This window comes from Curtobacterium oceanosedimentum (genome assembly GCF_040545555.1).
Classification (GTDB): Bacteria; Actinomycetota; Actinomycetes; order Actinomycetales; family Microbacteriaceae; genus Curtobacterium.
In genome coordinates, this window is record NZ_JBEPMD010000004.1 from 56352 (window position 1) to 286282 (window position 229931).

At 72.2% G+C, this 229931-nt stretch carries 210 protein-coding genes, 3 tRNA genes, 1 other RNA gene and 1 riboswitch (2 of these 215 cut by a window edge); of the genes, 149 read left to right on the forward strand and 65 right to left on the reverse strand.

The window, feature by feature from the left end; genetic code table 11:
• The 3 genes from ABIC52_RS05440 to ABIC52_RS05450 form a co-directional block, all read right to left on the reverse strand.
• Window positions 1-1050: the 5' portion of an ROK family transcriptional regulator gene (locus tag ABIC52_RS05440; protein ID WP_209676731.1), read on the reverse strand. It extends 123 nt beyond the left edge of the window; the window shows 1050 of its 1173 coding nt (coding positions 1-1050); the start codon lies at window positions 1048-1050; the stop codon falls past the left edge of the window.
• 128 nt (window positions 1051-1178) lie between these two features.
• The gene (locus ABIC52_RS05445) at window positions 1179-2207 is read right to left on the reverse strand and encodes an NADPH:quinone reductase (RefSeq protein ID WP_209676733.1); all 1029 of its coding nucleotides are present in this window, start codon (window positions 2205-2207) and stop codon (window positions 1179-1181) included.
• 138 nt (window positions 2208-2345) lie between these two features.
• A complete protein-coding gene (locus ABIC52_RS05450; protein ID WP_354026822.1) occupies window positions 2346-2708 on the reverse strand; it encodes a winged helix-turn-helix transcriptional regulator in 363 nt (120 codons plus the stop codon).
• Window positions 2709-2797: 89 nt separating this feature from the next.
• Here ABIC52_RS05450 and ABIC52_RS05455 point away from each other — a divergent pair, with 89 nt between their 5' ends.
• Window positions 2798-3451: an NAD(P)-dependent oxidoreductase gene (locus ABIC52_RS05455; RefSeq protein ID WP_209676737.1), complete on the forward strand. Its 654-nt coding sequence runs from the start codon at window positions 2798-2800 to the stop codon at window positions 3449-3451.
• 391 nt (window positions 3452-3842) lie between these two features.
• On the opposite strand, the gene ABIC52_RS05460 is transcribed toward ABIC52_RS05455, so the two are convergent.
• Window positions 3843-5165, reverse strand: coding sequence for an MFS transporter (locus ABIC52_RS05460; protein WP_354026823.1), 1323 nt, complete (start codon window positions 5163-5165; stop codon window positions 3843-3845).
• Between the two features lie 162 nt (window positions 5166-5327).
• Between ABIC52_RS05460 and ABIC52_RS05465 the strand changes: the two genes are divergently transcribed.
• A complete protein-coding gene (locus tag ABIC52_RS05465) occupies window positions 5328-6185 on the forward strand; it encodes a LysR substrate-binding domain-containing protein (RefSeq protein WP_126892535.1) in 858 nt (285 codons plus the stop codon).
• A 3-nt stretch (window positions 6186-6188) separates the two neighbouring features.
• Here ABIC52_RS05465 and ABIC52_RS05470 read toward each other — a convergent pair whose 3' ends face one another.
• Complete coding sequence (locus ABIC52_RS05470; protein ID WP_354026824.1) at window positions 6189-7304, reverse strand: hypothetical protein; 1116 nt, start codon at window positions 7302-7304, stop codon at window positions 6189-6191.
• Window positions 7305-7658: 354 nt separating this feature from the next.
• Entirely contained in the window at window positions 7659-8306 is a 648-nt protein-coding gene (locus ABIC52_RS05475; RefSeq protein ID WP_126892537.1) for an NADPH-dependent F420 reductase, read from the reverse strand.
• Window positions 8307-8393: 87 nt separating this feature from the next.
• On the opposite strand from ABIC52_RS05475, the gene ABIC52_RS05480 reads away from it, so the two are divergent.
• The 4 genes from ABIC52_RS05480 (at window position 8394) to ABIC52_RS05495 (ending at window position 10338) form a co-directional block, all read left to right on the forward strand.
• Window positions 8394-8690: a GNAT family N-acetyltransferase gene (locus ABIC52_RS05480; RefSeq protein WP_126892538.1), complete on the forward strand. Its 297-nt coding sequence runs from the start codon at window positions 8394-8396 to the stop codon at window positions 8688-8690.
• A 56-nt stretch (window positions 8691-8746) separates the two neighbouring features.
• Window positions 8747-9208: a VOC family protein gene (locus tag ABIC52_RS05485; RefSeq protein ID WP_209676749.1), complete on the forward strand. Its 462-nt coding sequence runs from the start codon at window positions 8747-8749 to the stop codon at window positions 9206-9208.
• An 87-nt stretch (window positions 9209-9295) separates the two neighbouring features.
• Complete coding sequence (locus tag ABIC52_RS05490; protein ID WP_209676750.1) at window positions 9296-9832, forward strand: MarR family winged helix-turn-helix transcriptional regulator; 537 nt, start codon at window positions 9296-9298, stop codon at window positions 9830-9832.
• Entirely contained in the window at window positions 9829-10338 is a 510-nt protein-coding gene (locus tag ABIC52_RS05495) for a metallophosphoesterase family protein (RefSeq protein ID WP_209676751.1), read from the forward strand. Before ABIC52_RS05490 ends, ABIC52_RS05495 begins: the two co-directional genes overlap by 4 nt.
• A 91-nt stretch (window positions 10339-10429) precedes the next feature.
• Here ABIC52_RS05495 and thiD read toward each other — a convergent pair whose 3' ends face one another.
• The 3 genes from thiD to thiM all read right to left on the reverse strand — a co-directional run bounded on the left by thiD (window position 10430) and on the right by thiM (window position 13523).
• Window positions 10430-11953 carry a bifunctional hydroxymethylpyrimidine kinase/phosphomethylpyrimidine kinase gene (gene thiD, locus ABIC52_RS05500; protein WP_354026825.1) on the reverse strand — a complete coding sequence of 508 codons (1524 nt, stop codon included), beginning with the start codon at window positions 11951-11953 and terminating at the stop codon, window positions 10430-10432.
• Complete coding sequence (thiE, locus tag ABIC52_RS05505) at window positions 11950-12618, reverse strand: thiamine phosphate synthase (protein ID WP_354026826.1); 669 nt, start codon at window positions 12616-12618, stop codon at window positions 11950-11952. The genes thiD and thiE overlap by 4 nt, the downstream gene beginning before the upstream one ends.
• On the reverse strand, window positions 12615-13523 hold the full coding sequence (thiM, locus tag ABIC52_RS05510) for a hydroxyethylthiazole kinase (RefSeq protein WP_354026827.1): 909 nt from the start codon (window positions 13521-13523) through the stop codon (window positions 12615-12617). The genes thiE and thiM overlap by 4 nt, the downstream gene beginning before the upstream one ends.
• A riboswitch (TPP riboswitch) is annotated at window positions 13512-13607 on the reverse strand. It overlaps the preceding gene by 12 nt.
• Window positions 13608-13675: 68 nt before the next feature.
• Between thiM and ABIC52_RS05515 the strand changes: the two genes are divergently transcribed.
• On the forward strand, window positions 13676-14620 hold the full coding sequence (locus ABIC52_RS05515; RefSeq protein WP_354026828.1) for an NUDIX domain-containing protein: 945 nt from the start codon (window positions 13676-13678) through the stop codon (window positions 14618-14620).
• A 72-nt stretch (window positions 14621-14692) separates the two neighbouring features.
• Here the strand turns inward: ABIC52_RS05515 and ABIC52_RS05520 are convergent, their stop codons facing one another.
• Window positions 14693-15946 carry an MFS transporter gene (locus ABIC52_RS05520; RefSeq protein WP_209676758.1) on the reverse strand — a complete coding sequence of 418 codons (1254 nt, stop codon included), beginning with the start codon at window positions 15944-15946 and terminating at the stop codon, window positions 14693-14695.
• A complete protein-coding gene (locus ABIC52_RS05525) occupies window positions 15943-16584 on the reverse strand; it encodes a GntR family transcriptional regulator (RefSeq protein WP_202976526.1) in 642 nt (213 codons plus the stop codon). Before ABIC52_RS05525 ends, ABIC52_RS05520 begins: the two co-directional genes overlap by 4 nt.
• A 150-nt stretch (window positions 16585-16734) precedes the next feature.
• Here ABIC52_RS05525 and ABIC52_RS05530 point away from each other — a divergent pair, with 150 nt between their 5' ends.
• The 3 genes from ABIC52_RS05530 (at window position 16735) to ABIC52_RS05540 (ending at window position 19208) form a co-directional block, all read left to right on the forward strand.
• Window positions 16735-17487 (forward strand): phosphotransferase, encoded by a 753-nt coding sequence (locus tag ABIC52_RS05530; RefSeq protein WP_126890738.1) that lies wholly within the window; start codon window positions 16735-16737, stop codon window positions 17485-17487.
• A 420-nt stretch (window positions 17488-17907) separates the two neighbouring features.
• A complete protein-coding gene (locus ABIC52_RS05535) occupies window positions 17908-18843 on the forward strand; it encodes a J domain-containing protein (protein ID WP_126890737.1) in 936 nt (311 codons plus the stop codon).
• Window positions 18843-19208 carry a hypothetical protein gene (locus ABIC52_RS05540; protein ID WP_194074860.1) on the forward strand — a complete coding sequence of 122 codons (366 nt, stop codon included), beginning with the start codon at window positions 18843-18845 and terminating at the stop codon, window positions 19206-19208. The genes ABIC52_RS05535 and ABIC52_RS05540 overlap by 1 nt, the downstream gene beginning before the upstream one ends.
• On the opposite strand, the gene ABIC52_RS05545 is transcribed toward ABIC52_RS05540, so the two are convergent.
• Window positions 19202-19564 (reverse strand): RNA-binding S4 domain-containing protein, encoded by a 363-nt coding sequence (locus tag ABIC52_RS05545; protein ID WP_354026829.1) that lies wholly within the window; start codon window positions 19562-19564, stop codon window positions 19202-19204. The two genes, ABIC52_RS05540 and ABIC52_RS05545, sit on opposite strands and share 7 nt — an antisense overlap.
• A 50-nt stretch (window positions 19565-19614) precedes the next feature.
• Here ABIC52_RS05545 and ABIC52_RS05550 point away from each other — a divergent pair, with 50 nt between their 5' ends.
• Together ABIC52_RS05550 and ABIC52_RS05555 are read left to right on the forward strand one after the other, a co-directional pair.
• The gene (locus ABIC52_RS05550) at window positions 19615-19950 is read left to right on the forward strand and encodes a hypothetical protein (protein WP_238638090.1); all 336 of its coding nucleotides are present in this window, start codon (window positions 19615-19617) and stop codon (window positions 19948-19950) included.
• A 120-nt stretch (window positions 19951-20070) separates the two neighbouring features.
• A complete protein-coding gene (locus ABIC52_RS05555; RefSeq protein WP_354026830.1) occupies window positions 20071-21228 on the forward strand; it encodes a hypothetical protein in 1158 nt (385 codons plus the stop codon).
• Between the two features lie 37 nt (window positions 21229-21265).
• Here the strand turns inward: ABIC52_RS05555 and ABIC52_RS05560 are convergent, their stop codons facing one another.
• The gene (locus ABIC52_RS05560; RefSeq protein WP_354026831.1) at window positions 21266-22759 is read right to left on the reverse strand and encodes a S1C family serine protease; all 1494 of its coding nucleotides are present in this window, start codon (window positions 22757-22759) and stop codon (window positions 21266-21268) included.
• Window positions 22760-22947: 188 nt separating this feature from the next.
• On the opposite strand from ABIC52_RS05560, the gene ABIC52_RS05565 reads away from it, so the two are divergent.
• The 7 genes from ABIC52_RS05565 to ABIC52_RS05595 all read left to right on the forward strand — a co-directional run bounded on the left by ABIC52_RS05565 (window position 22948) and on the right by ABIC52_RS05595 (window position 31649).
• Window positions 22948-24000, forward strand: a complete 1053-nt coding sequence (locus ABIC52_RS05565; protein ID WP_126890733.1) for a FecCD family ABC transporter permease — start codon at window positions 22948-22950, stop codon at window positions 23998-24000.
• On the forward strand, window positions 23997-24977 hold the full coding sequence (locus tag ABIC52_RS05570) for a FecCD family ABC transporter permease (protein ID WP_209676767.1): 981 nt from the start codon (window positions 23997-23999) through the stop codon (window positions 24975-24977). The genes ABIC52_RS05565 and ABIC52_RS05570 overlap by 4 nt, the downstream gene beginning before the upstream one ends.
• A 511-nt stretch (window positions 24978-25488) precedes the next feature.
• Window positions 25489-27915 (forward strand): glycosyltransferase family 2 protein, encoded by a 2427-nt coding sequence (locus ABIC52_RS05575; RefSeq protein ID WP_354026832.1) that lies wholly within the window; start codon window positions 25489-25491, stop codon window positions 27913-27915.
• On the forward strand, window positions 27915-29513 hold the full coding sequence (locus ABIC52_RS05580; RefSeq protein WP_354026833.1) for a chitinase: 1599 nt from the start codon (window positions 27915-27917) through the stop codon (window positions 29511-29513). The genes ABIC52_RS05575 and ABIC52_RS05580 overlap by 1 nt, the downstream gene beginning before the upstream one ends.
• Before the next feature lie 192 nt (window positions 29514-29705).
• Entirely contained in the window at window positions 29706-30185 is a 480-nt protein-coding gene (locus ABIC52_RS05585; RefSeq protein WP_126890729.1) for an FHA domain-containing protein, read from the forward strand.
• Window positions 30185-30889 carry a transcriptional regulator FtsR gene (gene ftsR, locus ABIC52_RS05590; RefSeq protein WP_209824803.1) on the forward strand — a complete coding sequence of 235 codons (705 nt, stop codon included), beginning with the start codon at window positions 30185-30187 and terminating at the stop codon, window positions 30887-30889. The genes ABIC52_RS05585 and ftsR overlap by 1 nt, the downstream gene beginning before the upstream one ends.
• 199 nt (window positions 30890-31088) lie before the next feature.
• Window positions 31089-31649 (forward strand): MerR family transcriptional regulator, encoded by a 561-nt coding sequence (locus tag ABIC52_RS05595; protein ID WP_258375423.1) that lies wholly within the window; start codon window positions 31089-31091, stop codon window positions 31647-31649.
• Between the two features lie 697 nt (window positions 31650-32346).
• Here the strand turns inward: ABIC52_RS05595 and ABIC52_RS05600 are convergent.
• Window positions 32347-33159: a ParA family protein gene (locus tag ABIC52_RS05600; RefSeq protein ID WP_058729211.1), complete on the reverse strand. Its 813-nt coding sequence runs from the start codon at window positions 33157-33159 to the stop codon at window positions 32347-32349.
• Between the two features lie 60 nt (window positions 33160-33219).
• Here ABIC52_RS05600 and ABIC52_RS05605 point away from each other — a divergent pair, with 60 nt between their 5' ends.
• The 3 genes from ABIC52_RS05605 (at window position 33220) to ABIC52_RS05615 (ending at window position 37430) form a co-directional block, all read left to right on the forward strand.
• Window positions 33220-36630 carry a pyruvate carboxylase gene (locus ABIC52_RS05605; protein WP_354026834.1) on the forward strand — a complete coding sequence of 1137 codons (3411 nt, stop codon included), beginning with the start codon at window positions 33220-33222 and terminating at the stop codon, window positions 36628-36630.
• Between the two features lies 1 nt (window position 36631).
• Window positions 36632-37135 (forward strand): peptide deformylase, encoded by a 504-nt coding sequence (locus ABIC52_RS05610; protein WP_354026835.1) that lies wholly within the window; start codon window positions 36632-36634, stop codon window positions 37133-37135.
• Window positions 37136-37301: 166 nt separating this feature from the next.
• The gene (locus ABIC52_RS05615; RefSeq protein ID WP_274542763.1) at window positions 37302-37430 is read left to right on the forward strand and encodes a hypothetical protein; all 129 of its coding nucleotides are present in this window, start codon (window positions 37302-37304) and stop codon (window positions 37428-37430) included.
• Between the two features lie 110 nt (window positions 37431-37540).
• On the opposite strand, the gene ABIC52_RS05620 is transcribed toward ABIC52_RS05615, so the two are convergent.
• Window positions 37541-39388 (reverse strand): AMP-dependent synthetase/ligase, encoded by a 1848-nt coding sequence (locus ABIC52_RS05620; RefSeq protein ID WP_238638089.1) that lies wholly within the window; start codon window positions 39386-39388, stop codon window positions 37541-37543.
• 211 nt (window positions 39389-39599) lie between these two features.
• On the opposite strand from ABIC52_RS05620, the gene ABIC52_RS05625 reads away from it, so the two are divergent.
• The 3 genes from ABIC52_RS05625 (at window position 39600) to ABIC52_RS05635 (ending at window position 42847) form a co-directional block, all read left to right on the forward strand.
• The gene (locus tag ABIC52_RS05625) at window positions 39600-40553 is read left to right on the forward strand and encodes an ROK family glucokinase (protein ID WP_058729214.1); all 954 of its coding nucleotides are present in this window, start codon (window positions 39600-39602) and stop codon (window positions 40551-40553) included.
• Window positions 40554-40594: 41 nt separating this feature from the next.
• Entirely contained in the window at window positions 40595-41317 is a 723-nt protein-coding gene (locus ABIC52_RS05630) for a lysophospholipid acyltransferase family protein (protein ID WP_126890724.1), read from the forward strand.
• 186 nt (window positions 41318-41503) lie between these two features.
• Complete coding sequence (locus ABIC52_RS05635) at window positions 41504-42847, forward strand: class II 3-deoxy-7-phosphoheptulonate synthase (protein ID WP_126890741.1); 1344 nt, start codon at window positions 41504-41506, stop codon at window positions 42845-42847.
• Between the two features lie 203 nt (window positions 42848-43050).
• Here ABIC52_RS05635 and pknB read toward each other — a convergent pair whose 3' ends face one another.
• Both pknB and ABIC52_RS05645 read right to left on the reverse strand, forming a co-directional pair.
• The gene (pknB, locus tag ABIC52_RS05640) at window positions 43051-45090 is read right to left on the reverse strand and encodes a Stk1 family PASTA domain-containing Ser/Thr kinase (RefSeq protein ID WP_354026836.1); all 2040 of its coding nucleotides are present in this window, start codon (window positions 45088-45090) and stop codon (window positions 43051-43053) included.
• Window positions 45091-45199: 109 nt separating this feature from the next.
• Window positions 45200-46495 carry a LysM peptidoglycan-binding domain-containing protein gene (locus ABIC52_RS05645; protein ID WP_238638088.1) on the reverse strand — a complete coding sequence of 432 codons (1296 nt, stop codon included), beginning with the start codon at window positions 46493-46495 and terminating at the stop codon, window positions 45200-45202.
• A gap of 172 nt (window positions 46496-46667) precedes the next feature.
• Here ABIC52_RS05645 and ABIC52_RS05650 point away from each other — a divergent pair, with 172 nt between their 5' ends.
• Window positions 46668-47024: an Rv2175c family DNA-binding protein gene (locus ABIC52_RS05650; RefSeq protein ID WP_354026837.1), complete on the forward strand. Its 357-nt coding sequence runs from the start codon at window positions 46668-46670 to the stop codon at window positions 47022-47024.
• A 117-nt stretch (window positions 47025-47141) separates the two neighbouring features.
• Here the strand turns inward: ABIC52_RS05650 and ABIC52_RS05655 are convergent, their stop codons facing one another.
• Window positions 47142-48260, reverse strand: a complete 1119-nt coding sequence (locus ABIC52_RS05655) for a polyprenyl synthetase family protein (RefSeq protein WP_435526067.1) — start codon at window positions 48258-48260, stop codon at window positions 47142-47144.
• Between the two features lie 126 nt (window positions 48261-48386).
• On the opposite strand from ABIC52_RS05655, the gene ABIC52_RS05660 reads away from it, so the two are divergent.
• From ABIC52_RS05660 to ABIC52_RS05780, 25 genes are all read left to right on the forward strand, one after another.
• Window positions 48387-48788 (forward strand): SCO2097 family morphological protein, encoded by a 402-nt coding sequence (locus ABIC52_RS05660; protein ID WP_209824789.1) that lies wholly within the window; start codon window positions 48387-48389, stop codon window positions 48786-48788.
• Window positions 48789-49658: 870 nt separating this feature from the next.
• A complete protein-coding gene (gene mraZ, locus ABIC52_RS05665) occupies window positions 49659-50090 on the forward strand; it encodes a division/cell wall cluster transcriptional repressor MraZ (protein WP_058729729.1) in 432 nt (143 codons plus the stop codon).
• 107 nt (window positions 50091-50197) lie between these two features.
• On the forward strand, window positions 50198-51154 hold the full coding sequence (gene rsmH / locus ABIC52_RS05670) for a 16S rRNA (cytosine(1402)-N(4))-methyltransferase RsmH (RefSeq protein WP_354026839.1): 957 nt from the start codon (window positions 50198-50200) through the stop codon (window positions 51152-51154).
• Between the two features lies 1 nt (window position 51155).
• The gene (gene ftsL, locus ABIC52_RS05675; protein ID WP_354026840.1) at window positions 51156-51902 is read left to right on the forward strand and encodes a cell division protein FtsL; all 747 of its coding nucleotides are present in this window, start codon (window positions 51156-51158) and stop codon (window positions 51900-51902) included.
• Window positions 51903-51951: 49 nt separating this feature from the next.
• Window positions 51952-53721, forward strand: a complete 1770-nt coding sequence (locus ABIC52_RS05680; protein WP_354026841.1) for a peptidoglycan D,D-transpeptidase FtsI family protein — start codon at window positions 51952-51954, stop codon at window positions 53719-53721.
• Window positions 53722-53735: 14 nt separating this feature from the next.
• Window positions 53736-55361: a Mur ligase family protein gene (locus ABIC52_RS05685; RefSeq protein ID WP_126890715.1), complete on the forward strand. Its 1626-nt coding sequence runs from the start codon at window positions 53736-53738 to the stop codon at window positions 55359-55361.
• The gene (locus ABIC52_RS05690; RefSeq protein ID WP_354026842.1) at window positions 55358-56854 is read left to right on the forward strand and encodes a UDP-N-acetylmuramoyl-tripeptide--D-alanyl-D-alanine ligase; all 1497 of its coding nucleotides are present in this window, start codon (window positions 55358-55360) and stop codon (window positions 56852-56854) included. Before ABIC52_RS05685 ends, ABIC52_RS05690 begins: the two co-directional genes overlap by 4 nt.
• The gene (mraY, locus tag ABIC52_RS05695; RefSeq protein ID WP_354026843.1) at window positions 56851-57954 is read left to right on the forward strand and encodes a phospho-N-acetylmuramoyl-pentapeptide-transferase; all 1104 of its coding nucleotides are present in this window, start codon (window positions 56851-56853) and stop codon (window positions 57952-57954) included. The genes ABIC52_RS05690 and mraY overlap by 4 nt, the downstream gene beginning before the upstream one ends.
• Window positions 57944-59473, forward strand: a complete 1530-nt coding sequence (murD, locus tag ABIC52_RS05700; protein WP_209824779.1) for a UDP-N-acetylmuramoyl-L-alanine--D-glutamate ligase — start codon at window positions 57944-57946, stop codon at window positions 59471-59473. The genes mraY and murD overlap by 11 nt, the downstream gene beginning before the upstream one ends.
• Window positions 59474-59558: 85 nt before the next feature.
• Window positions 59559-60731, forward strand: coding sequence for a putative lipid II flippase FtsW (gene ftsW / locus ABIC52_RS05705; RefSeq protein ID WP_354026844.1), 1173 nt, complete (start codon window positions 59559-59561; stop codon window positions 60729-60731).
• On the forward strand, window positions 60728-61924 hold the full coding sequence (locus ABIC52_RS05710; RefSeq protein ID WP_209676783.1) for a UDP-N-acetylglucosamine--N-acetylmuramyl-(pentapeptide) pyrophosphoryl-undecaprenol N-acetylglucosamine transferase: 1197 nt from the start codon (window positions 60728-60730) through the stop codon (window positions 61922-61924). The genes ftsW and ABIC52_RS05710 overlap by 4 nt, the downstream gene beginning before the upstream one ends.
• On the forward strand, window positions 61921-63348 hold the full coding sequence (gene murC, locus ABIC52_RS05715) for a UDP-N-acetylmuramate--L-alanine ligase (protein ID WP_354026845.1): 1428 nt from the start codon (window positions 61921-61923) through the stop codon (window positions 63346-63348). Before ABIC52_RS05710 ends, murC begins: the two co-directional genes overlap by 4 nt.
• A 203-nt stretch (window positions 63349-63551) precedes the next feature.
• Window positions 63552-64661: a cell division protein FtsQ/DivIB gene (locus ABIC52_RS05720; RefSeq protein WP_354026846.1), complete on the forward strand. Its 1110-nt coding sequence runs from the start codon at window positions 63552-63554 to the stop codon at window positions 64659-64661.
• 191 nt (window positions 64662-64852) lie between these two features.
• Window positions 64853-66016 (forward strand): cell division protein FtsZ, encoded by a 1164-nt coding sequence (gene ftsZ, locus ABIC52_RS05725; RefSeq protein WP_126891186.1) that lies wholly within the window; start codon window positions 64853-64855, stop codon window positions 66014-66016.
• Window positions 66017-66024: 8 nt separating this feature from the next.
• Window positions 66025-66744 (forward strand): YggS family pyridoxal phosphate-dependent enzyme, encoded by a 720-nt coding sequence (locus ABIC52_RS05730; protein ID WP_354026847.1) that lies wholly within the window; start codon window positions 66025-66027, stop codon window positions 66742-66744.
• A 42-nt stretch (window positions 66745-66786) separates the two neighbouring features.
• Entirely contained in the window at window positions 66787-67371 is a 585-nt protein-coding gene (locus ABIC52_RS05735) for a cell division protein SepF (protein ID WP_250367429.1), read from the forward strand.
• A 73-nt stretch (window positions 67372-67444) separates the two neighbouring features.
• Window positions 67445-67741: a YggT family protein gene (locus ABIC52_RS05740; protein WP_354026848.1), complete on the forward strand. Its 297-nt coding sequence runs from the start codon at window positions 67445-67447 to the stop codon at window positions 67739-67741.
• A 185-nt stretch (window positions 67742-67926) separates the two neighbouring features.
• Entirely contained in the window at window positions 67927-68622 is a 696-nt protein-coding gene (locus ABIC52_RS05745; RefSeq protein ID WP_209676791.1) for a DivIVA domain-containing protein, read from the forward strand.
• 2 nt (window positions 68623-68624) lie between these two features.
• Entirely contained in the window at window positions 68625-69347 is a 723-nt protein-coding gene (lspA, locus tag ABIC52_RS05750; protein WP_354026849.1) for a signal peptidase II, read from the forward strand.
• On the forward strand, window positions 69344-70273 hold the full coding sequence (locus ABIC52_RS05755) for an RluA family pseudouridine synthase (protein WP_354026850.1): 930 nt from the start codon (window positions 69344-69346) through the stop codon (window positions 70271-70273). Before lspA ends, ABIC52_RS05755 begins: the two co-directional genes overlap by 4 nt.
• A gap of 490 nt (window positions 70274-70763) precedes the next feature.
• Window positions 70764-74246, forward strand: a complete 3483-nt coding sequence (gene dnaE, locus ABIC52_RS05760; protein WP_435526069.1) for a DNA polymerase III subunit alpha — start codon at window positions 70764-70766, stop codon at window positions 74244-74246.
• Between the two features lie 9 nt (window positions 74247-74255).
• Window positions 74256-75080, forward strand: coding sequence for a hypothetical protein (locus tag ABIC52_RS05765; RefSeq protein ID WP_126891192.1), 825 nt, complete (start codon window positions 74256-74258; stop codon window positions 75078-75080).
• Window positions 75080-76390, forward strand: coding sequence for a histidinol dehydrogenase (gene hisD / locus ABIC52_RS05770; RefSeq protein ID WP_354026852.1), 1311 nt, complete (start codon window positions 75080-75082; stop codon window positions 76388-76390). The genes ABIC52_RS05765 and hisD overlap by 1 nt, the downstream gene beginning before the upstream one ends.
• Window positions 76391-76525: 135 nt before the next feature.
• A complete protein-coding gene (nrdR, locus tag ABIC52_RS05775) occupies window positions 76526-77020 on the forward strand; it encodes a transcriptional regulator NrdR (protein ID WP_126891194.1) in 495 nt (164 codons plus the stop codon).
• Window positions 77017-78093, forward strand: a complete 1077-nt coding sequence (locus ABIC52_RS05780; protein WP_126891195.1) for a quinone-dependent dihydroorotate dehydrogenase — start codon at window positions 77017-77019, stop codon at window positions 78091-78093. The genes nrdR and ABIC52_RS05780 overlap by 4 nt, the downstream gene beginning before the upstream one ends.
• A gap of 505 nt (window positions 78094-78598) precedes the next feature.
• Here ABIC52_RS05780 and ABIC52_RS05785 read toward each other — a convergent pair.
• The gene (locus ABIC52_RS05785) at window positions 78599-79174 is read right to left on the reverse strand and encodes a DUF3043 domain-containing protein (protein ID WP_126891196.1); all 576 of its coding nucleotides are present in this window, start codon (window positions 79172-79174) and stop codon (window positions 78599-78601) included.
• A gap of 51 nt (window positions 79175-79225) precedes the next feature.
• Here ABIC52_RS05785 and ABIC52_RS05790 point away from each other — a divergent pair, with 51 nt between their 5' ends.
• From ABIC52_RS05790 to ABIC52_RS05815, 6 genes are all read left to right on the forward strand, one after another.
• Window positions 79226-80671, forward strand: a complete 1446-nt coding sequence (locus tag ABIC52_RS05790) for a dipeptidase (RefSeq protein WP_354026853.1) — start codon at window positions 79226-79228, stop codon at window positions 80669-80671.
• A 184-nt stretch (window positions 80672-80855) separates the two neighbouring features.
• Window positions 80856-81230 (forward strand): HesB/IscA family protein, encoded by a 375-nt coding sequence (locus ABIC52_RS05795; RefSeq protein WP_058729751.1) that lies wholly within the window; start codon window positions 80856-80858, stop codon window positions 81228-81230.
• A gap of 303 nt (window positions 81231-81533) precedes the next feature.
• A complete protein-coding gene (gene ctaC, locus ABIC52_RS05800) occupies window positions 81534-82436 on the forward strand; it encodes an aa3-type cytochrome oxidase subunit II (protein WP_126891198.1) in 903 nt (300 codons plus the stop codon).
• A gap of 11 nt (window positions 82437-82447) precedes the next feature.
• Window positions 82448-84184: an aa3-type cytochrome oxidase subunit I gene (gene ctaD / locus ABIC52_RS05805; RefSeq protein ID WP_066653797.1), complete on the forward strand. Its 1737-nt coding sequence runs from the start codon at window positions 82448-82450 to the stop codon at window positions 84182-84184.
• 4 nt (window positions 84185-84188) lie between these two features.
• A complete protein-coding gene (locus ABIC52_RS05810) occupies window positions 84189-84605 on the forward strand; it encodes a cytochrome c oxidase subunit 4 (RefSeq protein WP_126891199.1) in 417 nt (138 codons plus the stop codon).
• 187 nt (window positions 84606-84792) lie between these two features.
• Window positions 84793-86166: a glucose-6-phosphate dehydrogenase gene (locus tag ABIC52_RS05815; protein WP_126891200.1), complete on the forward strand. Its 1374-nt coding sequence runs from the start codon at window positions 84793-84795 to the stop codon at window positions 86164-86166.
• 278 nt (window positions 86167-86444) lie between these two features.
• On the opposite strand, the gene ABIC52_RS05820 is transcribed toward ABIC52_RS05815, so the two are convergent.
• Both ABIC52_RS05820 and ABIC52_RS05825 read right to left on the reverse strand, forming a co-directional pair.
• The gene (locus tag ABIC52_RS05820; RefSeq protein ID WP_354026854.1) at window positions 86445-88331 is read right to left on the reverse strand and encodes a glycoside hydrolase family 15 protein; all 1887 of its coding nucleotides are present in this window, start codon (window positions 88329-88331) and stop codon (window positions 86445-86447) included.
• An 88-nt stretch (window positions 88332-88419) separates the two neighbouring features.
• Window positions 88420-89484 carry an App1 family protein phosphatidate phosphatase gene (locus ABIC52_RS05825; protein WP_126891202.1) on the reverse strand — a complete coding sequence of 355 codons (1065 nt, stop codon included), beginning with the start codon at window positions 89482-89484 and terminating at the stop codon, window positions 88420-88422.
• A gap of 152 nt (window positions 89485-89636) precedes the next feature.
• Between ABIC52_RS05825 and ABIC52_RS05830 the strand changes: the two genes are divergently transcribed.
• The 13 genes from ABIC52_RS05830 to holA all read left to right on the forward strand — a co-directional run bounded on the left by ABIC52_RS05830 (window position 89637) and on the right by holA (window position 106865).
• Window positions 89637-90284 (forward strand): TetR/AcrR family transcriptional regulator, encoded by a 648-nt coding sequence (locus ABIC52_RS05830; protein WP_126891203.1) that lies wholly within the window; start codon window positions 89637-89639, stop codon window positions 90282-90284.
• Window positions 90285-90474: 190 nt separating this feature from the next.
• Window positions 90475-91389, forward strand: a complete 915-nt coding sequence (locus ABIC52_RS05835) for an ABC transporter ATP-binding protein (protein ID WP_126891204.1) — start codon at window positions 90475-90477, stop codon at window positions 91387-91389.
• Window positions 91386-92102, forward strand: coding sequence for an ABC transporter permease (locus tag ABIC52_RS05840; RefSeq protein WP_126891205.1), 717 nt, complete (start codon window positions 91386-91388; stop codon window positions 92100-92102). The genes ABIC52_RS05835 and ABIC52_RS05840 overlap by 4 nt, the downstream gene beginning before the upstream one ends.
• The gene (locus ABIC52_RS05845) at window positions 92099-92827 is read left to right on the forward strand and encodes an ABC transporter permease (RefSeq protein ID WP_126891206.1); all 729 of its coding nucleotides are present in this window, start codon (window positions 92099-92101) and stop codon (window positions 92825-92827) included. The genes ABIC52_RS05840 and ABIC52_RS05845 overlap by 4 nt, the downstream gene beginning before the upstream one ends.
• On the forward strand, window positions 92824-93744 hold the full coding sequence (locus tag ABIC52_RS05850; protein ID WP_209676816.1) for an ABC transporter substrate-binding protein: 921 nt from the start codon (window positions 92824-92826) through the stop codon (window positions 93742-93744). Before ABIC52_RS05845 ends, ABIC52_RS05850 begins: the two co-directional genes overlap by 4 nt.
• Before the next feature lie 287 nt (window positions 93745-94031).
• Window positions 94032-95444, forward strand: coding sequence for a cytochrome ubiquinol oxidase subunit I (locus ABIC52_RS05855; RefSeq protein ID WP_354026855.1), 1413 nt, complete (start codon window positions 94032-94034; stop codon window positions 95442-95444).
• Window position 95445: 1 nt separating this feature from the next.
• Window positions 95446-96450 (forward strand): cytochrome d ubiquinol oxidase subunit II, encoded by a 1005-nt coding sequence (gene cydB / locus ABIC52_RS05860; protein WP_354026856.1) that lies wholly within the window; start codon window positions 95446-95448, stop codon window positions 96448-96450.
• Between the two features lie 10 nt (window positions 96451-96460).
• Window positions 96461-98137: a thiol reductant ABC exporter subunit CydD gene (gene cydD / locus ABIC52_RS05865; RefSeq protein WP_354026857.1), complete on the forward strand. Its 1677-nt coding sequence runs from the start codon at window positions 96461-96463 to the stop codon at window positions 98135-98137.
• Window positions 98134-99843: a thiol reductant ABC exporter subunit CydC gene (gene cydC, locus ABIC52_RS05870; RefSeq protein WP_209824746.1), complete on the forward strand. Its 1710-nt coding sequence runs from the start codon at window positions 98134-98136 to the stop codon at window positions 99841-99843. The genes cydD and cydC overlap by 4 nt, the downstream gene beginning before the upstream one ends.
• 69 nt (window positions 99844-99912) lie before the next feature.
• The gene (leuS, locus tag ABIC52_RS05875) at window positions 99913-102486 is read left to right on the forward strand and encodes a leucine--tRNA ligase (RefSeq protein ID WP_354026858.1); all 2574 of its coding nucleotides are present in this window, start codon (window positions 99913-99915) and stop codon (window positions 102484-102486) included.
• Between the two features lie 94 nt (window positions 102487-102580).
• Window positions 102581-103375, forward strand: coding sequence for a ComEA family DNA-binding protein (locus tag ABIC52_RS05880; protein ID WP_354026859.1), 795 nt, complete (start codon window positions 102581-102583; stop codon window positions 103373-103375).
• 3 nt (window positions 103376-103378) lie between these two features.
• Window positions 103379-105982, forward strand: a complete 2604-nt coding sequence (locus ABIC52_RS05885; protein ID WP_354026860.1) for a ComEC/Rec2 family competence protein — start codon at window positions 103379-103381, stop codon at window positions 105980-105982.
• Window positions 105891-106865, forward strand: a complete 975-nt coding sequence (holA, locus tag ABIC52_RS05890) for a DNA polymerase III subunit delta (RefSeq protein ID WP_238638249.1) — start codon at window positions 105891-105893, stop codon at window positions 106863-106865. The genes ABIC52_RS05885 and holA overlap by 92 nt, the downstream gene beginning before the upstream one ends.
• Window positions 106866-107233: 368 nt before the next feature.
• On the opposite strand, the gene rpsT is transcribed toward holA, so the two are convergent.
• Complete coding sequence (rpsT, locus tag ABIC52_RS05895; RefSeq protein WP_066653830.1) at window positions 107234-107494, reverse strand: 30S ribosomal protein S20; 261 nt, start codon at window positions 107492-107494, stop codon at window positions 107234-107236.
• A gap of 233 nt (window positions 107495-107727) precedes the next feature.
• Between rpsT and ABIC52_RS05900 the strand changes: the two genes are divergently transcribed.
• The 3 genes from ABIC52_RS05900 (at window position 107728) to ABIC52_RS05910 (ending at window position 111656) form a co-directional block, all read left to right on the forward strand.
• Entirely contained in the window at window positions 107728-108894 is a 1167-nt protein-coding gene (locus ABIC52_RS05900; protein WP_354026861.1) for a pyridoxal phosphate-dependent aminotransferase, read from the forward strand.
• 157 nt (window positions 108895-109051) lie between these two features.
• On the forward strand, window positions 109052-110899 hold the full coding sequence (gene lepA / locus ABIC52_RS05905; protein WP_126891628.1) for a translation elongation factor 4: 1848 nt from the start codon (window positions 109052-109054) through the stop codon (window positions 110897-110899).
• Window positions 110900-111008: 109 nt separating this feature from the next.
• Window positions 111009-111656 (forward strand): DUF1990 domain-containing protein, encoded by a 648-nt coding sequence (locus tag ABIC52_RS05910; protein ID WP_126891627.1) that lies wholly within the window; start codon window positions 111009-111011, stop codon window positions 111654-111656.
• A 12-nt stretch (window positions 111657-111668) separates the two neighbouring features.
• Here the strand turns inward: ABIC52_RS05910 and ABIC52_RS05915 are convergent, their stop codons facing one another.
• Complete coding sequence (locus ABIC52_RS05915) at window positions 111669-112361, reverse strand: HAD family hydrolase (RefSeq protein ID WP_161972636.1); 693 nt, start codon at window positions 112359-112361, stop codon at window positions 111669-111671.
• A gap of 28 nt (window positions 112362-112389) precedes the next feature.
• Between ABIC52_RS05915 and hemW the strand changes: the two genes are divergently transcribed.
• The gene (gene hemW, locus ABIC52_RS05920; RefSeq protein WP_209824736.1) at window positions 112390-113625 is read left to right on the forward strand and encodes a radical SAM family heme chaperone HemW; all 1236 of its coding nucleotides are present in this window, start codon (window positions 112390-112392) and stop codon (window positions 113623-113625) included.
• A gap of 20 nt (window positions 113626-113645) precedes the next feature.
• Here hemW and ABIC52_RS05925 read toward each other — a convergent pair whose 3' ends face one another.
• Window positions 113646-114089, reverse strand: coding sequence for a DUF4870 domain-containing protein (locus ABIC52_RS05925; RefSeq protein WP_238638173.1), 444 nt, complete (start codon window positions 114087-114089; stop codon window positions 113646-113648).
• A 108-nt stretch (window positions 114090-114197) separates the two neighbouring features.
• On the opposite strand from ABIC52_RS05925, the gene hrcA reads away from it, so the two are divergent.
• The 15 genes from hrcA to ABIC52_RS06000 all read left to right on the forward strand — a co-directional run bounded on the left by hrcA (window position 114198) and on the right by ABIC52_RS06000 (window position 129742).
• Window positions 114198-115220 carry a heat-inducible transcriptional repressor HrcA gene (hrcA, locus tag ABIC52_RS05930; protein ID WP_209676828.1) on the forward strand — a complete coding sequence of 341 codons (1023 nt, stop codon included), beginning with the start codon at window positions 114198-114200 and terminating at the stop codon, window positions 115218-115220.
• A gap of 111 nt (window positions 115221-115331) precedes the next feature.
• A complete protein-coding gene (dnaJ, locus tag ABIC52_RS05935) occupies window positions 115332-116444 on the forward strand; it encodes a molecular chaperone DnaJ (protein WP_354026862.1) in 1113 nt (370 codons plus the stop codon).
• Window positions 116444-117265, forward strand: a complete 822-nt coding sequence (locus ABIC52_RS05940; RefSeq protein ID WP_354026863.1) for an RsmE family RNA methyltransferase — start codon at window positions 116444-116446, stop codon at window positions 117263-117265. Before dnaJ ends, ABIC52_RS05940 begins: the two co-directional genes overlap by 1 nt.
• 32 nt (window positions 117266-117297) lie before the next feature.
• The gene (locus tag ABIC52_RS05945) at window positions 117298-117654 is read left to right on the forward strand and encodes a histidine triad nucleotide-binding protein (protein WP_126891621.1); all 357 of its coding nucleotides are present in this window, start codon (window positions 117298-117300) and stop codon (window positions 117652-117654) included.
• Window positions 117655-117763: 109 nt separating this feature from the next.
• A complete protein-coding gene (locus ABIC52_RS05950; protein ID WP_354026906.1) occupies window positions 117764-118825 on the forward strand; it encodes a PhoH family protein in 1062 nt (353 codons plus the stop codon).
• Window positions 118822-119283 carry an rRNA maturation RNase YbeY gene (gene ybeY / locus ABIC52_RS05955; protein WP_126891619.1) on the forward strand — a complete coding sequence of 154 codons (462 nt, stop codon included), beginning with the start codon at window positions 118822-118824 and terminating at the stop codon, window positions 119281-119283. Before ABIC52_RS05950 ends, ybeY begins: the two co-directional genes overlap by 4 nt.
• Before the next feature lie 4 nt (window positions 119284-119287).
• Window positions 119288-120610, forward strand: a complete 1323-nt coding sequence (locus ABIC52_RS05960; RefSeq protein WP_126891618.1) for a hemolysin family protein — start codon at window positions 119288-119290, stop codon at window positions 120608-120610.
• Window positions 120607-121569: a GTPase Era gene (gene era / locus ABIC52_RS05965; RefSeq protein ID WP_209824732.1), complete on the forward strand. Its 963-nt coding sequence runs from the start codon at window positions 120607-120609 to the stop codon at window positions 121567-121569. The genes ABIC52_RS05960 and era overlap by 4 nt, the downstream gene beginning before the upstream one ends.
• 56 nt (window positions 121570-121625) lie before the next feature.
• Window positions 121626-122864: a sensor histidine kinase gene (locus ABIC52_RS05970; RefSeq protein WP_250367404.1), complete on the forward strand. Its 1239-nt coding sequence runs from the start codon at window positions 121626-121628 to the stop codon at window positions 122862-122864.
• Window positions 122861-123550, forward strand: a complete 690-nt coding sequence (locus ABIC52_RS05975) for a response regulator transcription factor (protein ID WP_126891616.1) — start codon at window positions 122861-122863, stop codon at window positions 123548-123550. Before ABIC52_RS05970 ends, ABIC52_RS05975 begins: the two co-directional genes overlap by 4 nt.
• Before the next feature lie 132 nt (window positions 123551-123682).
• Complete coding sequence (locus ABIC52_RS05980; RefSeq protein ID WP_354026864.1) at window positions 123683-124435, forward strand: ABC transporter ATP-binding protein; 753 nt, start codon at window positions 123683-123685, stop codon at window positions 124433-124435.
• The gene (locus ABIC52_RS05985) at window positions 124432-125832 is read left to right on the forward strand and encodes an ABC transporter permease (protein ID WP_250367402.1); all 1401 of its coding nucleotides are present in this window, start codon (window positions 124432-124434) and stop codon (window positions 125830-125832) included. The genes ABIC52_RS05980 and ABIC52_RS05985 overlap by 4 nt, the downstream gene beginning before the upstream one ends.
• Before the next feature lie 197 nt (window positions 125833-126029).
• Window positions 126030-127799, forward strand: coding sequence for a 2-isopropylmalate synthase (leuA, locus tag ABIC52_RS05990; RefSeq protein ID WP_126891614.1), 1770 nt, complete (start codon window positions 126030-126032; stop codon window positions 127797-127799).
• A 306-nt stretch (window positions 127800-128105) separates the two neighbouring features.
• Window positions 128106-128939 (forward strand): DNA repair protein RecO, encoded by an 834-nt coding sequence (gene recO, locus ABIC52_RS05995; RefSeq protein ID WP_126891613.1) that lies wholly within the window; start codon window positions 128106-128108, stop codon window positions 128937-128939.
• A complete protein-coding gene (locus tag ABIC52_RS06000) occupies window positions 128936-129742 on the forward strand; it encodes an isoprenyl transferase (protein WP_126891612.1) in 807 nt (268 codons plus the stop codon). The genes recO and ABIC52_RS06000 overlap by 4 nt, the downstream gene beginning before the upstream one ends.
• Before the next feature lie 51 nt (window positions 129743-129793).
• Here the strand turns inward: ABIC52_RS06000 and ABIC52_RS06005 are convergent, their stop codons facing one another.
• Window positions 129794-130705 carry a LysR family transcriptional regulator gene (locus tag ABIC52_RS06005; protein ID WP_209676847.1) on the reverse strand — a complete coding sequence of 304 codons (912 nt, stop codon included), beginning with the start codon at window positions 130703-130705 and terminating at the stop codon, window positions 129794-129796.
• A gap of 70 nt (window positions 130706-130775) precedes the next feature.
• Between ABIC52_RS06005 and ABIC52_RS06010 the strand changes: the two genes are divergently transcribed.
• The 4 genes from ABIC52_RS06010 to ABIC52_RS06025 all read left to right on the forward strand — a co-directional run bounded on the left by ABIC52_RS06010 (window position 130776) and on the right by ABIC52_RS06025 (window position 134371).
• Complete coding sequence (locus tag ABIC52_RS06010) at window positions 130776-131825, forward strand: aminotransferase class V-fold PLP-dependent enzyme (RefSeq protein WP_209676849.1); 1050 nt, start codon at window positions 130776-130778, stop codon at window positions 131823-131825.
• 112 nt (window positions 131826-131937) lie between these two features.
• Window positions 131938-133323 carry a glycine--tRNA ligase gene (locus tag ABIC52_RS06015; RefSeq protein ID WP_250367626.1) on the forward strand — a complete coding sequence of 462 codons (1386 nt, stop codon included), beginning with the start codon at window positions 131938-131940 and terminating at the stop codon, window positions 133321-133323.
• A 146-nt stretch (window positions 133324-133469) separates the two neighbouring features.
• The gene (locus tag ABIC52_RS06020) at window positions 133470-134204 is read left to right on the forward strand and encodes a DsbA family oxidoreductase (protein WP_354026865.1); all 735 of its coding nucleotides are present in this window, start codon (window positions 133470-133472) and stop codon (window positions 134202-134204) included.
• Window positions 134201-134371, forward strand: coding sequence for a hypothetical protein (locus ABIC52_RS06025; RefSeq protein WP_153257436.1), 171 nt, complete (start codon window positions 134201-134203; stop codon window positions 134369-134371). The genes ABIC52_RS06020 and ABIC52_RS06025 overlap by 4 nt, the downstream gene beginning before the upstream one ends.
• A gap of 7 nt (window positions 134372-134378) precedes the next feature.
• Here the strand turns inward: ABIC52_RS06025 and ABIC52_RS06030 are convergent, their stop codons facing one another.
• Window positions 134379-134861: an aminoacyl-tRNA deacylase gene (locus ABIC52_RS06030; protein WP_209676855.1), complete on the reverse strand. Its 483-nt coding sequence runs from the start codon at window positions 134859-134861 to the stop codon at window positions 134379-134381.
• 48 nt (window positions 134862-134909) lie between these two features.
• Here ABIC52_RS06030 and dusB point away from each other — a divergent pair, with 48 nt between their 5' ends.
• The 11 genes from dusB to ABIC52_RS06085 all read left to right on the forward strand — a co-directional run bounded on the left by dusB (window position 134910) and on the right by ABIC52_RS06085 (window position 148590).
• A complete protein-coding gene (dusB, locus tag ABIC52_RS06035) occupies window positions 134910-136082 on the forward strand; it encodes a tRNA dihydrouridine synthase DusB (protein ID WP_126891461.1) in 1173 nt (390 codons plus the stop codon).
• Window positions 136079-137368: a deoxyguanosinetriphosphate triphosphohydrolase gene (locus ABIC52_RS06040; RefSeq protein WP_209676857.1), complete on the forward strand. Its 1290-nt coding sequence runs from the start codon at window positions 136079-136081 to the stop codon at window positions 137366-137368. Before dusB ends, ABIC52_RS06040 begins: the two co-directional genes overlap by 4 nt.
• A gap of 165 nt (window positions 137369-137533) precedes the next feature.
• Window positions 137534-139459 (forward strand): DNA primase, encoded by a 1926-nt coding sequence (dnaG, locus tag ABIC52_RS06045; protein WP_209676859.1) that lies wholly within the window; start codon window positions 137534-137536, stop codon window positions 139457-139459.
• Window positions 139460-140129: 670 nt separating this feature from the next.
• Window positions 140130-141746 (forward strand): ABC transporter substrate-binding protein, encoded by a 1617-nt coding sequence (locus tag ABIC52_RS06050; RefSeq protein ID WP_354026866.1) that lies wholly within the window; start codon window positions 140130-140132, stop codon window positions 141744-141746.
• Window positions 141747-141830: 84 nt separating this feature from the next.
• Window positions 141831-142937 carry an ABC transporter permease gene (locus tag ABIC52_RS06055; protein WP_209676864.1) on the forward strand — a complete coding sequence of 369 codons (1107 nt, stop codon included), beginning with the start codon at window positions 141831-141833 and terminating at the stop codon, window positions 142935-142937.
• Between the two features lie 2 nt (window positions 142938-142939).
• Window positions 142940-143935: an ABC transporter permease gene (locus ABIC52_RS06060; protein WP_126891456.1), complete on the forward strand. Its 996-nt coding sequence runs from the start codon at window positions 142940-142942 to the stop codon at window positions 143933-143935.
• Window positions 143932-145617 carry an ABC transporter ATP-binding protein gene (locus tag ABIC52_RS06065; RefSeq protein WP_126891455.1) on the forward strand — a complete coding sequence of 562 codons (1686 nt, stop codon included), beginning with the start codon at window positions 143932-143934 and terminating at the stop codon, window positions 145615-145617. The genes ABIC52_RS06060 and ABIC52_RS06065 overlap by 4 nt, the downstream gene beginning before the upstream one ends.
• A gap of 142 nt (window positions 145618-145759) precedes the next feature.
• Window positions 145760-146692, forward strand: a complete 933-nt coding sequence (locus ABIC52_RS06070; RefSeq protein ID WP_126891454.1) for an ATP-binding cassette domain-containing protein — start codon at window positions 145760-145762, stop codon at window positions 146690-146692.
• Window positions 146689-147711 carry a D-isomer specific 2-hydroxyacid dehydrogenase family protein gene (locus ABIC52_RS06075; protein WP_126891453.1) on the forward strand — a complete coding sequence of 341 codons (1023 nt, stop codon included), beginning with the start codon at window positions 146689-146691 and terminating at the stop codon, window positions 147709-147711. The genes ABIC52_RS06070 and ABIC52_RS06075 overlap by 4 nt, the downstream gene beginning before the upstream one ends.
• A 139-nt stretch (window positions 147712-147850) precedes the next feature.
• Window positions 147851-147923, forward strand: a tRNA-Asn gene (locus ABIC52_RS06080).
• A 136-nt stretch (window positions 147924-148059) separates the two neighbouring features.
• Window positions 148060-148590 (forward strand): hypothetical protein, encoded by a 531-nt coding sequence (locus ABIC52_RS06085; protein ID WP_126891452.1) that lies wholly within the window; start codon window positions 148060-148062, stop codon window positions 148588-148590.
• 74 nt (window positions 148591-148664) lie between these two features.
• Here the strand turns inward: ABIC52_RS06085 and def are convergent, their stop codons facing one another.
• Window positions 148665-149240, reverse strand: a complete 576-nt coding sequence (gene def, locus ABIC52_RS06090) for a peptide deformylase (protein WP_354026867.1) — start codon at window positions 149238-149240, stop codon at window positions 148665-148667.
• 39 nt (window positions 149241-149279) lie between these two features.
• On the opposite strand from def, the gene ABIC52_RS06095 reads away from it, so the two are divergent.
• The 6 genes from ABIC52_RS06095 to ABIC52_RS06120 all read left to right on the forward strand — a co-directional run bounded on the left by ABIC52_RS06095 (window position 149280) and on the right by ABIC52_RS06120 (window position 154337).
• Window positions 149280-150191: a DMT family transporter gene (locus ABIC52_RS06095; protein WP_174234721.1), complete on the forward strand. Its 912-nt coding sequence runs from the start codon at window positions 149280-149282 to the stop codon at window positions 150189-150191.
• 217 nt (window positions 150192-150408) lie between these two features.
• Window positions 150409-151620, forward strand: a complete 1212-nt coding sequence (locus tag ABIC52_RS06100) for a glycosyltransferase (RefSeq protein WP_354026868.1) — start codon at window positions 150409-150411, stop codon at window positions 151618-151620.
• 13 nt (window positions 151621-151633) lie between these two features.
• A tRNA-Ile gene (locus tag ABIC52_RS06105) sits at window positions 151634-151710 on the forward strand.
• Between the two features lie 22 nt (window positions 151711-151732).
• A complete protein-coding gene (locus ABIC52_RS06110) occupies window positions 151733-152860 on the forward strand; it encodes an AI-2E family transporter (protein WP_342342914.1) in 1128 nt (375 codons plus the stop codon).
• Window positions 152857-153675, forward strand: coding sequence for a DUF1684 domain-containing protein (locus ABIC52_RS06115; RefSeq protein ID WP_354026869.1), 819 nt, complete (start codon window positions 152857-152859; stop codon window positions 153673-153675). Before ABIC52_RS06110 ends, ABIC52_RS06115 begins: the two co-directional genes overlap by 4 nt.
• Before the next feature lie 161 nt (window positions 153676-153836).
• Window positions 153837-154337 (forward strand): DUF3145 domain-containing protein, encoded by a 501-nt coding sequence (locus ABIC52_RS06120; RefSeq protein ID WP_435526068.1) that lies wholly within the window; start codon window positions 153837-153839, stop codon window positions 154335-154337.
• A 467-nt stretch (window positions 154338-154804) separates the two neighbouring features.
• Here ABIC52_RS06120 and ABIC52_RS06125 read toward each other — a convergent pair whose 3' ends face one another.
• The 6 genes from ABIC52_RS06125 to aceE all read right to left on the reverse strand — a co-directional run bounded on the left by ABIC52_RS06125 (window position 154805) and on the right by aceE (window position 162596).
• A complete protein-coding gene (locus ABIC52_RS06125) occupies window positions 154805-156049 on the reverse strand; it encodes a beta-ketoacyl-[acyl-carrier-protein] synthase family protein (protein WP_126891448.1) in 1245 nt (414 codons plus the stop codon).
• A gap of 89 nt (window positions 156050-156138) precedes the next feature.
• Window positions 156139-156387: an acyl carrier protein gene (locus ABIC52_RS06130; protein ID WP_058729431.1), complete on the reverse strand. Its 249-nt coding sequence runs from the start codon at window positions 156385-156387 to the stop codon at window positions 156139-156141.
• Between the two features lie 92 nt (window positions 156388-156479).
• On the reverse strand, window positions 156480-157535 hold the full coding sequence (locus tag ABIC52_RS06135) for a beta-ketoacyl-ACP synthase III (RefSeq protein WP_174234720.1): 1056 nt from the start codon (window positions 157533-157535) through the stop codon (window positions 156480-156482).
• Entirely contained in the window at window positions 157532-158485 is a 954-nt protein-coding gene (locus ABIC52_RS06140; RefSeq protein ID WP_209676874.1) for an ACP S-malonyltransferase, read from the reverse strand. Before ABIC52_RS06140 ends, ABIC52_RS06135 begins: the two co-directional genes overlap by 4 nt.
• Before the next feature lie 129 nt (window positions 158486-158614).
• Entirely contained in the window at window positions 158615-159844 is a 1230-nt protein-coding gene (locus tag ABIC52_RS06145) for a PucR family transcriptional regulator (RefSeq protein ID WP_126891708.1), read from the reverse strand.
• 7 nt (window positions 159845-159851) lie between these two features.
• The gene (aceE, locus tag ABIC52_RS06150; protein ID WP_126891709.1) at window positions 159852-162596 is read right to left on the reverse strand and encodes a pyruvate dehydrogenase (acetyl-transferring), homodimeric type; all 2745 of its coding nucleotides are present in this window, start codon (window positions 162594-162596) and stop codon (window positions 159852-159854) included.
• Window positions 162597-162838: 242 nt separating this feature from the next.
• Here aceE and ABIC52_RS06155 point away from each other — a divergent pair, with 242 nt between their 5' ends.
• Both ABIC52_RS06155 and ABIC52_RS06160 read left to right on the forward strand, forming a co-directional pair.
• Window positions 162839-163327, forward strand: coding sequence for a peroxiredoxin (locus ABIC52_RS06155; protein WP_126891710.1), 489 nt, complete (start codon window positions 162839-162841; stop codon window positions 163325-163327).
• A gap of 32 nt (window positions 163328-163359) precedes the next feature.
• A complete protein-coding gene (locus ABIC52_RS06160; RefSeq protein WP_354026870.1) occupies window positions 163360-164232 on the forward strand; it encodes an alpha/beta fold hydrolase in 873 nt (290 codons plus the stop codon).
• A 57-nt stretch (window positions 164233-164289) separates the two neighbouring features.
• Here ABIC52_RS06160 and ABIC52_RS06165 read toward each other — a convergent pair whose 3' ends face one another.
• The 3 genes from ABIC52_RS06165 to ABIC52_RS06175 all read right to left on the reverse strand — a co-directional run bounded on the left by ABIC52_RS06165 (window position 164290) and on the right by ABIC52_RS06175 (window position 166521).
• Window positions 164290-164907, reverse strand: a complete 618-nt coding sequence (locus ABIC52_RS06165; protein WP_354026871.1) for a hypothetical protein — start codon at window positions 164905-164907, stop codon at window positions 164290-164292.
• Window positions 164904-165899: an aldo/keto reductase gene (locus ABIC52_RS06170; RefSeq protein ID WP_209676880.1), complete on the reverse strand. Its 996-nt coding sequence runs from the start codon at window positions 165897-165899 to the stop codon at window positions 164904-164906. The genes ABIC52_RS06165 and ABIC52_RS06170 overlap by 4 nt, the downstream gene beginning before the upstream one ends.
• 64 nt (window positions 165900-165963) lie before the next feature.
• Window positions 165964-166521, reverse strand: a complete 558-nt coding sequence (locus ABIC52_RS06175) for a hypothetical protein (RefSeq protein WP_354026872.1) — start codon at window positions 166519-166521, stop codon at window positions 165964-165966.
• Window positions 166522-166595: 74 nt separating this feature from the next.
• Here ABIC52_RS06175 and ABIC52_RS06180 point away from each other — a divergent pair, with 74 nt between their 5' ends.
• Window positions 166596-168350, forward strand: a complete 1755-nt coding sequence (locus ABIC52_RS06180) for an AMP-binding protein (RefSeq protein WP_354026908.1) — start codon at window positions 166596-166598, stop codon at window positions 168348-168350.
• Here ABIC52_RS06180 and ABIC52_RS06185 read toward each other — a convergent pair.
• From ABIC52_RS06185 to ABIC52_RS06195, 3 genes are all read right to left on the reverse strand, one after another.
• Window positions 168323-168493, reverse strand: coding sequence for a hypothetical protein (locus ABIC52_RS06185; RefSeq protein WP_153257440.1), 171 nt, complete (start codon window positions 168491-168493; stop codon window positions 168323-168325). The genes ABIC52_RS06180 and ABIC52_RS06185 overlap by 28 nt on opposite strands.
• On the reverse strand, window positions 168490-168633 hold the full coding sequence (locus ABIC52_RS06190) for a hypothetical protein (RefSeq protein ID WP_209676884.1): 144 nt from the start codon (window positions 168631-168633) through the stop codon (window positions 168490-168492). Before ABIC52_RS06190 ends, ABIC52_RS06185 begins: the two co-directional genes overlap by 4 nt.
• A gap of 79 nt (window positions 168634-168712) precedes the next feature.
• Complete coding sequence (locus tag ABIC52_RS06195) at window positions 168713-169276, reverse strand: MarR family winged helix-turn-helix transcriptional regulator (RefSeq protein ID WP_354026873.1); 564 nt, start codon at window positions 169274-169276, stop codon at window positions 168713-168715.
• A gap of 561 nt (window positions 169277-169837) precedes the next feature.
• On the opposite strand from ABIC52_RS06195, the gene ABIC52_RS06200 reads away from it, so the two are divergent.
• Together ABIC52_RS06200 and ABIC52_RS06205 are read left to right on the forward strand one after the other, a co-directional pair.
• Window positions 169838-171376: a long-chain-fatty-acid--CoA ligase gene (locus ABIC52_RS06200; protein ID WP_354026909.1), complete on the forward strand. Its 1539-nt coding sequence runs from the start codon at window positions 169838-169840 to the stop codon at window positions 171374-171376.
• 61 nt (window positions 171377-171437) lie between these two features.
• Window positions 171438-171510, forward strand: a tRNA-Val gene (locus ABIC52_RS06205).
• A 9-nt stretch (window positions 171511-171519) separates the two neighbouring features.
• On the opposite strand, the gene ABIC52_RS06210 is transcribed toward ABIC52_RS06205, so the two are convergent.
• The 6 genes from ABIC52_RS06210 to ABIC52_RS06235 all read right to left on the reverse strand — a co-directional run bounded on the left by ABIC52_RS06210 (window position 171520) and on the right by ABIC52_RS06235 (window position 175511).
• Complete coding sequence (locus ABIC52_RS06210; protein WP_354026910.1) at window positions 171520-172383, reverse strand: AraC family transcriptional regulator; 864 nt, start codon at window positions 172381-172383, stop codon at window positions 171520-171522.
• Window positions 172384-172540: 157 nt separating this feature from the next.
• Window positions 172541-173146, reverse strand: a complete 606-nt coding sequence (locus ABIC52_RS06215; protein ID WP_354026874.1) for an HD domain-containing protein — start codon at window positions 173144-173146, stop codon at window positions 172541-172543.
• A gap of 129 nt (window positions 173147-173275) precedes the next feature.
• Window positions 173276-173794 (reverse strand): hypothetical protein, encoded by a 519-nt coding sequence (locus ABIC52_RS06220; protein WP_126891719.1) that lies wholly within the window; start codon window positions 173792-173794, stop codon window positions 173276-173278.
• Window positions 173795-173880: 86 nt separating this feature from the next.
• Window positions 173881-174291: a hypothetical protein gene (locus tag ABIC52_RS06225; RefSeq protein ID WP_126891720.1), complete on the reverse strand. Its 411-nt coding sequence runs from the start codon at window positions 174289-174291 to the stop codon at window positions 173881-173883.
• 87 nt (window positions 174292-174378) lie between these two features.
• On the reverse strand, window positions 174379-174957 hold the full coding sequence (locus ABIC52_RS06230) for an Asp23/Gls24 family envelope stress response protein (protein ID WP_126891721.1): 579 nt from the start codon (window positions 174955-174957) through the stop codon (window positions 174379-174381).
• Window positions 174954-175511 (reverse strand): RNA polymerase sigma factor, encoded by a 558-nt coding sequence (locus tag ABIC52_RS06235; RefSeq protein ID WP_354026875.1) that lies wholly within the window; start codon window positions 175509-175511, stop codon window positions 174954-174956. Before ABIC52_RS06235 ends, ABIC52_RS06230 begins: the two co-directional genes overlap by 4 nt.
• Before the next feature lie 264 nt (window positions 175512-175775).
• Between ABIC52_RS06235 and ABIC52_RS06240 the strand changes: the two genes are divergently transcribed.
• Window positions 175776-175904 carry a hypothetical protein gene (locus ABIC52_RS06240; protein ID WP_274542772.1) on the forward strand — a complete coding sequence of 43 codons (129 nt, stop codon included), beginning with the start codon at window positions 175776-175778 and terminating at the stop codon, window positions 175902-175904.
• 19 nt (window positions 175905-175923) lie between these two features.
• Here the strand turns inward: ABIC52_RS06240 and ABIC52_RS06245 are convergent, their stop codons facing one another.
• Complete coding sequence (locus ABIC52_RS06245; RefSeq protein ID WP_153257442.1) at window positions 175924-176079, reverse strand: hypothetical protein; 156 nt, start codon at window positions 176077-176079, stop codon at window positions 175924-175926.
• A 249-nt stretch (window positions 176080-176328) separates the two neighbouring features.
• Here ABIC52_RS06245 and ABIC52_RS06250 point away from each other — a divergent pair, with 249 nt between their 5' ends.
• On the forward strand, window positions 176329-176745 hold the full coding sequence (locus ABIC52_RS06250; protein WP_209676899.1) for a VOC family protein: 417 nt from the start codon (window positions 176329-176331) through the stop codon (window positions 176743-176745).
• Between the two features lie 48 nt (window positions 176746-176793).
• Here the strand turns inward: ABIC52_RS06250 and ABIC52_RS06255 are convergent, their stop codons facing one another.
• The 4 genes from ABIC52_RS06255 to ABIC52_RS06270 form a co-directional block, all read right to left on the reverse strand.
• Window positions 176794-177711, reverse strand: a complete 918-nt coding sequence (locus ABIC52_RS06255; RefSeq protein WP_354026876.1) for a methyltransferase family protein — start codon at window positions 177709-177711, stop codon at window positions 176794-176796.
• Between the two features lie 352 nt (window positions 177712-178063).
• Window positions 178064-178204, reverse strand: coding sequence for a hypothetical protein (locus tag ABIC52_RS06260; protein ID WP_153257447.1), 141 nt, complete (start codon window positions 178202-178204; stop codon window positions 178064-178066).
• Window positions 178205-178311: 107 nt separating this feature from the next.
• Complete coding sequence (locus ABIC52_RS06265) at window positions 178312-179286, reverse strand: SDR family oxidoreductase (RefSeq protein WP_354026877.1); 975 nt, start codon at window positions 179284-179286, stop codon at window positions 178312-178314.
• Window positions 179283-180506, reverse strand: a complete 1224-nt coding sequence (locus ABIC52_RS06270; protein WP_354026878.1) for a zinc-dependent alcohol dehydrogenase — start codon at window positions 180504-180506, stop codon at window positions 179283-179285. Before ABIC52_RS06270 ends, ABIC52_RS06265 begins: the two co-directional genes overlap by 4 nt.
• A 149-nt stretch (window positions 180507-180655) precedes the next feature.
• On the opposite strand from ABIC52_RS06270, the gene ABIC52_RS06275 reads away from it, so the two are divergent.
• Together ABIC52_RS06275 and ABIC52_RS06280 are read left to right on the forward strand one after the other, a co-directional pair.
• A complete protein-coding gene (locus ABIC52_RS06275; RefSeq protein WP_354026879.1) occupies window positions 180656-180997 on the forward strand; it encodes a DUF3140 domain-containing protein in 342 nt (113 codons plus the stop codon).
• 46 nt (window positions 180998-181043) lie between these two features.
• Window positions 181044-181253: a hypothetical protein gene (locus ABIC52_RS06280; protein WP_354026880.1), complete on the forward strand. Its 210-nt coding sequence runs from the start codon at window positions 181044-181046 to the stop codon at window positions 181251-181253.
• Between the two features lie 55 nt (window positions 181254-181308).
• Here the strand turns inward: ABIC52_RS06280 and ABIC52_RS06285 are convergent, their stop codons facing one another.
• From ABIC52_RS06285 to ABIC52_RS06300, 4 genes are all read right to left on the reverse strand, one after another.
• Window positions 181309-182184 carry a glycoside hydrolase family 16 protein gene (locus ABIC52_RS06285; RefSeq protein ID WP_354026881.1) on the reverse strand — a complete coding sequence of 292 codons (876 nt, stop codon included), beginning with the start codon at window positions 182182-182184 and terminating at the stop codon, window positions 181309-181311.
• Between the two features lie 109 nt (window positions 182185-182293).
• On the reverse strand, window positions 182294-183604 hold the full coding sequence (locus ABIC52_RS06290; protein WP_354026882.1) for a PP2C family protein-serine/threonine phosphatase: 1311 nt from the start codon (window positions 183602-183604) through the stop codon (window positions 182294-182296).
• 90 nt (window positions 183605-183694) lie between these two features.
• Window positions 183695-183958, reverse strand: a complete 264-nt coding sequence (locus tag ABIC52_RS06295) for a hypothetical protein (RefSeq protein WP_209825193.1) — start codon at window positions 183956-183958, stop codon at window positions 183695-183697.
• Between the two features lie 78 nt (window positions 183959-184036).
• On the reverse strand, window positions 184037-184657 hold the full coding sequence (locus tag ABIC52_RS06300; RefSeq protein ID WP_354026883.1) for a TetR/AcrR family transcriptional regulator: 621 nt from the start codon (window positions 184655-184657) through the stop codon (window positions 184037-184039).
• 67 nt (window positions 184658-184724) lie between these two features.
• On the opposite strand from ABIC52_RS06300, the gene ABIC52_RS06305 reads away from it, so the two are divergent.
• The 5 genes from ABIC52_RS06305 (at window position 184725) to ABIC52_RS06325 (ending at window position 189932) form a co-directional block, all read left to right on the forward strand.
• Window positions 184725-185252: a hypothetical protein gene (locus ABIC52_RS06305; RefSeq protein WP_126892258.1), complete on the forward strand. Its 528-nt coding sequence runs from the start codon at window positions 184725-184727 to the stop codon at window positions 185250-185252.
• A 53-nt stretch (window positions 185253-185305) separates the two neighbouring features.
• A complete protein-coding gene (locus ABIC52_RS06310; RefSeq protein ID WP_354026884.1) occupies window positions 185306-186268 on the forward strand; it encodes an SDR family NAD(P)-dependent oxidoreductase in 963 nt (320 codons plus the stop codon).
• An 88-nt stretch (window positions 186269-186356) separates the two neighbouring features.
• Window positions 186357-187841, forward strand: a complete 1485-nt coding sequence (locus tag ABIC52_RS06315; RefSeq protein WP_354026885.1) for a reverse transcriptase family protein — start codon at window positions 186357-186359, stop codon at window positions 187839-187841.
• A gap of 68 nt (window positions 187842-187909) precedes the next feature.
• Window positions 187910-188878 (forward strand): helix-turn-helix transcriptional regulator, encoded by a 969-nt coding sequence (locus tag ABIC52_RS06320; RefSeq protein ID WP_354026886.1) that lies wholly within the window; start codon window positions 187910-187912, stop codon window positions 188876-188878.
• Between the two features lie 34 nt (window positions 188879-188912).
• Entirely contained in the window at window positions 188913-189932 is a 1020-nt protein-coding gene (locus ABIC52_RS06325) for a putative endonuclease domain-containing protein (RefSeq protein WP_354026887.1), read from the forward strand.
• Here ABIC52_RS06325 and ABIC52_RS06330 read toward each other — a convergent pair.
• Window positions 189920-190888 carry a helix-turn-helix transcriptional regulator gene (locus tag ABIC52_RS06330; RefSeq protein WP_126892513.1) on the reverse strand — a complete coding sequence of 323 codons (969 nt, stop codon included), beginning with the start codon at window positions 190886-190888 and terminating at the stop codon, window positions 189920-189922. The genes ABIC52_RS06325 and ABIC52_RS06330 overlap by 13 nt on opposite strands.
• A 240-nt stretch (window positions 190889-191128) precedes the next feature.
• Between ABIC52_RS06330 and ABIC52_RS06335 the strand changes: the two genes are divergently transcribed.
• From ABIC52_RS06335 to ABIC52_RS06355, 5 genes are all read left to right on the forward strand, one after another.
• Window positions 191129-191353 (forward strand): hypothetical protein, encoded by a 225-nt coding sequence (locus ABIC52_RS06335; RefSeq protein ID WP_126892512.1) that lies wholly within the window; start codon window positions 191129-191131, stop codon window positions 191351-191353.
• Entirely contained in the window at window positions 191350-191553 is a 204-nt protein-coding gene (locus tag ABIC52_RS06340; protein WP_126892511.1) for a hypothetical protein, read from the forward strand. Before ABIC52_RS06335 ends, ABIC52_RS06340 begins: the two co-directional genes overlap by 4 nt.
• Window positions 191554-191581: 28 nt before the next feature.
• Window positions 191582-192178: a TetR/AcrR family transcriptional regulator gene (locus ABIC52_RS06345; protein WP_354026888.1), complete on the forward strand. Its 597-nt coding sequence runs from the start codon at window positions 191582-191584 to the stop codon at window positions 192176-192178.
• Between the two features lie 73 nt (window positions 192179-192251).
• Window positions 192252-193589 (forward strand): alpha/beta fold hydrolase, encoded by a 1338-nt coding sequence (locus ABIC52_RS06350; protein ID WP_354026889.1) that lies wholly within the window; start codon window positions 192252-192254, stop codon window positions 193587-193589.
• Window positions 193586-195175 carry a GMC family oxidoreductase gene (locus ABIC52_RS06355; protein WP_126892508.1) on the forward strand — a complete coding sequence of 530 codons (1590 nt, stop codon included), beginning with the start codon at window positions 193586-193588 and terminating at the stop codon, window positions 195173-195175. The genes ABIC52_RS06350 and ABIC52_RS06355 overlap by 4 nt, the downstream gene beginning before the upstream one ends.
• A gap of 29 nt (window positions 195176-195204) precedes the next feature.
• Here ABIC52_RS06355 and ABIC52_RS06360 read toward each other — a convergent pair whose 3' ends face one another.
• Window positions 195205-195786 carry a GIY-YIG nuclease family protein gene (locus ABIC52_RS06360; protein WP_354026890.1) on the reverse strand — a complete coding sequence of 194 codons (582 nt, stop codon included), beginning with the start codon at window positions 195784-195786 and terminating at the stop codon, window positions 195205-195207.
• Window positions 195787-195885: 99 nt separating this feature from the next.
• Window positions 195886-196725, reverse strand: a complete 840-nt coding sequence (locus ABIC52_RS06365) for a siderophore-interacting protein (protein WP_354026891.1) — start codon at window positions 196723-196725, stop codon at window positions 195886-195888.
• A gap of 57 nt (window positions 196726-196782) precedes the next feature.
• Here ABIC52_RS06365 and ABIC52_RS06370 point away from each other — a divergent pair, with 57 nt between their 5' ends.
• The 10 genes from ABIC52_RS06370 (at window position 196783) to ABIC52_RS06415 (ending at window position 207045) form a co-directional block, all read left to right on the forward strand.
• A complete protein-coding gene (locus ABIC52_RS06370; RefSeq protein ID WP_126892429.1) occupies window positions 196783-197460 on the forward strand; it encodes a biliverdin-producing heme oxygenase in 678 nt (225 codons plus the stop codon).
• Window positions 197461-197588: 128 nt separating this feature from the next.
• Window positions 197589-200240, forward strand: coding sequence for a phosphoenolpyruvate carboxylase (locus ABIC52_RS06375; protein WP_126892430.1), 2652 nt, complete (start codon window positions 197589-197591; stop codon window positions 200238-200240).
• A gap of 110 nt (window positions 200241-200350) precedes the next feature.
• Window positions 200351-201568: a multidrug effflux MFS transporter gene (locus tag ABIC52_RS06380; protein ID WP_354026892.1), complete on the forward strand. Its 1218-nt coding sequence runs from the start codon at window positions 200351-200353 to the stop codon at window positions 201566-201568.
• A gap of 57 nt (window positions 201569-201625) precedes the next feature.
• The gene (locus ABIC52_RS06385; protein ID WP_126892432.1) at window positions 201626-201964 is read left to right on the forward strand and encodes an STAS domain-containing protein; all 339 of its coding nucleotides are present in this window, start codon (window positions 201626-201628) and stop codon (window positions 201962-201964) included.
• Window positions 201961-202374 (forward strand): ATP-binding protein, encoded by a 414-nt coding sequence (locus ABIC52_RS06390; RefSeq protein ID WP_250367572.1) that lies wholly within the window; start codon window positions 201961-201963, stop codon window positions 202372-202374. Before ABIC52_RS06385 ends, ABIC52_RS06390 begins: the two co-directional genes overlap by 4 nt.
• A gap of 124 nt (window positions 202375-202498) precedes the next feature.
• Window positions 202499-203464: a helix-turn-helix transcriptional regulator gene (locus ABIC52_RS06395; RefSeq protein WP_354026893.1), complete on the forward strand. Its 966-nt coding sequence runs from the start codon at window positions 202499-202501 to the stop codon at window positions 203462-203464.
• Between the two features lie 38 nt (window positions 203465-203502).
• The gene (locus tag ABIC52_RS06400) at window positions 203503-204087 is read left to right on the forward strand and encodes an RBBP9/YdeN family alpha/beta hydrolase (protein ID WP_354026894.1); all 585 of its coding nucleotides are present in this window, start codon (window positions 203503-203505) and stop codon (window positions 204085-204087) included.
• A gap of 106 nt (window positions 204088-204193) precedes the next feature.
• The gene (locus tag ABIC52_RS06405) at window positions 204194-205324 is read left to right on the forward strand and encodes a hypothetical protein (RefSeq protein ID WP_354026895.1); all 1131 of its coding nucleotides are present in this window, start codon (window positions 204194-204196) and stop codon (window positions 205322-205324) included.
• A gap of 57 nt (window positions 205325-205381) precedes the next feature.
• A complete protein-coding gene (locus tag ABIC52_RS06410) occupies window positions 205382-206314 on the forward strand; it encodes a Nif3-like dinuclear metal center hexameric protein (protein ID WP_354026896.1) in 933 nt (310 codons plus the stop codon).
• Entirely contained in the window at window positions 206311-207045 is a 735-nt protein-coding gene (locus tag ABIC52_RS06415) for a zinc ribbon domain-containing protein (protein WP_126892658.1), read from the forward strand. Before ABIC52_RS06410 ends, ABIC52_RS06415 begins: the two co-directional genes overlap by 4 nt.
• Window positions 207046-207141: 96 nt before the next feature.
• On the opposite strand, the gene rnpB is transcribed toward ABIC52_RS06415, so the two are convergent.
• From rnpB to map, 3 genes are all read right to left on the reverse strand, one after another.
• Window positions 207142-207496, reverse strand: an RNA gene (gene rnpB, locus ABIC52_RS06420) — RNase P RNA component class A.
• Window positions 207497-207687: 191 nt separating this feature from the next.
• Complete coding sequence (ppgK, locus tag ABIC52_RS06425) at window positions 207688-208437, reverse strand: polyphosphate--glucose phosphotransferase (protein ID WP_058729958.1); 750 nt, start codon at window positions 208435-208437, stop codon at window positions 207688-207690.
• A 28-nt stretch (window positions 208438-208465) separates the two neighbouring features.
• Window positions 208466-209329, reverse strand: coding sequence for a type I methionyl aminopeptidase (gene map, locus ABIC52_RS06430; RefSeq protein WP_126892659.1), 864 nt, complete (start codon window positions 209327-209329; stop codon window positions 208466-208468).
• A 478-nt stretch (window positions 209330-209807) separates the two neighbouring features.
• Between map and ABIC52_RS06435 the strand changes: the two genes are divergently transcribed.
• The 6 genes from ABIC52_RS06435 (at window position 209808) to ABIC52_RS06460 (ending at window position 219445) form a co-directional block, all read left to right on the forward strand.
• Entirely contained in the window at window positions 209808-209987 is a 180-nt protein-coding gene (locus ABIC52_RS06435) for an SPOR domain-containing protein (RefSeq protein ID WP_058729959.1), read from the forward strand.
• Window positions 209988-210023: 36 nt separating this feature from the next.
• Entirely contained in the window at window positions 210024-211361 is a 1338-nt protein-coding gene (glnA, locus tag ABIC52_RS06440) for a type I glutamate--ammonia ligase (RefSeq protein ID WP_126892084.1), read from the forward strand.
• A 21-nt stretch (window positions 211362-211382) separates the two neighbouring features.
• Entirely contained in the window at window positions 211383-214355 is a 2973-nt protein-coding gene (locus ABIC52_RS06445; protein ID WP_126892083.1) for a bifunctional [glutamine synthetase] adenylyltransferase/[glutamine synthetase]-adenylyl-L-tyrosine phosphorylase, read from the forward strand.
• 503 nt (window positions 214356-214858) lie between these two features.
• Window positions 214859-216484: a glycosyltransferase family 2 protein gene (locus ABIC52_RS06450; protein WP_354026897.1), complete on the forward strand. Its 1626-nt coding sequence runs from the start codon at window positions 214859-214861 to the stop codon at window positions 216482-216484.
• Entirely contained in the window at window positions 216477-218024 is a 1548-nt protein-coding gene (locus ABIC52_RS06455; protein ID WP_354026898.1) for a glycoside hydrolase family 26 protein, read from the forward strand. The genes ABIC52_RS06450 and ABIC52_RS06455 overlap by 8 nt, the downstream gene beginning before the upstream one ends.
• Window positions 218021-219445, forward strand: a complete 1425-nt coding sequence (locus tag ABIC52_RS06460; RefSeq protein WP_354026899.1) for a UDP-glucose dehydrogenase family protein — start codon at window positions 218021-218023, stop codon at window positions 219443-219445. The genes ABIC52_RS06455 and ABIC52_RS06460 overlap by 4 nt, the downstream gene beginning before the upstream one ends.
• Window positions 219446-219885: 440 nt before the next feature.
• Here the strand turns inward: ABIC52_RS06460 and glnA (ABIC52_RS06465) are convergent, their stop codons facing one another.
• On the reverse strand, window positions 219886-221310 hold the full coding sequence (glnA, locus tag ABIC52_RS06465; RefSeq protein ID WP_092387442.1) for a type I glutamate--ammonia ligase: 1425 nt from the start codon (window positions 221308-221310) through the stop codon (window positions 219886-219888).
• A 141-nt stretch (window positions 221311-221451) separates the two neighbouring features.
• Between glnA (ABIC52_RS06465) and ABIC52_RS06470 the strand changes: the two genes are divergently transcribed.
• On the forward strand, window positions 221452-221922 hold the full coding sequence (locus ABIC52_RS06470) for an RDD family protein (protein ID WP_354026900.1): 471 nt from the start codon (window positions 221452-221454) through the stop codon (window positions 221920-221922).
• Between the two features lie 226 nt (window positions 221923-222148).
• Here ABIC52_RS06470 and ABIC52_RS06475 read toward each other — a convergent pair whose 3' ends face one another.
• Window positions 222149-222862 (reverse strand): DUF4191 family protein, encoded by a 714-nt coding sequence (locus ABIC52_RS06475; RefSeq protein WP_058728606.1) that lies wholly within the window; start codon window positions 222860-222862, stop codon window positions 222149-222151.
• A gap of 127 nt (window positions 222863-222989) precedes the next feature.
• Between ABIC52_RS06475 and ABIC52_RS06480 the strand changes: the two genes are divergently transcribed.
• On the forward strand, window positions 222990-223877 hold the full coding sequence (locus ABIC52_RS06480; protein ID WP_354026901.1) for a hypothetical protein: 888 nt from the start codon (window positions 222990-222992) through the stop codon (window positions 223875-223877).
• 108 nt (window positions 223878-223985) lie between these two features.
• Here the strand turns inward: ABIC52_RS06480 and sucB are convergent, their stop codons facing one another.
• The 3 genes from sucB to ABIC52_RS06495 all read right to left on the reverse strand — a co-directional run bounded on the left by sucB (window position 223986) and on the right by ABIC52_RS06495 (window position 228564).
• Window positions 223986-225482, reverse strand: coding sequence for a 2-oxoglutarate dehydrogenase, E2 component, dihydrolipoamide succinyltransferase (sucB, locus tag ABIC52_RS06485; RefSeq protein ID WP_354026902.1), 1497 nt, complete (start codon window positions 225480-225482; stop codon window positions 223986-223988).
• Window positions 225483-225555: 73 nt separating this feature from the next.
• Window positions 225556-226929, reverse strand: coding sequence for a dihydrolipoyl dehydrogenase (lpdA, locus tag ABIC52_RS06490; RefSeq protein WP_126890782.1), 1374 nt, complete (start codon window positions 226927-226929; stop codon window positions 225556-225558).
• A gap of 153 nt (window positions 226930-227082) precedes the next feature.
• On the reverse strand, window positions 227083-228564 hold the full coding sequence (locus ABIC52_RS06495) for a leucyl aminopeptidase (protein ID WP_354026903.1): 1482 nt from the start codon (window positions 228562-228564) through the stop codon (window positions 227083-227085).
• Between the two features lie 76 nt (window positions 228565-228640).
• Between ABIC52_RS06495 and ABIC52_RS06500 the strand changes: the two genes are divergently transcribed.
• Complete coding sequence (locus ABIC52_RS06500; RefSeq protein ID WP_126890568.1) at window positions 228641-229573, forward strand: proteasome assembly chaperone family protein; 933 nt, start codon at window positions 228641-228643, stop codon at window positions 229571-229573.
• Window positions 229574-229724: 151 nt separating this feature from the next.
• Window positions 229725-229931, forward strand: the 5' end (the start) of a protein-coding gene (locus ABIC52_RS06505; protein WP_126890569.1) for an MFS transporter. 1119 nt of this gene lie beyond the right edge of the window; 207 of the gene's 1326 nt are visible here — the first part of the coding sequence; it begins with the start codon at window positions 229725-229727; the stop codon falls past the right edge of the window.

A 229931-nucleotide genomic window follows, 5' to 3' on the forward strand; every position in this document is an offset into this window, starting at 1 on the left:
CGACTCCAGGGCGTGCCGCATCGGCCCGAGCAGCAGCTCGCCGGCGCGGGCGAACTCCCCGGTGACGACGACGCGCTCCGGGTCGAGCAGGTTGCACAGCCCGACCGCCGCGGTGCCGATCGTCCGTCCGGCGTCCGCGATCGCCCGGATGCAGGTGTCGTCACCCGCCATCGCGCGCAGGACGAGGTCCGCGAGCTTCAGGGTGCCGACCTCGTCGCGGATGCCCGCCAGGACCGCGGGGGCGCCCGCGACCGCCTCGAGGCAGCCGCGGTTCCCGCACCGGCACACGGGGCCGTGCGGCACGACGGGCGTGTGTCCGAACTCGCCCGCGACGCCGTGGTGTCCGCGGAAGAGTCGCCCGTCGAGCAGCAGTCCGGCCCCGATGCCGTTCCCGACGTCGAGCGTCACGACGGTGCTGCGCCCGCGAGCGGCTCCGCTGCGGTGCTCGGCGAGGGCTGCCAGGTTCGCCGAGTTGTCGACCTGCACGGGCTTGTCCAGTCGCCGCGCGAGCGACGCCCCGAGCGGCACGCCGTCCCACCCGCGCAGGATCCCTCCCCGTGCGGTCATTCCGGTCCGGCGGTCGATCGGCGCGGCGACGGCGAGTCCGACCGCGAGCACCTCGTCCATCGACGACTCGATCGACTCCACCATGTCCATGACGAGGAGCGCGGTCTTGTCGAGCTCCGCGTCCGCTCGGTGGTCGCGGGCGAGGGGCATGTGCCGCTCGGCCAGCACCGTCGCGTTGAGGTCGGACAGGGCGACCCGGAGGTGCCGCGGCGACACGTGCACGCCGGCGACCAGGCCGAGGCCGTGCGGGAGCGTCACCCGGAGGGCCCGACGCCCGCTCGACGTGCTCGGGGTGGCGTGCAGGGCCCCGGTGGCGACGAGCTCCTTGACGATGTTCGAGACCGTCGCGGGCGACAGGCCGGTCACCCCGGCCAGCTCGACCTGGGTCAGGCCGCCGTGGCGCTTCACCGCAGCGATGACCCGGCCCCGGTTGGCTTCACGCAGTGAAGTCTGGTTCCCGGGACTGCGGCGTTGCTCTGACACGGGGACAGCGTAACGGGCTCGATGGACGCGACCTGGCGGGTACCCGCACCGAGAGGGACGGGAGGCGCGTGGCGATCCCGCCACGCGCCTCCCGTTCGTCAGTGGTCAGCGAAGACCGCGCGACGGTCCTACTCGGACGCGACGTCGATCAGGACCTTGCCGACCGCGTCGCCCTCGACGGCGTCGTGCGCAGCCGCGGTGTCCTCGAGCGCGAAGCGCGTGAGGGGGAGGCCCGCGTCCTCGCCGACGGGCAGGACCTCGTCGCGCAGTGCGGCGGTGACGTCCTCGGCGGCAGCGGTGAGCGCCCGGTCGCCGATCGTGTAGAGCAGCAGGAACTGGTACCGGGCGTTCACCGACATGTTCGGGCGGATCGGCAGCGTCGCCTCGTCGCCGCCGTTGTTCGCGTAGATCGACACGACGCCGTGGTTCGCCAGGACGTCGGCGACGAGCTGCGCGTTCTGCGGGATCGAGACCTCGACGACGATGTCCAGGCCGTCCGGGGCGATCTCGCGGATGCGCGTGGCGGCGTCCTCGTCGCGGTAGTTCACGGTGTGGTGGGCGCCGGCGGCGGTCGCCAGGGCGGCCTTCTCGTCGGAGCTGATCGTGCTGATGACGGTCGCGCCGGCCCAGCGGGCGAGCTGGATCGCCGCGTGGCCGACGGCCCCGGCGCCGCCGGCGACCAGGACGGTGCGGCCCTCGAGGGCACCGGGCGCGAGTCGCGACGGGCCGTCCTCGTGCGTGGTGAGCGCGCGGTGTGCGGTCATCGCGGGGACGCCGAGCGAGGCGCCGACGTCGAGGCTCGTGCCCTCCGGCAGTGCGACGGCGCGCGCTGCCGGGACGACCGTGTACTCCTGCGCGGTGCCGGTGGGACGGCTGGCGGCGGCCATGTACAGCCACACGCGGTCGCCCTCGTGCAGGGTGTCGACGCCCTCGCCGACGGCGTCGACCACGCCGGCGCCGTCCTGGTTCGGGGTGATCTCGGGGAAGGGGAGGCCGTCGCCGTAGGTGCCGCCGGCGCGGGCCTTCCAGTCGGTGGGGTTCACGCCGGAGACGACGACGCGGACGCGGACCTCGCCGGGGCCGGGCTGCGGGACCTCCCGCTCGACCAGGTCGAGGACGCTGCTGTCACCGGGCTTCGTGTAGACGATCGATCGCATGTGTCCAGGCAACCACCGTGGGTCCCCGGGTCTTCCTGGCGACGGTCAGCGGCGGCCGGTCGCGCGTGTCCGGGGCGCTCGGCCGGCGGCTGCGTGCGTCACCGGGACTGCAAGTGCCGCGGCGCCGCCGCGCCCGGCTCAGTGCGCGTCGTACGCGTCGCGCGAGTCCTGCACGTCGGCCATGTGCGACGTCGCCCAGTCCTCGAGCGGCGCCAGCACGGTGCGGAGCGACCGCCCCCGCTCGGTGAGCTCGTACTCGACCCGCGGCGGGATCTCGGGGAAGACCGTGCGCGTCACGAGCCCGTCCCGCTCGAGAGCGCGCAGCGTCTGCGTCAGCATCTTCTGCGACACGCCCTGCACCCGCTCCGCGACGGCGGAGTAGCGCTGCGGGCCGTCCACGAGCGACCCGATCACCAGGACGCTCCACCGGTCGCCGATCCGGTCGAGCAGCTGCCGGGAGGGGCAGTCCGCCGCGTAGGGGCTGTACTCGAGCGCTGACATCCGACCTCCGTTACGCACTGTGAGGTGCCTACTTCCCATAAGAGAGTAACGCGAGTACCGTCGGTCGCACCAGTCACGGAAGGACACTCATGACCAACATCGTCGTCTTCGGCGGCACCGGGTACGCCGGCTCCGCCATCGTCCGCGAGGCCCTGTCCCGCGGCATCGCCGTCACCGCCGTCGCCCGCGACACCTCCAAGCTCGACGCCGCCGAGGGGCTCACCCTCGCGCAGGGCGACGCCTTCGACCCGTCGTTCGTGGCGGACGTCACGAAGGACGCCGACGTCGTCGTGGTCTCGCTGCACGCGGTCCAGGCGGACGGCAGCGAGCTCAAGGACAGGTTCCAGCACTTCGTCGACGCGGCTGCTGCTGCCGGCGCCCGACTCGGCATCGTCGGCGGCGCGGGTTCGCTGCTCGTCGCCGAGGGTGGCCCGGCGCTGTACGACACCGCGGAGTTCCCGGACGCCTTCAAGGGCGAGGCGAAGAGCCACGGTGAGATCCTCGACCGCCTGCGCTCCGGCGAGTACACCGGCGACGTCGACTGGTTCTACGTGAGCCCGGCCGCGGCCTTCGGTGGGTACAACCCCGGTGAGCGTCGGGGCACCTACCGCACCACGGACGACCTGCTCCTCACCGACGCCGAGGGCAACTCGGACATCTCCGGTGCGGACTACGCGATCGCGATCGTCGACGAGATCGAGCGCCCGGCGCACCACCGCGCCCGCTTCGGCGTCGCGTACTGACGCGAGCGGCCGGCGTGACCGGCTGACGGACGGGAGGCACGGTGCGGGCTCGCACCGTGCCTCCCGTCCGTCGCGTGGCGCGGCGTCCGGATCCGCGTTCGCGCCCCGTCGCGGACGTTGCGCCCCGGTGTACAGGGGTGCGGTGTCCGTGACGGGGCGCGGCGTGCCTTCAGCTGTGCGCGGGTGCCCGGCCGCGGACGGCTGGCGGCGGGAGGCGCGCCGCCGTGCGCGATCCGTCGCCGGACGGGAGGCGCGGTGCGCGGCCGGCCCGCGCCTCTCGCCCGTCGCGTGGTGCGGTGTGCTCCTGCACAACGGAACGCACGTCGCACCACGTGTTCCCGTGGCGCGACGTGCCTTCGGTTGTGCTGAGGCGCCGCGCCGACGCGCCGCGCTACCGCGCCTCGATCGCGGGCAGCGGCACGTGGTGCCGCATCCGCACCGCCAGGTGCAGCCCGCCCCGCCGCGCGAGCACCACCCCGGCGACGATCGCCGCCAGCGCGGGGACGCCCCCGGCCACGACCATGCCGACGTTCGCGCCGAAGTGGTCGACGACCTGCCCCATGATCGGCCCACCGATCGCCTGGCCGCCGAGCAGCACCAGCACGTACAACGACATCACGCGTCCGCGGATCGCGACGTTCGACGACAGCTGCACGAGCGAGTTCGACGCCGTCATGAAGAGCAGCTGCGACATCCCGACCGCGACGAGCGCCACGGTGAACGGTGCGATGACCGGGATCGAGCCGCTCACGACGAGCAGCACGCCCGTCCAGAACACCCCGCCGACGATCGTCCGGAGCCGCACCGTCGCCCGCCGGGTCGACAGCAGCGCCCCGGTCAGGGCTCCGACCGCGACCGCGGAGTTGAACACGCCGTAGCCGCCCGCGCCCACGTCGTAGACCTCGGACGCGAACGCCGAGAGCAGCACCGGCATCGTCAGGGCGAACACCGAGAAGAACGCCATGAGCACGACCGGCACCAGGATCGTGGGCTTCCGGACCGCGTACCGGAGGCCCTCCACGAGCTGCCCCTTGGCGCGCGGCATCGGCGGCGTCCGGTGGAGCTCCGAGGTGCGGAGGAACCCGAGCGTCACGACCACGGCGACGCAGGCGACCGCGTTCACCCCGAACGACCACCCTGCCCCGACGGCCACGAGCAGCGCCCCGGACAGCGCCGGACCGATCATCCCGCCGAGCTGGAACACGCTCGAGTTGACGCTGATCGCGTTCCGCAGGTGCTGGTGCCCGACGATCTCGGTGACGAAGACCTGCCGGGCGGGGTTGTCGATGACGGTGACCATCCCGATCAGGAACGCGATGACCCAGATGTTCCACGCCTCGACCACACCCGTGAGGGTCAGGACGGCGAGCAGCGCGGAGAGCACCGCGAAGGCGCCCTGGGTGAGCATCATCAGCGCGCGCTTCGAGAACCGGTCGACGAGCACCCCGCCCCAGAGCCCGAAGAACAGCATCGGTGCGAACTGGCAGGCCACGGTGATGCCGACCTGCGCGACGGAGCCGGTGAGCTGCAGGACGAGCCAGTCCTGCGCGATCCGCTGCATCCAGCCGGCGGTCATCGCCACCAGGTTGGTCGCGGTGAAGAGCCGGAAGTTCGGGACGGAGAGGGCGATGAGCGTGTGCCGCCACGGCGGGCGCTCGGACTGGATCGGCAGCGGTTCGGTGGGCGGAGGGAGGGTCGTCGATGACGCACTCACGGTCGTGGGGCTCCGGATCGTCGGGGGTGGACTCGGTACCTGGTCGAAACGATTCGGTACCCCTCCGAAACTACGTGGCGCTCGGCCATTCGACACCCCTATGGTGGCTATCACTCCATTGTGATGTCGAATGGCGGCGGCCCGCCCGCCGGAGGAGGTCTCGTGCTCGACCCGGTGCTGCTCCGCACGTTCCTCGCCGTCGCCGAGACCGGCAGCTTCACGCTCGCCGGGCAGCGCCTCGGCATCAGCCAGCCGACGGTCTCCCAGCACGTCCGTCGGCTGGAGACCGCCGTCTCCCGGACCCTCGTGGCCCGGGACACCCGCGGGGTCGCGCTCACCGACAACGGGGACGCGATGGCCGGCTTCGCCCGCTCGATCCTCGCGGCGCACGCGACCGCCGACGCGTACTTCTCCGGGGCGGCGACCCGCGGCCGGCTCCGCTTCGGTGCCGCGGACGACCTGGCGATCACGCAGTTGCCCCGCATCCTGCGGGACTTCCGCCGCCTGCACCCGCAAGTGAACCTCGAGTTGACGGTGAACCAGTCCGCGCCGTTGCTCCGTCGGGTGCACGCCGGGCAGCTCGACCTCGTCTTCATCAAGCAGACGGCGGGGGAGTCCGCCGAGGGCACCCGCGTCGCGACGGACCAGATGGTGTGGATGGCGCAGGACGGCATCGCGGTGGAGCGGGACGAGCCGGTGCCGCTGATCGCGTACCAGGCGCCGAGCATCAGCCGGCAGATGGCGATCGACGCCCTCGAGGCCGCCGGCCGCACGTGGCGGATCACCTGCAACACCCGCGACGTGAACGGGGTGCTCGCCGCGGTGCGGGCGGGGATCGGAGTCGCGGTGTTCCCGCACTCGCTCATCCCGGCCGACCTCGTGAAGGTGTCGCAGCGCCTCTCGCTGCCGGACCTGCCGGCCGTCGACTACGTGCTCATCGCGAACCCGACGGTGCAGCGCGAGCCGATCGACGCCCTGACGAGCGCGATCCTGTCCCGCGGGGTCGTCCGCGCCGTCTGAGCGCTACGGAGCCACCGTCGGCGTCGTGCCCGTCCCCGTCAGGTCGGGCAGCGTCACGCCCGCCGGCGCCAGCAGCGCGGCGGCCACCGCCCAGAGGAGCACGAGCGTCCCGACCCCGCCGAGCACCGTGCCGAGGAGCGCCACCGGCCGCTGCCACGTCGCCGCAGGGCTCCGCAACGCCGTCCCCGACAGTGCGAGCGCGAGCACTCCGAGCACCAGCCCGGTGGCGTGCACCGTCGCCGGCGCCGTGAACCACCACGCGGCGAGGGCGATCGTCGCGACACCGGTCACGGCCCCGAGCACGGCCGCCGGCGTCACGCCGATCGCGGTGCGGCTGCGGTCGCGAGTGGTTCCGCGTCCGGCCTGGAGGCGCTCCTCGCCCCCGTCGTGCTCGCCCACCTCGGCTCCGGCGCCGGTCCGCGCCGTGACTGACTCCGACGCACGGGTCCGTCCGCGGGAGCCGGACCTGCGGCGTCCCGTCGGCGCTCCGGCTGCGGTCGGCTCGGCGGCGGCACCCGGTGCGGCTGTCGTGGCTGCTGCGCCGGCGGTGGTCCCGGCAGCGGGAGCAGACGTCCCGGGGAACACGGACGGCGTCGGGGTCGGGATCGCAGCACCCGCGGCGATCACGGCGTCGAAGTCGGTCGGAGCGGGCTCGACGACGACCGGTCGCGGTGCCTGCTGTCGGGCGAAGCGCGCCGGCGTGCGGTACCCGATCGGACCGGAGGGCTCGGGTTCCGTGCCCTCGACCAGGACGTGCTCGAGGCCGGGGACCGAGAAGCGGGGTTGCCCGACCACCGGTGCCGCGGGAGCGGGGGGCTGCACCGGCGCCGATGCCGATGCAGGTGCCGGTGCCGATGCCGATGCCGATGCCTGAGCGGTGTGCGTGGGATCGACCGGGGGCGTGAGGGGGCCGCCCGACTCGCCTGCGTCGACGGGTGACACCGGCAGCGGGGCCGTGTCGAACGGCGGCACCTGGACCGCGGGCGAGGTCGGGGCCGGTGGGAGCAGGTGCTCCTGCGGCGGGTAGTCGGGCACGACGATCGCTCCATCGGGCAGCCCGTCGGTCGGGACGGACGGCAGCGCCGAGCCGAGCGCACCCGGCGTGCCGGGAGCGGCCACGGGGACCGACGCTCCCGTCTCGACGACGGCAGGAGCTGCGGCGGGGGTGAGCGGTGCCTCCCGGCTGGCGACGGTGTCCTCCGGGGGTGCGACGACCCACGCAGGGACCGCTCGACGCGGCCGGTCTCTGTCCGGCATGCGGTGCGACGCCACTCGTGCTCCCTCGCTCTTCTGATCCATCGTCATTTCTATCCAGGTGCATGGATCGGTGCGCAGCCCCAGTTCCGGGGTCGCAGTGTCCACCGCACGCAGGACGCCGCGCGGCCCGGGCCCGCGAGACGCAACGAAGGCGGCTCCGCGCCGAGCTGTACCGCTGCGGGGAACCGCCTTCGTTGCGTGTTGCGGAGGTGGGGGCTACATGTCGCGGTAGCGCTTCGCCTCGGCGAGCTTCGTGCGGAGCTCGTCGGCGGTGTAGCGCGTGACGTACCCGGGGGTGTCGCGCTGGATGCGCCAGCCCTCGGCGAGCGGACCGGCGTCGACCACGTCGAACCCGAACTGGTCGATCAGCTCGGACACGACCCGCTTGGCGTCGGCGTCGTCACCGGCGACCACCAGGGCGCGGCGGTCGGGGGTACCGGCCGGGGTGGCCTCGTCGGTGAGCGCCGGAGCGGCGATGTGGTTGAACGCCTTGACCACCCGGGCACCGCGCAGGTGGTCCTGCAGGAGCTCGGCGGTGGTCGTGGTCTCGTCGTCGAGGGACGCGATGTGGCCGTCCCGCTGCGGGTAGTAGTTGTTCGTGTCGATGACGACCTTGCCGACCAGGGGCTCGACCGGGATGGTCTCGATCGCCGCGAGGGGGGTGGTCACGACGACGATGTCGCCCGCTGCTGCCGCCTCGTCCCGGGTCGCCGCGCGGGCGTGCTCGCCGAGCTCCGAGACCAGGTCCTGCAGGGTCTCCGGGCCGCGTGAGTTGGCGATCACGACCTCGTGGCCGTGCTGCACGGCGAGGCGCGCGAGCTGAGAACCGATGTTGCCTGCTCCGATGATGCCGATCGTTGTCATGCGGTCGTGCAACGCGGTCCGCTGCGACGCATTCCCGGCGGTGGTGGCCTCCGTGCGGCCGTTGCCCGTCGGGTGCATGATGGCGCCATGGCCCACGAGTTCCGCGACGAAGCCGACCGCGACCGCTACGCGATGTACGTCGACGGCGAGCTCGTGAGCGTCCTCGACTACCGGGCCGGGGACGACGCCGTGTCGTTCCCGCACACGTACACGGTCCCGAAGCACCGCGGACACGGCTACGCGGCGGAGCTCGTCGCGTACGCCGTCGACGACGTGGCGGCCCGGACCACCAAGCGCATCGTGCCGATGTGCTGGTTCGTCGGCAAGTGGTTCGACGAGCACCCCGAGCAGGCCGACCTGCTCAGCCGCGGCGCCGCGGACTGACACACCCCACGGTCCGGTCGCAGCCTCGCAGCCGGACACGAGCACCCGGAGACACCGTGCCCACGATCACCCCGTTCCTCTGGTTCGACGACCAGGCCGAGCAGGCCGCCACGTACTACGCGTCGCTCTTCCCGGACAGCCGGGTCGACAGCGTCGCGCGGACCCCGGACGGCACCGCCCTCGTCGTCGAGTTCACCCTGCTCGGCCAGCCGTACCGGGCGATGAACGGCGGCCCGGGGCACCCGCACACCGACGCCGTGTCCTTCCAGGTCGACGTCGACACCCAGGAGGAGCTCGACCGGGTGTGGGACGCGCTCCTCGCCGACGGCGGTCGACCGCTCGCGTGCGGGTGGCTGCACGACCGCTGGGGGCTGGCGTGGCAGGTGACCCCGTCGATGATGGGGGACCTGATGACCGGCGGCGGCGATCCCGAGGCGAACGCCCGGGTGTTCCGCGCGATGCAGGAGATGGTGAAGCTCGACATCCCGGCGCTGCAGGCCGCAGCCGCCGGCCGCTGAGGGGGAGCAGGCCGTGCCCGCCGGTAGGGTGGCGGGACCCACCAGCGCCGAGCACCCGGCGAACGCAGTGACAGGCTGGAGAACGCGATGAGCAGCCCGAGCTCAGCGGCCCGCGACGGCGACCGCGCCGACGACGACGTCCGCGGCACCGACATCGGCCGCGCCTACACCGAACTCTCCCGCATCACCCGCCGCGCGAGCATCCGGGCACGCGGCGACGACCTCGTGCTCAGCGTCGTCGACCAGTCCCTCGTCGACTTCGTCGTGCAGCACCCCGGCTGCATGGCCATCGACATCGCCCGGTACCTGCGGCTGAACCGGTCGACGATCTCCCGGCAGCTCTCCGGCCTGCTCGCGGCCGGTCTCGTCCGCACCACCGACGGCGGTTCCGGTAACGCGAAGCCGCTCGAGGCGACCGACGCCGGACGCGCCGCACTCGACCGCTCGGTGCGCCTGCACCGCGACGCGCTCGTGGAACGGCTCGCCGACTGGTCGGACGACGACGTCGCGCTCCTCGCCGGCCTGCTCGAACGACTCGGCGCCGCCGACGAGGCCGGCCTGCCGATGCCCGCACGCGCGACCCCGGACGACCACGCCGGCGGGGCCGGTCACGCGGCCTCGTGACCACCTCGTTCGTCCTGCTCTCGGACACGCACCTGCCGAAGCGCGCGAAGGACCTGCCCGCCGCGCTCTGGGCCGACGTCGACGCCGCGGACCTGGTCGTGCACGCTGGCGACTGGGTCGACCTCGCCACCCTCGACGCGGTGCAGGGACGGGCCCGCCGCTTCGAGGGCGTCCGCGGCAACAACGACGGCCCCGAGTTCGACGACCGGCTGCCGCTCGTCGCGCGGTTCACCGTCGAGGACCTGCGCTTCGCCCTGGTGCACGAGACCGGAGCGGCGACCGGTCGTGAGCGCCGGGCCGACGCGGCGTACCCGGAGACCGACGTGCTCGTCTTCGGACACTCGCACATCCCGTGGGACTCGGTCGCACCGTCGGGCATGCGCCTGCTCAACCCGGGGTCGCCGACGGACCGCCGCCGGCAGCCCGACTTCACGTGGATGCGCGGCACCGTGGACGGGCGGGCGCTGACGGTCGAGACGGTCCGGCTGGCCCCGGCGGCGCGCTGACGCGACGCAGCGAGCACCGGACGGGAGGCGCGGCAGGGACCCGCCCCGCGCCTCCCGTCCGTCACATGGCGGGTCCACCGCCGTGGTGCGGTCAGGCCCGCGGGAACGCTGGTTCCGTCGGCATCCGGAAGAACGCCAGCTCCCACTCGGTCGAGCGCCGGTGCGCCCGCGCCATCCGCCCTCGCTCGGCCGGGTCCGCAGCCGCCGCGAGGGCCTCGACGCGTGCGGTCGCCTCGGCGCTCGCCGCCGCGAACGCCGGGTCGCCGTAGGCGCCCAGCCAGTCCGCGAAGGGGTGTCCCTCCGGGGCGCGGCCCAGCTGCGTGCCGACCCAGGCGTAGACCCGGAAGCACGGCAGCACGGCGGCGGCGAGCACCCCGACCGACCCGCTGTCGGCGGCGTCCTGCAAGTGGGCGAGGTACCCCGCGCACGTCGGGTGGACCGGGTCGTCGGCGTGGGTGCCGGCCAGGCGGCGGTGGTGCAGGTCGCGTGCCTCGTCGGCACAGCCCGCGGCGGCCGCGGCCCAGAACGCCGCGGCGTCCCCGTCTGCAGTGTCGCCGTCCGTGGCCGCCGCCAGCCTCCGGAGGTGCTGCTCGTAGGCCCGCAGGTAGTGGACGTCCTGCGCGAGGTACCCGGCGAACACGTCCGGTCCGAGCGAGCCGTCGGCGAGGCCCACCAGGAAGGCGCAGGACAGCGTCGCGTCGAGGGTCTCCGCGACGTCCGCCCACCAGCGGTCCGTCCACGTCACCGGGGGCAGGGCGGCCCGGGTGCGGGCGCCGTGGTCGACCGGTCCGTTGCCCGTGCCGACCCGCAGGGCGTCGGCACCGCGGAGCGCGTCGGTGAGCCAGGTCTTCGCCTCGCCCACCGCGAGTTCCCAGTCGCCGTCCCGTGCGACCAGCGTCGCGACCGCGCTCGACAGCGAGCACCCCGTCCCGTGCGTGTTGGCGGTGTCGACGCGCGGCCCCCGGAAGGTGCGCGCGGTGCCGTCGGGTCGGACGAGCACGTCGTCGGCGGTCGGGCCGGTGTCGTGCCCGCCCTTCGCGAGCACCAGCACGTCCCAGCGGCGGGCCACCAGCCGTGCTGCATCGACGGGGCTCGAGGCCGTGCCCCCGGCGAGCGCGACGAGGTCGGTCAGCTCCGCACGGTTCGGCGTCACGAGGTCGGCGAGTGCGAGCAGGTCGCCCATCGCGGCCGTGGCCTGCCGGTCGAGCAGCCGGTCGCCGCTCGTCGCGACCATCACCGGGTCGACGACGACCACGGGCGGGCGGCGTGCGCGGAGCCAGTCGGTGACGGTGCGGACGACCTCGACGGTGCCGAGCATCCCGATCTTGACGCCGTCGACCACCACGTCGTCCGACACGGCGTCGAGCTGCTCGCGGAGGAACCCGACGTCGGGGACGTGCACCGACCGGACGCCGTGGGTGTTCTGCGCGACGAGGGCCGTCACGACGCCCATCCCGTAGCCGTCGTGCGCCGCGATCGCCTTGAGGTCCGCCTGGAGTCCGGCGCCGCCCGTCGGGTCGGTGCCCGCGATGCTCAGGACCCGCGGCACGAGCAGCCCGGTCGGTCCGGTCCGGACCGGCGGCGTCGAGCCCGCGGCGGTCCCCGCGGCGGTCATGCCCCGCTCCACGCGCGGAGGTACGCGGTCGCGGCCGCGTTCGGGTCGGCGGCGGCGCAGATCCCGGACACGACCGCGACGCCCGCGGCACCGGCGGCCCGGAGCGGCGCCACGTCGTCGAGGGTCACGCCGCCGATCGCGACGCACGGCACCCCGAGCGCTCGTGCCGCTCCGGCGATCCGGGCGACGCCGTCGACGCCGAGTGCCGGTGGGTGGTCCGGCTTCGTCGCGGTCGGGTGCACGACGCCGACGCCGAGCAGGTCGACCGTGCCGCGGGGGAGCTCCGCGAGGGCCGCGAGGTGGTCCGGCGTGTTCGCGGTGAGTCCCACGTGCGCGTCCGGGCCGAGGAGCGCCCGGGCGGCCGCGACGGGCAGGTCGGACTGGCCGAGGTGGACGCCGGCGACCCGGTGTCCGGCACGTCGGGCGGCGAGCGCGACGTCCGTCCGGTCGTCCACCACGACGGTCGCGCGGTCCCCGACGGCGTCGGCCACCGCGACGGTCAGGGCGAGGAGGTCCCGGACCGGTGCCTGCTTGTCCCGCACCTGCACGAGCCGCACGCCGGCGTCGACCGCGGCACGGACGACGCCGAGCACACCCCTGCCGTGCCGGTCGACGAGCACCGGATCGGTGACCAGGTAGACGCCGAGGTCCGTCGGGGCGCTCACGGTCGGACCCCCGTGGTCGTCGCAGCGGGCTCCGTGCCGGGGGACGGCGCGGACTCCGTGGTGACGCGTGCCACCCGGACGACGTCGTCGGGGGTCAGGGACGCGAGCCGGTCGAGGAACAGCGGCTGGAACGTGCCGGGGCCACCGGCGTCCCGCGCGGCGAGCTCGGCGGCGACCGTGTGCACCACCGTGCCGGCGACCGCAGCGGCACCCGGGTCGTCCGGCGTCACCGCGGCGAAGGCGGCGATCACCGCGCCGAGCGCGCACCCGCCACCGGTGATCCGGGTCAGCAGCGGTGTCCCGTTCGCGACCCGCACCACACCGGTACCGGGCGCGACCAGCAGGTCGACGGGACCGGACACGGCCACCGCGCCCACGAGCCTCCCGTCCGCCGCCCGGAGCACGGCCGTCCGCGCCTCGTCCGTGGCGGCGGTGCTGTCGACCCCGCGCCCACCGTCGGCGGCGCCGAGCAGGGCGAGGACCTCCGAGGCGTTGCCGCGCAGCACGGTCGGTCGGAGCGCGAGCAGGTCGTGGGCGAGGGCGGTGCGGACCGGGAGCGATCCGACCGCGACGGGATCCAGGACCCACGGGGTACGGGCGTCGACCGCCGCGGTGGCTGCCTCGACCGATGCCGCACGCGGCTCGGGGTGGGGCGTGCCGGTGTTCACGAGCAGCGCGTCGGCCACCCGGGCGAACGGACCGGCCTCGGAGGTGACGTCGACCATCGCGGCGGAGGCGCCGAGGGCGAGCAGGACGTTCGCCGTGACGTTCTGCACCACCGTGTTCGTGATGCACTGCACCAGGGGGCTGCGGGCGCGCACCTCCTCGAGCAGCGTGGCGGTGCGGGCAGGCCAGTCCGGGGACGGGGTGCCGGCGGATCCGGGTACGGGCGCAGCGGTGTGCATGGACGATCCCTTCGCGAGTACGAGCTCGAGCAGGTTCGACGGGTGTGATCTCAGCCGCTCGGTGCGGCACCCCGTGTCTCGGACGACACCGTACACGACGTCCGACGACCTCCTCCGGGCACACCGGGGGTGCGGTGTGCCAGTGTTGACGGGTGCCTGACGTGACCCCTCCCGGACCGCCGCCCGGACCCCGCGACCCCGGCGACGCGTGGGCCGTCGGACCGGACGGCACGAAGGCCTGGGGACGGTTCGGTGCGGCCGGCCTGCTCGTCGACGACGGCGCCGGACGCGTGCTCCTGCAGCACCGCGTCGAGTGGAGCCACCACGGCGGCACGTGGGGCATCCCCGGCGGAGCTCGGCACCAGGACGAGGACGCCGTCACCGCGGCGCTCCGGGAGTCCGCGGAGGAGGCAGGGGTGCCCGAGGACGGCATCGACCTCCGGCACGCCGCCGTGCTCGACCTCGGGTTCTGGACCTACACGACCGTCGTCGGACGCGCCCGGACCCCGTTCGAGCCGGTGATCGCCGACCGCGAGAGCCTCGCGCTGTCGTGGGTGCCCGTCGCCGAGGTCGACGCGCTGCCGCTGCACCCGGGCTTCGGTGCCTCGTGGCCGGCGCTGCGTGCCGCAATGGGGACCGTCCCGCACGTCGTGGTCGACGCGGCGAACGTGGTCGGCAGCGTGCCGGACGGCTGGTGGAAGGACCGCGCGGGTGCGGCCGAGCGGCTGCTGTCGTCCGTGGCGGCGCTCGCCGCACGGGGCGTGGACGCGGGGGAGCTCGGGCTGCCCTTCGCACGGTGGTGGCCCCGGTGGACGGTGGTGCTCGAGGGTGCGGCACGAGCCGCCGGCGCGACGGGGTCCGCGGTAGCCGGCGCCCCGGCCGGGGTCGACGGCGACTCGGTCGGGACCGGTGGCGCCTCGGTCGGGATCGTCCGTGCCGAGGGCTCCGGCGACGACGCGATCGTCGAGGCCGCCCGGTCGGCGCTCGCCGACGGTCACGTCCCGGTCGTCGTCGTGACGGCGGACCGGGAGCTCCGGACCCGCGTCGAGGCGCTGGGGGCCGAGGTGCGCGGCCCGGGCTGGTTCCGCGAGCAGTAGCCCGACGCAGCGAGCAGGAGCCCGCCCCGGCGAGCAGGAGCCCGCCCCGGCGAGCAGGAGCCCGCCATGGCGTCAGCCCTCGGGCACGTACCGCTTCGACGACACCAGCAGCGCCACCCACGACACCACCCCGAGCCCGACCACGACGGCCAGGACCACCGAGACCGGCACCCCGGTGCCGCCCACGACCGCCGCGATGACCGCCGGCGCGAGGAACCCGCTGTACGCCACCGCGTAGAACGCCCCCGTCAGACCGGCCAGGTCGCGCGACCCGGCGATCCGCTGCACCTCGAGCAACGAGGACACCAGTGCGGTCCCCATCCCGACACCGATCACGACGTTCGCCGCGAGGCCGACCCACACCGACTGCAGCTCGACGGCCAGGAGCACGACCCCGATCCCGACGGTCATCACGGCGACCGCGGTCACGAGCCCACGCGCCGAGGCCACCGAGTGCACCCGCTTGGCGAACGGCTGCACGGCGCTCGACACCCCGAGCGCCACGACGGTCGCGGCGGTGGCGAACACGAGTCCCCACGGACCGGTCGCCCCCGCGAGCCGCGTCGGCAGGTACCCGTAGCCGATCGCGGCGGAGCCGAAGATCCACGGCGCCGCGACGACGACCACCCGGGTGAACCGGCGGTGCCCGGCGCTCGGGATCGCGAGCTGCCGCCACCACGGCCCGGCCAGACCGCCGTGCACCGCGGTCTCCGGCGCCCGCCACACGACGAGGGCGAACGGCGCCGCGACGCAGACGTGCACGAGGAACGGCGTGACCTCGGGCACCGGCCCCCACTGCGCGATCGCCCCGGCGACCAGCGCCCCGATCCCGGACCCCAGGGTGAACGCCAGGGATGCCCGCCGTGCACCGGACCCGGTGTCCGCCGACGGGTCGTACCGGCCCTGCGAGAGCTCCTTCACCCAGCTGTTGCCGACCGCCATGGCGATGCCGACGGTGACGCCGGAGAACAGCCGTCCGGCCGCCAGGAACCCGGGCCCGAGCGGTCCGAGTGCCAGGAGCCCGCTGCCGACGACCGCGGCGCCGATCCCGACGAGCATGAGCGGCTTCCGCCCGTGCCGGTCGGAGAGCGACCCGGCGACGAGCAGCGCGGGTGCGAGCCCGAGCACGTAGACGCCGAGGAAGGCGTTGACGAGCAGGGACGAGTAGTGCGCCCGCTCCTCGTACATGAGCAGCAGCGGCGAGAACTGGTTGCCGCCCCACGAGCACACGAAGACCGCACCCCAGACCATCGCCCACGGGGCCACCCGGCTCGTCGGCGTCGACACGGCCCCGGTGGTCGGGATGCTCCCGGTCGCGCCGCTCACAGTGCACCCCGGTGCGAGGCGACGTGGGCGCGGAGGACCGCGGCGTACCGCTCGGCGTCCCCGTCGTCGAGGGCGGCGGCGAGTGCCCGGTGGTCGTCGAGCGACGCCTGCAGCTGCTCCGGCCGCAGCCGCATCAGCTGGTGCCGGAGCCGCTGCTGACGGTCGCCCAGCGTCCGCGCGAAGAGGACGGCGATCGCGTTCCGCGACGCCTCGACGACGGCGCCGTGGAACGCCGCGTCGCGCTCGACGAAGCGGTCGACGTCCCCGGCGGCCACCGCCGCCTCCTGCTCCGCCAGCTCGGCCTGGAGGCGCGGTGCCAGTTCCGTCACCCGGCCGTCGGTGACGACGCGGGTCGCCGCGGTCGACTCGATCGCCTCTCGCATCTCGAGCACGTCCGCCGCCTCGTTCGGGGACATCGGGCGCACGACGGCGCCCCGGCGGGCGCCGAGCAGGATGAGTTCCTCGGCCGCCAGGCGCAGGAACGCCTCGTGCACCGGTGTCCGCGAGACGCCGATCTCCTGGGAGAGCGCGTTCTCGCTGATCGCGGCGCCGCCGGGCAGGTCACCGCGGACGATCGCCCGCTTGATGTGCTCGTAGGCCCGGACGGCTGCGGGTGCCTCGCTGCTGGTGTCGCTCACGGCAGCCGATCCTACGCCTTGCATGCAAGGTTGCATCCGCTGCGGAGCGAGAACGTCACACGGCGTTCGTGACCGGATCGAGACATTCCCCACCCGCCGTCGCTACGCTGACCCTCACGTCAACGGAGACGTACTGATCAGGAGGTCACGATGGAGCGTGTCACCAGAGCCGACGACCGCGTCCACCGCCCCGCGGGGCCCTGGACGCCGACGGTGCACCGGCTGCTCGCGCACCTGCACGAGCAGCGCTTCGTCGCGGCACCGGAACCGATCGCCGTCGGCGACGCCGTCGAGACCGTGACCTTCGTGCCGGGCACGGCGGGCAACTACCCGTGGAGCACCGAGATCGCGAGCGAGGCGGCCCTCGTCACGTCCGCGAGGCTGCTCCGCCAGTACCACGACGTCGCGGCGAGCTACCCGCGCGACGACGCGGTCGACGTCTGGTCGCAGGCCGGACGGCTGCCGGTCGAGACGATCGTGCACGGCGACTTCGCGCCGTACAACTGCGTGTACGACGGCATCGCTGCCGTCGGTCTCATCGACTTCGACACCGCACACCCCGGGCCACGGGTCTGGGACGTCGCGAGTGCCGTCTACCGCTTCGCGCCGTTCACCACCGGGCTCGTCGAGGGGAGCACCGCGCCGGGACTCGACGAGCGCCTCGACCGGGCGGCGGAGTTCTGCCGCGCCTACGGGCTCGACGACCGCTCCCGTGGGGTGCTCGTCGAGACGATGACCGCGTCGCTCGTCGCCCTCGTCACGACGATGGAGACCGAGGCCGCCGCCGGGAACCCGAAGTTCCTCAGCGACCTGGAGCACGGGCACGCCGACCTGTACCGCGCCGACGTCGCGTGGATCGAGTCGCACGCCGACGCGATCCACACCGCCGTCACCGCGGCCTGACGCCGGTCGCGCCGCGACCGCAGCGCGGGACGCCACGCGCCGCCCTGCACGCGAGACGCCGGCGTCGACGCGAGACATCGCCACCTCACCGAGACACAGCGGCGACACGAGACGCCGGCGTCGACGCGAGACTCCGCCGAGCCACCGAGACGCCGCCGGATCCCACGGCGTCTCGGCCGGCGGACGGCGTCTCGCCCTGACGCCGGCGTCTCGGGCAGGGAACCGGCTCGTCGAACCGCGGTGTCTCGGGCGGACGCCGGCGTCTCGGGCAGGGAACCGGCTCGTCGAACCGCGGCGTCCCGCACAGACGCCGGCGTCTCGCGCACGCAACGCACGCGCCGGACGTGCACCGCGCCTCCCGGCAGCTCCCAGCGCACGCGCGGCGGACTCTGATCCTGCAGCCGGTAGTGTCGCAGGGCCATGACCGACAGCCCGGCCGACGCCACCCCGTACGAGGTCCTCGGCGTCCCCGCGACCGCCGACGACGACGAACTCCGTCGCGCCTACCGTCGGGCCGCCCGCGAGACGCACCCCGACCTCGGCGGTGACGCCCGGCGCTTCCGTCAGGTGCAGATCGCATGGGAGCGCATCGGGACGCCGGCCGCTCGGCGGGCGTACGACGCGGGTTCGCGCGCCTCGGCACCCCGGACCCCGTCCGGCTCCTCGGTGTGGGCGCACGACGAGGACGGCACGTTCGCACCCCCGACGGCCCGGCGCGACTCCCGGCCCCGGGCGCGTTCGCACGGACACCCGGGAGGTCGGTCCCGCGAGGTCTTCCTGCAGGCCGAGCGCGAGTGGGTCGGCCTCGGCGACCCGATCGAGGACCCGTACGACCCCGCGCTGGTGCGTTCGGCGCCTCGCCACATCCGACGGCTGCTCGCCGAGGCCCTGGCCGAGGAAGCCACGGCGGCGATCGTGTCCGAGATGGGCATCGGCGTGTCCGTGTGGCACGACCTCGACGCCGGTGCCGAGGGCAAGCTCGACCACGCGGTCCTCACCCCGAGCGGGCTCTGGGCCGTCGAGTCGATCGACTGGGGTGCGCCGGTGCGCGTCGAGCACGGGGAGATCGCCGGCGAGACCCTCGCGCCGGGGGAGCGCCCGGTCAAGGAACTCGTGCGGGCGGCCCGGGCGGTGCAGAAGCAGACCCGTGTCAAGTTCACCGGGCGCCTGATGGTCGTCCCGGACTCCGCCGTCGACGAGGACGTCCAGGTCGTCGGCCCGGCGCGGAAGCCCACCGCGCTCGTGGTCCGACGGAGCGCCCTCGGGCAGGTCCTGAACGGGGTGTTCTCCCCGGAGGGCTCCGTCGACGTGTTCGAGATCCGCGACCGCCTGCAGCAGACCGTCCGCTTCGTCTGATGCGTGAGGAGGTCGTCGTCGAGGTCGGCGGCTGGGAGCACGAGTGCTGCGGCCCGGCACACGAACTCGACACCGTCGCGTCGTTCACGGCTCTCGGGCCGGGCCCGCGCTACGACGAGTCCCGACACCACGAGACCCCGGACGGCATCGTCGAGCTCCGCGGACGCATCGTGGCGCTCTTCGCGGTCACCGAGCACGGAACGCGCGTCGGCGTGCAGCGCATCCCCTCTGGCCGGGCGCTCCGCGGGTTCGACGAGCACGATGACGGTCATCTCGAAGCACCGTGGACCGGCGAGCCGGTCACGGTCGAGGCCGACCACTTCGAGGTCGTCCTCGACCGGTACGTCACGCAGACCCGTCAGTAGCCGCGGAGCTTCTCGAGGTCGCGACGCTCCCGCTTGCTCGGACGCCCGGCACCGCGGTCGCGGGTCGGGACGAAGCCGGCCTCCTCGCGGGGGAGTCGGGGCGGGGTCCGGTCCTCGAAGTGCTTCGCCGCCTCGATCGCACTCGTGCGCTTGAGGATGATGCCCCGGACGACGACCACGCGGTCGAACCCGTGCTGGCGGACCCGGACCTCGTCCCCGGGGCCGATCGGTTGCGCCGGCTTCGCGCGCTCACCGTTGACCCGGACATGCCCGGCCTTGCACGCGTTGGTCGCGGCGGAGCGGGTCTTCGTGATCCGCACCGCCCAGATCCAGCTGTCCACGCGCGCCTTCTCCATCCCACCACCCTAGGCGGACCGGCCCTGCGAGCAGCCCCTACGCTCGACCCGTGCAGGAACCGCGGCAGCCGGACCCCGACGGACAGCTCCCCGACGGCCAGGCCCCCGACGGCCGGCCCCCGATCGGTGGCGCTCCCGGTGGGCAGGACGCCCTGGCGCGAGCGCTGGCGCTCGGCGTGCTGCGCGACGCGTCGCTCGGCGACCGGCTCGTGGTGCGGGCACGGGTCGGGGACGGCGCGCAGGACGCCCTCGGCACGCTGATCGCACGCACCGCGGACACGCTGACGATCGAGACCCGGCGAGGACCCGTCGAGGTCCTGCTCGCCGACGTCGTCGCTGCGAAGCCGGTGCCCCCACCACCTGCGCCCCGCCCACGCCGACGCTGACCGGCACGGCACGGCACGGCACGGCACGGCCGCAGCCCCCGTGGCCCGTCGCATCCCGGCGGCGCTCATCACCGGCGAGCCGTCGCCGTCCCCGCAGGCGCCGCCACGTAGCCTCGACCCATGGCCGTCCCCGTCCCGCTCGGCACCGAGGACCGAACCTCCCGCCTGACCCTCCGTCGTCCCGACCGCTGGCGCCGCGAGGACGCCCCGCAGGCCGACCTCCGCCTGACCGGTGACGACGTCGTGCTGACCGTCCGCTCCCGCCCCTCGGAACGGACGATCGCCGAGGAGCACACCAGCCTGCTCGAGCGCCTGCCCGGATCGGTCGACGGCCTGCGGCTCATCGGCTGCGACCCGTGGACGACCGCCGGTGCGCCGGCCCGCCTGGTCGAGTACGTCCGCCCCGACGAGGAGGGCGACGTCGCCGGTGCCCACCTGCTCTTCGTCACCGGTCGGCACCGTGTCGACCTGACCATCGAGCGGCCGCTCGCCCGGATGCTCGAGACCGACGACCTGGTCTCGGCCGTGCTCGAGTCCGTCCGCGCGACGGAGCCCGCACCGTCCCGCCCGCAGCGCGAGCTCGAGACGCTGCCGGTCGCCGTGCCGGTCCCGCAGCTCGACGGCACGCACCTCGGAGCCGATGCGCTCCGGACCCTCCGCAGCCTGGCCGGACGCCGGTGGGACCCGATGCTCCTGCGCTCGCCCGCCGGGCGCGAACTCGTGCAGACGGGGCTCGTCGGCCGCCTCGGGACGCTCCCCGAGCCCACGCAGGAGCTCATCGCCCCGTGGGGCGACGACACCCAGCCGGTCACCCTGGAGCAGCGACTGCCCGACGGACGGACCACGCGCCTCCAGGCCTGGTCGGAGACCGTCGTGGACGGGACGGACCAGACGGGCGGCACCGTCGCCCGTCTGCCGGTCGAGCGCGTGGTCGCGCTGGCGGCCGGGAGGCTCGGCATCCGCCCGTCGTGGACCTTCCCCTTCCGCACGGGGGCGCTCAACGCCGACCTTCTGTCCCGCAGGACGGGTGACGCCGGGACCGCGCCCGACCTGCCGGCGGCCGTCGCCGAGGCCGACCCCCGGCTCGCCCGTTTCTGGGCGGCGCCGTGGACGGTCTCGTCGATCCGTCGGCCGGGACGACCGACGCCGGTCGTCGTCGTGCACGCCGAGGGGATCGGCTTCGCGCGGATCGGACGCACGGAGGCCGGGGAGACGGCCTTCCGGTCCGACTCCCCGGCCAACGTGTACCGGTCCCTCGTGCGGGCGCTGCTGGGCTGACGTCGTTGCCCCTGCTGCCGCTCGCTGGCGCTGCTCGCTAGGCGGCGGGGCCTGCGGTCAGCGTCACGGTGACGGTGTGCGCCGCGCCCGTTGCGTCGGTGTAGCCGATCTGCACGCGGTCGCCGACGGCGTGCGAGCGGATCGCCGACGTCAGCGCGTCGTTGCTCGTGACGGCGGTGCCGTCGATGCTCGTGATCGTGTCGCCGGCGACCAGACCCGCCGCTGCCGCACCCGAGCCGTCGACGGTCCCGGCGACCGGGACCCCCGCGGTGGTCTGCGTGGTCGCGCTCGATCCGACCTGGACGCCGAGGAACGCCTGCAGGCCGATCGTGACGGTGTCCGAGGACTCTCCGGCGAGGATCTTGTCGGCGATCGCCTTCGCGGTCGTGATCGGGATCGCGTACCCGGTGACCTCGGCGGACCCGGACGACGCCGCGGTGGCCATGCCGACGACCTCACCCTCGCTGTCGAGGACCGGACCGCCGGAGTCGCCGGGGACGATCTGCGCGGCGACCCGGATCAGGCCCTGCAGCGACTCGGTGCCCGTGCCGGACTCGCTCTGCACCTGGATGTCCTGGTCGAGCGCCGTGACCGTGCCCGCGGCGGCGACGAGGTTGCCCGTGCCCTCCGCGTTGCCGACGTCGGTCACGGCGTCACCCGTCGACGGTTCGCCGTCGTCGTCGAGCGTCACCGTGGACAGGCCGGATGCGTCCTGCAGCTTCAGCACCGCGACGTCGTGCGTGGCGTCGGTGCCGACGACCTCGGCCTGGTACTGCTTGCCGGTCGTCTCGTCGGTGACCCTGATGCTCGTCGCACCCTGCACGACGTGGTTGTTCGTCAGGACGAAGCCGTCCGAGGTGAGGACCATGCCGGTGCCCGCGGCCTGCGACGAGGTGTCGTAGTTCATCACGGTGTCGATCGTCACGATGCCCTTCTTCTGCGCGGCGGTCGCCGGGGTCGCAGCGGTCTGCGTGCCCGTGCCCGTGCCGGAGCTGCCGCTGCCGCTGGTGCCGTCGCCGCCCGAGCCGTTCCCGTACCCGGGGACGGTGAAGCCGTTCGTGCCGCCGCTCGTGCCGGAGCCGCCGCCGGGCAGCGTCGTCGTGCCCTGCGACTGGCTCGACGTGGTCGTGGTGCCCTGCGAGGACAGCCCGAGCGCCGTGCCGCCGGCCGCGCCGATGATCGCGAGCGCCGCGACACCGGAGCCGATGACGAGTCCGAGCCGCCGCGGTCGCTTCGCCGCGGGGTGGTTCGCGGCAGCAGCGCCCGAGGTCCAGCCCCAAGCGGTGGGGCCGGTGGCCGTGTGCGCGGTACCGGTCGTGCCGGTCGTCCCGCCGAGGGCCGCGCTGCCGACCAGGTAGGGGCCACGGCCGTCCGGGGTGTAGGCGTACGGCCCCGAGCCGTCGGTGCCGTACAGCCACGGGCCGCTGCCGTCGAAGGCGTAGGCGGGGCGGAGGGTGTCGCGGTCGGCGTGCGGGGCCTCCCAGCCGGGGCGGTCGGTCGCGCGCTGGTCGTCGGCGGGGTTCTCGTTCATCGGTGCTCTCCGGTCGTCCCTCGACCACCCGGGGGTGGCGGTGTGCTCCTCGACGACCCGGTCGGGTGTCGACGGAGACCAGTACAGGAGCCGAACCCAAGACGACCCTATGAACGGGCCCTGTGGCTGCTCCGGGCTTCCTCGGGAGCCGCCGAACGAGGTGCGGGATTAGGCTTGCCGCACCTCCCATGCGCGCGTCCTCACCCGTCACCCCCGCCGTCCGGCCCCGCCCGGCACCCGCCACGCGGTCCCGCCTCGTCGGGGCGGCGCTGCTCGGGGTCGCCGTGCTCGTGGTGGCCGTGGCGCTCTCCGTGGCGTTCGGCTCGCGCCCGATCCCGCTCGGGACCGTCCTCGACGTCGTCCTGCACCCGCACCGGGACGACGAGGTGGGTCTCATCGTCCTCGGCAACCGTGTGCCGCGCACGATCGTCGGGCTGCTGGCCGGCGCCGCGCTCGGGGTGGCCGGCGCCGTGATGCAGGGGGTGACCCGGAACCCGCTCGCCGACCCGAGCATCCTCGGCATCAACGCGGGAGCGGCCCTCGCCGTCGTCGTCGGCATCGCGGTGTTCGGCATCAGCGGGACCGCCGCCTACCTGCCGTTCGCCTTCGTCGGTGCCGGACTCGCGGCACTGCTCGTCTACGGCATCGCCGCCGTCGCCCGTCGCGGCCTGTCGCCGGTCGGGCTCGCGCTCGCCGGGGCGGTCGTCGCCGCAGCCCTGTCGTCGATCACGACGGCGGTCCTCGTGTCGAGCCAGAGCCTGCTCGACCAGCTGCGCTTCTGGCAGGTCGGTGCGCTCGCCGGGAAGGACCTCGGCACCGCCGGTGTCGTCGCGGTCCCCGTGCTCGTCGGGCTCGTCGTCGCCGCGGGGCTCGGACGCTCCCTCAACACCCTCGCGCTCGGTGACGAGCTCGCCGCGTCGCTCGGCCAGCGGGTCGTCCTCGTCCGTGTCGTGGGCGGCATCGTGACGGTCCTGCTCGCGGGGTCGGCGGTGGCGGCCGCCGGTCCGATCGCGTTCGTCGGCCTCGCCGTCCCGCACGCCGTCCGCCGGCTGAGCGGACCCGACCAGCGTTGGACGATCCTCCTGTCCGCCCTCGTCGCACCCGCGCTCCTGCTCGTCGCCGACGTGATCGGCCGGGTCGTCGCGTACCCGGGGGAGCTGCAGGTCGGCATCGTGACCGCGCTCATCGGCGCACCCGTCTTCATCTGGCTGGTGCGGTCGCGGGTGGTGACCGGCCTGTGACCGCGGTCCGCCGCGAGCTCGCCGTGCTCGGCGCGGTCCTCGTGCTCCTGGTCGCCCTCGTGCTCGTCGGGCTCGGGGTGGGGGAGATCCCGCTCTCGCCGCTGCAGGTCGCCGGCGCCCTGGTCGGCCACGGCGACACCGTCTCGGACTTCGTGGTCGGGCAGCTCCGCGGGCCCCGGGTCGCCGGTGCCGTGCTGGTCGGGGCGGCCCTCGGTGCGGCCGGCGGCATCGTGCAGAGCGTCGTCCGCAACCCGATCGCGAGCCCCGACGTCATCGGCATCACCTCGGGCGCGAGCGCGGCCGGGCTGACCGCGATCGTGCTCGTCGGGGCGAGCGGCGGCGTGCTCTTCGGGTCCGTGGTCGTCGGCGCCGTGCTCGTGGCGCTCGTGATCGCCCTGCTCTCCTGGCGTCGTGGCATCACCGGCAACCGGGTCGTCCTGGTCGGCATCGGCGTCGCCGCGATCTGCCTGAGCATCACCGGCTGGATGCTGACCGCGGGCACCGTCCAGCAGGCGGGCACCGCGCTCCTCTGGCTCTCCGGCAGCCTGAACGCCGTCGACCGGACGCTCGTCGGCATCCTCGCGGTCGCCGTCGTCGTGCTCCTCGCCGCCGCCCTCGCGCAGTCCCGGCGCCTGACGGTCCTCGCGCTCGGCGACGAGGTGGCCGCCGCCCTCGGCCTCCGCCCCGACCGGGCGAAGGTGCTCCTGCTGCTCACCGCCGTCGGCCTGACCGCGGGTGCGGTCGCGACGGCCGGTCCGGTCGCGTTCGTGGCGCTGATGGCCGCGCCGATCGCGCGCCGCCTCGTCGGCAACGGTCGCGTCGCGCTCGGTGCGGTCGCCGCGGTCGGTGCGGTCGTCACCCTCGCGAGCGACCTGGTCGCGCAGTTCGCGATCCCCGGCAACGCGCTGCCGGTCGGCGTGGTCACGGGTGTCGTGGGCGCGCCCTACCTGCTCTGGCTGCTCGCCCGCGGGCGGTAGGCGCCGCACAGTCCCGGTCGTGCCTGGTCCTTCCAGGCGCACCCCGTCGTTCCGCGCACACCTGGTCCTTCCGGGCACACCTGGTCGTTCCGGGCACACCTGGTCGTCCTGGAACACCAGGTACGCCCGTTCCCGCAAGGCATCCCACCCGTTTTGGGAAGGAACGGGTGCACGAAACGGGCGCCGCGGCGGACGGGAGGCGCGGTGCGGGCCGGTGCCGCGCCTCCCGTCCGTCACGTGGTGGCGTCGCGAGGGGGCACCTGCCGTCCGTCCGTCGGCCGACGGCAGCATGCGGCGGCGCCGACCGACTCGACCCGACGGCCCGTGCGGGGATCCGCGCCGCGGCCACGCGATGCCGCACGCGGCTGCGTGATCCCGCACACAACCGCCCGGACCCCCCGTACGGGTGTCGGCGTCCGGCGCGATCCCTCGTACCGTCGTCCCGACCGACCGGACCCCCGACAGCGCCCGACCCGACGGAGCGCTGGTCCGGAAGGAACGAAGGACTGCCATGCCCGAACCGTCTGCCGGCGCACCGATGCGCCGTCGTCAGTGGGGGGCCGAGCGCCGGACCCGTCCGCTCGACACCCTGCACGCACGCCCCTCCGACCGCAAGCTCGTGTCCGGACGCGTGGCGATCATCCTGACCATCGCCTTCTGGCTGGCGTACGTCGTCTACACCGTGATCCGCCAGTTCCTCGACTACGGCACCGAGAGCTTCCGCTTCACCACCGAGGCCGTCTCGTACCTCGTGGTCGTCACCTTCCTGACGTTCTCCGCGCTCATGCACCTGGTGGCCCGCCAGGGCGCGATGGAGCGCTTCGCGACCCACGTCCGCGTCCCGCGCGCCGAGCTCGACCGGCACTTCGCGACCGGCCACGACGCCCCCGTGACCGTCCTCGTGCCGAGCTACGCCGAGGAGCCCGACGTCGTCGCGACCACCCTCTGGTCGGCGGCGCTGCAGGAGTACCCGTCCCTGCGGATCGTCCTGCTGGTCGACGACGCCCCCTTCCCGTCCGACCCGGCGACGCTCGACAAGCTCGAGCGCACCCGAGCGGTCGCGGGCCGCATCCAGGCGCAGCTCGATGCCCCCTCGCGTCGGTTCCAGGAGGCGCTGTTCTCCGCCGAGGTCGAGGCGGACGCGGCACCGTTCGCCAGCACGCACGCCCTCCGGACCCTCGTCGAGCACCACCGCTGGGCCGACGCGTGGCTCCGTCGGAACGCCCGCGAGCACGAGGTCGCCGACCACGTCGACCGCTTCTTCCACGACCAGGTGCTCGTCGGGCTCGCCGACGAGTTCCGCCTCACCGCCGAGGCGCTGGAGGCCGCGATCGCCGATGCCGTCGCACTCGGGCAGGACTTCAGCGAGGTGACCTCCGCCCGGGCGCTCGAGCTGCAGCGCCGCCTCGCGTGGACCTTCACGGCCGAGCTCACCACCTTCGAGCGCAAGCGGTACGTGAACCTGTCCGACGAGGCCAACAAGGCGATGAACCTCAACGCCTACATCGGCCTGATGGGTGGGGCGTACGCGTTCGACGAGACCGCGTCCGGCACCGTCCTGCGCACCGTCGCCGACCCGGCAGCGGCCGACCTCGTGGTGCCGGCCTCGGACTACCTCCTGACGCTCGACGCCGACTCCGTGCTGCTCCGCGACTACTGCCTGCGCCTGGTCTACTTCCTCGAGCAGCCGGAGAACGCCCGGGTCGCGGTGACGCAGACCCCGTACTCGTCCTTCCGCGGTGCCGCCACGCGCATCGAACGGCTCGCGGGGGCCACCACCGACATCCAGCACATCCTCCACCAGGGGATGTCCCGCTACGACGCCACCTTCTGGGTCGGGGCGAACGCCGTCATCCGCACCCAGGCGCTCCGCGACATCGAGGAGGTCGAGACCGTCGGCGGCTTCGAGGTGAAGCGCTACGTGCAGGACCGCACCGTGATCGAGGACACCGAGTCGAGCGTCGACCTGGGCATGCACGGCTGGACGCTCGTGAACTACCCGGAGCGGCTCTCGTACAGCGCGACGCCCCCGGACTTCGGGTCGCTCGTCGTCCAGCGCCGCCGCTGGGCGAACGGGGGGCTCCTCATCCTGCCGAAGTACGTCCGGCAGGTCCGCGAGCGCCGGGCCCGTGGCGAACGGGTCGGTCTCGTCGAGATGGCGCTCCGCGTCAACTACATGGCGTCGATCACCTGGGCGTCGTTCGGCCTCGTCTTCCTGCTCGCGTACCCGTACGACTCGCGCCTGCTCAGCCCGATGGTGCTCCTCGCCGCGCTGCCCTACTTCTGGCTGCTGTCGAGCGACCTGAAGTACTGCGGGTACAAGCGCACGGACGTCTTCCGCATCTACGGCTTCAACCTCATCCTCACGCCGGTGAACGTCGCGGGCGTGCTCAAGAGCATCCAGCAGGCCCTGACGGCGAAGAAGATCCCGTTCGCCCGGACGCCGAAGGTGCGGGACCGCACCGCCTCGCCGGCGCTCTACGTCCTCGCGCCCTACGCGATCGTCGCGTTCTCGGTCTTCACCTTCGTCCGCGACTACGGCGCGCAGAACTGGGGGAACGCGGTCTTCGCCGCCTTCAACGCCCTCCTCGCCACCTACGCGATCGTCGCCTACATCGGCGTGTGGAACTCCGTGGTCGACCTCTGGCTGTGGGCCACCCGCTGGATGTACTACGACCCGTCGGCGCGCGCGGCCCGTCGTGCCGTCCGCCGTGCTGCTCGTGCCGACCGTCGGCACGGACGTCGTCGCGGCGGTGTCCGTCCCGTCCCGGAGCCGGTCACCGAGGACTGGCACGCGGTCCTGTACTTCGGCCACGGCGGCGGCAACCTGCCCGTCCGCCACGACGCCGACGTCGTCGGTGCGGCCGACGTCCGCCCGATCTCGTCCACCACCCAGACCGGCTCGGCCGGCCCCCGCCAGGAACGGAGCGCAGCCTGATGTCGACGACGAGACGACTCTCCCCGGTCCGGGTCACCATCGCGGTCGTGGTCGCCGCCGCCGTCTCGGTCGCCGGGTACGCCGGCTTCGACCGCTGGCACGCGGCCCAGGCGACCGAGCGGGAGCCGGCGTGGTTCGCGGCCTACACGGACGTCACCGCGACGCCGGCCTTCGCGTTCGAGGACGTCAAGTCGGCGAAGGGACGCAACGTCATGCTGTCCTTCGTCGTCGCCGACCACGACGACGCCTGCTCGCCGACGTGGGGGTCCTACTACTCACTGCAGGGTGCGGCGGACCAGCTCGACCTCGACCGCCGCGTCGCCCGCCTGCAGCAGCAGCACGGCGAGGTCGGCGTGTCGTTCGGCGGCCTGGCCAACGACGAGCTCGCCACCACCTGCACGAAGGCGTCCGACCTCCTCGGTGCCTACCGGAAGGTCGTGGACCGCTACGACCTGTCGACCGTCGACTACGACGTCGAGGGCGACGACCTCACGAACCGCGCCGCGGGGGAGCGTCGCGCGAAGGCGGTCGCGGCGCTGCAGGACGAGCGCCGGGCAGCCGGCCACCCGCTCGCGGTCTGGCTCACCCTGCCGGCAGCGCCCTCGGGCCTGACGTCCGACGGCACGACCGCCGTGGCGCAGTTCCTCGCCGCCGGTGTGGACCTCGCCGGTGTCAACGCCATGACGATGGACTACGGCGAGGCGAAGGGGTCGAGCCAGAGCATGTACTCGGCGTCGGTGCAGGCGCTGCTGGAGGTCCAGCGGCAGCTCGGTGTCCTGTACCAGCGCGCGGGCACGCCCCTCGGCGACAGCACGCTCTGGCACAAGGTCGGTGCGACCCCGATGATCGGGCAGAACGACGTCCGTGACGAGGTGTTCTCGCTCACGGACGCCCGGAAGCTCAACGCCTGGGCGCGTGACCGCGGGTTGGGCCGGATGTCGATGTGGTCGCTCAACCGCGACACCACGTGCGGCTCGAACTACGTCAACCTGTCGACCGTGTCGAACTCGTGTTCCGGGGTCGACCAGCACGGGGTGCTCTTCGCCGACGTGCTCGGCAAGGGCTTCGGCGGCGGGATCGTCGCGGCGGCCTCCGACGTGACCGAGGCCGAGCCGTCCGCGACCGAGCAGCCCACCGACGACCCGAAGACCAGTCCCTACCCGGTCTGGGACCAGGACGCCTCGTACCTCGAGGGCACGAAGGTGGTGTGGCACCACAACGTCTACGGGGCGAAGTGGTGGACGTCGGGCGACCTGCCCGACGACCCGGTGCTCAGCGCGTACGAGACGCCGTGGCAGATCATCGGACCGGTCCTGCCGGGGGAGAAGCCCGTGGAACCGCTCACCCTGCCCGCAGGGGCCTACGCCGCGTGGTCGGGAACCACGCAGTACGACACGGGAGCGCGCGTCCTGTTCCAGGGGATCCCCTACCAGTCGAAGTGGTGGAACACGGGCGACAGCCCCGAGGCGTCGACGAGCGACCCGGACGGGTCGCCCTGGGTACGGCTGAAGGACGCCGAGGTGCGCCGGATACTGGACGGGCTCGCCTCTGGGGAGCCGGCTCCGTCAGCCACCGCGACGGCGACGCCCGCGCCCTGATCGCGCACTCCCGCGACCACGTTCCGGACTGGAGGCACGGTGCAGGCCCGCCCCGTGCCTCCCGTCCGTGAGCTGGGTCGCGTCGGTGTGTTCGCTGTGCGCGTGCTCCCGAGTTGTCCCCAGCCCCGTTCGGGGCTCCCGCGAGGTCACCCGTTTCCGATACGCTGGTGCGCCAAGAGGAGGAGGTCCACGATGCCAGAGCCAGTGGTACCGCAGCCGGGCGGTCAGAAGACTCCGGAACAGCGGCTGGTCGACACCACCCTGACCTTCAGCATGGACATGGGGACGGCCCTGACGGCCGAGTCCGGTGTCTCGACCGAGGAGCGCGAGGCGATCAACGCCCTGCCCTCGGGTTCGGCGCTGCTGGTGGTCCGGCGTGGCCCGAACGTCGGCGCGCGGTTCCTCCTCGACTCGGACGTCACGACGGCCGGTCGACACCCCGACGCCAGCATCTTCCTCGACGACGTCACCGTGTCCCGCAAGCACGCGCAGTTCCTGCGCCACGGCACGGCCTTCAGCGTCAAGGACAACGGGTCGCTGAACGGCACCTACTTCGACGGTGTGCGCATCGACGAGGCGCTGCTCACCGACGGTGCCGAGGTGCAGGTCGGCAAGTTCCGCCTGACGTTCTACGCATCCCGGGTCGACCTGGCGCGCCTGGCGACCGCGTAGTGGCTGCGCGGTCCGCCGCAGCCCGGGCCGGTGCTGCGGTACCGGACCTGCTCACCATCGGGCAGGTCATCGCCCGGTTGAAGCCCGAGTTCCCCGACCTGTCGAGCTCGAAGCTCCGCTTCCTCGAGGAACGGGAGCTCGTCACGCCGATCCGCACCGCGAGCGGCTACCGGAAGTTCTCGGCGGCCGACGTGGAGCGGCTCCGCATCGTGCTCGGGTTGCAGCGCGACCACTACCTGCCGCTCAAGGTCATCAAGGACTACCTCGCCGACCTCGATGCCGGTCGCGAACCCGTCCTGCCCGGTGGTGGCGACGCCCCGAAGCCGTCCATCCTGGGTCGTGAGCGCCGGTACACCCGCGACGAGACCGTCCGTGCCGCGGGCGCCTCACCGATGCTCCTGAACGACGCGGTCTCCGCGTCGTTGCTTCCCGCTGCGGACACCTACGGCGACGATGCCGTGGCCGTGCTGAAGGCCCTCGTCGAGCTGCAGCGCACCGGGATCGAGCCGCGACACCTGCGCACGATGCGCGGGGTCGTCGAGCGCGAGGTCGGGCTGATCGAGTCCGCGCTCATGCCGGTCTCCCGCCGGGGCGATGCCACCTCGCGGGCGAAGGCGACGGAGCTCGCGCGGGAGATCGCCGGACAGCTCGAGGTCGTCCGGTCCAACCTGGTCCGCGCGGCGATCGGCCGACTCGACGCATGAGCGTCCGCCGGGCGACTCCGAGCGCGCGGGTGACCCCTGTCGACCGTCGGTGGTCGGGGCGTATCCTCGACACGCCGGACGCGCCGGTGCGGATGTGCCGGGCAGACGCTGCCCGAGTCGCTACCGTGGACCTCGGAACAACTCTCAACCCGTCGTTGAACCTTCTGGTGAGAGCTCGAACGTCGTGGAAGGCATGCACATGAGTGGGACTGACACCCCCGGTACCGAGTCCGAGATGACTCGGTACGACCTCGGCCTGCTCTTCACCGACGGTCTCCCCGAGCACGACGAGCAGAACGGCTACCGCGGCACCGTCGCCGCCCGAGCAGCCGGCATCTCGTACCGCCAGCTCGACTACTGGGCCCGCACCGAGCTCGTGCAGCCGACCATCCGCGGCGCCGCCGGTTCCGGATCGCAGCGGCTCTACGGCTTCCGCGACATCCTCGTGCTCAAGCTCGTCAAGCGACTCCTCGACACCGGGATCTCGCTGCAGCAGATCCGCACCGCGGTGAACCAGCTCCGCGAGTCCGGCGTGTCCGACCTGGCCCAGACGACGCTGATGTCCGATGGTGCGTCGGTCTACCTGTGCACCTCGGACGACGAGGTCATCGACCTGGTGTCCCGCGGCCAGGGCGTGTTCGGCATCGCCGTCGGCAAGGTCCTGCGCGAGGTCGAGAGTTCCCTGGTCGAGCTCGACGCGACCCCGGCTGCCGATCCCGCCGACGAGCTCGCCGCCCGCCGGGCCACCCGCGCGTCCTAGCCGCTCGGCCCCGCCGGCACTGGCCCCTGGTCGTCACGGGGCCCGTCTTCCGGCTGCCCGTCGGTGTCGAGCGCTCCCGCGAGCGTGCAAGATCTGTCACGCTCGCGACGCCCCGGCGTCCCTGTCGCAGGGCTCTCTTCTGAGCGTGCACGATCTGTCACGCTCACGCCGCCCCGACGACGTTTCGAACCCGCTCGGTGTCCGACGCACGGCGTGTTCTGCCCGCTCGGTGCGGCATGATCGACGGCACGTCCGGCGTCTGGCTTCCGGCGCGTCTGGCGTCCGGCGTTCGGAGCCGGGAGCCGCCAGCCGAGGTGCGGCGATCGACCTCCGAGTCAGCACGGCCTGTCGTTCCGGGCGCACGACTTGCCGCACCTGTCGGTCGTGGTCGCACGACCTGCCGCTCAGCTCCTGTGCCGACGGCATGTCGTGCGACCACGACGGACGGAGCCCCGGCCGATCTCGGTCAGCGACGGCTCAGACGTACGAAAGGCCAGACGTGCGACGGCTCGGACGTGCGACGGGTCGAGCAGGCCCCGACCCGAGTGGGCAGGACACGCCGCGGGGTCGTCGTCGCGCGGGCAGGGATCGTCGCTCACGGCCGCCGAGCGTGACGGATGTGGCCCGCTCGACAGGCGCGGTACCGCGGACCGTGACGGACGTCGCCCGCTCGACAGCCGACGCAGCTCGACAGGGCCTAGGCGGCGCCGCCCTCGGCGTACGGGCCGATCTTGCCCGTGCGCATGATCCGCTCGAGCAGCTGATCGAAGTTCTTCGCCATCTCCTGCGCGGACTCGCCGGGCCACACGTGCAGGGGCTTCGCCGCACCCTGGGCCTGCTGCAGCGACGTCCGCTCGGGCAGCTGCGGCGAGAGGACGAGTGGCCCGAACATGTCCCGGAGCTCCTTGATGCGGAACTGGTGCTCCAGGGACTGCACGCGGGCCCGGTTCACGATGATGCCGAGCGGTTGCAGGCGGGGGGAGAGTCCGCGGCGGATCTCCTCGATCGCGCGGAGGGCGCGGTCGGCAGCGGCGACGGAGAACAGGCCCGGCTCGGTGACGACGGTCACACGGTCCGAAGCTGCCCATGCGGTCCGGGTGAGGGCGTTCAGCGACGGGGCGCAGTCGATGAGGACGAGTTCGTAGTCCTGCTCGACGTTGGCCAGCGCCTCCTCGAGCTTCCAGATGTCCCGGATGGAGGGGTGGGGGCCGTCGAAGTTGATGGCGGACGGTGATCCGACGAGCACGTCGACCTTGCCCTGCGAGCCCTTCGTCCACCCGGACGGGGCGATCGCCTGGCGGACGATCTTCTCCTTCGGGTTCTCGAGGACGTCGGCGACGTTGAGGTGGCCGGAGATGTCGATGTCGAGGCCCGTGGAGACGTCGGACTGCGGGTCGAGGTCCACCACCAGCGTGCGCAGTCCCTTGGCGAACGCGGCCGAAGTCAGGCCGAGCGTCACCGTCGTCTTTCCGACACCACCCTTGAGGGAGCTCACGCTGAGTACATGCACGGTGAGCCACGTTACCGCCAGTAGGGTTGTGACACCTCAACCCGGGCTGAAAGGGACGTCGTGTTCAGCAAGATCCTCGTGGCGAACCGTGGCGAGATCGCCATCCGCGCGTTCCGTGCCGCGTACGAGCTGGGTGCCCGTACGGTCGCCGTCTACCCGCACGAGGACCGCGGGTCGCTGCACCGGCTGAAGGCCGACGAAGCGTACGTCATCGGCGAGCCGGGGCACCCGGTGCGCGCCTACCTGGACGTGTCCGAGATCATCCGCGTCGCCCGCGAGTCGGGCGCCGACGCGATCTACCCGGGGTACGGCTTCCTGTCCGAGAACCCGGACCTCGCCGCCGCGGCGGCCGCAGCGGGCATCACGTTCATCGGACCCGGCGAGCACGTCCTCGAGATGGCGGGCAACAAGGTCACCGCCAAGGAGCACGCGATCGCCGCGGGCGTCCCGGTCCTCGCGAGTACCCCGCCGAGCCGTGACGTCGACGAGCTGCTCGCCGGCGCCGACGCGATCGGGTTCCCGGTCTTCGCGAAGGCGGTCGCCGGCGGTGGCGGTCGCGGGATGCGCCGGGTGGAGACGAAGGCCGAACTGCGCGGGGCGCTCGAAGCGGCGATGCGCGAGGCCGACAGCGCGTTCGGCGACCCGACGATGTTCCTGGAGCAGGCCGTCCTGCGTCCGCGGCACATCGAGGTGCAGATCCTCGCGGACGCCACCGGCACGGACGCCGGCACCATCCACCTCTTCGAGCGCGACTGCTCCGTGCAGCGCCGCCACCAGAAGGTCGTCGAGATCGCTCCGGCGCCGGACCTCGACCCGGCCGTCGCTGCCGCGCTCCACCGTGACGCCGTCGCCTTCGCCCGGTCGATCGGCTACGTGAACGCCGGCACCGTCGAGTTCCTCCTCGACACCGAGGGCGAGCGGGCGGGTCAGCACGTCTTCATCGAGATGAACCCGCGCATCCAGGTCGAGCACACCGTCACCGAAGAGGTCACGGACGTCGACCTCGTGCAGTCGCAGATGCGCATCGCCGCGGGGGAGACCCTCGCCGACCTCGGGCTGTCGCAGGACACCGTGTCCGTGCACGGTGCGGCGCTGCAGACGCGCATCACCACCGAGGACCCCACGCAGGGCTTCCGGCCGGACACCGGGCGGATCACGACCTACCGGAGCCCGGGCGGCGCCGGCGTCCGCCTCGACGGCGGCACCGTCGCGACGGGCGCGCAGATCAGCCCGCACTTCGACTCGATGCTCGCGAAGATGACCTGCCGCGGGCGGGACTTCCCGGCGGCCGTGGCCCGGGCGAAGCGCGCCCTCGCCGAGTTCCGCATCCGCGGGGTGAGCACGAACATCCCGTTCCTGCAGGCCGTGCTCGACGACCCGGACTTCGCGCGCGGCGACGTCTCGACGCAGTTCATCGAGGAGCGTCCGCAGCTGTTCGGCGGCCACGTGTCGAAGGACCGCGGCACGAAGGTGCTCGGGTGGCTCGCCGACGTCACGGTCAACAAGCCGAACGGCGAGCGTCGCCCGCAGACCGTCGAGCCGAGCGAGAAGCTGCCGGCGGTCGACCTGTCCGTCGCGCCGCCGTCCGGCCAGCGCGACCTGCTGCAGCGCGTCGGCCCCGCCGAGTGGGCACGAGCCCTGCGCGCCCAGACCGCCCTCGCCGTCACCGAGACGACGATGCGCGACGCCCACCAGTCCCTGCTCGCCACGCGCGTCCGGACGAAGGACCTGGTCGCCGTCGCGCCGCACGTCGCCCGGCTCACCCCGCAGCTGCTGAGCGTCGAGGCGTGGGGCGGGGCGACCTACGACGTCGCCCTCCGCTTCCTCGGCGAGGACCCGTGGGAACGCCTGGCGGCGCTCCGTGCGGCGATCCCCAACATCCCCGTGCAGATGCTGCTCCGCGGGCGGAACACGGTCGGCTACACCCCGTACCCGACCGAGGTCACCGACGCCTTCGTCGCCGAGGCCGCCGCGAGCGGCGTCGACGTCTTCCGCGTGTTCGACGCACTCAACGACGTCAGTCAGCTGCGACCCGCCCTGGAGGCCGTGCTCGCGACCGACACGGCCGTCGCCGAGGCGGCGCTCTGCTACTCCGGCGACCTCCTCGACCCGGCCGAGGACCTCTACACGCTCGACTACTACCTGCGCCTCGCCGAGCAGATGGTCGAGGCCGGCGCGCACGTCATCGGCATCAAGGACATGGCCGGGCTGCTCCGCGCCGGCGCCGCCGAGCGGCTCGTCGCCGCGCTGCGCGAGCGGTTCGACCAACCCGTGCACGTGCACACCCACGACACCGCGGGCGGCCAGCTCGCCACGCTCCTGGCAGCGAGCCGGGCGGGTGCCGACGCGGTGGACGTCGCGGCGGCGCCGATGGCCGGCACGACGAGCCAGCCGAGCATGTCCGCACTCGTGGCGGCGCTGGCGCACACCGAGCGCGACACCGGGCTCGACCTGGCCGCGGTCGGCGCACTCGAGCCGTACTGGGAGTCGGTCCGTCGCGCCTACGCGCCGTTCGAGTCCGGTCTGCCCGGCCCGACCGGCCGCGTCTACCAGCACGAGATCCCCGGCGGGCAGCTGTCGAACCTCCGGCAGCAGGCGATCGCGCTGGGCCTCGGCGACCGGTTCGAGCAGGTCGAGGACTGGTACGCGGCGGCGAACCGCATCCTCGGTCGTCCGACCAAGGTCACGCCGTCCTCGAAGGTCGTCGGCGACCTCGCCCTCCAGCTCGCAGCGGTCGGGGCCGACCCGGACGACTTCGAGCAGAACCCGCAGCAGTACGACATCCCGGACTCGGTCATCGGCTTCATGGCCGGCGAGCTCGGCGACCTGCCGGGTGGCTGGCCGGAGCCGTTCCGCTCCAAGGTGCTCGAGGGGCGCGAGGTGCACCTCGGGACGACCCCCGTGCCGGAGTCCGAGCGCGCCGCGCTCGCCACCCCCGGCCCGGAGCGGCAGCAGGCCCTGAACCGACTGCTCTTCCCGCAGCCGACCCGGCAGTTCGAGCAGGTCCGCGAGCAGTACGGCGACCTGTCCGTCCTGCCGACCCTCGACTACCTCCACGGCCTCCGCCCCGGTCAGGAGCACGTCGTGCCGCTCGGTCGCGGCGTCGACCTGCTCGTCGGGCTCGAGGCGATCGGTGAGGTCGACGAGCGGGGCATGCGCACGGTCATGACGACGATGAACGGGCAGCTCCGCCCGGTCACCGTCCGCGACCGTTCGGTCGAGGTCGAGACGAAGGTGGCCGAGCAGGCCGACCCGTCCGACCCGAAGCACGTCGCCGCACCGTTCTCCGGTGTGGTGACGCTCAAGGTCGCCGTCGGTGACGTCGTCCGGGCCGGTCAGGCCGTGGCGAGCATCGAGGCGATGAAGATGGAAGCGGCCATCACGGCGCCCGTGTCGGGCACCGTCGGCCGTCTCGCGATCCCGGCGACCCAGCAGGTGGACGCCGGCGACCTCCTGGTGGTGCTGCAGTAACGTGACCGTCCGTCCCATCCGCCTGTTCGGCGACCCCGTCCTCCGTTCCCCCGCGGACCCGATCGCGCCCGACGCGCTCGGTTCCCAGGGCGTCCGCGACCTCGTGCAGGACCTCCTCGACACCGTCCGGGAGCCCGGCCGCGCCGGCGTGGCCGCCCCGCAGATCGGTGTCGGCCTGCGCGCGTTCTCGTACAACGTCGACGGCGAGGTCGGGTACGTGCTCAACCCCGAGGTCGTCGAGGTCCGGGGAGAGGTCGAGCTGATGGACGAGGGCTGCCTGTCGGTGCCCGGCCTGTCCTACCCGACCCCGCGCTCCCCGTACGCGAAGGTCCGCGGCGTCGACGTCGACGGGGCCGAGGTCGTGCTCGAGGGCACCGGGCTGATGGCCGAGGCGCTGCAGCACGAGGTCGACCACCTCGACGGCACCGTCTACGTGATGACCCTCGACCCCGAGGTCCGCCGCGGCGCGCTGCGGGACATCCGCGCGCAGACCTGGTTCCACTGAGCGTCCACCGGCGTCCCCGGGCGGCCGGAACGCAACGGGACGGGCCGCTCTCGGCGAACAGGCCGTGACACCCCTTCGCGGGATTGTCCGGACATCCCCGTCCCGAGGTACCGTGTCCGCGTCGGCTTCCCACCGACACGGCTCCCACACCCTCAGGACACCCAGCATGACCGTTCAGAACGACGAGCTCAGCTCGCACCGCACCCGCACCAACCGCCGCCCGGACCCCGCACCGACGACGTCGTCGGTCGCCGTCCTCGACGCACCGGAGGCACAGCAGGCCCCGGAGGCCTGACCCGGCGCGCGGCCGCGTCCCCTCGTCGGGTCGCGAACCGCGCGCAGACGACACACGGGAGGCCCGGTGTCGGTCCGTCGGACCGGCACCGGGCCTCCCGTCGGTCGTCCCTACGCGCGGCCCCGTCGTCGGGACGCGACCACCGGGGTGGCCGTGGTCTGGACCTTCGACCCGGAGTAGATGTGCTCGACGTCCGCGGCGAAGTCGCGCAGCACGACCGCGCGCTTGATCGTCAGCTTCGGGGTGAGGTGGCCCGATGCCTCCGTCAGCTCGGTGTCGACGATGGTGAAGGACCGCACCGACTCGGCGCGGGAGACGCGCTGGTTCGCGGTGTCCACGGCCTCCTGCACGGCGACGTGCACGCGCTCGTCGTAGGCGGCCTCGCGGGGCGTGAGGGCGGGGGAGATGCCGCGGGCCTCGCACCAGCCGGGGAGCATCTCGCGGTCGAGCGTGACGAGCGCCGCGACGAACGGCTTGCCCTCGCCGACGACCACCACCTGTCCGACCAGCGGGTGCTCGCGGATGCCGTCCTCGAGCGGCGCCGGGGCGACGTTCTTGCCGCTGGCCGTGACGATGAGCTCCTTCGCCCGGCCGGTGACGGTGAGCACCCCGTCGGCGTCGAGCCGGCCGAGGTCACCGGTGCGGAACCACCCGTCGGCGAAGGCCTTCGCCGTCGCCTCGTCGTTGTGCCAGTAGCGGTCGAACACGTCGACGCCGCGGATCAGGATCTCGCCGTCGTCGGCGATGCGCACCTCGACACCGGGGAGTGCCCGGCCGACCGTGCCGATCCGCAGCTCGTGCGCCCGGTTCACGGTCGCGGGCGCGGTCGTCTCGGTCAGGCCGTAGCCCTCGAGGATGTGGACACCGATCGAGCGGAAGAAGTGCGAGAGGCGTGGCGAGAGCGGTGCTGACCCGCTGATCGCGTACTGCACCCGGCCGCCGATCGCGTCGCGGAGCTTGGCGTAGACCAGCCGGTCGAACAGGGCGAACCGGAGCCTCAGCCCGAGCGGCACCCGACCGGCGGCGACCGCCTCGGAGTGCGCGACCGCGACGTCGGCCGCGGCGCGGAAGATCCGGCCCTTCCCGCCGAGGTCGGCCTTCTGCTCGGCGGAGTTGTAGATCTTCTCGAACACCCGCGGGACGGCGAGCAGGAAGGTCGGCCGGAAGGTCGACACCGCCCGCATGAGGTCGCGCGTGTCCGGCTCGTGGCCGACGAGCACGCCGGTCGAGATCGACATCACCGCGATGAACCGGGCGAACACGTGGGCCATCGGGATGAAGAGCAGCGTGGAGGACCCGTCGGCGACGACCTCGGGCATGGCCTCGGTGGCGCCCTCGACCGTCCCGGTGAAGTTGTCGTGGCGGAGGACACAGCCCTTCGGACGCCCGGTCGTGCCCGACGTGTAGATGATGGTCGCGTCGTCGTGGCCGTGCACGTCCGCGGTGCGGGCGTCGAGCTCGGCGTCGGTGACGGTCTCCCCGAGCCGGACCAGGTCGTCGAGCCCGCCGCCGTCGATGGTCCAGTGCTGGCCGAGGTGCGGCAGGTCCGGGGCGATCGAGGCCACCCGGCGGGCGTGCTCCTCCTGCTCGACCACGATCGCCACGGTCTCGGAGTCCGACAGGATCCAGCGGACCTGGTCGGGGGAGCTCGTCTCGTACACCGGCACGGAGACGAGCCCGGCGGTCCACACGGCGAAGTCGACGAGCGTCCACTCCATCCGGGTGCGGGACAGGATCGCGACGTGCGCACCCGGTTCGAGGCCGGCTGCGACGAAGCCCTTCGCGATCCCGCGCACGCGCGCGAGGGTGTCGGCGGCGCTGACGGTCGTCCAGGTGTCGCCGTGCCGCTGGGCGAGGATCGCCCGGTCGGGCGTCCGACGTGCCCGGTCGGACAGCAGTCGGGCGGCGGAGCCGTGGTCGGGTGCGGAGGTGGGTGCGGGCTGCCGCTGATCGTTCACGGTTGACTCCCTTGTCGGCCGGTTCGATACGAGGACGCCTCGACGATGAGACGTCACCGCCAGCATACGGGCGGTGCGCCGGGCTCCCGTCCGGTTCGCAGCACCTCGTCAGCCACCCGCGCACCCGCGCGGGCGGTGCGGCTGCTCGACCGGTGGCTCCGCCCCGTCACGGGTTCGGCGTCGCCACGGGGAGACGGTAGGCTCGTCGCTCGTGCATGCCATCGGAATCGACATCGGGGGCACCAAGATCGCGGGAGCGGTCGTCTCGGAGCTCGGCGAGATCCTCGCCGAGGACCGCGTCGCCACCAACGCGGCGGACCCGGACGCCATGCTCGACGACGTCGTGACGATGGTCACGCGCCTGCGAGCAGCCCACGACGTGGGAGCGGTGGGTGTCGCGGCACCGGGCTTCATCGATGCCTCGCAGTCGATCGTCTACTACACGCCGAACATCCGGTGGCGGAACGAGCCCCTGCGGCAGAAGCTCCAGGAGCGCCTCGGCGACCTGCACATCACCGTCGACAACGACGCCAACGCGGCCGGGTGGGCGGAGTTCCGCTTCGGTGCCGGACGGCTCGTGTCCGACATGACCATGCTCACGATCGGCACCGGTGTCGGCGGCGCGATCGTGACCGAGGACCGGCTGTTCCGCGGCGGTTTCGGCACGGGCGGCGAGATCGGGCACCTGCGGATCGTCCCGAACGGTCTGCCCTGCGGCTGCGGCGCCCGCGGCTGCATCGAGCAGTACGGCTCCGGCCGTGCCCTGCAACGAATGGCGAACGACGTCGCCGACGCCGGTGGCATCGGTTCGGCGCTCGCGGACGCCCGTGAGCAGAACGGCGGTCAGCTCGACGGGAAGATCGTCGGCGACCTGATCCTGGCCGACGACCCGGGCGCGCTCGCGGCCCTCCGTCGCCTCGGTCGCCACCTCGGTGAGGCCTGCGCGTCGCTGTCCGCCGTGCTCGACCCGCAGCTCTTCGTCTTCGGCGGCGGCGTCGCGAGCGCCGGCGATCGACTGCTCGAGCCGATCAAGCAGGCCTACCTGAACAACCTGCCGGCGCGCGGTTACCACCCGGAGCCCGACTTCGTGATCGCCGAGCTCGTGAACGACGCCGGTGTCGTCGGCGCCGCCGACCTCGCCCGCATCCACGCCCGCACGGCGTAGGGTCACCCCGACGGAACGCGCGTCCCGAACTGGAGTCGACGATGACCTACTGGCTGCTCAAGAACTTCCTGCTCGGCCCGCTCATCCTCACCCTCTTCCGGCCGTGGGTCATCGGCCGTGAGCACGTCCCCGCGAAGGGGCCGGTGATCTTCGCGTCGAACCACATCTCGTTCATCGACTCGGTGATCCTGCCGGCGGTGCTCGACCGCCGTCTCTCGTTCCTGGCGAAGAGCGACTACTTCACCGGTCGCGGGCTGAAGGGCTGGGCGACGAAGACGTTCTTCAACGCCATCGGGCAGCTGCCGATCGACCGCTCCGGCGGCAAGGCGTCCGAGGCCTCGCTCCACACGGGGCTCCAGGTCCTGGCGCGCGGCGAGCAGCTCGGCATCTACCCCGAGGGCACGCGCAGCCCGGACGGCAAGCTCTACCGCGGCCGCACCGGCATCGCCCGCATGATCCTCGAGGGTCGGGTGACCGTCGTGCCGGTCGCGATGGTCGGCACGCGCGAGGTGCAGCAGATCGGCCAGAAGTTCCCGAAGTTCAAGCGCGTCGGCGTCGTCTTCGGCAAGCCGCTCGACTTCTCGCGGTTCGAGGGCTTCGAGACCGACCGCTTCATCCTGCGCAGCGTCACCGACGAGGTCATGCACGAGCTCGCCGGGCTGAGCCGTCAGGAGTACGTCGACGTGTACGCGACGAGCGTGAAGGAGCGCGCCAGCAGTGCGCGCGAGCAGGTCATGAGGGACCGCCGGACGCCCACGGCCTGACGGACCCCGTCGCCGCTGCCCCCGCGTCACGCGGGAGCGACCGGTCCGGCGCGGACGGTAGGATCTGAGGACTCCGGCCCCGGCCGGCCCGGCCTGCGCGCAGGCCGTCCGCTCCCGCCCGACCCAGAACACCGAGGTACCGCCTTGATCGAGTCGACCGACGTCGTCGCCCTGCAGGATCCGGACGTGATCGAGGGCCTCGACCACTGGCGGACCCTGCCGATCAAGCAGCAGCCGACGTGGCCCGACCGTGCTGCGGCCGAGGCCGCCTCCGCCGAGATCGCGACGCTGCCGCCGCTCGTCTTCGCGGGCGAGGTCGACAAGCTCCGTGAACGGCTCGCCGCGGCAGCCCAGGGCAGGGCGTTCCTGCTGCAGGGCGGCGACTGCGCCGAGACCTTCGCGGGCGCCACCGCGGACTCGATCCGCGACCGCGTGAAGACGATCCTGCAGATGGCCGTCGTGCTGACCTACGGCGCATCGATGCCGGTCATCAAGATGGGCCGGATGGCGGGGCAGTTCGCCAAGCCGCGGTCGAGCGACTTCGAGACGCGCGGCGACGTGACGCTGCCGGCGTACCGCGGTGACATCGTGAACGGCTACGACTTCACGCCGGAGAGCCGCGAGGCCGACCCCCGTCGCCTGGTGCAGGGGTACCACACGGCCGCGTCGACGCTGAACCTCGTGCGCGCCTTCACCCAGGGCGGGTTCGCCGACCTGCGGCAGGTGCACTCGTGGAACAAGGGCTTCGCCTCGAACCCGGCGAACGCCCGCTACGAGCACCTCGCGAAGGAGATCGACCGCGCGATCCGCTTCATGGACGCCTGCGGTGCCGACTTCGAGGCCCTGAAGCACACCGAGTTCTACGCCTCGCACGAGGGGCTGCTCATGGACTACGAGCGCCCGATGACCCGCATCGACTCACGCTCCGGCCAGGCCTACGACACCTCCGGCCACTTCATCTGGATCGGCGAGCGGACCCGCGACATCGACGGCGCGCACGTGGACTTCCTGTCCCGCGTGCGGAACCCGATCGGCGTGAAGCTCGGCCCGACGACGAGCGTCGACGACATGAAGGCCCTGGTCGACACGCTCGACCCCGAGCGCGAGCCCGGGCGCCTGACCTTCATCACGCGCATGGGTGCCGGCAAGATCCGTGACGAGCTCCCGAAGCTGCTCGAGGCGATCAAGGGCATGGACGCGAACCCGCTGTGGGTGACCGACCCGATGCACGGCAACGGGCTCACCACGCCGACCGGGTACAAGACGCGCCGCTTCGACGACGTCGTGGACGAGGTCCTCGGCTTCTTCGAGGCCCACCGTCAGGTCGGGACCTACCCGGGCGGGATGCACGTCGAGCTCACCGGCGACGACGTCACCGAGTGCCTGGGCGGCTCCGAGCAGATCGACGAGGCGACCCTCGCGACGCGGTACGAGTCGCTGTGCGACCCGCGGCTCAACCACATGCAGTCGCTCGAGCTCGCCTTCCTGGTGTCCGAGGAGCTCAGCGCGCACCCGTACCAGCGGCCGTAGGCGCGACCACACGACGGACGGGAGGCGCGGTGCCGGCTGGCACCGCGCCTCCCGTCCGTCCGTACCGGCGTCCGTCCTGCTCGGCTGCGGTCGCACGACCTGCCGCTCAGGTTCCGTCGCGACGGCAGGCCGTACGACCGTGACGATCGCCGACGGTGCGCCGCGCGACCGGAGCGAGCCCCGACGGGTCTCGTGCCGGGTGCCTACTGCTCGTAGGAGAGCGTGATCGTGTCGCCGCGGTACACGGTGGAGCCCTGGACCGGGTCGGTCGCGGTGACCGGGAGCGCCGACTTCCAGTCGTAGAAGCGGCAGAGCACGTTCGTGCAGTCGGGCACCTTCACGTCGAGGCCGAGGTTCTCGAGCGTCGAGGTCGCCTCGTCGATGGTCTTGCCCGCGACGTCGGGCAGCGTGATCGGCGTCGGCCCCTTCGAGAGCACGAGGTCCACGGCGGAGCCACGGACAGCGGGGGAGTCCTCGACGCTGGACGAGATGACCTGGCCCTTCGGGACGTCGTCGCTGTAGCGCTCCTGCTGGGCGCCGACGACCAGACCGACGTCGTCGAGCGCGGCGGTGGCCGCGTCGAGGGTCTTCCCCGTGACGTCGGGGACGGCTCCGAGCGAGACCGTCAGGGTGACCGGGCCGCGCTCGGCGTACTCGCCGCCGGACGCCAGGTCGACGGTCTGCCCGTCGGCGCCGAGGCCCTTCGCCGCGATCACGGTGTCCTTCGGTGCGTCGGCGGAGAACTCGTACTGGTCGTCCTGCAGCTGGAAGTCGTCGTCGAGCGCGGCCGTCACGGTCGACAGGGGCTGCCCGACGATCGCGGGCAGGGCGATCATCCGCGGGCCGTTCGACACGACGATCTGCACCGGCGTGCCCTTGCGGACCTCGCGCTCGGCCGCGGGCTTCGTCGTCGAGACCTGGCCCTTGGCCACCACCGCGTCGTAGCGGCTGTCGGTGCCGGCAGCGGGCTCGAGGCCCTGCGCCTGGAGGAGCTGCCGGGCCTGTGCCACCGACTTGCCGGTGACCTCGGGGATGCGCACGTTGCCCCAGGGACCCGGACCGAGCGCCCACCCGACCACCCCGGCGATGATCGCGAGCACCACGACGACCGCGAGCAGGACCCACCCGCGCTTCCGGCGCTTGGCGGACTTGTCGGCCAGACGTTGTCCCGCGGGGGAGAGCGCACCGGGCTGGGACCCGGTGCGGCGGGGGCCGGGTGCGCCGCGACGACCCGGTGCCGCGGGGGCGCCGCCGGTCGAGCTGGCGATGACCCGCGTGGCGTCGTCCTGCGCGCCGCTGTCGCCCCGCACGGCGTCGGCCGAGGACGGTACGGCGCTGCCGGCGGGCAGGATCGCGGTGGCGTTCTCCGGACGGAGGACGGCCGTGCGGTACTGGCCGGTGGCGCGCTGCTGGTTGCCCGAGATGTGGTCGAGCATCTCGCGGGCGTCGCGGGGACGGTCCTCGGGATCGCGGGCGGTGGCCCAGGCGACCAGGTCGTCGAGCTCCGGCGGGACGCCCGGTTCCGCGGCACTCGGCACCGGGACCGTGTCGTTGGCGTGCTGGTAGGCGATCTGCATCGGCTGGTCGCCCTTGTAGGGCTGCTCGCCGGTGAGCATCTCGTACAGCATGATGCCGAGCGCGTAGATGTCGCTGCGCGAGTCGGCGGCGCCGCGCGTGACGAGCTCGGGGGACAGGTAGGCGATCGTCCCGAGCAGGGCCGCGCCGGTCGCGGTGTTCGCCGTCGTCGCGCGTGCCAGGCCGAAGTCGCCGAGCTTGATGCGACCGTCGTCGGCGAGCAGCACGTTCTCGGGCTTGAGGTCACGGTGCACGATGCCGGCCTTGTGCGCCGACGCCAGGCCGGCGAGCACGGCGCGCAGGATGTCGGTCGCCTGCTCCGGAGTGAGGGCACGGTGCTCCTGCAGCAGGTCGCGCAGGGTGATGCCCGGGATGTACTCCATCACGATGTACGCCGTGTCGTCCTCGGCGCCCTGGTCGTACACCCCGACGAGGTTCGGGTGGGAGAGCCGTGCCGCCGAGCGTGCTTCCTGGATGAAGCGCTCCCGGAAGGCTTGGTCGTCGGCCAGGTGCCCGTGCATGATCTTGATCGCGACGCGGCGCTCGAGCCGGACGTCGGTGGCGAGGTACACGGTCGCCATGCCGCCGCGGGCGATGCGCGAGCGCACGCGGTACCGCTGGTCGATCATCCGACCGATCATCGGGTCCGTGGCGGCGTTCGTGGTCATCGGCGGCATTCTACGAAGGGCTGCCGGTGCGGTCCGACCTGACGCACCGACCGTGACCCAATCTCGATCTCGAGGATGAGTCGACCCACCGGTCGACGGGGCTGACTCGTCAGAGCGAGGTCAGCAGCGCGCGCGCCGTCTGCTCCCACTTCGCGTACTCGTTCGGGTACGCGGAGACCTGGACCGCCTGCGCGGCGTCGGTCAGGGCCATCGACGACCATCCTCGGACGCCGAGCAGGCCCCGGGTCTTGCCGGGGTTGCCGACGAAGAACAGCTCCGCGGCGGTGGCCGGGTCCTGCAGCGCCGCCGTCGTGCCCCAACCCTGGCTCGGGCGCTGCTGGAACAGGCCGACGGAGTCGCGGTCGCCGTGCGACAGGTTGCGCAGGCTCGACTCCTGGAGCGCCGCCGCGAGGGCGATGACGATGCCGCGGTCGGGGACGCCGAGGGTCCGGCCGACGCTGACGATGGTTGCTGCGTTGCGCCGCTGCTCACCGGTCAGCTCGACGCCGTTGACGCTGCCGACCGCGGTCGTCACGGCGCCGCCGGTCGCGGTCGTCGTGGGCTTGGAGGTCGCCGCGGGCAGCACCAGGACCTTCCCGGCGTAGATCGTGCTCGTGTAGCTGAGGCCGTTCGCGGCGAGGAGGGCCTTCACCGACACCCCGTGCTTCGCGGCGATGGCGCCGATGGTGTCGCCGGCCGCGATCTTCACGCTCGTCGCAGCAGCGGGAGCGGGAGCCGGCGCAGCCGTGGCCGGCGCGGTGCTCGCAGCGGGTGCGGGTGCGGCCGGCGTGGTCCCGGCGCGCGGGATCGTCAGCGTCTGGCCGGGGTAGATGAGCGAGCGCTGCGACAGGTTGTTCGCCGCGAGGATCGCCGAGGTCGACACGCCGTTGCGGGCGGCGATGGCCGACACGGTGTCGCCGGACTTCACGTGGTAGTTGCCGCTCGTGCCGGACGGAGCCGGGGCGGCAGCGGCAACTGCAGCTGGGGCGGCGGGCGCCGACGCCAGGTGGAGCGTCTGGCCGGGGTGGATGATCGTGTTCCAGCCGAGGCCGTTGCGGACCAGGACCTCCTGCGCGGAGAGCCCGAAGCGTGCGGCGATCCCGGAGACCGTGTCGCCCTGGCGCACCGTGTACGTCGTCGGGGCCTTCGTCACGCTGGCCACCGTGGTGACCGTGGTGCTCGACGGGCGGGCGACGGCGGTGCCGAAGACCGGGCGGTGGCCCACGTTCCGGTCCTCGTCGACGTGCCGCTTCTTCGTGGCGTCGTCGTCGTGCCGAGGTTCGGCGTGCGCCACCGGGCCGGTGAGTCCGGCGGTGACGGCGATCGTGCCGGCGAGGACGATCGGCATGGTGGCGAACCGGGCGGATCGGGCACGCCGGGCGGCGTCGTCTGCAGCGTTGTCCACGGGTTGTCTCCTGTCCTGGGTGAGCCGTGCGCGCCAGCGAGCACTCACAGGTGGCTCCACGCTGACATGGCGTGATTCCCAAGTCAACCAGAGAGTCGCGTGTTGCGCGTGTGACTCGTGTGATCAGCGGGACGGCGGTGGATCGGGCCCGCGCTCTGGCAACATGGGGCTCGTGAGTGATGGATCCACCGACGACACGACCCTCTCCGAGCGCTGGCTGACGGTGCCCGACCTCGTGGACCTCCTCGGCGTGAGCCCGGGGCGGATCCACCGCCTGTTCGAGCAGAAGACCCTGCTGCCCGCCCGGGTCGACGGCGTGCTCCGGGTGCCGAGCGAGTTCCTCGACGACACCGAGCCGCTGCCGGAGCTCCGCGGCACGCTGATCGTGCTCGGCGACAACGGGTTCTCCGACGACGAGGCCGTCCGCTGGATGCTCTCCGAGGAGCCGGCGCTGGGTACCTCGCCGATCGCCGCGCTGCGCGCCGGCCGCAAGGCCGAGGTGCGCCGCGTCGCGCAGTCCCTGCTCTAGCAGCGACGGACCGTCGGGCGGCCCGCGCGACGCTGGTCGCCGGATCGACGTCCACGACGACGAACGGGAGGCACGTGGCGGGCTCGCCGCGTGCCTCCCGTCCGTTCCGACCGGCGTCTAGGCGACGCGGCGGCTGACCGTGTCGGCCAGTGACAGCAGCTGGTTGCGCGCCGAGGGGCTGAGCGGGGTGGCCTCGAGCGCGGCCTTGGCGCGGTGCACGTGGCGGTCGATCGAGCGCTCCACCGCGGCGACCGCGCCGGACTCGGTGAGGGTCGCACGGAGCATCTGCACCTGCTCCTCGTCGAGGTCCGGGTCGCCGAGCAGTTCGTCGAGCAGCTGCCTCGGGCCGGGCGCCAGCGACTTGCGCGCCGAGGCGATGAGGACGGTGCGCTTGCCCTCGCGGAGGTCGTCGCCGGCGGGCTTGCCGGTGACCCCCGGGTCGCCGAAGACGCCGAGCACGTCGTCGCGCAGCTGGTAGGCGACGCCGAGCGGCAGGCCGAAGGACCGCAGCCCGTCCAGCTGCGCCTCGGACGCCCCGGCGACCAGGGCACCGATGACGAGCGGGGCCTCGATCGAGTACTTGGCCGACTTGAAGACGATGACGCGCTGTGCCCGGACCAGGTGCTCGGACTCGTCGATGGACGGCCAGGCGGTCTCCTCGTGCACGTCGAGGTACTGACCCGCGGTGACGTCGAGCCGCATCGTGTGGAACTCCTGGCGGACGATCCGAGCACGCGCCGGGTCGAGGAGGGCGAGTCCCTCGTCGAAGACCGCATCGCTCAGCGAGAGCAGCACGTCGCCGAGCAGCAGTGCGGAGTTCGTGCCGTACAGCCCGCGGTCGCCGACCCAGCCGGACTCGTCGTGCAGGGACTCGAAGCGTCGGTGCGCGGCGGGACGTCCGCGACGGGTGTCCGAGCGGTCCATGATGTCGTCGTGCACCAGGGCTGCTGCGTGGAAGATCTCGAGCGCGGCGGCCACCGTGACGATCGCCTCTGCGGTGGTCTGACGGGACCCCTCGGCGAGGGGGTCGAACGACCCGGACCGGCCGGCGACGGACTGCCACCCCCAGTAGCAGAACAGCGCGCGGAAGCGCTTGCCGCCGGAGAGCAGGTCCCGGGCGTACTGGTCGAACGGCGCGAGGTCGGGGCTGATCGCGAGGAGCCGGTCACGCTGCTCGTCGAGTGCCCGGCCGACCCGTGCCGAAACGAGGTCCACTAATCGCGTACTCTCAGCCACGACTCCTACCCTAGTGGAGCGGTCGAGACGTAGGATCGGTCCACTTCCGCGATGCCACAACCCGGCGGCAACGCGGCACACCAGCGGTCACCCAGACAGCATCCCCAGGAACAAGAGGGAAACGAGATGCCACTCTCGGAGCAAGAGCAGCGACTCCTCGAAGAGATGGAGCGGAGCCTCTACCAGAACGACTCCGACTTCGTGGCGCGGGTCACGCGCCGCCAGGGTCGCGCCAGTTACACGTCGATCACGATCGGCGTGCTGGGCGCCCTCGTGGGCATCGCGATCGTCATCATCGCCCTCGTCGTGAAGCAGCCGTGGCTCGGCCTGCCGGGCTTCGTCGTGATGCTCGCCGGTGTCCTCTACGCACTGCGTCCGGGCATGCGCATGCCGAAGTCCGGGGCGAAGGCGCCCGGGGCCGGCAAGGCGTCGTCCGGCCGGGCCCCGCGCTCGTCGTCCTCGGGCGGCTCGTTCATGGACCGCATGAACGAGCGCTGGGACAAGCGCAACGATCCCGGGCAGCAGTAGCCGCTCGACAGTTCCTCCACAAGCCTCCACGGGGCCGGTCCTTCGGGACCGGCCCCGTCGTCGTTCCCGGGGGTGCGGTCGTCCGGCTCCGCGCGCAGCGGGCGCGATCCGCGCGGAGGAGGCGGATCCGCGCGGGGGAGGCGGATCCGCGCGTGGAAGGGCGTTCCTTCGGGTCTCCTTCGCGCGGATCGGCATCCCACGCCGGGCGTGATGGGCAGGAACGTGCACGGCGTGGGGGTGGGTCGGGCGCGGCGGACGGGAGGCGCGGGGCGGGCGGGCGCCGTGCCTCCCGTCCGGCGCTGGTGGAAGCGGGCGTACCTGGTCGAAGCGGGCGTACCTGGTCGAAGCGGGCGTGCCTGGTCGGGCGGAACCACCTGGTACGCCCGGTTCCGCTCTCGATCGCGCGCGTGATGGGAAGGAACAGGCGGAGCGGGCCGCGCGGGCCGCGCGGCGCGGACCCGAGCTGCATCGGCCCTGGTCGAAGCGGGCGTACCTGATCAGAACGGGCGTACCTGGTCGGACGGAACCGCCTGGTACGCCCGGTTTCGCTTTCCATCGTGCGCGTAATGGGAAGGAACGGGCGCATCGGACGGGAGGCACGGGGCGGGCGTGCGTCGCGCCTCCCGTCCGGCGCGCCCTCGGTCGCTCCCGTTGCTGCGAAAGTCCTCCACTTCCCTCCACGCCCTCCACATCGCTCCACGAGCCCGTCGTTCCGCGGATCCACGCTGCTCCCGCACCGGAGGGAGCACCTGCCGACCGCCCCAGTACGGGGGAGGCGACCCCTTTCGGGAGCGCCCACCGTTCCGCGGGGAGCGAAGTGGAGTAAAGTGGGGGACACAACGGTCCGGTGGAGCGGAGGGGAGGCCCGACGTGCTGCTCGGTACCCATGCCCCGAAGCTCGACGAGAAGGGTCGCGTGATCCTCCCCGCCAAGTTCCGGGACGAACTGTCCGGGGGGCTCGTGATGACCCGTGGGCAGGAGCGCTGCGTCGTGGTCTTCAGTGCGGACACGTTCGAGCAACTGCACGAACGCATCCGGACGGCTCCGATGACCTCGAAGCGCACCCGGGACTACATGCGCCTGTTCCTCTCCGGAGCGAGCGCGGAGACCCCCGACAAGCAGAACCGCGTGACGATCCCGCAGAACCTCCGTGAGTACGCGGGGCTCGAGCGGGACCTCACGGTCATCGGCAGCGGTGACCGTGCCGAGATCTGGTCGACCCCCGCGTGGGAGGCCTACTACGCCGAGGTCGAAGAGGGCTTCGCCGACAACGACGAGGAGGTGATCCCGGGGATCTTCTGATCCGCGGATCGGGACTCCCAGCCGTGGTGCCCTGACACACCTTCCCCGGTGTCAGGTCGCATGGATGGGGATCCGGATGCGTGGCCCAGGGGTCCGAGGGGCTGCACATGGCCGAAGACCAGCCGAAGTTCCCGCACACGCCGGTGATGCTCCAGCGCATCGTCGACCTGTTCGTCCCCGCTCTCGACGGGCCGGGCAAGGTCGTCGTCGACGCCACCCTCGGGATGGGCGGGCACTCCGAGGCACTGCTCGAGCGCTTCCCGGAGCTCACGCTCATCGGGCTCGACCGCGACACCGACGCCCTCGGCATCGCGGGGGAGCGACTCGCGCGCTTCGGTGACCGCGTGCGGCTCGTGCACACCGTGTACGACGGCATCGTCGATGCGGTGGAGGGCGAGGGGTTCCATCAGGTCGACGGCGTGCTGTTCGACCTCGGTGTCAGCTCCCTGCAGCTCGACCGTGCCGAGCGCGGCTTCGCCTACAGCCAGGACGCCCCGCTCGACATGCGCATGGACCGGACCGAGGGGCAGACCGCCGCCGACGTCCTCGCGACCTACGACGAGGGCGAGCTCCGCAGGATCTTCCAGCGGTACGGCGAGGAGAAGCTCGCCGGTCGCTACGCCCGCGCCATCGTGGAACGTCGCGCCGAGCGGCCGTTCGAGATGTCCGGCGACCTGGTGCAGGTCCTGCACGACGCCACCCCCGTCGCCGTGCAGCGGCAGGGACACCCAGCGAAGCGCGTCTTCCAAGCGCTCCGCATCGAGGTGAACGCCGAGCTCGCCGTGCTCGAACGGGCGATCCCGGCCGCGCTCGACGTGATCGCGGTCGGTGGCCGCATCGTCGTCGAGTCGTACCAGTCGCTCGAGGACCGCCTCGTGAAGCGGGCACTCGTCGAGCGCACCACCTCGAGCGCTCCGGCCGGCCTGCCGGTCGAGCTGCCGGAGCACGCTCCCACCTACTCCCTCGTCGTCAAGGGCGCGGAACTGGCCGACGAGGCCGAACGCGCCGCCAACCCCCGAGCCATCCCCGTGCGCCTGCGCGCGGCCGAGCGGATCCGGAAGTGACATGAGCACGAACCTCGCACTCGTCGACCCCGTCGGCGCACCGACCCGTGCCCCGCACCCACCGCGCCGGGAACGCCCCGAGCTCGTCGAGGTGGCGCCGTCGAAGGCCCAGCGCCGGGCACGGCCGAAGATCGCCTACGCGGTGGTCGGTGTCGTGGCGCTCGGTGTGCTGCTCCTCGCGCAGCTCGGCATCAGCATGGTGCTCAGCCAGGGGGCGTACACACTGAACGCACTCGGCGCCGAGCAGACGAAGCTGTCCCGCACGCAGCAGTCGCTGTCCGAGGAGCTCCGGGTGCTCGACTCGCCGCAGAACCTGGCCCGGAACGCCAAGGCGCTGGGCATGATCGCGAACTCCACGCCGGTGTACCTCGACCCGAAGACCGGCCACGTCTACGGCACGCCGACCCCGGCGGCCCCGGACGAGGCGACCGCGAGCGGTGACAACCAGGTGCCGAACTCGCTGCTCGACCCGGTCCCGCTCGCGGCGGGCCCCGACCCGAGCGCCGGGAAGGCCAGCGCGACCGACGGCGGCACGGCCACCGGCGGTGCGACGTCGGCAGCGGGCAGCTCGAGCACGGCCGACGGCAGCGGTGCGGCCGGGGCCGCCGGCAGCACGAGCGCCGCCGCCGGTGGCTCGTCGACGTCCGACGCTGAGAAGAGCGCAGGCGCCAGCGAGTCGGGCCGGACCGGCTCGACCACCGACGTAGAGTCCGACGCGAACCCGCTCCAGGCACCCACCACCCGGTGACCTGCGGGCGGGATCGGACTGCCGCACCACCCGGGAAGGACCGCACCGCGTGACGAAGACGATCCGCAACCCTCGACTGCGCTACAGCGTGGTGATCATCGCCGTGATCGCCCTCGTCGCGGTCTTCGTGATCCGACTGGTCGACATCCAGGTGGTGCAGGCAGCGGCGCTCAACGACGCGTCGAAGGCCAAGCGCAGCATCCCGGTCACCATCTACGGCAACCGCGGCGCGATCGTCGACCGCAACGGCACGGAGCTGGCGGAGAGCGTCAACCGCTACAACATCGTCACCTCGCCGCGGCTGGTCGCCGCCTTCGACGGGAAGCTCGGCGGCGAACGCACGAAGAAGATCTCGGTGAACGACGCGCTGCAGGCACTGGCGAAGGCGTCCGGGGGCGACGCTGACGCGATGCGGAAGGCGATCCAGGCCGATCCGAAGTCCGACTTCGCCTACCTGGTCAAGGGTCTCGACGTGAAGCACTACGAGGCCGTCGTCGCGCTCGGGATCCCGTGGGTCTACAAGGAGCAGCAGTCGGCGCGTGTCTACCCGATGGGTGCCACCGGCGGCGCGTTGACCGGGTTCATGGGCACCGACGGCGCCCAGGCCGGCCTCGAGTACTCCTACAACCAGTGCCTGGCCGGCAAGAACGGTTCGGAGACCTACGAGCGCGGTGAGGACGGCGTGCAGCTCCCCGGCAGCACCCGGACGACGGAGCAGGCCAAGGACGGCGGCACGCTCGAGACGACGATCGACAGCGACCTGCAGTACATGGCGCAGCAGACGATCGCCTCGGCAGCCCAGACGCTGCAGGCGGAGTCCGCGACCGCGACCGTCGTCGACGTCAAGACCGGTGAGCTCCTCGCGGTCGCCGACTGGCCGACGGTCGACCCGAACGACGTCGACGCGACCACGGACAAGGGCGCCTACGGTTCGCGCGCGCTGACCTCGACCTACGAGCCCGGTTCGACCATCAAGGCCGCGATCGCGGCTGCGCTCATCGACCAGGGCAAGTCGAGCCCGACGGACCGCGCGGTCGTGCCGTACTCGCGGTCCTTCCCGTGGGGCGGCAAGATCCAGGACTCCGAGTTGCACCCGACCGAGAACCTGACGCTGACCGGCATCCTGCAGAACTCGTCGAACGTCGGCATCACCGAGCTCGGCGAGCGGCTGTCGACCCAGCAGCGGTACGACTACATGAAGAAGTTCGGCCTGTTCGAGCCCGAGTCGGCGATCCAGTACCCCGGCCAGCCCGGCATGCAGTACGGCGCGAGCCCGAACTGGGACCAGCAGACGAACATCAACTCGATGTTCGGCCAGGGCATCTCGACGACCGCGATCCAGGTCGCGAGCGTGTTCCAGACCCTGGCGAACCAGGGTGTCCGGATCCCGCTCCACATGGTGAAGGGCTGCAAGACGGCAGACGGCAAGACGATCGACGCGCCCGACGTGCAGGGCTCGCGCGTCGTGTCCGAGGCGGCGGCCGACCAGACCGTGAAGATGCTGCAGAGCGTGGTCACCGGCGGCACCCTGGTCGGCATGAAGCCGATCTCCGGCTACAACATCGCGGCGAAGACCGGTACCGCCGAGGTGGCCGAGGGCAGCAAGGGCTACGGCGGTCAGCGCATCACGTCGGTGGCCGGAATGGCACCCGCCGAGGACCCCCAGTATGTTGTCACGGTGACGTTCACGAAGCCGCAGACCAACAAGTGGTCCAGCGGAGCGGCTCCGGCGTTCCGCACACTCATGTCCCAGGTGCTCGAGAAGTACCGAGTAGCCCCCTCCACGGCCGAGGCGCAGCTGTACCCGTCCACGTGGTGAGGAAGAAGGAGCACTTGTCCGCACGGATCCCCCCGGTCCTCCGACCCGAACACCCGACCCCGAGGAGCGTGGCCGAGCTCGCGAACGCGTTCGGCATGCGCGTGGTCGGCTCCGTCGACGCCGTCGAGACGACGGGCGTCACGCTGAGCGCTGCCGAGGTGCAGCCGGGTGACCTGTTCGTCGGCGTGCACGGCGCGAACCGCCACGGCGCCCAGTTCGCGACCGAGGCCGCCGAGCGCGGTGCCGTCGCGGTGCTGACCGACGCCGACGGTGTCGCCCTCGCAGAGTCGTCCGGCCTGCCGGTGCTCGTGGTCGAGGACCCGCGCGCCGCACTCGGCGACGTCTCGGCGTGGGTCTACCGCACCCACCCGGACGAGGCCACCGACCTGCCGCAGCTCTTCGCGACGACCGGCACGAACGGCAAGACCAGCACGTCGTACATCCTCGAGGGCATCCTCAAGCAGCTCGGCCTGGTCACCGGCCTCAGCTCGACCGCCGAGCGCCACATCGGCTCGCTCAGCGTGACGAGCCGCCTGACCACGCCCGAGGCCAGCGAGATGCACGCGCTCCTGGCCCGCATGCGCGAGTCCGAGGTCCGCGCGGTCGCCGTCGAGGTCAGCGCCCAGGCCCTGAGCCGCCACCGCGTCGACGGCATCGTGTTCGACGTCGCCGGGTTCACGAACCTGTCGCACGACCACCTCGACGACTACGCCGACATGGAGGAGTACTACCAGGCGAAGCTCCCGCTGTTCCAGCCCGAGCACGCCCGTCGTGGTGTCGTCTCGCTGGACACCGACTGGGGCCACCGCGTGGTGCAGGACTCCCGCATCCCGGTCACGACGATCACGGTGCACCCCGAGGTCGAGGCCGAGTGGCACGTCGACATCGTCGAGGCGCACGCGGCCTGGACCGCGTTCCGGCTGACCGGCCCCGAGGGCCGTGAGCTGACCACCCGCGTGCCGCTGATCGGCTGGCACATGGCGGCCAACGCGGCACTGGCGATCGTGATGCTGGTCGAGGGCGGCTTCGAGCTCGGCGCCATCGCGCACGCCCTCGCGTCGAACCACCGCCGCTACGCGGACGAGACCGACGAGCACCCGGTCAGTGCGATCGAGTGCTACCTGCCGGGCCGGACCGAGCGCGTCTCCGGCGACTCGGGCCCGAGCGTCTACGTCGACTTCGGCCACAGCGCCGACGCGTTCGAGAACACCCTCGCTGCCGTCCGACAGTTCACGACCGGCAAGGTGCTGATGCTCTTCGGCGCCGACGGCGACCGCGACACGACCAAGCGCGGCGACATGGCCCGGGTGGCTGCGGCGGGGAGCGACATCCTCGTCGTCACCGACCACCACCCGCGCTTCGAGGACGCCGCGTCCATCCGGAAGACCCTGGTCGACGCCGCGCGCGAGGCCTACCCGGACCACGAGACGTACGAGGTCAGCCCGCCCGAGGCCGCGATCCGCAAGGCCGTGAGCCTGCTCGGCGAGGGCGACTCGATCCTCTGGGCCGGCCCCGGTCACCAGGACTACCGCGACATCGCGGGGGTCCGCACGCCCTACTCGGCGCGCGACGAGGCCCGACAGGCCCTCCGCGAGGCCGGCTGGGAGCCGAACTCCGGCCCGGCGGAGGAGATCCGATGATCGCCCTGACCCTCGCCGAGATCGCGGCCGCGATGGGCGGCGAGCTCGTCGATGGTGCCCCCGAGCAGGTCGTCGACGGCAGCGTCGAGACCGATTCGCGCCTGGTCGCCGCCGGCAGCGTGTTCTTCGCCCTGCTCGGCGAGGAGACCGACGGCCACCGCTTCGTGCCGAACGCGGTCGAGGCCGGTGCGGCCCTGGTCGTGACCGAGCGCGCCGTCGCACTGCCGGACGGCACCGCCACCGCGCAGGTCGTCGTGTCCGACGGGTACGCCGCCCTCGCCGCGCTCGCGCACGAGGTCGTCGCACGCGTCCGCGCCTCGAGCGCTGACCGCACGGACGAGCAGGGTCGTCCTGCCCCCCTGCGCGTCGTCGGCATCACCGGCTCGAACGGCAAGACGAGCACCAAGAACATGCTCCGCACGATCCTCGAGCAGCACGGTGCCACCGTCGCGCCGCAGGGATCGTTCAACAACCACGTCGGCGCCCCGGTGTCGATGCTCCGCATCACCCACGACACGCGGTTCCTCGTCGTCGAGATGGGGGCGAGCGGCACGGGCCACATCGCGAAGCTCGTCTCGATCGCCGAGCCGGACGTCGGCGTCGTCCTCAAGGTCGGGCTCGCGCACGCCGGCGAGTTCGGCGGCATCGAGGCGACGCAGCGTGCGAAGTCGGAGATGGTCACCGACCTGCCCGCCACCGCGACGGCCCTGCTCAACGTGGACGACGACCGGGTCGCGTCGATGCGCGCGATCACCGACGCGCGGGTCGTCGGCTTCGGCACGTCCGCCGGTGCCGACTACCGCATCGCCGGCATCGAGACGGACCGCAGCGGCACGCGTTTCACGCTCACCGCGCCTCCCGTCCCGGACGAGGCCGCCGCGGACCACGAGGGAGGCACGTCGCCGGTCCCCGAGACCGTCGACGTCCGCCTCGCCATCCTCGGCGAGCACCACGCGATGAACGCGTCCGCCGCGCTCACCGTCGCCCACCTGTGGGGCGTGCCGCTCGCCGCCGGCGCCGAGGCGCTCGCGTCGATGACGCGGGCCGAGCGCTGGCGCATGGAGCTCCTCCAGGGCGGACCGGAGGGCGTGACCGTCATCAACGACGCGTACAACGCGTCGCCCGACTCGATGGCGGCCGCGCTCCGGACCCTGGCGCAGATCGTGCGCCCGGGGGAGCGTTCCGTCGCCGTGCTCGGCGAGATGGCGGAACTCGGCGAGTTCTCGACCGAGGAGCACGACACCATCGGCCGACTCGTCGTCCGACTGAACATCGGGCAGCTCGTGGTCGTCGGACCCGGCGCCGCACCGATCCACCAGGCCGCCACCCTCGAGGGATCGTGGGACGGCGAGTCCGTGTACATCGAGGACGTCGACGCAGCCGTCCACGCCCTGCAGGAGATGGTCCGCCCCGGCGACGTCGTCCTCGTCAAGTCCTCGAAGTCCGCCGAACTGCGATTCCTCGGCGACCGCCTCGGAGGTGTCACCGAATGATCGCGCTCCTCGTCGCCGGCGCCGTGGCGCTGGTGTTCACACTGCTGCTCACACCGCTGTTCATCAAGCTCTTCCACCGGCTCGGCTGGGGCCAGTTCATCCGTGACGACGGCCCGCAGTCGCACCACACCAAGCGCGGTACGGCGACCATGGGCGGCATCGTCCTGATCCTCGGCGCGGTGCTCGGCTACTTCGTCGGGCACCTGGTCGGCCGCGACTCGGTCACGCTGTCCGGGCTGCTCGTGCTCTTCCTGATGGTCGGACTCGGCTTCGTCGGGTTCATCGACGACTTCCTGAAGGTCCGCCGACAGCGGAGCCTCGGGCTCGGCGGCTGGGCCAAGGTCCTGGGGCAGGTCATCGTCGGCGTGGTGTTCGCCACGATCGCGCTCGTCGTGCCGACGGGCAACGGCAAGCCCCCGGCGTCGACGATGATCTCCGCGATCCGTGACGTCCCCTGGCTCGACTTCATGGTGCTCGGCACCGTGATCGGCACGATCCTGTACCTCGCGTGGATCGTGCTGCTGACCGTCTCCACCTCGAACGGAGTGAACGTCGCGGACGGGCTGGACGGCCTCGCGACCGGCTCGAGCATCCTGGCGATCGGGTCGTACGTCATCATCGGCTTCTGGCAGTCGAACCAGATCTGCGGCGGCGTCCGCCTCGACGAGAGCACCGCGCACGCCTGCTACAGCACGTCGGACCCGCTCGACCTCGCGGTCGTGGCGGCGGCGGTGTGCGGTGGCCTGATCGGGTTCCTCTGGTACAACACGTCGCCGGCGCAGATCTTCCTCGGCGACACCGGTTCGCTCGGCCTCGGTGGTGCGCTGGCCGGACTCGCGATCCTGAGCCGCACCGAGCTGCTGCTCGTCCTGATCGGTGGCCTGTTCTTCATCGTCACCGGGTCGGTCATCCTGCAGCGCGCCTACTTCAAGATCACCCACGGCAAGCGCATCTTCCGGATGAGCCCGCTGCACCACCACTTCGAGCTGAAGGGGTGGGCCGAGGTGACCGTCGTCGTCCGGTTCTGGATCATCGCGGGGCTCTGCGTCGCGGCCGGTGTCGGACTCTTCTACCTGGAGTGGATCGCCCGTGTCGGCTGACGCCCGCCTCGAAGGACTCGACAGCTGGTACGCCGAGGGCTGGAAGGGGCTGCGCGTCGCGGTGCTCGGCCTCGGCTCGACCGGGTTCTCGGTCGCCGACACGCTGGTCGAGCTCGGCAGCGACGTCGTCGTGTACGCCCCCGACGGTCCGGCCGACACGATCGAGCTGCTCGACGTCATCGGCGCGCGGTTCGAGCGCACCCCGCTCGACACCGTGCCGGCTGCCCTCGAGCAGCAGGCCCCGGACGTCGTCGTCGTGTCGCCCGGGCTGCCCCCGCACAACGCCTCGGTCCGCTGGTCGGTCGAGCACAGCACCGTGTGGGGCGACATCGAGCTCGCCTGGCGCGTCCGTGACAAGGTCGTGCGCGGCCCGGTCGCCGCGCCCTGGGTCACCATCACGGGCACGAACGGCAAGACCACCACGACGCAGCTGACGACCGCGATGTTCGCCGCCGCCGGGCTCCGCGCGGCCGCGTGCGGGAACATCGGTGTGCCGGTCCTCGACGTGGTCCGCGACCCCGAGGGCTTCGACGTCCTGGTCGTCGAGCTGTCCAGCCACCAGCTGCACTACCTGCCGACCTCGGGCGACGGTGCGGTCGTGCCGCTCGCCAGCGCCTGCCTCAACATCGCGGACGACCACCTCGAGTGGCACGGTTCCGCCGAGGCGTACCGGGCCGCCAAGGCGAAGGTCTACGAACGCACCGTGATGGCCTGCGTGTACAACACCTCCGACGAGGCCACGCGCCGCATGGTCGAGGGCGCCGACGTGGTCGAGGGGTGCCGCGCCGTCGGCTTCACGCCCGGCGTCCCCGCCCCGGGCGACGTGGGGATCGTCGACGACGTGCTCTGCGACCGCGCGTTCACCGAGGACCGCCGGAACAGCGCCCTCGAGCTCGCGACACTGGCCGACCTCGAGACGGCCGGGCTCGCCAGCCCGCACATGACCATGAACGTCCTCGCTGCTGCCGCCCTCGCGCGTGCGGCGGCCGTCGAGCCCGCGCACATCCGTGCCGCGGTGCAGGGCTTCCGCGCCGACCACCACCGGACGGAGCACGTCGCGACGGCCGACGGCGTCACGTGGGTCGACGACTCGAAGGCGACCAACCCGCACGCGGCGACCGCGTCGCTGGCCTCGTTCGAGACCGTCGTCTGGGTCGTCGGCGGGCAGTTCAAGGGCGTCGACATCGACGCCCTCGTCGAACGCTTCGGCCCCGGAGCGCGAGCGGTCGTCGTCATCGGCACGGACCGCACCCCGGTGCTGGAGGCATTCGCGCGACACGCGCCGGCGGTCCCGGTCCTGCAGGTCGAGGCGACGGACACTGATCAGGTCATGCCCGAGGCGGTCCGGCATGCCGCCTCGGTCGCACGACCGGGCGACACGGTCCTCCTCGCCCCGGCTGCCGCGTCGTTCGACCAGTTCGACTCCTACGCCGACCGGGGGCGCCGGTTCGCGGCGGCGGTCCACGAGCACCTGGGAGGCACAGCCGATGGCGACCACGGATCTCCCGAGCGGCCGTAGCGGCGGCCGGACGACGGGAAGCACCGGACACACGGGCACCGAGCACACGGGCGCCCCTCGCCGTGCGCGGGGCGCCGTCGTCGCGGTGAAGAACGTGTTCGTCGCCGAGTCGAGCACGTTCTACACGATCCTCGGCGTGACGCTCTTCCTCGTCGTGTTCGGCGTGGTGATGGTCCTGTCGTCGTCGAGTGTCGAGCAGTACGCCGCCACCCACGACTTCTTCGGTGCGGCCTCGAAGCAGGGGCTCTACGCGGTGCTCGGCGTCCCGCTCATGCTCGTGGCCAGTCGTGTGCCCGCGCGGCTCTGGCGGAAGTGGGCGATGCGGATCCTCGCCGCGGCGCTGGTCCTGCAGCTGCTCGTCTACACGCCGCTCGGCATCGAGATCCAGGGCAACCGGAACTGGATCCGGCTCGGCTCGTTCAGCGCCCAGCCGTCCGAGGCCGTGAAGCTCGGCATCGCCCTGGCCGTCGGCGCGATCATCTACGTGAAGCGCGACCGGCTGCGGGAGTGGAAGGAGCTGTTCCTGCCGATCGGCATCGCGACGGTGCTGCCGCTCGCGATGGTGCTCCTCGGCGGCGACCAGGGCACCGCGATGATCATGCTCATCCTGCTGCTCGGCGCCCTGTACATCGGTGGTGCCCGGGCGAAGCACCTGCTCGTCATCGTCGGAGCCGTCGCGGTCGTGCTGCCCTTCGTGACCATGACGTCGGCGTCCCGGCAGTACCGCATCAACGCGTGGCTCTCCGGCTGCACCGACTCGAACCAGTACCAGGACCTGTGCTGGCAGCCCGTGCACGGCATGTGGGCGCTGGCGTCCGGCGGTGTGTTCGGCGTCGGCCTCGGCAACTCGAAGGCGAAGTGGTCGTGGCTGCCCGAGGCGGACAACGACTACATCTTCGCGATCGTCGGCGAGGAACTCGGGCTCATCGGAGCCGTCGTCGTGCTGGCCCTGTTCATCGTCCTGGCCGTCAGCATGATCAAGGTGATCCGCCAGTCGGACGACCCGTTCGTGCGGACCGTCACCGGCGGGATCATGGCGTGGATCATCGGGCAGGCGCTCGTCAACATCGCGGTCGTGCTCGGTCTGCTGCCCGTGCTCGGTGTACCGTTGCCCCTCATCTCCGCCGGTGGGTCCGCCCTCATCATGACCCTGCTGGCGATCGGCGTCGTGCTGTCCTTCGCGCGGGAACTCCCGGGCAAGGGTCGTCCCGGCGGGGCGCGCGACACCTCCGCACCACAGAACGGAGTGCTCCGGTGAGCACCTACCTCTTCGCCGGCGGCGGCACCGCCGGCCACGTCAACCCGCTGCTCGCGGTCGCCGACCGGCTGACCGAGCAGGACCCGGACGCCCGCGTGCTCGTCCTCGGTACCGCCGAGGGGCTCGAGGCCCGGCTCGTCCCGATGCGCGGCTACGAGCTGCTGACGATCCCGCGCCTGCCCTTCCCCCGGAAGCTCGACGCCCGCGCGCTCCGCTTCCCGGGCGGCTTCCTCGGCGCGGTCCGGCGCACCGAGCGGTACATCCGCGAGCACGACGTCGAGGTGGTCCTCGGGGTCGGCGGCTACGCGGCGGCGCCGGCCTACATCGCCGCGAAGCGGACCGGTACCCCGATCGTCGTGCACGAGCAGAACGCCAAGCCCGGGCTCGCGAACCGGCTCGCCGCACTGCTGACCCGGCACGTCGGCCTGACGTTCTCGAACACACACCTGCGCCACGGTCGCGTGGTCGGCATGCCGCTGCGACGGGAGATCGAGTCGCTCGACCGTCGGGCCTCGCGGGCCGAGGGCCTGGCCGAGTTCGGCCTCGACCCCGACCGCCCGGTCCTGCTCGTGACGGGCGGATCGTCCGGCGCGCGCAGCATCAACACGACCGTGAACCGTTCGGCGACGGCGATCGTCGACGCGGGCTGGCAGGTCCTGCACGTCGTCGGCGGGAAGTCCGACATCGGGCCGAGCGACCTCGACGGCTACCACGTGCTGCCGTACTGCGACCGGATGGACCTGGCCTACGCCGCGTCGGACTTCGTCGTGTCGCGGTCCGGCGCGGGGATGGTGTGCGAGCTCACGGCGGTCGGACTGCCGAGCGTGCTCGTGCCGTACCCGGTGGGCAACGGCGAGCAGCGGCACAACGCGGCGGACGTCGTCGGTTCCGGGGGAGCGGTCCTCGTCGACGACGCGGCGTTCACGGACGAGTGGGTGACGTTCCAGCTGCTGCCGATCCTGCGCGACCGGGCCCGGATCGCCGACATGGCGGTCCGCGCGGGCAGCGTCGGACACCGCGACGGCGCCGACCGGATGACGGCCCTCGTGCGCGAAGCGTCGAAGCGCAGCAGCGGGCCCCGCGCAGACCGCACCGGCGGTACCCGCGCGGAGCGCGCCGGCGGACCAGGCGCGGAGCGCACCGGCGGACCCGGCGCGGAGCACACCAGCACCAGCACCACGGAGGAACGATGACCATCAAGCCGGACCTGACCCAGCCGATCCCGGACGACCTCGGCACGGTCCACTTCGTCGGCATCGGCGGGTCCGGCATGAGCGGCATCGCACGGATGTTCCTGGCCGCCGGGCACCGCGTCACGGGCAGCGACTCCCGCGAGACCGCCACGACCGGCACGATGCGCGAGCTCGGGGCCGAGGTGCACGTCGGCCACGACGCCGGGAACCTCGGCGACGCCGACACCGTCGTGGTCACGAGCGCCCTGTGGCCGGACAACCCCGAGCTCCTCGAGGCGCAGCGCCGCGGGCTCCCGGTGCTGCACCGCTCCCAGGCCCTCGCCGCGCTCATCGCCGAGCACCGCCTGGTCGCGGTCGCCGGTGCGCACGGCAAGACCACCTCGACGGGCATGATCGTCACCGCGATGGTCGAGCTCGGCCTCGACCCGAGCTTCGTCAACGGCGGCGTCATCCAGTCGCTCGGCACGAGCTCGGCTCCCGGCACCAGCGACCTGTTCGTCGTCGAGGCGGACGAGTCCGACGGGTCCTTCCTGCTCTACGACGTCGCGGTCGCGCTCATCACGAACGTGGACGCCGACCACCTCGACCACTACGGCAGCGAGCAGGCGTTCATCGACGCGTTCGTCGAGTTCGCCGGCAAGGCGAGCGAGCGCATCGTCGTGTCGAGCGACGACGCGGGCGCGAAGCGGGTGACCGAGGGGGTGCGGGCCCGCGAGCACGCTCCGGAGATCGTCACGTTCGGCGAGGCAGCCGACGCTGACGTCCGCATCGAGCGCATCGTCGAGGCCGCGAGCGTCGAGGTCGACCTCCGCGCCGGCGGCCAGCAGCACCACATGACGCTCCGGGTGCCCGGCCGGCACAACGCGGTCAACGCGGTGGGTGCCTTCGCGGTGCTCACCGGGCTCGGGGTCGAGCCCGCCGACGCGATCCGCGGCATCGAGGCGTTCGGCGGCACCGAGCGCCGGTTCGAGCTCCACGGCGTCGAGCGCGGGGTGTCGGTCTACGACGACTACGCGCACCACCCGACCGAGGTCGCGGCCGCGCTGCGCGCAGCACGGAACGTCGTCGGCGACGGCCGGATCATCGCGATCCACCAGCCGCACCTGTACTCGCGCACACGGCTCATGGCCGGCGACTTCGCCCGGGTCTACGAGGAGCTGGCCGACCACACGGTCGTGCTCGACGTCTACGGTGCCCGCGAGGACCCGGAGCCCGGCGTCACCGGCGCCCTCGTCCAGGAACGCTTCACGGACCAGTCGAAGGTCGAGTTCCTGCCGGACTGGGACGCCGCCGCCGCCCGCGCGGCCGCGGTCGCCCGCGACGGCGACATCGTCATGACGCTGAGCTGCGGTGACGTGTACCGGATCATCCCGCAGGTCCTCGGTGCGCTCCGCCAGGACGGCGACGGGGACCGCGCGCAGTGAAGCGACCCGAGGGCTTCGACGGCCGTCCGGAGGAACCGGAGGTCCCGGCCGACGGTGCTCGGGCACCGCGCCCGCGCCGTGGCCTGCTGCCGCGTCGAGCGGGTCACCGCGCAGCGGACGCCGGAGGGGAGGCCCGACCCGCGCCCGCCCCGTCCGCACCGGTCGACGAGTCGGTCGCCCCCACCGCCGCGCCTGCCCCCGACGTGCCCCCCGCGACCCCGGCCTCCTCGTCGACCCAGGCGTCCGCGCCGGGCCAGCGCGAGCGTGCGAGCGCCCTCGCCGGCGCCGCCGGCCGCCGGCTCGGCGCCGGGTGGTCGACCGTGGCCGAGCGCCTGCGCGAGTACACCCCGGACGAGGACCACGCCGGTACCGACCGCACGAGCGTCCGCGACGGACGCGGCGCGTCGGACGCGACCGACGAGAACACGAACGGTGCGGCCACCGTGACCGACGTGATCGACGCGCACCGTGCCTCCGGGCCGTCCGCCGACGGCGAGCACGAGGCCCCGATCGGCGCCGGGGTCCGCGCCGCCGAGACCGCACGCGAGGCACGGGTCGCGAAGCGTCGCCGTCGGCTGCTCGAACGCGCCGAGGTGCGCCGGTTCACGCGTCGTGCGCGACACCGGCGCGCGGCCTGGATCACCGCGGGTGCCGTGGTGGTCGTGTTCGGTGCGTCCATCCTGGTCGCCGTCACCTCGCCGCTCATGGCCCTGCGGACGATCGAGGTCCGCGGGACGGAGCGGGTGGACGCCACCGCGCTGCGCCAGGCGCTCTCCGACCAGATGGGCACCCCCCTCGCACGCATCGACTTCGGCGAGGTCAAGCGCGACATCGCGGCGTTCCCGCTCATCGAGAGCTACGTGACCGAGGAGGTCCCGCCGCACACCCTCGTGGTGACCGTCACCGAACGGACGCCCGTCGTGGCCGTGCAGACGGGGGAGTCGTACGACCTGGTGGACCCGGCCGGCATCGTGGTGCAGTCCTCGCCGGACCGTCCGGAGGGCGTGCCGGTCGCCGACGTGCAGCGGGCCGAGCTCGGCTCGCCGGTGTTCCGGACCATGACCGAGGTGGTGCTCTCGCTGCCCTCGACGGTCCGCCGCCAGGTCACCGACGTGCGGGCGAGCACCGCGGACGACGTCACGCTCACCCTGGACGACGGGTCGAGCGTGGTGTGGGGGAGCCCGGACGACTCCGACGCGAAGGCATCGCTGCTCGCGGCCCTCGTCGCGGACCACGCCTCGCGTGCCCCCGACACCAAGGTCGAGTTCGACGTGTCGGCGCCGGACAACGGCATCGTCCGGCCGGCGCAGTGACGACCGTCTGCTCCGGGGACCGCGGCGGGCTCCGACACGGCGGGAATCTCGGCGACACGATCGGCGACACGCGGCGTGGCGGGGCGACAGCCTGCGGAGCACACCCGTAGCGTCGAGCAAGCACCACATCTACCAGCATTGCCCCTGAACTTCAAGTAGAGGTTGAGGGTTCAACCGGAGGCCCGACTGACGTGACCACGAACCACAACTACCTCGCCGTCATCAAGGTCGTCGGCGTCGGCGGCGGCGGCGTGAACGCCGTGAACCGCATGATCGAGCTCGGCCTCCGCGGCGTCGAGTTCATCGCGATCAACACCGACGCCCAGGCACTGCTGCTCAGCGACGCCGACGTCAAGCTCGACGTCGGCCGCGAGATCACACGCGGCCTCGGCGCCGGCGCGGACCCCGAGGTCGGCCGTCGTGCCGCCGAGGACCACGCCGAGGAGATCGAGGAGGCCCTCGCGGGTGCCGACATGGTCTTCGTCACCGCCGGTGAGGGCGGTGGCACCGGGACGGGTGGTGCACCCGTGGTCGCCCGCATCGCGAAGTCGATCGGCGCACTCACCATCGGTGTCGTCACGAAGCCGTTCAGCTTCGAGGGCAAGCGTCGCCAGTCGCAGGCAGAGAACGGCGTCGCGTCCCTGAAGGACGAGGTCGACACGCTCATCGTCGTGCCGAACGACCGCCTGCTCGAGATCAGCGACCGTGGCATCTCGATGGTCGAGGCCTTCGCGACCGCCGACCAGGTGCTCCTCGCCGGTGTCCAGGGCATCACTGACCTGATCACGACCCCGGGTCTGATCAACCTCGACTTCGCCGACGTCAAGAGCGTCATGCAGGGTGCCGGTTCGGCCCTCATGGGCATCGGTTCCTCGCGCGGTGCGGACCGTGCCATCAAGGCCGCCGAGCTCGCCGTGGCCTCGCCGCTGCTCGAGGCCTCGATCGACGGCGCGCACGGTGTGCTCCTGTCGATCCAGGGTGGTTCGAACCTCGGCATCTTCGAGATCAACGACGCCGCCCGCCTGGTGCAGGAGGCCGTCCACCCCGAGGCGAACATCATCTTCGGTGCCGTCATCGACGACACCCTCGGCGACGAGGTCCGCGTGACCGTCATCGCCGCGGGCTTCGACGGGGGCGAGCCGGGTGCGCAGCAGAAGGAGCGTCGCTCGAGCTGGGTGGACCCGGAGCCCGGCACGTCCGCCTCGTCGGCATCGGCCGGCACCGGTGCGATCGAGGACACCGCGACGAGCGCGCCGTCCTGGTCGACGCAGGAGCACGAGGCACCCGTGCGGCGCGCCGCCGACCCGGCGTTCGACGACGACGACGAGCTCGACGTCCCCGACTTCCTGAAGTAACCCGTCCCGTGGCAGGTGATCCGCGCCTCCCGTCCGTCGACCGTGACGGATCGGAGGCGCGTCTCGCGTCCGTCCGCGCGTCGATCGCGGACGCGGCCCGGTCCGCCGGCCGCACGGTGGACGAGATCACGCTCGTCGTCGTGACGAAGTACCACCCGGCGTCGCTGGTCCGCGAACTCGCCGCGCTCGGTGTGACCGACGTGGGGGAGAACCGGCACCAGGAGGCGCAGGCCAAGGCGGCCGAGCTGGCCGACCTCGACCTGACGTGGCACTTCGTCGGGCAGCTGCAGTCGAAGAAGGCGCGGCAGGTGCGCCGCTACGCCGACGTCGTGCAGTCGCTCGACCGTGACTCGGTCGTCGACGCGTTCGCCCCGACCGAGAGCGAGCCGGAGCCCCGGGTGATCGACGGCTTCGTGCAGGTCAACCTGACCGACGACCCCGGCCGCGGGGGCGTGCAGCCCGACGCCGTCGAGGCGATGGTCGAACGGGTCCTGCGCACCGGGACCGTCCGCCTGCGCGGGGTCATGGCGGTCGCACCCCTCGACGAGGAGCCCCGGCGCGCCTTCGCTCGGTTGCGCGGGATCTCCGCGCGCGTGGCAGCGATCGCACCCGGCGCGACGGACATCTCGGCCGGCATGAGCGGCGACCACGCCGAGGCGATCGCCGAGGGCGCGACACACCTGCGGATCGGGACCGCAATCACGGGAAACCGGCCGGCCGCACCCTAGCCTCGTTGCAGGGCATCACGAGCACCGACCTCCGGAGGAACCATGGCGAACCCGCTCAAGAAGACGATGGTGTACCTCGGCCTCGCGGACGAGGAACTGTACGAGGACGAGCAGCAGCAGTCGGCGGCGCCGACGCGTCAGGCCGCTGCCCCCGCCACCGCTCCGGCAGCAGCACCGGCCGCGCAGGCACCGGCTGCCGCCGCTCCCGCCGCCGCTGCGCCGGCAGCAGCTCCGGCCGCCGCACCCGCCGAGCCCAAGACGCACACCCACCAGCGCGGCGCCCAGGTCACCCCGCTCCGCCGCTCGCACACGACCGCACAGAAGGCGACCCCGGTCCAGGAAATGAACGAGATCCTCACCGTCCACCCGCGCGAGTACAAGGACGCCCAGTCCATCGCCGAGAGCTTCCGCGACGGCATCCCCGTCATCATCAACCTCTCCCAGATGACCGAGTCGGACGCCCGCCGCATGATCGACTTCGCTTCGGGCCTGTCGCTCGGCCTGTACGGCAAGATCGAGCGCGTGACGAACAAGGTCTTCCTGCTGTCCCCGGCCCACGTCGCGGTGAGCGGTGAGCCCGCTGAGGTAGAGTCCGACATCGAGGCGTCCTTCTTCGCCCAGTCCTGAGCCGGAGCCCGGTTCACCCCGCCCCGTGCGGTCGCCGTGACGGCGGCTGCACCCGAGCCGAGCGAGCCCCATCGTGTCACTGGTCTTCGGGATCCTCTCCTTCGCCCTCCTGCTCTACTTCTTCGTGATGTGGGGTCGGTTCGCGTTCGACATCGTCCAGGCGTACAACCGCACCTGGCGTCCGCGCGGCGCCCTGCTCGTGGTCGCCGACGTGGTCTACACCATGACCGACCCGCCGATCCGCTTCGTCCGACGCCTGCTGCCGCCGCTCCGCCTGGGGCCGGTCGCACTCGACTTCGGGTGGACGATCGTCATGCTCGTCGTGATCATCCTCCGGGTGATCGTCGGCGGCCTCGCACGCGGGTTCTGAGCAGTTCCCCGACCGTGACACGCGCCACGCCGCGGTCAAGGTGACGGTTCCGATCCGGCCCCGGTGTACGGTGGTCGGGATCGATGTCCGCTCCGGCGGACATCCGCACCGCTCGTGGCGGCTGGTAGATTCGGTCGCGACGCAAGTGGTTCCACACGTTCAGCAGTTCTATTGAGGTGACGGCAATGGCTTTGACGCCGGAAGACGTAGTCAACAAGCGGTTCCAGCCGACGAAGTTCCGCGAGGGCTACGACCAGGACGAGGTCGACGACTTCCTGGACGAGGTCGTCGTCGAGCTCCGCCGCCTGACGGCCGAGAACGACGAGCTCCGCCAGCGCCTGCAGGCCGCCGAGTCGGCGCCGAAGCCGGCCGCTGCCGAGCAGTCCGTCGAGCAGCAGCCCGAGCCGACCCCCGAGCCCGAGCCGGCCCCCGTCGCCGCCGCTCCGGAGCCCGCGCCGGTCGCCGCCGCTGCTCCGGCCCCCTCGACGGTCCCCGCCGACGAGGACACCGAGGGCACCACGAACCTCCTCACGCTCGCACGTCGTCTGCACGAGGAGCACGTCCGCGAGGGCATCGAGAAGCGCGACGCGCTCATCGCCGAGGGCACCGCGCAGGCCGCCCGCCTGGTCTCCGAGGCCGAGGCGAAGCAGCGCCAGATCATCGCCGACACCGAGAACACGAACCGCCAGCGCGTGGCCGTGCTCGAGCAGGAGCAGCGCCAGCTCGAGGGCAAGATCGACGAGCTCCGTACCTTCGAGCGCGACTACCGTGCGCAGCTCAAGAGCTACATCCAGGGTCAGCTCTCGGAGCTCGACGGGTCCGGCTCGCAGGAGTCCGGCCTCACCCCCGCGCCGGCCTCGGCGCAGGGCTTCGGCAACTGACGTTGGTCAGACCAGCACCGACGGCGAAGGTCAGTGTCCGCGCGATCGCGGCACTGGCCTTCGCCGCTGTCGTCGTGGTGGCGCTCGACCAGGGCGTGAAGGCGCTCGTCGTCGCGAACCTGCCGTACGGCCAGGCCGTGCCCGTCCTCGGTGACGCGCTGCAGCTGCTGTACGTCCGGAACCCCGGCGCGGCGTTCTCGTTCGCGGTGAACATGACGTGGGTGTTCTCGATCGTGTCGACGGCGGTCGTCGTCGCCATCATCGTCTATGCACGTCGCATCCGGTCGATGTGGTGGGCGATCGTGCTCGGCATGCTGCTCGGCGGCGCGCTCGGCAACCTGCTCGACCGGCTCTTCCGTGAGCCCGGCTTCGGTCGTGGCCACGTGGTGGACTTCATCTCGATGCCCTGGATGATGCCCGCGATCTACAACATCGCCGACTCGTTCATCTGCGTGAGCATGGTCGTCTTCGTGCTGCTCGTCATCCTCGGGGTGAACCTCGACGGCACCCGTGCACCGTCCGCGAAGCAGCAGCGCGCGGCCGACGCGGCGAGCCGCCGTTCTGTGGCCGACGGATCGGACGCGGCTGCGGGCTCGGACGTGACCGCCCGCTCGTCGGTCGCCGACGGGGCGGAGCCGTCCTGCGCCTCCCGTCCGGGCGTCGCGGAGCCCGACCCGCGTGCGCCGCGCGACGGCCGCGACGTCCTCGGGCACGACGCGACGTGAGCGAACAGCGTTCCCTGCCCGTCCCCGACGGCCTCGCCGGTGAACGGGTCGACGCGGCCATCGCGAAGCTCCTCGGGTTCTCGCGCTCCTTCGCGGCCGAGGTCGTCGCCGCCGGCGGCGTCCGCGTGGACGGTGTCGAGGTCGGCAAGTCCGACCGCCTGCACGCCGACTCGTGGCTTGAGGTCGAGTGGTCCCCGAAGGAACCCCCGCGCATCGTGCCCGTCGAGGTCCCCGGCATGCGGATCGTGCACGACGACGAGGACATCGTCGTCGTCGACAAGCCGATCGGCGTCGCCGCACACCCGTCGCCCGGGTGGGACGGGCCGACCGTGCCCGGTGGCCTCGCCGCCGCCGGCTTCACCATCGCCACCTCCGGCGCCGCCGAGCGCGCGGGGATCGTGCACCGGCTCGACGTCGGCACCTCGGGCCTGATGGTGGTCGCGAAGACCGAGCTCGCCTACACGCACCTGAAGCGGGCCTTCAAGGAGCGCACGGTCGAGAAGGTCTACCACGCGCTCGCGCAGGGGCACCCCGACCCGACCTCGGGAACCATCGACGCCCCCATCGGCCGGCACCCGTCGAGCGACTGGAAGTTCGCGGTCACGGCGGACGGCAAGCCGAGCGTGACCCACTACGAGACGCTCGAGGCCTTCCGGTCGGCGAGCCTGCTCGAGGTGCACCTGGAGACCGGGCGGACGCACCAGATCCGTGTGCACATGGCAGCGACGAAGCACCCGCTCGTCGGTGACACAATGTACGGCGCGGACCCGGTGCTCGCGTCCGAGCTCGGGTTGACGCGGCAGTGGCTCGACGCGGTGCGGCTCGGGTTCGAGCACCCGCGCACGGGTTCGTGGGTTGAGTTCGACGCGTCCTACCCCGACGACCTGCAGCAGGCGCTCGACCGCATCCGCGCCGCGTCCGCGTAGGCGGGCGGCGGCGGCGGCTTTCGGCGTAGGCGGGCGGCGGGCTTCCGCGTCGAGCGGGCCCGATCCGTGACGCTCGGTGCCCTCGCCCGACGCTTCGCGCCCGCTCGGCGTCCACCGCGCGGCGTGTCCTGCCCGCTCGTGCGAGGTCGAGCCAGTCCGCGTCCGGACGGGAGGCGCAGGGCGGCCCCGCCACGCGCCTCCCGTCCGCCGTCGGGTGGCGTCTCCCGCCGGGTCCCGAGCGGGCCGTACCCGTCACGCTCGGCGTCCCCAGCCGACGCGTCGCGCCCGCTCGGCGGACAACACCCGGCGTGTCCCGCCCGCTCGCGGTGCGGCACCGGCCGACGCCGGTCGGCGGGCACGCCGGACACGCGGAGGACGTCGGTGCTCCCGGTTAGGCTTGTCCCGCCCCGCAGCAGTCCCCGTCGAAACCGGAGGTCCCGTGTCGGATTCCGACTCCTTCGTCCACCTGCACGTGCACAGCGAGTACTCGATGCTCGACGGTGCCGCCCGGTTGAGCGACCTGGTCGCCGAGACCGCCGCGCAGGGCATGCCGGCCGTCGCGGTCACCGACCACGGCAACATGTTCGGCGCGTTCGAGTTCTGGAAGGCCGCGAAGGCCGGTGGCGTCAAGCCCATCATCGGGACCGAGGCGTACATCACGCCGCGCACCCACCGGTCGGACAAGACCCGCGTGCGCTGGGGCGACGGTGGCGGTGACGACGTGTCCGGCTCCGGTGCGTACACCCACATGACGATGTTCGCCGAGAACACGACGGGCATGCACAACCTGTTCCGGCTGTCGAGCCGCGCGTCGATCGAGGGCTACTACTTCAAGCCCCGCATGGACATCGAGCTGCTCGACCAGTACCACGAGGGGATCATCGCGACGACGGGGTGCCCGTCCGGCGAGATCCAGACGCGCCTGCGCCTGGGCCAGTACGACGAGGCGCTCAAGGCAGCGGCGGACTACCGCGACATCTTCGGCAAGGACAACTACTTCGCCGAGATCATGGACCACGGGCTCGAGATCGAGCGGCGGGTGATCGAGGACGTCGTCCGCATCTCGAAGGACCTCGGCATCCCGCTGGTCGGCACGAACGACCTCCACTACACGCACTCGCACGACGCGAAGTCGCACGCCGCACTGCTCTGCGTGCAGTCCGGCTCGACGTTGAACGACCCGAACCGCTTCAAGTTCGACGCCGACGAGTTCTACCTGAAGACGCCGCAGCAGATGCGTCACGTCTTCCGCGACCACCCCGAGGCCTGCGACAACACGCTGCTCATCGCCGAGCGGTGCAACGTCGAGTTCGACACCGCCGCGAACTACATGCCGAAGTTCCCGGTGCCCGAGGGGGAGACCGAGCACTCCTGGTTCGAGAAGGAGGTGGCGAACGGGCTGCAGTACCGCTACCCGGACGGCATCTCGAAGGAGGTCCAGGACCGCGCCGACTACGAGGTCGGGATCATCAACCAGATGGGCTTCCCGGGCTACTTCCTGGTGGTCGCCGACTTCATCAACTGGTCGAAGAACAACGGCATCCGCGTCGGCCCGGGCCGTGGTTCGGGCGCCGGCTCGATGGTGGCGTACGCGATGCGCATCACCGACCTCGACCCGATCCGGCACGGGCTGATCTTCGAACGCTTCCTCAACCCGGACCGCGTCTCGATGCCCGACTTCGACGTCGACTTCGACGACCGGCGCCGTGGTGAGGCGATCAAGTACGTCACCGAGAAGTACGGGTCCGAGCGCGTCGCGCAGATCGTCACGTACGGCACGATCAAGGCCAAGCAGGCGCTCAAGGACTCCTCGCGCGTCCTCGGCTTCCCGTTCGGCATGGGCGAGAAGCTCACGAAGGCGATGCCGCCGCCCGTCATGGGCAAGGACATCCCGCTCACCGGGATCTTCGACAAGGACCACCCGCGGTACAAGGAAGCGGTCGACGTCCGCACGGTCGTCGAGACCGACCCCGAGGCGAAGACGGTGTTCGACACCGCGCTCGGACTCGAGGGGCTGAAGCGCCAGTGGGGCGTCCACGCAGCCGGCGTGATCATGTCGAGCGAGCCGCTCATCGACATCATCCCGGTGATGAAGCGTGAGCAGGACGGCCAGATCGTCACGCAGTTCGACTACCCAGCAGCGGAGTCGCTGGGCCTGATCAAGATGGACTTCCTGGGCCTCCGGAACCTGACGATCATCAGTGACGCGCTCGACAACATCAAGTCGAACCGCGGGATCGAGCTCGACCTCGAGACCATGGGCCTCGAGGACGAAGCGGCCTACCAGCTGCTGCAGCGCGGTGACACCCTCGGTGTGTTCCAGCTCGACGGTGGGCCGATGCGCGGTCTGCTCCGGCTGATGAAGCCCGACAACTTCGAGGACATCTCGGCGCTCATCGCCCTGTACCGTCCGGGCCCCATGGGCGCGAACTCGCACACGAACTACGCGCTCCGCAAGAACGGCGAGCAGCCGATCACGCCGATCCACCCGGAGCTCGAGGAGCCCCTGCAGGACATCATCGGCACGACCTACGGCCTGATCATCTACCAGGAGCAGGTCATGGCCATCGCGCAGAAGGTCGCCGGGTTCTCGCTCGGCCAGGCGGACATCCTCCGCCGCGCGATGGGCAAGAAGAAGAAGTCCGAGCTGGACAAGCAGTACGCGGGCTTCGAGAAGGGCATGCAGGACAACGGCTACTCGGCCGCGGCGATCAAGACGCTGTGGGACATCCTGCTGCCGTTCTCCGACTACGCGTTCAACAAGGCGCACTCCGCCGCGTACGGCGTGGTGTCGTTCTGGACGGCCTACCTGAAGGCGCACTACCCGGCCGAGTACATGGCGGCCCTGCTGACCAGCGTCGGCGACGCCCGCGACAAGCTCGCGCTGTACCTGAACGAGTGCCGTCGCATGGGCATCCGGGTGATGCCGCCGGACGTCAACGAGTCGATCGGCTTCTTCGCGGCCGTCGGCGACGACATCCGCTTCGGCATGGGCGCGATCCGCAACGTCGGCTTCAACGTCGTCGACGACATCGTGAAGGCCCGGACGGAGAAGGGCGCGTTCGAGTCGTTCCACGACTTCCTGCGGAAGATCCCGATCTCGTCGGCGAACAAGCGGACGGTCGAGTCGCTCATCAAGGCCGGTGCCTTCGACGAGTTCGGTGACACCCGTCGTGCTCTCGTCGAGATCCACGAGGGCGCGGTCGAGGGCGCGGTGAAGGTCAAGCGGGACGAGGCCAACGGCAACGTCGGCTTCGACTTCGACTCGCTGTTCGCCGAGGTCGCCGAGGAGTCGCCCGCGGCGGCAGCGGTGTCGCAGGTGCCGGACCGACCCGAGTGGTCGAAGCGCGACAAGCTCGCGTTCGAGCGGGACATGCTCGGGCTGTACGTGTCGGACCACCCGCTCGCCGGCCTCGAGATCGAGCTGGCGAAGCACCAGTCGATCACGATCGCCGACCTGATCGCCGCCGACGACGGGATAGAGGGCGAGACGGTCACGGTCGCCGGACTGCTCACCAGCGTCCAGCACCGTGTCGCGAAGTCGAGCGGCAACCCGTACGGCATCGTCCAGATCGAGGACTTCGGTGGCGAGATCGGCGTCATGTTCCTCGGCAAGACGTACCAGGAGTTCGGCCCGTCCCTGGTCGCCGACTCGATCGTGGTGCTGCGCGGCCGGGTGAACGTCCGCGACGACGGCAAGGCCCTGCACGCCGTGAGCATGTTCCAGCCGAACGTCGGTGACGCGATGGGTTCCGGGCCGCTGACGCTGTCGCTGCCCGAGCGCCAGGCGACGACGACGACGGTGACCGAGCTCGCCGCCGTGCTCGGTCGGCACCAGGGGGAGACCGAGGTGCGGCTCCGGCTCCTCAAGGACGACGTCGCGCGGACCTTCGAGCTGCCGTTCCCGGTGAACCTGACGCCCGACCTGTTCGGCGAGCTGAAGAGCCTCCTCGGGCCGCGCTGCCTGGTCTAGGCGTCCGACGTGACCGTCCCCGGAGCACCGCAGCCGTCGGCTGCGGTGCTCCGGGCGTTCGGTGCGGGGGAGCGGTCACCGGTGCTCCTGGCGGGCGGACAGGGCACGACGTGGCGCGCGGACAGGATCGTCCTGCGTCCGCACGGTGACGTCCGGGAGGCACGGTGGCGGTCCACCACGCTGGCCCGCCTCGCGCACACGGACGGGTTCCGCACGCCGCGGCCGGTCCCGAGCGCCGACGGTGGCTGGCTCGCGGGCGGCTGGGAGGCCTGGGCGTGGCTGCCCGGTGCGACGGACCCGACCCGGGTCGAGGACGTCCTCGCCGCGGGCGCGGCCTTCCACCGCGCGGTCGCGCACCTGCCCCGCCCGAGGTTCCTCGACCTGGTCGACGACCCGTGGAGCCGGGCGGACCGGCTCGTCTGGGGGAGCGGGCCCCTGCCCACGGAGCCGTTGCTCGACCGGCTCGCCGCGGGCTTCCGCACCGTCCGCGCGCCGTCGCAGCTGGTGCACCGCGACCTGCTCGGCAACGTGCTCTTCGCGCCGGGCGAGCCGTCGGCGGTGTTCGACTGGGCGCCCGCGTGGCGGCCGGTGGGGTACGCCGCGGCCATCGCCGCCGTCGACGCGGTGTGCTGGCACGGGCTGCCGGTCGACCGTCTGCCGGACCTCGGCCGGCTGGCCGCGGTGTCGGAGTGGCCGCAGCTGCTCGTCCGGGCGCTCGCGTTCCGCGTGCTCGTCCTGCAGCTGCTCGGTGCGTGGGACGACGACCAGGCCGCGGTCCACCGACCCCTGACGGACGCCCTGCTGTCGGGCGCCGCCGGTACGCTTGACGCCTGATGATGCAGCGAATCGACCTCCGTGGCGGCCTCCCCGCCCGTGCCGACCTCCTCCGCCTGATGCCGCGTGCCGTCGGTGACGTCTCCCACGCCGTCGATGCCGCGCGCGACCTCGTGGACGCGGTCCGGCAGCACGGGGCGGCGGCGCTCCGCGAGCAGGCGGAGCGCTTCGACGGGGGAGCGCCCGAGCACGTCCGGGTCCCCGCCGCCGAGATCGCCGCGGCCGTCGCCGGTCTGACCCCCCAGCTGCGCGAGGCCCTCGACGAGGCCATCCGCCGTGTCCGTGCGGCGAGTGCCGCGCAGGTCCCCGCCGGATCGGTCACGTGCCTGGCCGACGGGGCCGAGGTCCACCAGCGCTGGCAGCCGATGCGACGCGTCGGGCTCTACGTCCCGGGCGGCAAGGCCGTCTACCCGTCGAGCGTCGTCATGAACGTGGTCCCCGCGCAGGTCGCGGGCGTCGGGTCGATCGCCCTCGTCTCCCCGCCGCAGCGTGACCACGGCGGACGGGTGCACCCGACGATCCTCGCCGCGGCCGGACTCCTCGGCATCGACGAGGTCTACGCGATGGGCGGAGCCGGCGCGGTCGGTGCGCTGGCGTACGGCGTCAGCGAGATCGGCCTCGAGCCGGTCGACCTGGTCACCGGGCCGGGGAACAACTTCGTCGCCGCGGCCAAGCGCCTGGTACGCGGGGTGGTCGGCATCGACTCCGAGGCCGGCGCGACCGAGATCCTCGTCATCGCGGACGAGTCCGCCGACGCCGGCTACGTCGCCGCCGACCTGGTCAGCCAGGCCGAGCACGACGAGCAGGCGGGCAGTGTCCTGGTGACCACCTCGCCCGCGTTCGCCGACGCGGTCGAGGCGGCGATCCCGGAACGGGTGGCGGCGCTGGGGACGGCTGCGCGCCTCCAGACCGCGCTCGACGGACCGCAGTCCGCGATCGTGCTGGTGGACTCGCTGGCCGACGCGGCGACCGTGAGCAACGCGTACGGGCCGGAGCACCTGGAGATCCAGACCGCCGACGACGACGCCGTGCTGGCCGACATCGACGCGGCCGGTGCCGTGTTCGTCGGGCCGAGCACGCCGGTGAGCCTCGGTGACTACCTCGCCGGGTCGAACCACGTGCTGCCGACCGGCGGTCAGGCGCGGTTCGGGTCGGGTCTGTCGGCTTCGACCTTCCTCCGCCCGCAGCAGGTCATCCGGTACACGCCCGCAGCCCTGGCCGAGGTCGCGCCGCACATCGTGGCGCTCGCCACCGAGGAGCAGCTGCCCGGGCACGGTGCCGCCGTGACGGAGCGCATCGCTCGGTCCTGAGCCCGGCCGGTCGGGTCGGGTCGTGCCGGGGCGTGGCCGGGTCTGCCCTCGGATGCGTCCTGGGTGCGGCCGGTCGTCCAGAGGGTCGTCACCGCGCCCTGTGGGCGCCGTCGAGCCGATAGCCTGGGACACGACATGTTCTGCCCCTTCTGCCGCCACCCGGACTCCCGCGTCGTCGACTCCCGCACGAGCGACGACGGCACCTCGATCCGTCGCCGCCGCCAGTGCCCGAACTGCGGGCGCCGGTTCTCGACGACCGAGACCGCCTCGCTCAACGTCGTGAAGCGGAACGGCGTCACCGAGCCGTTCAGCCGCGACAAGATCGTATCCGGCGTGCGCAAGGCGTGCCAGGGACGCCCGGTGACGGACGGCGACCTGGCCGTGCTCGCGCAGCGCGTCGAGGAGACCGTGCGCTCGTCGGGGTCGAGCCAGATCGACGCGAACGACATCGGCCTCGCGATCCTGCCGCCGCTCCGGGAGCTCGACGAGGTCGCCTTCCTGCGGTTCGCGAGCGTGTACCAGGCGTTCGACACGCTCGAGGACTTCGAGGATGCGATCGCACAGCTGCGCCGCGACCACCACGCGGCTCGTGCTGCTGCGTCCGGCGTCGAGTCGGGCAGCGGCGCGTGAGCGGGGTCGCGGAGCGCGTCGTCCGCAACGGCTACGCGGTCGTCTTCCGGTCCGTGTTCGCGAACATGGACCCGGAGCGGGCGCACCACATCGCCTTCGCCGTGATCCGTGCCCTGCCGAGGGTGCCGTTCCTCGGCGGGACGATCGAGCGGTACGCCCGGCCCGCGGCCGCCGACGGCATCACGACGATGGGGATCCACTTCCCGTCGCGGTTCGGGCTCGCGGCCGGGTTCGACAAGGACGCCAAGGGCATCGCCGGGCTCGGGCTGCTCGGGTTCGGGCACGTCGAGGTCGGCACGATCACCGCGCAGGCGCAGCCGGGCAACGAGAAGCCCCGGCTGTTCCGGCTCATCCGCGACAAGGCGCTCGTCAACCGGATGGGCTTCAACAATCACGGAGCTGCCCGGGCCGCTCGTCGGCTCGAGCGAGCACGGCGTCACCCCGGCCGACCGGTCATCGGCGTCAACATCGGCAAGAGCCGGGTCGTCGCGGTCGAGGACGCGGTCGACGACTACCTCGAGTCGACGCGCCTGCTCGCGCCGTTCGCCGACTACCTGGCGGTCAACGTCAGCTCCCCGAACACGCCGGGGCTCCGCGGCCTGCAGGAGGCCGACCAGCTCCGGCCGCTGCTGACGGCGGTCCGCGACGCAGCCGGGCGGACCCCGGTGCTGGTGAAGATCGCGCCGGACCTGACCGACGAGCAGATCGACGCGATCGCCGGACTCGCGGTGGACCTCGGACTCGCCGGGATCATCGCGAACAACACGACGATCGCCCGCACGGGGCTGACCACCCCGGACGCCGACGTCGAGGCGATGGGGGCCGGTGGGCTCTCCGGCGCCCCGATCGCCGCCCGGTCGCTCGAAGTGCTGCGCCGGGTCCGGGCCGCGGTGCCGCAGGACTTCTGCGTCATCGCCGTCGGCGGGGTCACGAGCGAGCAGGACGTGCAGGACCGCATCGACGCGGGAGCCACGCTCGTGCAGGGCTACACGGCGTTCCTCTACGAGGGGCCGACCTGGGCGATGCGCATCAACCGGCTGCGTCGTCGGCGGCTGCGGCGCGCAGCGCGGTAGTTCGGTAGCGCGCGATCCCGGTCCGCGCGACACCCGCCCGAGCCGCTCCGGTCTCTGCCGCTCCGGTCTGTGCCGTTCCGGTCTGTGCCGTTCCGGTCGCACGACGTGCCGCTCAGCTCCGCTCCCCACGGCATGTCGTGCCACCTGGACCAGCGCGACGACCGACGGAGTCCTGGTGCGGGGAGCGGCGACCACGTCGCGACTGAGGGTGAGGCGCACGAGGCGTGCCGCGCCTCCCGGCCGACGAGGACCGACGATGACCGACGAGAATCGGCGCGGACCCTCGCGCGGCGTCGTGTCCAGCGCGTCGCGCGACCGAGCGGGCGGAACACGCCGTCGGTGTCCGACGAGCGAGCGAGATGTGTCGGCGCAGCGTGCCGAGCGTGACGGAAACGGCCCGATCGAAGAAACCGCGCTCCGGTCCAGCCCCGGCCCGACCGACCCCGCCCCCGGGAACGACGAAGCGCCGCCCGGCTCGGCCGGACGGCGCTTCGTGCGGTGGTGCCTACAGCGAGGGGTACTGGCCGCGGCGCACCTGCGGCTTCGGCAGGCGCAGGAAGCGCAGCTGCCACGCCCGCGTGAGGATGTAGAGGAAGGTCCCGCGCTGCATCTCGCCGAACTTCGCGGTGATCTTCTTGCGCAGCGACAGCCACAGCACGATGCAGTCGAGCACGAACAGCGCGACGAACGCCCAGACCAGCAGCAGGGAGTACGACGCCAGGACCGTCTGCGCCGCGGCGAACCCGACGATCAGGAACAGCACGAGCACGGGCATCATGACCTCGCCCACGTTCCAGCGCGCGTCGATCCAGTCGCGGACGAACTTCCGCTGCTCGCCCTTGTCCTTCGCCGGGAGGTAGCGTTCCTCGCCGTTGGCCATGCCGACCCGGGCCTTCTCGCGCTCGGTGTTCAGGCGCGCGCGAGCGGCCTTCTTGTCCTGCGGGCTGTTGCCGACGAGCGGGCGACGGTTGGCGGCCTCGCGCTCACGACGCGACGGCGTCGGACGACCCTTGCCGGCTTCGAGGAGTTCCTCGTCCGACGGGTCGACGGTCGTGTTGGTCTTGGGGGCTGCCTTCGCCACGGTGTGTTCCTGACTGCGGTTGCGTGCTGGATCTCCTCTAGATTACGGGACATGACCGACACCGACCAGCACAGCCCCGCGACCGACCCCGCGCTCCTCGACGCCCTCCGCGAACACGTGCAGGGAGGGCTGCCGACCACGATCGCTGACCTCTCCTCGCTGGTCCGGCTGCCGTCGGTGTCGTGGTCGGCGTTCGACCCGGCGCACGTGCAGGCCAGTGCTGAGGCCGTCGCGGACCTGGCCCGGTCGACGGGCGTCTTCGCCGCCGACGCCGTGCGCATCGTCCGGTCCGCCGTCGAGGGCGAGACCGCGGGCGCGCAGGAGGCCGGCCGCGAGCTCGGGCAGCCCGCCGTGCTGGCGGTGCGTCCCGCCCGGAACGGGAAGCCGACCGTCATGCTCTACGCGCACCACGACGTGCAGCCCCAGGGCGACGACGCGCTGTGGGAGACCCCGCCGTTCGAACCGACCCTGCGCGGCGACCGCCTCTACGGCCGCGGTGCGTCGGACGACAAGGCCGGCGTGATGACGCACATCGCCTCGCTCCGGGCGCTGCACGCGCAGTTCGGCGACGACCTGGACCTCGGTGTCGTCCTCTTCGTCGAGGGCGAGGAGGAGTTCGGCTCCCGGTCGTTCCGCACCTTCCTGCGCGAGCAGAAGGAGCACCTCGCGGCCGACGTGATCGTCGTGGCCGACAGCGACAACTGGTCGGTCGACGTGCCCTCGATCACGGTCTCGCTCCGCGGCAACGTCACGTTCCGTGCGACGCTGACGACGCTCGAGCACGCGAGCCACAGCGGCATGTTCGGCGGTGCGGCCCCCGACGCGATGATCCCGATGGTGCGCCTGCTCGCCTCGCTGCACGACGACGACGGCTCGGTCGCCGTCGAGGGGCTCACCGCGTACGACGCCGACGTCCCCGAGCGCTCCGAGGCCGAACTCGCGACGGACGCCGCGCTCCTTGAGGGCGTGCGACCGGTCGGCACGGGCCCGGTGCTCTCCCGCATGTGGTTCCAGCCGTCCATCACGGTGACGGGCATGGACGTCCCGAGCGTCGCGAACGCGTCGAACACGCTGCTGCCGAACGTCGCCGCCCGCGTCTCCGTCCGCGTGGCCCCCGGCCAGTCCGCCACCGACGCGTACGCCGCCGTCGAGCGCCACCTCCGCGCCCACGTGCCGTTCGGCGCGAAGCTCGACATCACCGAGGTCGACACCGGCGACGGGTTCCTGGTGGACACCGCCGGGTGGGCCGTGCAGGAGGCGCGCACCGCCATGCACGAGGGCTGGGGTGCGCCCGCGGTCGAGCAGGGCATCGGCGGATCGATCCCGTTCGTCTCCGACCTCGCGGCGGAGTTCCCCGAAGCGCAGATCCTGGTGACCGGCGTCGAGGACCCGGACACCCGCGCGCACAGCCCGAACGAGTCGCAGCACCTCGGCGTGCTGCACCGCGCGATCGCCTCCGAGACGATCCTGATGGCGCGGCTGGCGACGCGCGCCTGACCGGGCAGCCCGCACCGGCACGGGAGTGGGGGAGTACCGGACGGGAGGCCCGTGGCGACGCCGCCACGGGCCTCCCGTCCGTCGTCGGGTCCCGCCCTGTGGACGCCGCGCCCGTCCTGTCGGCTCCCGTGCTTACAATCGACCCAGGCGCGGTGACCGACACCGCCCGGAGGGAGACGCGCGGATGAGCGACACCATCATCGACAACGCACCGGCGACCGACGCACGCTCGCACGGCGTCGCGCTCAGCGACGCGGCGGCGGCGAAGGTGGCGAGCCTCCTGGAGCAGGAGGGCCGCGACGACCTGCGCCTGCGCCTCGCGGTCCAGCCCGGTGGCTGCTCCGGCCTGATCTACCAGCTCTACTTCGACGAGCGGCTGCTCGACGGCGACGCCACGGCCGAGTTCGGCAGCGGGGTCGAGGTCGTCGTCGACAAGATGAGCGTCCCGTACCTCGACGGCGCGACGATCGACTTCGAGGACACCATCCAGAAGCAGGGCTTCACCATCGACAACCCCAACGCGCAGGGCAGCTGCGCGTGCGGCGACAGCTTCCACTGACGCCGCCGGCGGGCGGTTGTCCGCCGACCGAACCGACACGCGAGCGGGGGGCGACCGATCTGGTCGCTCCCCGTTCGTCGTCCCCGGCCGCGCCGAGCCGCACGACCGGGGGAAAGCTGCGCGAGGCGGTCGTCGATCCCGCGCCGGACCGCGCCCAGTGTGCGCGAGACGTCACCGGCTGCGAGTAAGCTAGGAGTGTTCCAACCAAGCTGGGAACCAGCAATGAGCGGCCTCAGTGCACACGCAAGCGTGCACGTCCCGTCCGCTCGGCCGGTCTCCAGCAACGTCTTCCGAGAGGTAACAGTGCGTTCGAATCGCCGTATACGTTGGGCGGCCGTCCCGGTGGCCGTCGGTCTGGTCATCGCACTGGCTGGCTGCACGCAGCAGCAGATGAACGGATGGCTCCCCGGGACCGAGGAGACGAAGGACGTCACGAACCACACGAGCCGTGTCGTCGGCCTGTGGACCACCAGCTGGATCGTCCTGCTCGCGGTCGGTCTCATCGTGTGGGGCCTGATCATCTGGGCGGCGATCGTCTACCGTCGCCGCAAGGGCCAGACGGGCCTGCCGGTGCAGATGCGGTACAACATGCCGCTCGAGATCTTCTACACGATCGTGCCGCTCATCCTCGTGCTCGGATTCTTCGCCTTCACCGCGAAGGACCAGTCGGCGATCGAGAAGCCCTTCGACGACCCGGACGCCACGATCCACGTGTACGGCAAGCGCTGGGCCTGGGACTTCAACTACATCGACAAGGACAACCCGAAGGACAGCGTCTACTACCAGGGCATCCAGGCCCAGGAAGAGGAGAACGGCGACGGCGCGATCGACGAGTCGCAGCTCCCGACGCTCTACCTGCCGGTCGGCAAGAAGGTCGAGATCGAGCTCTCCTCGCGCGACGTCGACCACTCCTTCTGGGTCATCGACTTCCTGTACAAGAAGGACATGCTCCCGGGCAAGACCAACTACGAGTACTTCATCCCGCAGAAGGAAGGCACCTACCAGGGCAAGTGTGCCGAGCTCTGCGGTGAGTACCACTCCCTGATGCTCTTCCAGGTGAAGGTCGTCTCGGACTCCGAGTACCAGCAGTACCTCGACACGCTGCGCGAGCAGGGCAAGGTCGGTCTCCTCGGCAACGAGTACGACACCAACACGAACGAACCGAACAACCAGGCGCCGGTCGAGGCGTCGAGCGAGAACAAGTAGGGGTCCGTCAGATGACAACGTCACTCGTCGGCCAGCCGACAGCGCCGACGACGCCGGACTTCCAGGCGTCCAAGGTCGGTCGGAAGGGCAACATCATCGTCCGGTGGATCACCTCCACCGACCACAAGACCATCGGGTACATGTACCTGATCGCGTCGTTCGTCTTCTTCCTGCTCGCGGGCGTCATGGCGCTCGTGATCCGTGCGCAGCTCTTCGAGCCCGGCCTGCACGTGGTCGAGACGAAGGAGCAGTACAACCAGCTCTTCACCATGCACGGCACGATCATGCTGCTGATGTTCGCGACGCCGCTCTTCTCGGGCTTCGCGAACGCGATCATGCCGCTGCAGATCGGTGCGCCGGACGTGGCCTTCCCGCGTCTGAACGGGTTCGCCTTCTGGCTGTACCTGTTCGGCTCGCTCATCGCCGTCGGTGGCTTCCTCACCCCGCAGGGCGCCGCGTCCTTCGGTTGGTTCGCCTACGCGCCACTGAGCGACACGACGTTCACACCGGGTCTCGGTGGGACGCTCTGGGTGTTCGGCCTCGGCATGACCGGCTTCTCGACGATCCTCGGCGCGGTGAACTTCATCACGACGATCATCACGATGCGTGCGCCGGGCATGACGATGTTCCGCATGTCGATCTTCACGTGGAACACCCTCGTGACGTCGCTGCTCGTGCTGATGGCCTTCCCGGTCCTCGCCGCCGCGCTCTTCGGCCTCGGCCTCGACCGCGTGTTCGACGCGCAGATCTACAACCCCGCCAACGGCGGTGCCCTGCTCTGGCAGCACCTGTTCTGGTTCTTCGGCCACCCCGAGGTGTACATCATCGCGCTGCCGTTCTTCGGCATCGTCTCCGAGGTCTTCCCGGTCTTCAGCCGCAAGCCGATCTTCGGGTACAAGACCCTGGTCTACGCGACCATCTCCATCGCGGCCCTGTCGGTCACGGTGTGGGCGCACCACATGTACGTCACCGGTGGCGTCCTGCTCCCGTGGTTCTCGCTCATGACGATGCTCATCGCGGTCCCGACCGGCGTGAAGATCTTCAACTGGGTCGGCACGATGTGGCGCGGTTCGGTCACGTTCGAGACCCCGCTGCTCTGGGCCGTCGGCTTCCTCATCACCTTCACGTTCGGTGGTCTCACCGGTGTGATCCTTGCGTCGCCGCCGCTCGACTTCCACGTGTCCGACTCGTACTTCGTCGTCGCGCACTTCCACTACGTGGTCTTCGGCACCGTCGTGTTCGCGATGTTCTCCGGCTTCTACTTCTGGTGGCCGAAGTGGACGGGCCGCATGCTCAACGAGCGCCTCGGCAAGATCCACTTCTGGCTGCTGTTCATCGGCTTCCACACGACGTTCCTGATCCAGCACTGGCTGGGCGTCATCGGCATGCCGCGTCGTTACGCGACCTACCTGCCGAACGACGGGTTCACCTGGATGAACCAGCTGTCGACGATCGGCTCGATGATCCTCGCGATCTCGTTCCTGCCGTTCATCTTCAACGTCTACGTGACCGCCCGGAACGCACCGAAGGTCGCCGTGAACGACCCGTGGGGCTACGGCCGCTCGCTCGAGTGGGCGACCAGCTGCCCTCCGCCGCGCCACAACTTCACCTCCATCCCGCGGATCCGTTCCGAGTCCCCGGCGTTCGACCTGAACCACCCCGAGGCCGGCGTGCCGATCGGTGTGGGTCCGGCGAAGGACGCCCCGGATGCCCCGACCTACGACGCCGCGAAGGGCGAGGTGAAGTAAGGCGATGCGCGCCAACACCAACCTGTTCTGGATCCTGTTCGTCTTCTTCATCCTCGCGGATGCTGCCTACACCATCTGGGCGCTGATCTACTACGGCCGCCCGGAGTGGGTGGGCACCGTGGCGATCGGCCTCACCGGGATCATGTCCGCGTTCATCGCGTTCTACCTCGGCAAGGTGATGTCGTCGCAGGGCGGTGTCCTCCCCGAGGACCGTCCGGACGCGAACATCGAGGACGGCGACGCCGAGCTCGGGCACTTCAGCCCGTGGTCGTGGTGGCCGATCCTGCTCGCCGGTTCGACGGCCATCTGCTTCCTCGGCCTCGCAGCCGGCCTGTGGATCGTGCCGATCGGGCTCGCGCTCGTGACCGTCACGCTCGTCGGCTGGGTCTACGAGTACTACCGCGGCAACTTCGGACACTGATCCGATCCACCTGACACCTCGGGCGGCACCACATCCGGTGCCGCCCGAGGTGCGTCCGGGGCCCGTACCCCACCCGGACCGAGCTCTCGGCCGGCAGCGGGTATCCCGGAACCACAGGGAATCAACCGGCCCGTACGCGGCTTGACCCGTGCGGACCCCGCAACCACAGCGAAAGGACTCACCTCCGGTGACCGACAAGCGCACCCTCATCATCTTCGGCGCGACGGGCGACCTCGCCTCCCGCCTGCTGCTCCCGGGACTCGGAACGTTCCTGCAGAGCGGTCGAGCGGTCCCCGTCCAGCTGATCGGCACGGGCCGCAGCGCCCGCAGCGCGGAGCAGTGGAAGGACGTCGTCACGAAGTCCTTCGCGTCGCAGGACGTCAAGGGTCCCGAGGTCGACGCGACCCTCGAGTCCACGACCTTCATCCAGGGCGACCCGACCGACCCCGAGCACCTCAAGGCGCTGCTCGACGCGGCCGAGGCCGAGCCCATCCTGTACTTCGCGCTGCCGCCGCAGATCGCGTCGGACATCTGCGAGGCGCTGCAGGGCGTCGAGCTGCCCGAGGGCACGACCCTGGCGTTCGAGAAGCCCTTCGGCACCGACGTCGCCAGCGCCGAGGCCCTGAACAAGACCGTGCTCGAGCTCGTCCCCGAGGAGCGCGTGCACCGCACCGACCACTTCCTCGGTCGCACGACGGTCCTGAACATCATCGGTCTGCGCTTCGCGAACCGTCTGTTCGAGCCGATCTGGAACGCGGACAACATCGAGAAGGTCGACGTCTTCTACGACGAGACGCTCGGGCTCGAGAACCGTGCGCAGTACTACGACGAGGCCGGTGCCCTGGTCGACATGATCCAGTCGCACCTGCTGCAGATCCTCGGCCTCGTGACGATGGACGCCCCGGCCGCCATCGACGCCGTCGAGTTCCGCTCCTCGCTCGCCCGTGTCCTCCGGTCGACCCGCCTCAAGGGCGACGACCCGAAGATCGCCTCGCGCCGCGCCGTCTACACGGCCGGCACGATCGACGGCAAGGAACTGCCGTCGTACCAGGACGAGGACGGCGTCGACAAGTCGCGCGAGACGGAGACGCTCGCCGAGATCCAGGTCGAGGTGGACACCGCCCGCTGGAAGGGCGTGCCCTTCACCCTCCGGTCCGGCAAGGCGCTCGGCGCCAGCCGCAAGGAGGTCCTCATCACCTTCAAGCCCGTCACGCGCCTGCCCTCCGGTCTGTCCGGTCGGCCGAAGGCGGACACGCTGCGCATCGTCCTGAACCCGGACGAGATCGAGCTGAGCGTGTCGGCGAACGGCGGCGGCAACCCGTTCGAGATGGGGCAGGTCACCCTGTCGTCGTCCTTCGACGACGGCGAGCTCACCCCGTACGGCGAGGTCCTCAACGGCATCTTCCACGACGACCCGCTGCTCTCGATCCGCGGCGACGTGGCGGAGCGCTGCTGGGAGATCGTCGAGCCGGTCGTGGACGCCTGGAAGTCGGGCGACGTCCCGCTCGAGGAGTACCGCGCGGGTTCGCGCGGCCCGGCGGACTGGGAGTCGTCGTCCTGACGGACGCCGTCTCCTGACGGAGTCACCTGACGGACGGGAGGCACGGTGCCAGCTGGCACCGTGCCTCCCGTCCGTTCGTCCGGCGTGTCTCCGTCACCGCGGCGGGGTTGCTGCCCATCGCACCTGACCTGGACGACCGATCCGCGCATCGGAAGCAGGAAGGAACGGCCTCCCTTGCGCGGAACGGTCCCCCTTGCGCGGAACAGCCTCCCTCACGCGGAACTGCCTCCTTCGCGCGAGACGGCCGAGCGCGAGACCGCGGTGCGCGAGCGGGCTCCTCAGGAGGGGGCGCCGGCCCGACGGCCGCCGCCGGTCCAGGACCGCGTGCCCCCGTCGTGCACGGCGAGCCGCGTCCGGTGTCCCGACGAGGTGCCGCGCGCGCGGGCGATCGCGTCCGCCGCGGACACGAGCGTCAGGTGGGAGAGCACCTGCGGCGTGTTCCCGATGTGGTGGCCGGTGGCGACGTCGATCTCCTCCGAGAGCATGCCGACGTCGTTCGTGTACCCGACGAGCACGTCCATCAGGCGTTCGGCGTCCTCGACGCGTCCGGAGGCGGCGTACTGCTCGACGAGCCAGAACGAGCACGCGAGGAACGGGTGCTCGCTGCCGGACAGGCCGTCGAAGCCCGACGTGGTCCGGTACCGCAGCACGAGGCCGTGGTCGCCCACGCGCAGGTCCTGTTCGATCGCCGCGACCGTGCCCGTCATCCTCGGGTCGTCGGCGTGCAGGTACCCGATCTGCGGCAGGACGAGCAGGCTCGCGTCGACCTCGTCGGTGTCGTAGTGCTGCCGGTAGCTGCCACGCTCGGCGTTCCAGCCGCGCTCCTCGATCTCGGCGCGGACCTCGTCGCGCAGGCGGCGCCAGCGGTCGACCGGGCCCTCGAGACCGAACTCCTCGACGGCGGCGACCCCGCGGTCGAAGGCCGCCCAGATCATCGCCCGCGAGTGCGTGAAGTGCCGCCGCGGCCCGCGCATCTCCCAGATGCCGTTGTCCGGTTGCTGCCAGTGCTCCTCGACGTACCCGAGCAGGGCACGCTGCAGCGCCCACGAGTCGACGTTCTCCTCGACGCCGAGCTCGCGGGCGTCGTGCAGGGCTGCCAGGACCTCGCCGAAGACGTCGCCCTGGTACTGCGTCGACGCACCGTTGCCGAGCCGCACCGGCGTCGAGTCGAGGTAGCCGGGGAGCTCGTCGAGCGTGCGTTCGGGGAGTTCGCGTTCGCCGGCGATGCCGTACATGATCTGCACGTCGGCCGGGTCGCCGGCGATCGCGCGGAGCAACCACCCCCGCCAGTGCATCGCCTCGTCCCGGTACCCGTGGGCGATGAGCGACGCGAGTGCGAGGGACGCGTCCCGGAGCCAGACGTAGCGGTAGTCCCAGTTGCGTTCGCCACCCGGGTCCTCCGGGAGGCTCGTGGTCGCGGCCGCCACGACGCCGCCGGTCTGTCCGTGGGTCATCGCACGGAGCAGCAACAGGGAGCGTCGGCTCGCCTCGGCGTACGGACCCTCGGTGTGCGCGGTCGCCATCCAGTCGCGCCACCAGCGTTCCGTCGCCTGCAGGGCGGCGTCGACGTCGAGCGGCTCCGGCGGCTCGCGGTGCGACGGGTACCAGGTGAGGACCGTGTCGACGACGTCGCCGTCGTGCACGGTGACGGTGTGGGTGTGCCGGTGGTCGTCGGCCCGGAAGCGGACGCCGCGGACGACGACGGAGCCCGGGCCGGCGGTCGCCAGGAGCGCGGGGTCCTCGTCGCCGCCGATCTGGCGGACCCAGGGGAGCGCACGGGCGTAGTCGAAGCGGATGCGGAGCGACTGTTCGATCTCCACGGAGCCCCGCAGCCCGCGGACCCGACGGACGATCGCCGCGCGGTGGGCGCCGATCGGCATGAGGTCGGTGACCTCGACGACGCCGGTCGACGTCGTCCACACGGTGGAGAGCACGAGGGTGTCCGGGTGGTGGTGCCGCGTGCTCGTGGCGTCCGGGGCGGTGGGGCGGAGCGACCAGTGCCCGTGGTCCTCGGTGCCGAGCAGCGACGCGAACGTCGACGGGCTGTCGAAGCGCGGCAGGCACGCCCAGTCGATCGTCCCGTCGCGGCCGACCAGGGCTGCCGTGTGGGTGTCGCCGATGAGGGCGTGGTCCTCGATGCGGTTCGGCGGGGTCGCGGTGCTCATGGCTCGATCCTGGCACCGGCGGCCGTCGTGCGGCCCTACGGCGCTGAAGGTGTGCACAGCGCAGCCGTCGGATCTGCCTGTGCAGGGATCAGAGCGGCGCGGACGGGTCGGCGTCGACGAGACCGACGCGGTCGAGTTCCGACCACATGCCGGCACCGTCCGGGGCGTACACCCACGGAGCGGAACCGGCGCGCGTGCGCTCCTGCGCGCGCGAGCGGCCACCGGCGAGGACCGCCTCGCTCGTGGACAGCTGCCGGATCGCGACACCGGCCACGTTCTCCGGGTGCTCGCGCGCGAACTCGCCGTAGAGGCTCTCGTCGTGCTGCCCGTCGTCACCGACCAACAGCCACTGCACGTCCGGGAAGTCACTGGCGAGCCGCCGGAGGTTCTCCTGCTTGTGGAGCTGACCGCTCCGGAAGAACCGGTCGTGGGTCGGGCCCCAGTCCGTCAGCAGGAGCGTGCCCGACGGGTACATGTTCCGCGTCAGGAAGCGCTGCAGCGTCGGTGCCACGTTCCACGCGCCCGTGGAGAGGTACACGGTGGGAGCGCCGGGGTGCTGCGCGAGGACGCGCTCGTAGAGCACGGACATCCCCGGGACGGGGCGGCGGGCGTGCTCGGTCAGGACGAACGAGTTCCACGCCGCGAGCATCGGGCGGGGGAGCGACGTCACCATGACGGTGTCGTCGATGTCGGAGAGCAGGCCGAAGCGCGTGGCCGGGTCGACGATGAAGACGTCGGCCTCGACGTCGCGCATCCCACCGGCCGAAAGCCGCACCGTCTGCCATCCGGGTTCGAGGTCGATCGGGACCTTCACGTCGACCACGCCGCCGCGGTCGGACTGCACCACGTGGGTCGTGCCACCGGCCGTCACGGTGACCTCGGCGTCGTCGACGGCGACGCTCGTGAAGCTCCGCCAGCCGCGCACGCCGTAGTACGAGGCGTCGGACGCCAGACCGCGACGGGTCAGCAGCACCCGGCAGAGCACGCGGATCCAGCCCGGTGCCCCGTAGCCCGTGTAGGGGATCACGGTCGGCACCAGGCCGCGCCGTCGCGCCCGGTGCTCGCGGAACTCCTGGACGGCGTCTTCGATCCGGGCGGCCCGGTGGAGGATCGGTTCGGCCAACGACGGCTCGTGGGGCGTCGGGTCGGGCATGACTCCATCCTTCCACGCGGGCGACGTCGGCGGCGGTCGGTGGACGACCGGAACGGGGTGAGTCGCAGCGATGTTCCAGCCGGTCTGTGCCAGAGTCCTTCCCGTCGCTTCCCACATGACCGCGCTCCGACAGGAGTGCAAGAGGAGAACACGTGCTCGTCACCGAGGTATCGAACGCACTGCCGGGGGGATCATCACTGCTCAGGAACGAGCCGGTCCAAGCCCGCAGTTCGGCGCGCCTCGCGGGACTCCTCGACGCCGCGGCGGCCGTGATCGACGAGATCGGCTTCGAACGGCTGACCACCGCGATGGTCGCCGAGCGCGCGGGGGCGTCGATCGGCACGGTCTACCGGTACTTCCCGGACCGCATCGCCGTGGTCGAGGCGCTGGCGATCCGGAGCACGCAGCGACTCGCCGAGCGCTTCCTCACCGCCCTCGACGAGAGCGACGCCACCACGTGGCAGGACGCGCACGACGCGCTGATCGACGCGACCGTCGAGATGTACCGCTCGGAGCCGGGCTTCCGCGCGATCCGCTTCGGCGATCCCGCGGACACCGGCACCGGTGACGCCGAGGACCGCATGGCCGCGCTGGGGGCGGCCGTCGCGCAGGTCCTGCACGACCGCTTCGGCTACCCGCTCGGCGAGCGTCCGGAGCGCGCCTGGGTCGTGCTGGCCGAGTCCGCGCACGCCGTCATCGCCCGAGCGCTCCGCGACCGGTCCGCTCCCGACACCGCGCTCATCGAGGAGTACCGAACGATGAGCCGTGCGCACCTCGAGGCGGTCGCAGCGGCCGCCTGAGCCGCGGTCGGTCCGCGCGCGACGCGCCCGGCCGACGCACCGGACCATCCACCGACGCCCGTGCTCCCGAACAGGGAGTGCGGGCGTCGTTGTCCGCGAGCCGTCATGACGGGTCACGGTCGAACGCTGTCCTCGATGCGCGGGTACGCTCGTGCGGAGTCGGGCTACCTCCGAACAGAAGGGCACCCACATGATCGAGTTCCGCTCGGTGCGCAAGACGTACCCGGACGGCACCAACGCGGTCGACGACTTCAGTCTGGTCATCCCGTCGCGGACGACCACCGTCTTCGTCGGTTCCAGCGGCTGCGGCAAGACGACCCTGCTCCGCATGATCAACCGGATGGTCGACCCGTCGTCGGGGACGGTCGAGATCGACGGCGAGGACGTCGCGGGGGTCGACCCCGTGCAGCTCCGTCGCAGGATCGGGTACGTCATGCAGAACGCCGGGCTGCTGCCCCACCGCAAGGTGGCGGACAACATCGCGACCGTGCCGCTGCTGACGGGCGTCTCGAAGGGCGAGGCCCGTGCCCGGGCGCTCGAGCTGATGGACACCGTCGGTCTCGACCGCGCCTTCGCGGACCGGTACCCCTCGCAGCTGTCCGGCGGCCAGCAGCAGCGCGTCGGTGTCGCCCGCGGTCTCGCCGTCGATCCGAACGTCCTGCTGATGGACGAGCCGTTCGGTGCCGTCGACCCGCTGGTCCGCAGCGACCTGCAGGACGAGCTCATCCGCCTGCAGCGCGAGCTCGGCAAGACGGTCGTCTTCGTCACGCACGACATCGACGAGGCGTTCAAGCTCGGCGACCAGGTCGTCATCCTCAAGAAGGGCGGCGAGATCGCACAGCTCGGTACACCGGCCGAGATCCTGGCCGAGCCCGCCGACGACTTCGTCGCGAACTTCATCGGGGCCGGGCGTGGACGGCGGGCCCTGCGCGTCGAGCAGACCCCGACCGGACCGATCGTCGTCGACGGTGACGGACGGGCGGCCGGTGTGCTCACGGGTCCGGTCCAGGTGGTCGACGCCGCAGCCGCGGTGCCGCAGGCAGCAGAGGCCGGGGCGCGTGACACCGCTCCGGGTGCTCCGGCGCAGGGTGGGGGACCGCGGTGAACTGGATCCTGTCGAACCTCGACACGATCAGTGACGCCACGATCGCGCACCTCGCGATCGCGATCCCACCGATCATCATCAGCTTCCTGCTCTCCATCCCCATCGGCTGGATCGTGGTCCGTCTGCAGCGGCCGGGCGGATCGCGGTTCGCGGCCGGTGTGGGCAGCGGCATCGTGACCTTCGCGGGCCTGCTGTACGCGATCCCGTCGCTGGCGCTCTTCGTCGCCCTGCCGAGCATCATCGGCACGAGCCTGCAGAGCCCGGTGAACGTGATCATCAGCCTGACGATCTACGGCCTCGCGCTCATGGTCCGGTCCACGGTGGACGGTCTGACCTCGGTCGACGCCGGCACGAAGGCGGCGTCCACCGCGATGGGCTACTCGGGCGTGCAGCGCTTCTTCCGCGTGGAGCTCCCGCTCGCCGGACCCGTGCTGCTCGCCGGGCTGCGCGTCGTCGCGGTCTCGACGATCTCGCTCACGACGGTCGGTGCCGTGCTCGGCATCCGGAGCCTGGGGTCGCTGTTCACCGACGGCCTCGCACGCGGCATCACCGAGGAGATCCTCTCCGGCATCGTCATGGTGCTCGTGCTCGCCTTCGCGCTCGACGGCCTGCTCGTGCTGCTCGGCCGGCTGGTCATGCCCTGGACGCGTCGAGCGCCCCGGAGCCGTCGCACCGCGCGCCGGGTCCTGCAGCGTGCGGAGGTGGCCTCGTGATCATCGGTCAGGCGTTCGGCTGGGTGTTCGACCCGGCCAACTACACGGGCTTCAACGCGATCCCCGGGCGGCTCTGGGAGCACGTCTGGATCACCCTGCTCGCCGTCGCCATCGCGTCGGTGATCGCGGTCCCGATCGGGTACGCGATCGGCCACACCGGCCGGGCGCGCGGCCTGTCGATCGCCCTGTCCGGCGGCATCCGCGCCCTGCCGACGCTCGGTGTGCTGTCGCTGTTCGGCCTGCTGCTCGGCATCGGACTCGAGGCACCGCTGCTGGCGCTCGTGGTCCTGGCCGTGCCGTCGGTGCTCGCCGGCGCGTACGCGGGCATCGAGTCCGTCGACCCGGTGACGATCGACGCCGCGAAGGCCCAGGGCATGACCGGCTGGCAGGTCCTCTGGAAGGTCGAGATCCCGCTCGGGCTGCCGCTCCTCATCGGTGGCGTCCGCTCGGCCGTGCTCCAGGTCGTCGCGACCGCCACCCTCGCCGCGTACGTCGGTGCCGGTGGCCTGGGCGGGTACTTCTTCCTCGGCCTCAAGACCCAGGACTACGCCGAGATGCTCGGCGCGTCCATCCTCGTGATCGCGCTCGCGATCGCGTTCGAGATCGTGTTCGCCGCACTGCAGCGGGCGTCCGTGCCGAAGGGCACCCTCGACCCGTCCGCGCGGCAGCGCCAGGGATCGCGCGAGCGAGCCCGCAATCCCATCCCGGAAGGAAACCCATCGTGATCACAGCACGGATCCGCGTCGCCCTCGCCGCCGCAACGGCACTCGGCGTCGCCGCAGCCCTGACCGGCTGCTCGTCTGGTGACCCGCTGAGCAGCGGCTCCAGCGCGTCCTCCGACTCGAAGACGATCGTCATCGGCTCGCAGCAGTACTACTCGAACGAGATCATCGCCGAGCTCTACGCGCAGGTGCTCGAGAAGGACGGCTTCACCGTCCAGCGCAACTTCAACATCGGGCAGCGCGAGGTCTACATCCCGCAGCTCGAGAAGGGTGCGATCGACGTCATGCCGGAGTACAGCGGCAACCTGCTGCAGTACTTCGACAAGGAGTCCACGGCGAAGACGGCCGACCAGATCGACGACGGTCTCGAGAAGGCCCTGCCGAAGGGGCTGCGCGTCCTCGACGAGGCCGAGGCCACCGACCAGGACAGCTACACCGTGACGAAGCAGTTCTCCGAGGAGAACGACGTCACGAGCCTGGCGGACCTGAAGAACGTCAAGGAGAAGCTGACCGTCGGTGCGAACTCCGAGTTCCAGACCCGCCCGTACGGCCCCGAGGGCCTGAAGTCGGTCTACGGCGTGGACGTCGACTTCACGGCGGTCGAGGACTCCGGCGGCGCCCTGACGGTGAAGGCGCTCAAGGACGGCACCGTCCAGCTCGCCGACATCTACAGCGCGGACCCGAGCATCAAGGCGAACGACTTCGTCTCGCTCAAGGACCCGGAGAACCTGATCCTGCCGCAGAACGTCATCCCGGTCGTCTCCGACAAGGTCGACGAGAAGGCTGCCGACGCGATCGACTCGGTGAACGAGAAGCTCACCACCGAGAAGCTCATCGAGCTCAACGAGAAGAGCGTCACGGACAAGGAGAAGGCTTCGAAGATCGCGAAGCAGTTCCTCCAGGACGAGGGTCTGCTCTAGTCGGGCGGCGCTCGGCGCCGACCAGGACTGAACGACGGGTGTCGGGCTTCAGCCCGGCACCTGTCGTCGTTCGTGGAGTGGCCGTACCGGCACTGCTGTTCCGCACGGTTGTGCCGACCACTGCCGCTGCACGTTCGTGCAGAGGTGGCCTCTACAACTTGTCGAAGGAGGTGTCCGGGCAGTAGCGTGGAGGTGTCCCGACGGGGTGACAAGTACCAGTTCCTCCTCCTGGAAGAGGCATCTCTCGTGCACGAACAGCGCGCGGCGGACCGGCTCGGACTCGCCGCATGAACGACATCCTCGATCCCCTGATCCTGTCGCGGTGGCAGTTCGGTCTGACGACGATCTACCACTTCCTCTTCGTCCCGCTGACGATCGGCATGGCGCTCGTCGTCGCCGTCTTCCAGTCCGCGTGGGTGCGCACCGGACGTGCGCACTACCTGCAGCTGACCCGCTTCTTCGGGCGGATCTTCCTCATCAACTTCGCGATGGGGGTCGTCACCGGCATCGTGCAGGAGTTCCAGTTCGGCATGAACTGGTCGAACTACTCGCGGTTCGTGGGTGACGTCTTCGGCGCCCCGCTCGCGCTCGAGGGCATCCTCGCGTTCTTCTTCGAAGCGGCGTTCATCGGCATCTGGATCTTCGGCTGGGACCGCCTGCCACGGGCCCTGCACCTGGCGAGCATCTGGTGCGTCAGCGTGGGCACGATGATGTCGGCCTACTTCATCCTGGCGGCGAACGCCTTCATGCAGCACCCGGTCGGCTTCGCGATCAACGAGACCAAGGGCCGCGCCGAGCTCACCGACATCTGGGCCGTCCTGACGAACAAGGTCGCGCTGGCCGCCTTCCCGCACACGCTCTTCGGCGCGTTCATGGTCGCGGCGTCGGTGATCATCGCGGTCGCCGCGTGGCACCTGGCCCGCAACCAGAACCTCGAGACGATGATGCCGGCGCTCAAGTTCGGCATGTGGACGATGCTCGCATCGGGTGCGCTGACCGTGCTGTCCGGCGACCAGCTCGGGCTCACGATGGTCGACACCCAGCCGATGAAGATGGCCGCGGCCGAGGCGCTCTACAACACCTCGACGGGCAAGGACGCCTCGTTCTCGATCTTCACGCTCGGGACCCCGGACGGTGTGCACGAGCTGTTCTCGATCCGCATCCCGTACCTGCTGTCGTTCCTGTCCACGCACACCTTCACCGGTACGGTCGAGGGCATCAACGACCTGCAGGCGCAGTACACGCAGGTGTACGGCCCCGGCGACTACAAGCCGATCATCTGGGTCACCTACTGGTCGTTCCGGTGGATGATCGCCCTCGGGGTCGGCGCGGTGCTCGTGTCGGTCGTCGGCCTGTGGCTGACCCGCAAGGGCCGGTTCCCGACGCAGCGCTGGGTCTGGCGCGTGGCGACCTGGTCGGTCCCGCTCCCCATGGCCGCGATGATCATGGGCTGGGTCTTCACCGAGATGGGCCGCCAGCCGTGGCTCGTGTTCGGTCTGCTCCGCACGGCGGACGGCGTCTCACCGAACGTCACCGGGGTCGAGGTCCTCATCTCCCTGGTCGTGTTCACGCTGGTCTACGGAGCGCTCGCGGTCGTCGAGTTCGGGCTCATCAAGAAGGTCGCGCAGGAGGGCCCCGCCGCTCCTGCGGAGGTCGACGAGGCCACCGGCGAGGTCAAGCACGAAGTGACGGTGTACTGAGATGGACCTCCCCGTTCTCTGGTTCGCGATCGTCGGACTCTTCTTCGTCGGGTACTTCGTCCTCGACGGGTTCGACTTCGGTGTCGGCATGTCCCTGCCGTTCCTCGGCAGGGACGACACCGACCGCCGAGTCCTCATCAACACGATCGGCCCGGTCTGGGACCTCAACGAGACCTGGGTCATCGTCGCCGGCGCCTGCCTGTTCGCGGCCTTCCCGGAGTGGTACGCCACGATGTTCTCCGGGTTCTACCTCGCGCTCCTGCTCATCCTCGTGGCGCTCATCGCCCGTGGGGTGTCGTTCGAGTACCGCCACCAGCGGAAGCACCCGGAGTGGAGGCGCCGCTTCGACCTGATGATCGTGGTCGGCAGCGCCGTCCCGGCGTTCCTGTGGGGCGTCGCGTTCGGCAACGTCGTCCGGGGCATCCCGATGGACGCCGAGCACAACTTCACCGGGACGTTCCTCGACCTGCTCAACCCGTTCGCGCTGCTGACCGGGCTCGCGACCCTGCTGGTGTTCTTCACGCACGGCGTCGTGTTCGTCGCGCTGAAGACCGAGGGCGACATCCGTGTGCGTGCGAAGCGGTTGGCGACCCGTGCGGGCGTCCTGACGATCGTCGTCGGCGCCGCGTTCCTGGTGGCGATGGCGTTCGTCCGCGCGACCCCGGCCAGCCTCGTGCTCTCGGTCGTCGCCGCGCTCGCGCTCGTCCTCGCGGTGCTCTGCACCGCCTGGGGCAAGGAGGGCCGTGCCTTCGCGCTGATGGCCGTCACGATCGCCGCGGTGGTCCTCGCGATGTTCACGGCGATCTTCCCGGACGTCATGCCCGCATCGAACGACCCGGCGAACAGCCTGAACGTCACCAACGCGTCGAGCGGGCAGTACACGCTCACCGTCATGAGCTGGGTCGCGCTGATCTTCGTGCCGCTCGTGCTGGCGTACCAGGCGTGGACGTACTGGGTGTTCCGCAAGCGCGTCTCGCGGGCCCACATCGACCAGGCCGCGCACTAGGAGGAACCCGGTGAAGCCGCTCGACCCCCGTCTGCTCCGCCTGTCGCGTTCCGCGCGCTGGTCCGTCGTCGCCTCGGCGGCGACGGGCCTGGTCCGCACACTCGCCACCATCGGCATCGCGTGGGGGATCGCCAGGGCGGTCACGCTCGGCGTCGACGCGGTGCGCGACGGCCGGCTCGCCGAGGGAGCGGTCCCCGCCGCGTTCGTCCCGACGCTCGCGCTGCTGGCCGGCGCGTTCGTGGTCCGTGCCGTCGCGGCGTGGGCGACGGACGACCTCGCGGCGCGGGCGGGCGCGACGGTGAAGAGCGAGCTCCGCGCGACCGTCCTGGCCCGCGCGGCGGAACGCGGGCCGTCCTGGCTCGCCGAACGCTCGACTGCCGGTTTCGCGACGGCCCTCGGCCCCGGGCTCGACGCCCTCGACGCCTACTTCGGACGCTACGTCCCGCAGCTCGCGCTCACCGCCGTCGCGACGCCGGTGCTCCTCGTCGCGATCGGGATCGGTGACGTGACGAGTGCCGTCGTCATCGTGCTGGCGATGCCGGTGATCCCCGTCTTCATGGTGCTCATCGGCCTGGCGACCCAGGCGCTCCAGCGGCGGCAGTCGGACGCGCTCACCCGGCTCGGCGGCGCGTTCACCGAAGCGGTCGAGGGCCTCGCGACCCTCAAGGTCTTCGGGCGTGCCCGCCGTCAGGTCGGCCGCATCGGCACCGTCACCGACGAGTACCGCCGTGGCACCATCGGGGTCCTGCGCCTGTCGTTCGTCAGCGGCTTCGCCCTCGAACTCGCCGCGAGCCTCTCCGTCGCCCTCGTCGCGGTGTCGATCGGCGTCCGACTCGTCGACGGCTCGCTCGGCCTCGGCGCCGCGATGTTCGTCCTGGTGCTCGCCCCGGAGGCGTTCGCGCCCCTCCGTCAGGTCGGTGCCGACTTCCACGCCGCCCAGGACGGCGTCGAGGCGTCCGCTGCCGTGCTCGACGTCCTCGACGACCGGGGACGCGACACGTCGACCAGCGCCGACACGTCCGACACCGCCGCCGCGGCCTCCGACCTGGTGCTCGAGGGCGTGGTCGTCCGTCGCCCCGACGTCGTCGTCGGCCCGCTCGACCTGCGCGCAGCGCCCGGCACCGTCGTCGCCCTCGCGGGCTCCAGCGGCTCCGGCAAGTCCAGCCTGATCGCCGCGATCCGCGGCGTCCTGGCGCACGACGGCGCGGTGACCGTGCCCGGCGCGCACGGTGCGAGCCGCGCCGAGCGCACGACCTGGGCCGACCAACGCCCGCGCCTGGTCCGCGGCACGGTCGCCGAGAACGTCGCCCTGCACACGCGACCCGACGACCACGACGTGCGCCGCGCACTGGGCGAGGCGGGGCTGGGAGTCGAGCCGAGCCTCCCGGTCGGCCCCGGGGGAGCGGGCCTGTCGGGCGGCCAGGCGCAGCGCGTCGCCGTCGCGCGGGCCCTGTACCGAGCCCGCCGCGCGCGCACGCCGCTCGTCCTGCTCGACGAGCCGACCTCGGCCCTCGACGCCGACGCGGAACGCACCGTCGTCGACGCGGTCCGGTCGCTCGCGGCCGACGGCGCGGTCGTCGTGGTGGCGAGCCACCGCCCCGCCGTGCTGGCCGCCGCGGACGTCCGCGTCGACCTCCGCCCCGGGGGAGCCGTGACCGTGACGCACCGCCAGGAGGCACGCGCATGAGCCGGGAGGCCCGTCCCACGTCCGTCCTGCGGCTGGCCCTGCCCCACGGGGCCGGTTGGGCGAAGGCGGTCGCCGCCGGCGCGCTCAGTGCGGTGTGCGCGGTGGCGCTCCTCGCCGCGAGCGGCTACCTCATCACCCGCGCGGCCGAGCAGCCACCGATCCTGTACCTGACGCTCGTCATGGTCGGGGTGCGCGCCTTCGCCCTCGGCCGGGCCGCGCTGCGCTACGTCGACCGGCTCGCCGGGCACGACGCGTCGTTCCGCCAGCTCGCCGTCGTGCGGACCGAGATGTACCGACGGCTCGCCTCGGTCGCGCCGGCCGGGCTCGGGGCGACCGGGCGCGGCGACCTGCTGACCCGGCTCATCACCGACACGGACCGGCTGCAGGACCTGCCGATCCGGGTCGTCGGGCCGCTCGTGTCGGCGGGCGTCGTGGCCCTGCTCTCCGTCGTGGCGGTCGCGGTCGTCTGGTGGCCGGCGGCGGTCGTCCTCGTCGTCGCGCTCGCGCTCGCCGCGCTGCTCGGGACGGTCACCACGCTCGCGGTCGCCCGCCGGTCGGACCGTGAGACGGCGGCCGAGCGCGGACACGTGGCCGACCTGGTGCTCGACACCGTCCGGACCCTCGACGTGTTCACCGCGTACGGCACCCTGCCCGACCGCCTGGCGGCCATCGCCGCGCTCGACGCCCGCGTGACCCGCGCCGTCCGGCGCCGTGCGACCGTCGAGTCGCTCGTCGGGGCCCTCGTCGGGCTGGTGGGCGGCGGCGCCGTCGTCGGGGTGCTCGCGGTCGGGGCTCCGGCCGTCGTGTCCGGTGCGCTGGACGGGCCGCTCTGGGCGCTCGCCGTCTTCGTGCCCCTCGCGCTCTTCGAGGTCGTCGGCGGGGTCCCGCTCGCCGTCCTGACGCTCCGACGGGTCCGTGCCGCCGCCGAGCGGATCGAGCAGGTCGTTCCCGCGGCGCTGCCGGACGGCATCGTGCCGGAGCCGGACGAGCCGGCCGAGCCGTCGGACCTCGTCGTCGACGGGCCGGTCCGCCTCGCGCTGCGGGACGTCACCGTGCGGTGGCCCGGCGCGACGACGGCGGCGGTCGACCGGGTGTCACTCGACCTGCACCCGGGCGAGGTCGTCGTGCTCGAGGGCCCGAGCGGTGCCGGGAAGTCGACGCTCGTGGATGCCCTGGTGCGGTTCGTCGAGCACGAGGGTTCCTACACGCTCGACGGGGTCGAGGCCCGGTCGATGCACCCCGATGCGGTGCGTGCCCGGGTCGGGCTCGTGGAGCAGGACCCGTTCGTGTTCGACCAGTCCGTGCGGCAGAACCTGCTCTTCGCGCGCGACACCGTCACCGACGCCGAGCTCACCGCCGTGCTCGACCGGGTCGGGCTCGGCCCCTGGGTCGCCGGGCGCGGCGGACTCGACGCCCCGGTGGGGGAGCGCGGGGGGCTGCTGTCCGGCGGGCAGGCACACCGGCTCGCGCTCGCGCGGGCGCTGCTGCACGCCTTCCCCGTGCTGGTGCTCGACGAGCCGACGGCCGACGTCGACCCCGACCTCGGCGACGCCGTGCTCCGTGACCTCGTCGGTGCCGCGCGGCAGGCCGGCCGCACGGTCCTGGTCGTGTCCCACGTGCCGGTGCCGGCCGACCTCGTCGACCGGACCCTGCGCATGCGCGACGGGCGTCTCGTCACCGACGGAGCCGCCCGCTCGACCCGGTGACCGCCCGCCGGACGGACGGTCCGACGGCGGGGCCGGGGCGGGCCTCCAGGCCTTGTACCCTTGGTGATCGTGACCACCGAGCACTCCACCGCACCCTCCGGCGAGCAGCCCGCCGTCGATCCGGACGCCTACGACTTCCGCCGCATCCAGGAGAAGTGGCAGCCCCGCTGGGAGGAGCTCGGGCTCTTCACGACCGACCTCGACGACTCGCGCCCGCGCAAGTACATCCTCGAGATGTTCCCCTACCCGTCCGGTGACCTGCACATGGGGCACGCCGAGAACTGGGCGCTCGGTGACTTCGTGGCGCGCTACTGGCGCCAGCAGGGCTTCAACGTCCTGCACCCGATCGGCTGGGACTCCTTCGGGCTGCCCGCCGAGAACGCGGCGATCAAGCGCGGCGTCGACCCGGCCGAGTGGACGTACGCGAACATCGAGCAGCAGAAGGCGTCGTTCAAGCGGTACGCGCCGTCGTTCGACTGGACGACCGAGATCCACACCTCGGACCCCGAGTACTACAAGTGGAACCAGTGGCTGTTCCTGAAGATGTACGAGAAGGGCCTGGCCTACCGGAAGGACAGCTGGGTCAACTGGGACCCGGTGGACCAGACCGTGCTCGCGAACGAGCAGGTGCTGCCCGACGGCACCTCGGACCGCTCCGGCGCCGTCGTCGTCAAGAAGAAGCTGACGCAGTGGTACTTCGCGATCACGAAGTACGCCGACCGGCTGCTCGACGACCTCAACCAGCTCGAGGGGCGGTGGCCGGCGAAGGTCATCGCGCAGCAGCGCAACTGGATCGGCCGCTCGGTCGGTGCCGACGTCGACTTCGTCATCGAGGGGCGCGACGAGCCCGTCACCGTGTTCACCACGCGCCCGGACACGATCCACGGGGTGACGTTCCTGGTCGTGGCGCCGGACTCCGACCTGGCGGCGTCGCTCGTCGCCTCGGCTGACGACTCCGTGCGTTCTGCGTTCGCCGACTACCTGACCGCCACCCAGAAGACGTCCGAGATCGACCGGCAGAACGCCGACCGGCCGAAGACCGGCGTGCCGCTCGGCCGTTCCGCGATCCACCCGCTGACGGGGGAGCGCCTGCCGATCTGGGCCGCCGACTACGTGCTCGCCGACTACGGGCACGGCGCGGTCATGGCGGTCCCGGCGCACGACCAGCGCGACCTCGACTTCGCACGGGCCTTCGACCTGCCCGTCAAGGTCGTCGTCGACACGAACCAGCCGGTCACCGGCGCGATCCCGGTCATCCCCGAGGGCGCGACGCTCGAGGACCTCCCCGCGCTCGACCCGGCGTCGACGGGCGAGGCGCTGACCGGCCAGGGCCGCATGATCAACTCCGGGCCGCTCGACGGCATGTCGAAGCAGCACGCGATCACCGCGGCGATCTCCCTGCTCGAGGAGCGCGGCACCGGCCGGGCCGCGAAGACCTACCGCCTGCGCGACTGGCTGATCTCGCGCCAGCGCTTCTGGGGCACCCCGATCCCGATCATCCACGGTGCCGACGGCACCGAGCACCCGGTCCCGATGGACCAGCTGCCGGTGCGCCTGCCGTCGACCGAGGGCCTCGACCTGAAGCCGAAGGGCACCTCGCCGCTCGGTGGGGCGATCGACTGGGTGAACGTGCCGAACCCCGTCGACGGCACCCCGGCGACGCGCGACACCGACACGATGGACACGTTCGTCGACTCGTCGTGGTACTTCCTGCGCTTCCTGTCCGCGCAGGACGACACGCAGGCGTTCGATCCGGAGGCGGCGCGGAAGTGGGCGCCGGTCGACCAGTACATCGGCGGCATCGAGCACGCGATCCTGCACCTGCTCTACGCGCGGTTCGTCACGAAGGTCCTGTTCGACCTCGGCTACCTGGACTTCACCGAGCCGTTCTCGGCGCTGCTCAACCAGGGCATGGTGCTGTCCGGTGGCTCGAAGATGTCGAAGTCGAAGGGCGGCGTCTCGCTCGGCGACGAGCTCGACGCGAACGGTGTCGACGCGATCCGCCTGGTGATGGGCTTCGCCGGTCCGCCGGAGGACGACATCAACTGGGAGGACGTGTCGCCGTCGGCGTCCGCGCGCTTCCTCGCGCGCGCCTACCGCCTGGCGCTCGACGTCACCTCGGCACCCGACGCGGTCTGGGCGGACGGCGACCGTGCCCTGCGGCAGGTGACCCACCGGTTCCTGGCCGATGCGCCGGGGATGATGGAGGCGTTCAAGTTCAACGTCGTGATCGCTCGACTGATGGACCTGGTCAACGTCACCCGCAAGGCGATCGACAGCGGCCCCGGTGCCGGTGACCCGGCCGTGCGTGAGGCCGTCGAGACGATCGCCCTCGCCCTCGCCGTCTTCGCGCCGTACACGGGTGAGGAGATGTGGGAGAAGCTGGGCTACGAGGCCACCGTCGCCACGCACGGCTGGCGGAAGGCCGACCCGACGCTGCTGGTGCAGGACACCCTGACGGCCGTCGTGCAGGTCAACGGCAAGGTTCGCGACTCGTTCGAGGTGTCGAAGTCGATCGAGGCGGACGAGCTCGAGCAGCTCGCGCGTGCGTCCGCGAACGTGCAGCGGTACATCGGTGACCGCGAGATCGTGAAGGTCATCGTGCGGGCGCCGAAGCTCGTGAACATCGCGATCAAGGGCTGACGGGAGTCCTCCCCAGCTGACGGCCCGGCGGCGTCCTCCACAGGACGGACCGCCGGGCCGTTGCCGTTCCCGCGGTGCGCCTAGCGTGCCGAGCATGACTGCTCCGTCTCCTGAACCGCCCGGCGCCGGGTCGTGGGTGTCCCGGTTCGCGCTGTCACCGCGAGCTGCCGTGGCGCTGGCTGCGGTGGTGGTCGCGCTCGCCCTGGTGGTCGTCGCGATCGGGACGCTCGGTGCGCGCTCGTCGGCCGGGGTCACGGTCACGAGCGGGCCGTCGACGGCGGGTGGTCGGCCTTCGCCCGGCGCCGGCACAGGGGCTTCGCCGGGCCCCGCCTCGGCGGGCGCACCGGTCGGTCCCTCCGCCGGAGCCGGGGCGCCCACGGGGTCGGCGAGTGCGGCGGCGGTGTCCGTGTACGTGCTCGGCGCGGTGGTCCGTGCCGGTGTCGTGGAGGTCCCCTCCGGCACCCGCGTGGACGACGTGCTGCAGCAGGCCGGTGGAGCCACGGCGGACGCCGACCTCGCCCGGCTCAACCTGGCCCGCCCCGTGGTGGACGGGGAACGCCTGTACGTCCCGCGGGTGGGGGAGACGGCGGTGCCCGAAGCACTGCGGCCGGACGTTTCGGGGGGCTCGGGTGGCGGGGGATCGAGTGCCGGTGGCACCGCCGGGAGCAGCGGCGCGGGCGGCGTCGATCCCGGGGCGGACGTCGTCGACCTCAACACCGCCGACCAGGCGACGCTCGAGACCCTTCCCGGCATCGGTCCGGCGCTGGCGGCCCGCATCCTGGCGTGGCGCGAGGAGCACGGCGGGTTCTCGTCGGTGGATGACCTGCTCGAGGTCAGCGGCATCGGGGACACGCGGCTCGCCGAACTGCGCGACCGGGTCCGGGTCTGAGTCGTGGAGCTGCACCCCACCGTCGCCGACCTGCGCCTGGCGGGTCCGGTGGTCGTCGCCTGGGTCGAGGCCGCGCTGCTCGTCGGGGCACCGGGAGCGGCGTGGTGGTGTGCGACGACCGCGGCGTTGCTCGGTGGTGTCGTCCTCCTGGCTCTCGTGCTGCCCGGTGTGCCGGTCCGCGTGCTGGGAGGCGTGCTGCCCGGGGTGCTGGGCTGCCTGCTGCTGGTGGCGGCCTGCTGCTCCCTCGTGGCGGTGGCGGTCGCGATGGGTGCTCCGGAGCGCTCACCGGGAGCGCTCGTCGAGCGGGCGGGACGGACGAGCACCGTCGAGGTGGTGCTGACCCGCGACCTCGCCGACACCGACCGGTCGACGACGGGCACGCTCCGAGCGCTCGAGAGCTCGACGGGGCTCGAGGTCCCGGTCCGTGTGGTCCCCGCCGAGCACTTCCGTGCGTCGGCCGGGGCCGTACTGCGGGCGCGTGCCACCGTGCAGGCCGACGAGGGCGGCGCTCCGACCGCGGCGGTGGTGTTCCTGCGCGGACGGCCCGAGGTCGCGCCGCCGACCGGTCCGCTCGCGGCGGCGGAGCGCGTCCGCCGTGCCTTCACGGCGGTGACCGACGACCTGCCCGAACCCGGCGGCGCACTCCTGCGCGGGCTGGCGATCGGAGACCGCGGCGGCCTGGACCCGGCCACCGAGTCCGCGATGGAGACCACCGCCCTGACGCACCTGACGGCGGTGTCCGGCTCGAACTGCGCCGTCGTCGTCGCGCTCGTCGTGGCCGCGTGCCGAGCACTCGGGTTCCCCCGCGCCCTCCGGGCAGTCGTGGCGGTCGGGTTCCTCGTAGCGTGCGTGGTGCTCGTCCGCCCCGACCCGTCGATCGTCCGCGCCGCGGTGATGGCGGTCGTGGTGCTGGTCGTCCGGCTGTCCGGTCGACCGCTCCGCGGGGTGCCGCTCCTGGCGCTCACCGTCCTCGGCATGCTCGTGGTCGATCCCTGGTACGCCCGGGCTCCGGCGTTCGCACTGTCGGTCCTCGCCACCGGCGGCATCATCGCGTTGGCACCGCGCTTGACGGCCCTGCTCGCGCGGCGGTGGTGGCAACCCGTCGCCGCGGCGGTGGCCGTACCGGTCGCGGCGCAGGTCGCGTGCTGGCCGGTGACGGTCGTGCTCGCCCCGACCCTGCCCACGTACGCCGTGCCGGCCAACCTGCTGACCGAGCCCCTCGCGCCGGTCGTCACCGTCACCGGGCTCGCCGCGTGCCTGCTCGCCCCGGTCTGGCCCTGGGGTGCGGGGGTCGTCGCGCACGTCGCATGGGCGCCCGCATCGCTCATCGGCGCGGTCGCCCACGGTGCGGCTGCCCTGCCGGCGGCGACGCTCGACTGGCCGGCCGGCCCTCCCGGCGCGGTGACGGCGGCGGTGGCCAGCGCGGCGGTCGCCGGAGCCGTGCTCGCCGAGCAGCAGCGCCGGACGTGGGCGCTGGTGGCGGCCGGGGCGGTCGTCGTGATCGGGCTCGGGGCCGTCGCCGTCCCGCGGCTCGTCGTGCGCTCGACCGTGCCGGGGGACTGGTCGGTCGCTGCGTGCGACGTCGGTCAGGGCGATGCCGTCCTGGTCCGCGACGGTGCCGGACCGGTCGCCCTCGTCGACACCGGCGACGACGAGGAACTGCTGCTCGGGTGCCTCGACCTGCTCGGGGTCGACCGGGTCGACCTGCTGGTGCTGACCCACTTCGACCGCGACCACGTCGGTGCGGTCGGAGCCGTGGCGGACCGGGTGGCGCGGGCACTGGTCGGCCCGGTCGGACGGCCCGAGGACGACCGGGTCGTCGAGGAGCTCGAACGGGCCGGCGTCGAGGTGCGCACTGCCGACGACGCGACGTCGGGCACCCTCGGCGCGCTGCGCTGGCGAGTGGTGTGGCCGCGCGCCGGCTCCCGGCAGTCGGGCAACGACGCGAGTCTCGTCCTCGAGACGGTGCGCGACACGGCGTGCACGGCGTGCGTGTCCGGGGTGTTCCTCGGCGACCTCGGGGAGCACGCGCAGCGTCGACTCCGCCCGCTCGTGGAGGCGCACCCGGACGTCGTGAAGGTCGCGCACCACGGGTCCGCTGACCAGGACCCGGCGCTGTACCGACAGCTCGCCGCACCGATCGGACTCATCGGCGTCGGTGCCGACAACACCTACGGACACCCGACGGCGTCGGCGCTCGACGCCCTCCGTGCTGCGGGAACGACGGCGTTCCGGACCGACCGACAGGGCACCGTCGTGGTTTCGCGGACTGCCGACGGTGCGTTGACGGCGTGGACCGAGCGGACGGCGGCTCCGCCTCCGGAACCGGCGTCGACGGTCGGGCCGGCGCGGGCAGCGTCGGCAGCGGTCGCGTCGGTGCGGCCCACCTCGGCGGGACCTGCGTCGGCGGCGGCCCGTAGGATCGGACCAGGCCCCGACCAGCTCGCCCCGGAGCCGACGGAAGGAACGCATGCCCGCCAAGAAGCCCACGCGCGCAGCCGCCAAGATCGACCAGGTGCCGTGGTCCGGCGTCCGACCGGCACCCGTCGTGCTCGTCACCGGGCCCGAGCAGTTCCTGGCAGAGCGTGCGAGCAGCGTCCTCCGTGACCTGCTCGTCGGCGAGGACCCGGCGCTCGAGGTGCACGACCTCGAGGCAGACCAGTACGCGCCCGGGCTCCTGGCGACGCTCGCGAGCCCCTCGCTCTTCGGTGAGCCCCGGCTCGTGCGGGTGACGAACGTCGAGAAGTGCACCGACGCCTTCATCACCGAGACGATCTCCTACCTGCAGGCGCCCGCCGATGACGTCACGCTGATCCTGCGGCACGGTGGTGGCATGCGCGGCAAGAAGCTGCTCGACACCATCCGCAGCGGAGTCGGCGGCGGCGTCGAGGTCCAGTGCGACGAGCTCAAGCGCGACACCGACAAGATCGACTTCGTCAACGCCGAGTTCCGGGCCGCCCGCCGGAAGATCGCGCCCTCGGCGGTGCGCACGCTCGTCGCGGCGTTCGCCGACGACCTCGCGGAGCTCGCCGCCGCGTGCCGGCAGCTGCTGGCGGACGAGGCCGAGGAGATCACCGATCGCACCGTCGACAAGTACTACGGCGGTCGCGTCGAGACCAATGCGTTCAAGGTCGCCGACATCGCACTCGCCGGTCGCTCGGCCCCGGCGATCGTCGAGCTGCGGCACGCCCTCGCGACCGGAGAGGCCCCGGTACCGATCGTCGCGGCGTTCGCGAGCAAGATCCGCACGATGGCGAAGGTCAGCGGCTTCCGTGGGTCGAGCGGCCAGGCGGCATCCGCACTCGGCATGGCGCCGTGGCAGGTGCAGCGCGCGCAGCGCGACGTCGCGGGGTGGAGCGAGGCCGGGCTGGCGAACGCGATCACGAGCATCGCGGCGGCCGACACAGCGGTGAAGGGCGGGTCACGCGACGCGCACTACGCGCTCGAGGTCATGGTCCGGACCATCGCCCGCCGCGGCGAGGAGCGCTGAGGCGGGACGCGCCTCCCGGCCGCACGCCGCCGCACGCCGCACGCCACACGGCCGCGCCGTCGCCGACGCGACGGCGGCCGCGAACGCGACCCGTGCCTCCCTGCCGCGTCGTCGCCGACGAGACCACGACGGCGCACCGACCGGTGCCTCCCGGCCGCGGTCGTACCGACCGCCACGAAGAGCCACGGATCCGACGTCGAACCAGCAGGCGTCCCTGGTTCGATGTCGGACCCCTGGTTCGATCCCGGACCGACCACGACCGCCGAGCCCCGCACGCCCACGCCGAGCGCCCGCCCGAACCGCACCGCCCCCGGAACGACGAAAGCCCCGCACCATCGGTGCGGGGCTCTCGTGCAGGTGTCAGACGCTCAGAGCGCGGAGACCTTCTTGGCGATGGCCGACTTGCGGTTCGCCGCCTGGTTCTTGTGGATGACGCCCTTGCTCACGGCCTTGTCGAGCTTCTTCGCCGCGAGGGCCAGGGCCGCAACGGCCTTGTCCTTGTCGCCGGCGACGACGGCCTCGTTCGTGTGACGGATGACCGTCTTGAGCTCCGAGCGGTAGGCCTTGTTGCGCTCCTGGGCCTTGAGGTTGGTCTTGATGCGCTTCATCTGCGACTTGATGTTCGCCATGCGTGTTGCTCCTTGTTCGTCTGCTACGGGTGGTCGCGACGTCGGGTAGAGGGGCCCTCTGTCGCATCGCGTTCCACCCGTGGGCGGGGAACGCGGAAGCCAGCCACCGACTCTACCAGCAGAGCCACGGACCACCAAAGCCCCGACGCGCCGAACGAGCGACGCGCCGGACGCCCGCGGGGACACCGCCGAGTGGAAACGACCCCGCAACACGGACGGGCTACCGTGACGAGGTGCCCTCACTCGCCCCGCGCATCGACTCCGTCCCGGCCTCCGGCATCCGCCGCGTCTTCGAACAGGCCGCCCTGCTGCGCGCCGACGGCACCGACGTCGCGATGCTCGTGATCGGCGAGCCCGACGTCCCGGTCGCGCCGCACATCGGCGAGGCCGCCCGCCGCGCGTGGAGCGAGGACCGCACGGACTACACGCCGAACGGTGGCATCGCTCCGCTCCGCACCGCGATTCGGGACAAGCTGCTCCGTGAGAACCGCATCGACGCGGACCTCGAACAGGTCTGGGTCACGATCGGCGCGACCCAGGCGCTGTTCCAGGCGATGACCCTCGTGCTGGGTCCCGGCGACGAGGTCCTCGTGCCGGACCCCGGCTACACGACCTTCACGATGAACGCGCACATCATCGGCGCCACTCCGGTGCCGTACCGGCTCGAGCCGCAGCACGACTTCGAGCCGGACCTCGGGGCGCTCGAGGCGAGCATCACCGAGCACACCCGCGCGATCGTGGTGAACTCGCCGTCGAACCCGCTCGGCTCGGTGTTCGGCGAGGACACCCTGCGCGCCCTGCTGGCCCTGGCGAAGCGGCACGACCTCTGGGTGATCAGCGACGAGGTCTACGAGTACTTCACCCACGGCACCCGCCACGTCAGCATCGCGTCCCTCGACGAGGACGACCGGGTCTTCACCGCCTTCTCGCTGAGCAAGACGTACGCGATGACCGGCGTCCGGGTCGGCTACCTGGTGACGCCGAAGGGCATGGGGCCGACGATGCGCACGACGCAGGAGGCGATGATCAGCTGCGTCGCCGAGCCGGACCAGTGGGCGGCGCTCGCGGCGATCGTGGGCGACCACCAGGCCGTGCAGGACGCGCGCGAGCACTACCGCGCGAACCTCGCCGTCGCGAAGGAGGTGCTCGACGCAGCGGGCATCCGCTACCTCGACCCGCGCGGCGCCTTCTACCTGTGGGTCGACGTCTCGCACGCGTCGCAGGGCGACGTCGCCGAGTGGGCGCTCGCCTTCCTGCACCGGGAGCGCGTCGCGGTCGCACCGGGCAGCGCGTTCGGGCGCTCCGGCGAGGGCTGGATCCGGGTCTGCCTGGCGGCGACCGTCGAGGACCTGCGCCGCGGCCTGGGCGCGCTGCCCGCGCCCGCCACGGTGACCGCCTGAAAGACGGGAGGCGCGTGGCGGCGCCGCCACGCGCCTCCCGTGCGTCCTGCACAGCGTCCCGGGCGCTACCGTGCCTCCACAGGCCGGTCGCCGGTTGCGCGCTGCCCGTGTGCAACCGTGGGACAATCGTTCGACCGCACCGACCCCCTGAGGAACCGTGAGCCCACAAGCATCCGCGCCGCTCGAGCCCGCCGCGACCCCGGCCGAGGCGATACGCAACTTCTGCATCATCGCGCACATCGACCACGGCAAGTCCACGCTGGCCGACCGCATGCTGCAGATCACCGGCATCGTCGAGGAGCGGGCGATGCGTGCGCAGTACCTCGACCGCATGGACATCGAGCGCGAGCGCGGCATCACGATCAAGTCGCAGGCGGTCCGCATGCCGTGGGAGCTCGACGGGCAGACGTTCGCGCTGAACATGATCGACACCCCCGGTCACGTCGACTTCTCGTACGAGGTCTCCCGCTCGCTCGCCGCGTGCGAGGGCGCCATCCTGCTCGTCGACGCAGCGCAGGGCATCGAGGCCCAGACGCTCGCCAACCTGTACCTGGCGCTCGAGAACGACCTCGAGATCATCCCGGTCCTCAACAAGATCGACCTGCCCGCCGCCGACCCGGACAAGTACGCCGCCGAGCTCGCGCAGCTCATCGGCGGCAAGCCGGAGGACGTCCTTCGCGTCTCCGGCAAGACCGGCGTCGGTGTGCCCGAACTGCTCGACCGCGTCGTCCGGACCGTGCCGAACCCCGTCGGGAACGTCGACGCGGCACCGCGCGCCATGATCTTCGACTCGGTCTACGACAGCTACCGCGGTGTCGTGACGTACGTGCGCATGATCGACGGCACGATCCACCCGCGCGAGAAGGTCCAGATGATGTCGACGAAGTCGACGCACGAGATCCTCGAGATCGGTGTGTCGTCGCCGGAGCCGAAGCCGACCAAGGGTCTGTCGGTCGGCGAGGTCGGGTACCTCATCACCGGTGTGAAGGACGTGCGCCAGTCGAAGGTCGGTGACACCGTCACGACGGCACTCCGACCGGCGACCGAGGCCCTGCCCGGCTACACGGACCCGAAGCCGATGGTGTTCTCGGGGCTGTACCCGATCGACGGCTCCGACTACCCGGACCTGCGCGAGGCGCTCGACAAGCTCAAGCTCTCCGACGCGGCCCTCGTGTACGAGCCCGAGACCTCAGTGGCGCTCGGGTTCGGGTTCCGCTGCGGCTTCCTCGGCCTGCTCCACCTCGAGATCATCACCGAGCGGCTGTCGCGCGAGTTCGGCCTCGACCTCATCACGACCGCGCCCAGCGTGATCTACGAGGTCACCAACGAGGACAACACCGTGACCGAGGTGACGAACCCGTCCGAGTTCCCGGGCGGGCGCATCGTCGAGGTCCGCGAGCCGATGGTCCGCGCGGCGATCCTCGCGCCGAAGGACTACGTCGGCGCGATCATGGAGCTCTGCCAGTCGCGACGCGGATCCCTGCTCGGCATGGAGTACCTCGGCGAGGACCGCGTCGAGATCCGCTACGAGATGCCCCTCGGCGAGATCGTGTTCGACTTCTTCGACCAGCTGAAGAGCAAGACCCAGGGCTACGCCTCGCTCGACTACGAGCCCACCGGCGACCAGGCCGCGGACCTCGTGAAGGTCGACATCCTGCTGCAGGGCGAGCAGGTCGACGCGTTCAGCGCGATCGTCCACCGGGACAAGGCCTACGCCTACGGCACGCTGATGACCGAGCGGCTCCGCAAACTCATCCCTCGCCAGCAGTTCGAGGTGCCGATCCAGGCTGCGATCGGCGCGCGGATCATCGCCCGCGAGAGCATCCGGGCGATGCGCAAGGACGTCCTCGCGAAGTGCTACGGCGGTGACATCACCCGCAAGCGCAAGCTCCTCGAGAAGCAGAAGGAGGGCAAGAAGCGCATGAAGATGGTGGGTCGCGTCGAGGTCCCGCAGGAGGCCTTCATCGCGGCGCTCTCGGGCGACGTCGAAGAGAAGAAGAAGTAGCTCGGCGACCACGAGCAGCACGACGGAGCCCCGCCACGAGCGGGGCTCCGTCGTCCGTTCCGAGCTCCGGGGGACACGGTGCGGTCGACCCCGCCGGTACGATGGCTCCATGAGTTCCCGCGGCAGCTACCCGACCGCCCTGACCTACGGTGCCGTCGGTGCCACGCAGGCGGCGGACCTCATGACCTACCCGCCGGAGGGGTTCACCCCGGCGGAGTCGCGGGCACGGATCGGCCACGGCGACGCGCGGTTCGAGACCGCGGTGACGCAGGCGCTGACCTGGCAGATCCAGGAGCGCAGCGGCATCCGGGTGCAGGTCGGTGACCAGCCGGACGACGACGAGGTCCGGTACAACCCGGTGACGTTCGACGCGCACGGCGTCCCGATCGCGCCGGCGTCGATCGGCACGCCCCGCGTCGAGAAGTTCGCGGCCGACGGCACGCCGCTGCTGACGGCCGGCACGACGGCGACGCTCGAGATGCACGCCTTCGGGCAGACCGTGCACGCTCCGGTCCGCGTCGTGTCGATCATCGACGAGACCGACCGCAAGGGCTTCGCGTACGGCACGCTCGAGGGCCACCCGCTGTCCGGCGAGGAGTCCTTCGTGGTCGAACGCACGAGCGACGGTTCGGTGTGGCTCCAGATCCGACAGTTCTCGCAGCCGTCCAGCCGCAAGTGGGCGTTCGTCGCACCGCTGCTCCGGCGGCAGCAGCGGGTGATGGCGGCGAAGTACCTCAGCGCACTGCGCGGCGACTGACCGCGCCCCCGCTCAGCGCAGCGGCGGGAGCGCGGCGATCGCGTCCTCGAGCAGCCGGGCGTCCTGCACGCAGTCCCGCGCGACGCACACCGCGCTCGTCCCCCGCAGGGCGTCGACCTCGTAGACCCCGGTCGCGACCGCGACGAACGGGATGCCCACCGCGTCGGCCGCCTCGCCGTCCCGCGGGGTGTCCCCGACGATCACGGCCCGCTCCCCGGACAGTGCCGCAGCGGCACGCGCCGTGACCCCGGTGCGCTCGACCTCGGCGTCGCCGAAGTACGAGTGCTCCCAGTCGAACGCGTCGAGGTCGAAGCCCGCGCCGCCGAGCTTCACCCGCGCTCGGTGCTCCGAGTTGCCGGTCAGCAGCCCGTTCCGCCAGCCCAGCGCGGCGAAGCGTCGGACGAGCGCGGCGGCACCCGGGGCGGGGGAGCGGCGTTCACCCCGGCCGTACCGCTCGTCGGTCAGGTCGCGCAGGTGCCGGCTCACCGTGGGGATGAGCGCGTCGTCGAGGTCGTGCGCCCGGACGTGGTCGGCGATGAGGCCCGCGTCGGTGCGTCCGTGCTGGTGGCCGACCTTCAGCACCAGGTCGCGGCCGACGGCGCGTTCGACGGCCAGGTGGTACAGGTTGCCCGGCGACGCTGCGTTGAGGACGAGGGTGCCGTCGATGTCCCACAGCACCGTGGTGGGGACGGTGTGGTGCTCCATGGCTCCATCATGGCCGAGAATGGAGTCCATGCCGAGTGCGCTCCCGATCGCCGATCCCGCTCCCGCGGACGGCCTGCTCACCCCCGGCCCGGGCGCCGGCGACGTCCCCTTCGGGGTGTACGTCCACGTGCCGTTCTGCCGGGTGCGCTGCGGCTACTGCGACTTCAACACCTACACGGCGTCCGAGCTCCGCGGGGTGCGCCGCGACGACTACGCCGGCCACGCGGTGCAGGAGATCCGCTGGGCGGCCGAGGTCCTCGACCGCTCCGGGGTGCCGCGCCGCCCGGTCTCGACGGTGTTCTTCGGCGGTGGCACGCCGACGATGCTGCCGGCGGACGACCTCGTGATGATCCTCCGCGCGATCGACGACACGTGGGGCATCCTGCCGGGCGCGGAGGTCACGACCGAGGCGAACCCGGACTCCGTGGACGCGGACGCGATCGCGACCCTCGCGCGCGGCGGGTTCACCCGGATGAGCTACGGCATGCAGTCCGCGGTGCCGCACGTCCTCGCCACGCTCGACCGGACCCACGACCCCGAGCGCGTGCCGGTCGTCGTGGACCTCGCGAAGCAGCAGGGCCTCGACGTCAGCCTCGACCTCATCTACTCGACCCCGGGGGAGTCCCTCGACGACTGGCGCACCTCGCTCGACGCCGCGCTGGCCTGCGCCCCCGACCACGTGTCCGCCTACTCGCTCATCGTCGAGGAGGGCACGGCGATGGGGCGGATGGTGGCCCGTGGCGAGCTCCCGGCGCCCGACGACGACCTGGCCGCCGACATGTACGAGCTCGCGGACCGGACCCTCGCCGACGCCGGGTACGCCTGGTACGAGGTCTCGAACTGGGCACGCGCCGACGAGCACGGCGGTCCGGAGCGCCACGCGAGCCGGCACAACCTGTCCTACTGGAAGGGTCACGACTGGTGGGGCGTCGGCCCGGGCGCGCACTCGGCGGTCGCCGGCACCCGCTGGTGGAACGTGAAGCACCCGGCCGCGTACGCGAACCGGGTGCTGGCGGGCGAGTCGCCCGCGGCGGGGCGCGAGACGCTCGACGCCGACACCCGGTACGTCGAGCGGGTGCTGCTGGCCGCACGCGTGCGCGGCGAGCTCACCACCGCGGAGCTCGGCCGGGAGGCCCGTGGCCGCGTCGCCGGCCTCATCGCCCGCGGTCTCGTGGACGGGTCGGCCGCGGTGCGGGGACGGATCGAGCTGACCCTGCAGGGTCGGCTGCTCGCGGACGCCGTCGTCCGCGAGCTGCTCGACTAGCGCACGGGCTGCCGCCCGCGCTACTGCTTGATGAACTCGATCGTGAGCGGGTAGCGGTAGAGGTCGCCGCGGTTCGCCGCCACGGCCGCCAGGATCGCGAACACGATCACGAGCACGCCGATGATCGGGAGCAGGACGAACCCGATCACGACCAGGCAGAGCAGCCACGCCACGACGTACGCGATCGCCGCCGTGATGTGGAAGTTCAGCGCCTGGCGGGTGTGCTCCTTGATGAACTGCCCCCGGTCGCGCAGCACCAGGTACGCGATGATCGGCACGACCAGGCTGAAGAAGATGCCGCCGACGTGCGTCAGCGTCGCCCAGAGGCGCTGGTCCTCCGGCGACATCGGCTGGGGCGGCGTGAAGCCGGCCGGGTACTGCGGTCCCTGCGGGTTCTGGGGTCCCCCCGGCTGCTGGCCGTACCGGCCGTCCTGCGGGCCGCCTGGTTGCTGTCCGTAGCTCATGCCGTGAGCGTACCGGCGCAGGGGCCTCCGGTCCCGGTCGGTCGGTGGTCGGGCGTAGGATCAGCAGTCGACACGTCCGAGTGCCAGCATCGAACGGAAGGGGTCCGGATGGTCAGCGAACGCTCCCTCGAGGTCCTCAAGGCGATCGTGCGGGACTACGTCGCCTCGCGCGAGCCCGTCGGCTCGAAGACGATCGTCGAGCGGCACGCCTTCGGGGTCAGCGCCGCGACGATCCGCAACGACATGGCGCAGCTCGAGGACGAACAGCTCATCGCGGCGCCGCACACCTCGTCCGGTCGGGTGCCCACGGACAAGGGCTACCGCCTGTTCGTCGACCACCTCGCGGCGGCGCGGCCCCTGTCGACGGCGCAGCGGCACGCCATCGAGACCTTCCTCGGCACGCCGAACGACCTCGACGAGGTCCTCGGCCGCACCGTCCGCCTGCTCAGCCAGCTCACCAACCAGGTCGCGCTCGTGCAGTACCCGTCGATGGTGCGTGCCCGCGTGCAGCACGTCGAGCTCGTGCGGCTCGGCGACACCCGGCTCATGGTCGTCCTGATCACCGACACCGCCCGCGTCGAGCAGCGTGTGGTGGAGACGGACGTCCCCCTCGACGAGGACTCGCTCACCGAGCTCCGGACCGTCGTGAACGGCGCGAGCGTCGGACTCCTGCTGCAGGACGTCCCCCGTGCCCTGCGCGAGGTCCCGCGGCAGCTCCGCCCGGACGCGCAGACCCTGGGCGGCGTCGTCGTCGCGACCCTCATCGAGCAGGTGGCTGCGAACCGGCAGGACCGCCTGGTCATGGCGGGCGCGGCCAACCTGGCGAAGAGCGAGCGCGACTTCTCCGGCGGCCTGTACCCCGTGCTCGAGGCGATCGAGGAACAGGTGACCCTGCTCCGCTTGTTCGGCGAGATGCAGGTGGACGACGTGGCCGTGGCCGCGAGCATCGGCGCCGAGAACGCCGAGTACGGCCTCGACGCGACGAGCATCGTGGCCGGCGGTTACCTCGCCGGCGGCGGGGCGGTCGCCCGACTGGGCGTCCTGGGCCCGACACGCATGGACTACGGCACGAACATGGCCGCCGTCCGCGCGGTCGCACGGTACCTGTCCAAGCTGCTGGGCGAACATTGACCGGACCACGCGCCCCCCGCGCGGTGTCCAGCGGACCGGCTCCGCGCCTCCAGACCGGACCGCGGCGACCGCCGCGACCCACCGACCGAACCGAAACCGACTGAGGGAACCGTGGCAGACCACTACGACGTCCTCGGCGTCCAGCCGGACGCCTCCGATGCCGACATCAAGAAGGCCTACCGACGGCTGGCGCGCGAGCTGCACCCGGACGTGAACCCGAGCCCGGACGCGGCCGAGCGCTTCAAGGACGTGACGCACGCGTACGACGTGCTGAGCGATCCCGAGCAGCGTCGGCGCTACGACGCCGGCCCGCAGGAGAGCCCGTTCGGCGGCGGTGCCGCCGGCGGCTTCAGCGACATCTTCGACGCCTTCTTCGGCGGCGGTGGCGGCGGCGGACGCGGCAACGGACCGCGGAGCCGGGCCGAGCGCGGGCAGGACGCCCTGCTGCGCATCGAGGTCGACCTGGACGAGGTCGTGTTCGGCACGCACAAGGACGTCGAGGTCGACACGGCCGTCGTCTGCGAGACGTGCAACGGCTCGTGCTGCGCGCCGGGGACGAGCCCGCGCACCTGTGACATCTGCGGCGGGTCCGGGCACATCCAGCGCCAGGTCCGCTCGCTGCTCGGCAACGTCGTGACGAGCGCGCCCTGCGGCACGTGCCGCGGCTACGGCACCGTCATCCCGAGCCCCTGCCCGACCTGCCAGGGGCAGGGCCGCGTCCGCGCACGCCGCACGATCCCCGTCGACGTGCCCGCGGGCGTCGAGACCGGGCTCCGTCTGCAGATGCCCGGTCAGGGCGAGGTCGGCCCGGCCGGCGGCCCCTCGGGGGATCTCTACCTCGAGGTGAAGGTGCGCCACCACGACGTGTACAGCCGCGACGGCGACGACCTCCTCGCGACGCTCGAGGTCCAGATGACCGACGCGATCCTCGGTGCGCACACGACCATCGACGGCCTCGACGGGCCGGTCGAGCTCGAGATCCGCCCGGGCGTGCAGAGCGCCGACGTCCTGGTGATCAAGGACCGCGGCGTGACGAAGCTGCGCGGCACCGGTCGGGGTGACCTCCGCGTCGGGGTGCAGGTCGTGACCCCGACGAAGCTCTCGCACAAGGAGCGCGGACTCGTCGAGCAGCTCGCGAAGTCGCACAAGGCGCCGGGGCCGCAGCTCGCCCGCTTCCAGCAGGGCATGTTCGGCAAGCTGCGCGACCGCTTCTTCAACTTCTGATGGCGTCGCTGTACCTGGTGGAGCCGGGCCTGCTCGACGGCGTCGGAGTCGGTGACCCGGTGTCGCTCGACGGCGCCGAGGGGCGGCACGCGGTGTCCGTCGCGCGGGTCCGCGTCGGCGAGGCGCTGCGGATCGCGGACGGACGCGGCACGGTCGTCACGGGTTCGGTCGCGTCGACCGGCAAGGACACGCTGACCCTGACGGTCGCCGACGTCGCGGTCGACGCGGAGCCGCGTCCGGCGCTGGTGCTCGTCCAGGCGCTCGCGAAGGGCGGGCGCGACGAGATGGCGGTGCAGGCCGCGACCGAGATCGGCGTCGACCGGATCGTCCCCTGGTCGGCGGCGCGGAGCGTGTCCCGCTGGGACGGCGCCAAGGTCGAGAAGGGCCGTGCCCGGTGGGCGGCCATCGCGCAGGAGGCCGCGAAGCAGGCGGTCCGCTCGCGCGTCCCGACGGTGGACGCGCCGGTGACGACGGCGCAGCTGGCCGCGCCGGCCGGCTCGTCGTCGGACGGCGGCTCGTCGTCGGGCGACGGCGCGTCGTCGGTTGCCGGCCCGTCGTCGGGTAGCGGCCGGGAGGCGCGGCGTGCGGTGGTCGTGCTGGACCCGGTGGGTGCGGTGCGGCTCTCCGCGTGGGAGCCGCCGACGGACGTCGACGAGATCGTCCTGGTGGTCGGTCCGGAGGGCGGCATCGACGGGTCCGAGTTCGATCGTCTCGAGGCCGCCGGCGCCGTGCGGGTGCGGCTCGGCGACACCGTGCTCCGCACGTCGACCGCCGGGCCGGCCGCGCTGGCCGTCCTGCAGACCCGGCTCGGGCGCTGGTAGTGGCGTCGGAGGCGGGTCCTACGATGGTCACCATGAGCAGCAGCGAGCCGAGCGTCTTCTCGAAGATCGTCGCCCGCGAGATCCCGGCGACCATCGTCGCCGAGGACGACCGGGTGATCGCGTTCGAGGACATCGCGCCCAAGGCACCCGTCCACGTGCTCGTGGTGCCCAAGACCGAGCAGTACCGCGACGTCACCGAGCTCGCGGCCGGCGACCCGGAGCTGCTCGCACACGTCGTCGCCACCGCTCGTCGCATCGCCGACGAGCGTGCGGGCGGCCAGTTCCGTCTCGTCTTCAACACCGGCGAAGCCGCCGGTCAGACCGTGTTCCACGTGCACGCGCACGTCCTCGCAGGTGACCTGCACGAAGGGAATCTCCTTGCCGGCTGACGAACCCGTCCGTCCCGAACCCGCACAGCCCGGGACCGACCGCCCCGTGGCGCGTCCCGTCACCGATCCGTCCGACGTGACCGTCGACATCCAGGTCGACGGCATCGCCATGGTGCAGCTCCTCGGCCCGCAGGACCGCCTGCTCAAGACGGTCGAACGCCAGTACCCGGGGGTCCGGGTGCTCGTGCGCGGGAACGAGGTGTCGCTGACCGGCGCCGAACGAGACGTCGCCCGCGCGCACGCCCTCGTCGACGAGCTCGTCGGCATGGTGAAGCGCGGCCAGGACATCGGCCCCGCCGACATCCCGACGTCGGCGCGCATCCTCGACGAGGACCGCAAGCCCTCCGACACCTTCGGCACGCCGATCGTCTCGAGCCGCGGCAAGTCCGTGCGCCCGAAGACCGACGGCCAGCGCGCCTACGTCGATGCGATCGACCAGCACACGATCACGTTCGGCATCGGTCCGGCGGGCACCGGCAAGACCTACCTCGCGATGGCGAAGGCCGTCCAGGCGCTGCAGCGGCGCGAGGTCACGCGCATCATCCTGACCCGTCCCGCGGTCGAGGCGGGGGAGCGGCTCGGGTTCCTGCCGGGCACCCTGACCGACAAGATCGACCCGTACCTGCGCCCGCTGTACGACGCGCTCAACGAGATGATGGACCCCGAGCTCGTCCCGAAGCTGCTCGCGGCCGGCACGGTCGAGGTGGCGCCGCTGGCGTACATGCGCGGCCGCACCCTCAACGACTCGTTCGTGATCCTCGACGAGGCGCAGAACACCACGCCCGAGCAGATGAAGATGTTCCTGACGCGTCTCGGCTTCGGCTCGAAGATGGTCGTCACGGGCGACATCACCCAGGTCGACCTGCCCGGCAACCTCTCGGGTCTCCGGCTCGTCACCCGGATCCTGGGCGACGTCGACGACATCCACTTCGCCCGGCTCGGCAGCGAGGACGTCGTCCGCCACACGCTGGTCGGACGGATCGTCGACGCCTACACCGTGTACGACGAGGAACGACTCGCGGAACAGGCCGGGCACCGACCCGGTGGCCGCGGGACCGCGCCGACGGGGAACCCCGCCGGGGCGAACCGGGCCGAGCGCCGCGGACGGCCGCCGCAGGACCGCCAGCAGTCCCCCTACCCGCAGGACGACGCCCGAGGAGGCAACCGGTGAGCATCGAGCTCAACAACGAGTCCGGCGTCGAGGTCGACGAGCAGGCGATCCAGCGCCTCGCCGCCTTCGCGCTCGACGCGCTGCACGTCCACGCGGACGCGGAGCTCGCGATCGTGCTGGTCGACGAGGGCGCGATGGAACAGCTGCACGTCCGCTGGATGGACGAGCCGGGGCCGACGGACGTCCTGAGCTTCCCGATGGACGAACTCCGCCCCGGGACCGAGGACGTGCCGACCCCGGCCGGGCTGCTCGGGGACATCGTCGTGTGCCCGCAGGTCGCCGCCGAGCAGGCGAAGACCGCGGGGCACACCACGACCGACGAGATGCTGCTGCTCACGTGCCACGGCATCCTCCACCTGCTCGGCTTCGACCACGCCGAGCCGGAGGAGAAGGCCGAGATGTTCGGGCTGCAGGGCGAGATCCTCTCCGCCTTCGCGGCGCAGCGTCGCGGGCGGTGACCTGATGGTGCTCGTCGCCGTCCTGCTCGCGGCGGCGTTCGTCCTGGTCGTCGTCGGCGGGCTGCTCGCCGCGTCCGACGCCGCGCTGACCGTGCTCTCCCGCGCCGATCTCGACGAGATCGCCCGCGGCAGCCGGAACCGTCGCGCGATCGAGGCCGTCGGCGACGACGTCGGCGCGCACGTCAACGCGCTGAACTTCGTCCGGGTGCTCGCCGAGACCGCCGCCGCGGTGCTCGTGACGATCGCGCTCGTCACGGTGTTCGACACTTGGTGGGTGGCCCTGGTCGTCTCCGCCGCGATCATGACCGCCGTGTCGTTCGTGCTCGTCGGGTCCAGCCCGCGCAGCGTCGGGCGCGCCCACGCCGAGCGCCTCATCGGGGCCACCGGCGGGCTCGTGCGCGCCGTCCGCATCGTGCTCGGGCCGCTCGCGGGGCTGCTCGTGGCGATCGGCGACCGCGTCACGCCCGGACGGGGTCGCAGTGCGTCGACGGTCTCGAGCGAGGAGCAGCTGCTGTCGCTCGTCGACGAGGCGACCGAGAGCAACGTGCTCGAGCAGGACGACCGCGAGCTCATCCACTCGGTCTTCGAGTTCAGCGACACCCTGGTGCGCGAGGTCATGGTGCCCCGCACGGACATGCTCACCGTCGACGCCGAGGCCACCCTGGCCGCCGGGATGGAGCGCTTCCTGGTGGCCGGTGTGTCGCGGATGCCCGTGACCGGCAAGGACAGCGACGACGTGCTCGGCGTGCTCTACCTGCGCGACGTCTCGCGCGCGCTGTACGAGCAGCCGGGCAGCGAGCGGGAACCGGTCACGACGCTGCTGCGTCCGGCCGAGTTCGTCCCCGAGTCCAAGCCGGCGGACGACACCCTCCGGCACATGCAGGTCGCGAAGAACCACCTGGTCCTCGTGGTCGACGAGTACGGCGGCGTCGCCGGACTCGTCACGATGGAGGACCTCATCGAGGAACTCGTCGGCGACATCTCCGACGAGTACGACCGCACCGTGGTCGACCGCACCGAGGTCGGCCCCGGCGTCTGGCGCATCTCCGCCCGGATGCCGATCGACGAGCTCGGCGACCTGTTCGGCATCGAGCTCGAGGACGACGACGTCGACACCGCCGGCGGCCTGCTGACGAAGGAGCTCGGCCGGCTCCCGGTCCGCGGCGAGCAGGTCACCGTCTCCGGCGTCGAGCTCACGGCCGACCGGGTCGAGGGCAAGCGCCGCCACCTGATCACCGTCCTGGCCGAGCGGAGCACCGCTCTCCAGGACGCCGAGGACGCCCTCGACGACACCACTCCGAGCACGACGGGAACACCGAACGCATGACCGAGCACGAACCCGACAACGGCACCCTCGCGGACGCCGACACCGACGCCACGGCGCAGCCGTACCGCGCGGGCTTCGTCTCCTTCGTGGGACGCCCGAACGTCGGCAAGTCGACGCTGACCAACGCCCTGGTGGGCGAGAAGGTCGCGATCACCTCGTCGAAGCCGCAGACCACCCGCCGAGCGATCCGAGGCATCGTGCACCGGCCCGACGGCCAGGTCATCATCGTCGACACCCCCGGTGTGCACCGACCCCGCACCCTGCTCGGCGAGCGGCTGAACGACCTCGTGCAGTCCACACTCGGCGACGTCGACGTGATCGGGTTCTGCGTCCCCGCGAACGAGCCGATCGGCCCGGGCGACAAGTTCATCAACGAGTCGCTCGACCAGTACCCGCGGGCGAAGAAGATCGCGATCGTCACGAAGATCGACCGCACCCCGAAGGACCGCGTCGGGGAGCAGCTCCTCGCCGTGTCGCAGCTGCGCGACTGGGACGCCATCGTGCCCACCTCGGGGACGAAGGGGATCCAGCTCGAGGTCCTGCTCGGCGAGATCACGAAGCTGCTGCCCGAGTCGCCGCAGCTCTACGACGCGTCGACCGTGACCGAGGAGACCGACGAGGAACGCATCGCCGAGCTCGTCCGCGAGGCCGCGCTCGAGGGTGTCCGCGACGAGCTGCCGCACTCGCTCGCGGTCGTGATCGAGGACGTCGTCGAGCCCGACGAGGACGACGATCCGGACGGACCGCTGCGCATCTTCGCGAACCTGTTCGTCGAGCGCGACAGCCAGAAGGCGATCGTCATCGGACGGGGCGGCGAGCGGCTGAAGGACGTCGGGTCCCGGGCACGCACCGAGATCGAGTCGCTGCTCGGCGGGCGCCACGTGTACCTGAACATCCGCGTGAAGGTCGCGAAGGAGTGGCAGCGCGACCCGAAGCAGCTCGGTCGCCTGGGCTTCTGATCCGGGTCATCCCCTGGTCGGACGCGCGCGCCCCGGTCCGGTCGTACGGTGGGGTGGTGTTCCGTCCCATGCTGCGCGCGCAGCTCGTCACCGACGTCACCGCGGCGGTGCTGCTCGGTGTCCTGCTGGTGCTCCTGCGCGTCTCGGTCGACCAGTCGCCCCTGTGGCTGGTGACCGTCGTCGGACTGAGCGGGGCGCTCGCGATCCGTCGTCTCTCACCGGGTCTGGCGCTGGCGCTGTCCTGGGTCGTCGCGGTGTTCGAGATGGCGAGCGGCCAGACGCAACCCGATCCGTCGAACGTGCTGCTCGCCGGTGTCCTCTTCACCACCAGCGCCTACGGCAGCCGCCGCGTGCGCATCGCCGGGCTCCTGTCCGCCGTCGGCGGATCGTTCGTCGCGGCGGGGTACATCGGCCTGCAGGACTACCAGCGCCGCTCCGGCATCGACACTGCCTCGACGCCTGCGCTCGAGACCCTGCAGGTCGTGGTGGCGACGTTCGCCGCCGTCCTGCTCCTGCTCCTGCTCCCGTGGCTCGCCGGCCTCGTCCGCCGTGCGCGCCGGTCGGCCAGCATGAGCCGCGAGGCCCAGCTCGTCGCCGAACGCGATGCGGCCCGGGCGGACCGTGCCGTCGCGGTCGAGCAGGAACGCGTGCGGATCGCCCGCGACATGCACGACATCGTGGCCCACTCGCTCGCCGTCGTGATCGCGCAGGCGGACGGCGCCCGGTACGCCGCGAAGGCCGACCCGGCGATCGCCGACCAGGCGCTCGCCACCATCTCGAGCACCGCGCGCAGTGCCCTGGGTGACGTCCGTGAACTGCTCGGTGCCCTGCGGCACGAGCAGGGGACGGTCCCGACGCCGGAGGCAGCCGACCTCGACGTGCTCGTCTCCGAGATGCGCGAGGTCGGCCTGGACGTCCGGGTGGACCGGGAGGGCGACCCGACCGGCCTGCCCACCACCACCCAGCTCGCGGTGTACCGCATCGTGCAGGAGAGCCTGACGAACGCGTGGAAGCACGGCGAGGGCGGGACGCCGGTCCACGCCTCGCTGACCTACCGACCGGACACCGTCGAGATCACGGTCATCAACCGGATGGCCGACGACGGCACGCGCGGCCCCGGGACCGGCCACGGGCTCGTGGGGATGCGCGAGCGCGTCGCGATGACCGGCGGGTCGATGACGGCGGGGCCGCGTGGCGACGACTTCGCGGTGGCCGTCCGCATGCCGACGGTCCCCGCGAGCGGCCAGTTCCCCCGCGGCCGCATCACCCAGATGGAGCAGGAGCGCACCAGATGACCACGTCCCAGCCGACCGGCAGCCCGATCCGGGTCGCCCTCGTCGACGACCAGGCGCTCTTCCGCACCGGGATCCGGATGCTCATCGACTCGCAGCCCGACCTGCAGTTCGTCGGCGAGGCCGGCGACGGGGCGGAAGGGGCCGAGCTCGTCCGCCGTACCGGGGCCGACGTCGTGCTCATGGACGTCCGCATGCCGGTGATGGACGGCATCACGGCGACGGCGCGCATCGTCGAGCAGGGCGGAGCGGACGCCGCGAAGGTCCTCGTGCTCACCACGTTCGACTTCGACGAGGCCGCGGCGAAGGCGATCCGAGCCGGCGCGAGCGGCTTCGTGCTCAAGGACGCCGATCCGGAGTTCCTGCTCGCCGCGGTCCGGACCGTGCACGCCGGCACCGCCGTGTTCGCCGCGTCGGCCACCCGCGAGCTCCTCCGCCGGTACGACGACGGTGCAGCGCAGGCCGCCGCCGTGCCGGCCGCCTTCGCCGAGCTGACGCCGCGCGAGCGGGAGATCTTCGACCTCGCGGCGCGCGGCTTCAGCAACAGCGAGATCGCGCAGCACGAGTACGTCAGCGAGGCGACGGTCAAGACGCACATCTCACGGGTGCTCACGAAGCTGGACCTGCGCGACCGCGTCCGCCTCGTCGTGTTCGCGCACGAGCACGGGCTGGTGCCGAAGGCCGAGTGACACCGCCGACCACCGGTTGATGCGCCGTCATCCGACAGGATGACCCCTCCACAGCACGACGAGCCGAGCGGACCATCCACAGGAGCCGCGCGACGGACGCGGGGTGAGCCTCCCGGGCGCGAAGCTCGGAGCATGACCACCAACCAGACCCCGATCATCCGGCTCGACCACGTCTCCAAGCACTACGGTGACGCGGCGCGCCGTGTCACCGCGCTCGACGACGTCAGCGTCGACATCGGCGCGGGCGAGTTCACCGCGGTGATGGGGCCGTCGGGCTCCGGCAAGTCGACGCTGATGCACGTCGCCGCGGGGCTCGACTCCGTGAGCACCGGGCGCATCACCATCGACGGTGTGGACGTCACCGGTCTCGGTGACCGGGAGCTCACCGAGCTGCGGCGGCGCCGACTCGGCTTCGTGTTCCAGTCGTTCAACCTCGTCCCGACGCTCGACGTGCGCGAGAACATCCGACTGCCGTTCCTGCTCGGCGGGCAGCAGCCGAGCCGCGACGAGTCGGCCTGGATCGACAGGCTCGTCGACCTCCTCGGCCTCGGCGACCGTCTGACGCACCGGCCGCACCAACTCTCCGGTGGGCAGCAGCAGCGCGTCGCGATCGCCCGCGCGCTCGCCTCGCGTCCGGCCGTGGTCGTCGCGGACGAGCCGACGGGTGCCCTCGACTCCCGCACCGGGCGCGACGTCCTCGCGATCCTCCGCGGCGCGGTGCAGGAGTGGGGGCAGAGCGTCGTGATGGTGACGCACGACCCGACCGCGGCCGCGAACGCCGACCGCATCCTCTTCCTGGCGGACGGATGCATCGTCGACGACCGCCCGGCGATGAGCGCCGCCGAGATCTCGGCGACGATGCTCGGGATGGAGGCAGCCGCGTGACCGGCCTGCGCACGTTCGCCCCGACGGTCCTCGTCGCCGCACTCGGCACGACGTTCGGGTCCGCCCTCGTCATCGCGCCCGGCATCGTCACGCAGGCGATGGGCGCCACGGGACTCGACGACCTGGCACCCGTGCGGGCGATCCTGTCCGTCGTCGGGTGGCTCTTCCTCGGCATCGCGCTGTACGTCGGCGCGATCGTCACGGCGAACACCTGTGCCACGATCATCGCCGGACAGACCCGCACGATCGCGCTGCAGCGGCTGATCGGAGCGACGGGTGCGGGCCTGCGTGCCAGGACCACCCGCACGGGACTCCTCGTCGGAGCGGTCGGCGGTGTCGTCGGGACCGTCGTCGGCACCGGGCTGTCCGCGCTCTTCGTCACGGTGCTGCGCGGTGACGGGTTCCTGCCGGACACGACGTACACGCTGGTCCCGTGGGAGCTCGCGCTGCCGTTCGTCGCCGTCGTCCTGGCGACCTGGGGTGCGTTCGCGGCCGGGTCGCGTCGGGTGCTCACGGTCACGCCGCTGCAGGCGCTGTCCTCCACGGTCGAACCGAGCCACGACGACGTCCGTTCGGGCCGGGCACGCCGGGTCTGGGCAGTCCTGCTCATGACGGCAGGCGCGCTGCTGATGGTGCTCGGGCTCGTGCTCAGCGCCGCGACGCCGGCCGCGGTGCTGCCGGCGGCGCTCGGCGGCTTCGTCTCGTTCGCCGGGGTCGCGGTCGGCGCCACGATCGTGATGCCACCGGTCCTGCAGCTCATCGGCAGGATCGGGTCACGCGACCCGGTCGTCCTGCTCGCCGGCCGGAACGCGATGCGCGCCCCCGGTCGGTCGTCCAGGGCGACGATCGGGCTCGTCATCGGCGTGACGCTGCTGGTCACCTTCGCGGTCGCGCTCGGGATCATGCAGCACGTGGTCGAGACGCAGATGTCGGCGATGGGCGACGGCTCCCTGCCGGCGGACGCGGTCCAGGCGCAGCGGGACTTCTTCGTCCAGCTGAACACCGTGGTGAGCGTGATCGTCGGGTTCTCCGCCGTCATCGCCGCGGTGGGGGTCGTGAACGCGCTGGCGCTCGGCGTGCTCCAACGACGCCGCGAGCTCGGTCTGCTGCGCGTCCTCGGGCTCACCGGAGCGCAGGTCCGTCGCATGATCGTGACCGAGGCCGTGCAGATGGTCGTCGCGGCGGTGGTCACCGGACTGGTCCTCGGCACGCTCTACGGATGGGTCGGAGGGCAGACGATGCTCGGTTCGCTCGGGACCGTCGTCACCCCCGTCCTGCCGCCGGCGACCGTCGCGGTCGTGGTCGTCGGAGCCCTCGTGCTCGCGGTCGTCGCCACGGTGGCACCGGTCCGGCGAGCCATGCGGGTCTCGCCGACGGAGGCGCTCGCCGTCGACTGAGCGGACACGAGCGGGGGAGCGCCGGGGCGTCATGCACTTGCACCGTGCTGGTGTACCAGTGCTACGGTGGCAGCGATGTACTCGGCGCTCCTCCTCCTTCGCTGCCGCGACGAGGCCTGACACACGGCCCACCTCGTCGCGGAGTCCGTCGTGGCCCCCACAGCGCCGATGCCGGCGAGACGACGAAAGCGACGACCATGCAGAACACCCAGCGCCCCTCCGGGATGCCGATCCACAAGTACGTCCCCTTCCACGAGCAGATCCGCGTCGACCTGCCCGACCGCACGTGGCCGACGAAGCGCATCGACCGTGCCCCGCGGTGGTGCGCCGTCGACCTCCGCGACGGCAACCAGGCCCTGATCGACCCGATGGACGCCGAGCGCAAGCGCGCCATGTTCGACCTGCTCGTCCGCATGGGCTACAAGGAGATCGAAGTCGGGTTCCCGAGCGCGTCGCAGACCGACTTCGACTTCGTGCGGTCGCTCATCGACGACGGCGCGATCCCGGAGGACGTCACGATCCAGGTGCTGACCCAGGCGCGCGAGCACCTGATCGACCGCACCTACGAGGCGATCGACGGCGCGAAGCAGGCCATCGTGCACCTCTACAACTCGACGTCGATCGTCCAGCGCGAGGTCGTGTTCCGCACCGACGTCCAGGGCGTCGTCGACATCGCGGTCGCGGGAGCCCGGATGTGCAAAGCTGCCGAGGCCCGGCTGCAGCACGGCACGCAGGTGTTCTACGAGTACTCGCCGGAGTCGTACACGGGCACCGAGCTCGAGGTCGCAGTCCGCATCTGCAACGCCGTGCTCGAGGTGTTCGAGCCCACGCCCGAGCGCAAGGTGATCATCAACCTGCCCGCGACGGTCGAGATGGCGACCCCGAACGTGTACGCCGACTCCATCGAGTGGATGTCGCGCAACCTCGACCACCGCGAGGACGTCATCCTGTCGCTGCACCCGCACAACGACCGTGGCACCGCCGTCGCCGCTGCCGAGCTCGGCTACATGGCCGGAGCCGACCGCATCGAGGGCTGCCTGTTCGGCAACGGGGAGCGCACCGGCAACGTCGACCTCGTCGCGCTGGGCATGAACCTGTTCACGCAGGGCATCGACCCGGAGATCGACTTCTCGGACATCGACCAGGTCAAGCGCACCGTCGAGTACTGCAACCAGCTGCCGGTGCCCGAGCGACAGCCGTGGGCCGGCGACCTCGTCTACACGGCGTTCAGCGGCTCGCACCAGGACGCCATCAACAAGGGCTTCGAGGCGATGAAGGCGAAGGCCTCCGCCGCGGGGAAGTCCGTCGACGACATCGCCTGGGCGGTGCCGTACCTGCCCGTCGACCCGAAGGACATCGGCCGGTCGTACGAGGCGGTGATCCGCGTGAACTCGCAGTCCGGCAAGGGCGGTGTCGCGTACCTGCTCAAGACTGACCACGCGATCGACCTGCCCCGCAAGCTGCAGATCGAGTTCTCCGGCGTGGTGCAGCAGCGTACCGACACCGAGGGCGGCGAGTTCTCGTCAGAGCGCATCTGGGACCTGTTCCGCGACGAGTACCTGCCCGCCGACGACGAGTCGGACAAGTGGGGCCGCTACGAGATCACGAAGACGGCGACCTCGAGCGACTTCGACGGCACGACGAAGCTCAGCGTCGCGATGCGCGTCGACGAGGGCGCCGTCACCGCCGACGCCGTGGGTACCGGTCCGGTGGACGCGTTCCTCACCGTCATGCGGGAGCAGGGCGTCGCGGTCACGCTGTACGACTACTCGGAGCACACGATGAGCGCCTCCGGTGACGCCAAGGCGGCTGCGTACGTCGAGCTCGACGTCGACGGGACGCGACTGTGGGGCGTCGGCATCGACGCCGACATCGCGACCGCGTCGCTCAAGGCGATCGTCTCCGCGGTGAACCGAGCGGTGCGCGCCGGGGCCGCGACCGGAACGCCGGAGCTGGTCACGGCGTAGGACCGCACCCCTGACGGGAGGCGCGGGGGGGGGGCGCCCCCCCCCCCCCCCCCCCCGCGGGGGGGGGGGGGGGGGCCCCCCCCCCCCCCCGCCTCCCGTTCGTGTGCCTCCGTCGGCGTCGGCCCACCCGCCGCGGAGTGGCTGCGCCGCCGAGTCGGCGAGATTGGTCACGCTCGGCGCTCTCCGGCGACGGAACGCACCCACTCGGCGGACGCGCGCGGCATGTCCTGCCCACTCGGGGCTTGCCTCGGCGCCACCGCGGACACCGGCACGCCGGCTGTCGGCGGGGCGGGGGATACTGGGACCATGCCGCTGTACCGGGACGAGTGCGTCGTGCTGCGCACCCACAAGCTCGGCGAGGCCGACCGCATCGTCACGATGCTGTCCCGGCAGCACGGCAAGATCCGGGCGGTGGCCAAGGGGGTGCGGCGCACGGCGTCGAAGTTCGGCTCCCGGCTCGAACCCTTCATGGTCGTCGACGCACAGTTCTACGAGGGCCGATCGCTCGACATCGTCACGCAGGCCGAGAGCCTCGGCTCGTACGGCGCCCAGATCGTGACCGACTACGGCGCCTACACGGCGGCCAGCGCCATGGTCGAGACGGCCGACCGGTTGAGCGAGGCGGACGCCGGGCTCCAGCAGTACCTGTTGCTCGTCGGAGCCCTCCGTTCGCTGTCGCGTCGGGAGCACGTGGTCAGTGCCACGCTCGACTCGTACCTCCTGCGGGCGATGAGCATAGCGGGCTGGGCGCCGTCGTTCGGTGACTGCGCCGTCACGGGGGAGCCCGGCCCGCACACCGCCTTCGTCGTGCAGCTCGGCGGGGTGGTCGCCGACCGGGCCGCGCCTCCGGGGACACCCCGGCTCGACACAGACACGCTCGGCCTGCTCGGCGCGCTGCTCGCGGGGGACTGGTCGACCGTCGACGCCTGCGACGAACGGACGCGGTCGCGGGCCTCCGGCGTGGTGGCGGCGTACGCCCAGTGGCACCTGGAACGATCGCTCCGGTCACTGCCCCACGTCGACCGCAGCGAGCACCCCGCCCCGGTCGCACCGACCCCGGGCGGCGTGCCGGCAGCGGTGGCCGCGACCCCGGTGCCCGCCGTCCCCGTCCCGTCCGACCACGAAGGAACCCCTGCATGAGCCCACGCCGGTCTGCGTCCGAAGCCGTGTCCGAGGGGCTGCGACCCGTCGACTGGACGGGAGAGCAGCCGCCGGCGATCCCGGCGCAGTTCGTCCCGGAGCACGTGGCGATCGTCATGGACGGCAACGGCCGTTGGGCGAACCAGCGCGGCCTCACCCGGGTCGAGGGGCACAAGGCCGGCGAGGCCTCGCTGCTCGACGTCGTCGCCGGTGCGATCCAGATCGGCGTCAAGCACGTCTCGGCGTACGCGTTCTCGACCGAGAACTGGAAGCGTTCGCCGGAGGAGGTCCGCTTCCTGATGGGCTTCAACCGCGAGGTCATCCACCGCCGTCGCGACCAGCTGCACGCGTGGGGTGTGCGGGTGCGGTGGGCGGGCCGGCGACCACGGCTCTGGCGGAGCGTCATCGACGAACTGCAGACCGCCGAGCGGATGACCGCCGACAACGACGTGTGCACCCTGACGATGTGCGTCAACTACGGTGGGCGGAACGAGATCGTCGACGCGGTGCGGGGCATGGCCGAGGACGTCGCCGCCGGGCGGATGAAGCCGAGCCAGGTGACCGAGAAGGCGTTGGCCAAGCGGCTGTACGTGCCCGAGCTGCCGGACGTCGACCTGTTCCTGCGGAGCTCGGGCGAGCAGCGCACGTCGAACTTCATGCTGTGGCAGTCGGCGTACGCCGAGATGGTGTTCCTCGACCGGCTCTGGCCGGACTTCCGTCGGACCGACCTCTGGGGAGCGATCGAGGAGTACGCGCGCCGCGACCGACGCTACGGTGGCGCGGTCGACGCACCCACCGCCTGACGGGAGGCGCGTGGCGGCGCCGCGAGGAGCCTCCCGTCCGACCCGTGCCGGTCAGACGAGCAGGCCCGTCACCCCGCGCACCGCGTCGAGCGCGGCCCGCACGCTCGGCACCCGCTCCGCGCCGCGGGCGACGACGACCTCGACACGGCGGGCCAGCGCGTCGTCGGCCGGTGTGACCGCGACCCCCGGCGGCACGACGGTGGTCGAGAGCGCGAGTCGGGGCAGCAGCGCGACGCCGAGGCCGGCGGCGACGAGCCCGACGACCGCCGCGGCGTTGTCGGTCTCGAGCACGATCTCCGGTGTGAACCCGGATGCGGCGCACGAGGCGAGCAGGTGGCCGCGGCAGCGGGGACACCCGCCGATCCACCGGGCGTCCCGGAACGCGGCGAGGTCGGCTGCCCGTCCGTCGGGCTGCCCGTCGCGGACGGCGGTGACGAGCGCGAGCGGGTCCCGCCCGAGTGCGCGCGTCGTCAGGGTCGGATCGGTCCCCGGGTCGTCCTGCATCGCGTGCGAGAACGTCAGCGCGACGTCGACCTCCCCGCGTCGGAGGAGGTCGACGGCCTCGGGCGGCTCGGCCTCGACGTACGACGTCACGACACCGGGGCTGTCCGCCGCCAGTGCCGCGAGCACCGGCGGCACGAGGGTCGACGACGCGCTCGGGAAGCCGGCGAGCCGCACCCGACCACGGGCGAGGCCCCCGACGGCGTCGAGGTCCTCGCGCGCCGCGGCCAGCGCCGCCTCGACGTGCAGGGCGTGGTCGGCGAGCACCCGTCCGGACTCGGTCAGCGTCGCGCCGCGACCGCCCCTGAGCACGAGGTCGTGCCCGAGCCGCTGTTCGGCGCGGGTGAGCAGCTGGCTGACGGCGGGCTGGCTGTAGCCGAGCGCCGCGGCAGCGCGACTGATCGAGCCGGCGTCCCGCACGGCCAGCAGGACCCGGAGCAGCTGCGGGTCGATCGTCTCCACAACTCGATGTTATGGGACCCCGAAGAAGCCTGCTCTGGCGTGATGGACGCGGGCAACGGAGCCTGGACGCATGGACTCCTTCGTCGACGGATCGGGCTACCTCGCCGCGTGCACCGCCGGGCTCCCCACGCTCGGCACGCTGGCCGCGCAGCGGGCTGACCTCGACGCGTGGGCGCACGCCGAGACCTCGCCCGTGACCTACGGCGCCCTGGTCGAGGAGGGCCGCGCGCTCTTCGCGGGCATCGTCGGCGTCGGTCCCGACCGGGTGGCCACCGGCTCGCAGACCTCGGCGATGGTGGCGGTCGTCGCCGCGTCGCTGCCGGACGGGGCCGAGGTCGTCGTCCCCGAGGGCGACTTCTCGTCGATCGTCTTCCCGTTCCTCGTGCAGGCGCACCGCGGCGTCACGGTCCGCAGCGTCCCGATCGACCGCCTCGCCGACGCGGTGCGACCCGGCACCACCCTGGTCGCCTGGTCCGCGGTGCAGTCCGCGACCGGTGCCGTGACCGACCCGCAGCCGGTCGTCGACGCCGCGCACGCGGTCGGGGCCCTCACCCTCTGCGACCTGACGCAGGCCGCCGGGGTCCTCCCGGTGTCCGCCGCTCCCGTCGACGTCACGGTGACGCACGCCTACAAGTGGCTGTGCGCGCCCCGCGGGGTCGCCTTCGCCACGGTCTCCGACGCCGCGCTCGAGCGCATCCGCCCCGTGCAGGCCGGCTGGTACGCGGGAGAGGACGTCTGGTCCTCGTGCTACGGCCCGACCATGCGGCTCGCCACCGACGCCCGCCGCTTCGACGTGTCCCCGGCCTGGCAGGCGTGGCCCGGGGCGGTCGCCGCCCTGCGGCACCTCGCGTCCGTCGACGCGGCATCGGCCTGGAGGCACGCCACCGGTCTCACGGACCGGCTCGCGGACGCACTCGGGTCACCCCGGAGCGGGCAGGCGATCACGACGTTCCCGGACGGTGACGGGGCGGCGCTCGCCGCGTTGACCGCCGCCGGGGTGACCGCGAGCGGCCGCGCGGGACGGCTGCGCCTGGCGTTCCACCTGTGGAACGACGAGGACGACGTGACGCGTGTCGTCGAGGTGCTCCGTGGGGTGGACGGCTTCCGTCCCGTGGGGTGACGGATCCGTCCACAGGTGTGGCGCCTCCCGACCGGTGACGGTCGCGAGGCCGGTACGATTGCCGGGTCCGTCACCGAACCGAGCACCCAGCTCGGCGACCTAGGAGCACCTCTTGGCACAGCCCTCCCGTCTCGACAGCGTCATCGCCCTGGCCAAGGGCCGTGGCTTCGTCTTCCAGTCGGGGGAGATCTACGGCGGATCCCGCTCCGCGTGGGACTACGGGCCGCTCGGTGTCGAGCTCAAGGAGAACATCAAGCGCCAGTGGTGGCAGCGGTTCGTCCGCGGCCGCGGCGACATGGTCGGCCTCGACTCCGCCGTGATCCTGCCCCGCAAGGTGTGGGAGGCCTCCGGCCACGTCGCGACCTTCACCGACCCGCTCGTCGAGTGCCTGCACTGCCACCACCGGTTCCGCGAGGACCACCTGCTCGAGGCGTTCGAGGCGAAGAAGGGTCGAGCACCCGAGGGCGGCATGGCCGAGGTGCCGTGCCCGAACTGCGGCACCCGGGGTGAGTGGACCGAGCCGCGCGAGTTCTCCGGCATGCTCAAGACCTACCTCGGCCCGGTCGAGTCGGAGGAGGGGCTGAACTTCCTCCGCCCCGAGACCGCGCAGGGCATCTTCGTCGACTTCGCGCAGGTCGTCACCACGAGCCGCATGAAGCCCCCGTTCGGCATCGGCCAGGTCGGCAAGGCGTTCCGCAACGAGATCACGCCCGGCAACTTCATCTTCCGCACGCGTGAGTTCGAGCAGATGGAGATCGAGTACTTCGTGCCGCCGGCCGACGTCGACACGCACTACGAGCAGTGGATCGCCGACGCGGTCGCGTTCTTCACCGACCTCGGGATCGACCCCGAGAACCTCCGCCGCTTCGACGTGCCGGACGGCGAGCGTGCGCACTACTCGGACGCCACCGCGGACATCGAGTACCGCTTCGGGTTCGCCGGGTCCGAGTGGGGCGAGCTCATGGGCGTCGCGAACCGCACCGACTTCGACCTGAACAACCACATCGAGTCGTCGGGCAAGGACCTCCGCTTCTTCGACCAGGCCGCGAACGAGAAGTACGTGCCGTACGTCATCGAGCCATCGTTCGGTCTGACGCGTGCGCTCATGGCGTTCCTGCTCGACGCTTACCACGAGGACGAGGCCCCGAACGCGAAGGGCGGCGTCGACAAGCGCACGGTGCTGCGCCTCGACCCGCGCCTGGCACCCGTCAAGGCCGCGGTGCTGCCGCTCTCCCGCAACGAGCAGCTGTCGCCGGTGGCGCGCGGGCTCGCCGACGACCTGCGCAAGTACTGGAACGTCGACTTCGACGACGCCGGCGCGATCGGTCGTCGCTACCGTCGCCACGACGAGATCGGCACGCCGTTCTGCATCACGGTCGACTTCGACACGCTCGACGACAAGGCCGTGACCGTGCGTGAGCGCGACACGATGTCGCAGGAGCGCGTCGCGCTCGACCAGCTGCAGGGCTACCTGGCGCAGCGGCTGCTCGGCGCGTAGCTGCGGCTGCTGTCGCACAACCGAAGGCACCCCGAACCACGGAAGCGCGTGGTTCGAGGTGCCTTCGGTTGTGCACGGCGCACTCGGCACGGTGCACGGCGCGCAGCCGCGGGAATGCGCACGCGCGAAGCGGGATTGCACCCCGTGTGAACGAGTCTGTGAAGGTCGATGTCTGGTCGGACATCGCGTGCCCCTGGTGCTACATCGGCAAGCGGAAGTTCGAGGCCGGCGTCGCCGCGTTCGCCTCGTCGCCCGAGGCCCAGCCGGTCGAGGTCGAGTACCACTCCTTCGAACTGAGCCCGGACACCCCCGTCGACTTCGAGGGCACCGAGGCCGAGTTCCTCTCGCAGCACAAGGGCCTGCCGGTCGACCGGGCGCAGCAGATGATCGACCAGGTCGCAGGCATCGCCTCGTCCGTCGGACTGCACTACGACTACGACGCGCTGCGACACACGAACACCGTCAAGGCCCACCAGGTCATCCACCTGGCGAAGCAGCACGGCAAGCAGCTCGAGATGGTCGAGCGGCTGTTCACCGCCTACTTCGAGCGCGGCGAGCACGTCGGGCAGGACGAGTCGTTGGCCGACCTCGGCGCGTCGATCGGACTCGACCGCGACGAGGTCCTCGCGACCCTGCGGGACGACGCCCAGCTCGCCGCCGTCCGCGCCGACCAGGCCCAGGCGCAGGCGTTCGGCATCAACGGCGTGCCGTTCTTCGTCATCGACGGCAAGTACGGCGTCTCCGGCGCCCAGGACCCGGCGGCCTTCGAGCAGGTGCTCCGCCAGGTGGTCGCGTTGCGCGAGACCACCCCCGAGGAACTCGCGGAACGGCAGCAGCGTGCCGAGGACGACGCGGCCGCGGATGCGGAGATGACCCGGTGACGGGCGCGACGACGACCGGACCGGTCGAGCCGAGCCTCCAGGCCGACGGTCTGGAGGCGCGACCCACCCTGCTCACGCTCGTCACGCCCGGCGTCGCGCCGGTCTGCGAGGGCGACAGCTGCTTCGTGCCCGGCGCGGAGGGCGACTGGACCGAGGTCCCCGACTGACCGTCCGCTAGCGGACGGGTTCCTCGTCGGTGATGTCGGCGACGGTCGCGTCGTAGGCGGCGACGAGCGCGTCACCGTCGACGAAGGCACTCGCACCGTGGCGACCGGCACCGAGCGCGATGCGTCGGCCGAGGACGCGCTCGTCGGCGTACACCGGCAGGTCGCCGGTCGCGCCGATCGGCGTGATCGTGCCGCGCTCGTAGCCCGAGGCCTCGAGCGCGGTGGCTGCGTCGGGCATCGAGAGCTTGTTGACGCCGACGACGGTGCGGAGCTTCTTCCAGGCGATGCTGCGGCCGCCCGGCACCAGCGCGAGCAGGAAGCCACCGTCGTGACGCTTGACGACGAGCGTCTTCACGATGTCGCCGGGCTCGATGCCGAGCAGGGCCGCGGCGCCCTCGAGGGAGTCGGCCGCGGGGCGCTCGACGACGTCCACGGACAGGCCCCGGGCTGCGGCGTCGGCGTCGAACCGGGCGATGGCGGAGTCGGTCATGTGGAGAACGCTACCGGCGCGGAACCGGCATGGGAGAATGGAGCACGTATGACGATCACCGACACGCCCAGCACGGCGCCCCGCACGGCGAAGCCCCTGCGCATCGGCCCCATCGAGGTCGAGGCGCCGGTCGTGCTCGCCCCGATGGCGGGCATCACGAACATGGCCTACCGCCGGCTCTGCCGCGAGTACGGCGCTGGTCTCTACGTCTGCGAGATGATCACCTCGCGGGCGCTGGTCGAACGCACACCCGTGTCGATGCAGCTCATCCAGCACCACGAGTCGGAGACCCCGCGGTCGATCCAGCTGTACGGCGTCGAGCCGAACACCGTGGCCGAGGCCGCGACGATCCTGGTGGGCGAGGACCGCGCCGACCACATCGACCTCAACTTCGGGTGCCCGGTGCCCAAGGTCACGCGGAAGGGCGGGGGAGCGGCCCTGCCGTGGAAGACCGACCTCTTCAAGGACCTCGTCGAGAAGACCGTCAAGGCCGCCGGTGACGTCCCGGTCACGGTGAAGATGCGCAAGGGCATCGACGCCGACCACCTGACCTACCTCGACGCGGCGCGCATCGCCCGCGACGCCGGGGTCGCGGCGATCTCGCTGCATGCCCGCACCGCGAACGAGCACTACTCGGGCCACGCGGACTGGTCGGCGATCGCGACCCTGAAGGAAGCCGTCACCGACATCCCCGTGCTCGGCAACGGCGACATCTGGTCCGCCGCGGACGCCCTGCGGATGGTCGACGAGACCGGCTGCGACGGTGTCGTGGTCGGCCGCGGGTGCCTGGGTCGTCCGTGGTTGTTCGGCGACCTGGCGGCGGCGTTCCGGGGTGAGGACGTCCGCGCGATGCCCTCACTCGGCGACGTCGCGATCGCGTTCCGTCGGCACACCGAGCTGCTCGTCGAGTTCTTCGGGTCCGAGGACCACGGGTGCCGCGACGCCCGGAAGCACGTGTCCTGGTACTTCAAGGGGTACCCGATCGGCGGCGACGTCCGCTCGGCGCTCTCGATGGCGTCGAGCCTGCAGGAGATCGACGACTTGCTCGGGCAGCTCGACTGGTCGGCGCCGTACCCGGGTGCCGACGTCGAGGGCCCGCGTGGCCGCGCCGGACACCCGAAGCGCACGGCACTGCCGGACCGCTGGCTCGAGTCACGTGACGTCGACGCCGAGTTCCGCAAGGTCCTCGCCGCCGCCGAGCTGCACCACAGCGGCGGATGAGCGCCACCGCCTCGTACGGGCCCGCCGACGCCGAGCGCTGGCTGCCCGAGACCCACGGCAACCGCCGGTCCGACTTCGCCCGCGACCGTGCTCGTCTGCTGCACTCGAGCGCACTCCGGCGTCTGGCCGCGAAGACCCAGGTGCTCAGTCCGACGACCGGACTCGACTTCGCCCGCAACCGCCTGACGCACTCGCTCGAGGTCGCGCAGGTCGGGCGCGAGCTCGCGGACTCGCTCGGGCTCGACCCCGACGTCGTCGACACGGCCTGCCTGGCGCACGACATCGGGCACCCGCCGTTCGGGCACAACGGCGAGACCGCGGTGAACGCCTGGGCTGCGGACATCGGCGGGTTCGAGGGCAACGCGCAGACCCTGCGACTGCTGACCCGCCTCGAGCCGAAGGTCTACGGCGACGGACCCGACGACGACCGGCCGTACGGCCTCAACCTGACACGAGCGTCGCTCGACGCGAGCTGCAAGTACCCGTGGCCGGCGGCGCAGGGCGTCGCCGAGGCGTCCTCCGGTCGGACGAAGTTCGGCTTCTACGACGACGACCACGACGCCTTCGAGTGGCTCCGTCACGGGGCTCCCCGTCGGCAGCGGTGCATCGAGGCACAGGTCATGGACCTGTCCGACGACATCGCCTACTCGGTGCACGACTTCGAGGACGCCGTCGTCGCGGGCTTCATCGACGTGGCGGCGCTCGGCGACCGGGTCGGCGAGAACGACATCGTGACCGCCATGCACGCCTGGGTCGGGTCGGACCTCAGCCGCGACGAGCTGCTCGAGGCGTTCGACCGGCTCCGGTCGCTGCCGCTGTGGATGACCTCGTACGACGGATCGCGCCGGGACATGGCGCGACTGAAGAACCTCACCTCGCAGCTGATCGGCCGGTTCGCCCGGACGGCGACCGCGGCGACGCGTGAGTCCTACGCGTCGGGGTCGCTCGTCCGCTTCGCCGCCTCGGTCGTGACCCCGCCGGAGATCATCGGGGAGATCGCGGTGCTCAAGGGCATCGTCGCCGCGTTCGTGATGACCCAGGGTGACCGTCAGCCCGTGTACGAGGACCAGCGGCGGGTGCTCACCGAGCTCCTCGACGCACTCGCGGCGACGGGCAGTGCCGATCTCGAGCCGGGGTTCGCGGCGGACTGGCGTGCGGCGTCCGACGATGCCGGGCGGCTCCGTGCCGTGGTCGACCAGGTCGCGAGCCTGACCGACCAGGGGGCGTTGGCGTGGCACAAGCGGCTCGTGGTGGGAGACCGGGAGACGACGCACATCGCGGTGTGAGCCCGGTGTCTCGCGCGGGACGGCCCGGCCGCCGCGCGTGTCGACGTGACCACCGACCGAGGTGGGACGCCTGCTGGTCATGCACCGCGCCTCCCGGCCGGGGTGCTCTCCACAGGCGGACGCGGGCCGTCCTCCGGTGCCAGCCGCACGAACTAGGATCGAGGGGTGGCTGGCAGGATCGCGCGGAACGACATCGACGAGGTCCGCTCGCGTGTCAACATCGCGGATGTCGTCGGTGACCACGTCACGCTGAAGTCGGCGGGCGTCGGATCGCTCAAGGGGCTCTGCCCGTTCCACGACGAGCGTTCCCCGTCCTTCCACGTGCGCCCGCAGGTCGGCCGGTACCACTGCTTCGGGTGCGGCGAGGACGGCGACGTCTTCGAGTTCATCATCAAGATGGACCACACCACCTTCCAGGAAGCCGTCGAGCGGATGGCCGCGAAGATCGGCTTCACGCTCCACTACGAAGAGGGCGACGGTCCCCGCACCGACTACAACCAGCGCGCTCGGCTGATCGCCGCGAACGAGGCAGCGCTCGAGTTCTACCAGTCGCAGCTCACCTCGGCGGCGGCCGAACCGGCACGACGATTCCTGGGGGAGCGCGGCTTCGACCCTGCGGCGGCACAGCACTTCGGTGTGGGGTTTGCCCCGCAGTCGTACGACGCCACGCGCGAGCACCTGCGCAGCCGCGGCTTCTCGATGGACGAGATCCTCGCGGCGGGGCTCGCGGGCCAGGGCGACCGCTCGCCGTACGACCGGTTCCGCGGCCGGCTCGTGTGGCCGATCCGCGACGTCACCGGCGCGACGATCGGGTTCGGCGCGCGCCGGCTGCTCGACGACGACAAGGGCCCGAAGTACCTCAACACCCCGGAGACGCCGATCTACCACAAGAGCCAGGTGCTCTACGGACTCGACCTCGCCCGGAAGGACATCGCGAAGGGCAAGCAGGTCGTGATCGTCGAGGGGTACACCGACGTGATGGCGTGCCACCTCGCCGGCGTGACCACCGCGGTCGCGACGTGCGGGACCTCGTTCGGAGTCGACCACATCAAGGTGCTCCGGCCGATGCTGGGGGACTCCGCGAACGCCCACCTCTCGCAGCTCGGCGACATCGTCTTCACCTTCGACCCGGACGAGGCCGGGCAGCGCGCTGCCGCCCGAGCCTTCGCCGAGGAGAGCCGGTTCGCGTCCCAGACCTACGTGGCGGTCGCGCCCGGTGGCCTCGACCCGTGCGACCTCCGGCTGGCACGGGGTGACGCCGCCGTCGAGCGGCTGATCGAGTCGAAGCGACCGATGTTCGAGTTCATCATTCGACGTCGTCTCGCCGCGCACGACATCGAGACGGCGGAGGGGCGGGTGTCCGGACTGCGTGACGCCGCACCCGTCGTCGCCGGGATCCGCGACCGCACCCTCGCCAGCGCGTACGTCCGGGAGACCGCGAAGTGGCTCGGGGTCGACATCCCCGAGGTGCGTCGAGCGGTCGACGCCGCACGCCAACGTTCAGGGGCGACACAGTCCGACCGGACGCACAGTTCCGTCCCCGTCGGGCAGGCAGGTCCGGGCGGCGAGCTGGTCGCCCCACCCGAGGAACCCGTGGCCGGGATCCGGCTCCTGCCGAACGACCCGATCACCCGCATGGAGCGGGACGCCGTGATGGCGATGGTGCAGCAACCGGTGCACGTCGGCGTGCCGTTGCTCGGGCTCGCGGCCGGGGCGACCTTCTCGGCACCGATGCTGTCCGTGGTGCGGGACGCCGTCGTGGCGAACCTCGACTCCATCGGTGCGGCCAACTGGCTCGACCGGCTGCTCCAGGACGTGCCGGCGCCGTTCCGCGGTCTCGTGCAGGAGCTCGCACTCGCGCCGATCCCCGCGCGCACCGACGAGGACCTCGCGCTGTACGCACGGAGCATCGTCGTGGCCCTGGTCGAGCGTGACCTGCTCGCCCGCAAGGCGTCGCTGCTCGGGCAGTTGCAGCGCGCCGACCCCTACGAGCAGGCTGACCGACGCTCGGAGATCCAGCGCCAGCTCGTCGACATCGACGCCCAGCGGATGCGACTCCGCGCCGACGCCGAGGCGGCAGCGCAGGGCTGAGTGCCGCGGGTCGTCGCCCGGCCGATCGTGCTGGCCCTCACGGTCGCGCGACTTGCCGTGTGCGGTCGATCTGGTTGCACGACTCGTCGTCGCGACTCGAACTGAGCGGCAAGTCGTACGACCAGGACGCGAGCGCCACCGACGGGCGCCGAGCGGGCAGGACATGCCGAGCGTGTGACGTCGGGCGGGTGGGACGTGTCGGCCGGGGAGGTCGAGCGTGACAGATCTCGCCCGCTCGGCGGCCCGCACCCCGCCCGACAGCCCGCTCGGCGACCGGTAGCCCGCCGCGGCGTTCGGGTGCTGAGCGGGCAGGACACGCCGCGTGCGTGCCGGCGCGCGGGTGCAAGGCGTCGGGCGGAGGCGTCGAGCGTGACGGATCTTGCCCGCTCGGCGCACCCCGGGTCGAGCCGCACCCCGCCCGACAGCCGGCCGCGGCTCGCCCGGGGACGCCGGCGTTGCACCACGCAACATTCCTGCGCGACACGCCGCACGGTGACGCGCGCATCATGCGTCACGCAACGCGATCGCGCATTACAAGGGTGTAAACAAATGTCCCTCGAATCGTGGAGTTCCGTGTCAGGGTGGTACCAATGAGCGTTCCCGGCGGGCCTCACAGTCGAACCACCGCCCGCCGCGAACCCCTTGCGAACCAACAAGAGAGAGAGCGGACATGGCATCCGTGACCAAGTGGGGTAGGCGCGGCATCGCGCTCGGCGCCGGAGTGGCAGCGACGGCGCTGGTGCTCACCGGCTGCGCGAGCAGCAGCGTCTCCGACACCGAACTGAACGGCCTGAGCATCGGGACGACCGACAAGGTCACGTCCCTCGACCCGGCCGGGTCCTACGACAACGGCTCCTTCGCCGTCCAGAACCAGGTGTTCCCCTTCCTGATGAACACCCCGGTCGGCAGCCCCGACGTCAAGCCGGACATCGCCGAGAGCGGCGAGTTCACGAACGACACCACGTACACGGTGAAGCTCAAGAGCGGGCTGAAGTTCGCGAACGGTCACGACCTGACCTCGAGCGACGTGAAGTTCTCGTTCGAGCGCGAGCTGAAGATCAACAACGAGAACGGCCCGCAGTCCCTGCTCGCCAACCTCAAGAGCATCGAGACCCCGGACGACACCACGGTCGTGTTCAACCTCGACCACGCCGACCAGACCTGGCCGCAGGTGCTCTCGAGCCCCGCCGGTCCGATCGTCGACGAGCAGGTCTTCTCCGCCGACAAGCTCACGCCGGCGGCGGACATCGTCAAGGGCAACGCGTTCGCCGGGCAGTACGAGATCACCTCGTACAAGGAGAACGACACGATCCAGTACAAGGCGAACCCGAACTACGACGGGCTCCTGGGCAAGGCGAAGACCGACGCGGTCACCGCCAGCTACTACACCAAGGAGACCGACCTCAAGCTCGCCGTGCAGAAGGGCGACGTCGACGTGGCGTACCGCTCGCTGACGCCGACCGACATCTCGGACCTCCGCAAGGACGACTCCGTCGAGGTGTACGACGGCCCCGGCGGCGAGATCCGCTACCTGGTCTTCAACTTCAACACGCAGCCGTTCGGCGCGAGCCAGTCCGACGCGGACGAGGCGAAGGCCCTGGCCGTGCGCGAGGCCGTCGCGGACGTCGTCGACCGCGAGAAGATCGCGAAGGACGTGTACAACAACACGTACTCGCCGCTCTACTCGATGGTGCCGGACGGACTGACGGGTGCCGCGAAGCCCTTCGAGGAGATGTACGGCAACGGCAGCGGCGGCCCCGACGTCGACAAGGCGAAGGAGACCCTGTCGAAGGCGGGCGTGTCCGGCAAGGTGCAGCTCGACATCCAGTACGCGCCGGACCACTACGGATCGACCTCGGACGACGAGTACGCCGAGCTCAAGACGCAGCTCGAGAACTCGGGCCTGTTCACCGTGAACATCCAGTCGACGGTCTACACGACCTACGCCCAGGAGCGCACCAAGGACGCCTACCCGGTGTACCAGCTCGGCTGGTTCCCGGACTTCTCGGACGCCGACAACTACCTGTCGCCGTTCTTCACGAAGGACAACTTCGTGCAGAACCACTACGACGACGCGGAGATCCAGAAGCTCATCTCCGAGGAGCAGCAGGAGTCCGACAAGGACAAGCGTGCCGACCTGATCAAGCAGGCACAGGAGCGCGAGGCATCGCAGATCTCGACACTGCCGCTCCTGCAGGGCAAGTCCGTCGCGGTCGCGGGCAAGGACGTCAAGGGCCTGACCCTCGACTCCTCGTACAAGTTCCGCTACGCGACCCTCTCCAAGTAACACCGGCGTCGGCCCACGGGGGCGTTCCCAGGAGGAGCGCCCCCGTGACCGCGTCCCGAACGGCACCGAAAGGCACCCGTCCCCGTGACCCTCAGCACCCCCGAGGCGACACCGGAGCTGGCCACCGACCCCACCAAGCCCCAGGCACAGCGACGTGCCCGCGGGCAGGGCGGCGGACTCGGCCGGTACATCCTGGTCCGCTTCCTCCTCATCTTCCCGACGGTCTTCATCCTGGTGACCCTCGTCTTCTTCCTGATGCGCGTCATCGGGAACCCGATCACCGCGTCGGTCGGCGGCCGGCTCACGCCGACGCAGCTGCAGGAACGCCTGCACGCCGCCGGGTACGACCGCCCGGTGGTCGTCCAGTACCTCGAGTACCTCGGCAACATCGTCCGCGGTGACTTCGGGACGACGTCGACCGACAACCGGCCGATCACCGAGATCATCGTCACGTACGGCGGTGCGACCGCGGAGCTCGTCTTCTACGCGCTCATCGTCGCGCTGGTGCTCGGCATCCCGCTCGGCATGCTCGCGGCGTACGTCCGCGACAAGTGGCCGGACGTGCTCTTCCGGGCGCTCGCGATCCTGACGTACGCGACGCCGGTGTTCTTCGGTGGTCTGCTCCTGAAGCTCGTCTTCTCGGTCTGGCTCGGCTGGCTCCCGCTCGGCGACCGTGCGTCGACGCGGGTGTCGCTCATCCTCGACAACATCCCCGGCGCGTCCGGCATCTACATCATCGACGCGCTCCGGACCGGCAACGCGCAGGTCATCGGCGACGTCCTGTCGCACGCGGTCCTGCCCGCACTGACGCTCGGCCTGCTCACCGCCGGCATCTTCCTGCGGCTGGTGCGCGCCAACATGATCGGCACGCTCGGTTCCGAGTACGTCGACGCGGCCCGCTCGCGCGGCGTCCGGGAGGCGCGGCTCGTCCGGACCCACGCCTTCCGTCCGGCGCTGGTCCCGATCATCACCGTGATGGGTCTGCAGATCGCGATGCTGCTGGGTGGGTCGGTCCTCACCGAGACCACCTTCGGCTGGCGCGGGCTCGGCTTCGAGCTCAACCAGTACCTGTCGGCCCGCGACTTCGTCGCGGTGCAGGGCATCGTCGCGATGCTCGCCGTCATCGTCGCGGTGACGAACTTCGTCGTCGACGTCGTCGCGGCGCTCATCGACCCGAGAGTGAGGTTCTAGCGATGGCCGACACCTCGCTCGTCGACCGCCACGAGCCGCTCTGGAAGCGGCTGCCCGTGGTGGTCCAGCTCCGCAGGAGCACCGGCTGGCAGCGCGCCATGCTCATCACCGGCGTGGTCATCTGCGCCCTGTACCTGATCGTCGCGATCGCCGCGCCGCTCATCGCCCCGTACGGGTTCGGCCAGCTGCAGGGTGCCGACGGCCAGGGCTTCCCGCGCACCGCGCCGCCGAGCCCCGAGCACGTCTGGGGCACGACGGTCGGTGGGTTCGACGTCTTCAGCCGCGTCGTCTTCGGCGCTCGCACGGCGGTCCTCGTCGTCATCGTCGCCGTGGTCGTGTCGATCACCATCGGAGTGATCCTCGGCATGGTCTCCGGCTACATCGGTGGCTGGCTGGACCGGATCCTCGTGGTCGTGGCGGACGCGATCTACGCGTTCCCGTCGCTGCTCCTGGCGATCGTCGTGTCGATCGTCATCTCGGGCGGCAACTCCAGCTACTCCGGCGGCATCATCGCGGCGGCCATCTCGATCACCGTGGTCTACGTGCCGCAGTACTTCCGGGTCGTCCGCGCCGAGGCCGTCCGCCTGAAGAACGAGGCGTTCGTCGAGTCGGCGCGTGTCCTCGGCACGAACCCCTGGCGCATCATGACCCGGCACGTGCTCCGGAACTCGACCCGCAGCCTGCCGCTCATCCTGACGCTCAACGCCAGCGACGCGATCCTGACCCTGGCCGGCCTCGGCTTCCTCGGCTTCGGCATCGGCCCGACCAGCGGTGCCGAGTGGGGCTACGACCTCAGCCGTGCGCTGTCGGACGTCGCCTCGGGTGTCTGGTGGACCGGTGTCTTCCCCGGCGTGGCCATCGTGGTGCTCGTGCTCGGCGTGACCTTCATCGGCGAGAGCCTCAACGACATCTCCGACCCGCGCCTCCGCGCACGCCGCCGCCTGAAGCAGCTGGTGTCGCGCAAGCAGGCCGCCAGCACGGAAGGGGCGACGGCATGACCGACGCGACCACCGACCCGCGGAACGAGCCGGTCGCCGTCGTCGACGACCTGACCGTCACGTTCGCCACCGACAACGGCGCCGTCGACGCCGTCAAGGGCGTCAGCCTCGACGTCCGCCCGGGGGAGGTCCTGGCCCTGGTCGGCGAGTCCGGCTCCGGCAAGTCGGTCACGGCGCGGAGCATGCTCCGGCTGATGCCCGAGACGGCGACCCTCGGCGGCGCGGTGTACCTCGACGGCACCGACGTCGTCAGCGTGGGCGCCGCGAAGCTCCGGGAGCTCCGCGGTACCGCGGGCGCGATGGTCTTCCAGGAGCCGTCGACCGCCCTCAACCCGGTCTTCACCGTCGGGTGGCAGATCGCCGAGGGCCTCCGCGCCCACGGCGGCGTCTCGAAGAAGGAGGCGCGCGCCAAGGCGATCGACTACCTGCGCCGCGTCGGCATCCCCGACCCGGAGACCCGTGTCGACCACTACCCGCACCAGTTCTCGGGCGGGCAGAAGCAGCGCGTCGTCATCGCGAGCGCGCTGGCCCTCGAGCCGAGCGTCATCATCGCCGACGAGCCGACCACCGCCCTCGACGTGACGGTGCAGGCCGAGATCCTCGACCTGCTCCGCCGGTGCCGCGACGAGTTCGGCGCGGCGATCGTCATCATCACGCACAACATGGGCGTCGTCGCCGACCTGGCGGACCGGGTCGCCGTGATGTACCAGGGCGAGGTCGTCGAGGAGGCCCCGGTCGCGCAGCTCTTCGCGGCCCCGCAGGCCGACTACACGAAGCGCCTGCTCGCCGCGGTGCCCCGGCTCGAGGCGTCCACCGGCGCCGCCCGTCGTGCTGCGATCGCGACCGACGTCGAACCGCTCGTCAGCGCGAAGGGGCTCGAGATCGAGTACCCCGGCCGCCTCGGCGCGCACGCGTTCAAGGCCGTGAAGGGCGTCGACCTCGACATCCGCCCGGGCGAGGTCCTCGGCCTGGTGGGGGAGTCCGGCTCCGGGAAGACCACCATCGGCCGGGCGATCGCCGGTCTGACGCGCATCACCGGCGGCTCGCTGAACGTGCTCGGGACGGAGATGCTCGGGTACCGCGAGCGGGACTTCAAGCGGCACCGCAAGGACATCGGGTTCGTGTTCCAGGACCCGGCGACCTCGTTCAACCCGCTGCTCACGATCGCCGAGTGCGTCGCCGAGCCGCTCGTCGTGCACGGCGAGGTCGCGAACCCGCGGGCCGCCCGGAAGCGCGTCGGCGAGCTGCTCGAGATGGTGCAGCTGCCGGCCTCGTACGGCGACCGCTACCCGCACGAGCTGTCGGGTGGTCAGCGGCAGCGGGCGTCGCTCGCGCGGTCGATCGCACTCCGCCCGAAGCTGCTCATCGCGGACGAGCCGACCAGTGCGCTCGACGTGTCGGTGCAGGCCCGCGTGCTGGAGCTCTTCCTCGAGCTGCAGCAGGACCTCGGCTTCGCGTCGCTCTTCATCAGCCACGACCTCGCCGTGGTCGGCGCGCTGTCCGACCGCATCGCCGTGCTCTACCGCGGTGACCTGGTCGAGACGGGCACCACGGCCGAGGTCCTCGGCGCGCCGCAGCACCCCTACACGCAGCGTCTGCTCGCGTCGCTGCCGGTGCCGGACCCGGCGGAACAGGCCGAGCGACGGCGTACGCTGGTGGAACTGGAGAACGCCGGGTCCTGACCCGACGCGACCAGCCTGGAGGCGCGACCCGCGTCGTCGACGCACGCCGCGCCTCCAGGCCGGTCCCCTCCACGGCACCACAGACGACGCGACACCGGTCCGTCGCGACACCGCCGCCAGGGGGCGGCGCGGAAGGGGACCCATGATCGCGGTGAACGGCCCGGCGGTCGTCGCAGACGACGTCTCGATCGAGTACCGGGGCGTCCGTGGCTCGGAGTCGATCCGGGCGGTCGACGGGGTCAGCCTGACCGTCCGCCAGGGCGAGATCCTCGCGCTCATCGGCGAGTCCGGGTCCGGCAAGAGCACCTTCGCCGCCGCGATCGCCGGCCAGCTCGGTGCCACCGGCGAGGGCGAGGGGGCGCACCGCCGGCAGATCGTCGGCGGCGAGCTCACCGTGCTCGGGCAGCAGGTCCGCGGGCTCCGTCCGTCCTCGCGCAAGGCGCAGCGGCTGACCGGCCGGATCGGGTACCTCCCGCAGGACGCCGCCGACCGGCTGAGCCCCGACCTGACCGTCGGCGAGGCGATCGCCGAACCCATCTACGTGCGCGACCGTCGGTTCGACCGCCGGGAGGCCGGGCTGATGGTCGCCCGGCTGGTCGACGCCGTGCACCTGCCGCTCGGCATCATGCGTCTGAACACGTGGGAGCTGTCGAGCGGCCAGCGGCAGCGCGTGGCCCTCGCGCGTGCCCTGATCCTCGAGCCGCAGCTCCTCGTCGCCGACGAACCGGCGCGCGGCGTCGACGTCCTGGTCCGCCAGTCGGTGCTCGAGGCGCTGACGAACCTGCAGCGTGGTCGACAGTTCTCCGCCGTCGTGGTGTCGAGCGACCTCCGCGAGGCCCGGGCGCTCGCGGACCGCGTCGGCGTGCTCGCGGAGAGCCGCCTGGTCGGCCTCGGCACCTTCGACGAGGTCCTCGACAACCCCGTCGACCCGTACGTGCAGACGCTCGCCGCGACCGCCTCCCGCCCGGTGAAGCGCCGCAGCTCCGCGACGGGCGCGCCACGCCGCTCGTCCGCACCCCGTCGTCCGGTCGGGGCCGCAGCCGGATCCCGTACCGACCGCCAGGAGAACGCATGAGCACCAGCACCGCAGCCGACACGGTGAGCGGACGGGGACACCGCGCGGTCGTCACGGACGCCGGCGCACCGCTGCCCGTCGACCCGCCCGCGGCCGGACCGGTCGCGATCCTGCCGACCGCGGCCGACCTGCACGCGGACGCCGTCCGGGACGCCGGCGGGACGGTCGGTGCGCTCGACGCGGACACGCGGGGGATCGTCTGGCTCGACGCGCGCGACCCCGACGGGCTCGAGGCCGCGTTGGCCGATGCCCCGGGCGTCGGCTGGGTCCAGCTGCCGTTCGCCGGTGTCGACGCCTTCGCGCACCTGATCCAGGAGCACGGCGACCGCGTGCTCTTCACCTCGGCCAAGGGGGCCTACGCGGAGCCCGTCGCCGAGCACGCCCTCGCGCTGACGCTCGCGACGCTCCGGGTGCTGCAGAAGCGCGCCCGGGCGACGTCCTGGGCGACCGAGCCCGACGGCGTGTCGCTCTACGGGCGGAACGTCGTCGTGATCGGCGCCGGCGGGATCGCCCTCGAGTACATCCGGCTCGTCGCACCGTTCGAGGTGTCCGTCACCGTCGTGCGCCGCGCGGCCGACCCGGTCCCGGGCGCGGACCGCACCGTCACGACCGGGGAACTCGACGAGGTCCTGCCCGACGCCGACGTCGTGGTCGTCGCGGCCGCCATGACGTCGGGTACCGCGAAGCTGTTCGACGCACGCCGCTTCGCGCTGATGAAGCCCTCGGCGCGCCTGGTGAACATCGCCCGCGGGGGACTGGTCGACACCGACGCGCTCGTCACGGCACTGCGCGAGGGCACCATCGCCGCCGCAGGTCTCGACGTGACCGACCCGGAGCCGCTGCCCGACGGGCACCCGCTGTGGGACGAACCGGGTGCGGTCATCACGCCGCACCAGGCGGACACCCCGGACATGGTGGCGCCGCTGCTGGCCGAGCGGGTCCGCACCAACGCCGCCGCGTTCCTGGACGGCTCCGGGGACGGGTTCGTCGGCGTCGTGGACCCCGCCGCGGGGTATTGACCGCCGACCGCCGCGGCGGCCATCGGGGAGACGGTCGTCGCGCGGCGCGCCCGGGATGCGCGGCCGATGCGCGGAGCGGGCTCCGGGTGCTGCTATGCTGTTACCCGTTGTTCGCAAGACATTCGCCAGCGGACAGTGATCCTCGATAGCTCAATTGGCAGAGCAGCCGGCTGTTAACCGGCAGGTTGTTGGTTCGAGTCCAACTCGGGGAGCAAGCAGAGCGAGACAGGCCCCCACCGTTCGCGGTGGGGGCCTTCCGCGTTCCCGGGGCGACCCAGCGGGGTCCGCCTGTTCGGCTTCCGGCTGGCTCGCAGGCGCCGTCCGGTCGCAAGCTGTTAGCGTTCACAGGTGATCACCGTGCGCCGAACCCTCGCCGCGGTGGTCGTCGTCCTCGGTGCGGCGGGGCTCACCGCCTGCACCACCGGGCAGCCCGAGCCGGAGGACTCGCTCGACACCGCAGCACGGTCCGAGGTCTCCGCGACGGGCAGCGCCCCGATCGTCTTCGCCTTCGTGTGCAGCGACGCCGCGGCCGGCAGCAGTGGCTCCGGCAGCGACGCGACGGGTGACGACGCCGACGGCACGGCCGAGCGGTACACGACCTACGCCGCGGTGTGGGAGGCCGAGCGCACCGACTGCCGGGCCGAACGCATCACGGGCACCGAGATGTCGGCGCAGCAGCGGGCCGCGGTCCGGGCGACCGACGGCGCCGCCACGCTCGAGGAGCTCGCGGCGACCTGCGCGGAGCGCGGGGCGTCGCCGTGGCGGGACGGCGTCACGACGCCGGACCAGGCCGACCTGGCAGCGGGACTCGTCGCGTACTGCCCGGGACACCCGGACCGCGACCGCCTGCAGGAGGCGTTGACGGCGTACCGGGGCTGAACCGGGCCTCCAGGCCGACGCCGGTGCGGGTGCCGGTTCCGGTCCCGCGGAGTGCGCGGCAGCCGCTCGGGTGGTCAGCCCTCGGGGTGGTCGCGTCCGGGCAGCCAGGACTTGCCGGGCCCGCCCCAGCTGCTCTTGCGGATCGCCTTCGCGACCTGCTTGCCGTACGGGTGCACGAGCCGGTCCGCGTAGAGGTAGCCGTCGAGGTGGTCGTACTCGTGCTGGAAGACGCGGGCGAGCCACCCGTGCGCCTCGACCTCGAAGGGCTCGCCGTGCTCGTCGGCCGCGCGGAGCAGGACGCCCTCGGCGCGGCGGAGCGGGAAGCGCTCGCCCGGGATCGAGAGGCAGCCCTCGGACTCCTCGTCCTCGTCGAGCTCCTCGACCGACTCCGGCACGGGCGGGGTGGTCCAGAGCACCGGGTTGACGGCGACCCCGCGGTGCAGGACCTCGTCGTCGTCGGTCCACGAGTACACGAACAGCCGCTTGCCGACCCCGACCTGCGGACCCGCGAGACCGACCCCGGGGGCCAGGTCCATCGTCTCGTACATGTCCTGCACCAGGTCGCGGAGGTCGTCGTCGAACTCGGTGACCTCGGTCGCGCGCTCGTGGAGGACGGGTTCGCCGGTGATGCGGATGGGGAGGACGGGCATTCACCCAGGTTATCCGGCGAGGACCGGTAGCCTCATCGCGTGACGACGGACCTCCCGATCCCGGACGCGGTCAACCTGACACCGTTCCAGGCCCTGATGATCCCCGTCGCGCTCGTCGGCGCCGTCTTCCTGTCGCTCGGGGCGCAGTTCCAGAGCCGCGGGGTGCAGCGCGTCGAGGCCCGGCTCGGACGGCAGTCGAAGGGGCTGTCGGTGCGGCACGTCCTCGGGCTGCTCGGCAGCGGCTGGTGGGTCCTCGGCACGCTCATGCTCGGCCTGGCCGTCGTGCTCCAGCTCATCAGCATCACGAACGCCCCGCTCATCGTGGTGCAGCCGCTCGGCGCCGTCGCGCTCGTCATCACCACGTGGTTCTCGTCACGGTCCTCCGGGGTCCCGCTCGGGCAGCAGGCGCGACGGGCGGTCTGGACCTGCATCATCGGTGTCGGGATCTTCGTCGGCATCGCCGCCGTGGTCGGCCGTGAGAGCGCGATCACCCACGAGCAGCTCGTGACGATCCTGGTGGTGCTGGCGATCGTCCTGGTGGCCGTCTTCCTGTCGTTCCGCTTCGCGGCGAAGCGAGCGAGCGCCATGTACTACATCGTCGTGGCCGGGGTGCTCTACGGCTTCGTCGCGACGCTGGCCAAGGTCGTGCTGAACCGGTTCCTGCACGGCACGTTCGACTGGCTGACCGCGATCGCCGTCGTCGGGGTGATCGTCGCCGCGGTGCTCGGCGGGTACTTCGTGCAGAACGCGTACTCGAGTGGGTCGGCCGACCTGGTGATCGCCGGGCTCACCGTCATCGACCCGATCGTGGCGGTGGGCATCGGGGTCATCGTGCTCGGCGAGGCGGCCGGGGCGCCGTGGATCGCGGTGGTCGGGTTCCTCGTCGCCGCGGTCATCGCCATCACCGGGGTCTTCCTGCTCGCGAAGCACCACCCCGAGACGCGGCGCTGACGTCGCCCGCCGCCGGCGCGCGCTGACGTCGCCCGCAGCCGGCGCGCGCTGACGTCGCCCGCAGCCGGCGCGCGCTGACGTCGCTCGCCGGCGGCGCACGCTGGCGTCGTTCGCCGTCGGCTCGGGCGGTCGTCCGCGAGGCTGACGCGCGCGCTCGGGACCGTGCGGTACCGTCGAGGCCCGACCAGCAACCGCCCACGAGAGGACGACGCCAGCCGTGTCAGAGGACGCCACCACCGCCACCGCCGAGTCGACGGGTGCGACGGGCGGATCCCGGCCGCTGCGCGTCATGATCGCGGCCGACACCTTCCCGCCGGACGTCAACGGCGCCGCGACCTTCGCCGAGCAGCTCGCCGTCGGCCTCGCCGAGCGTGGGCACGAGGTCCACGTCGTCGCCCCCGCCTCGAGCGCCCACCACGGCACCTTCGACGAGGAGCACCGCGGTGTCGTGCTCACCGTGCACCGCCTGAAGTCCTACAAGTGGCCGTGGCACGCCTGGCTCCGCTTCGTGTGGCCGTGGAGCGTCCGGAAGTGGACGGGGCCGATCCTCGACGCCGTCCAGCCGGACGTGCTGCACATCCAGTCGCACCTCGTCATCGGGCGTGGCATCGTGCAGGAGGCCCACGAGCGCGGCATCCGCATCGTCGGTACCAACCACTTCATGCCCGAGAACCTGCTCGAGTACGTCCCGTTCGGCCGTCGCACGCTGCCGATCGCGCTGAAGATCGCGTGGAACGACGCCGCGAAGACCTACCGGCTGGCCGACGCCATCACGACGCCGACGGTGCTGGCCGCGGACTACCTCCGCGAGGCCATCGCCGGGCAGCAGGTCCTCGCGATCTCCTGCGGCATCGACGCATCGCGGTACGCGGCCCGCAGTGGTCGCCCCGCGGGGAACGACATCGTGTTCGTCGGCCGGGTCGCGCCGGAGAAGAACCTCGACGTGCTCGTGCGCGCGCTCCCACTGCTGCCGAGCGAGCTGCGCGCGACGCTCACCATCGTCGGTGGCGGCGAGATGATCCCGAAGCTGAAGGCCCTCGTGCAGGAGCTCGGGCTCGAGGACCGGGTGCGCTTCGCCGGGTTCGTCTCCGACGAGGCCAAGCGACAGGCGCTCACGAACGGCACCGTCTTCGCGATGCCGTCCACGGCCGAGCTGCAGAGCATCTCGTCGCTCGAGGCGATGGCGTCCGGGCTGCCGGTGGTCGCCGCCGACTCGATGGCGCTGCCGCACCTGATCGACGGCAACGGGTACCTGTTCACCCCGGGGGACGTGCAGGACCTCGCGGCGAAGCTCGCGCAGGTGCTGCAGGCGTCGGACACCGACTACCAGGCGATGCGGGAGCGCAGCCTGGCCATGATCGAGGCACACGACATCAACCGCACGCTCGCGACGTTCGAGTCGCTGTATCGTGGGGAGCCGGTGGCCTGACGGTCCCCGACGAGGGGCGGTAGCCAAGCTGGTCAAGGCACTCGGCTCATAACCGAACGATCGCGGGTTCAAGTCCCGCCCGCCCTACCAAGCCAGAAAGGCCGGCCCGCCCGTGCACCTGCCCCGACGACGAGACGTCCCCGAGGACCACGCGCCGACCCCGAACGTGACGTTCGAGGCGACCCGGGCCGGAACCGGCGTGCGCGTCAACGCCTTCCGCATCGGGTTCATGGGGGCCCTCGGTGTGCTCATCGCGCTGCTCGCCGGCGTGATCGTCCAGCAGCTCAGCACGGTCCTGGTCTACATCGGCGTCGCGCTCTTCCTGTCGCTCGGCATCGACCCGCTGGTGTCCTTCCTCGAGCGCTTCATCCCGCGCTGGGTGGCGATCACCATCGTCGTCGTGGGCGTCCTGTCCGCCTTCGCCGGCGTGGTGTTCGCGGTCGTCCCGATCCTCATCCAGCAGGCGACGAACCTCGTCCAGAACTTCCCGGAGATCATCCAGGACATCTCGCGGCAGGAGTGGTTCAAGGACCTGTCGCAGCAGTTCGCCGGCGCGTTCGACGTGAACCACGCCCTCGAGTCGCTGCAGTCCTTCGTCGAGGACCCGGGCAACCTCCTCAGCCTCGGCGGCGGCATCCTGGCGGTCGGCAGCGGCATCCTGTCCGGGCTGACCGGCGCCGTGATCGTCATCATCCTGATGCTGTACTTCCTGGCGTCGATGCGGGGCCTGAAGTCGATGGCCTACCGCTTCGTCCCGGCGACCCGTCGCCAGAACTTCGTCGACGTCAGCGAGCAGATCACCCAGGCCGTCGGTCGCTACGTCGTCGGTCAGATCAGCCAGGCGCTCATCAACGGCATCCTCAGCCTGGTGTTCCTGCTCGTCATCGGTGCGCCGCTGCCGGTGCTGCTGGCGACCTTCGCGTTCCTGGGGTCGCTCATCCCGCTCGTCGGCACCCTCGCCGCGGCGGTCGTCATCTCGCTGCTCTGCCTGTTCGCCTCGCCGGCCACCGCGCTCGCGGCCGCGATCTACTACCTCGTCTACATGCAGGTCGAGGCTTACCTGATCTCCCCGCGCATCATGTCGCGAGCAGTGCAGGTCCCCGGTGCCCTCGTGGTCATCGCCGCGGTCGCCGGCGGCACGATCGGCGGGGTCCTCGGAGCACTCGTCGCCGTGCCGGTCGCCGCGTCGGTGATCATCATCGTGCAGAAGGTCATCTACCCCCGCCAGGAGCAGTCGTGAGCGCGGCCGAGCCCGACCTGTCCGCGCACGTCGCCGCGCGGGACGCCTGGGCCCGGAGCGCCCGTGGCCCGCTCGCCCTGGTGAACGCGCAGCACGTCGACCGCCCGCAGCCGGTGTGGCCCGTCGCCGGGCAGTGGGCACCGGCTCCGGGCGGCCTCACCGTCACCGCGAGCGCGTCGGACGGCGTCGTGGTCGACGGCGTCCCGGTGGACGGCACGGTCCTGGTCGCCGGGGACACGGCGGTCGTCCCCTCGACGGTCGCCTTCGCCGACGGGCTCGCCGGCACGGTGCAGGGTTCGACCCTCCGGGTCTGGGACCCGACCTCCGACGCGGTCTCCCGCTTCGCACGCATCGACCGCTTCGCCCCGCGGTCGGGCGGGTGGGTCACGGTGGGCAGGTACGAGCCCCGGTCCGGCCTGGAGGCACCCGGTCACCTCACCGACGCCGCCGGCGACCCCCTGCCCGTCGCCGGTACGGTCGAGACCACCGTCGACGGCGTCCCCGTGCGACTGACCGCGGTCCGGTCTGCGCCGTTCCACGGCCGTCCGCGGCTGCAGCTCATCGTGCAGGACGCGACCAGCTCCCTGCCGGAGGACGACCCGGGCAGCTCCTACTCGATGGGCCGCTTCCTGTACCTCGACGAGCCCGACGGCGCTGGCGACGTCGCCCTCGACTGGGAGCGACTCGTGCTCCCGCCCTGCGCGTTCTCGTACCAGTACGCCTGCCCGGTGCCCCCGGAGGAGAACCGCATCCCGGTCGCGCTGACCGCGGGGGAGCGCCACCCGGTCGACGCCGCCGGAGCCGTGCTGCACTGAGGCCCGCAGGTCTGCTGCTCGACGGGTGTGGCGTTCCCAGCGCAGACGCTGCATAATGGGCGTGTCCGCAGGGACATCACAATCTGATACCGATGGTTCCGCTACCGGGGCTCCGCACCACAGGTCGATGGGGAAGTCGCACCTGACGAAGCGGAGGAATCGTGAACGGAACGACGACAGGGGTGCTCTACGTGCACTCCTCACCACGCGCGCTCTGCCCGCACGTCGAATGGGCGGCTGGTCGCGCGATGAGCCGCGCCGTGAACTTCTCGTGGCTCGACCAGCCCGCGCTCGACGGATCCCGTCGGACGGAGTTCACCTGGACCGGGCAGGTCGGCACCGGCGCGGCGATCGCCTCTGCCCTGCGCGGGTGGGAGCACCTGCGCTTCGAGGTCACCGAGGAACCGACGGCGCAGTCCGACGGCGGCCGGTGGATGCACACGCCCGACCTCGGCGTCTTCTTCGCGCAGACCGACGTGTCCGGGAACATGGTCGTCCCCGAGGACCGCGTGCGCTACGCCATGGAGGTCGCCGGCAGCAACGCCCTCGAACTCCACCGTGAGCTCCGACTCGCACTCGGGCAGGCCTGGGACGACGAACTCGAGCCCTTCCGGCACGCCGCCGAGGGCAACCCCGTCGTCTGGCTGCACCGCGTCGGCTGACCGCTCCCGCCTCCTCCGCAGCACCTCGGACGCCGCCCGCTCCCTCCGGAGCCGGCGGCGTCCGTCGTCCCCGGGGTGTGCGCGTCGTCCTCGGCCGTCCCGAGCGGTTGCGATCCGGCCCGCTCGGCGCGTCCTGCCGACGATCCGCGCGCGCACGCCGCTCGTGAGCGGCATGTCCTGCCCACTCGCCCCTGGTGCGGGCCGCCCTTCCGGCGGTACCGACTCGCGCGAGCGGCGATCTGATCGGGTGCGATCTGGCCCGCTCGGACCATCCGGCCGACGATTCGTGCGCACACGCCGACCGTGAACGGCGTGTCGCGCCCACTCGAGTGACGGGGGGCACGCCGTACGGGCACCGGGAGCGCCGGGGCGGGCACCAGGGGCGGGACCCAGCCCGGGACGGACGGAGGCCCGCCCTGCGGACGCAGGACGGGCCTCCAGGCCGACGCGGGGTCGGCGACGACGGATCAGGCCGTGCGGAACGCCACCACGGCGTTGTGCCCGCCGAACCCGAACGAGTTGCTCACGGCGAGCAGGTCGCCCGCGGGCAGCTCACGCGGAGCGGTCGCGACGTCCATCACGATCTCCGGGTCCTGCTCGGTCAGGTTGATCGTCGGCGGCGCGACCCGCTCGTGCAGCGCCAGGACGGTGAAGGCGGCCTCGATCGCACCGGCACCGCCGAGCAGGTGACCGGTCGACGCTTTGGTCGCCGAAACGACCACGTTGTCGAGGTGGTCGCCGAAGACACGACGCATGGCGTGGTACTCGGCCACGTCGCCCACCGGGGTGGAGGTGGCGTGCGCGTTGACGTGGACGACGTCCTCGCGGGAAGCGTCGGCGTGCTCGAGCGCGATGAGGACCGCGCGGGCGGCGGCGCTGCCCTCGGGGTCCGGAGCGGTGATGTGGAACGCGTCCGAGGTGATGCCGGCACCGGCGACCTCGGCGTAGATCGTCGCGCCGCGGGCCTCGGCGTGCTCCTTCGACTCGAGGATCAGCGCCGCGGCACCGTCGCCGAGCACGAAGCCGTCACGCGTGACGTCGTACGGACGCGATGCGGTCTCGGGGGAGTCGTTGCGTCGCGAGAGCGCCTGCATCGATGCGAACGCGGCGAGGGGCAGCGGGTGCAGCGCGGCCTCGGCGCCACCGGTGATGACGATGTCGGCGTCGCCGTCGGCGATGTGCCGGTAGGCCTCGGCCAGCGACTCGGTGGACGACGCGCAGGCGGAGAGGTACGTGCGGGCGCCGCCGCGGGCGCCGAACTCCATCTCGATGGCGGCGGCGGGGCCGTTCGCCATGAGCATCGGGACCGTCATCGGCAGGACGCGACGCGGGCCCTTCTCGCGGAGGGTGTCCCAGGCGTCGAGGAGTGTGTTGACGCCGCCGATGCCGGTGGCCCAGTCGACGATGAGACGCTCCGGGACGACGGTCTCGGGGTCGATGCCTGCGTCGGCCCAGGCCTCACGCGCGGCGACGAGGGAGAGCTGCGACGACGGGTCGAGGCGCTTGGCCTCGGGACGCGTGAGCTGGTCGGTGAGGAAGCGGCGTGCCTGGCCGGCGAACTCGACGGGGATCTCGAGGTCGGCGTAGCGCTCGTCCTCGATGCGGGTGATGCCGGACTTGCCGGCGAGCAGCGCCTCCCAGGTCTCCCGGGCGGTCGCGGCGAGTGGTGTGATCGCACCGATCCCGGTGACGACGACGGTCTTCTTGGTCATGGAACGACGTGTTCTTTCGTGTGGGAGGAACGAGGTGAGCGCCGCGGCCCGCGGGGTGTGCGCGGTCCGCGGCGCTCAGGAAGCTCGCGTCAGGCCTGGGCCTTGGTGATGTAGTCGACGGCGTCGCCCACGGTCTTGAGGTTCTTGACCTCTTCGTCCGGGATCTTCACGTCGAACTTCTCCTCGGCGTTCACGACGATGGTCATCATCGAGATCGAGTCGATGTCGAGGTCGTCGGTGAACGACTTGTCGGCGGCGACGGTGTCGGTCGCGATGCCGGTCTCGTCGTTGATCAGCTCGGCCAGGCCGGCGAGGACTTCTTCGTTGGACAGGGCCATGGGTGTTCTCCTTGAGGGGGGTGTCGTTTGACCGTGGACCAGCCTAGGGCACGAGTGGTACGGGTGCCCGGAGCCGAGCCGGGATGGTGGGACTAGGGGAGGACGACGACCTGCGCGCCGAACACGAGACCGGCACCGAAGCCGATCTGCAGCGCGAGACCGCCGGAGAGCTCCGGGTGCTCCTCGAGCAGGCGGTGCGTGGCGAGCGGGATGCTCGCGGCGGAGGTGTTGCCGGTGGTGGTGATGTCGCGGGCGATCGTCACGGTGTCCGGCAGGCCGAGCTGCTTGGCGAACTCGTCGATGATGCGGATGTTCGCCTGGTGCGGCACGAAGGCGGCGAGGTCCTGCGGCGCGACGCCGGCGGTCTCGAGCGCCTGGCGTGCGACCTTGACCATCTCCCACACGGCCCAGCGGAAGACCGTCTGACCGGCCTGGCGCATCGTCGGTCGCGGCGCGCCGGCGGCCCACTCGTTGTAGGTCGCCGTCATGCCGATGGCGTCCCACTTCGAGCCGTCCGAGCCCCAGATCGTCGGGGCGATGCCGGGGTAGTCGCTCGGACCGACGACGGCCGCACCCGCACCGTCGCCGAGGAGGAACGAGATCGAGCGGTCGGTCGGGTCGACCACGTCGCTGAGCTTCTCGGCCCCGACGACGAGCACGTGGTCGGCCAGGCCGGACTTGATGAACGAGTCGGCCTGGGCGATGCCGTACGCGTAGCCGGCGCAGGCCGCGCTGACGTCGTAGGCCGCGGCCGGCGTCGCACCGATGCGTTCGGCGAGCAGGGACGCCATGGAGGGCGTCGCGACGGTGTGGGTGACGGTGCTGACGAGGACGACACCGATCTGGTCCGGCGTGATGCCGGCCTTCTCGATGGCCTCCCGCGCGGCTGCCTCGGCGAGGTCGACGGCCTCGATGTCGGCTCCGGCGCGCTTGCGCGTGACGATGCCGGTGCGCTGGCGGATCCACTCGTCGGACGAGTCGATCGGCCCGACGAGGTCGTCGTTGGGGACGACGTTCTCACCGCGGGCGGCACCGAAGGCCAGGATGCGGGTGTACTCGTGGCCGCGACGCTGCTGCAGCACCGGACGGGAGGCGCGGGGCGCGTCCGTCCCGTCGGCTGCGGGGGACGGCGTGGTGGCGTCGGTCATGCGGTTGCGTCTGCTTCCTCGCTCGCGGCCGCGGTGTCGCTCTCGAGGAGCTCGATCGCGGCGGGCAGGTCGTCGGGGGTCTTCACGGCGACGGTGGGGGTGCCGCGCAGGCCGCGCTTCGCGAGCCCGACGAGCGCGCCCGCCGGCGCGAGTTCGATGATGCCGGTGACGCCGGCGGCGGAGAACGACTCCATGACGGCGTCCCAGTGCACGGGGTTGGCGATCTGGCGGACCATCAGGTCGACGAAGTGTCGGCCGTCGTCCACGCGGGAGCCGTCGGCGTTCGTCCAGATCGGCAGCTCGGGGTCCTGCACGGTCGCGGCCGCGGCGACGGGCGCGACGCGGTCGACCGCCGGGGCCATGTACCGCGTGTGGAACGCGCCCGCGACCGCGAGCGGGACGACCCGGGCGCGCGCCGGCGGCTCGGCGGCCAGGGCGGCGATGCCCACGGCGGGACCGGCGACGACGGTCTGGCCGCCGCCGTTGTGGTTGGCGGCGACGAGACCGTGCTGCTCGAGGGCTGCGGCGACTGCCTCGGCGTCGCCTCCGAGCACGGCGGCCATCGAGGTCGGCTCGAGTGCGGCGGCGTCGGCCATCGCACGGCCGCGCTCGGCGACCAGCGCGACGGCGTCGGTGGGCTCGAGGATCCCGGCGACGCCGGCGGCGGTGAACTCGCCGACCGAGTGTCCGGCGACCCCACCGACCAGGGCGCGACGGCCGTCGGCCAGCAGGGCGTCGGCGGTCACGAGCCCGGCCGCCACGATGAGCGGCTGGGCGAGGGCGGTGTCCTTGATGGTGTCGGCGTCGGAGGTCGTGCCGTGCTCGACGAGGTCGACGCCGATCGCCTCGGACCACGCTCCGACACGGTCACGGACGGCGGTGTCCTCGAGCCAGGGGGCGAGGAAGCCGGGGGTCTGGGAGCCCTGTCCGGGCGCGACGACGACGATCACCGGTCAATCCTTGCCGTCACGGCCGATCCGGTCCGTGTGGACATCCGACAGCGATCCGGCGGGGACGTTGTGCGATCCCTACCGTGGGCGATCGTGGGCGCGGTCATCCGCACGCTCATGGCGCGGCCCTCAGCGACGGTTCGGCATGCGGCGTCGGCCGGCGTTCGACTCGGACATCGCCCCGAGGATGAGCGCCGACTGCACGATCAGGGCGTCCCGGGCGTGCGTGGCGTCCCACCCGATGACGTCGGCCACGCGACGGAGGCGGTAGCGCACCGTGTTCGGGTGCACGAACAGCTCGCGCGCGGTCGCCTCGAGCGAGCGACCGGTGTCGAGGTAGCACCAGAGCGTCTGCAGCAGCTCGGTCGACTGGTCCTTCAGCGGGACGTAGATGCGCTGCACCAGCGCTGACCGGGCGAGCGGGTCACCCGCCAGGGCCCGCTCGGGCAGCAGGTCGTCGGCGAGGGCCGGTCGGGGAGCACCGCGCCACGCCCGTGCGACGGCGAACCCGGCGAGGGCGCCCTTCGCACTGGTCGAGGCGTCGACGACCCCGGGGACCTCGTTGCCGAGCACGAGGTGCCCCTCGCCGAACGACGGTTCCAGGGCCTGGGCGATGGCGGTGAAGGACACCGGTTCCTCGCCCTCGGGCACGTCGTCACGCGGGGTGGCACGGCCGATGACGACCACGAGCCGGGATCCCTGGACCCCGATGAGCACGTCGGCGTCCATGTGTCGGGCGGTGCGGCGGATCTGGTCGACCTCGAGCTGCTTCGGTGCGTTGCCGACCAGGACCGCGACCTCGCCGTGGCCGTGCCAGCCGAGGGCCGCGATGCGGGAGGGCAGCTCGTCGTCGTACTCGCCCGACAGGATCGAGTCGACGACGAGCGCTTCGAGCCGGGCGTCCCACAGCCCGCGGGCCTCGGCGGCACGCGCGTAGACGTCGGCGGCCGCGAAGGCGATGTCCCGCGAGTACTTCAGGATCGCCTCCTGCAGCATCTCGTCGTCCTTCGCACGCTCCTCGACGACGGTCACCACGACGCGGATGAGCTGCAGCGTCTGCTGCAGGCTCACCGAGCGGAGGAGTTCACGGGGTGCGGAACCGAAGACGTCGGCGGCGGCGATCCACGGGGTCGACGCGGTGCCCTCGAGCCAGGAGATGAACGACGTGATGCCCGCCTGGGCGACGAGCCCGACGGCGGACCGCCGGCCCGGCGGCATCTCGCTGTACCAGGGCAGCGTGTCCTCGAGCCGCTTGATGGTGGCGGTCGAGAGTTCGCCCGACACCTGCCGGAGCCAGGAGAGCGCGCGTTCGCGCTCCCTCTCCTGGCTCGCGGCCGGGGCGGTGCGGGGTGTGCTCACCGGCGGATCAGGCCTCTCCGCCGGCGCTGCCGGTGGTCCCGGCGTTGACGTCGTGCAGGCGGTACTTGTCGATCGCCTGCTGGACGACGGCGTGGTCGACCTTGCCCTGCTTCGCGAGCTGCTGCAGCGTCCGCACCACGACCGAGGGGCCGTCGATGTGGAAGAAGCGGCGCGCCGCCGGACGGGTGTCCGAGAAGCCGAAGCCGTCGGCGCCGAGCGTGGCGTAGTCGGTCGGCACGAACGGGCGGATCTGCTCCTGCACGGCGTGCATGAAGTCGCTCACCGCGACGACCGGGCCCTCGGTGCCGAGCAGGCGCTCGGTCACGTACGGGGTGCGCGGCTGCTCGTTCGGGTTCAGGAACGCCTGCTGCTCGGCGTCGAGGCCGTCGCGGGTGAGCTCGCCCCAGCTCGTGACGCTCCAGACGTCGGCGGACACGCCCCAGTCCTCGGCGAGGAGCTGCTGCGCCTCGAGGACCCACGGCACCGCGACGCCGGACGCGAGCAGCTGGGCCTTCGGGCCGTCGTGCTCGCTCGGCTTGAGCAGGTACATGCCCTTGACGATGCCCTCGACGTCGACGCCCTCGGGCTCGGCGGGCTGCACGAGCGGCTCGTTGTAGACCGTCAGGTAGTACATGACGTTCGGGTCGTCGTGGGACGGCGAGCCGTCCTCGTTCGTCCCGTACATGCGCTCGAGGCCCGACTTGACGATGTGGCCGATCTCGTACCCGTACGCCGGGTCGTAGGAGACCACGGCCGGGTTCGTCGCCGCGAGGAGCGGCGAGTGACCGTCGGCGTGCTGCAGGCCCTCGCCGGTCAGCGTGGTGCGACCGGCGGTGGCGCCGATCATGAATCCGCGGACCATCTGGTCACCGGCCGCCCAGATCGCGTCACCGGTGCGCTGGAACCCGAACTGCGAGTAGAAGACGTAGACCGGGATGAGCGGCTCGCCCTGCGTCGAGTACGAGGTGCCGACGGCGGTGAAGGCCGCGAGGGCGCCTGCCTCGTTGATGCCGACGTGGATGATCTGGCCCTGCGGGCTCTCCTTGTAGGCCAGGAGCAGCTCGCGGTCGACCGACGTGTAGTGCTGGCCGTTCGGGTTGTAGATCTTCGCGGTCGGGAAGTAGGCGTCCATGCCGAACGTGCGCGCCTCGTCCGGGATGATCGGGACCACGCGGTCGCCGAAGTCCGGGGAGCGGAGCAGGTCCTTCAGCAGACGGGCGAACGCCATCGTCGTGGCGACCTCCTGCTTGCCGGAGCCCTTCTTGACGACCTGGTACTTCGCGTCGTCCGGCAGCGTGAACTGCGTGTACTTCGTGCGACGCTCCGGCACGTACCCGCCGAGCGCGCGGCGACGCTCGTGCATGTACTGGATCGCCTCGTCGTCGTTGCCCGGGTGGTAGTACGGCGGCGTGTAGGGGTCCTCGTCGAGCTGCGCGTCCGAGATCGGGATGCGCATCTCGTCGCGGAACTGCTTGAGGTTGTCGAGCGTGAGCTTCTTCATCTGGTGGGTCGCGTTGCGGCCCTCGAAGCTCGGGCCGAGGCCGTAGCCCTTGACGGTCTTCGCCAGGATGACGGTCGGCTGCCCCTTGTGCTCGGTCGCGGCCTTGAACGCGGCGTAGACCTTGCGGTAGTCGTGGCCACCGCGCTTGAGGTTCCAGATCTGGTCGTCGCTGTAGCCCTCGACGAGCTGCAACGCCTTCGGGTCGCGGCCGAAGAAGTTCTCGCGGACGTAGGCGCCGTTCTCGGCCTTGTACGTCTGGTAGTCGCCGTCCGGCGTCGCGTTCATCAGGTTGAGGAGCGCGCCGTCGGTGTCGCGGGCGAGCAGGTCGTCCCACTCGCGGCCCCAGACGACCTTGATGACGTTCCAGCCCGCACCGCGGAAGAACGCCTCGAGCTCCTGGATGATCTTGCCGTTGCCGCGGACGGGGCCGTCGAGGCGCTGCAGGTTGCAGTTGATGACGAAGTTCAGGTTGTCGAGCCCGTCGTTCGCCGCGACCTGCAGCTGCCCGCGCGACTCGACCTCGTCCATCTCGCCGTCGCCGAGGAACGCCCACACCTGCTGGTCGGAGGCGTCCTTGATCCCGCGGTTGGACAGGTACTTGGCCTGCTGTGCCTGGTAGATCGCGTTGATCGGGCCGATGCCCATCGACACGGTCGGGAACTGCCAGAAGTGCGGCATGAGGCGCGGGTGCGGGTACGACGACAGTCCGCCGCCGGCGTGCGACTTCTCCTGGCGGAAGCCGTCGAGCTGGTCCTCGCTGAGGCGGCCCTCCATGTAGGCGCGGGCGTACATGCCGGGGGAGGCGTGGCCCTGGAAGAACACCTGGTCGCCGCCGGACGGGTGGTCCTGCGCGCGGAAGAAGTGGTTGTAGCCGACCTCGTACATGGCGGCGCTCGACGCGTACGTCGAGATGTGGCCGCCGACCGCGACGCCGGGTCGCTGGGCGCGGTGCACCGTGATCGCGGCGTTCCACCGGATCCATCGGCGGTAGCGACGCTCGAGTTCCTCGTCGCCGGGGAACTCCGGCTCGTCCTCGGGCGCGATCGTGTTCACGTAGTCGGTCGTCGGGACCATCGGCACGCCGAGGTGCAGCTCGTTCGAGCGCTTCAGCAGGCTCTGCATGATCTCGCGGGCCCGCTGGTGGCCGTGCGTCGCGACGAGCCCGTCGAGCGACTCACGCCACTCTGCGGTCTCCTCGGGGTCCTGGTCGGTCCCTGCGGTGCTGCGCGGGTCCTGGTCGTTCACCGTCACCCTTGACCTCGTTCGTTCTCGTGGTGGTGGACATGGAGGCCACCGGTGGTCGGGTCACGACCGGATGGGGCCCACACCACCTTAGGCCCCACGACCGACCCGCTGGCTGATGGTGACGTGCACGTGGACGGGTACTTGCGTCCTGGTGACGTCGGCGTACGATTGCCGATCGTGCACGCGCGACCCGCACGTGCACACGCGACACGGGCACACACCACGCCCGAGGAAGAAGCAGCGCACCGATGGCCCTGGAGATCGGCTCCCTCGCGCCGGACTTCGAGCTCCCGAACCAGTTCGGTGAGCACGTCCGCCTCAGCGACTTCCGGGGCGTCCGCCCGGTCGCCCTCGTCTTCTTCCCGCTGGCGTTCTCGTCCGGCTGCACCAACGAGCTGTGCACCCTGCAGGACAACATCGCGATGTTCCAGGACCAGCGCGTCGAGCTGATCGGCATCTCCGTCGACTCGAAGGCCACGCTCCGCTCGTTCGCCGAGACGCACGGCTACGACTTCGAGCTGCTCGCCGACTTCTGGCCGCACGGCGCGGTGTCGAAGGAGTACGGCGTGTTCCTCGACAAGAAGGGCTTCGCCACCCGGGCGACCTTCGTCATCGACGTGCACGGCCGCATCAAGGCCTCGATCATCACCGAGCCCGGACTGCAGCGCGACGTCGCCGAGTACCGCGAGGCACTCGACCGGCTCGCCGCGTGCACCGCGCCCGTCCCGGTCGCCTGACACCCACCGCGCCCGGCTACGCGCCCTGGCCGGTGCGCGACGCGCCCACCACCTGGGCGCTGGAGCGCACCGTGGTGCACACCCGCCGGGGGCCGGTGGTGGTGCACCACCGTCCGGGAGCCGACCCGGTGCTGCTGCTCCACGGGGTCGCCGGGTCGTGGACGACGTGGACGCCCCTGCTGGCCGCTGCCGGCGGCGTCGGCGAGCGGGGTCTCGTGCTCGTCGACCTGCCCGGGTGGGGGTCCTCGCCGGCGCCCTCGGGCCGGTTCACCGTGGACGACGGCATTCGCGTGCTCGTCGAGGTCCTGGACGCCCTCGCCGTGGGACCGGTCGACGTCGTCGGGCACTCGATGGGGGCGTTCGTCGGGCTGCACCTCGCGGTGGTGGCCCCGGACCGTGTCCGTTCGCTCGGGCTCGTGTCCGGCACGACGACGGCGACGGTGCGGGCCTCCGCCCACCCCTGGCGCGCGCTCGCGTCCCTGCCCGCGTTCACGCTGTTGCGGGCCGGTCTCCTCGTCACGGGTCGATCGGCCAGAGGCATCCTCCGCGGCGTCGCCCGCGTCGGACTCCTGCCGCTCGTCGCCGCACCCGTGTTCGCGCACGTCCGCCGACTGGACCCGAGCGTCCTCGACGCCTTCGTCGAGGAGTTCCGGCCCGAGCGCTTCACTGCTGCCGCGCGGGACGCCGCCGGCCACGACGTCGACCGCTGGCGCTCCGTCGGCTGCCCCGTCTCGGCGGTGCTCGGCCGCGGGGACGTCTTCGCCCGGGTGACCGACCTCGCCGACCTCCGCCGCCTGGTGCCGGGGGCACGGACCGCCGTGCTCGACGACTGCGGGCACTTCGCGCACGTCGAGCACCCCGAGGCCGTGGCGGCGTTCCTGGGGCTCACCCCGGCGCCGGCCTGACCCACCCCGGGAGCCACCCGCCCCGGGACCCGAGCGCCCTGGCGCGGGCCGTGGTCGTCAGCGGTACTGCGGCGGCCAGACGAACGGCGACGGCAGGCGCGGCACCTCGCCGATCGTGGTGACGGCGAGGACGACCTCGCGCCGGTCGGTCAGCGCGATCGACCGCGGGTTGCCGAGGTACCGGTGGCCGTCCACCCACACCGTCAGCTCGCCGCGCAGACCACCGACGTGCCCGGCACCGAGCGAGACGTCCCACTCGTCGAAGAACTGCCCGAGCGTGAAGGTCTGCCGGGTCGGGGACTCGACGTGCAGGATGCCGGACGTGTCGTGGGTGTGGAGCTCGGCGGCGAACCGCTCACGCGACGAGTGCCCCACGTTGCCCGGCACGGTCACCGGCGTCGGCCCGTCCAGGATCGTCAGGTGGGTGTGCACGTGCTCGGCGAGCGGCTCGCCCCACACGTTCCGCAGGCCCGCCGCCTCGGCGCGCGTCTGCAGGTCCGTCGGTGCCGGCCAAGGAGGCGCGGTGCGCGTCGTCCCCGCGGCCGGCGCCGTGCAGAGCGCGAGCAGGACGACGGCGACCGCCGCCACGAGCGTCACGACGACGCTCCGGGGCGCCGTCCGGCGGCCGCCGGTGCGGTCGGCACGAGCGGGGCCCGTGCCGACCCGGCGGCTCACCACTTGTCGTGCACGGTCGCGCGGAACCACCGGTCGTAGAGCTCGTGCACCGTGGTGTCGAGGCTGGCGAGGTCGAGGGCGCTCCCGTCGAGGAGGTCCGCCGCCCCGGCGTTGGAGCGTGCCTGCTCGGGGTTCCGGGCGCCCGGGATCGCAGCGGTCACGCCGTCCTGTGCGACGATCCAGGCGAGCGCCGCCTGCGGGACCGAGACGCCCTCGGGCAGTGCCGCGGCGAACGCCTGTGCGGCCTGCACGCCGTCCGCGAAGTCGACGCCGCTGAACGTCTCGCCCTGGTCGAAGGCCTCGCCGTGTCGGTTGTAGTTGCGGTGGTCGCCCTCGCTGAACGTGGTGTCGGCCGTGTACTTGCCGGAGAGCAGCCCCGAGGCCAGCGGGACGCGCGCGAGGATGCCGACCCCTGCCTCCCGTGCGGCCGGCAGCACACGGTCCAGCGGCTTGAGCCGGAACGCGTTGAGGATCACCTGCACGCTGGCGACGTGGGGCCGGGCGATCGCGGTGAGCGCCTGGTCCGCGGTCTCCACGGAGACGCCGTAGGCGGCGATCGATCCGTCGGCGACGAGCGCGTCGAGGGCGTCGTACACGGCGTCGTCCTCGAACACCGGGGTCGGCGGGCAGTGCAGCTGCACGAGGTCGAGGGTGTCCTGGCCGAGGTTGCGGCGCGACCGGTCGACCCACTCGCGGAAGTGCTGCGCGACGTAGTTCGACGGGACCTGCTCGGCGCGGCGGCCCATCTTCGTCGTGACCGTCAGCGGGACGTCCGGGTTCGCCCGTCGCCATGCCCCGATGAGCTGTTCGCTGCGACCGTCGCCGTAGACGTCGGCCGTGTCGAAGAGGGTGACGCCGGACTCGACGGAGGCGTCCATCACGGCGGCGGCGTCCTGCGCGCTGACGGGACCCCAGTCACCGCCGAACTGCCAGGTGCCGAGGCCGACGACGGACACGGAGCGGCCGGTGCGGCCGAGGGTGCGACTCTGCATGCGGACGAGCGTAGTCACGGCGGCCGCGGAGGGTCCGGGACGATCCCCGAGGCGCAGGACCGGTTCAGGACTCGGTCGGCCAGGACTCCGTCGGGGACGGCTCGGTCGCGACACCGCGGCGGAGCAGTGCCCGTGCGGCACGGGCGCGGGGGACGACCCAGAGGGCGGACCACCCGCCGATCCCGATCCAGAGCGCGACGAGCATCCCGGTCAGGAGCGGGCCGTGCTGGTCGGCCATCGAGAGCGTCATGGCGGTCCAGAGCACGCAGAGGACGATCTTGCCCCAGCCGGCACCCTCGCGGTCGGCCTGCGCCTGCAGCGTCGGGATCCACTCGTCGGCCGTCACCCCGGCGGGCACGCGCTGCTCCGCGACCCAGCGCTGCACGGCGACCGACCGCTCGTAGCCGCCGGCGGCCCGCCAGGAGCGCAGCTGCGTCCAGACGCCGATCGCCGCGCCGAGGACCCCGGCGGGCACCCCGACCCCGACGAGCAGCGCCGTGGTGGTCGTCAGCCAGGACGACGCGACGAGCACGGCGAGCACCACACCGAAGGCCGCACCCGCGACCGCGTTGCCGAGGAGCCGCAGCCGCCCGGCCTCGTCCACCACACCGACACCGTCCACGCCGACGACGGTACCCGTGCCGTGCGACGGTGCGCTGCGAGCGCCGGGTGGGGCATGATCGTCCGGTGCCCTCCCTGAACCCGACCACGGCCTACCGCGCCGCCCGCGACGAGCTGCTCGCGGTCCTCGACGAGCGTGACGCCGCGCGCGCCGAGGCTGCCCGACGTGCCTTCCGCTGGCCGGACCTGGGCGGGACGTTCAACTGGGCGACGGACTGGTTCGACGTCGTCGCGCGCGGGAACGACCGCGTGGCGCTCTGGATCGTCGACGAGGACGGCGGCTCCCGCACGACCTACGCCGAGATGGCCGCCCGGTCGGACCGGCTGGCCGTCCAACTGGACCGGCTCGGCGTCCGGAAGGGCGACCACGTGCTCCTGATGCTCGGCAACCAGCTCGAGCTGTGGGAGACGATGCTCGCGGTGATGAAGCTCGGCGCGGTGATCCTGCCGACCTCGACCATGCTCGACACCGCAGACCTGCAGGACCGCATCGACCGCGGTCACGTGGCGCACGTGGTGACGAACCACGGCGAGACGCCGAAGTTCGACGGCGTCACCGGGGCACCGTCACGCATCGTGGTCGGGGGAGCGGTGCAGGGCTGGACGTCGTACCCGGACGACCTCGGCGACCCGGCGCCGGCGGACGAGGCACGGCCGGTCGTGACCACGAGCACCGACGACCCCTGCCTGGTGTACTTCACGTCGGGCACCACCTCGCGGCCGAAGATGGTCGTGCACACGCAGGCGTCGTACCCGGTCGGCCACCTGAGCACGATGCACTGGCTCGGACTCCGACCCGGCGACGTGCACCTTGCGATCAGCTCGCCCGGATGGGGCAAGCACGCCTGGAGCTGCTTCTTCGCGCCGTGGATCGCCGAGGCGACCGTCTTCGTCCACGACACCCCACGCTTCGACCCGGCCGGGCTCCTCGCGCAGCTCGACGAGGCCGGCGTCGACACGTTCTGTGCGCCCCCGACCGCCTGGCGGATGCTCCTGCAGGCCGACCTCGGACCGAAGCCGCGCGCCCTGCGCGAGGTGGTCTCGGCCGGCGAACCGCTCAACCCCGAGGTGATCGCCCGCGTGCAGGCGGCCTGGGGTCTCACGATCCGCGACGGCTACGGGCAGACGGAGACCACGGCGATCATCGGCAACGTGCCGGGCGGCGCCGTGACGCCCGGCGCGATGGGACGTCCGCTGCCCGGCGTGGCCGTGACGCTGCTCGACCCCCTGACGGGCCGTGCCGGCGACGAGGGCGAGGTCTGCCTCGACCTGACCGAGCGACCGACGAACCTGATGGCGGGCTACCTCGGCGACCCGGAGCGCACCGCCGACGCGATGCGGGACGGCTTCTTCCACACGGGCGACATCGCGAGCCGCGACGCCGACGGCCAGCTGACCTTCATCGGCCGCACCGACGACGTGTTCAAGTCGTCCGACTACAAGGTGTCGCCGTTCGAGGTCGAGAGCGCCCTGCTGCAGCACGCCGCCGTGGCCGAGAGCGCCGTCGTCCCCGCACCGGACGACGCGCGGTTGAACGTCGTGAAGGCGTACGTCACGCTCGCCGCCGGGTGGGAGCCGACGGCCGTGACGGCCCGCGCCGTGCTCGAGCACGCCCGGGTCGCGCTCCCGGCGTACGCCCGGGTCCGCCGCGTCGAGTTCGGACAGCTGCCGAAGACGATCTCCGGGAAGATCCGTCGGGTCGAGCTGCGCGAGCGCGAGGAGACGGCGGCCGCGGCAGGGACGCCGGTCGAGGGGGAGTGGCGGGACGAGCAGTTCCCGGAGCTCCGGTCGGTCGGTCGGGCTCAGGCGCCGCGGAAGAAGTCGCCGTAGGTCGGCTCGGGCGGGACCTCGCCGTGCGTGCGGTGGTGCACGAGGGCGTCGATCTCGTCGGGGTGCCGCAGCCCGCGACGGTGCCACTCGTGCGGGTGGCGCTGGAGCTCTCGGAGGTCGTCCACGGTGCGCATCGTGCTCACGCCCCGAGGGTGACGACGGTGACGGCGGCGACGGTCACTGCGACGATCCCGAGGCTTGTGGCAACGGTCGCGAGGAGTCGCCCGCGGGCAGCCTCCCGGACCTCGGAGAACTGCGAGTGCGTCGCGTCGATGGTGCTCATGGCCGGCCCTTCCCGTGCTGTGGGTGGTCGCCGATCGGCGACGCGGACCAGCCTGCTCCGGTTTCTCTAGTTTGTCTAACTACCCACTTGGATGCGTACGCATATCGGCCAGTGCGCCCGGACGGTCCGTGCCGTCGGCCTCGTCGGCGGGGGAGTCGGCGCCCATCGCGTCGATCACCTCGGCGAAGAACGCCTGCATCTCGATCACGGTCTGCGGAGAGAGTCGGTCCGCCGCCGCGATCATGCGTGCGTGCACGTCGGTGAGCTCGGATCGGACCTCGTCGTCGCTGTGCACGGTCGCCACGAGCAGCGCTCCGCGACCGTCCGCCGGGTCCGGGTGACGCTCCACGTGGCCGCTGGACACCAGTCGCTTCACGACGGCCGTGGTCGACGCCGACGTGATGCCGAGGTGCGCGGTGAGGTCTCCCGGACGCACGGCGCGGCCCTGTTCGGCCGCCCGCAGCAGGAAACGGACCGCCTCCATGTCGGTCGCGTTCATCCCCATCGACCGGAGCTTTCGCTCGCGCATCGCGACCTCTGCGGCCCGGTAGCGGCGCATCGTCGTGAGCAGCTCGACACCGGTCCTCGCCGGCCGGTCTGGGTACCAGTACCCGGATGCCCCGTGCGTGCCGTCCTCGGTCATCGCACCCTCCTCACGTCGTCGGGTCGACAGTACCGAGCCGTCGCGGCGGGGTGTGGGACAACGGGGTACGCGCATCGGTCGCGGATGCGGTGGCTGCGGTGACGGCCGGACACCGGGCGCGGCGCGGACGGGAGGCGCTGTGCGGGCCCGGAGCGCGCCTCCCGGCCGTCGCGGCGCGGACGGGAGGAGCGTCGCGCGCCCGCCACGCGCCTCCCGACCGGCACGGGCCGGCTCGCGCGCGTGCGCGGGGAGCAGAGGCGGCCGATCCGTGACCCGAACACAGACCGGCCGCCCGTGTCGTGGTGCCTGACCCGCACCACGACGACTCGATTGAACACGATCCTGCTGGGAGCGCAAGCCCACAGCCGCTGCGCGCACCGCGTGCAGCCGACGTTCAGGTCCTGCGGACCCGGTGGCGCGCCCGGCGGCGCGCATCCGGTCGTCGAGCGTCCGCTCGCCGTAGGCTCCGTGAGGAGAACTCGTCACGGGAGACGGAAGGCCGGCATGACCAGCACCACCACCAGCAGCCACCCCGCACCCGGCGCCGCCGACGGCGCCAGGATGACCCAGGCCACGGCCTCGGTCGCCGCGATCGTCGCCGAGTCCGCGGCGCGGTTCCCGGACGACGTCGCCGTCGTGGTGGGCGACCAGCGGACCACCTACGCCGAGCTGTGGCAGCAGACCCTCGCCTACGCGGGCGGCCTGCGCGCACGCGGCGTGCGCGAGGGCGACCGGGTCGCGATGCTCGTGCCGAACGTCGCCGACTTCCCGCGCGCCTACTACGCCGTCCTCGCACTCGGGGCCGTGGTCGTGCCCGTGCACGCGCTCCTGAAGCGCGGCGAGATCGAGTTCGTGCTCCGCGACAGCGACGCGCGGCTGCTGGTCTGCGCGGCGCCGCTGCTCGGCGAGGGCGCGGCCGGAGCGGAGCGCGCCGGCGTCGACGTCCTCAGTGTGCTCGCCCCCGCGGACGCCGAGGGTGCCCCCGACCGACTCGAGACCGTCGCCGCCGCGAGCGAGCCGCTCGACACCTACGTGCCCCGCCACCCGTTCGACACCGCCACGATCCTGTACACGAGCGGGACGACCGGGAAGCCGAAGGGTGCCGAGGGGTCGCACTTCGCCCTCCTCGAACAGGTCAACACGTGCCTGCTCACGACCTTCGACATGCGCCGTGGCGACGTCCTGCTCGGTGCGCTGCCGCTCTTCCACACGTTCGGGCAGACCTGCACCATGAACACCGGCTTCCGTGCCGGCGCGACGATCGTCATGCTGCCGAAGTTCGACGGTGACGCGGCCCTCGCGGCGATGGTCGAGCACGACACCGCGATCTTCATGGGCGTCCCGACGATGTACATCGCACTGCTCGACGCGGCGACGCGCTCGGACGCCCGACCGCACCTGCGGTACGCGATCTCCGGCGGCGCCTCGCTGCCGCTCGCCGTGCTCGAGCGGTTCCAGCAGGTGTTCGACGCACCGGTGCACGAGGGCTACGGGCTGACCGAGACCTCTCCCGTGGCGTCGTTCAACCACGTCGGCGCCACACCGCGTCCGGGCACCATCGGCACACCGATCTGGGGCGTCGACATCGAGATCGCCGACCCCGAGGTCACCGACCGCACGGTCCTACTTCCCCGCGGCGAGATCGGTGAGCTCGTGATCCGCGGGCACAACCTGATGAACGGGTACCTGAACCGCCCGGAGGCCACCGCCGAGGCGATCGTCGACGGGTGGTTCCGCACGGGCGACCTCGGCACGAAGGGCGACGACGGCTACCTGACGATCGTCGACCGGACGAAGGACATGATCATCCGCAACGGCTACAACGTGTACCCGAGGCAGGTGGAGGAGGTCCTCGCCGCCCACCCGGACGTCACGATGGCCGCCGTGTTCGGCATCCCGCACGAGGTGCACGGGCAGGAGGTCGCCGCGGCCGTCGTGCTCCGCCAGGGCGCCGAGGTCACCCCGGAGGAGCTGACCCGCTTCGTGGCCGACGAGATCGCCGTGTACAAGTACCCGCGGGTCGTGCACGTGGTGGAGGCGCTGCCGCTGGGGCCGAGCGGGAAGGTGCTGAAGCGGGAGCTCGTCGAGCGGTTCGGCTGAGCGTCCCGCACGGCGCGTGACGATCCGAGCCGCTCGGTCGAGCGTCTAGGATCGTCCGCAGGGGCCTTTAGCTCAGCTGGTAGAGCGCCACGTTTACACCGTGGATGTCGTCGGTTCGATCCCGGCAGGGCCCACTCCGCCGGTCAGCGCCGTGCGCGCAGGGTCTCGCTCGGCAGCTCGCCGAAGCGCTTCGCGTACGCGGACGAGAACCGCCCGGCGTGCGCGAACCCCCACTGCCGCGCCACAGCGGCGACGGTCGTCTCGCCCACCGAGTGGTACCGGAGCTCCGTCCGCACCCGGTCGAAGCGGATCCCGCGGAGCATCGCGTTCGGCGACGTCCCGACCTGTCGCTGGAAGCCCTGCTGCAGCCCGCGGACGCTCAGCCCGACGTGCTCGGCGACGTCGGTGGTGGTGATGGGGTCGTCGGCGTTGGCGTTCATGTACTCGATCGCCTGCTGCACGCGCCCTCGGGCCCCGACGGGCACCGGGGCGGCGGGCGCGAGCGTTCTGTGCGGGAAGGTCCTGAGCATCGCGACGGCCGTTCGGCGCGTGGCCTCGGCCATCGCCAGCGGGGTCAGCGGGGTGCTGCCGAGCACGACCTGCGCGGTCTCGCGCAGTTCGGCGTTCCACGCGCGGACGTCCTGGCGCCGCGGGAGCGCGGCACGGTCGAACACCAGGGGCGCCGGCTCGGTCCCGTGCAGTTCGGCGGCGGTGCGCTCGAGCGTGCGGCGGTCGAACTGCACCACGTTCTGCCGGACGTCGGCGAGGTCGAAGCGGTACGGGCGCTCGCTCGGGAACACGATGGGCCGCCCGGGCGCGAGCCCTACCTCGTCGCGGTCGATGTCCAGGGACCCGCCGCCGTCGCTGACCCACGTCACGAAGTAGTGGCTCGTCCCGTCGACCTCGCCGGCCATCCGACCGTCGAAGCGCTTCGAGTCCAGCGACATCGCGTCGCCACCGACGGACCGGAAGCGGTAGCCGAAGTCCCGCTCGGTCCGTTCGGGCAGGAACCCGGAGGCGCCGTACGCCGCTCGAACATCGCTCGGGCTGCATCGAGGTCGTCACCGGAGGCCTCGACGACGTGACGGACGTCGGCCGCAACGGTGCTCATGACCAGATGCTGTCACGTCCAGCTGCGCACTGCGCACTGCGCGCGCGTCGAGGTCAGGACAGCGTCTCGAGCGGGTTCTGCGCGAGCTTCGCGACGACACCGCCGTCGACCAGGCGGCGCGCCGCGGTGTCGGGCTTCCGTGCGGCCTGGTCGACGACGCACGCGCCGAACTCCGCAGCGAGCGTGCCGCGGGGGTACTGTGCGAGGACCTCGCGCAGGTACGACTCGGGCAGCAGGTCGGACCCCGCTCCGGAGACGTCGAGTCCGGTCCCGCGTTCGAGCAGGTGTCCCTCCAGGTCGAGGCCGACGTCGACGCTCGGCCAGTTGTGCCGCACGATCACGTCGAGCACGCGCTGCTGCCGCTCGACCGTCCACCCCGCACCGGTCGTCAGGGCGACGGCGACGTGTCCGCCGGCGTGCTCGTACGACGCCGTGTGGGCGTCGAACTCGGTCACGGTGCCGATGTCGTGCAGGACGGCCGCGACCCAGAGCAGCTCGTGGTCGACGCCGTCGAGCCGGTCGAGTGCCGCGAACCCCAGTGCCCAGTACCAGGACCGGACGGCGTGTGCCGTCATCGCCGTCGACTGGTAGCGCTCGGCGAGCGAGACGGCCGCGTGGGCGGCAGCGGTGTCGGAGACCGGGAAGTCGTCGATGTGCACACCGGATCATGGCACGTCCACCGCACACAGCCGATGCCGGTGGGGTCGCGGACGGGAGGCGCGGTACGAGCCCGCCACGCGCCTCCCGTCCGGTGCCTCGTGCGTCGCCCGACGGGGGCGGTGCCGCGGTCAGCCGGCGGCGACCGCCAGCCAGAAGTCGGGCCCGGGCTTCCCGACGAGCCGCTGGTCGGCGAACGACCCGTCCGTGAAGGTGATCCGCGCGACCGGGACGCCGCCCTGCGCGGTCTTCCCGGTGTCGACGAACGAGGCGACCTCGGCGCGGGGGACGCTGACGACGTGCTCGGCGGGCAGCTGGTTGCCGGTGAGTCCGAGGTCCCAGAAGGACAGCGCCCGCTCGCTGACCACGAGCGTGTACGGCCCGGCCTCGGTGGGCAGCGACCGCGCACGCGAGCCCTCGTCGCCGCCGACGTGCTGCGAGCGGGAGACCGCGGTCTCCACGGCCGAGGTGACGAGGTTCATCAACCGACCGTCGAGACCGACACCACCGCCTCCGCGCTGGTAGCCGCTCGGGACGGCCTGGGTGTGCGCGAGGACGCGGTCGCCGCCCGGCAGCAGCCGTCCGACCTCGGCGGCGACGTCGATCGCCGGTCCGGTGAAGAGCGCCTTGTACTTGTCCATCAGGCCCATGGGTCCCTGCTCCCGTGCTCGTGCGGCACGCCGGTCGTGCCGTGTCCGGTCGACCCTAGGGGCGGGAGAGTTCTGGGTGGAAGCGCTTACATAATCGTCGTCGGCCGGTCGACCGAGCCCTCGGTGCCGTCGACCGGGGCTGTCGACGCAGCGTCCGCCGGGTCCTCGATCAGCCGGACGGTCACGCTGATCAGGTCCGCGGTCGCGGTCCCGTCGGCGTCGAGCAGGTCGCGGACGCGTTCGCCGACCGCGCGGAGCGTGTCCGCGGCGGCACGACCTCCGTCGACGCTGATGCCGGCGACGACGTGCACGCGGCCGCCGTGCCGGTCCACGTCGACCAGCACGTCGGGGTCGTGCAGGCGGAGCGGTACGGGGGTCACGGCGTCGAGCACGGTCTCGGCCACGGCAGCGACGGGGCGGGGCGGGAAGACCCCGGTGACACCCGGGACGTGCCGGATGCGGTCGGTCAGCGTGCGGGAGATCGCCTCGTCGTCCATGGGTCGCGCTCCTCGCTCCTGGTGGGTCGTCATCGTCGGCGTCGGGCAGGTGGTGGTCGGTGCAGGTCGTCCTCGTGCAGGCCGTCGTCAGGGCAGGTAGACGTCGTCGAAGTGGACGTCGACGGCTTCGACGCGCAGCTCGGTGTGGCGCTCGACGGCCTCGGCGACGGTCCGGCGGAGCCGCTCGGCGGTGTCGAGGGCCGGCCCGCCGTAGACGAGTCCTGCCGTGACGTCGATGCTGACAGCGGCCCCGGGCTGCTCCACGTCGCCGCGCAGCACGCACCGGCCCATCACGACACCGCCCATGGTGTCGCCGGCTCGACGGACGAGACCGCGGACGGCCGCCTCGGTCACCGCCAGGCGGAGCCGGGGGTCGGGATGGGCGACCGGGACGTCTCGCCCGGGACGGACCTCGGTACGGATCGCCTCCAGCAGCCGGTCGACCCAGGCGGTCTCCCGCTCGGGCTCGGCGTCGGCACGCTGCTCGAGGGCGCCGAGGGACAACTCGCGGAGCCGCTGCATGTTGGTCATCGCGAGACGGCAGGCGGCCGAGCCCTCGATGGACGGGTCGATCGGGATCCGGCCACGGTCGAGGTAGTCCGCGAGTTCCTCGATCGTGTGCCCGTCGAGGTCGTCCTCGGGCAGGGGGAGGCCGTTCGTCGTCATCGCCATCCCTCCATCTCCGCGGAGAGGAACCGTCGTGCCCGTGCGAGCAGACCCCGCACGGTCGAGGTCGGGAGCTCGAGTTCCTCGGCGATCTGCTGGTAGCTGTAGCCGGCGGTCTCGCGGAGCAGCCAGCACCGACGCTGGTCGACCGGCATCCGGTCCAGCGCCGCCCACATCGCGTCGAGCTGCATCCGGGTCTCGACGGTACGCTCCGGCACCTGCGCCGGGTCGGCCGCCTCGTCGTGGTCCGCCAGGTCGTCGTGGTGTCGCCGCCGGCGGAGCCGGTCGAGGGCCCGACGCGTGACGATCTGCATCATCCAGGGTCGGAAGCGCGCGGTGTCCTCGAGGTCGGTGAGCTTCCGCCACCCGGTCAGGAAGGCCTCCTGCACCACGTCGTCGGACTCGACGTTCGAGCCGAGGACCTGCTCCGCGTAGATGCGCATCAGCGGTCCGTGCCGGCGGGCGAGCACCTCGAACGCCAGGACGTCCCCGTCGGCCGCGCGGGAGACGAGCGTCGCGTCGGACGCGTGCTGCAGCGAGGTGCCGTCGCTCATCCCCGCCTTCCGTCCGAGCCGAGCCGGTGGGTGGACCGGTCCCCTCCGAGCATGCACCACCCGCAGACGGCGCGCCCGAGCGTCGTCCAGTCGGTCACTTCGTGACACATCGGCTCTTGGTGTCGTCCCACTGGTGAGATGCACGACGACACGACAGCGACACCCCTGCCCGCGACCGATCCGGCGACAGCACCGGAGGTGCCCGACGGCCCAGCGCCGCAGTCTCCGGTCGTCGGCCCGGGCCGCTCTGCGCGCGTTCTCTGCATGAGCGTGTTCGACCGGTGGCGGTGCGGTCTGGAGGACGGCCACGGGGGACTGCACACCGCGGTCGAGGCGGGGGCCACGACGGCCTGGAACGACGTCGTCGCCGGTCGCATGCTCCGGGATCTCTGAGCAGGGCAGCGCACGACGGTCACCCGGTGGTGAAGAAGTCGCGGTAGGTGGGGTCGGCCGGGACGTTCTCGAGCAGCCGGGTGTGCACGAGGGAGGCGATCTCGTCCGGGTGGCGCAGCCCTCGCCGGTGCCACTCGCCGGGTTCCTCGTGCAGGTCGGAGAGTCTCGGTCGCACCCGTCGCTCCTCTCACGTCGTCCGCACCCGGCGTCCGCGCTCGGTGGCCCGAGCGCGGTGTGTCGCCCGACGGGCGACCCCGCCCACACTGCACGGCTGGCGGGAGGCCCGGCGGATCCGCTCGTCTTCCGGACGCGATCCGACCGGTCGTCCGGTTCACGCGCGATCGGGACCTTCCGCCGGTCCCGGTGGTCTGCGATCATCGTGCCGACGCGGCCGTCGGAGTCCGCGCGACCCGAAGGAGTCACCGTGTCCGTCCACCTCAACCCCTACATCGGCTTCCGCGACCAGGCCCGCGAGGCGCTCGGCTTCTGGCACGGGGTCCTCGGCGGCGAACTGAAGACGATGACCTTCGCCGAGGGGGGCATGGTGCAGGACCCCGCGGACGCCGAGAAGATCATGCACGGCCAGATCGAGACCCCCGGAGGACTGCTGCTCATGGCGTCGGACTCGCCGGCGAGCATGCCGACGCCGACCGAGAGCAACGTCTCCGTGTCGCTCAGCGGCGACGACGAGGACCTGCTCACCGGCTGGTGGGAGGGGCTGGCCGAGGGGGCCACGGTGATCGAACCGCTGACGAAGGCGCCGTGGGGTGACACCTTCGGCATGCTGACGGACCGGTTCGGGGTCACCTGGCTGGTGAACATCAGCGGCGCAGGATCCTGATCCCGACTCGCCGACGGGCTCGCCCGAGCGGTACCGCGGTGCGCGCGATCAGGTCCGCGGTACGGGTCGCAGGCGCGGCACCCAGCACCGGACGGCCGCGGCGTAGCGGCGGAACTCGTCACCGAAGCGTTGCTCCAGGTCGGACTCCTCGAGCGGGCGCACGACGCAGTTCCACACCACGGAACCGGCGACCGCATAGACGAGCACGGTCCACGACGCGGTGACGAGTCCGACCGCCGCACCCTGGGTCAGCCCCGCCAGGGCCATCGGGTTCCGGACCACCCGGTAGGGCCCGGCCACCACGAGCCGGTTCGGCATCGCCGAGGGCAACGGGGTGCCGGCGCCACGGGTCGACATCGACAGCGCCGAGGCCAGGCCGAGCAGGCTGGCCAGGACGAACACGACGACGCCGACGACCGCGACGTCGTGCACGACCGCGTCGGGCAGGGTCGGTCGGAGGCGCCAGCGGGTCTCGGCGGCAGCGACGAGCAGCGGGAACACACCGAGGAAGAGGCCCCAGAAGACGACGATCTGCACCGCCGTCCCGAGGACGTGCCGGACCGGCCCTGCGTCCGGGTCGGCCGTTCGGAACCGCAGCGGTCCCGAGGTGACGAGCTCGGTCCGTACCCGTCCGAGCAGCACGTGGGAGAGCGCCGGGACGGAGCCGACGGCCGCCGCGGTCATCGCGACGACACCCCAGCCGGCTTCGCGGGTGACCGTCGCCCAGACGACCGTGCCGAGCAGCACGAGCACGGTCCATGCCGTGGCGACGACGGCTGCCCAGCGGATGCCGGCTGCGGCCGCCGCCGAGGCGAGGACGAAGAGCGGGACGTCGAGCGCGGCGACGAGCACGGGGTCGAGCGAGCCGAGCGTCGCCGTCCGGACGAACGGCACGGTGGGGACGAGCACCCACCAGGCGGCGCCGGCGACCGCCTGCAGCGCGAACCACCACCGACCCCACGACACAGCTGCAACCTAGCAGCGCGGCGGCGCTGCGAGCCGCCCCGTCCTGGGCGAGACGCCCCCGTCCTCGCGGGGCGCAGCCGTCGGCGAGACGCCGGCGTCAGCGCCGGGCGCCCTCGGCCCGCCGAGACGCCGCCGGATCCGGCGGCGTCTCGACGCTCCGGCGGTGTCTCGCCCTGACGGTGGCGTCTCGCCGCTCCGGCAGCTCCGGCGGAACGACGGACGGACGGGAGGCGCGGTGCCAGCCGGCACCGCGCCTCCCGTCCGTCGTCGCGCAGCGAACGCGATCAGCGCCGACCGTCGATCAGCGCCGACCGTCGATCAGCGCTGGCCGGTGATCAGCGCTGACCGTTGATCAGCGCTGACCGTTGATCTGGCCGAGCCAGCGGCCGAACGTCTGCTCCTGCTGGTCGTCGTGCAGGGCGCGCAGGGTGCTGGTGGGCATGCAGCGACGCTCGGTGTCGACGCTGTTCCCCTTGTGGAGGTCGAGGGTCATGGTGTGCTCCTTCGCGTGGTGTGTGGATGGTTCGACATCGTCGGCTGCTCGGGCATTCCCGCTCGGGGGAGCGGAGTGTCCGGTTCACGAGCCGGAGGTGGACGGGGTCAGGGCGTGACCATGCCCCCGTTGACGTTGAGGGTCTCGCCGGCGACGAAGCTCGACTCCTGCGACGCGAGGAACACGTACGCGGGGGCGAGCTCGGCCGGCTGTGCGGCACGACCCATGGGGGACTCGCTGCTGCCGAACTCGGGCAGCGACTCGGGGTCGACGCCGCCGCTCGGCTGCAGGACCGTCCAGGTCGGGCCGGGTGCGACGATGTTGACCCGGATCCCGCGCTCGACGAGGAGCTGCGACAACCCCTTCGAGAAGTTGTTGATCGCGCCCTTCGACGCCGCGTAGTCGAGCCGGTCCGGTGCGGGCTGGTAGGCCTCCATCGAAGCGGTCGTCGTGATCGTCGACCCCGGCTGCAGGTGCGGGAGCGCCGCCTTGACCAGCCGGAAGAGCCCGAAGACGTTGACGTCGAACGTCGCCTCGAACTGGTCGTCGGTGATGTCGAGCAGGTCCGGCTGCCAGCGCTGCTTGCCGGCGACGCTGACGAGCGCGTCGATGCCGCCGAGCTCGGCGACGGCGCGCTCGACGAGCAGTCCCGCGTACGCCTTGTCGCGCAGGTCCCCGGGGACCGCGACGGCCCTCCGTCCGGCGGCCTCGATCTGCTCGATGACGTGGTCGGCGTCGGACTGCTCCTCGGGCAGGTACGCCAGGACGACGTCGGCACCCTCGCGAGCGAACGCGATCGCGACGGCCGCGCCGATGCCGGAGTCGGCGCCGGTGATGACGGCCTTGCGGCCCTCGAGTCGCCCGGTGCCCCGGTAGCTCGACTCGCCGAGGTCGGGGATCGGGTCCATCTGGGACTGCAGGCCCGGCTCCTCCTGCGTCTGCGGCTCGGGGGAGACGTCGGGGTAGCGGCTGCGCGGGTCGCCGAACTCGTACTGGTCGGCGGGTGCTGCCTGGTCGGCGGGTGCTGCCTGGTCGGCGGGTGCCGCCTGGTCGGCGGGTGCTGCCTGGTCGGGTGCGCTCATCGGGTGGCCTCCAGTTCGACCTTGACCCAGCCGGGCTCACGCCGGTCGAAGGCCTCGTACGCGGCGATCGCGTCGCCGATGGGCTCGTGCTCGGTGATCAGCGCGGTCGGGTCGAACTGACCCGACGCCACGAGGTCGATGAGCGGCGGGGTGACCGAGTGGTGGTCGCAGTTGCCCATCCGGATCGTCAGGTTCTTGTTCATCGCCTCGCCGATCGGGTACGACTGCGCGGTCGGACCGTAGACGCCGATGATGCCGATGCGGCCGTACTTCGCGACGGACGCCACCGCCCACTGGGCGACCTGGGACGGGCCGTCGCCGGGCTTCCACTGCTTCTGCTCGCCGAAGCCGTCCGGCGAGGCGTCCGGCGCGACCTGCTGCACCTCGGCGTCGAACTGCTGGGCCTGCTCGTCGGACACCGCTGCGGGGCCCCGCTTCGGGCGCTCGGCGTCGACCCCCACGGCGTCGATCACGGCGTCCGCGCCGATGCCGTTGGTCAGGTCCATGATCGCCTGCACCGGGTCCTCGCGGTTGTAGTCGACGACCTCGCAGTGCTGCGCAAGTGCTGCGGCGAGCCGGGTCTCCTCGCCGTCGACGACGATCACGCGGGCGGCGCCGAGCTTGTAGGCGGAGGCGGCGGCGAACTGGCCGACGATGCCGGCACCGAACACGACCACGACGTCACCGCGGGTCACGCCGGCGAGCTCGGCACCGAACCAGCCCGTCGGGAAGATGTCGGAGAGCAGGATCGCCTGCTCGTCGCTCACGTTCTCGGGCAGCGGGTGCATGGTGTTGCGGGCGAACGGCACGCGCACGTACTCGGCCTGCAGGCCGTTCACCGGCCCGGTGGACTGCGGGCCGCCGAAGAAGCTCGTGCCGGCCTGCGGGCCGTTCGGGTTGGCGACGTCGCACTGCGCGGTCTTGCCCATCCGGCAGTACCGGCACGCGCCGCACGAGATCGTCGAGTTGATGACCACGCGGTCCCCGGCACTGAACCCGCGGACGGCGTCCCCGACCTCGGTGACGACGCCGACGGCCTCGTGCCCGAGGATCGTGCCCTCCTCCATCGGCGCCATGGTGCCGCGGACGAAGTGCAGGTCCGTTCCGCAGATCGCACTGCGGGTGATCCGGACGATCGCGTCCTCCGGGTGCTGGATGGTGGGCTCCGGGACCTCGTCGAGACGGATGTCCCCGATGCCGTGCCAGACCACTGCGCGCATGTCGCTCTCGCTTCCTGTCGTGGGGTGTTCGGGGGACACACAACCCGCGGCGGCCTGGACGGACGCGGAGCGGCGTCCGATCAGCGCACCGGAACGGGGGACACGCAGCGCTGCGTGGACACCCAGGCCGGACGCGTTCGCTGGCGCCCATGAGTGACGACCAGCACGACGAGAAGCAGACGCGCGACGACTTCGCCGACGCGGTGAACATGACCGCGTCGGAGCTGGAGAAGTGGCTCGACACGGACGAGTCGAAGGAGGTCGGGCAGAAGTCCGACGGCGGCGGCGAGTCCACCGGGCACGAGAGCGGTCGGCACATCGTCCGCATCCTCGAGAAGAAGCAGGGCGACTACACCGACGACGACCACGCCCACATGCGGAAGGTCGTCGGCTACGTGGCACGGCACTCGAAGCAGGAGCCGAAGGGCGACTCGCACGACTCGCGGTGGCGGTACTCGCTCATGAACTGGGGCCACGACCCGGAGAAGTAGACCGCGGCGACGCGGGCGCGCGACGGGCGTCGGGCAGAATGGGGTCGTGGACGACTCCGGCATGCCCCGCTTCCGCCGCATCTGGTCGACGATCCAGGTCGGCGTCCTCGCCGGCGCCGTCGTGTTCTGCGTCGTGATGCTCGTGATCGGCCAGGGCGAGCTCGACCGCGTCTACGCGGTCGCGGCGGTGTTCTTCGGCCTGGCACTGGTCGGCCACGCGACGTACCTCTGGCTGCTGGCACGCGCCCGGCGCTGAGCGGTGGACGGACGGGAGGCCCGTGGCGGGGTCGCCACGGGCCTCCCGTCCGCCGTCAGGACTGCTGCCAGACCCGCACCCAGTCGACGAGCATCTGCTGCGGGAACCGCGTGGTCGCGTCCGGTGACCCGGGCCAGGTGCCGCCGACCGCGACGTTGAGCAGCACGAAGAACGGCTTGTCGAAGACCCACGGCGACGACCCCACGTCGGCCCGGGTGACCGTGCGCTGCGCGACGCCGTCGACCAGCCACGTGACCGACCCCGGTCGCCAGTCGACCCCGAAGACGTGGTACGCGTCGGCCCAGGCTGCGCCGTTCGGCAGGGTCGCAGCGGCCGACAGCCCCTTCGCTCCGGAGTAGCCGGGTCCGTGCACGGTGCCGTGGACGGTGCCGGGCTCGTACCCGACGTTCTCCATCACGTCGATCTCGCCGCAGGTCGGCCACCCCACCTGTCCGATGTCCGCTCCGAGCATCCAGAACGCGGGCCAGATCCCCTGTCCGCGCGGGATACGGATGCGTGCCTCGATCCGGCCGTACTGCGCCGTGAAGGTGCCCTCGGTCTTCAGCCGGGCGGAGGTGTACGTGCCGTCGGCCTCGCGTCGCGCCGTGATGACGAGGTTGCCCGCGCCGTCCAGCGCACTGTTGCGCCGCGAGTCGGTGTAGGTCTGCAGCTCGGCGTTGCCCCAGCCGCCGGCGCCGGTGTCGAACCGCCAGATGCCGGAGTTCGGAGCGGTGCCCGCGGCGCCGTCGAACTCGTCCGCGGCGAGCAGCGTGGCTGCGGACGTCGTGGTGGCTGCCTCGGCCCGGCCGTCAGCGGAGAGCGCCGCGGTGGCAGCGACCGTCGCGGTCGCAGCACCACCGAGGCCCAGCATCAGGAAGCGGCGTCGGTCGACGGGGTGTCCGGCGTCGTCCGGCGTGTGGTCGTGCGGCATGTCGGTGTTCCTGTCCTCGTGCCCGTCGGTGGACGGGACGCACGATCATCGCCCGTGATCGGACCCGTGGCCAGTCCACAGTTCGAGGGACAAGGAGGCGGTCACGGCCTCAGGGGCGGTAGCCGACGCAGAGCACCGTCACGTCGTCGGGGTGCTCGCCGGCGTGCGCGAGGTCGGCGATGCCGTCCACGACCTGCTGCGGGTGGTCGCGTTCGGCGACCCACGCCTCGAAGCGGTCGACCGAGTCGAGGTCACCGCCGAACAGGTCGAGGACCCCGTCGCTGACGGTGACGATGACGTCGCCCGGCTCGAGGACGGTGTCCTCGGCGGTCCAGGCGGTACCGACGCCGATCGGCAGGTGCGCGGACCGCAGCGGGCGGACCGATCCGTCGGCGCTCCGCAGCACCGTCAGTCCGTGCCCCGCGTCCACCCACCGGGCGTGCCCGTCGCGGTCGACCCGGACGTGGAAGCACGTGGTGAACTGCCCGCTCGTCAGGTCGGACGTGCCGGTTGCGAGCCCGGTCGCGGCGCGGCGGACGGCGACCGCGGGGTCGGACTCGTCCACCGTGCTGCGGATGAGGGAGCGCACGGCCGCGGCGATCATGCCGGCGCCGACGCCCTTGCCCATCACGTCGCCGAGCGTGAAGGCTGCCCCGCCGGGGGTCGGGAACCAGTCGTAGAAGTCACCGCCGACGGTCCGGGCGGGGATGCACACGCCCACGGCGCGGAGCTCGTCGGGCAGCCCTGCAGCGGTGGTCGGGAGGAGTGACTGCTGGACGAGGGCTGCACGATCGAGCTCGCCCTCGGCAACGCGTCGTCGACGCTGCACCGCGGCGAGCTGGAGGTTCGCCTGCCGCGCGAGCTCGTTCGTCACGGCCGCCATCGCGCCGAAGACGACCACGACGGTGAACAGTCGGACGAACTCGCTGCCCTGTGGGTCCTGCGGGGCGATCAGGTACGGCAGCATGAGCGTGCCGGCCGTCCCGAGCACCGGCCAGGAGATGTTCCGGCGACCGGGGTTCGCCGCGACCCAGATCAGGGGCAGCGCGACGATCGTGGTGAAGACCGATCGGCTGTCCCCGGTGCCGTACCGGAGCAGCCCCACCGCGACGAAGTCGATGGCGGGGATCACCAGTTCGACGCGGAGCACGGCAGGCCAACGGGCTGCGACGGCGGCGAGGACGAGACCCGCCACGGCGATGCCCACGCCGGTCCACATCCAGGGGGCGTCGGTCACGAGCAGCCACGGCGACAACGCGCTCGCGACGGCCGCTCCGACGATCAACGCCGCGATGACGGTCTGCTTCGCGAGCGGCGCCCACGAGGTCCGCAACCCGGCGAGCACGATCGGCCCCGTGTCGTCGCGGATCGAGGTCGTCCACGTCCGCGCCGACGACGGGCGGTCCGCGGTGCTCGTCACACGGTCGAGTCAACCCGGACCGGGTGCTCCGGGCAACCCCACTCCGAGGGCCGGGCGTGTTGAGCCGCGCTCACGGGACGATCGCCGTGGTCACAGCCCGAGTCGGAACGCCAGCGGCACGAGCAACCCGGCCACCCAGACGAGCACCATCACGAGGGCGCTCGCGGCGAGCCACCGTCGACGTCGGCGGAGCTTCGGGCTGCGGTCCTCGCCCCACATCTGCGCCCGGACCAGGGTGCGGTTGGCCTGCTCGACCACCCGGCGGACCTCCGGGTCGTCGAGCGGCAGCGACCCGGACCGGGCGTGCTCGGCGATCGCCGTCGCTTCCTCGACCGTCAGCTCGTCCTTCGGCATGCGCCAATCGTCGCACCTCGACCCCTGCGCCGGAAGCGCGCGGCGTGTGCGCCTGTCGAGCGGAGCGCGGCGCACGCGTCAGCTCGAGCTGGTCGCGGCGAGGCGTCGCACCTCGGCGGTGAGCACGTCGATCGCCCAGGTGGCGTCGGCGTCGGCGGGTGCGTGCACGAGGTGGAGGGTCAGGCCGTCGACGAGGGCGTGCAGGCGCTGGGCGTCGGGCGTCACGACGACGTCGGCGTGGCCCTCGGTCGTCGCGGGTGTGCGTGCGAGGGCGAGGAGGGCCGCGCAGGCACCCCGCAGCAGGGCGTGGGCCTCGTCGTACGCCGCGCGCACCCCGTCATCGGTGAGTGCGAGTGAGCCGAGCGTCACCCACACCCCGGCCTCGACCCGGCGTTCGTGGTCGAGCGGGAGCAGCTCCCGCAGGCAGCGTGCCGCGAACTCCACGGGATCGTCGTGCGGTCGACGCGCGGCGTGCAGTGCGTCGAGTCGGCGTTGCACGTGCTCGAAGACCCGTCGGAGGCAGGCCACCCGCAGTGCGTCCTGTGTCGGGTACGCGCGGCGGAGCGAGGCCGTCGCGATCCCGGCCTCCTCGGCCACGTTCCGGACGGAGAGGGCGGCGAGGCCCTCGCGTGCGAGGACGCGCCAGGCTGCCTCGCCGATCTCGCGATCGCGTTCGTCGTGGTCGATGAGCTTGGGCACGTCGCGATCGTACACAGCTGTACTAGCATGGCGGTGTGAACACAGTCGTACCAAGAAAGGTGAGCCGATGCTGATCGCCGCCGTCATCGCCTGCGAGGTGGGCTTCTGGGTCGCCGTCGTCGCGGGCCTCGCCCTGCGGTACGTCGCCGGGCGCCCCCGTGCCGGTGCCCTCGTGCTCGGGACCGCTCCCGTGATCGACGCGGCACTCCTCGCCGTCACGGCCCTCGACCTGGCGCGCGGCGGACGGGCCGACTGGATGCACGGTCTCGCCGCCCTCTACATCGGCGTCTCGCTCGCCTACGGGCGGCGGATGGTCGGCTGGGCCGACGCCCGGTTCGCGCACCGGCGGCACGGTCGCCCGCTGCCGACGAGACCGACCGGGTGGGCGTACACCCGAGCATGCTGGGCCGACGTGCTGCGGACGCTCCTCGCCGTCGCGATCGCCGCCGCGGTCGTCGGCGCCTTCCTGCTCGCGTTCGGCACCGGGTCACGGACCGAGGCGCTGGTCGGTTGGCTCCCGGTCCTCGGGGTCGTGCTCGGGATCGAGTTGCTCTGGGCGGTCAGCTACACGGTGTGGCCGCGCCGCGCCGGCTGAGGGAACGCCGCGCCTGGGTGCCACCGGAGCCGCCGCCGGGTAGCAACGCAGACATGACCAAACGGTTCCGCGGGAAGATCGTCGTCGTCACCGGAGCATCGAGCGGCATCGGGAGGGCCGCTGCGCACGAGTTCGCCCGGCAGGGCGCGACGCTCGTGCTCGCCGCCCGGGGCCAGGGCTCGCTCGAAGCCGCCGCGGCCGAGTGCCGCGCCCTCGGGGCCGAGGCCGTCGCGATCCCCACCGACGTCGCCGACGAGCGCGCCGTGCAGACCCTGGTCGCCACCACGACCGCGCGGTTCGGCCGGATCGACGTGTTCGTCGGCAACGCCGCGCTGTTCGTCTACGGGCTGTTCGAGCAGACCCCGACGAAGGCGTTCAAGCGTGTCGTCGACACCAACCTCTACGGACACCTGCACGCGATCTCCGCCCTGCTGCCGCACTGGAAGCAGCGGGGGAAGGGCACCTACGTCCTGGTCGGGTCCATCCAGTCGCTGCTCTCCGCGCCCTACCAGTCGGCGTACGTCACCAGCAAGCACGCTGCCCTCGGCCTGGTCGACGTCCTCGGCGACGAGTACGCCGGCACCGGCATCCGGTTCACCGCCCTGCTGCCCTCGACGATCGACACCCCGATCTACCAGAACGGCGCGAACTACACCGGCAAGACCTCGCACCCGCTGCCGCCCACGGTGTCGGTCCAGCGCGCCGGGAAGGCCGTCGTGCAGGCCGCACTGCACCCGAAGCGCTACCGGTTCGTCGGACGCATCCAGGCGTCACTCGTGCCGCTGCAGTACGTGTTCCCCGGCCTGTTCCACAAGATCACGAAGCCCATGGTCGAGACCTTCGCGCTCCGCGGCAAGGGCGTCCCGAGCGACGGGAACCTGTACGAGCCCGCCGACGCCCACAACGCCACCGACGGCGGCTGGGTGGCGAAGCGCCGCCGCGTGACACGTCCGCTCGTCTGGGCGGGCGTCGCTGCCATGGTCGGCACGGTCCTGCTCGGCCGGCCACGCCGCTAGCGGGGGCCGACCCGACGACGGACGGGAGGTCCGCACCGGGCCGGCGACGAGCCTCCCGTCCGACGGCTGCTCGCCGTACGCTGGCCGGGTGGAGTTCCCGGGGGAGGCGGCCGACGCGCGTGACGCGTCGACCTCTCCGGGGTCACCCCGGGGCACGCAGGACCAGCAGGACGACACGCCCCGAGCGGGAGAGCGCGCTCCGCGCGCCACGCCGCACGGAGGCACCGACGGGTCCCCCGGGAACCCCACGCCCCTCACCGTCGTGGCGGCGGCGCTGGCCGACGCCTTCCTCACCGCCGACGACTGGACGGTCGACGACCTGACCGCTGCCGGGTACACCGTCGTCGGCGTGGAACGGGCGTACGTGGGACGAGCCGTAGCGGCGGCCCTCGACGCGTACCCGAGACCACCGGTCGACGCGCCCCGCCAGCTCGCCGCGGTGCTCGCGGCCGCACCGCAGCTCGCGGCCCTGCACCGCTCCCGCGAGGCCCGGCGTCCGGTCCGCGTGCTCGCCCGCCGCGCGACCGCCGTCCGGGCACGACCCGAGACCGACAGCCCGCTGCTCGTCGACACGCTCCCCGAGCTCGCCCGTGCGCTCGACGTCACCGTCGGCCGGCTGCTCTGGCTCGCGGACACCAGGGCGTGGAACCGCCACGCCCCGGCGGGCAGTCCGCTCCACCACGTCCGGCACGAGTGGGTGCTCCGCCCCGGACGGGTACCGCGGCTGCTCGAGAAGCCGATGGACCTGCTCCACAGGACGCAGCGCGCGGTCCTCGACGGCCTGTTGGTCCGGCTCCCGGTGCACGATGCCGCCCACGGCTTCGTCCCCGGCCGCAGCGTGGTCACCGGGGCCGCGGCGCACACGGGTCGGCAGGTCGTGCTCACCGCCGACCTGACCACGTTCTTCGCCAGCGTCACCGCGCCGACGGTCTACGGCGTGTTCCGGTCCGCCGGGTACGCGGAGCCGCTCGCGCACGTGCTCACCGGGCTCTGCACCCACCGGGTCCCGCCGCACGTCCTCACCGCGATGCCCGCCGGCGGGAGTCCCGAGGAACGCGCGGCCCTGCGCGACGCGCTCGCCGTCGCCCACCTGCCGCAGGGCGCGCCCTCCTCGCCGGCGCTCGCCAACACGGCGCTCCGGCACCTCGACGCCCGGCTCGACGGGTGGGCGTCGGCGGCCGGCGGGCACTACACGCGGTACGCCGACGACCTGACCTTCAGCGGCGACCACCGGCTGGCCGCCAGGTCCGGAGCGTTCCTGCGCGGCGTCGAGCGGATCGTGACCGAGCAGGGCCACCGCCTCAACCCGCACAAGACCCGCGTGCGGCGTCGGGGCTCCCGGCAGTCGGTCACGGGTGTCGTCGTCAACGAGTGGCCGTCGCCCGGTCGGCGCGAGGTCGACCGGCTGCACGCGGTCCTGCACAACTGCGTGGTGCACGGCCCGGCGTCCCAGGACCGCCACGGCCACACGGACTTCCGCGCGCACCTGCTCGGCCGCATCGGTTGGGTCGAGCAGGTGCACCCCGGTCGTGCGCGCCGACTGCGCGAGGAGTTCGCCCGCATCCGCTGGTGACCCGCCCACCGCGCGACACACCTGTCCGGAAAGCGTACGAGGAGCGCCGGTGCTGAGACGATGCGGTCGTGACTGTGCAGGCACCGGGGACCGAAGGCCCCACGTTCCGCCGGTTCCGGGTGGTCGCCGTCAGCGAGGACCGCGGCGTCGAACTCGACACGATCTACGGGACCGCCGACGGGATCGACAGCGCCCTGGACACCTTCCGCTACCTCGGCGCGGGCGACACCGAGGTCTCGGTCAGACGTGCCGAGGTCGAGGGCACGCGCGCCGGCACCATGCGGCCCCGTGACGAGCACATCGTCTTCTGGGTCGGCGACGGCAGCGCGACCATCGAGGACGTCGACACCGGCGACGCACTCGCCGTGCAACCGGGCGTCCCGGTCCTGCTCTCCGCCTCGCGCCGCTACGCCTTCACGGCCGACGTCCGCACGGTGACGATGGTCCACCTCTCCGACCGCGTGCTCCGTCGCGCGCTCGTGCGCCGGGGACACGTGCCGACGGGTCCGGTCGTCCTCGCGCTGGAGTCCACGGACGACTCTGCCCGGCGGACCCTGCGCGACGTGATCCGTGCGCACGGCGGACCGGTCATGGACGCGGCGCTCGCCGACTCGGCGCGACAGGCCGTCAACACCGCGATCGCCGACGCCGTCGTGGAGGCCTTCCCGGTCGTGCCGAGCCCGACGCCGACCGGTCGCGGCTCGGCCGACCGTGCCGCGGAGTGGATCCGCACGCACGCCGACCAGCCCGTGACCCTCCGGGACATCGCGGACGCGGTGGGGATCAGCGAGCGGGGACTGCAGAACGCGATGCACCGGCGGTTCGGGGAGTCGCCGATGGCCAGGCTCCGCGCCGAGCGGCTCGACGGTGCGCACCGGGAGCTCGAGACGTCCGGTGGGGACCTCCTCGTGGCCGACGTCGCTCGCCGGTGGCAGTGGGCGCACCTCGGTCGGTTCGCCGCCGCGTACGCCGAGCGGTTCGGCGAGCACCCGAGCGACACCGTCCAGCGGAGTCGGTGGGACGACGTGCTGCGCTGACGCCGGTGTCGGCGGTGCTCCCTACGGTGGCTCCGTGGTCGAACCGGTGGACGCGTGGTGGCGACGGCGACAGTGGTCGCGCGGCACCGCCGTGCCGTACGCCGTCGGCGAGTTCCGGTCGGCCTGGGCGTCCTGGCCGGTGCTCGTGCGGCAGTACCACCCGGAGTGGAACCACGGCGTGGTGCTCACGCAGGTGCCGCCCGCGGCCGAGGTCCTGCTGACGTGGGAGTGCGACGTCGGACACGTCTTCGTCGCGACGCCGGCCGAGCAGCGTGCACGCCCCGGCCGCGAGCGCCGCAGGTCGGTGTGGTGCCCGGAGTGCCACCTGCAGGCGACCCCGCGACGGTGGCCGGTGCTCCCCGCGGACTGGCCTGCCGCGGTCCCGCCCCCGCAGCGGGCCGAGCGGGTCCGCGGTCGGCAGACGCTGCCCGCCGCCCCGGCACGCGGTCCGGTCCCGGTGACGAGACCGGTGCCGAGCCAGTTACCGAGTGGTGCGGTGGCGTCCGCACGGTCCGGGTCACGGACACCGGGACGTCCGGGTCGCCCGGCCCGGACCGGTGGCGGTCGCTCGGCGCAGCCCGTCCCGCGGTCGATCTGCCCGAGGACGCCGCGGCTGCCCTCGGGTGACTCCTTCACGAGCGTGTGCGCCCCCGCTCCGGCGTCCGCGGTCGAGGCTGATCTCCGGCAGGCGCTCCGGGACCGCTTCGCGTTCACGTTCGACCACACCGCGATCCGGCTCGACCGCCCGTTCTTCGACCACGTCGAGGCCTGGCCGGACATCGTGCTCCCCGAGCTCCGCGTCGCGATCGAGTACGACAGCACCGGCCGGCACGGGCTCGAGCACGTCGGACCCCGGCAGGAGACCGACCGCCGGAAGGACCGGGCCGTCCGCGCCGTGGGGTGGGAGGTCGTCCGCATCCGGACCGGCCGCCTGCCCGCACTCGGCCCCCACGACCTCGAGGTGTCCGGCATCTCCGGCCGGACGGTCGAGCGGCTCGTCGACACGCTGCGGGACCTCCGCGGGCCGCTCTTCGTCGACGCCTACGCGCGCTGACGGCCGGACCGCCGCAGGGTGTCCCGCGGGTACTCCCCGAAGCGCTCCTGGTAGGTCGCGGAGAAGCGGCCCGCGTGCGCGAACCCCCACTCCCGCGCGACCTCGGCGATGCTCGTCGTGGCAGGGTCGCCCACGAGCAGCGTGTCGCGCACACGGTCGAGCCGGACCTGCCGGATGTAGGCGTTCGGGGACAGCTCGAAGGCCCGCTGGAAGGCCGTCTGCAGGGCACGGAGGCTCAGCGAGGCGACGCGTGCCAGGTCGGTGCTCGTGATCGGCAGGTGCGCGTGCTCGTGGACGTACTCGACGGCCCGTCGGACGTGCGCGTTGCGGGGGAGCAGGAGCTCGTCGGGGAGCGACGAGCTGACCACCGGGTAGAGCTCCAGCAGTGCCAGGGCTCCGAGTCGACCCATCTCGGCCTGCAGCAGCGGGGACGCACGGCGGTCGAGGACGGTCTGCGAGATGAGCTGGACGCTGCTCCGCCAGACGCGCATGGCCCGTTCGTCCGGTCGGACGGTGTGGTCGAGCACGAGCTGCCCCGGCGCCGTCCCCCGTTCGCCGGCGACCTCCTCGAGGGCGCTCCGGTTCACCTGGACGATGCGCTGGTCGTAGTCCTGGTACGAGAACGCCGCGCCCTGCTGCGGCCAGAGCTGCGGGCGACCGGGCTCCATGACGATCCGGTCGTGCCCCGATCCGACGGTGGCGGAGCCGCGGGTCGTCCACTGCACCACGAAGTCGTCGGACGGGGTCATCACGCCCTCGAGGTGGCCGTCGAAGCGGATCGACCGCAGGGACATCGCGGCGTCGCCCACCGCCGAGTACCGGAACGCGAAGGGCTGCGCGGTCGCGTCGGCGCGCCACTCGTTGCCCGCGTAGGCGGTGGCGAGGAAGTCGCGTGCTGCGTCGAGGTCGGTGCTCTGCGTCTCGACGTCGATGCGGGGCGGTGGTGTCGGGTTCATGGGTCCCGTGCATTCTGTCCGCGTGGCGCGGCGTTGTCCGGATGCGCGTGTCCCCGGTGCGGGGGTGGACGAGCCGGTCCGCGTGGGAGCGGATGTCCACTCGTCGTCGCCGCGGACGCCGGGGACGTCCGGGAATCGTCGTCGTCCGACGAACGACGTCCGCGGCCGCCCCCGGTCTCCTAGCGTCCTCGGTGGACGGGTGCCGGAACGACCGGCCCCGCAGACCCGAGGACGATGACCGTGACCACCACCGCCGCCGGAGTGCACACCGGACCGAGGACCGCCCGCGACGCCGTCTCGTCGGCCGCGCGACGACGAGCAGCCGGAGCGGGCGCCGACGTCGTGTTCTCCGAGCTTCGTCAGGCCCGTCGGCTGCACGGCCTCCAGGTCGCCGCGGTGACGACCGGTCTGGTGTCGGTCACCGCCGCCGCCTCCGCCGCGATCGTGCTCGGGCTCTCCGCATGAGCATCCCGCGCAACGAGCTCGGCATCCGGGGCTCCCGACTGTCCCGCGGCACCCGGGCGCTGCCCGGAGCGGACCGCTCCGTGGCCGACACGCTCCTGCCGGTGCGCCGGTCTGCAGCGGCGGACGCACCGACGCAGCCGATCGACATGCGCGCCCTGCTGGCCGAGGCGCTCGACGCCCCGCGGGTGTCCGGTCGCTAGGCTCGCGGAACCGATCTCCGGAAGGCCGATGACGCTCCTCACCCTCACCCCCACCACCCGCGAGACCCCGGCGCAGCGCAGGGCGTCGACCGCTGCCGACACGCTCTTCACGCGACACGGCGTGACACCGGTGACGCTCGACGACATCGCGGCCGAGGCGGGGCTCGACCGCGACGAGCTCGACGCGGCCTACCCGTCGAAGCAGGCGCTCGTGGTCGCCGTGCTGCAGCGCTGGCACGGTGCCTGGCGTCGTGCGCTCGACGGCATCGCGCGCGTCTCCGACGACCCGCGGGACGAGGTCCTCGGCGTGTTCGGGTACCTGGAGCAGTGCTTCGCGGACGAGGGGTGGCGCGGGTGCGCGTTCATCAACGGTCACGCCGAGCTGGGGCGCACGGACCCGGCGATCGCGGAGCTCGCGCAGGCGCACTTCGCCGACGTCGAGGCGCACCTGACACAGCTCTGCGCGCGGGCTGGCGTGCCGTCGCACGTGGCGCAGGCGCTCTCGTTGCTCGTCGAGGGAGCCCGGGTCGAGTCGGCCGTGCAGCGGTCGGCGCAGCCCGCGCGGGTCGCTCGCCTCGGCGCGGCGATGCTGCTGTCGGTCTACGACGATCACCCGTCCGCCTGACACGGCCGGTCGGGGTACGGCGGCGGGGTACAGCAGCCTGGGTCCCGCGCGTCACGGACGGTAGGAACGAAGGATGACAGCGACCGCCTTCTGCCTGCACGCGCTGGGCTCGAGCTCGGAGGAGTTCGCCCTGCTCCGCTCGGAGCTCGCCGGCACCCTCGACCTCGTCGGGATCGACCTGCCCGGCTTCGGCCGGAGCCCGGCGTCCGGTGGCACGACCGTCGAGGAGATGGCCGTGCTGGTCGAGCGTGCGATCGGTGCGAGCGGTGCGACCGAGTGGGTGGTCATCGGCCACTCGATGGGCGGCAAGGTCGCGACCGTCGTCGCCGACCGGACGGTCTCGGGCGCGAACGGGCTGTTCGGGCTGCGCGCCGTCGTGCTCCTGGCAGCCTCGCCCCTCGCGCCCGAGCCGATGGACGAGGGCCGCCGAGCCTCGATGGTCTCCTGGGCTGCGGACGGTCCGATCGAGCCGCACCACGCGGTCGAGTTCGTCGACGCGAACACCGCCGAGGTCCTGCCCCCCGACCGCCACGAGCAGGCGGTGCAGGACGTGCAGCGCACCGACCCGCGCGCCTGGCGCGACTGGCTGCTCCGTGGCAGTCGGGAGGACTGGTCGGTCACGGCCGAGCCGAACCCCGTCCCGGCGCTCGTGCTCGCCGGTGCCGAGGACGGCGACCTCGCCGCGGACGCGCAGCGACGCCTGACGATGCCGCACTGGCCGGCCGCTGAGCTGCACGAGGTCGCGGGCGCCGCGCACCTGCTGCCGTGGGAGCGCCCGCAGGGGGTCGCCACGCTCGTCCGCGACTTCTGGGCACGTCGGATCGCGCACGGCCCGGTGGTCCCCGCCGACCAGGCCCGGGTCATCGCGTCGCCGCGCGTGAGCGCCAGGACCCGCGGGGTGCTGGCCGTGCGCGCACTGCCCGACGACCCCGCCGCGACGCCCGACGCCCTGACGCCCGAGCAGCTCGACGTGCTCCGGGACGTCGCCCGGATCGTGGTGCCGCAGTCGGGCGACGGCGAGGTGGACCTCGCCCTCCGCGTGGACCGCCAGCTCGCCGCAGGGCAGGGCGACGGGTGGCGGCCGGACGGCATGCCGACCGACGTCGACGCCTACCGCGGAGCGCTCGACGTGCTCGCGGCGGTGTCGACCAACGACCTGTCCTCGGCCCTGGAGGACGTCGCCGCCGGCCGGTACCGCTCGGACGGTCCGCTCGACGCCGAGCAGCTGCGCGTCTGGTTCGAGGACGCGAGCGTGGACCTGGTGAAGCAGTGGCTCGCCCACCCCGCCACCATGTCCGAGATCGACTACGACGGCTTCGCCAACGGCGGCGACGGCGTCCGGAAGCAGGGCTTCCAGCTGCTCGGGGCCGGGCAGCGGGAAGCGTGGGAACCCGAGGGAGCAGGACGATGAGACTCGACGCACAGCGCCACCACCAGGACGACGAGGTCGTCGACGTCGTCGTCGTCGGCACGGGTGCCGGCGGAGCCCCGCTCACCGCCCGGCTCGCCCGCGAGGGCCTGACCGTCGTCGCGTTCGAGGCCGGTCGGAACACCGAGCCGGGCGACCACACCCCCGACGAGGTCGAGGCGCCCGCGGACATCAACTGGATGGACGAGCGCATCAGCGGTGGTGCCGCCCCGACGGCCTTCGGTCCGAACAACAGCGGCACGGGCGTGGGCGGGTCCACCCTGCACTGGGGTGCGTTCACCCCCCGCCCGAGCACCCACGACCTGCGCCTGCGCACGGAGAGCGGGCAGGGTGAGGACTGGCCGGTCGACCACGCCGAGCTGACCGCGTACATCGAGCGGGTCGAGCACGAGGTCGGTGTCGCCGGGCCCGCGCACTACCCGTGGGACCCGGAGCGCCGGTACCGGATGGGTCCGCCGGCGCGCAACGCCTCGTCGGACATGATGATGCGCGGCACCGCGGCGCTCGGCATCACCGCGACGGACGCGCCGGTCGCGCTGACCACCGAGGACCGAGTGCAGGAGCACCACGGGCTGCGCCAGGCCTGCGTGTCCTGCGGCTCGTGCCACCAGGGCTGCCGCAACGGGTCGAAGGTGTCGATGGACACGACCTACCTGCCCGCCGCCGTCGCGTTCGGCGCCGAGATCCGCCCCGACTCGTTCGTGCACGGCATCGAGCTCGACGGCGACGGCAGGGTGTGCGCGGTGCGCTACACGCGCGACGGCCGTGAACGTCGTCAGCGGTGCCGCTCCCTGGTGCTCGCCGCCGGCGGGGTGGAGACGCCGCGCCTGCTCCTGCACACCGGGCTGGCGAACAGCAGCGGGCAGGTGGGCCGGAACTTCACCGCGCACGGGGCCACCCAGGTGTGGGCGACGTTCGACGAGTCGATGCGCTCGTACCGCGGCTACCCGTCGTCGATCATCACCGAGGACTTCGTCCGGCCGGCGGACGCCGACTTCGCCGGCGGGTACCTGATCCAGAGCCTGGGCGTCCAGCCCCTGACCTTCGCGACCACGCTGGTCCGCGGTGGGGGCCTCCGCGGTGCCGAGCTCGTCCGGGCGATGCGCGACTACCCGCGGACGGCCGGGGTCGGCATCAACGCCGAGTGCCTGCCGTACGACGACAACCGGCTCGTGCTCTCCGACGACCTCGACGAGCACGGCGTGCCGCGGGCCCGCGTGACGTTCTCGCCGGGCTCCAACGAGGACGCGATCCGCGCCCACGCGGTCCGCACGATGACCGCCATCGTCGAAGCCGCCGGCGGGACCGACGTCCGGGTGCTCGAACGCACCGCCCACACGATCGGCACCGCGCGCATGGGTACTGACGCCGGGTCGTCCGTCGTCGACCCGGCCGGTCGCTCGTGGGACGTGCCGAACCTGTGGGTGTGCGACAACTCGGTCTTCCCGAGCGCCGTCATCGCGAACCCCGCGCTCACGATCATGGCGCTGTCCCTGCGCACCGCCGACCGGTTCCTGCGGGACGACCCGGCGGCCGACCGCCAGCGCACGACGGCGGCGGCGGCCTGAGACCGGAGCGCTGCGCGGGCGACGTCGTGTCACCCGCGCAGCGCCAGCGCCTCGCTCGTCCAGCGGGCGTGCAGCGTCCACGGGTCCTCGACGCCGTCGGCGACCCGTGCGACGTGGTCGAGCAGCGCCGGGGTCGTCCGGAACCACTCCGTGCCGGGGAACCGGTCGTCCGCGAAGGCCGCGTGCCGCCGCCGCTCGAGGTGCCGGTCGCCCCGTTCGAACGCGAGGAGCTCCTGGTGCGGCACCGCCGCGAGCCGCTGTCGCGGGTTCGTGGTGGTGCCGATCTTCACGCGGTCGCCGAAGTCGTCGCGCTGCCGCAGGTAGTACACGACGTCGACCCGCGGTGGCGGCAGCTCGCCGTCCGGCACGTCGCCCCACGGCCACTCGCAGGTTGCGCAGAGCACGGCACTCGGCCAACGCACCCCGACCCGGGAGCCGCACAGCGGGCAGGGACCCGGCAGGGCGTCCTCGGTGCCGACGTGCTCGGCCGCCGCGTCCGCGACCAGCGTCACGTGCCCACCGCAGAGCGGCAGGACGGCGGCGAAGCCGTCCGCGCAGGGCGCGTCGCAACCGGGGACGCAGCAGGCGGGGACGGTACGAGGCGTGACCACGTGCCGGACGCTAGCGTGCGCCACCGACGTGCCCCGTGCCTCCCGGCCGACGGTCGGCCCGCGCCCGTGCCCGCTGCCCGCGGCCCGGCGGCGTCCGGGTCAGTCCGCGAAGATGACGCCCACGGGCTCGCGCTTCTCCTCCTGGAACCGGTCCTCGGCCCGGCCGAGGGCCCAGTACGCGGACAGGGACAGCTCCGCCTTCTCGAGCCCCCAGTCGTCCTGCAGCAGCCGCCGCAGGGCCTTCACCGCGGTCCGCTCGCCGTGCGCGAAGACCTGCACCGGCCGGGAGGCACGGGGCAGCTCCCGAGCGGCGGCCACCAGCAGCGTGCCCGGCTCGGCGCCGGCGGCGTCCCGGTGCAGCCACCGCAGGTCGACGCCGACCGCGTGCGCGAGCGGCTGCTCGTCGGCTGCGCCGCCGACCTCGACGAGCGCGACGCCGCGCGCGTCGGCGGGCATCGCGGCGAGGGCCGCACCGATCGCGGGCAGCGCGCTGTCGTCGCCGAGCAGGACGTGGGTGACGGACGGGTCCGGTGCCGGTGCGTACCCGCCACCGGGACCGGACAGGGCGAGGAGGTCACCGGGCTCGGCGGCGGCGGCCCAGGGCCCGGCGAGGCCCTCGTCGCCGTGCACCACGAAGTCGATCGCGATGGTCCCGGCGACGTGGTCGACGGAGCGGACCGTGTACGTCCGGCGCGCGGGCCGCTCGTGCTTCGGCAGGGACTCGCGCAGCGCCTCGAGGTCGTAGGGCGGTGTCAGGCCGCTCGACGGCGGTGCGAGCAGGAGCTTGACGTACTGGTCGGTGGCGCCGAGTCGGTCCGGGTCGGCGCCGTCGACGAAGTCCCGGAAGGCCGGGCCGCCCAGGTGGACCCGGACCATGTGCGGGGTCAGGCGCTCCGTCCGCTCGACGACGAAGACGTGCTGGGTGCGCGTGGGACTCATCCTGGGATTCCTCTTCCGGTGCTCGACCTTGCCAGCTACTGAGGTTAGCCTCACCTCATGAGTCCGACCGTGACGCCGTTCTCCGAGCTCCTGCGCCGGCGCTCCCGCACCGCTGCGGGCCCGGCCGTGTGGACCGGGGGTGCGCACGACCTGCTCGCGGGGGAGTGCGACGTCGCCGACTACGCCGACCTGCTCGGCCAGTACGCGGTCGTGTACGACGCCCTCGAGCGCGCGGCCGAGCGGATGGCCGACCACCCCGTCGCCGCACCGTTCGTCACGACGCAGCTCACCCGGATGCCGGCGATCCGCGCCGACCTCGAGTACCTGGTCGGACCCGACTGGTCCGAGCTCTGCTGCCCGACCGCGGCGACCACCGCGTACGTCCGTCGCCTGTGCGCCGTCGCGGCGACCTCGCCCGGGGCGTTCGTCGCGCACCACTACACCCGCTACCTCGGCGACCTGACCGGCGGCCCCACCCTGGCGCGGCTGCTCGAGGACCGGTTCGGCTTCGACACGAACGGCGTGCTCTTCACGATCTTCGACCAGGTGGCCGATCCCGCGGCGTTCGAGGACACCTACCGGGCGCAGCTCGACGCGGCACCCTGGTCCGACGCCGAACGCGATGCCGTGCTCGCCGAGGTCGAGCTGGCGGCGAGCCTGGACCGGGCGCTCGTGGCGTCGGTGCGTCGCCCGACGGCCGAGGACGACCGCGCCGCGTCGCTGCTCCCCGCCTGACCGGCTGCTGCTCCCCACCCGACCGCGTCGCCCGCGGTCCGTCCGGACGGTCGTCGTCACGTGCCCGCGCGCGCCGGTACAGTGCTGGAGACCCGGGACACGGTCCCGGCGCAACGTGAGAGGAACCCATGACGGCGATCGACGGATCGACGCGCCACGGGCGCGCACGGGACGACGTCAGCGGCGCGGTCGACAGCGACCTGCGCGCGGACGTCCGGTACCTCGGCAACCTGCTCGGGCGGGTGCTGCGGGAGACCGGTGGCGACGAGCTGCTGCGCGACGTCGAGAGCCTGCGCGCCGCGGTCATCGAGGCGTACGAGGGCTCCGACGCCGATGGTGCCGCACGGGCCGAGGCGATCGTCGCCGGCATGTCCGCCGAGCGGGCCGAAGCCGTCGCCCAGGCCTTCACGACCTACTTCCACCTGACGAACCTGGCCGAGGAGCACCACCGCGTGCGCGTCCTCCGCGCCCGCGGTGACGACGGCGGACTCCCGGGCGACTCGTTCCCCGCCACCTACGCCTCACTCGTCGAGCAGGTCGGCGAGGACGAGGCCGCCGCGCGGCTGGCCGACCTGCGCTTCCACCCGGTGCTCACCGCACACCCGACCGAGGCCCGCCGTCGCGCGGTGACCACGGCGGTGCGCCGCATCACGGACCTGATCGACGAGCGCGACCGCTCCCGCAACGCCACCGCGCGCGCCGAGAACGAGCGTCGGCTGCTCGAGGAGATCACGACCCTCCTGCGCACCTCGCCGCTCCGCACGACCCGCCCGACCCCGCTCGACGAGGTCCGCACGGCGATGAGCGTGTTCGACCAGACCCTGTTCGAGATCGTGCCGCAGGTCTACCGCCTGCTCGACGACCGGCTGCTCGGGGACGACGCCGGTCGGGTGCCGGTGACCGCCCCGGCCTTCGTGCGCTTCGGCACGTGGATCGGCGGCGACCGGGACGGCAACCCGCACGTCACCGCCGCCGTCACGAAGCAGGCCGCCGACATCGCCGCCGAGCACATCCTGCTCGGCCTCGCCCGCGCTGCGACCCGCATCGGCTCGGCACTGACGCTCGACGCCGCCGAGACCCCCGCGGACGCCGGCCTGCAGGCACTCGTCGCCGCACAGGAGCAGCTCGACCCGGGCATCGCCGAGCGCATCGGCGTCCGCGCCCCGAACGAGACCCACCGCCGCGCACTGCTCTTCGTCGCCGCCCGCCTCCGCGCCACCCGCCGCGGCCAGGACGGCCTGGCGTACGGCAGTCCCGAGGAGCTCCTCGCCGACCTCCGGGTGATCCAGGCGTCGCTCGTCGCCGCCGGTGCGGTCCGGACGGCGAACGGCGACCTGCAGAACCTCGTGTGGCAGGTCGAGACGTTCGGGTTCCACCTCGCCGAGCTCGAGGTGCGCCAGCACTCCCAGGTGCACCGCACCGCGCTGGCCGAGATCCGCGCCGGTGGCGAGCTGTCCGAGACGACCGAGGAGGTCCTCTCGGTGTTCCGCACCGTCGCCGACCTCCAGCAGCGCTACGGCGTCCGGGCGGCGCACCGTTACATCGTCTCCTTCACGCAGTCGGCCGCCGACCTGGCGAACGTGCACGAACTCGCCCGGGCCGCCTGCGGTGACGCGGCCCCCGTGCTCGACGTCATCCCGCTGTTCGAGACCTTCGCCGACCTGCACGCGAGCGTCGACATCCTCGACGAGGCCGTCCGCACCGAGCCGTTCCAGCGGCGGCTCGCGGCGACCGGGCGGCGGCTCGAGGTCATGCTCGGCTACTCCGACTCCTCGAAGGACGTCGGCCCGGTGTCGGCGAACCTGGCGCTGTACGACGCCCAGGCGCGGATCGCCGACTGGGCGCGCGAGCACGACGTCGAGCTGACGCTGTTCCACGGCCGCGGCGGGTCGCTCGGCCGTGGCGGCGGTCCGGCGAACGAGGCCGTCCTCGCGCAGCCGCCGGGGTCGATCGACGGCCGGCTCAAGCTCACCGAGCAGGGCGAGGTCATCTTCGCCCAGTACGGCGACCAGGACATCGCGGCACGACACCTCGAGCAGATGGCCTCGGCGACGCTGTTCGCGTCGTCCCCGTCGAACGAGGAGCGCACGGCCGTCGCGGCGACCCGCTTCGCCGACCTCGCGCAGCAGCTCGACGACGTCTCGCGCCGCGCCTTCTACGACCTGGTGAAGGCCGACGGCTTCGCGCCGTGGTTCGCCCGCGTGACCCCGATGGAGGAGATCGGCCTCCTGCCGCTCGGCTCCCGCCCGGCCCGACGCGGCCTGAGCGTCGAGTCGCTCGAGGACCTCCGTGCCATCCCGTGGGTGTTCTCGTGGACGCAGGCGCGCATCAACCTGGCCGGCTGGTACGGCCTGGGTTCCGCGCTCGAGGCCGTCGGCGACGTCGACGCCCTGCGCGCCGCGTACGCCGAGTGGCCGCTGTTCGGCGCGATGATCAAGAACGTCGAGATGTCGCTCGCGAAGACCGACGAGCAGATCGCCCGCCGCTACCTCGAGCTCGCCGACCGCGACGACCTCGCCGCGAAGGTGCTCGACGAGATGCTGCGCACCCGCGAGTGGGTGCTGCGGGTGTCCGGCGGCAGCGACGTGCTCGAGGACCGCCCGGTGCTCGCCCGTGCCGTGCGTCTGCGCAGCCCGTACGTCGACGCACTGTCGCACCTGCAGCTCCGTGCCCTGCGGGCGATCCGGACCTCCGGCAGCACCGACCCGACGGACGGCGACCACCGCCTGCTCCTGCTCACCGTCAACGGCGTGGCGGCCGGCCTGCAGAACACGGGCTGAGCCCGCTGGTCGCGGACGCGACCACGAGACGAAGGGGAGGCGCGGTGCCGGACGGTACCGCGCATCCCGTCCGTCGTCGGGTCGATCCGCACGGGCGTAGCGTGGCGTCGGTGACGACGGAGCGCGCGGGGACCGGACCGACGACCTCGACGAGCGGAGCCCTGCCGCCGATCGTCCCGCTGGCGCTCATCGTCGGGGTGTCGCCCTTCGCGACGGACATGTACATCCCGGCGCTGCCGACGATCGCGCGCGAGCTCGGGACGACGCCGGGCGTCGTGCAGTTGTCCCTCACGGCGTTCCTCGTCGCGTTCGCCGTCGGGCAGCTCCTCGCCGGACCGGTGAGCGACGGGATCGGACGTCGGCCGCTGCTGCTCGTCGGGACCGCCGGTTTCGCGCTGGCCTCGATCGGGTGCGCGCTCGCGCCCGACGCCGGCATCCTCGTCGTCGCCCGGGTGCTGCAGGGGCTCGCCGGAGCGGCCGGAGCGGTGGCCGGGCGCGCGATGGTCTCCGACACGACGACCGGACCGCGGACCGCGAAGGTGTTCGGCACCCTCGCCGCGATCAACGCGATCGGCCCCGTCGTCGCACCGCTGGCGGGCGGTGCCGTGCTCACGGTCGGCTCGTGGCGCCTGATGTTCGTCGTCCTCGCGGTGCTCGGCGCGGCCTTCACGGTCGCGGTCGTCCTGCGCTTCGGGGAGACCCTGCCGCCGGCAGCGCGGGGCGGCACCGGGTTCCGGGCGAACGGGCGACGCATCCGCGACCTGCTCGCGATCGGGCGGTTCCGGGCGTACGTGCTGACGGGGGTGCTGTCCACGATCGGGTTCTTCGCCTACATCGCGACGAGCTCGTTCGTGTTCCAGCAGCAGTACGGCTTCTCGGAAGCGCTGTACACGCTCGTGTTCGCCACGAACGCCTCGATGATGGTCGTCACGACGCTCGTGTTCCGGCGCGTCGTCGGGCGGTTCTCCGAGGACACCCTGCTGACCGCCGGTCTCGCCACGGGGACGCTCGGCAGTGCGGTCGTGCTGGTCGCCGCCCTCGCCGGGCTGGGGCCCGTGCCGGTGTGGTGCGCGCTCGCGGTGGTCACGGGCGCCTGGGGGTTCGTGCTCCCCGCGGCGATGACCCGGACGCAGCACGTCGGCGCTGCGCACCCCGGGACCGCCGCCGCGCTGCAGGGCGGTCTGACGTTCGGCCTCGGTGGGCTGGGCACCCCGCTCGCCGGTGTGCTCGGCGGGACCGCGACCGCCATGGGGGCGGTGATGGCGACGCTCATGGCGGCAGCCGTCGTCGTCCAGGTCCTCGCGACGCGGCGAGGCCGTACCGCTTGACGGCTCGCACCCGGTAGGTTGCTGGGTGCACCCGCACCGAACCGAGGAGGCCCCTGCATGGACATCGTCGTACACGAGGCAACAGACGACACCGCCGTGCTCGAGTGCAGCGGACGACTGAACATGGTGAGCGCGGGTGCCTTCCGCGAGACCGTCGCGAAGGTCGTCGAGGGCGGACGCGCGCGTCTGGTCGTCGAGCTCTCCGGCGTCGAGTTCATGGACTCGTCCGGACTGGGCGCCCTGGTCGGCTGCCTCAAGACCGCTCGGCAGGCCGGGGGAGACCTCCGGCTCGCAGCCCCCTCGGAGCAGGTGCAGATGGTGCTCAAGCTCTCCAACATCGACAAGATCCTGCGGACGTACCCGGACGGGGACGCCGCGGTGACGAACTGGGGATGACGGTGACCAAGGGCGAGCACGTCCTCGACCTCGCCTGCCCGCCCGACGACGTGACGGCGGTGCACACCTTCCTGTCCTCGGTGTGGGACCACGAGCCCGACCTGTCCCAGGAGGACCGGATGGCGCTCGAGCTCGCCCTCGTCGAGCTCGCCTCGAACGTCATCGAGCACGGCGCGGGCGGTGGTCGCGTGTCCTGTTCGCTCCGGATGGACGTCGGCCCCGACGACGTCACGGTGTCGCTGTCGGACGACGGCGTGCCCGTGCTCGTCGACCCGTCGGCGGCGTCCCTGCCCGACGCGCTGGCCGAGGGCGGCCGTGGGCTCGCGCTCGTGCAGATGGTCGTCGACGACCTGCGCTACGAGCGGGTCGACGACCGCAACCGCTGGACCGTCCGCCGCGGGCGGCACTGACGCCCGATCGTCCGGTCCGCGCGCCGGACCGCCCATCATCCGGTTCCCGCACGGCGGGAGCCGGTCCGCGCACGCGCCGCCGACGCGCGTGCCGATCGGCGGTCGTCGTGACACGCTCGGCCAGGTGACGACCGAGACGCGCGCAGACACGCGGATGCGCTACGAGGCCGCGGGCACCGACCTGGGTGCGGCGCTCCAGCTGTTCTCCGACGCGTACGACGGCGCGCATTTCGCGGCCCGCCACACGTCGCGGACCTTCGGCTACCGCTTCAAGGCGGTCGGAGACGCCTCGATGTCCTTCCGGTCGACGCACTTCGACGCGCAGGCGACGGGGGAAGCGTCGTCCGGCGACGACTACGCCGTCATGTGGACGACCGACGGCGGCGGCACGGTCGACGTCGGGCGGGACGAAGCGTCCTTCGCACCGGGGCACGCGCTGGTGTTCCCCGCCGGACGACCGTTCGTGTTCGAGGTCGAGGACGTCCGCCAGAACCTCGTGCACTTCGACCGGCGGTTCCTCGAGGGCATCGCCGCTGAGGAACACGGCGGCAGCGCGGGCGCGATCGTCTTCGACCACACCGCCCGGCCCGGGACCGACGACCTGCGGCTCTGGAACGCCCAGGTACGGCGGGCAGCGCAGGTCGTCCTCGGCGCGACGGCGCCGTCGCCGCTCGTCATGGCCGAGACCGCTCGCGAGACCGCCCTGGCGATGCTCCGGACCTTCCCGCACGAGCAGCTCGCACCCGAGGTCACGGTGCCGCAGGGCGCGACGAGCCGCGTCCGCGAGGCGATCGAGTACATGCACGCCTACGCGCACACCCCGATCACCACGACCGACGTCGCCGAGCACGTCGGGCTCAGCGTGCGTGGACTGCAGCAGGCGTTCCAGCGCCAGGTCGGGACCGCGCCGAACGCGATGCTCCGCGGCATCCGGATGGACCGAGTGCGGGAGGAACTCCGTCGGGGTGCCCCCGCCGAGCTCACCGTCGCAGCCGTCGCCGTCCGGTGGGGCTTCGCGCACCTCGGTCGCTTCTCGGCCGCGTACGCGAAGCGCTTCGGCGAGTACCCGCGCGACACCCTGCACGCCTGACGCCCGTGGTCGCCGGCCGCCCCGCTACGCTTCCCGGGATGGAGGAGCAGCTGCGCCCGGCGGACCGGCACCCGTGGGTCGTCGTCCCGGGCATCTGGGGATCGGACGCCGAGCACTGGCAGTCCCGCTGGCAGGACGAGCGGGGCGAGGCCGCCGTGCGCATCGCACCGTCGTCGTGGTCGGAGCCCGAGCCCGACGACTGGGACCGCGCGATCTCCGTGGCCGTCGACGCCTGCGCGCGGCCGCCGTTGCTCGTCGCACACAGCCTCGGCGTCCTGGCGGTCGCCCGGTGGCTGGCGGAGCACGCCGCAGGGCACGGTGCCGGGCGGGTCATCGGCGCGTTCCTCGTGGCGCCCCCGGACCCGGACGCCCCGGTGTTCCCCGCCGAGGCCGCCCGCTTCCACGCCCCGCAGCGCGCCGTCGCGGTACCGACCGTGCTCGTGGTCAGCGACGACGACCCGTACTGCTCCGCCGACCGCGCCGTGGAGTTCGCCGGCGTGCTCGGGTCCCGGGTGCTCCGCGTGGGGGACCGGCAGCACGTGAACGTGGCCAGCGGCGTCGGCGCCTGGCCCGAGGGACGGCGCATGCTCGACGGCTTCGCGGAGTCGCTCCCGAGGCCGTGACACGCCGCTCACCTCCGGCCCGGAACGCGACGTCCGAGGGCTCGGGATGCGCGACACACCGCGGATCTCCCCGCTCCCGGCCCGTGTGATATCTATCCTGCGTCACATGGAGACCCAGCCCGGTGCACGCACCCCCCTCGTCGACCCGTTCGGTCGCGAGCTCGAGGAGTGGCTCCGAGACGTCCCGGCCACCCGCGCGCCGTACCTGGCGGACCTCGTGGTGCCGCCGGTCACGGGTCCCGTGCAGCGCCCGGTGACGACGGACGCCGTCCCGGAGCAGCCCGCCGCCGACACCGAGCTCGCCGACGCCGAGGTCGCCCACACCGAGCTCGCCGACACCGCGCGGCCGGCAGTCGCGGAACCCGCCGACACCACCGCCTTCCGCCGCCGCGACCGTGCACGGCACGTCGCCGTCTGCGCCCCGTCGTTCCCCGAGCCGCCCGCCCGCATCGCGTTGCGCATCGAGGACCTGGCGGTCGAGGTCTCCGCCACGAGCGGCCGCAGCACGATCGAGCGCATCGTGCTGCTCGAGGACGAGGTCGCCCGCCGCGACGAGGACCTCGCACGCCTCGCCGCGTGGGAGGCCACCGTCGCCCACCTCGACGACGCCGAGGTCGAGGCTGCCCGCGCCTTCGCCCGCTCGGTGTTCGCGGACCTGCTCGCCGATGCCGCTGACGAGGCAGCACGCCGTGACCGAGCCGCTCTCCGACGCGCTGCCACGAAGCCGGTCCCGACACCCCTGCGCGGAGCCGTGGCCCCTCGTGCCGCGGCGCCCCGCGCCGACGTGACGACGCCGAACCGTCCGGTGCAGCGTGCCACGACGCCGCCGAGCGCCGACCGCCCGGGCGCGACCCCGGCCGCGAGCACGAGCACCGTCACCACCGACGCCACCGGCGCCGCGGTGACCACCCCGGGACGGGAGGCGCCCGTCCGCCCGGCCCTGGGCCTCCCGGTCGGATCGCCGCTGTCGGCCTCGACCCGGCCCACCCCGTTGGTCCAGCCGGCGACCGGCCCCACCGTCATCGACCGGGCGGCGTTCGCGGCGGCGCTGACCGCGCACGAGGGCGTCACGGCGAGCACCCCCGTCGTGCTGCCGGACGCGGTGTCGCTGCCCGCGAGCGCGAGCGAGGCGGACCAGGACGACCACCACGGCTCCGCGCCGACGACGGCCGGTGCGGACAGCGGCTGGTGGACGCGACTCGTCGCCCGCCTGCGCTCCCTGTTCGGCCGCCGCTGAGCACCTCGGCCCTGCTGGAGCGACCTCGTCGCGCCCGCGTCTCGGTAGACTGACGGGATGCCGACGCTCCGCGAACTCCAGGCCGTCATCGAGGACCTGTGGCCCGCCGCCGGCGCCGAGTCCTGGGACGCCGTCGGGCTCGTCTCCGGGCACCCGGACCAGCAGGTCGAGCACGTGCACCTCGCCGTCGACGCCGTGCCCGCGACCGCGGACGAGGCCGTCGCCCTCGGTGCCGACCTGCTCCTCACGCACCACCCGCTCCTGCTGCGCGGGGTCACCACGATCGACGAGACGACCGCCAAGGGTCGTGTCCTGGCGACGCTCGTGCGGGGCGGGACGGCCCTGCTCGCGGCGCACACCAACGCCGACGTCGTGACGACCGGCACCTCCGCCGTGCTCGCGGACCGGCTCGGGCTCGTCGACCAGCGTCCGATCGAGCCCGGTGCCGACCCCTCGACCGGCATCGGGCGCGTCGGGGTCCTGCCCGACGGCACCACCCTCGGCGCGCTCGCCCGGCAACTCGTCGACCTGCTCCCGCCCTCCGCGACCGGTGTCCGTGTCTCGGGCGACTTCGACCGGGCCGTCCGGACCGTCGCCCTGTGCGCCGGAGCCGGCGACAGCCTGCTCGGCGAGCCCGCCGTCCGTGCTGCCGACGTCTACGTCACGAGCGACCTGCGCCACCACCCGGCGTCGGAGTTCCGTGAGCAGGCCCTGCTCACCGACGGTCCCGCGCTGGTCGACACCTCCCACTGGGCGACCGAGTGGCTCTGGCTCGACGTCGCAGCCGAGCAGCTCCGACGGCTCGCCGGGGTCCGGGTGACCGTCAGCGACCTGCGCACCGACCCCTGGGACTTCGCCGTCCTGCCCGCGGCCGAGCCCGTCCCGACCGCAGCCGCCGAGTCGGCCGCACCCGCCGAACCGACCGCAGCCGCCGAGCCGGTGGCCGGCACCCCCACCCCCGCACCCGCCCACGAAGGAGACCGACCGTGAAGGCAGCACCCGAGGACCAGGTCGTCCTCCTCGACCTCCAGCGCCTCGACAACGACGTGACCCGTCTGTCGCACCGCATCACCGCCCTGCAGAAGGGCGACCGGCTCACCGAACTCGGCACGACCGCCGCCTCGCTGCGCGCCGAGCTCGCCGCCGCGACCGGCCTGGTCGAGGACGCCGAGCGGGAGCTCGCCCGACTGGAGTCCGACACCGCCACGGCGCAGGCCCGCATCGAACGGGACACCACGATGCTGCAGAACGTGGCGAGCGCGAAGGACGCCGCCGGGCTCGAGAGCGAGATGGCGTCCCTCCGTCGTCGCATCGGGGACCTCGAGACCGCCGAGCTCGAGGTCATGGAGCAGCTCGACGTGCACCGCGCCCGCGTCGGGGACATCGAGGGGAAGCTCGCCCAGGTCGAGGCCGACCGTGCCACCCTGGTCGCCGAGCGCGACACCGAGATCGCCCGCGTCGAGGCCGACCGCGAGTCCGCCGTGCAGAGCCGTGCGGCCGTCGCGGCGAAGGTGCCCGCGGACCTGCTGGCGCTCTACGACCGCCAGCGTGCACGCTACGGCTTCGGTGCGTCCCTGCTGCAGGGCGGGGTGTCCACCGCCTCCGGCGTGACGCTCACGAACTCGGACCTGCAGGACATCCGTCGGGCCGCGCCCGACGACGTCGTGCTGTGCCCCGACAGCGACGCGATCCTGGTGCGCACGGCCGAGTCCGGCCTGTAGACGCGCCGGACCCGACGGACGGGAGGCTCGTGGCGGCACCGCCACGCGCCTCCCGTCCGTCGTCGGGTCGCGGGGCGCGCACGTGGTGCGTGGGTGCGAACGGGCCGGCCGTACGCCGGGTTCTGTCCCGCTCTCGCGGTGACGGCCATCTCTCTCGGACCGACGTTGCCGCCGGCCTCCAGCGGTCCACCCGAGGACTCAGCGAGCAGCCTCGTCGTCCTCTGTCTGACCTTGCTCCGGGCGAGGTTTACCGAGCGGATCCGGTCACCCGGACCCCTGGTGGTCTCTTACACCACCGTTTCACCCTTACCGACGTCGCCGCCGGCGGTCTGCTTTCTGTGGCACTGTCTCGCGGATTGCTCCGGGTGGGTGTTACCCACCGCCCTGCTCTGTGGAGCCCGGACGTTCCTCGGCGCTCCCGGGGGAGCGACGCGACCGTCTCACCGACCCATTCGCAGTGCCGAGTCTACCGCTGCCGCCGCCGACCCGGTGTCCCGCCCGGCGTGCCGGCGGCCAGGCTCCCGGACTCCCAGGCTCCCTCGGCCGCCGAGCGGGCCAGAACTGTCACGCTCGATGCCGCTACCTGACCGATCGCACCCGGTCGACGGACCACGCGCGGCATGTCCTGCCCGCTCGCGGCCGCTACTTGCTCCGGGACGCCAGGGTCGCCGCGCCGATGATGCCGGCGTTGTTGCGGAGGGTCGCGGGGATGATGTCCGCCTGCAGGTCGAGCAGCGGCAGGAACTCCTCGTGGTGCTTCGACACGCCGCCGCCGACGACGAAGAGCTCGGGGGAGAGCAGTGCCTCGAGCGTCGAGTAGTACTTCTGCAGGCGCTTCGCCCAGTGCTTCCAGGACAGCTCGTCCCGCTCCTTCGCCGCGAACGAGGCCTTCGTCTCGGCGTCGTGCCCGTCGATCTCCAGGTGGCCGAGCTCCGAGTTGACGATGAGCACACCGTCGTTGATCAGCGCCGTGCCGATGCCGGTACCCAGGGTCGTGACCACGACGAGCCCGTCCTTGCCCTTCGCCGCACCGAACTGCTGCTCGGCGAACCCGGCGGCGTCGGCGTCGTTGACGAAGTGGATGGAGCGACCGAGTTCCTTCTCGAACAGCGCCTCGGCCTCGAAGCCGATCCACTTCTTCGACACGTTCGCGGCCGACATGGTCTTGCCGTCGCGGACGATCGCCGGGAAGCAGACCCCGACGGGCACGTCCGCAGCCGGGGCGAGCTCGTCGAGGATCGACTTCGCCACCGCGACGATGTCGTGCGGCTTGCCGCCCTCGGGAGTGGCCTTCTTGATCCGGTCGGTCGTCAGCTCGCCGGTGGCGACGTCGACGATCGCGCCCTTGATGCCCGTACCGCCGATGTCGACGCCGACTGCGAGGGAGGTCATGAGAAGCGGTGCCTTTCGAGAGTGACCGTCAGGAGACGGTGAGGAGTTCCGCGCCGCGCTCGGTGACGACGAGGGTGTGTTCGAACTGTGCGGTCCAGGACTTGTCGCGCGTGCTGACGGTCCAGTCGTCCGACCAGATGTCGGCCTCGATGCCGCCGAGCGTGAGCATGGGCTCGATGGTGAACACCATCCCCGGCTCCATGACGTCGTCGAAGCGGGGCGCGTCGTAGTGGGGGATGATCAGCCCGGAGTGGAACGCCCGGCCGACGCCGTGGCCCGTGTAGTCACGGACGACGCCGTAGCCGAAACGCTTCGCGTAGGCCTCGATCGCCCGCCCGATGACGTTGACCTGGCGCCCGGGCGCCACGGCCTTGATCCCGCGCTCGAGCGCGGTGCGGGTCCGGTCCACCAGGTCCTGGACCTCCTGCGAGGCCTGCCCGACGACGAACGTGCGGTTCGTGTCGCCGTGCATGCCGTCCTTGTAGGCGGTGATGTCGATGTTGACCAGGTCACCCTCCTGCAGCACGGTGTCGTCCGGGATCCCGTGGCAGATGACCTCGTTGAGGCTCGAGCAGAGCGACTTCGGGTACCCGCGGTAGCCGAGCGTCGAGGGGTAGGCGCCGTGCGACACGACGAACTCGTGCCCGATCCGGTCGAGCTCGTCCGTGGTGATCCCGGGGCGGATGGCCTCGCCGACGGCGTCGATGGCCTGCGAGGCGATGCGTCCGGCCGTCCGGATGCGCTCGACCTCGTCCGGGGTGTAGGTGTCGCCGAGGCCGTGCTCGTGCGGCTCCGCACGCCCGACGTACTCAGGACGCTCGATGTCCTTCGGCACGGGGCGCTGGGGGGAGATCCGGCCGGCGGTCAGGTGTCCGTGTGCGTCCCGGGGCATGCCGACCACTCTAACCGGGTGCGGCGCGCGGTCGTCCCGCCGGCCCCCCGGGTGTCCGCGCGGCACGGCTCGGGCATCACTCGTCGAGACGCCAGCGTGCGCGCGGGAGCCCGAGCGGCACGTGCGCGGGACGCCGGCGTCGGCGCGAGACGCCCCGTCGGTGACGAGACGCCGCCCGGTGCCCCGGCGACGCCCCCGCCTCGAACCCGCCCTCGGACGCGCCCGCGCAGCGCCCCGCGCCAGCCGCGACGGCCTGGAGGCGCGGTGTCGACCCGCCGGACCGGCACCGCGCCTCCAGGCCGTCGCCGGCACCGCCACCGCCCGACCGGTCCCCGCTCCGCGACTCCGCGAGTCTCGAGCTGAGCGACCGATCGCGCGCCCTGACCCGCGAGAACTGTCGCGCAGCCCGAGACTCGGCTGCGCACCTGCCGCGGGCCGCACCCGGGCACCGCCGCACCCCCGTGGGTACGGTGGCGCCATGAGCGACGAACGCATCGAGTCCCAGTGGTGGTTCAACGAGAAGACGCACGAGGTGGAGCAGGGCCCGCAGTCGCCGCAGCGCGACCGGATCGGCCCGTTCGACACGCGTGAGGAAGCGCAACACGCCCTGGACCGCATCAAGGCGAACAACGAGCGCTGGGACGACGAGGACCAATAGGCTGGAGGCCCCAGCAGCACCACGGAAAGGGCGTCCATGGACAAGCAGACGGACTTCGTGCTCCGCACCATCGAGGAGCGGGGCATCAAGTTCATCCGACTCTGGTTCACCGACGTCATCGGCACGCTGAAGTCCGTCGCGATCGCCCCGGCCGAGGTCGAGGGCGCCTTCGCGGAGGGCATCGGGTTCGACGGTTCCGCGATCGAGGGCCTGACGCGGTCCTACGAGGCCGACGTCCTGGCGCACCCGGACCCCTCGACGTTCCAGATCCTGCCGTGGCGGGGCGAGGTCGACCCGACCGCGCGGATGTTCTGCGACATCACGACGCCCGACGGTCAGCCCGCGGTGGCCGATCCGCGCAACGTGCTGAAGCGGACGCTGGCGAAGGCGAGCGACCGTGGGTTCACCTTCTACACGCACCCCGAGATCGAGTTCTACCTGCTGAAGAGCCGCGACTGGGCGGACGGCGGCCCGCAGCCCGTCGACCAGGCCGGCTACTTCGACAACGTCCCCGGCGGCAGCGCCCACGACTTCCGCCGCCGCTCGGTGCGGATGCTCGAGGACCTCGGCATCTCGGTGGAGTTCTCCCACCACGAGGCCGGGCCGGGGCAGAACGAGATCGACCTCCGCTACGCCGACGCGCTGACGATGGCGGACAACATCATGACCTTCCGCACGGTGGTGAAGGAGGTCGCGATCGAGCAGGGCGTCTACGCGACCTTCATGCCGAAGCCCCTGTCGGGTCAGCCGGGCTCCGGCATGCACACGCACGTCTCGCTCTTCGAAGGCGACCAGAACGCCTTCTACGAGGCCGGTGGCGAGTACCAGCTGTCCCAGACGGCCAAGCACTTCATCGCGGGTGTGCTGCAGCACGCGCCGGAGATCACCGCGGTGACGAACCAGTTCGTCAACTCGTACAAGCGCCTGTGGGGCGGTGACGAGGCCCCGTCCTTCGTGACCTGGGGCCACAACAACCGTTCGGCGCTCGTCCGCGTGCCGCTGTACAAGCCGAACAAGGGCCAGTCCGCCCGCGTCGAGTACCGCGGCATCGACTCCGCCGCGAACCCGTACCTGGCGTACTCGCTGCTCCTCGCGGCGGGCCTCAAGGGCATCGACGAGGGCTACGAGCTCCCGCCGGAGGCCGAGGACAACGTCTGGAGCCTGTCCGACGCCGAGCGCAAGGCCCTCGGCTACAAGCAGCTCCCGGCCAGCCTCGACCACGCGCTCGGTCTGATGGAGGACTCGGAGCTCGTCGCCGAGACCCTGGGCGAGCAGGTCTTCAACTTCGTGCTGCTCAACAAGCGGCAGGAGTGGAAGGCCTACCGCGACCAGGTGACGCCGTTCGAGCTCCGCACCAACCTCGGCGCGCTCTAGCAGCCGCCGGGAGCGCCACGCATGACCGGTCGGACGAGGACGTCCCGTTCCGAGATGGCCCGCCTGGGCTTCGCGGAGCTGTCCGAGAGCCTGGAACGGATCGCCGGCCTGGAGGCGCGGTTCGGCCCCGACGTGCGGGTGCCGGTCACCGACGCCCCGGCGCTGTGGGAGTCCACGGCCGATCCCGACGGCGCGCTCCGGCTGCTCGAGCGGCTGCTCGAGCGTGCGCCGGACGAGCTCCGGCCGGTCCTGGCGGACACGGCTGCCACGGAGCGGCTCGTCCGACTGCTCGGTGCGTCGACGGGCCTCGGCGAGTTCCTGCACCGCCGGCCGACGGAGATCGCCCTGCTGCTCGAACCGGTCGCCGCGCCGTGGTCGCAGGAGGCGTACACGGCGTCGCTTGCCGAGGCGGTGGCCGACACGACCGGTGAGGACGCCCGGCTCCGGCTCCGCGTGCGCTACCGGCGGCACCTGGCGCAGATCGCCCTGTTCGACGTGCTGCACCCCGCCCCGACCGAGGTGTTCCCGGCCGTCGCCGCGGGGCTCGCCGACCTGGCGGGCGCGGCGCTCGAGGCGGCGGTCGCCGTCGCCCGACGCGAGGTCCCGTTCCCCGCCGCCGACGTCGAGGCCACCCCGCTCGCCGTGATCGGCATGGGGAAGGCCGGCGCCCGCGAGCTCAACTACGTCAGCGACGTCGACGTCATCTTCGTCACCGAGCCGACCCGCGACGACGATGCGGACACCGGCGTCGGCACCGACCGGGCCGTCCTCATCGCGACGCGCCTGGCCATCGCGGCGACGCACGCGATCACCGACCTCGCGGCCGAGCCCGCGCTGTGGGAGGTCGACGCGAACCTCCGGCCGGAGGGCAAGGACGGCGCGCTCGTCCGGACGCTCGACTCGCACGTGGCCTACTACGAGCGCTGGGCGAAGGGGTGGGAGTTCCAGGCGCTGCTCAAGGCGCGGCCGATCGCCGGCAGCCGAGACCTGGGGGAGCGGTACGCGGCCGCGGTCGCCCCCTTCGTGTGGAGTTCCGCCGGTCGGCCCGGGTTCGTCGAGTCGGTCCAACGGATGCGGGAGCGGGTCACCGACCACATCCCCGACGACGAGGTCGACCGGCAGATCAAGCTCGGACCCGGCGGCCTGCGCGACGTCGAGTTCACCGTGCAGCTGCTGCAGCTCGTGCACGGCCGCGACGACGAGTCCGTGCGGGTCCGCTCCACCCTCGAGGCGATGGACGCCCTGGCCGCCGCCGGGTACGTCGGCCGTCCCGAGGCGGCACGCTTCGGGCCCGACTACGCCCTGCTGCGCCTGCTCGAGCACCGCATCCAGCTCCGGCGGCTGCAGCGCACGCACCTGATGCCCGCGGACGAGGACGAGCTGCGGGTGCTCGCCCGGTCGACCGGTCTCGCGACCTCGGCCGCTGCGCTGGAGCAGCGGTGGCGTGGCGTGAAGCTCGAGGTCCGCGGGCTGCACGAGCGGCTGTTCTACCGTCCGCTGCTCTCCGCGGTCGCGGCGACCGACGGCGACATCGTGCTGACGAACGACCAGGCGGCGGACCGGCTCGGGGCGATCGGCTTCGCGGACCCGGCCGGCGCCCTCGGCCACATCCGTGCGCTGACCCAGGGCACGAGCCGACGTGCGGCCATCCAGCGGAACCTGCTGCCGGTGCTCCTGCGGTGGATGGCGGAGGGGCCGGCTCCGGACCGGGCGCTCCTGGCCTTCCGTCGCCTCAGCGACACCCTGGGGGAGTCGAGCTGGTTCCTCCGCATGCTCCGCGACTCGTCGGGCGCCGCGCACTCCCTGACGACCGTGTTGTCCGAGTCGGCGTTCCTCGCCGGTCTGCTCGAACGGTTCCCCGAGGCGGTCGCCTGGCTCGACGAGCCGGACGCGCTGCTCCGACCGAGGCCCCTCGCGTCGCTCCTCGCCGAGCACTCCGCGACGACCGCGCGCCACGGCGCCGACGTCGACGGCGCCGCCGCCCTCGTGCGGTCCGCCCGACGACGTGAGACCCTGCGGCTCGGCATGGCGGCCGTCCTCGGTCACCTGGACGTCGACGCGCTCGGCCCGGCGCTGTCCGACGTCACCGAGGCGACCCTCGCCGGTGCGCTCGCCCTCGCCCGACGGGACGCCCCGCCCGGGCTCGCGTTCGGCATCGTCGCGATGGGACGGTTCGGCGGTCGGGAGCTCGGCTTCGGGTCCGACGCCGACCTCCTCTACGTGTACCGGGCGTCCGGGGACCTCGCGCCGGAGCAGGCCTCGCGCGCCGCGCAGACGATCGTGCGCGAGCTGTCGCGGCTGACCGACGACGCGATCCACCCGTTCGAGCTCGACACCGACCTGCGGCCGGAGGGCAAGAACGGACCCGTCGTCCGCACGCTCGAGTCGTACGGCGCCTACTACGCCCGGTGGTCGCTGACGTGGGAGGCGCAGGCGCTCCTCCGGGCCCGCGGCGCCGTCGGCGACGACGCCCTGCTCCGCGACTTCGAGCACCTCGCCGACGGCACGCGGTACCCCGAGCGCATCGACGAGCAGGCGGTCCGCGAGGTCCGGCGCATCAAGGCTCGGGTCGAGTCCGAGCGGCTGCCGCGCGGGGCGGACCCGGCGCGGCACCTCAAGCTCGGCCGCGGGTCGCTCAGCGACGTGGAGTGGTTCGTCCAGCTGCTGCAACTGCAGCACGCGACGACCGTGCCGGGGCTGCGGACGACGTCGACGCTCGAGGCCCTCGACGCCGCCACCGCCGCCGGGCTCGTCGCACCGGAGGACGCCGAACGCCTCGGTGCCGCCTGGCGCTTCGCCTCCCGCACCCGGAGTGCGCTCGTGCTCTGGTCGGGGAAGACCACCGACGTGCTGCCCGTCGACCGCGTGCAGCTCGAGGGGATCGCGCGGCTGATGGAGTACCCGCCGGGCTCGGCGTCGCGGCTCGAGGACGACTACCTCGGGGTCACCCGACGCGCTCGCCAGGTGTTCGAGCGGGAGTTCTACGGCGCCTGAGCGCCCCACGACACGCCCGAGACGACGTCGGCCGCGGAACGTGACGTGTCGTCGATGATGAAATCTCCGCGTCGCGCGGTGTCCCCCGGGGGCAGGTGTGCTGTACCCCGCGACGATCGATCCGCCGGGTCGTGACCGGACCGTGATCGACAGTCGACGAGGTCGTGGCGAGCCGAGATGACCAGGTGACCCCTGAACAGGGGTAAGGGGCGTCTGATCTGGGGTTCCCCTGAGAACCGCTTCGCGCCTCCCGGCCGGTCGACGCTCGGTGTTGCGTGCTGCAGGACGGTGGACCGGTCCACCTTCCTGCTGTCAGCAGCAGTGCGGACAACGGCGTCACCGCGTGAGGGGGACCGAGTTGTACCCCGTCACGTGCTGGAAACACCCCCGGACAGGGGTCGCGTTGCGGCGACACCCAGCTTCTGTCTCAATGGGCTCACCCGAACCGCCCACGGTTCCTCGATGAAGCGGAATCCCCACCTCGAACGTTGAAGCAGGGATCGATGTTCACCTTCATTCTGCAGATCCGGCAGATGGTCGACGGGCACCCCGAGTTCTACCTGTTCGCCGTGTACTCCGCGGTGATCTGGTTGCTCTGGCTGCTCAAGGTCGTCCTGTCCGCCCGCTACCGCCCCTTCACCGGCACCTACACCGGCACCACCAGCGTGGTCGTCCCCGTCGTCGACGAGCCGATCGACCTCTTCCGCGACGTGATCGGCCGCATGGTCGAACAGGGTCCCGGCGAGATCATCGTCGTGATCAACGGCGCGAGGAACGAGGCGCTGGAGCAGGTGTGCGACGAGTTCACCCCGCTCGTCCGCTGGACCCACACGCCCATCCCGGGCAAGCGCAACGCCGTCAAGGTCGGCACCGAGATGTCCACCGGTGACATCACCGTGCTCGTCGACTCCGACACGGTGTGGACGCCCGGCACCCTCGACGAGCTGCTCAAGCCCTTCGCCGACGAGTCCGTCGGCGGGGTCACCACCCGCCAGCGCATCCTCGAGCCGACCCGCTCGTGGATCACCCGCTGGGCCGACTGGCTCGAGAACTCGCGGGCGCTCTACTCGATGCCGGCGCAGAGCGTGCTCGGCCAGATCGGGTGCCTGCCGGGCCGGACGATCGCGTTCCGCCGGAACATCCTCGTCCGGGTCATGGACCGGTTCATGCACGAGAAGTTCATGGGGGTGTTCCTCGAGGTGTCCGACGACCGGACCCTGACGAACCTGACCCTCAAGGAGGGCTACCGGACCGTGTACCAGTACACGTCGCTGGTCTACACGGACGCTCCGCTGCAGGTGAAGAAGCTGTTCAAGCAGCAGCTCCGCTGGGCGCGCGGCTCGCAGTACAACACGCTGCGGATGCTGCCGTGGATGCTCGGGCACGCGCCGATCCTGGCGGTCTTCTTCCTGACCGACATCATCCTGCCGTTCATGCTCTTCGGTGTGATCGCCGGCTGGATCTACCGCGCCGTGACCGGGCAGGGCGAGAACCTGTACCAGGGCATCCTGCAGCAGTACGGCTTCTCGACGGGGTTCGTCTACGTCGCCGGACTCATGGTCGTGTCGAGCGTGCTGAGCATGGCGATCCGACAGATGCGGCACCTGGCCGAGAAGCCGAGCGACTTCTTCCGCCTGCCGATGTTCATCATCGTGTCGACGTTCTTCCTCATGCCGATCCGCCTCATCGGCTTCTTCCGATTGGCGCACGCGTCCGGCTGGGGGACCCGCGCCGGAGCCTACGCCGGCGGGCCGATGGAGGAGGACCCGGCGGACGCCGTCCAGCCGAACGCACTCGGGGCACCGCCGGTCAGTCCGGTCGACGCCGGGCTGCCGCCGGTGGACCGCACCGACGTCGTCCGCTCGCGTGTGGAGGCGGACGCCGCCCGCTCGCGCGTCGGCGGCGACGACCAGGCCGCGGCCGACCGCGCGTTCGACGAGCTCTTCGGGGCCGACGTCACGACGAACTCGACCGCGACGGTGCTCGCCACGCGACGGTCGGCGGCCGTGGCGGCGTCGGCGCCCGCTCGTCCGGCGGTCACCAAGGCCCGTCGTGTCAATCCCTACGCGGCGATCCCGTACCTGATCGGGTTCGCGGTCTTCGCACTGGAGGCGTTCCTCATTGTCTGACCTCATCCGTTCCACCAGCACGTGGTGGGCACAGTCCAGCAAGCACGCTCGCCGTACCGCCGTCGGCACGGCCGCGATCGTCCTGGTGCTCGGCCTGATCACGTGGACCGTCTGGGTCTCGCCGGCCGGCCCCGTGTCGAGTGCCGTGCAGACCGCCCTCGGCGTCACCCCGCCGAAGGCGAAGCAGCCCACCGCCGCCGAGCTCAGTGCGAAGCTCGACGCCGCGCAGCGGACCATCTGGCAGCTCGAGGGCAAGCTCGACTCGTCGGGAGCCCAGGCCGGTTCCCGGGCCGAGGAGATCACCCGCCTCAAGGCGCAGATCGCCTCGCTGCAGTCCGACCTCGGTGCGGCGACGAGCGGCGGGAAGGCGTCGGCAGCCGGGTCGGGCTCGGGCGGGGGCGCTGCCGGCTCCTCCTCCGCCGGGAAGGGCTCGGGCGGGGGCGCCGCGGGGAACCCCGCCGGTGGTGCCGGCGGGAGCTCCGGCTCCGGCGCGTCCGGCGGGACCGGTGGGAACGCCGGCACCTCGAAGGACCCGGTCGCGTCCGAGCCGATCACGACCCCGACCAAGGCACAGATCCTCGGCCAGCAGTCCCGCTGGTACGGGCTCTACACGACGCAGTCCCCGTTCAACTGGGCAGAGTACGACCGCGTCACGCAGGAGGTCGGCCGTGCCACGAACATGGTGGGGTACTTCCAGGGCTTCGACCAGGACTTCAACGCGAGCGCCGTCCAGCGGTCGTGGGCGAACGGCCGCCTGCCGATGATGACGTGGGAGACCGTTCCCGCGAAGACCGGCAACGACCAGCCGTACGTCGAGGGCTACACGAACCAGGACATCGTCTCCGGGAAGTTCGACGACTACCTCGCGTCCTACGCGTCGGCGCTGAAGGCGAACGGCATGCCCGTCGTCATCCGCCTCGACCACGAGATGAACGGCCAGTGGTACAACTGGTCCGAGGGGTCGAAGCAGCAGAACGCGCCGGGCTCGTACGTCGCGATGTGGAAGCACGTGCACGACGTCTTCCAGGCCAACGGGGCGAACGACTACGTCATCTGGAACTGGTCGCCGTCGCGCATCGACAAGCTCGGCAACGCGACGTACCAGACGCTCGACTACATGCGGCAGTACTACCCGGGCGCGGACTACGTCGACTGGGTCGGCATGAGCGGCTACTACCGCACGGCCACCGAGCAGCCCACGTTCCAGAACACCTTCGGCGCCACCCTCGCGCAGATCCGTCAGGTCGCTCCCGGCAAGCACATCTTGCTGAACGAGATCGGCGCGACCGAGACCGGGGGCACCGTCTCGGACAGCCAGAAGTCGCAGTGGATCGCCTCGCTCTTCGACGCCCTCGCCGATCCCGCCAACCGCGACGTCATCGGCTTCGCGTACTTCAGCCAGGTGGCCACCACCATCGTGGACGGCACCCGCACCACCAATGACTGGCGCCTCGACTCCCGCGCCGACAGCCTGGCGACCTTCGCCGAGGGCATCGCCCGCACCGACACCGACTACGACCTGCAGGAGGTCAAGCAGTGACCGCTCAGAAGAAGACCGATGCCGCCGACGTGCGGCCGGCTCCCGTCATCAGCGTCATCGGCACCGGGTACCTCGGCGCCACCCACGCGGCCGCCATGGCCGAGATGGGCTTCGAGACCATCGGCGTGGACGTCGACCCCGCGAAGCTCGCCGCCCTGTCCGCCGGCGAGGTGCCGTTCTACGAGCCCGGCCTGCCCGAACTCATCACGAAGCACGTCGCCACCGGGAAGCTCCGCTTCACGGCCGACCTCGCCGAGGCCGTCGCCGCGGCGGACGTCCACTTCGTGTGCGTCGGCACGCCGCAGAAGGCCGGGTCGCACGCTGCGAACCTGACCTACGTCGAGGCCGCGACCCGCGGGGTCGCCGAGCACCTCACCCACCCCGGGCTCATCGTCGGCAAGTCCACCGTGCCCGTGGGGACCGCCGAGCGGCTGCGCGGCATCGTCCGCGAGTTCAGCCCCGCCGCCATCCAGGCCGAACTCGTCTGGAACCCGGAGTTCCTCCGCGAGGGCAAGGCCGTCGACGACACCCTCCACCCGGACCGCCTGGTCTGGGGCGGCGCCTCGGCCGCGGCGGACGCCGTGATCCGTGAGGTCTACGCCGCACCGATCGCCGAGGGCACGCCGGTCATCTCGACCGACCTCGCGACCGCCGAGCTCGTGAAGGTCAGCGCGAACGCGTTCCTCGCGACGAAGATCTCGTTCATCAACGCAATCTCCGAGATGTGCGCGATCACCGGAGCCGACGTCACGACGCTCGCCGACGCGCTCGGGCACGACGTCCGCATCGGCAGGAAGTTCCTGAACGCCGGGCTCGGCTTCGGAGGCGGCTGCCTGCCGAAGGACATCCGCGCGCTCATGCACCGCGCGAACGAGATCGGCGCCGGTCGGGTCGTCGGGCTCATGCAGCAGGTCGACGAGATCAACATGGGGCAGCGCGAGCGGGTGATCGACATGACGATCGAGGCGCTCGGGGGCTCGGTGCTGAACCGCCGCGTGGCCGTGGTCGGCGCCGCGTTCAAGCCGCTCACCGATGACGTCCGCGACTCCCCGGCGCTCAACGTGGCGGCCGCGCTGCATCTCCGGGGTGCGCAGGTCACGCTGTGGGACCCGGAGGCGAACGAGACCGCCCGGCGGTCCTTCCCGACGCTGTCCTACGCCGCCACGAAGGAGGACGCCGTCGAGGGTGCCGACGTCGTGCTCGTCCTGACCGAGTGGGACGAGGTCGTGCAGGCGTCACCCGTGGCGCTCGGATTGCTCGTCGGACGTCGCGTCGTCATCGACGCGCGCAACTGCCTCCCGGTCGCCGACTGGGTCGAGGCGGGGTGGTCCGTCCGTTCCCTGGGGCGGCCCACGCCGGTCACGGGTGCACCCGTGAGCGTGGCGGCGGGGGCGAACGACGTGCTGGCCACAGGGCGGTAGTCGTCACCGCCAGGAGCGGGGTCCGTGCCGGGGCGGCGCGGGCCCCGCTCTCGCGTGCCCGGGGCAGCCTGGCCGTTCCGGGCGTACCTGGTTGTTCCGGGCGTACCTGGTGCTGCGGTCCGACCAGGTACGCTCGTTCCCGCTTGCCATCCTCACTGTGATGGGAAGGAACGGGCGGGTAGTGGCGCGACGGTCTGGAGGCCCGGTGCCGGTACGCCGAATCGGCACCGGGCCTCCAGGCGGTCCCGTCCACTGCCCGTGCGCCGTCGCGGACACGGCCGCGCGCCTCCCCGCCGATGACTCTCCGAAGGCGACAGTGCACCGCGAACGGTTCGCCGAACGCTGTCGCCTCAGCGGAGCACTCGCGTTCCCAGCGCGCGCCGTGTACGCGGAAGGGCCCCGCACCGTGTGGTGCGGGGCCCTTCCGAGGTGAGCGAGGGTCAGACGCCGAAGTACAGCTCGTACTCGAACGGGTGCGGACGCTGCGCGAGCGGGAGGATCTCGTTCTCACGCTTGTAGTCGATCCACGTCTGGATGAGGTCCTCGGTGAAGACGTTGCCCTTCGTGAGGAACTCGTGGTCCGCCTCGAGCGCGTCGAGCGCCTCGTCGAGGGAGCCCGGCACCTGCGGGATGCCCTTGGCCTCCTCCGGGGGGAGCTCGTAGAGGTCCTTGTCGACCGGCTCGTGCGGCTCGATGCGGTTCTGGATGCCGTCGAGGCCCGCCATCAGCTGCGCGGCGAACGCGAGGTACGGGTTGCCCGAAGCGTCCGGCGCGCGGAACTCGATGCGCTTCGCCTTCGGGTTCGTGCCGGTGATCGGGATGCGGATCGCGGCGGAGCGGTTGCCGGCCGAGTAGACCAGGTTGACCGGAGCCTCGAAGCCCTTGACCAGGCGGTGGTACGAGTTGATCGACGGGTTCGTGAACGCGAGCAGCGCCGGGGCGTGCTTCAGGATGCCGCCGATGTACCAACGAGCGAGGTCGGAGAGGCCGCCGTAGCCGTTCTCGTCGTAGAAGAGCGGCTTGCCGTCCGACCAGAGCGATTGGTGGGTGTGCATGCCCGAGCCGTTGTCACCGAAGAGCGGCTTCGGCATGAACGTGGCGACCTTGCCCCACTGGTCGGCCGTGTTCTTGACGATGTACTTGAACTTCAGGATGTCGTCCGCGGCGTGGACCATCGTGTCGAACTTGTAGTTGATCTCCTGCTGGCCGCCGGTGCCCACCTCGTGGTGCGAGCGCTCGAGCTCGAAGCCCGCCTCGATCAGCTTGAGGGTGATGTCGTCGCGCAGGTCCGCCGTCTTGTCGACGGGGGAGACCGGGAAGTAGCCGCCCTTGTACGGGGTCTTGTTCGCGAGGTTGCCGCCCTCTTCCTCGCGACCGGTGTTCCAGGCGCCCTCTTCCGAGTCGACCGAGTAGAACGACTTGTTCTGGGTGACGGAGTAGCGGACGTCGTCGAAGATGTAGAACTCGGCCTCGGGGGCGAAGAACGCGGTGTCCGCGATGCCCGTCGACGCGAGGTACTTCTCGGCCTTCTTCGCGACCTGGCGCGGGTCGCGGCCGTAGATCTCGCCGTTCCGCGGGTTGTAGATGTCGAAGATCATGATCAGCGTGCGCTCGGCGCGGAACTGGTCGATGTACGCCGTCGTCACGTCCGGGATGAGCTGCATGTCCGACTCGTGGATCGACGCGAAGCCGCGGATCGAGGAGCCGTCGAAGAGCTGTCCGACCGAGAAGAAGTCCTCGTCGACCGTCGACGCCGGGATGTTGAAGTGCTGCTGGACACCGGGCAGGTCCGTGAAGCGGATGTCGAGGAACTTGACGTCCGTGTCCTTGATGAAGGCGAGCACCTCGGAGGAATCGCTGAACATGTGTGTCGATCTCCTGGGGGGTAGGTGATGTCGGAGGTGCCGCGGGTGCACCCTCCGACGAGGCTATTGACACCGGGTTTCCCGGACATGACTGCATTGTTTCGTGCGTGTTACGGGCACGGAGTCGCCTACCCTTGAGGCATGGCCCGCAGCACCACCCCGCCCTCGGCGTCCTCGGCACACCCCGGTGGAGAGCACCCGGACGGCTGGCCGGGCAAGGACCTCGGGCTCCCGGAGGACGGTCCGCGCAGTGTCGGCCGCATCGGTCGTCGCGTGGTCGGACTGCTCGTCGACGGCATCCTCGCCGACCTCGTCGCCTACGTCACGGGCGTGTGGTCGCCGCTCGAGGGGTCCGGCGACATCGCGCACACCTGGATGCAGCTCGCGATCTTCGCCGCGCTGCAGGTCCTGTTCATCTGCACGCTCTCCGGGTCCTTCGGGCACGTCTGCGTGGGGCTCCGGGTCGTCCCGATCCGCGGCGGCTACGTCGGGGTGTGGCGACCGATCGTCCGGACGGTGCTGCTCTGCCTGGTCGTCCCGGCGCTCATCATCGACCGCGACAGCCGTGGCGCGCACGACCGCATCGCCGGGACGGTGCTCGTCCGGCGCTGACCCAGCAGGAGGGGCGCGCGGCGGGAAGGGTTCGTGGCGGGGCGCGAGCGGCCGGCGCGGCAGCGGCATCGGTCACGCGCGTCGTTCGAGGTCGCACCGGTCGATCGAGGCATGTGATGTCGGACGATGCACGCGTACGACTGCGCGCTGCACCCAGGAGTCCCGAACGCGACGACGCCCCCGACCTGGCACGGTCGGGGCGTCGTCGTGACGTCGTGCGGGACGGTCAGCGCGGCCGTCCGGCACGAGCCCGCATCGGGTCCATGCCCTTCGGGATCGCGGCCGCCGGGCTGTGCGTGAGGGAGTCGAGCCGGTTCGCGACCGCCAGGACCTCGTTGCGGTTCAGCGCCTTCTTGTACTTGTTCATCGCCCGCGGCAGCTTGTGCAGCGTCACGCCGTCCTCGTCGTCGTCGACGTGGACCACGTGCACGGGGACGTTCGGGACGATGCGCTGGACCTTGCGGCGCTCCTCGTCAACCTGACGCTTGAGGTTGCCGCGCTGCCCTTCGGTGATCAGGACGACGCCGGGGGTGCCGACCGCGCGGTAGACGGCAGCCTGCGACCGGCCGTGCACGGCGACGGGCATCTCGCTCGAACGCCACTGGCGACGCAGGGAGTTCGAGAGCACCGCACCGACGGCGCCGGGCTGGCCGGCGATCTGCGAGTACGCGGCGCGCTCCGCGAGACGACCGAGGACGATGAGGAAGAGCAGCACACCGAGCAGCACACCGGCGACGATCCACAGCGTGATCGCGAGCCAGTTCTGCCCCGGCAGGAGCAGCGCGAGCAGCACGCCCGCCACGACGGGGCCGACGAACGCCAGCAGGAACCACCAGACGGACTTCGGGTCGGCCCGACGGGTCATCGTGAAGACCTGGTACATCTGCTTGAGACGACCCGGCTCCTTCGCCGTCGTTGCTTGGGGAGTGCTGCGTGCCATGCGACCAGGATACGGCCTCGACCATCGCTCGTGGACCGCTGGGTACCAGGCTGTGGGCGAACGGCGCCGTCCACAGATCGTCCTCCCCGGCCGGGAGGCCCGCCCCGCCCCCGCGATGCTCGTCACCGTGACGACGACAGCAGACAGCATCCGGTGGTGCGGCACCCGTGACCCGGTCGCGTTCTCGAGGTGGGTCGCCGACCGCGCAGCCGGCGTCGGTCCGCACCTCGTGCCGGTGACGCGCGTCGGCAGGTGCCCCCGCGGGCACCTCGCGGCCGAGGTCCTGCACCCGAGCGCGCGGCCCCTCGAGGACGCCCTCGATGCGCTCGGCGTCCCGACCGAGGGCGTCGCGGTGACCCTCACGGTGCCCCTGCTCGAACTCGCGGCACGGGCACGATCCGGCAGCGTCGAACTGGGCGTCGTGCCCTTCGGAGCCGTGCGTGTCGACGAGGCCGGAGCGATCATCGTGGCCGACGATCCTCCCGGGGCAGCACCGGTCTGCACCGACCCGGTGCCACCTGGGCCAGTGCCACCGCAGCCAGTGCCACCGCAGCCGGCGCCGCCGGCCGGTCGTCCGGGATCGCGGCTGCCTCCACTGCCGCCGCCCGTCGACCTCGACGGCGCCGGTCAGCTCGTCACCGCCGCCCGAGCGGTGTGGGACCGCGTGGACGCTCGGTCCGGGGCACGCCACACCCTCGACCCCGTCCTCGATGCTGCTCGCAGCGGGGACGCCGGAACGATCGCCGAGGCGCTCGACCTCGTCGTCGGAGCCGCCCCGCCGAGGCCCGTGCGGTGGAGCAGACCCGCCTCCGTGTTCCTCGACGAGGAACCCGGCGCAGCCAGGCCCACGTCGATCGACGCCGGGGACGTCGTCGGGACGATGGCGCAGGTGGTGCGGGACCTCGTGGAGCGAGGAGTCCCGCTCGGTCGCGGACGACGGGTACCGGTCAGACACGTCGTGGTCGGCACCGTGGTCACCGGCGGGCTCGTCACCGCGATGACGAGCCTGCTCTGACGGAGCCAGGAGCCCCGAGCCCGGAGCCCGGAGCCCGGACCCGGAACGCCGGACGGCCCCGGTCCCTCGAGGGGACCGGGGCCGTCCGGTGTGGATCGGACCGTCGACTCAGTAGCCGAGGTTCGGGCCGAAGTTGCCCTCCTCGAGACGGTTCTTCACCGCGACGAGGTACCGCGACGCGTCCGCGCCGTCGATGATCCGGTGGTCGTACGACAGGGCGAGGTAGACGAACGAACGGATCGCGATCGCCTCCTGTCCGTCGACCTTCACGACCGCCGGGCGCTTCGTCACGATGCCCGTGCCGAGGATCGCCGACTGCGGCAGGAACACGACGGGGGTGTCGAACAGCGCGCCACGCGAACCGGTGTTGGTCAGCGTGAACGTGCCGCCGGCGAGCTCGTCCGGCTTGAGCTGGTTGTTGCGGGTGCGCTCGGCGAGGTCCGCGATCGCCTTCGAGAAGTCGGCGAGCGACAGGCCCGAGGCATCCTTGATCACCGGGGTGAGCAGGCCGCGCTCGGTGTCGACCGCGATCGAGACGTTCTCGTGGTCCGGGTAGACGATCTCGTCACCCTCGACCGTGGAGTTGATCTTCGGGTGCGCCTTGAGCGCCTCGGACGCCGCGAGGGCGAAGAACGGCATGAAGCTGAGCTTCGAGCCGGTCTTCTCGAGGAACTCGGCCTTGTTCGCGTCACGGAACTGCGCGACCTTCGTGACGTCGACCTCGACGACGCTGGTGAGCTGTGCGGTCGAGGTCATCGACTGCACGGCACGCTCGGCGACGACCTTGCGGAGGCGCGTCATCTTCTCGCGGGTGCCGCGGAGCGGCGAGGTCTCGGCCACGAACGGACCGGCGGCAGCGGCGGCCGGAGCCGACGAACCGGCGGACGACGCCTTCGCGGCGGCGGCGAGCACGTCCTCCTTGCGGATGCGGCCACCGACCCCGGAGCCCGACACGGTCGACAGGTCGACGCCCTGCTCGTTGGCGAGCTTGCGCACGAGCGGCGTGACGTAGCCGGAGGCCGAGGCGTCCTGGTTCGGGTTCGGCACCGACGCCGAGGCGGCCGCACCCGACGCGGCGGGAGCCGGGGCAGCGGCCGGAGCCGGGGCAGCGGCCGGAGCCGGGACCGCTGCCGGCACGGCGGCGGGCGGCGGCACCGGAGCAGCCTGCGGGACCGGGGGAGCGGACGGCGCCTGCGGAGCCGCCGGCTGGGTCTGGCCACCGGGTGCCGGGTCGGCCTGCTGCGGCTCGGGAGCCTTCTGCTCCTCGCCCTGCTCGGTGCTCGGAGCCGTCTCGGGCTCGGTCTGCTCGGCTGCGGCGGCGTCCTGGTCCGCGCCCTGGTCGTCCGACGAGCCGGAGTCCGAGCCGGAGCCGTCGCCGATCTTGACCAGCGCGGTGCCGACCTCGACGGTCTCGTCCTCCTGGACGAGGATCTCCTCGACGACGCCGGCGATCGGCGACGGGATCTCGGTGTCGACCTTGTCGGTCGAGACCTCGAGCAGCGGCTCGTCGACCTCGACCCGGTCACCGACGTTCTTCAGCCATCGGGTGACCGTGCCCTCGGTGACGCTCTCGCCGAGCGCCGGGAGGTTGACGGATTCGCTCATCGGGTGGGCTCCTGTTCGCGGGTTGCTGTGGTGGTGGTTGTCATTGTCTCGGTGCGCACGGTGGACGTGGTCGTCACAGCGCGTGCAGCGGCTTGCCCGCGAGGTGGAGGAAGGCCTCGCCCAGTGCCTCGTTCTGCGTCGGGTGCGCGTGGACGAGCGGTGCGACGTCCTCCGGGTGCGCCTCCCAGTTCACCGCGAGCTGGGCTTCACCGATGAGCTCACCGACGCGCGCGCCGATCATCGAGACGCCGACGACCGGGCCGTCGACGACACGGACGACCTTGACGGCACCCGAGGTGCCGATGATGTGGCTGCGGCCGTTGCCCGCGAGGTTGTACTCGTAGAAGTCGACCTTGTCCTTGCCGTACTCCTCCTCCGCCTTGGCCTGGGAGAGACCGACCGAGGCGACCTCGGGGTCGGAGTAGGTGACCTTCGGGATGTTCGTGTCCGAGATGACGACCGGGTTCAGCCCCGCGATCTCCTCGGCGACGAAGATGCCCTGCTGGAAGCCGCGGTGCGCGAGCTGCAGGCCGGGGACGATGTCGCCGACGGCGTACACGTTCGGCAGGTTGGTGGCCAGGCGCTCGTTCGTGGTGACGAAGCCGCGGTCCATCGCGACGCCGACCTCGTCGAAGCCCATGTTCTGCGTGAGCGGGCCACGGCCGACCGCCACGAGGAGCACGTCGCCCTCGTACGTCTTGCCGTCCTCGAGCGTCACGACGACGCCGTTCTCGTGCTGGTCGACGTGGTCGAACCGGACGCCGAGCGAGAACTCGATGCCGCGCTTGCGGAACGCGCGCTCGAGCTGCTTCGACATCGACTCGTCCTCGGCGGGGATGAGGTGGGGCAGGCCCTCGACGATGGTGACCTCGGCGCCGAAGGACTTCCAGACGCTGGCGAACTCGACGCCGATGACGCCGCCACCGAGGATGACGACCTTGTTCGGCACGTAGTCCATCTTCAGCGCGGTCTCGGACGTGATCACGCGGCCGCCGATCTCGAGGCCCGGCAGCGACTTCGAGTACGAACCGGTGGCGAGCACGACGTTCTTGCCGGTGACGGTCTGGTCGCCGACCTGCACCGTGTTCTGCGAGGTCAGGCGGCCCCAGCCCTCGACGACGGTGATGCCGCGGGCCTTGACGAGCCCCTGCAGGCCCTTGTACTTCGAGTTGATGACACCCTGCTGGTAGTCGATGACCTTCGGCACCTCCACCCCGGCGAACTCGGCGATCACGCCGTACTTCTCCGCGTCGCGGGTGGCGTCGGCGACCTCGGCCGCGTGGAGCAGCGCCTTGGTCGGGATGCAGCCGCGGTGCAGGCAGGTCCCTCCGAGCTTGTCTCCCTCGATGAGCGCGACGCTCATGCCGAGCTCAGCGGCCCGGAGCGCAGCGGCGTAGCCACCACTGCCGCCACCGAGGACCACGACGTCGTAAGTCTGTTCCGTCACCTGGTGCAACTCCCTCGTGCGTGTCGGGATCCCGGTCGGACCCCACTGGACACCGCGGCGGCGGCGTCCGACGGTCGGACCGCATGGTTCCGGTCCCGTCCCGCTGGTTCCGGCGGACGCGCGTCGGTGCGCAGCCCGCCGGACACCAACCTACTACCTGGACTGGAGCTCTTCTGCGAGCCCGACGAGCGTCCGGAGCATGACTCCGGTCGCTCCCTTGCCGAGCCAGCCGTACCCGCCGCCCTTGTGCTCCGAGGGGCCGGCGATGTCGAGGTGCGCCCACTCGATGCCCTCGCCGACGAAGCGCTCGAGGAACTTCCCCGCGAGGAGCATGCCGCCGGCCGGGTTGCCGACCGTCGCGTTGACCATGTCGGCCACGTCGCTGGCCAGGCGCGCGTCGAGCTCCTCGGGCAGCGGCATCGGCCAGATCGGCTCGGACACGGCGTCGGCGACCGCGCGGACACGGGCGACGAGGTCGTCGCTGCCCATCAGGCCGGTCGTCCGGTCCCCGAGGGCGACGACCTGCGCACCGGTGAGCGTGGCGACGTCGACGATCGCGTCGGGCTGCTCGAGCGATGCCGCCGCCATGCCGTCGCCGAGGACGAGTCGGCCCTCGGCGTCGGTGTTCGTGACCTCGACGGTCTTGCCGTTCTTCAGCGTGAGCACGTCGCCGGGGCGCGTCGCGGAACCGGACGGCATGTTCTCGGCGAGGCAGAGCCACGCGGTGATCTTCGTGTCGAGCCCGAGGCGCGCGGCGGCGATCGTCGCGGCGAGCACGGTCGCGGCGCCGGTCATGTCGGTCTTCATGCCGAGCATCGACGCGGCGGGCTTCAGCGAGAGGCCGCCCGAGTCGAAGGTGATGCCCTTGCCGACGAGGGCGAGGTGCTTCGACGCCGACGACGGCTCGTAGCGGACGACGACCAGGCGCGGCGGGCGCTCCGAGCCGCGGCCGACGCCGAGGATGCCGCCGAAGCCCTGTTCCTCGAGCTGCTGCTCGTCGAGGACCTCGACCGTGAGCGGGAGGCCCTCCGCCTGCGCGACGGCGACGTCGGCGACGTCCGCGGGGCCGAGGTCACCGGCTGCCGTGTTCACCAGGTCGCGGACGAGGGCGGCCGCATCGGCGACGATCGCCGGGCGGACGGTGGCGTCGGCGGCGGTGTCGGCCGGCGAGACGACCTCGATGCGCTGGTCACCACGGGCCGGAGCGGTCGTGCCGGTGCCCTTGTGGCGGGTGAAGGCGTAGGAGCCGAGTGCCGCACCCTCGAGCGCGGCCTCGACGAGCTCGGCCGAGTCGGTGGGCAGCGCGAGGGCGATCGACGACACCTGGGGCAGCTGTCGGACGGCGCTGCCGGCGGCGGCGCGGACGGACGCCGCGTCGACCGTCGAGCCGAGGCCGACGAGCGCGATGCCGGCCGCGGCGACGCCGGTGCCGGGCAGGCGGACGAGCTGGTCCTTCGCGCCGGTGACGCCGACGGAGCCGAGGTCGAGGTCGGCGAGTGCGTCGAGCGCGCCGGCGGCGCTCGTCGCGATCGCGGGGGCGCCGCCGTCGGTGCCCGCGCGGACACCGAGCACGAGGACGTCGGCATCGACGTCGGAGGGGGTCGAGGTGGTGGTGGAGAGCGTCGGTCGGACCATGCGCCAAGCCTAGCCAGCACGTGTTCGCCGAGAGCGTCGGGTCGCCGCGCAGGGTCGGTCGGGGGTGCCGCCTAGCATGGGGACGGTGAACCACCCCGAGGACCTGTACTCCGCTCCCGACGGCGCGCCGACCGTCCCGGCCGGGCTGCACCTGGTCGCGGGCCTGACCGGCTTCGTCGACGCCGGGTCCGCCGTCGCACAGGTCGCGACCTCGATCATCGACGGCCTCGAGCACGAGCTCGTCGCGGAGTTCGACCCCGACGTCCTGCTCGACTGGCGCGCACGTCGGCCGGTCATCACGTTCGAGCACGACCACATCACCGCCGTCGAGCCCCCGCGTCTGGCCCTGCACCTCGTGCGCGACGAGCTCGGGCAGCCGTTCCTCTTCCTCACCGGGTACGAGCCGGACTTCCAGTGGAACCGCTTCGTCGACGCGGTCACGGGCCTCGCCGAGCGGCTGCAGGTGGCGGACACCACCTGGCTGCAGTCCATCCCGATGCCGGTCCCGCACACGCGCCCGATCAGCCTGACGGTGTCCGGTACCCGTGCCGACCTCGTCGAGCAGATGAGCGTCTGGAAGCCGGAGACCCAGGCCCCCGCGAACGTCCTGCACCTGGTCGAGCACCGGCTGACGCAGCTGGGCGAGCAGGTCACCGGGCTCGTCCTGCTCGTCCCGCACTACCTCGGCGACACCGAGTTCCCCGACGCCGCGGTCACCGCGCTGTCCAGCATCTCGGCGGCCACGGGGCTGATCTTCCCGACGGACGCCCTGCGGGAGTCGGACCGCGAGTTCCGGACCCGGGTCGACGAGCAGGTCGCGGGGAACCCCGAGCTCCAGCGTCTGGTCGGCGTGCTCGAGGAACGGCACGACACGTACATGGAGGGCAACCCGGTCGCGTCGCCCCTGACGAACGTCGACGGCGAGGTCCCGACCGCCGACGCGATCGCGGCCGAGCTGGAGCGCTTCCTGGCCGACCGCCGTCCCGACGGCGACGCGCCGACCGACTGACGGCGACCGCAGGCCGGCGGCGGCGTTCGGAGCGACTGACGGGGAGCACCCGCACCGCGTCCGGCCCGGAGGCTCCTCCACAGCCCGCACCGCGCCTCCCGTCCTCCACAGCCCGCGTCGGGCGCGGGGCGCGCGTCGGTAGCCTGGTCGGGTGAACTCCCGCCGTGCCTTCCTCGTCTGGGGCGTCGCGGTGCTCGCCTACGTCCTCGCCGTCGTGCAGCGCTCGTCGCTCGGCGTCTCCGGGGTCGACGCGCAGGACCGCTTCGCGGTCTCGGCGGCGGTCCTCTCCACCCTCGCCGTCGTGCAGATCGCCGTCTACGCCGGTCTGCAGATCCCGGTGGGCATCGCACTCGACCGG

What these genes read in the sequence shown, in the direction of transcription:
- ABIC52_RS05445 (WP_209676733.1), bottom strand. Translation starts at nt 2,207, where the DNA reads ATGCGATCGATCGTCTACACGAAGCCCGGTGACAGCAGCGTCCTCGAC.
- ABIC52_RS05450 (WP_354026822.1), bottom strand. Translation starts at nt 2,708, where the DNA reads ATGTCAGCGCTCGAGTACAGCCCCTACGCGGCGGACTGCCCCTCCCGG.
- ABIC52_RS05455 (WP_209676737.1), top strand. Translation starts at nt 2,798, where the DNA reads ATGACCAACATCGTCGTCTTCGGCGGCACCGGGTACGCCGGCTCCGCC.
- ABIC52_RS05475 (WP_126892537.1), bottom strand. Translation starts at nt 8,306, where the DNA reads ATGACAACGATCGGCATCATCGGAGCAGGCAACATCGGTTCTCAGCTC.
- ABIC52_RS05480 (WP_126892538.1), top strand. Translation starts at nt 8,394, where the DNA reads ATGGCCCACGAGTTCCGCGACGAAGCCGACCGCGACCGCTACGCGATG.
- ABIC52_RS05490 (WP_209676750.1), top strand. Translation starts at nt 9,296, where the DNA reads ATGAGCAGCCCGAGCTCAGCGGCCCGCGACGGCGACCGCGCCGACGAC.
- thiD (WP_354026825.1), bottom strand. Translation starts at nt 11,953, where the DNA reads ATGACCGCCGCGGGGACCGCCGCGGGCTCGACGCCGCCGGTCCGGACC.
- thiM (WP_354026827.1), bottom strand. Translation starts at nt 13,523, where the DNA reads ATGCACACCGCTGCGCCCGTACCCGGATCCGCCGGCACCCCGTCCCCG.
- ABIC52_RS05530 (WP_126890738.1), top strand. Translation starts at nt 16,735, where the DNA reads ATGGAGCGTGTCACCAGAGCCGACGACCGCGTCCACCGCCCCGCGGGG.
- ABIC52_RS05535 (WP_126890737.1), top strand. Translation starts at nt 17,908, where the DNA reads ATGACCGACAGCCCGGCCGACGCCACCCCGTACGAGGTCCTCGGCGTC.
- ABIC52_RS05540 (WP_194074860.1), top strand. Translation starts at nt 18,843, where the DNA reads ATGCGTGAGGAGGTCGTCGTCGAGGTCGGCGGCTGGGAGCACGAGTGC.
- ABIC52_RS05545 (WP_354026829.1), bottom strand. Translation starts at nt 19,564, where the DNA reads ATGGAGAAGGCGCGCGTGGACAGCTGGATCTGGGCGGTGCGGATCACG.
- ABIC52_RS05555 (WP_354026830.1), top strand. Translation starts at nt 20,071, where the DNA reads ATGGCCGTCCCCGTCCCGCTCGGCACCGAGGACCGAACCTCCCGCCTG.
- ABIC52_RS05560 (WP_354026831.1), bottom strand. Translation starts at nt 22,759, where the DNA reads ATGAACGAGAACCCCGCCGACGACCAGCGCGCGACCGACCGCCCCGGC.
- ABIC52_RS05565 (WP_126890733.1), top strand. Translation starts at nt 22,948, where the DNA reads ATGCGCGCGTCCTCACCCGTCACCCCCGCCGTCCGGCCCCGCCCGGCA.
- ABIC52_RS05575 (WP_354026832.1), top strand. Translation starts at nt 25,489, where the DNA reads ATGCCCGAACCGTCTGCCGGCGCACCGATGCGCCGTCGTCAGTGGGGG.
- ABIC52_RS05580 (WP_354026833.1), top strand. Translation starts at nt 27,915, where the DNA reads ATGTCGACGACGAGACGACTCTCCCCGGTCCGGGTCACCATCGCGGTC.
- ABIC52_RS05585 (WP_126890729.1), top strand. Translation starts at nt 29,706, where the DNA reads ATGCCAGAGCCAGTGGTACCGCAGCCGGGCGGTCAGAAGACTCCGGAA.
- ABIC52_RS05595 (WP_258375423.1), top strand. Translation starts at nt 31,089, where the DNA reads ATGAGTGGGACTGACACCCCCGGTACCGAGTCCGAGATGACTCGGTAC.
- ABIC52_RS05615 (WP_274542763.1), top strand. Translation starts at nt 37,302, where the DNA reads ATGACCGTTCAGAACGACGAGCTCAGCTCGCACCGCACCCGCACCAAC.
- ABIC52_RS05630 (WP_126890724.1), top strand. Translation starts at nt 40,595, where the DNA reads ATGACCTACTGGCTGCTCAAGAACTTCCTGCTCGGCCCGCTCATCCTC.
- pknB (WP_354026836.1), bottom strand. Translation starts at nt 45,090, where the DNA reads ATGACCACGAACGCCGCCACGGACCCGATGATCGGTCGGATGATCGAC.
- ABIC52_RS05660 (WP_209824789.1), top strand. Translation starts at nt 48,387, where the DNA reads ATGCCACTCTCGGAGCAAGAGCAGCGACTCCTCGAAGAGATGGAGCGG.
- rsmH (WP_354026839.1), top strand. Translation starts at nt 50,198, where the DNA reads ATGGCCGAAGACCAGCCGAAGTTCCCGCACACGCCGGTGATGCTCCAG.
- ftsL (WP_354026840.1), top strand. Translation starts at nt 51,156, where the DNA reads ATGAGCACGAACCTCGCACTCGTCGACCCCGTCGGCGCACCGACCCGT.
- ABIC52_RS05690 (WP_354026842.1), top strand. Translation starts at nt 55,358, where the DNA reads ATGATCGCCCTGACCCTCGCCGAGATCGCGGCCGCGATGGGCGGCGAG.
- mraY (WP_354026843.1), top strand. Translation starts at nt 56,851, where the DNA reads ATGATCGCGCTCCTCGTCGCCGGCGCCGTGGCGCTGGTGTTCACACTG.
- murC (WP_354026845.1), top strand. Translation starts at nt 61,921, where the DNA reads ATGACCATCAAGCCGGACCTGACCCAGCCGATCCCGGACGACCTCGGC.
- ABIC52_RS05735 (WP_250367429.1), top strand. Translation starts at nt 66,787, where the DNA reads ATGGCGAACCCGCTCAAGAAGACGATGGTGTACCTCGGCCTCGCGGAC.
- ABIC52_RS05745 (WP_209676791.1), top strand. Translation starts at nt 67,927, where the DNA reads ATGGCTTTGACGCCGGAAGACGTAGTCAACAAGCGGTTCCAGCCGACG.
- dnaE (WP_435526069.1), top strand. Translation starts at nt 70,764, where the DNA reads ATGCTCGACGGTGCCGCCCGGTTGAGCGACCTGGTCGCCGAGACCGCC.
- hisD (WP_354026852.1), top strand. Translation starts at nt 75,080, where the DNA reads ATGATGCAGCGAATCGACCTCCGTGGCGGCCTCCCCGCCCGTGCCGAC.
- nrdR (WP_126891194.1), top strand. Translation starts at nt 76,526, where the DNA reads ATGTTCTGCCCCTTCTGCCGCCACCCGGACTCCCGCGTCGTCGACTCC.
- ABIC52_RS05790 (WP_354026853.1), top strand. Translation starts at nt 79,226, where the DNA reads ATGACCGACACCGACCAGCACAGCCCCGCGACCGACCCCGCGCTCCTC.
- ABIC52_RS05795 (WP_058729751.1), top strand. Translation starts at nt 80,856, where the DNA reads ATGAGCGACACCATCATCGACAACGCACCGGCGACCGACGCACGCTCG.
- ctaD (WP_066653797.1), top strand. Translation starts at nt 82,448, where the DNA reads ATGACAACGTCACTCGTCGGCCAGCCGACAGCGCCGACGACGCCGGAC.
- ABIC52_RS05810 (WP_126891199.1), top strand. Translation starts at nt 84,189, where the DNA reads ATGCGCGCCAACACCAACCTGTTCTGGATCCTGTTCGTCTTCTTCATC.
- ABIC52_RS05820 (WP_354026854.1), bottom strand. Translation starts at nt 88,331, where the DNA reads ATGAGCACCGCGACCCCGCCGAACCGCATCGAGGACCACGCCCTCATC.
- ABIC52_RS05825 (WP_126891202.1), bottom strand. Translation starts at nt 89,484, where the DNA reads ATGCCCGACCCGACGCCCCACGAGCCGTCGTTGGCCGAACCGATCCTC.
- ABIC52_RS05835 (WP_126891204.1), top strand. Translation starts at nt 90,475, where the DNA reads ATGATCGAGTTCCGCTCGGTGCGCAAGACGTACCCGGACGGCACCAAC.
- ABIC52_RS05855 (WP_354026855.1), top strand. Translation starts at nt 94,032, where the DNA reads ATGAACGACATCCTCGATCCCCTGATCCTGTCGCGGTGGCAGTTCGGT.
- cydB (WP_354026856.1), top strand. Translation starts at nt 95,446, where the DNA reads ATGGACCTCCCCGTTCTCTGGTTCGCGATCGTCGGACTCTTCTTCGTC.
- cydC (WP_209824746.1), top strand. Translation starts at nt 98,134, where the DNA reads ATGAGCCGGGAGGCCCGTCCCACGTCCGTCCTGCGGCTGGCCCTGCCC.
- ABIC52_RS05880 (WP_354026859.1), top strand. Translation starts at nt 102,581, where the DNA reads ATGACTGCTCCGTCTCCTGAACCGCCCGGCGCCGGGTCGTGGGTGTCC.
- rpsT (WP_066653830.1), bottom strand. Translation starts at nt 107,494, where the DNA reads ATGGCGAACATCAAGTCGCAGATGAAGCGCATCAAGACCAACCTCAAG.
- ABIC52_RS05910 (WP_126891627.1), top strand. Translation starts at nt 111,009, where the DNA reads ATGAGTTCCCGCGGCAGCTACCCGACCGCCCTGACCTACGGTGCCGTC.
- ABIC52_RS05915 (WP_161972636.1), bottom strand. Translation starts at nt 112,361, where the DNA reads ATGGAGCACCACACCGTCCCCACCACGGTGCTGTGGGACATCGACGGC.
- hemW (WP_209824736.1), top strand. Translation starts at nt 112,390, where the DNA reads ATGCCGAGTGCGCTCCCGATCGCCGATCCCGCTCCCGCGGACGGCCTG.
- ABIC52_RS05925 (WP_238638173.1), bottom strand. Translation starts at nt 114,089, where the DNA reads ATGAGCTACGGACAGCAACCAGGCGGCCCGCAGGACGGCCGGTACGGC.
- hrcA (WP_209676828.1), top strand. Translation starts at nt 114,198, where the DNA reads ATGGTCAGCGAACGCTCCCTCGAGGTCCTCAAGGCGATCGTGCGGGAC.
- ABIC52_RS05940 (WP_354026863.1), top strand. Translation starts at nt 116,444, where the DNA reads ATGGCGTCGCTGTACCTGGTGGAGCCGGGCCTGCTCGACGGCGTCGGA.
- ABIC52_RS05945 (WP_126891621.1), top strand. Translation starts at nt 117,298, where the DNA reads ATGAGCAGCAGCGAGCCGAGCGTCTTCTCGAAGATCGTCGCCCGCGAG.
- ABIC52_RS05950 (WP_354026906.1), top strand. Translation starts at nt 117,764, where the DNA reads ATGGTGCAGCTCCTCGGCCCGCAGGACCGCCTGCTCAAGACGGTCGAA.
- ABIC52_RS05960 (WP_126891618.1), top strand. Translation starts at nt 119,288, where the DNA reads ATGGTGCTCGTCGCCGTCCTGCTCGCGGCGGCGTTCGTCCTGGTCGTC.
- era (WP_209824732.1), top strand. Translation starts at nt 120,607, where the DNA reads ATGACCGAGCACGAACCCGACAACGGCACCCTCGCGGACGCCGACACC.
- ABIC52_RS05975 (WP_126891616.1), top strand. Translation starts at nt 122,861, where the DNA reads ATGACCACGTCCCAGCCGACCGGCAGCCCGATCCGGGTCGCCCTCGTC.
- ABIC52_RS05980 (WP_354026864.1), top strand. Translation starts at nt 123,683, where the DNA reads ATGACCACCAACCAGACCCCGATCATCCGGCTCGACCACGTCTCCAAG.
- leuA (WP_126891614.1), top strand. Translation starts at nt 126,030, where the DNA reads ATGCAGAACACCCAGCGCCCCTCCGGGATGCCGATCCACAAGTACGTC.
- recO (WP_126891613.1), top strand. Translation starts at nt 128,106, where the DNA reads ATGCCGCTGTACCGGGACGAGTGCGTCGTGCTGCGCACCCACAAGCTC.
- ABIC52_RS06000 (WP_126891612.1), top strand. Translation starts at nt 128,936, where the DNA reads ATGAGCCCACGCCGGTCTGCGTCCGAAGCCGTGTCCGAGGGGCTGCGA.
- ABIC52_RS06010 (WP_209676849.1), top strand. Translation starts at nt 130,776, where the DNA reads ATGGACTCCTTCGTCGACGGATCGGGCTACCTCGCCGCGTGCACCGCC.
- ABIC52_RS06030 (WP_209676855.1), bottom strand. Translation starts at nt 134,861, where the DNA reads ATGACCGACTCCGCCATCGCCCGGTTCGACGCCGACGCCGCAGCCCGG.
- dusB (WP_126891461.1), top strand. Translation starts at nt 134,910, where the DNA reads ATGACGATCACCGACACGCCCAGCACGGCGCCCCGCACGGCGAAGCCC.
- ABIC52_RS06040 (WP_209676857.1), top strand. Translation starts at nt 136,079, where the DNA reads ATGAGCGCCACCGCCTCGTACGGGCCCGCCGACGCCGAGCGCTGGCTG.
- ABIC52_RS06050 (WP_354026866.1), top strand. Translation starts at nt 140,130, where the DNA reads ATGGCATCCGTGACCAAGTGGGGTAGGCGCGGCATCGCGCTCGGCGCC.
- ABIC52_RS06060 (WP_126891456.1), top strand. Translation starts at nt 142,940, where the DNA reads ATGGCCGACACCTCGCTCGTCGACCGCCACGAGCCGCTCTGGAAGCGG.
- ABIC52_RS06065 (WP_126891455.1), top strand. Translation starts at nt 143,932, where the DNA reads ATGACCGACGCGACCACCGACCCGCGGAACGAGCCGGTCGCCGTCGTC.
- ABIC52_RS06070 (WP_126891454.1), top strand. Translation starts at nt 145,760, where the DNA reads ATGATCGCGGTGAACGGCCCGGCGGTCGTCGCAGACGACGTCTCGATC.
- ABIC52_RS06075 (WP_126891453.1), top strand. Translation starts at nt 146,689, where the DNA reads ATGAGCACCAGCACCGCAGCCGACACGGTGAGCGGACGGGGACACCGC.
- def (WP_354026867.1), bottom strand. Translation starts at nt 149,240, where the DNA reads ATGCCCGTCCTCCCCATCCGCATCACCGGCGAACCCGTCCTCCACGAG.
- ABIC52_RS06125 (WP_126891448.1), bottom strand. Translation starts at nt 156,049, where the DNA reads ATGACCAAGAAGACCGTCGTCGTCACCGGGATCGGTGCGATCACACCA.
- ABIC52_RS06130 (WP_058729431.1), bottom strand. Translation starts at nt 156,387, where the DNA reads ATGGCCCTGTCCAACGAAGAAGTCCTCGCCGGCCTGGCCGAGCTGATC.
- ABIC52_RS06135 (WP_174234720.1), bottom strand. Translation starts at nt 157,535, where the DNA reads ATGACCGACGCCACCACGCCGTCCCCCGCAGCCGACGGGACGGACGCG.
- ABIC52_RS06155 (WP_126891710.1), top strand. Translation starts at nt 162,839, where the DNA reads ATGGCCCTGGAGATCGGCTCCCTCGCGCCGGACTTCGAGCTCCCGAAC.
- ABIC52_RS06170 (WP_209676880.1), bottom strand. Translation starts at nt 165,899, where the DNA reads ATGCAGAGTCGCACCCTCGGCCGCACCGGCCGCTCCGTGTCCGTCGTC.
- ABIC52_RS06190 (WP_209676884.1), bottom strand. Translation starts at nt 168,633, where the DNA reads ATGAGCACCATCGACGCGACGCACTCGCAGTTCTCCGAGGTCCGGGAG.
- ABIC52_RS06195 (WP_354026873.1), bottom strand. Translation starts at nt 169,276, where the DNA reads ATGACCGAGGACGGCACGCACGGGGCATCCGGGTACTGGTACCCAGAC.
- ABIC52_RS06200 (WP_354026909.1), top strand. Translation starts at nt 169,838, where the DNA reads ATGACCCAGGCCACGGCCTCGGTCGCCGCGATCGTCGCCGAGTCCGCG.
- ABIC52_RS06220 (WP_126891719.1), bottom strand. Translation starts at nt 173,794, where the DNA reads ATGGGCCTGATGGACAAGTACAAGGCGCTCTTCACCGGACCGGCGATC.
- ABIC52_RS06225 (WP_126891720.1), bottom strand. Translation starts at nt 174,291, where the DNA reads ATGGACGACGAGGCGATCTCCCGCACGCTGACCGACCGCATCCGGCAC.
- ABIC52_RS06230 (WP_126891721.1), bottom strand. Translation starts at nt 174,957, where the DNA reads ATGACGACGAACGGCCTCCCCCTGCCCGAGGACGACCTCGACGGGCAC.
- ABIC52_RS06235 (WP_354026875.1), bottom strand. Translation starts at nt 175,511, where the DNA reads ATGAGCGACGGCACCTCGCTGCAGCACGCGTCCGACGCGACGCTCGTC.
- ABIC52_RS06240 (WP_274542772.1), top strand. Translation starts at nt 175,776, where the DNA reads ATGAGCGTGTTCGACCGGTGGCGGTGCGGTCTGGAGGACGGCCACGGG.
- ABIC52_RS06260 (WP_153257447.1), bottom strand. Translation starts at nt 178,204, where the DNA reads ATGACCCTCGACCTCCACAAGGGGAACAGCGTCGACACCGAGCGTCGC.
- ABIC52_RS06265 (WP_354026877.1), bottom strand. Translation starts at nt 179,286, where the DNA reads ATGAGCGCACCCGACCAGGCAGCACCCGCCGACCAGGCGGCACCCGCC.
- ABIC52_RS06270 (WP_354026878.1), bottom strand. Translation starts at nt 180,506, where the DNA reads ATGCGCGCAGTGGTCTGGCACGGCATCGGGGACATCCGTCTCGACGAG.
- ABIC52_RS06275 (WP_354026879.1), top strand. Translation starts at nt 180,656, where the DNA reads ATGAGTGACGACCAGCACGACGAGAAGCAGACGCGCGACGACTTCGCC.
- ABIC52_RS06285 (WP_354026881.1), bottom strand. Translation starts at nt 182,184, where the DNA reads ATGCCGCACGACCACACGCCGGACGACGCCGGACACCCCGTCGACCGA.
- ABIC52_RS06295 (WP_209825193.1), bottom strand. Translation starts at nt 183,958, where the DNA reads ATGCCGAAGGACGAGCTGACGGTCGAGGAAGCGACGGCGATCGCCGAG.
- ABIC52_RS06305 (WP_126892258.1), top strand. Translation starts at nt 184,725, where the DNA reads ATGCTGATCGCCGCCGTCATCGCCTGCGAGGTGGGCTTCTGGGTCGCC.
- ABIC52_RS06310 (WP_354026884.1), top strand. Translation starts at nt 185,306, where the DNA reads ATGACCAAACGGTTCCGCGGGAAGATCGTCGTCGTCACCGGAGCATCG.
- ABIC52_RS06330 (WP_126892513.1), bottom strand. Translation starts at nt 190,888, where the DNA reads ATGAACCCGACACCACCGCCCCGCATCGACGTCGAGACGCAGAGCACC.
- ABIC52_RS06340 (WP_126892511.1), top strand. Translation starts at nt 191,350, where the DNA reads ATGAGCATCCCGCGCAACGAGCTCGGCATCCGGGGCTCCCGACTGTCC.
- ABIC52_RS06345 (WP_354026888.1), top strand. Translation starts at nt 191,582, where the DNA reads ATGACGCTCCTCACCCTCACCCCCACCACCCGCGAGACCCCGGCGCAG.
- ABIC52_RS06350 (WP_354026889.1), top strand. Translation starts at nt 192,252, where the DNA reads ATGACAGCGACCGCCTTCTGCCTGCACGCGCTGGGCTCGAGCTCGGAG.
- ABIC52_RS06355 (WP_126892508.1), top strand. Translation starts at nt 193,586, where the DNA reads ATGAGACTCGACGCACAGCGCCACCACCAGGACGACGAGGTCGTCGAC.
- ABIC52_RS06365 (WP_354026891.1), bottom strand. Translation starts at nt 196,725, where the DNA reads ATGAGTCCCACGCGCACCCAGCACGTCTTCGTCGTCGAGCGGACGGAG.
- ABIC52_RS06370 (WP_126892429.1), top strand. Translation starts at nt 196,783, where the DNA reads ATGAGTCCGACCGTGACGCCGTTCTCCGAGCTCCTGCGCCGGCGCTCC.
- ABIC52_RS06375 (WP_126892430.1), top strand. Translation starts at nt 197,589, where the DNA reads ATGACGGCGATCGACGGATCGACGCGCCACGGGCGCGCACGGGACGAC.
- ABIC52_RS06385 (WP_126892432.1), top strand. Translation starts at nt 201,626, where the DNA reads ATGGACATCGTCGTACACGAGGCAACAGACGACACCGCCGTGCTCGAG.
- ABIC52_RS06390 (WP_250367572.1), top strand. Translation starts at nt 201,961, where the DNA reads ATGACGGTGACCAAGGGCGAGCACGTCCTCGACCTCGCCTGCCCGCCC.
- ABIC52_RS06400 (WP_354026894.1), top strand. Translation starts at nt 203,503, where the DNA reads ATGGAGGAGCAGCTGCGCCCGGCGGACCGGCACCCGTGGGTCGTCGTC.
- ABIC52_RS06405 (WP_354026895.1), top strand. Translation starts at nt 204,194, where the DNA reads ATGGAGACCCAGCCCGGTGCACGCACCCCCCTCGTCGACCCGTTCGGT.
- ABIC52_RS06410 (WP_354026896.1), top strand. Translation starts at nt 205,382, where the DNA reads ATGCCGACGCTCCGCGAACTCCAGGCCGTCATCGAGGACCTGTGGCCC.
- ppgK (WP_058729958.1), bottom strand. Translation starts at nt 208,437, where the DNA reads ATGACCTCCCTCGCAGTCGGCGTCGACATCGGCGGTACGGGCATCAAG.
- map (WP_126892659.1), bottom strand. Translation starts at nt 209,329, where the DNA reads ATGCCCCGGGACGCACACGGACACCTGACCGCCGGCCGGATCTCCCCC.
- ABIC52_RS06435 (WP_058729959.1), top strand. Translation starts at nt 209,808, where the DNA reads ATGAGCGACGAACGCATCGAGTCCCAGTGGTGGTTCAACGAGAAGACG.
- glnA (WP_126892084.1), top strand. Translation starts at nt 210,024, where the DNA reads ATGGACAAGCAGACGGACTTCGTGCTCCGCACCATCGAGGAGCGGGGC.
- ABIC52_RS06445 (WP_126892083.1), top strand. Translation starts at nt 211,383, where the DNA reads ATGACCGGTCGGACGAGGACGTCCCGTTCCGAGATGGCCCGCCTGGGC.
- ABIC52_RS06450 (WP_354026897.1), top strand. Translation starts at nt 214,859, where the DNA reads ATGTTCACCTTCATTCTGCAGATCCGGCAGATGGTCGACGGGCACCCC.
- glnA (WP_092387442.1), bottom strand. Translation starts at nt 221,310, where the DNA reads ATGTTCAGCGATTCCTCCGAGGTGCTCGCCTTCATCAAGGACACGGAC.
- ABIC52_RS06470 (WP_354026900.1), top strand. Translation starts at nt 221,452, where the DNA reads ATGGCCCGCAGCACCACCCCGCCCTCGGCGTCCTCGGCACACCCCGGT.
- ABIC52_RS06475 (WP_058728606.1), bottom strand. Translation starts at nt 222,862, where the DNA reads ATGGCACGCAGCACTCCCCAAGCAACGACGGCGAAGGAGCCGGGTCGT.
- sucB (WP_354026902.1), bottom strand. Translation starts at nt 225,482, where the DNA reads ATGAGCGAATCCGTCAACCTCCCGGCGCTCGGCGAGAGCGTCACCGAG.
- ABIC52_RS06495 (WP_354026903.1), bottom strand. Translation starts at nt 228,564, where the DNA reads ATGGTCCGACCGACGCTCTCCACCACCACCTCGACCCCCTCCGACGTC.
- ABIC52_RS06500 (WP_126890568.1), top strand. Translation starts at nt 228,641, where the DNA reads ATGGGGACGGTGAACCACCCCGAGGACCTGTACTCCGCTCCCGACGGC.